Raw genomic sequence first — 225887 nt, forward strand, 5'->3', positions numbered from 1 at the left:
GGTGGGCTTGCACCCACACACGCTTTCGAGGCGTGCTCCTTAGGCCGCTCGGACACACCACCGCGAAGCACAATACGCAACGACTCCTCAGGAACGAAATCGAGGCGCCACCTGAACCCGCCCGAGACGCAGCCGACGAGGAGTCGCGCGGCGAGCGCACAGGCGAGCGGACGGCATACGCCAGAAGTGACCGGAGGGAACGTGAAGGGTCCGGAGGGCACATAGGCCTCCGGACCCTTCAGGTTCTCTCATGGGGAGCAAAAGTTGGGGCAACCGGGCAGCAGCTAGGCGCGGGCTGCGAGCATCTGCTCCATCGTCGTGATCTCCGCCGTCTGGGCCTGCTTCATCGCACCGGCCAGGGTCACGACCTCATCGCGATCCGAGCGGGTGAGCACCGCCTCGGCCATCTGCACGCCGCCCTTGTGGTGGGCGATCATCAGGGTGAGGAAGATGCGGTCGGCCTCGACGCCACGGGCTGCTGACAGGCGCGCGATGTCGGACTCGGACGCCATGCCCGGCATCGGCACCGACTCGCCCGACGCCGAGGTCGCACCGTGGTGGTCCGAACCCATCCACGCCATGGCCGGCTGCGAGCCGGTGGGGGACAGGCCCCAGATCTTGAGCCACGCGAACATCTGCCCGATCTGGCCCTGCTGACTCGTCGCGATGTCATAGGCGAAGGTGCGGATCGCCGGATCCTCGGTGCGGTCGGCGACGATGAGCGACATCTGCACGGCCTGGGCGTGGTGCGTCGACATGTCCCGCGCGAAGCCGGCCTCGGCCGACCCGTCCAGCGGGTACCCGCCGCGCCCGAACAGTCCCCACCCGAGGATGAGGCCGGCGAGCAGGGACGCGACTGCAAGCAGCACCGACAGCCCGATGACCTCGCCCCGCGAACGGGACGAGGTCGTCGGGTCCTGCTGGAGGGCGTCGGTCACGTGGACGAGGTCACTTGGACGCGGTCGGCGACGGGCTGACCGGGGCCGAGGACGTCGCCGAAGCCGAAGCCGACGGAGACGCCGACGGGCTCATCGGCACCTGCGGGGTGGCGTTGTCGTCGGTGCCATCGGTTCCGTTGGTGCACAGGGCGCCCGGCTCGGGGGTCTGCGGACCCTGGCGGTACTCCTTGATGAACGCCTCGAGGCGGTTGTCGTTCGCGCCGGTCAGCTGGATCTGCTTGCCCCACGCGGAGGCGACGACGGGCGAGGGGAGGCCCTCATAGGGCGACAGCACCATGTAGCTGTCGGGGATGACGGACTTCAGCTTGTCGAAGTCGGCCTGCGGCAGGTCGGGGCGGTAGGTCACCCACACCGCGCCGTGCTCGAGCGAGTGGACGGCGTTCTCCTTGGGCACGGGCGAGTCGTAGACGCCGCAGTTGAGCCAGACCGGGTTGTGCTCGCCACCGACGGGCGGGTTCTCCTTGTAGGCCACCGGGTCCGTCGTGTGGTTGCCGCTCGGGTAGTCGAAGGACTTCACCGCCGACAGGTCGGGCTTGTTGGCGTTGCCCTGAATCACGGCGAACGTCACGGCGCCGGCGATGATCGCGATGGTCACCGCGGCCGCTCCCCAGATGGCCAGCATCCGCTGACGGTCCTTCTTCTGCTGCTCCTTGCGCATCTGTGAGACGCGGTCGGAGGCGGTGCGCGCGCTGGCGCGTGCCTTCTTGCTGCCACTGCCGGACGGGGCCACGGGTCACTCCTGTTGATCGATCGGTGTCGAGAGATTGTCACCCATGTGCCTGAGTGTTCGCTGGGGCAGTCCGTGCCCGGACGCGTCAGGGCTTGCCGTGACACTTCCGGGGCGGGTCGCCGGACTGCCTGTGTATGCCGTCCGCTCGCCGATCGCGGTGAGCGGACGGGGGTGCCCCTCACCGCCAATACCGACCGAGCGTGACGAGGTCGTCGTGGGCGGTCACTGCGCGCTGGAGCAGGGCGGATCGGTCGACATCGGGCGTGGGTGCACCGACGCTGGCCAGCAGGTGGCGGGACATCTCGGCGTCGCGCCACTCGCCGAGGCTGCCCTGGAGGGACTCGACGGCGTCTGCGAAAGGTGCGGGGACGGCATACAGGCCGTCGAAGAACTGCGTGCCGTAGCGGAGCTTCTTGGCCTCGATCCGCACTCGGTGGCCGTGCGAGGCGCTCGAGCGCGCGAGGTCCGCACCGCGGTCGCGGACCCTCCGGAAGCGTCGGTCGAGGGCGACGGCGGCAGCCTCGGCGAGCGGTGGGTCGACGGGCACCTGGTCGGGAAGGTGGCGCAGGAGGATGTCGAGGTGGCGCGCCAGGTCGCGCCACCGGTCCGACGTGACGACGTCGACGACCTCGTCGTAGGCGGCCTCGCGGCGTGCGTGGAGTTTGCGCCGTGGACTGCCGGACAGGAGGTCGGCGTGGGTGGAGAGCGTGATGTCGAGGTCGCGGGCCCGTCCGAGGGGTGCGGCCAGATCGCGGGTCTCTGTGCTCACCCAGCTGAGCTTGTCGTCGTCCCCGAGTGGACGCCGGAGCAGGGCGAATGCCGCGCGGAGGCGTCGCAGTCCGACCCGCATGTCGTGCAGGGTGGCGGCGTCGCGTCCCGCGAGGAGCGGGTCGACCTGCTCGAGGATGCGCTGGCCGCAGGAGCGCACGATGAGGTCGAGCGCCTCGGTCGCCGTCTGGTCCCGGGTGAGGCCGAAGGCACCGGGAGGGCTCGCCACGCGGGCTACTTCGCCGACGAGGAGGCCGAGGCGGAGGAGCTCGGCGCGGGGCACATCGGCTTCCCGGTGGGGGTCGGGGTTGGGCCGAGGGTCTTGAAGGCGTTGCCGAGGACGAAGTCGACGGTCTCGTCCTTGCGCTGGTCACCCACCTGGGTCGTGCCCTTGCCACCCAAGGGTGCGACGAGTGCGGCGCGGGACTTGCCGGACGGACCGAACCGCACCTCGACCGGGGCCGCCACGGCCCGCTTGAGCGGGTCGTTGCTGATCTCGCCGATGGTGTAGCCGCGCTTCCTCAGCTCGGTCGCGGTGCGCGAGGCCAGTCCGTTGGTCTTGGTGGCGTTGTAGACGTTGACCGTCGTCGTGGCCGGTGTCGCCACCTTGGGGTCGTAGGGCCGGCACGATGCGGACGAGCCGCCGGGTTCGTCGCTGCCGGTCGAGTCGCGGTAGTAGGAGTAGGCGTACCAGAACGCGAAGAAGAGCATGAGCAGCGCGACGAGGAGCGTGGTCGTCGCACGACGCTGCTGGTGCCGGTGGCGCAGTTCGGCAGTGAGATCGCGGTCGGACATGGCGCCCCCTCGGCTACTCGATCACCAGGACACGGGCGTGGAGGGTGGGACGCTGGTGCAGCGCCGCGCGCAGCGCCCGGTGCAGCCCGTCCTCGAGATAGAGCGTGCCCTCGAACTCCACGACGTGCGCGAAGAGGTCGCCATAGAATGTCGAGTCCTCCGACAGCAGCATGCCGAGGTCGAGGGTGCGCTTCGTCGTGACGAGGTCGTCGAGACGCACGAGGCGCGGGGGCACGTTGGACCACTGACGCGTGCTGTACCCGTGTTCGGGGTAGGGACGCGTGTCGCCGACGGCCTTGAAGATCACGCCCGCCACTGTATGGGGCCCGTCGCGCGGACGCGCGTCGCCGTTCGTGTCGTGAGCGCACTGTGACCTGCAGGTGACCTCACGTCCCGACGCCGAACCGCTCCTGGAGCCACTGGATCTGCTGCTCGTCGTGGTGCTCGCCGCCGCCCTCGTGCTTGTTCCACGGGAAGATCTCCATGGACTTGTCCCCGGTGTAGTGGTTGTAGGCGGCGTAGACCGTCGAGGGCGGGCAGACGTCGTCCATGAGCGCGACCGAGAACAGCGCGGGGGCGGTGCCGTGCGCCGCCATCGTCATGCCGTCGAAGTAGGTGAGGGTCTCGAAGGCCCGGGCGATGTCGGCCTTGCGGGTGCGGGCGAAGAGGAGCAGCTCGGCGTACGGCGCGGACTCGGTGACCTCGATGGCGCGCTCGACGTGGCAGAGGAACGGGACGTTGACGAGCCCGGCCGCGATGCCGTCGGCGAGTGCGAGGGTCGCCAGGGCGATGGCGCCACCCTGGCTCGTGCCCTGGACCGCGACGCGCGCGGTGTCGACCTCGGGCAGCGACCGGGCCGCGTCCACCGCGAGAACGGCATCGGTGAAGACGCGCCGATAGAAGTAGTCGTCCGGACTCCCCAGACCCTGCGTGAGGAACCCCTCGACGTGCGGGCCCACGGCGCCGCTCGTGCCGGCGCTGTCACCCGTGCTCCCCGCGCGGCGGGCTCGGGCCCCCTGCCCGCGCGTGTCCATGACGAGGATCGCGAAGCCGGCCGCGGGCCAGGCCAGCCAGTCCAGAGGCGTGCCGCGACCGTCGCCGTAGCCGAGGAACTCGACGACGACGGGCCAGCCGCCCGCGGGGGCCGGACCCTCCGGGCGGATCCACCAGCAGTGGACCCGCTGTCCACCGAAGCCCGTGAACGAGAGGTCGAGCGCGACCACGTGAGGCAGGCGGACGGCATACGGGATCGTCTGCACGTCACGGTCGACGGAACGCGCCTCGCTCAGCGTCGCGCCCCAGAAGTCGCGGAAGTCGGCAGGTTCGCGACGCTCGGGCAGGTACTTCTCGAGCTCGCGCAGGGGCAGGTCGAACAGGGGCATCGGGCGATCAGGCCTTGACGGACTTCGCGCTGGCGATGAGCTCGCGGATCGGCGCGTAGTGGGCGGCAACCGCATTCCGGAGCGCCGCGATGTCGTGGGCCTCGGCGGCCTCGACGATCGCGAGGTGGAGGCTCGCCGTGAGGGTGAGGGCCTCCTTGTGCGCCGCGCCGAGCGTGGGGGTGACGATCGACTGGACCTCCCAGAACGCGCCCGTGAGCTGCTGGATGAGGTCGTTGTGGAGCGGCTCCATGAGCAGGAGGTGGAACTGACGGTCGAGTTCGAGGTAGTCCTCCCCGCGCTCGGCGGCCTCCGCCATCCCATCGGCGAGCCGGCGGAGCGTGGCGAGCTGCTCGTCGTCGAGGCCGTCCGCGACCTGTGGCGCGAGGCCCTGCTCGATCGTCTGGCGGATCTCGACGACCTGGCCGAGGACGAGGTGGTCGTCCTCGCTCGTCAGCAGGCCGCGGAAGGCGAGGCTCTCGACGAGAGCGTTGAGGGACATGCGGCCGACGTAGGTGCCGTGCCCGTGGCGGACGTCGACGATGTCGAGCGCGCTGAGCGTCTTGACCGCCTCGCGCACGCTCGAACGGCTCGCGCCGACCGCTTCGCACAGCTCGGCCTCCGTGGGGAGCGGATCGCCGGGGCGCAGCTGGTTGCGGACGATGTAGTCCTTGATGCCCGACACGACCTCGTCGCGGCGCAGGGCCGGGCGCGTGATCGGCGGTCCTGCATCGAATTTCGCCATGGGGCTTGCCCTTCTGTCCGTGGTCTGTCACTCTCACTCTAGCGGTAATCAGACATCAGACGTCATAGGTCCGCAAGAATTCTCTGGTTCGACCCTTCAGCGCTGCAGCGGTCACGGCGGCAGCGCGCGAATGCCAACGGAGGCACCCCCTTGAGCACCACAGACACGCAGACGCCGGCCGTGGGCCGTCGTCGTTCCCCGTTGACCGGCCGCGCCACGCGCGTCGTCGCCACGTCGGCCCTCGCCGCGCTGGCGCTCGCAGCGTGCAGCGGCGGCCCGTCGTCCACCAACGCCGTGAGCGGCGAGGGCAAGAAGACGTCGATCGAGGCCACCATGGCCTTCACGCTGTCGAGCGGCTTCGACCCCGCCAACGCGTCCAGCGCCGTGGCGACCGCCGCCAACCAGCACATCTTCGAGGGCCTCGTCGACCTCGACCCGTCGACGCGCAAGCCCTACCTGGCGCTCGCGAAGTCCGACCCGACCGTGAGCTCGGACGGCCTGGCCTGGACGGTCCAGCTGCGCGACGGCGCGAAGTTCTCCGACGGCACGGCCGTCACCGCCGAGGATGTCGCCCACTCGTTCAACCGCGTCCTCAAGCCGACCGACCCGGCCGCGCCGCCGCTGATGCAGGGCTTCATCTCCTTCATCGACTCGGTCACCGCCAAGGACGCCACGACCGCCGAGTTCAAGCTCAAGACGCCGTTCGCGCTCTTCCCCGAGCGCATCGCCGTCATCAAGATCGTGCCCAAGGCCAAGACCGCCGACGACGCAGCGTCCAAGGCGTTCGACACCGCGCCCATCGGGTCCGGCCCGTTCAAGCTCGACAGCGCGTCGAAGGAGACCGGCCTCAAGCTCTCGAAGAACACGAACTACAACGGCCCCAAGCCGGCCAAGGTCGAGACGATCACCTTCAACACGACGACCGAGGCCTCGGCCCGCGTCGCCGACCTCCAGGGTGGCCGCGTCCAGGCCATCGAGCAGGTGCCCTACCTCAACGTCGACGCCCTCAAGGGCAAGTACGAGGTCGAGGAGAAGCAGGCCTTCAACCAGGTCTTCCTCATGTTCAACACGCAGGCCGCGCCGTTCAACGACAAGCGCGTCCGCCAGGCCCTGCACTACGCCATCGACAAGAACGCCGTCATCAAGACCGCGCTCAACGGCTACGGCACCCCCGCGTCGAGCTACCTCGACGAGGGCAACGCCAACTACCAGAAGGCCGCGACGGTCTACGACTACGACGCAGCGAAGGCCAAGGCCCTCCTCGCCGAGGCCGGCGTCAAGGACCTGAAGTTCACGCTCGACACGACGGACAACGCCATCGTCAAGGACGTTGCCCCGCTCCTCGTCGAGGCGTGGAAGGCCATCGGCGTGACGGCGACGCTCAACACGCAGCCGTCCTCCGCGATCTACGGCGACGTCGTCCCGAAGGACACCTTCCGGGTCCTCGCGGCTTCCGGTGACCCGAGCGTCTTCGGCACCGACCCCGACCTGCTCATGCGCTGGTTCTACTACGGCGAGACCTGGCCCACGAAGCGCTACCGCTGGGACGCCGCTCACCGCACGCAGGTCGCCGGCATCCTCGACAAGGCCGCCCAGTCGACCGACGAGGCCGAGCGCAAGACCCTGTGGAAGCAGGCGCTCGACATCGTTGCCGAGGAGGCTCCGCTCTACCCGATCCTCCACACCAAGGTCGTCACGGCCTACGACAAGACCCAACTCGAGGGCTTCACCGCAGCCGGCACCACCGGTCTGTACTTCCTCGACACCAGCCGCAAGGGCTGACCGGGCTGGGGCGGCCCTGTGCCCCCCGCCTGAGCGTCCTGCCCGGCCCACCCCCTCCCTGGGCCGGGCAGGACGACTCGGGACCGACGAACCACCAGCCGGTATGCCGTTCGCGGCCACCCGGGCGGCGCTCGGCACCCGAGCCGGCCACCCGGCATACCCCGTAGTTCTGCACCACGGAAGGACCTCCGATGCTCACCGTCCTGAGCATGATCGCGCGGCGCCTGCTGACGCTGATCCCCCTCGTCCTCGGGATCACGTTGTTCGTCTTCGTCGTCATGCAGTTCTCGCCCATCGACCCCGCCCTGTCGGTCCTCGGTGACCAAGCGTCGCCGGCGCAGATCGAGGCGTTCAAGGCGGAGAACGGGCTCAACGACCCGCTGCCCCTTCGGTACGTCCACTTCCTCGGCAACCTCGTCCAGGGCGACCTCGGCATGACCTTCCCGCCGAGTGAGCCGGTCGCGAACAAGATCGCGACGGCCCTACCGCTGACGATCCAGCTCACGGTCCTCGGCATCCTCGGCGCCCTGATCATCGCGCTCGTCCTCGGCATCACCGCCGCGCTCTACCGCGGCCGCTGGCCCGACCAGATCATGCGCTTCGTGTCGATGGCCGGCATCGCCATGCCGTCGTTCTGGCTCGCCCTGCTCCTCATCCAGGAGTTCGCGGTGCGCCGCTCCCTCTTCCCGACCGGTGGCTACGTCAACCCGGCCGACTCCCCGACGGAGTGGCTGCGGTCGATGACCCTGCCGGCCCTGGCCCTCGCCGTCCCCGTCGGCTGCTCCCTCGCCCGCATCGTCCGCACGTCGATGGTCGAGGAGCTCGACCGCGACTACGTGCGGACGGCCATCGGTGCCGGGCTGCCGCCGCGAGTGGTCATCGGACGCAACGTCCTGCGCAACGCCCTCGTCAACCCGCTCACCGTGCTCGGCCTGCGGATCGGCTACCTCATCGGTGGCACGGTCATCATCGAGGCGATCTTCTCGCTGCCCGGCATGGGCACCCAGATCATGAGTGCGGTCCAGCAGAACGACACCGCCCTCGCTCAGGGCACGGTCCTCACGATCGCCCTCGGCTTCGTCGTCGTGAACCTCGTCGTCGACATCCTCTATCTCTTCGCCAACCCCCGACTGCGGGGAGGTCACTGATGCGCGCCGCACTCACCCACCAGCTCTCCCGCCCCGGCGTCGGCTTCCGCCGCCTCGGCCTCGCGAGCCGGATCGCCCTCGGTTTCGTGGCGCTCGTCGTCCTCGTTGGGCTCCTGGCGCCGCTGCTCCTGAAGCACGACCCGACGCAGACCGGACTCGGCCCGGCGCTCACCGGACCCAACGGCGACTACTGGTTCGGCCTCGACCGGCTGGGTCGTGACGTCTACTCGCGCCTCGTCGCGGGCACGCGTCGCTCGCTCATCGTCGGCTTCGGCGCCGCCGCCATCGCCCTCATCGCTGGGTCGATCCTCGGAGCCATCGCCGGCACGAGCCGCAGCGCCGTCGACGAGGTGATCATGCGCTGCCTCGACGTTGTCATGGCGTTCCCGGCGATCGTCCTGTCGGCCCTGCTCATCATCTCGTTCGGCAAGAACAGCCTCCTGGTGCTCGTCCTGGCCATCGGCTTCGTCTTCACGCCGTCGATCGCACGCATCGTTCGGGCCAACGTCATGTCGCAGTACCGCGAGGACTACGTCGCCGCCGAGCGCATCATCGGTGCCCGACGACCGCACATCCTGATCAAGCACATCCTGCGCAACTGCGCGGCGCCCATCCTCGTCTTCGTCACCGTCATGGTCGCGGACGCCATCGTCTTCGAGGCGTCGCTGTCGTTCATCGGTGGCGGGCTCTCTCCGCAGGAGGCGCAGTCGTCCTGGGGTTCGGTCATCGCCTTCGGCAAGGAGATGGTCCAGATCGGTGGATGGTGGGCAACCTTCTTCCCCGGCCTGCTCATCCTGCTCACGGTGCTCGCGCTCAACGTCCTCTCCGAGGGCATCTCGGACGCGTGGGCCGCACCCGCTGCGCGCCGCTCGCTCACCAAGGCGATCGCGTCCCAGGACGCGCTCGAGAAGGCCGAGCCCGGAACGGGTGAGGTTCTCGAGCTGCCGGGTCTCGTCGAGGCGGCCGCGCGGCTGCGGGAGCGGGCTCGTCCGCTGCCCAGCGGGGAGCCGGTGCTCGACGTCCGCAACCTGTCGATCGGCTTCGCTGACCGCCACAACGGCGTCGACATCGTCGACGACATCAGCTTCGACGTCCGCCCCGGCGAGGTCGTCGGTCTCGTCGGCGAGTCGGGGTCCGGCAAGTCCCTGACGTCGCTCGCGATCATGGGCCTCGCGCCCAAGGGCGCTCGGATCAACGGCGAAATCCGGTATGCCGGAACCGAACTCACGTCGTTGTCCGCGGCTCGTCGTCGTGGCCTGATGGGTCGCGAGATCGCCATGATCTATCAGGACGCGCTCTCGGCACTCAACCCGTCGCTCAAGATCGGCACCCAACTCGGGCAGCTCATCAAGCGCGGCGGCACGCGGTCTGCGAAGGAGCTCATGGAGCTCGTCGGCCTCGACGCGGAACGCACGCTCGCGGCATACCCCCACGAGTTGTCCGGAGGACAGCGTCAGCGCGTCGTCATCGCGATGGCCCTCTCGCGCGACCCGAAGTTGATCATCGCCGACGAACCGACCACCGCCCTGGACGTCACCGTGCAGGCGCAGGTCATGGAGCTGCTGCTCCGCCTGCGCGAGGAGCTCGGCTTCGCGCTCATCCTCGTGAGCCACGACCTCGCCCTCGTCAGTGACGTGTCCGACCGCGTCGTCGTCATGTACGGCGGGCAGATCGTCGAGACCGGCGTGACCGCGGACGTCATCGAGGCGCCGGCGCACCACTACGCGCGTGGCCTCCTCGGGTCGGTGCTGTCCCTGGAGACGGGCGCTGAACGGCTCACCCAGATCCGCGGGGTCGTGCCCTCGCCCGCCGACTTCCCGACCGGGTGTCGGTTCGCCGACCGGTGCCCCCTCGCGAGCGAGGTGTGCCTGACCACGGCGCCCGATCTCGAGGGCGGTGACCGCCACCGCTTCGCCTGCCACCACCCGGCGGTCGAGCTCCACACGAAGGAGGTCGTGCGATGAGCACCGCACCCCAGAGCCCGCAGAGCCGTGTTTCGCCGCAGGCGACGTCGCCGATCGCTGAGCTGCGAGACGTCCACGTCGTCCACCGAACCCGCGGCGGCGGCATGTTCGACCGCGAGCGCGTCTATGCCCTCACGGGTGCCGACCTGGCCATTGCACCGGGCGAGACGGTGGGCATCGTCGGCGAATCCGGTTGTGGCAAGTCGACGCTGGCCAAGGTGCTCGTCGGTCTTCAGCAGCCGACGTCCGGAGTCGTGAGCGTCGCCGGGCACGACGTGTGGTCGATGAGCGCGGCCGAGCGACGTGAACACATCGGTGCCGGTGTCGGCATGATCTTCCAGGACCCGTCGACGTCCCTGAACCGACGTATGCCGGTCCGAGACATCCTGCGCGACCCCCTCGACGTGCACGGTCGCGGGACCCGGGCCGAGCGTGAGGCTCGCGTCGAGGAGCTCATGGCCCTCGTCGGTCTGCCCCGCTCCGTCGCCGACGTCCTGCCCAGTCAGCTGTCCGGCGGCCAGCGACAGCGTGTCTCGATCGCACGGGCCCTGGCGCTGGAACCGCGGCTCATCGTCGCCGACGAACCGACGAGCGCGCTCGACGTCTCCGTCCGGGCGCAGATCCTCAACCTGCTCCTCGACCTCAAGGAGCGACTGGGCCTGGCGATGGTGTTCGTCTCGCACGACATCCAGACCGTCAAGCGGGTGAGCGACCGCGTCGTGACGATGTATCTCGGTCGGATCGTCGAGCAGACCCCCGCGGAGGTGCTGCCGACGGGTTCGCGGCACCCCTACACGCGGGCGCTCTTCTCGGCGACACCCGGACTGCTCTCGCCGATCGACCCGATCCCGCTCATCGGACCGGTTCCCAGCGCGACCCGGCCCCCGAGCGGCTGCCCGTTCCGGACGCGCTGCTGGAAGGCCACGGAGGTGTGTGCCGAATCGATGCCGGAGCCGCAGGCTGCGGCGTCGGACGGCGGATCGGACGGCGGATCGGACGGCGGATCGGACGGCGGACAGGCACACGAATTCCGCTGTCACCACCCTGTTCCCGCCGGAACCGGCGATGCCGAACTCGTTGCCCTCGCACGGGCGGCAACCCCCAAGAACCCTGGGCCCGAGCGGCCCGCCACCGACGATGTCGAGGAGACAGCGTGACCACCCCGACCCCACGATTCAGCGGCGTCGTGCCGCCCACCGTCACCCCGCTGCTGGAGGGCGGCGGCGTTGACGTCGCATCTCTCGAGCGTCTCGTCGAACAGCAGCTCGCAGCCGGTGTCCACGGACTCTTTGCCCTGGGCAGCTCGGGGGAGACGGTGTTCCTCACGGACGCCGACCGCGACCGAGCCCTCGAGGTCATCGTCAAGACCGCGGGTGGTCAGGTGCCCGTCATCGCGGGGGCGATCGAGCCGACGACGCCGCGTGTCTTCGAGCGCGTCCGTGCCGCCGAGCGACTCGGCGCCGACGCCATCGTGGCCACGGCACCGTTCTATGCGATCGTCGGGCCGCACGAGGTGGAGCGCCACTTCCGGGCCATCGGTGAGGCCACGGAGCTTCCGCTGCTCGCCTATGACATCCCGGTGTGCGTCAAGGTCAAGCTCTCCGTCGACCTCCTCGTGAACCTCGCGGCCGACGGTGTCATCGCCGGCATCAAGGACTCGAGCGGTGACGACGTCGCCTTCCGTCAGCTCCTCCTGCGCGTGCGCGACGAGGTGCCCGGTGCCGACTTCACGGCGCTCACGGGTCACGAGGTCGTCGTGGACGGGATGATGCTCGCCGGTGCGTCCGGCTCGGTCCCGGGCCTGGGCAACGTCGACCCTGAGGGGTACGTGCGCCTCCACGAGGCGTGCGTCTCCGGAAACTGGACGGCCGCCCGCGCCGAGCAGGACCGGCTCACCCGCCTGTTCCGCATCGTCGACGCACCGGACCCCGCGACGACGACCGGGGCGACCCGCGGTGTCGGTGCCTTCAAGACGGCGCTCATGCTGCTGGGTGTTCTGTCCAGCAACGCAGTGTCTCTGCCGATGCGTCCACTCAACGACGCCGAGACCGGCCGGATCCGCGACGTCCTCGTCGAAGCAGGGCTGCTCTGACGATGGACCCCTCGATGTCGGACCGCGAGGTCGTGGCAGCCATCGACATCGGTGGCACGAAGACCGCCGCGGCCCTCGTGGACCGATCGGGCGAGATCCTCGCCCGGGCGGCCGCCCCGACGCCGGGGCGCGAAGGGGCGGCCGCGATCCTCGCCACGGCGGCAGGGCTGGTGCGTGACCTCTCTGCGGATGCGCAGGGCGTCACCGTGCGCGCCCTGGGCATCGGCAGTGCGGGAGTCATCGATCCCCTCGCGGGCCGCGTCGTCGGCTCGACCGACGTCCTCGCCGGCTGGACCGGCACCCCCATCGTCGACCGACTGGCGACCCTCACCGGACTGCCCGCGTCGGTCATCAACGATGTCCACGCCCATGCCCTCGGTGAGGCTGCATACGGTGCGGCACAGGGCTTTTCGACTGTTCTTGTGGTCGGCGTCGGGACGGGTGTGGGCGGTGCGTTCGTCGAGGACGGACGCGTGCGCCCCGGCGCACACAGCGCCGCCGGACACGTCGGTCACCTGTCGAGCGTGTATGCCGGGTCCCTCCCGTGCTCGTGTGGCCGCGTGGGCCACCTCGAGGCGATTGCGTCCGGGCCGGGGCTCCACGCGGAGTACCAACGCCGCTCCGGCGAACACGTCGCGGACTTCCGGGCGGTCGTGGCACTCGCTGCGGGCGGTGATGCTCACGCTCTCGACGTGGTCGAGCTCGGCGGTGCAGCAGTCGGCACGGTTGTCGGTGGGCTCGTGAACGTTCTCGACCCGCACGCCGTTGTCATCGGTGGGGGAGTGGCCGGTGCCGGGGACCGCTGGTGGGACGCCCTGCGCCGGGCCGTTCGTCGGGACGTCATGCCTTCTCTGGCCGACACCCCCATCCTCATTTCCACCCTGGGCGGCGACGCGCCACTGCTCGGTGCTGCTGCTCTGGCCTGGCAGGGCGACGGGCTGACGTCGCCGGCCACCATCCCCGACCCCGAGGTGATCTCGTGAACCCCAACGATGCCCACGCCCTCATCGAGTCTCTCCGGGGAGGTCTCGTCGTCTCGTGCCAGGCCTACCCCGGCGAGCCGATGCGGACCCCCGACACGATGTGCCGGGTGGCGCAGGCGGCCGCCCGCGGTGGCGCCGTCGGCATCCGCGCCCAGGGGCTCGACGACGTCGCCGCCATTCGGGCCGCAGTAGACCTGCCCCTCATCGGTCTGTGGAAGGACGGCGACGACGACGTCTTCATCACCCCGACCCTCGAGCACGCGCTCGCCGTCGCTCGAGCGGGCGCGCACGTGGTTGCCCTCGACGGCACGTCTCGGCCGCGACCCGACGGACGCACGCTCGCGGAGACCATCACCGCGGTGCACGAGCAGACCACTGCCCTCGTCATGGCCGACTGCTCGACCTTCGACGAGGGCCTGGCCGCCGCGGCGGCAGGAGCGGATCTGGTGGGGACCACGCTCGCCGGCTACACGGCATACACGGTCAAGGGCGACGGACCGGACATCGACCTCGTCGGTGAGCTCGCGCGCGCCCTCGACGTGCCGGTCGTCGCGGAGGGGCGGATCCACTCTCCCGCCCAGGCCGCCGCCGCTATCACCGCCGGTGCCCACGCGGTCGTGGTCGGCACCGCCATCACCCATCCGACGACGATCACGGGGTGGTTCGCCGACGCCGTGAACGGCGCCAACTCTGTGGACAAGGACAACGCGTGAACGACGAAAACCCCAATGCCGCAGCGGTTCCCGGTTCGCTCATGGCTGCTGAGGTCGCGGAGCAGCCAGCGGTCTTCGATCGGATCCTCACCCAGAGTCCGACAGATGTCGCAGCCGTGGCGGCCCGGATCGCGGACGCGTCCCCGCGCTTCGTCGTGATCGCCGCGCGTGGCACGAGCGACCACGCAGCGCTCTATTTCAAGTACCTCGTCGAGATCGTGCTCGGCCTCCCGTGTGGCCTCGCCTCTCCGTCCACGACGACCGCGTATGCCGCCCAGCCGAACCTTTCCGACGTGCTCTGGGTCGCCGTCAGCCAGTCCGGTGGTTCGCCCGACCTCCTCGAGTCGACGCGTGCGGCGGGCCGGGCAGGGGCGCCGACCCTCGCCGTGACGAACAACGCCGAGTCACCGCTGGCTGCTGCCGCCGAACTGCACCTCGACGTGCGGGCGGGGGCCGAGAAGGCCGTCGCCGCGACGAAGACCTATACCGCGACCCTGCTCACGCTGTGGCTCCTCGTCGACGCCTGGCGCGGTGGTCGCGCGGAGGCCGCCGCGGATCTGGTCGAGGCCGCAGAAGCGGCCGTGGTGGCACCCGGGGTGGATCTCGTGGCGGGCCACTACCGGTTCGTCGACAAGATCGTGCTCACGGGTCGGGGGTATGCGTACCCGACGGCGCGCGAGGCAGCGCTCAAGCTCATGGAGACGAGTTATCTTGCGGCACACGCCTTCTCGGGCGCAGACCTGCTGCACGGACCGCTGGCCATGGTCGACAACGAGCGTCCCGTCCTCGCCGTCGTTCCGCACGGGGTCGCCGGACTGGCGATGGAGCCGGTGCTCGCTCGGCTCCGGGACCGCGCCGCTGACCTCACCATCATCGGTGACCGTGAGCACGCGGGTCAGGAGCCGGCGATCCTCGTGCCGTGCGTGGCCGAGGAACTCAGCCCGTTGCTCGAGATCATCCCGCTGCAGCGGCTCGCGCACGCCATGGCCATCGCGCGGAATCAGGACCCCGACGCTCCGCGGGGCCTGTCCAAGGTCACCCGCACCACCTGACGCCCCGACTTCTTGCGCTGTTGGGACACGGCGTGCGGGCCGAAGGCCCTCCGCCCGTGTCCCAACAGCGCAAGAAGTCGTCAGGAGGCGAGGGTGGCGAGGTGGCGTTCGACTTCGTCGGCCGACAGCACGTGCTGGATCACCATCGTTGCGGCACCAATGACACCGGCGTGCCCGCCGGTGCGGGCCGTGACGATCTGGAGTTCCCCGGTGGCCAGCGGGAGTGACCGCCCGTAGACCACCTCGCGGATCCCTGCCAGGAGGCCTTCGGGCGACTGCGCGAGGAGGCCGCCGATGGCGATCACCGAGGGGTTGAGCATGCTCACGATCGACGCGAGGACCGACCCGATCTCGCGGCCGGCCTGCCGGAGAGCGGCCAGCGTTTCGGGGTTGCCCGCGCGGGCGAGGGCCAGCAGTTCGCGGCTGTCGTGGAGGTCGATACACGGCACCGGACGGCAGCAGCGTGCAGGCAGTCTTCGACCCGGCCGGTGTCGTCGCAGCCCAGTCGAAGCGCTTCCCGCTGTTCCACGCCAAGGACGGAGTCAAGGACACCACCCAGGCCAACGGCTATGTCATGGCGCCGTTCGGCGAGGGAGACATCGACTACGCGACGTTCCTGCGTCGGGTGGGAGCCAAGGGCTCGCACAACCCGATGTGGGAGCAGGACACCGCCCCCGGCGGCACGGCGAACCCCGGCCAGTCCCTGGCGTTCGCACAGGTCAGCTACGACAACATGGCCGCCCTGCGCGGCTGACACCGGTGCCGACCCGGTCCGCTGTTGCAGCAACGGGCCGGGTCGGACACCGGCTACACCCCGCCGTCGACCAGCAGGATGTGACCCGGATTCTACGTTCGTGGATCCGGAGCAGACCCGAACCGGAGGATTCCCGTGACACGACCGATCACCCTCTTTACCGGCCAGTGGGCCGACCTTCCCTTCGAGGAGGTATGCCGGTTGGCCGCCTCCTGGGGGTATGACGGCCTCGAGATCGCCTGCTGGGGCGACCACTTCGAGGTGGACCGGGCCCTGGCCGAGGACGACTACGTCGCAGGGCGTCTTGCGATCCTCGAGAAGCACGGCCTCAAGGTGTGGGCCATCTCGAATCACCTTGTGGGACAGGCGGTCTGCGACGATCCGATCGACCAGCGGCACGAGGACATCCTGCCCGCCGACATCTGGGGCGACGGTGACCCGGAGGGCGTCCGGCAGCGGGCTGCCCAGCGCATGGCGGACACGGCTCGGGCCGCGGCCAAACTTGGGGTCGATGTCGTCATCGGCTTCACCGGGTCGGCGATCTGGAAGTACGTCGCGATGTTCCCGCCGGTGTCGGCGGAGACGATAGAGGCGGGCTACAGGGACTTCGCCGACCGCTGGAACCCCATCCTCGACGTCTTCGACGAGGTCGGTGTCCGCTTCGCCCATGAGGTGCACCCGAGCGAGATCGCCTACGACTACTGGTCGACAGTGGCCACGCTCGAGGCGATCGACCACCGCCCGGCCTTCGGCCTCAACTGGGACCCGTCGCACATGGTGTGGCAGGACCTCGACCCTGCGGCCTTCATCTGGGACTTCCGCGACCGGATCTATCACGTCGACTGCAAGGACGTCCGCATGCGCGTCGGCAACGGTCGCAACGCCCGGCTCTCCTCGCACCTGCCGTGGGCGGACCCGCGCCGTGGCTGGGACTTCGTCTCGACCGGGCACGGCGACGTGCCGTGGGAGGACTGCTTCCGCACCCTCAACTCGGTCGGCTACGACGGCCCGATCTCCGTGGAGTGGGAGGACGCCGGCATGGACCGGCTCGTCGGCGCTGCTGAAGCTGTCGGTTCGTGCGCCGACTCAACTTCGACAAGCCCGATGCGGCCTTCGACGCCGCCTTCAGCTCCGGGAAGGACGCATGACCACGCAAGCCAGCGCACCGGCATACACACCGGTCCGTGAGGACCGTTTCTCCTTCGGACTCTGGACCGTGGGGTGGCAGGGCGTTGACGTCTTCGGGGGAGCCGTTCGGCCGCCCCTCGACCCGGCCGAGGCCGTGCACCGCCTGTCCGACCTGGGTGCGTGGGGCATCACGTTCCACGACGACGACGTCATCCCGTTCGGCGCGTCCGTCCAGGAGCGGCTCAACCACCTCGCGCCCTTCCGCAAGGCGCTCGCGGACACGGGCCTCGTCGTGCCGATGGTGACGACAAACCTGTTCTCCCACGCCGTTTTTCGCGACGGTGGGTTCACGAACAACGACCGAGACGTGCGCCGCTTCGCCATCGCCAAGGTCGCCGAGAACATCGACCTCGCCGTCGAGCTCGGCGCGACGACGTTCGTCGCGTGGGGCGGCCGGGAAGGCGCCGAGTCGGGTGCGGCCAAGGACGTCCGGGCGGCGCTCGACCGCTACAAGGAGGCCTTCGACGTCCTCGGGTCCTATGTCCTCGAGCAGGGCTACGACCTCCGGTTCGCGCTCGAGCCCAAGCCCAACGAACCGCGCGGCGACATCCTGCTCCCGACCATCGGGCACGCGCTCGCGTTCATCAACGAGCTCGAGCACCCCGAACTCGTCGGCCTCAACCCCGAGGTCGGGCACGAGGAGATGGCCGGGCTCAACTACGCGCACGGGATCGCCCAGGCGCTGTGGCACGGCAAGCTCTTCCACATCGATCTCAACGGTCAGCACGGGCCGCGCTTCGACCAGGACCTGCGCTTCGGTGCCGGCAATGCGCGCGGTGCGTTCTGGACCGTCGACACCGTCGAGAACGGTGGCTACGACGGACCTCGGCACTTCGACTTCAAGCCGCCGCGCACCGAGGACATGGACGGTGTGTGGGCGTCGGCGGCCGGGTGCATGCGCAACTACCTGATCCTGCGCGAGAAGTCGCGGGCGTTCCGTTCGGACCCTGCGGTGCAGGAGGCGCTGCTCGCGGCCCGCCTCGACGAACTGGCCCATCCCACCCTGGGCGAGGGGGAGTCGTTGGCGGACCTCCGGGCGGAGGCCTTCGACGCGGATGCCGTCGCGGCGCGCGGGATGGCGTTCGAGGCTCTCGACCAGCTCGCGCTCGACCACCTCTACGGCGTGCGCTGACCCCATCACTGCGACTTCTTGCCCAGTTGGGACACGTCGCGCGGGCCGAAGGCCCCCGCCGTGTGTCCCAACAGGGCAAGAAGTCGTCCATGGGCCCGGCGCGACCACCGGCCCTCGCCTAGAGTTCCGAGGGTGACCGAGAACGTGACGCCAGAGCAGCCCGCCGCCGACGCCGCGGCAGCCCCCGCAGCCGAACCTGCCCCCGCCGAGGCTCCGGCCGAGACGCCCACCGAGGCCCCTGCGGCCGAAGCCCCTGCAGCCGAGGCGCCGAAGCAGGAGGAGGCGCCCAAGGAAGGTGCCGCCGGCAGCGCCCATCTCGACGAGATCCGCGCCGGCTATGCCTTCGACGGGCCGGCCCTCAACTTCGGTGCCGCCGTCATCGACGACACGGCCCACCCCGACGCGCAGGTGCAGATCCCGCTGGCCGTCCTCAACCGGCACGGCCTCGTCGCAGGCGCCACGGGCACCGGCAAGACCAAAACCCTCCAGTTCATGGCCGAGCAGCTCAGCGGTCAGGGCGTCCCCGTCTTCCTCGCCGACATCAAGGGCGACCTCTCCGGCCTCGCGAGCCCTGGCGAAGCGAATGAAAAGCTGACCAGCCGCGCAACGTCGATCGGGCAGGACTGGCAGGCCACGGCATACCCGACGGAGTTCTTGTCCCTGGGTGGTCAGGGCAAGGGCGTCCCGATCCGTGCGACGATCACCGACTTCGGTCCGACGCTGCTGTCCAAGGTGTTGGGGCTCAACGACACTCAGGAGTCGAGCCTCGGTCTCGTCTTCCACTACGCCGACAAGAACGGCCTCGCGCTCCTCGACCTCAAGGACCTGCGTGCCGTCATCCAGCACCTCGTCAGTGATGAGGGCAAGCCGGAGCTCAAGGCCCTCGGCGGCCTGTCGTCGGCCACGGCCGGCGTCATCCTGCGCGAGCTCATCGCGTTCGAGGACCAGGGCGCCGACGCGTTCTTCGGTGAGCCGGCCTTCGACACCGCGGACCTGCTGCGCACGACGGCCGACGGCAAGGGACTTGTCACCTGCCTCGAGCTGCCCGGCGTGCAGGACCGCCCGGCGCTGTTCTCGACGTTCCTCATGTGGATGCTCGCCGACCTCTTCCACGACCTCCCCGAGGTGGGCGATGTCGACAAGCCCAAGCTCGTCTTCTTCTTCGACGAGGCGCACCTGCTCTTCGCCGACGCGAGCAAGGCCTTCCAGGAGGCCATCGAGCAGACCGTGCGGCTCATCCGCTCCAAGGGCGTCGGCGTCTTCTTCGTGACGCAGTCGCCTCGCGACGTGCCCGCCGGTGTCCTCGGACAGCTCGGCAACCGGGTGCAGCACGCCCTGCGCGCCTTCACGCCCGATGACGCCAAGGCGCTCAAGTCGGCGGTCAAGACCTATCCGCACACGCAGTACGACCTGGAGAAGCTCCTCACCTCGCTCGGCACCGGTGAAGCCGTCGTGACGGTGCTGTCCGAGAAGGGTGCACCGACGCCGGTGGCGTGGACGCGCATGCGTGCCCCTCAGTCGCTCATGGCGCCGTCGCCCGACGCACTCATCGACCAGACCATCGCCGCCTCGTCCATCGCGGGCAAGTACGCCGCGGTCGCCGATCGAGAGTCGGCCTACGAGAAGCTCGCCGCCCGAGTGCAGGCGACGACCCCGGCCGCCGCCGAGGCGCCCAAGGCGTCGCCCGCTCCGACTGCCGCGAAGAAGACCGCCGCACCCAAGGAGGACCCGGGCTTCGTCGAGCAGGTCGTGAAGTCGAGCGCCTTCAAGTCGGCGCTGCGCTCTGCCGGCACGGTCATCGGCCGCGAGATCACCCGCTCGATCTTCGGCACCCGCCGCCGCTGATTTCTGCGCCGGTCGCGCGACCGGTGCACAGCCTGACGACCGGCGCTCGCATGCGGGCGCCGGTCGTCATTGTTTGCGCCGGTGGTGCCCGATGCGTCGGTCAGAGTGTGAGGAGCGCGGTCGCGTAGGCGTACTCGACGTCCTCGTCGGTGACGGTATGCCGGGTGCCCTCGCTCCCGGCATACGTCACCTCCCAGCCCGCCTCGGTTCGGACCAGCGACTCCAGCCGGTCTCCGAGGAGCGCGCGGAGCTGGTCCTCGCGGGGGAGCCACAGCGCCTGGTCGAGGCTCACCGAGTCCAGCGCCCACTCGGTCGTCCCGTTGAAGCCGAGGACGGTCTGCTCCCCGAAGGTCTGGGGTTCGACGGTGAGCTGGCTGACCCAGAACACCTCACCGGTGAGCAGTTCTGCGTCGACGACGAAGCGGTCGCCGGGTGCGGGCTGCCAGAGCAGGCCGGCCTCGTGGGCGAGACGACGCGCGAGCTCGATCGTGATCATCCGGCTCACGCGCCCCGGCGACGGCGCATTCGCAGGCGGAAGCCGTCCAGTGGGTAGGGGAAGAGCCGTCCGGATGCGGCCGTCCACACTGCGGCGATGGCAAATGTTGCGACCCACAGGCCCGCGATCCAGCCGGCAGCCGTGCCGACGAGGTCATCGAAGCCAGCGCTGAGGAGCCCCAGACAGGTCACTGCAAGGACGGCGAGGCCCTTCATGAAGAATCGCCAGGCTGCGGCTCCGGCGTCCAGAACCAGCGGACGACCGTCGAAGTGCGCCAGCAGGTGGATGATGCAGGCGATCGGGAAGAGTGGCCCGATGAAGCTCGGGGCGAGCTGGACGAGCCCCGCGAGATAGCGGCCATCCGTGGTCCACGTGAAGCGCAGGCGTGGCGCGGCCTCCACGGGTGCGTTCGCCACAGTGCGCCCGAGGGTGTCCTGAAGGAACGGTCCATTGCCCACCCGGTCAGGGTAGTTCGCCCGGTCGTGTCGTCGTGCGTCCCGCCGAGACGACCATTTGCACTCGAGGCGACCACTTCGAGGTGGTCGTTTCGAGTGCAACTGGTCGATTCGCGCCGTGGACGGACCGCAGAGGGTCAGCCGAGGAGGGCAGCGATGAGCAGGATCACCGGCACCGAACCCATCGTCGTAATGAGGATCGTGTCGCGGGCCAGCACTGTCGCCCGGTCGTAGCGGGTCGCGTGGACGAAGATGTTCTGCGCCGTGGGCAGCGCCGACGTCACGACGATGGCGAGCAGAGCGTGACCCTCGACGCCGAGCGCGAAGCGAGCCACGGCATACGCGACAAGGGGTTGGACGATCAGCTTGAGGAGTGACGTCGTCGCCAACTCGGCCACGGAGCCAGCGGCACCCAGCCCGGGGCCCAGCCGCAACGCGATGCCATACGCGATGAGCATCGCCGGCACGGCCACCCCACCCAACAGCTCGAGCGGCGCCCCCACGAAGTCCGGCAGGGTCCATCCCGTCACGGACAGCAGCACGCCGATCAACGAGCCGACGGTGAGCGGATTGCGGAACGGCCGGGTGACGAGCTGGACGAACGACGGAGACCGCCCCAGCGCGTCAGCATCCAACACTGCCAACGCAATCGGCTGCAGGACGATGAGCTGGAGCAGCAGCGTCGGCGCCACGAGCGCGGCGTCGCCGAGGACATAGCTCGCCACCGGGATGCCGAGGTTTCCTGCATTGACGTATGCCGCGGAGAGGGCTCCGATCGTTCCCTCACCGAGGCGTCGGTGCCAGAGAAAGCGGGCGCACGCGGCATAGATCGCGACGGGCACCAGCACCCCGGCTGTCGTGGCGACAAGGTTTGCTGACAGGACGTTGTGCACGTCGGCGCGGCTCAGCGTCATGACCATGAGCGCCGGCGAGCCGACGAAGAACGCCACCTGCGACAGGACACGTTGGGCGGTCAGGTCGACGATGCGCAGGTGCGCCAGGAGTGCTCCGACGGCGATGACGACGCCGATCGTCGCGAACCCGGTGAAGACTCCCTTCACCCGGTCAGGCTATGCGTCGGGCCGCAGCACCGGCTTCAGGGTCTCGAGGACTGACGCGTCCTCGATCGTCCCGGGGACGGTGGGGACGCGGCCGTCGGCGATCTCCCGCATCGTCTTGCGCAGGATCTTGCCGGAACGGGTCTTGGGGAGCGCCGCGACGACGTCGACCTGGCGCAGCGCGGCAACGGCTCCGACCTCGTCGCGCACCCGTTGGACCAGTTCGGCGCAAATGCGTTGTGTCGCAGCCTCGCTCGTGTCGACACCGCCCTTGAGGACGACCAATCCACGGGGGAGTTGGCCCTTGAGTTCGTCCGCCACGCCGATGACCGCACACTCGGCGACGTCGGGGTGGCCGGCCAGGGCTGCCTCGATCGACCCGGTCGAAAGCCGGTGTCCCGCAACGTTCAACACGTCGTCGGTGCGGCCCATGACGAAGAGGTAGCCGTCCTCGTCGACCAGCCCGCCGTCCCCCGTGGCGTAGTGGCCGGGATACGTCGACAGGTAGCCATCGACATAGCGCTCGTCGTCACCCCACAACGTCGGCAGCGTCCCCGGAGGAAGCGGCAGCCGGATGGCGATGGCGCCCTCCTCGCCCGCCGGCAGAGGTGCACCGGTCTCGTCGAGGATGGACACGGCATACCCCGGCATCGGGACCGACGGCGAACCCGCCTTGATCGGCAGCGGTTGCAGCCCACGGGGATTCGCCGCGATCGGCCATCCGGTCTCGGTCTGCCACCAGTTGTCGACGACGGGCACGCCGAGGACCGACGTGGCCCACTCATAGGTGTCGGGGTCGAGCCGTTCACCCGCGAGGAACACGGTCTCGAGCGACGAGATGTCGTGCTGCGCCACCAGCTCACCGCGCGGGTCCTCGCGCTTGATCGCGCGATAGGCCGTGGGCGCCGTGAACATCGCCTTCACGCGGTGCTCGGCGATGACCCTCCAGAATGCGCCGGCATCGGGTGTGCCGACCGGTTTCCCTTCGTAGAGAACGGTGGTCGCGCCCGTGAGCAGTGGCGCGTAGACGATGTAGGAGTGGCCGACGACCCACCCGACGTCACTCGCGGTGAACCACACGTCGCCCGGGTCGATGCCATAGATGTTGCCCATCGACCAGCGCAGTGCGACCGCGTGACCACCGTTGTCGCGCACGATCCCCTTGGGGCGGCCGGTCGTGCCGGACGTGTAGAGGATGTAGAGCGGGTCGGTCGCCGCGACCTCGACGCAGTCGACGGGTTCGGCATCCGCGACGAGCTCGTCCCACGTCATCTCCTCCCACTCCGTGTCGCGCTCGCCGACGGCGGCCACGGCCTGCTCGCGCTGGAACACGACGACGGACTCGGGCTTGTGGGTGCTCCGGTCGAGGGCGGCGTCGAGCATCGGCTTGTACTCGACCACGCGGCTCGGCTCGATCCCGCAGCTCGCCGCGACAACAACCTTGGGCTGTGCGTCCTCGATCCTGGCCGCGAGCTCGGCCGGCGCGAACCCGCCGAACACGACCGAGTGGATGGCGCCGAGCCTCGCGCAGGCCAGCATCGCGACGACGGCCTCGGGCACCATCGGCATGTAGATGACGACGCGATCGCCCTTCTCGACCCCGAGGCTCGCCAACGCACCGGCGAACGTCGCCACGCGAGCCAGCAGGCCGGCATACGTGATCGTCTCTGTGGTTCCGGTGACGGGACTGTCGTGGATGAGCGCGGGCTGCTCGCCGCGGCCGTCGCGCACGTGCCGGTCGAGCGCGTTGAAGCACGTGTTGAGGCTCGCGCCGGTGAACCAGCGGTGCAGCGGCGCGTTCGAGCTGTCGAGGATCGTCGTGGGGGGAGTGATCCATTCGATCGCCTTGGCGGCCTCGCTCCAGAAGGCGTCCGGTTGCTCGATCGACTGCCGGTATGCCGGCGTGTACGCGTCCGTGGTCATGTCGCCCATCGTCGTGGTTGGCTCTCGCGGCGGCCAGAGCTTCGACGAGTGGCGAGACGAGCGGCGGCGAGACTGCGGCGAGCGGATCGGTGGGTGGGCGTCACCAGTTGGCGGCCTGGGTGAGGCAGAACGGGTGGCCGCTCGGGTCGAGCAGGACGCGCCAAGTCTCGCCCGGCTGCTCGTCGGGGAGTGTGGCACCGAGGTCGACGCACTGCTGGGCCGCCGCGTCGAGGTCGTCGACGGCGAGGTCGAGGTGGAACTGCTTGCTGCCGTGCTCGTTCGGCCAGCCCGGTGCCTCGTGGTCGGGGAGTGTGCCGAAGCCGAGGGCGTGGTCGGGGCCGGTGAGCATCGCGTAGCCGTCGGCGTCGTGCGCGATGTCCCAGCCGAGGACGGCGTGCCAGAAGGCAGCGTCGCGGCTCGCGTCGGAGCTGTCGAGGGTGAGCATCTTGAGGGTGGCGACGGGCATGGTGACTCCTGGTCCTGTCCTGGTCCTGGCTGGTCGGGTGATGTCACCGAGCCTGTCTAGGGTGGGCGTGTGCCGGATAGGACAAACCCGCCAAGGGCCGAGGCGACGGCAACGTTTGCCGGGATCCTGCGACCGGAGCAGCTCGCGGACTACGTGCAGTTGCGGCGCTGGCCGGCGTCGGAGCGGGTGTCGCGGTGGGTCGAGAACCACTGGTCGCTGCGATGGGACCTGCCCGAAGGGGTGTCGTTCTCGAGCGAGGTCATCCCGCACCCGACGTGTTCGCTCACGGTCGAGCGCGGTGACCACCCGCGGCCAGGACTGGCCGACCTGGGCGGTGAGTCGGTAGTGGTGACAGGGGTCGTCACGAGGCGCTTCGACGTCGAGGTCCGCGGGTGGGGGAGGGTGGCCGGGGTGCGCTTTCGGCCGGGAGGGCTGGCGGCGCTCACGGGACGGTCGGCGCGCGACTGGACCGATCGGACGGTGGCTGCGTCGGGGATCGTGCCGCCTGGGATCGTCCGGGCGCTCGCGGCGATCGACCTCGATGGAGGTGACGCGGCGGGGGAGCAGGGGATGGCTGCGGTCGAGGCGGCCTTCCCCGACGGGCCCGCCGCGCGCATCGACGCCCGCTACGAGCGGGTGTTGAGCGTCGTGTCCGACATGCTCGAGGACCATGCCCTCGTCGGTGTCGCGGACCTCGAACGGCGGCACCACGTGTCGTCGCGGACGCTTCAGCGCGACTTCCTCGACTACGTCGGGGCCGGGCCCAAGTGGGTGCTCGGGCGCTACCGCATGCACGATGTCGTGGAGGCGCTGGACGGCGGATGGGACGGGCCGCTCACCGAGCTGGCGGCGCGCTTCGGCTGGTACGACCAGGCGCATTTCACTCGCGACTTCACCGCGCTCGTGGGCATGCCGCCGAGTCGGTACGTCCGTCGCGACTGACCGGATTTCGTGGCGCCGATCCGCTCGGGTAACCTCCTCCGTTGGAGGATTCGCATAGTGGCCTAGTGCGCACGCTTGGAAAGCGTGTTGGGTTAACGCCCTCAGGGGTTCGAATCCCCTATCCTCCGCCAGCCGAAGGGCCCCGACCACGCGTCGGGGCCCTTTGCGTCTCCCACTCCTTGCGCTGTTGGGACCTGTGGTGTGCGACTTCTTGCCCGGTTGGGACGTGCTCGATCGGCCGTAGGCCTCCCTCGCGTGTCCCAACCGGGCAAGAAGTCGATCCCGCAGAACCGGCCCGGCTGCGAGTCGAGCCCTTCGCAATCCCCGGGCCGGGCACATATGGGATCGCTCGACGTGGTGCGAAGTGACCACCCGGTACCTGTTGCGCGGACCATGCTCTGTGGCTAAGTTCCACTATCAAGAGCCAGCGCGTGAAATGTTCACACCGTTGTGAACCCCGATGAATCGGAGATCCCTGATGTCACGTCCATCCGTCACTCGTCGCACCGCCATCGCCGGAGCGGTGGCTGCAACCCTCGCCGCGGGAGCCCTGCCCGCGACCTCGGCCGGAGCCGCCGTCCCGGCAGGCCCGAATGGCTGGGTCACTTCGACCATCGCCCGAATGACGTTGGAGGAGAGGGTCGGTCAGCTCTTCGTCCAGAACGTCTACGGCAGCGACGCGACCACTCCCGACGCCCGCAACCTCCCCCTCTACGGGGTCGCAAGCCCGGCCGAGGTCGTGCAGAAGTACCACCTCGGTGGTGTCATCTACTTCGCCTGGACCGACTCGGTCCAGAACCCTCCCCAGATCGCTGGGTTGTCCAACGGCCTCCAGACAGCGGCGCTGACCCAGACGTCGAAGGTCAAGGTCCCGCTCGGCATCTCGGTCGACCAGGAACAGGGCGTCGTCACCCGCATCGGCCCGCCGGCGACCCAGTTCCCTGGCTCCATGGCCCTCGGCGCGGGCCGCTCCACCGAGGACGCCCGCACCGCCGCCGCCATCACCGGGCAGGAGCTGCGGGCCATGGGCATCAACACCGACTTCGCGCCGGTGTCGGACGTCAACGTCAACCCGCTCAACCCGGTCATCGGGACCCGCTCGTTCTCGAGCAACCCGCAGTTGGCGGCCGAGATGGTGGCCGCGCAGGTCCAGGGCTACCAGGAGGACGGCAAGGTCTCGGCGAGCGCCAAGCACTTCCCCGGTCACGGGGACACCGCGACCGACAGCCACGTGGCCTTCCCGATCATCACCCACACGCGGGAGGAGTGGGAGCGGCTCGACGCACCGCCGTTCAAGGCGGCCATTGCCAAGGGCATCGACATGATCATGACGGCGCACCTGAGCTTCCCGGCGCTCGACGACTCGGGCAACCCCGCGACCCTGAGCAAGCCGATCCTCACAGATCTGCTCCGCAACGAGCTGGGCTACAAGGGCATCATCATCACGGACGCGCTCAACATGCAGGGTGTGCGTGACCTCTACGGCGACGCCGAGGTCGCGGTGCGAGCCCTCGAGGCCGGCGCCGACCAACTCCTCATGACGCCCGCCATGGACGAGGCCTATGCCGCCGTCATCGGCGCCGTGAAGTCCGGCCGAATCAGCCAGGCATCGCTCAACGCCAAGGTCCGCCGCGTCCTCGAGCTCAAGGTCGAGCGCGGCATCGTCGCCAACCCGATGGTCGACCCTGCTGCTCTCGACTCGGTGGTCGGCACTGCGGATCACCTCGCCACCGCCGACGCCGTGAGCAACCGGACGACGACTCTCGTGAAGAATGACGACTCCGTCCTCCCGCTGGCCACGAGTGGCAAGAACATCCTCGTCACCGGCTACGGCGTGACGACGACGCAGATCCTCGCGGACGGCCTCACGCAGGCCGGCGCCGCTACCACCGTCAACCAGACGGGCACGTCGCCGACGGACGCCCAGATCGCTTCCGCAGTAGCCTCCGCGCAGGGCAAGGACGCCGTCGTCGTCACGACGATGAAGGCCTGGGACACTGCCGTCACCGACAAGCGCGCCGGGCAGCAGAAGCTCGTCAAGGCGTTGCAGGACACCGGAATTCCCGTCATCGTCGTCGCGACGCGCGACCCCTACGACATCGCCTACCTGCCCGGCACGGCGACCTATCTCGCGACCTACTCCTACAGCCCCGTGGCCATCCAGGCCGTGGCCAAGGTCATCTCCGGGCAGGTCACGCCCAGCGGCAAGCTCCCCGTCGACATCCCGACCAAGGACGACCCCAACACCGTCCTCTACCCCTTCGGCCACGGCCTCGGCAACTGACACTCACACCTGCCTTGTGTGTATGAGGCCACGGTCCAACGTGGCCTCATACACACAAGGCGAGAAGGAAGGCATGTCATGACTGCATCCCACTCGCCCAACCGCCGACAGCTCCTCACCGGAGGCGCCGGGCTCGCCGGAGCCGCCGCCCTCGGACTCGCCGCCGGGGCACCCGCGCACGCCGCGACGGCAGCCGGCACACCGGCATACATGCCGCTCGTCAACGACCCGGCACGCAAGGTGACTCCGGGTGCGGACGTCGCCGCGGCCGCCAACTGGTCCATGCTCGCCGGCCGCAAGGTTGGCATCATCACCAACCCGACCGGCATCCTTCGCAACCTCCGCACGATCGTCGACGAAATGCACGAGTCGGGTGCCGTCGACATCAAGGGCGTCTTCGGGCCGGAGCACGGCTTCCGCGGGACCGCGCAGGCCGGTGAGGCGGAGGAGACCTATGTCGACGAGCGCACCGGGCTCACCGTGTACGACGCCTACGGCGCGAACACGGCGAAGTTCGCCGGCATGTTCCGCACCGCAGGCGTGGACACCGTCGTCTTCGACATCCAGGACGTCGGCGCGCGGTTCTACACCTACATCTGGACGATGTACACGGCGATGAAGGCCGCCGTCGAGACCGGCGCGAGCTTCGTCGTCCTCGATCGCCCGAACCCGATCGGTGGCACGGCCTACGGCCCGATGATGACCGAGCCGTGGACGAGCGGTGTGGGTGCCGAGGCCATCGTCCAGGCGCACGGCATGACCGTCGGCGAACTGGCCCGCTTCCTCAACGTCGAGATCCTCCCGAGCGACACCGGCGGCCGAAGCCTTCCCGAGATCGAGGTCGTCGAGGTCAAGGGCTGGCGCCGCGATGTCACGTATGCCGGCACCGGCCTCCCGTGGGTCATGCCCAGTCCCAACATGCCGACTCCCGACACGGCCCTCGTCTACCCGGGTACGGGCATGTTCGAGGGGACGAACCTCTCGGAGGGGCGCGGGACGACGCGTCCGTTCGAGCTCATCGGCGCCCCCTATGTCGACTACCGGTGGGCCGAGCGGCTCGCGGGTCGCGGTGTGCCCGGTGTGGCCTTCCGCGAGGCGTACTTCACTCCGACCTTCAACAAGCACGTGGGCAAGGTCTGCGGTGGCGTGCAGGTGCACATCACCGACCCGTCGGCCATTGACCCGATCCGGGTGGGCGTCGAGATGCTCGTCGCGGCGAAGTCGATCTTCAGCGACTTCCAGTGGCGCTACGACAGCTACGACCCGGCGCGCCCCTATTGGATCGACAAGCTCACCGGCTCGACCCGGCTCCGCGACCAGATCACCGCCGGCGCCGACGTCGACACCGTCATCGGCGCGTGGAAGGACGAACTCGCAGCCTTCGACGCCGCGCGACAGCCGTATCTCATCTACGGCGGGCCGGCCCGATGAACCTGCCTCGCAGGGTGGTGCTCGCGGGCGGATTGGCCACGGGGACAACGCTTCTCGCGTCGCCACTCGCTGCCCGCGCCGAGGATTTCGACCGACCGTTCACGGGCTTCGCGCCACCGTCGACGGTGCTGCGTGAGGGTACGCCCGCGTCCGTCGGGCTCGACCCGGCACCCATCGAGACGGCGAAGGCACAGGTCATCTCGCACCAGACCGCGGTGCCGGGTGGGCATCCGCTCTATCCCGGGCACGTCGGTCTCATGGCTCACGACGGGGTCGTGGTTGCCACCCAGGCGGACGGGTATGCCGTCCGCTACCGGAACGCGACCGACGAACTTCCCGAGGCCGATCGCGTTGCGATGCGTCGCGACACGATCTTCGACATGGCGTCGGTGTCGAAGCTGTTCACCTCGATCGCCGTCGTCCAGCTCATCGAGGAGCGGCGGGTCGAGCTGGAGGCGGCGGTCGCGGACTACTTGCCCGAGTTCGCGGCGTCGGGAAAGGAGTCGGTGACGATCCGGCACCTGCTCACCCACACGAGCGGGTTCACGTCGTGGCTACCGCTCTACAGCGCCTATCCGGACAAGGCATCCCGGATCGCGGCGGTGATGCGCCAGCCGCTGGCGAACCCGGTGGGGACGGTCTATCTCTACAGCGACCTGAACCTCATCACGCTCGGCGTCCTCGTCGAGAGGCTGCGGGGTCAGTCCCTCGACGAGGTCGTCGCCAGCCGGCTCACCCGGCCGCTCGGCATGGTCGACACCGGCTACAACCCGGGCGCGCGCGGCCTCACCGACCGGACCGCGGCCACCGAGTTCCAGGCCGTGCCGGACCGAGGGATGGTGCGTGGCGAGGTGCACGACGAGAACGCCTGGTCGCTCGATGGTGTCGCGGGACATGCTGGGGTGTTCTCGACCGCCGACGACCTCGCGGTCCTGTCGCAGGCGCTGCTCAACGGCGGCACCTATCGGGGTGCCCGAGTGCTCGAGCGCAAGAGCGTCTCCCTGCTCATCACGAACTTCAACGAAGCCTTCCCCGGCGACGACCACGGACTGGGGTTCGAGCTCAACCAGACCTGGTACATGGATGCGTTGAGTGGCCCGCGCACGGCCGGCCACACGGGCTACACCGGCACCTCGATCGTCATCGACTTCGCCTCGAGGTCGTTCGCCATCCTGCTGACCAACCGGGTGCACCCGTCGCGGTCCTGGGGCTCGATCAACGTGGCCCGGCAGGAGTGGGCCGGCGGCCTGGGACGGGCGCTGCCGATCAGTCCTCGGGGCAGCCATGTCTCGTGGGAGACCCGGCCCGAGCACGCGGCCAATGCGATCCTGTCGACTCCCCTCGGTGCGGCATCCGGCCCGGGCGTGGGTTCCCGGGGTGCTCGCCTCGCCTTCGATCTCATCGCCGAGACCGAGGCGACGGACGTGCTCCGCGTCGAGGTCACGACGGATGGTCAGGAGTGGGTTCTCGTCCCGCTCGACATCCGGCACCCCGGCGACAGCCGCGCTGGTGCAGAGGGTGGCGAGCTCAGTGGCACACCAGGCGAACGGCAGTGGACGCTCGTGCGCGGCGAACTTCCGGCCGGCTCGCGGGCGCTGCGCTGGCGCTACACGACCGACCGCAACACCTTGGGCCGGGGTGTCTCGGTGAGCCGGGCACGGGTCGTCGAGCCCGGCGGGGTGCTCGTCGACAGTGATGCGGCTCCAGACACATTCTCGGCTTCGGGCTGGTCGAAGCAGTTGAGGTCGTAGTTTTGGGCCATGTCCTCACCGACCACCGCGCCCGACATGGCTGATGCGCCTCTCCTCGTCCGACTCCGAGGGATCCGACCGACGCTCACGCCTGCCGAGGACCGCGTCGCCACCGAGGTGCTCGCGGATGCCCGCCGTGCCTCGGACCTGACGATCACCGAGCTCGCGCAGGCGGCGCGGACGTCGGAGACGACCGTCCTCCGCTTCTGCAAGCGGCTGGGTCTCAAGGGCTACCCGCAGCTCCGCCTGGGGCTCGCGGCGGAGTCGGCCATGCCGCGCGAACAGCGCATGGCGGGCAGCGACATCAGCGCGACCGACACCATCGACGACATCATCGCCAAGGTGGCCGCGGTGGACTCCAGTGCAGTGGAGGAGACCGCGCAGCAGTTGGACCGGGCAGCACTCAAGGCCTGCGCCGACGCGGTGGCCAAGGCTAGCCGGGTCGACATCTACGGCATCGGTGCGAGCGCGCTGGTCGGGACTGACCTTCAGTCAAAGCTGCACCGCATCGGCCTGGTCTCGTTCGCTTGGAACGACCCGCACATCGCCCTGACCAGCGCCACCCTGCTCACCAAGCAGGACGTCGCGATCGGCATCTCGCACTCGGGTGCCACGGCCGAGACGATCGAGTCGCTGGCGGCTGCTCGGGAGCGAGGCGCCACGACCGTCGCCATCACGAACTTCCCCTTGTCACCGCTCGCGAAGTCGGCGGACATCGTGTTGACCACGGCGGCCCGGGAGACCTCTCTGCGATCGGGTGCGACGGCCAGCCGGATTGCCGCCCTGACCGTCGTCGACTGCCTCTACATCGCGGTGGCCCAGCGCGACCTTCCACGGGTCCGCAAGGCCGTGGCGGAGACGCGCAAGGCCGTGTCGAGTCATCACCTCACCTCGTGATGCCACCACTCGGAGTGCGGGTCTGCGCCACCTGTCACGCGACCCTGGCATCGGCTCATGGTGACTGATTCACATGCTTGACGCTGCCAGCGTGAGAAACTAACGTTCGAGCATGGCCAGCGACGTCCGGGTGAGCGCACCGACCGAAGAACGCCATCCGGCCACGACCGAGATCGACACCGCGTCGACCCTCGAGATCCTGACCCTGATGAACGACGCGGACCGCTCGGTCGCCGACGCTGTCGCCGCCGTCCTGCCCGAATTGGCCGTCCTCGTCGACCACGCGGTCGAGGCGATCCGCGCCGGCGGGCACGTGCACTACTTCGGCGCCGGGACCTCCGGTCGCCTCGCGGTCCTCGACGCGGCCGAGCTGCTCCCGACGTTCAACGTGCCGGAAGGGCTCTTCGTCGCACACCACGCCGGAGGGTCGGATGCGCTCCTGCGGGCCGTCGAGAATGTCGAGGACGATGTCGACCAGGGCGCTGCCGAGGCTGCCGACCTGACCTCCCTCGACATCGCGATCGGCCTCACCGCATCCGGCCGCACGCCCTTCGTGCAGGGGGCGCTCGCTGCGGCTCGGGATCGCGGCGCGCGCACCGCGCTGGTGACGGCCAATCCGGGAGCCGAGCTCACGGCATACGCGGATCATGTCCTCGCCGCGGAGACGGGACCGGAGATCCTCACCGGGTCGACCCGCCTCAAGGCCGGCACGGCCCAGAAGCTCATCCTCAACGGCTTCTCAACAGCCGTGATGATTCGGCTCGGCCGCACGTGGTCCAACCTCATGGTCGACGTCGTCGCCACCAACGCCAAACTGCGTGGCCGCACCATCCGCATCCTCCAGGAAGCCACCGGCGTCGACGAAGGGACCGCTCGCACGACGCTCGATGCCGCGGGCGGTGAGCTCAAGCCCGCGCTCCTGTCACTGCTCGCCGGCGTGCCTGTTCTTGAGGCCCGCGCCGCGCTCGCGACGCACGGCGACTCGGTCGCCACGGCGCTGCGCGGTGTGGCGCCGGACGTTGCCCAGTAGCCCCGGCCGAGTTGGAGGAGGGCCGCCGGGCCGGGTTAGACTTCAACCCGGCACCCCGCGTGGTGGTACCTCACTGAACTCCCCCAGGGCAGGAATGCAGCAAGGGCAGGTGAGCTCTTCCAGGTACGCGGGGTGTCTTCGTGTCTCGAGCGTGCGAGGGGATCAGGCGCCGCAGGCGCAGCCGCCCTCACACCCGCCGCAGCCACCGCCGCGAGCTTCGGGGGCGTTGCCGCGGTCGGCCCAGGTCAGCTCGAGGGCCCGGACGAGACCGTCGACGGGCTGGGCGCCGGTCACGGCGAACTTCTGGTCGAGGACATAGGTCGGCACGGCCGTGATGCCGATCTGGTTGGCCGTCGCCTCGTCGGCGCGCACGTCGTAGCCGTAGTCGTCGGAGCCGAGCATCTCGCGCACGTCCTTCTCGCCGAGGCCGGCGTCGACGGCGAGGCGGACGAGGGTGTCGGTGTCGCCCAGGGCAGCCCCTTCGGAGTACCAGCCGCGCATGATCCGCTCGGTCACCGGCTGCTCGAGGCCGCGGGCGCGAGCGAGATGGATGAGGCGGTGGGCGTCGAAGGAGTTGCCGCCGCGCAGCTTCTCCCACTGGAAGTCGAGCCCGACCGCTGCGGCGTCAGCAGCCATCGCCTCGTGCTGGGCCACCATCTCGTCGCGGGAGCGGCCGTACTTCGCCGCGATGCGGTCGATGACGGCACCCTCCTCGACGGCCGGGGCGCTGCGGTCGAGCTGGTAGCTGTGCCACACGACCTCGACCTCGCGGGGCTCCTCACCCTCGGGGGTGGCTGCGGCGAACTCATCGAGGGCGAGCTCGAGCCGGCGTCGTCCGACGTGGCAGAAGGGGCAGACCAGGTCGATCCAGACATCGATGCGCATGGATTGAACGATACGTGGCACCACCAAATCGGCCCTTGTGTGCCCCAGCGGTCCCACTCCGGGACCGCTGGGGCACACAAGGCAGGTTTCAGTCGCAGGTCTGGAGACGGGCCGGCTGGTCCGAGCCGTAGCGGTGCCCCGCCCCTAACGGCACCGCCAGCGCCCCGAGCACGTCGGCGCCGGTGTGCACCACCGACACGACCGGCAGCCACGCCCGGTGTTCGCCCGTCGGGCGCCACGCCATCGCGGGGGAGCCATGCACGATCGGGTCGTCGGGGTTCGCGGCGACCGTCTCGCGGGCGAGGCCGGTCCGGTGCCCACCGGGCGTCCCGAGCCAGAACGTCGAGCACACCGCCGCGCGCCGCATGTCGCCCAGCGCTCCCGGCGCTGTGAGGGCCGCCTGCCCCGCCGTCGCCCCGAGACTCTCACCGACGACGTGCACCTGGGGGCGTTGTCCGTTCGGGAGCGCGTCCACCCGGGCCACCACCTCGTCGACCAAGGCCTCGGCCCCGGCCACCGCGCCGTCACGGTCGAGGAGGTACGCCATCCAGCTCGGTCGGTCGTCATACTGCATCGCCACGGTCGCCACATCCGACCCGAACCGCTGCTCGAGCCCCGCGACGAACTCCGGGTTGACCCACCCCGAGCCCGTGGGGATCACCACGACGACATGCTTGCGGCCCAATCCGCCCGCGGCCTCCAGCCGGTCCACGGCGAGCCGCGCACGGGTCGCGTCGTCGACGGAGTCGGACAGGCCGGCATACGCCCGCGAAGCGCCGACGGGCGAGGTGGTGAGCAGCACCTGGTCGCCCGCGTCGGCGGCCCGAGCGCTCGCCGGCGCGAGCACCACGAGCGACGAGACGGCTGCCAGCGCCACTCCACGTCGAGAGACGACTGCGCGACGTCGCCACATCCAGCCGATCCCGCGGACGATGCCGACGACACCTAGCCCTGCCGCCAGCGCGACGCCAAAGTCGTTGAGGGACAACGGATCCATGCCGATGCGTGCCCGCATACCGTCCTGGACGGTCAGGGCGAGAACGACCAGGTATGCCGTCAGCGCACCTCCCAGCACCACCGCACCGATGCGCGTGCGGCCTTTGAGGTGGGGGTGCGGCCCGGCCACTCGCCGGCCGACGGCGAACACGAGGAGGAAGCTGAGCGCCGAGAGCACCCCGAACGCCACCGGCAGGTGCGGAAGGAACGACGGGAAGGTCGACACGCCCACGGCGACGGGCGTGGCCAGGGCCGTGGACGCGCGCGGAGCTCGCAGTGCCGGGAGGTTCATCGCGCCACCTGCCCGTGCGTCGAACCGCGTCGGTCCGTGAGTCGCGAGGCCCCGAACGCAAGGGCGGCGACACCGACCCCCACGGCCGGCGCGATGCTCAGCGCCGTCTCGGACTCCGGCACGTCGTAGCCCTGGCGTGCGCTGTTGATCCGGACGAAGCCCTCGGCGATCTCGGCCCATGCGAGGCAGTGCGCTCGGCTCAGGCCCCCGGGGCGCGTCGAGCACGACCGGGGCAGTTCGATGGCGAGCCGGTCATCGACCGCACGCCGCGCCTCGGGGGGGAGCGCGCGACCGGACCGGCCGGCATACCGGAGGAGGTCGTATCCGAGGTCGTGCTGCCGGCACGCGGCGACGAACTCCCCGGGCAGAGGGACGGGTGACGAGCAGTCGCCCGTCGGGTCGCCCAGCAGGCCGTCGGTCGTCGTGGGTTGGTAGCCGAAACGGCGCGAGAAGTCCTGCGGCACAGCGGAATCGGCGACCCCCGCTGGTTCGGAGGTAAGCGCCCGGACCGCCGACTCGGCGGCCGTGTCCGGGGTGGGTGAAGAGGAGGCGCTGGGCGCCAACGACAGCCCCGCCGCACTGGCGAGACCGGCGACGGCGACCGTCCGGAGGGCTAGGTGTCTGGTCAACATGCGGCCACCCTCGAAGCCGGGAGCGCCCACGGTCGTCGCCCTCGGGAGCCGTTCCACGGGGGCACGTCGGGGCGACGGAGGCCGGCGGGTGATACCCCGGAGTGACCCCGGATTCACTCCGTCGTATGACGCCTCAGCGGGCCGTGCTGCCTAGGGTTGAGGGCATGATCGGAGGCAGATTCGTGAGCGCCGCGGGGCGAGGAGTCGCCCGCGTCACGGGCCCAATGGGTCAGCTCACCTGGCGTGGCCTCCGCTGGGTCGGCTCTCACTCGGACGTCCTCGTGGCCCTGCTCGCCCTGCTCATGTTCATCATCGGCTGGGCGACGATGCCGGAGACGCACGACGTGCAGGTCTCCCTCATGCCCGTGCTGGCGCTCGCTCAGGCGGTCCCGCTGCTCCTGCTCCGCCGCGCGCCCGTCGTCGGCTGGGCGATCGCCCTCGGCGTGTCCGTCTTGTGGTGGGCCGCCGTTCCCGCGCTCCCGGATTCACCGATGCCGTGGCCGGTGGTGCAGTTCCTCGTGCTGCTCGCGACCCTCATCGCGGTGGGCCTCTGGGGCCGCTGGGTGGAGATGCCACTCGTCATCGCAGTGACGGGCCTGATCCTCTATCTCCTCCTGCCGGGCGACCTCGAGGCCTGGGCCATCGGTCAGGCGCTGCTCATCGCCGTCGCGGTCCTCGTGCGGTGGCTCGTCCTGTCCCGGCGCCAGCTCGCGGTGCAGCAGGAGGAGGTCGAGAACGAGCGGGCCCGACGGGCGGTCGTGGAGGAACGCAGCCGCATCGCTCGCGAACTGCACGACGTCGTCGCGCACCACATGTCGATGATCGTCGTGCAGGCACAGAGCGCGCCCGTGCGCCATGGCCTCGACGACCCGGACGTGACCGCCGAGTTCGCCGCGATCGAGGGGTCGGCGCGCCAGGCTCTCACCGAGGTGCGTTCCGTGCTCGGTGTCCTCCGCGACGAGAACGGCCCGGTCGAGACCGCTCCCCAGCCCGATCTCGCGCAGCTTCCAGCGCTGGTCAAGTCCTCGAAAGCAGCGGGTATGCCGTTGACCTCCCGGGTGCGTCTCTCACCTTCGAAGGTCCCTCCGGGAACGGCACTCGTGCTCTATCGCGTGGCCCAGGAGTCGCTGGCCAACGCCGCCCGCCACGCGCCCGGCGCCGCCGTCGAACTCACCCTCGAGGAGGAAGCCGGATGGGCACGGCTCATGGTGCGCAACTCAGCCGCTCCGGCCGGGGCACACCCGGCGACGGGACACGACAACGGCGGCAACGGCATACGCGGAATGTCCGAAAGGGTTGCGGCCGTGGGCGGAACGTTCGAGGCATCGCCAGTCGGCGAGGGGTTCGTCGTCGTCGCGACAGTGCCGCTCGCGGGCCGTCCGCAGGTTGCGGGCCTAGGGTGACGTCATGATCACGGTGGTCATCGTCGACGACCAGGCCATGGTGCGACAGGGGCTCGGGGCGCTGCTCAACGCGCAGCCCGACCTCCAGGTCGTCGGTGAGGCGGCCGACGGTGCGGAGGCTGTGCGGGAAGTGGCCCGCTTGCGTCCCGATGTGGTCCTCATGGACGTCCGTATGCCGGAGGTCAACGGTCTCGACGCCGCCGCCACCATCCTGGGGTCGCCGAGCCCTGACCGGCCACACGTGTTGATGCTGACGACGTTCGATGTGGACGACTACGTCTATGAAGCGCTGCGCATCGGGGCCAGCGGGTTCATGCTCAAGGATGCTCCGGCGGACGAGTTGGCGCGCGCGGTTCGTGTTGTGGCACAGGGAGATTCGCTGCTCGCTCCGTCGGTGACCAAGCGGCTCATCGCCGAGGTGACGCGCAACCGTTCGGGAGTTCCCAAGGAGTCGGCGGCGCTGCGGGAGTTGACGCCGCGCGAACTCGAGGTGCTCGAACTCATCGCCCGCGGGCTGTCCAACACGGAGATCGCGACGCGGCTGTTCGTGGCCGAGCAGACGGTGAAGACCCACGTCTCGCGGGTGCTGACCAAGCTGGGACTGCGGGACCGCGCGCAGGCCGTCGTCTTCGCCTACGAGCACGGCGTCGTGACCGCGGGATGATGGATGCGATGGAGGTGAGGTGATGGACTGTTGCTCAGGGCCGAGTGGCGCGTCGGGACGTGACCCGGGGCGCGAATCCGGACGCGAACCGAAGGGCTACGACGAGTTCTTCTCACAGGGTTTCTCGCGATCGAGTGCGCGCCGCTACGACCGACGCGGACTGGCGCGTCTCGCCGGCCGGGTCGTCGACTTCCTCGAATCACGCGGGATCCGCGACGCGACCGTCCTCGAGGTCGGCGGTGGCATCGGCGACCTGCACGTCGAGTTGCTGCGTCGCGGTGCTGCGACGGCCACGAACCTCGAGATGTCCACCAGCTATGACGCGGACGCGCGTGCCCTGCTCGAGCGCCATGACCTCGTCGGGCGCGTCGACCGTCGGATGGTGGACATCGCCCTCGACCCGGAAGTCGTGGCACCGGCGGACGTCGTGGTCCTCAACCGGGTGGTGTGCTGCTACCCGGACTACGAGACCCTGCTCACCGCGGCGGGGGAGCGCGCTGGGTCCCTGCTCGCGTTCAGCCACCCGACTGACTCCGCGCTCAACCGCATGGTGACCCGCCTGGAGAACGCGTGGTTCGCGCTGCGGCATCAGGAGTTCCGTACCTATGCCCACGATCCCGAGGCCATGGTCGCCGTGGTCGAGGCGACCGGTCTGCGTGAGGTCGCACGTCATCGCGGATTCGTCTGGAGCTTCGTCGGGTTCGAGCGGCCGGCCCATCCGGCTGGGAGCTGACCGCCCAAGGTGACCGGTCAGACGTCGCGGTGCGCGAGGTTCTCCTTCTGCACACGGTTGAGACCGACATACAGAAGCCAGACCGGAGCGACCCACGTCGCGATGACGAACATGCCGGACGTGGGGAAATGCGTTGCGCCCCAGACGATTCCGCCGATGAGGAGGGTGCTGAGGAGGGCCGGGAACGAGTACCACATGAGCACCGTCTGCGGTGACGGCACGGGGCTGAACTGTGACGTCGGCGGGCGGCCCCGATAGGCGGCAAGGAGGGTGCTCCCGCAGAGCAGCAGCGAGGAGATGACGAGCCACGGGAGGACGTCGGGCAGGCCTGCGCCGGCCGCGCGGCCCGACAGGGTGCCGACCACGGCCGTGACCACCAGGTGGTTCGCGGCGGGCACGACGAGATGGGCGAGGGCGGCGCGAACCGGCGGCAAACCGAAGAGTGCCGGCGTGCCCATCGTGTCGGCTTCGAGCCGCAGTCCCTCGGACAGGGCACTGAAGCCGGCGAAGCTCACCGCGCCCGCCAGCAACCCGACCATCGGTGGGACGGCCGAACTCCCCAGCGTGGCACCCAGTGCGCCGGCAGCTGCAGCCGTGAGGAGCACGCCCACGACACCTGACGTCGGCGTGCGCCGGAGGCCCAGGAGGTCCCGCGCGACGATCGTGGCCACCGGTCCGCGATGCCGCAGCCGAGCGCTGCGGGCCCTCGTGATGGGTCGGGCCGCTTCGAGGCGCACGGCTCGCAGGTCTCCCGCCTGGACTCCACCGAGGATGCGCCCGGACCGGGCGGCCTGCGTGCGGAGCTCGGTCAGTCCGAGCCGCTCCACCTCCCGCCTCGTGTGTATGAGGCCACGTGAGGGCGTGGCCTCATCCACACGAGGCATGGTGGGAGGCAGGGGAGGGGAGAGCCGGGATTGACCGAGGAGCCAGGCAGCCCCGGCCAGCAGGCCGACGATCAGACCGCCCACGACGGCCACGGGGACGACCCAGGCGCCCGAGACCTGCGCACCCCAGAGCGACGTCCCCACCAGCAGCCCCGCGAGTCCGCCGGCAAACAACACCGCAAACAGGGAGTATCCGAACCACGGCCGCAGCGCCGCCCACCTGCTCACGGACGAGCTGACGACGAGGTCGACCCACGGCACCGGCGCCACGACCGGACCGCGGACCCGGCCGGCCTCACGCGCCACTAGCACCAGAGCCGCGACGACCAGCGCGCCGATGAGCATCGCCCACGGCGAGGTCAGTCCGGCGGCCATGCCAGCGCGATCGCCGGCAACGAGCAGGGCCCGCAGGACCGGGAAGCCGTAGAGGCCGACGACGATGAGGGTGACGTACGCGGCATACGCAACGTCCTTGCGGGCCGAGTCGCCGCGGGAGCCGTGCAGGACGTGGCGGGCGTCCTCGAGCCGGTCGACCGCGTCGTCGGTGTCCGGGTGCATGGTCAGGCCTCGGCGGCGACGAGATCGACCACGTGGTCCTCGGGTCCGCCGGTGAGCCGCTCGGTGATGAGCGGGTCGTGGCACGCGAGGACAACCGTTGTGCCGGCGTCCCGCCGCGCCGCGACGAGGTCGGCAACGAGAGCGCGCTTCTCGGTGTCGAGGCGCTGCTCGGGTTCGTCGAGCACGAGCACGGTCGACGGCCGGAAGAGGGTGAGAGCGAGGCGGAAGAGCTGGGTCTGTCCCGAGGACAGTTCGTGGGGGAAGCGGCCCGCGAGAGCACCGATACCCAACGCATCGAGGGAGTCGGCGACCCGCTCGTCCCCGGTGTCGGCGTTGCCGCCCCAGGTCGCGTCGATGAGGACCAGATGGTCGCGCAGGGTGAGGTCGCGGTAGGTCGCGGGCGGGCCCATGAGAGCGGCGACCGCTTCGCGCACGACAGGGTCGCGCTCGTCGGCGACCCGATCGTCAAGGTGGACGGTGCCCGTCGAGGGCGGGAGCGTGCCCGTGAGGATCCGCAGCAACGTCGTCTTGCCCGATCCGTTCGGGCCGCGCAGCACGAGGCAGGATCCGCTCGGGGCGGTGACGGACACGGGCGCGAGCAGCGTCGCCGGACCGATCACCTTCGAGACGTCGACGGCGCGCAACTCCATGGGTCGCACGGTACAGAGCGCCACTCCACCGGAGGGAAGATGCGGGGTCCGGAGGGCTATGAAGCCTCCCTGTCCCGCAGCTTCCCTCATGGGGAGCAAAAGTTGAGGTGAGCGGTATCCACAGGGGTGACCACGCGGCATACCGGCTGTCGTTCGCGACGGCTAGGTTGGTCGCCGTGAGCACCGCCCTCTATCGCCGCTACCGCCCCGAGACGTTCGCCGACGTCATCGGGCAGGAGCACGTGACCGAGCCGCTCATGCAGGCGCTGCGCACGGGGCGGGTCAACCACGCCTATCTCTTCAGCGGCCCCCGCGGGTGCGGCAAGACGACGAGCGCCCGCATCCTCGCGCGCTGCCTCAACTGCGAGCAGGGCCCGACGCCGACCCCGTGTGGTGAGTGCGACTCGTGCGTAGCGCTCGCGCGCGGTGGCCCCGGCACGGTCGACGTCATCGAGATCGACGCGGCGAGCCACGGCGGCGTCGACGACGCGCGTGACCTGCGCGAGCGGGCGTCCTACGGGCCGGCGCAGAGCCGCTACAAGATCTACATCATCGACGAGGCGCACATGGTGACGCCGCAGGGCTTCAACGCGCTGCTCAAGATCGTCGAGGAGCCGCCGGAGCACGTGAAGTTCGTCTTCGCGACGACCGAGCCCGAGAAGGTCATCGGTACCATTCGCTCGCGCACGCACCACTACCCCTTCCGGCTCGTGCCGCCGGGTCAACTGACCGACTACATGGAGCGGTTGTGCGCCGCCGAGGGCGTGTCGGTGGCGCCGGGAGTGCTGTCGTTCGTCGTCCGTGCCGGTGGCGGATCGGTGCGTGACTCCCTGTCGGTGCTCGACCAGCTCATCGCGGGGTCCGGCGACGAAGGGCTCACCTATGAGTCTGCCGCGGCGCTGCTCGGCTTCACCGACGGCGAGCTGTTGGACGCGGCGATCGACGCCTTCGGAGCCGGTGACGGGGCAGGGGCGTTCAGCGCGATCGAGCGGGTCATCGAAACCGGACTCGACCCGCGCCGCTTCATCGAGGACCTCCTCGAGCGACTGCGTGATCTCATCGTCGTCGCCGCGGTGCCCGACGGGGCGTCGGCCGTGCTGCGCGCGCTGCCACCGGACCAGCTCGAACGCATGCGCCAGCAGGCTGCGGCCTTCGGCGGTGGTGCACTCTCCCGCGCGGCCGACGTCGTCAACGCGGGTCTGTCCGAGATGACCGGCGCGACGGCGCCACGGCTCCAGCTCGAACTCATCGCGGCCCGCCTCCTCCTTCCGGCCGCCGCCGGAGAGACGGGGTATGCCGCTCGCCTGGACCGTCTCGAACGTCGCCTCGACGTCGGCGGAGTTCCCACGGGGGCTGCCGCGCCGCCTGCACTGTCCGTTCGGCCCGCCGCCGCTCCGGCTCAGCCCACCCCACAGGTCGCTCCGGCCCAGCCGGCCGCTCCGGCTCACCCGGTTGCCCCCGCGGTCCAGGCCTCGACCGAGCCCGACCGGCGGCCACCGGTCCAGACCGTGCCGGCAGCTGTGCCGACGCCGTCGACCGTGGACCACTCGGAGGAGCCGCCAGAGCCGGACGAGCCCGAGTTCCTCGAGCCCCAGCCACCACGGACTGCCCCAGCTCCGAGCCCGGCGTCCGCCCCGGTGCAGAAGCCGCCGACGGCCGGCCCCGGCAGTGCCCCGTCGATCGACCATGGTTCACCGGCTCAGGTGCAGGGCCACGTCCAGACCCACGCTCAGGCTCCGGTGCCAACCCCTGCCGACCAGCCTCCAGCACGTCCCGGAGGCATGGACACGGCGGCGATCCGGCGGTCGTGGCCCGACGTCCTCGCCAAGGTCTTCGAGCTGCGCCGCACGACGTGGACCTTCGTGTCCGAACACGCGCAGGTCATGGACTTCGACGGCGAGCGGCTGCTTCTGGGCATCTCGACGACGGGTCTGACCAACACGTTCCGCCGCGGCCCGCACGCGACCTATGTCCAGCAGGCGCTCATCGACGTCCTCGGCATCGACACCCGGGTCGAAGGAGTGCCGGCCGACGGTTCGGCCCTCGCCGACGGGCAGGGCGTCGCCACGATCGATCCCAGCCGTCTGGCCGCCCCCGCACCCCAGCAGTCCGAGCCGGCCCCGCAGGCGCAGCCCTCGGCCAAGGCCCGCGCGGAAGCGCACGGTGCCGCAGCCGCCCAGGCCGCAGCGGCAGGTGGGCCGACACACGAAGGCGAGCGGCCGGCATACGCGCAGGATCAGCCACCGTCGACGCAGGCCGACTGGGGCACCGGTCCGGCCGACGGCGCGAGTGCGCCGGCCTGGGCGACGGCGCAGGTGGACGAGCCGGTGAGCCCGTTCGCGCGTGCCAAGGAGGTCGTCGCCGCCGAACCCGACCCGGATGAGACGCCCGTCGCCGACGACTCCGCCATCAGCGAGGATGACGAGGACATCGAAGGCCTGGGCGAGGTCGGTGTGCCCGTCGTGGAACGCATCCTCGGCGGCCGGGTCATCCACGAAGAGGACGCGTGAGCACGTACTACTGGGTCAGTCGCACGGCAGTCATGTCGCTCGCACACGCCATCTGGCGGCCCACGATCCGCGGCAAGGACAACGTGCCGCGCGAAGGCGGCGTGCTGCTCGCCAGCAACCACCTGTCGTTCATCGACTCGTTCGCCATCCCGGTCGCCGCTCCACGCAAGGTGTCGTTCCTCGCCAAGGCCGAGTACTTCACCGGCACCGGCGTGAAGGGGCGTTTCGTGCGCGGCTTCATGGAGGCCGGCGACGCGATCCCCGTCGACCGCGACAGCAGCAGCAATGCCAAGGACTCGCTCGATCTCGCGCTCGAGGTGCTGCGCGCCGGCAAGGCGTTCGGGATCTATCCCGAGGGCACCCGCTCGCGCGACGGCCGGCTCTATCGCGGCCGGACGGGTGTGGCGTTCCTCGCGCTCACGGCCGGCGTCCCCGTCGTTCCCGTGGGGCTCATCGGCACCGACAAGGTGCAGCCGGTGGGTGCTCGCGGGCTGCGGATGGCTGACGTCACCGTGTCGTTCGGGTCACCGATTCACCCGTCCGCGTATGCCGGTCAGCCGGCCGGGCGTGCCCGCCGACGGCTCACCGACGACGTCATGGATGCCATCGCCGCCCTGAGCGGACAGGAGCGGGCCGACGCGTACAACGAGCGCCCCGCCTCGGACGACCCCGACGACTGATCCGACCGGCGACACGTCCAGACGACCACTTCTGCGCGAGGCGACCACCTCGAGCTGGTCGCCTCGCGCACAAGTGGTCGTCTCGCGGCGGCAGCCGAGGACACGGTGCCGAGAAGGCCGCGCCCGGTCCTGGAGTCGGCCCCGTGGCCTAGGCTCAAGGTGTGTACGAAGGCGCAGTGCAGGACCTCATCGACGAACTCGGCCGACTTCCGGGCGTCGGACCCAAGAGCGCGCAGCGCATCGCCTTCCACCTGCTCCAGTCCGATGCCGTCGACGTCCAGCGACTCGTCGACTCGCTCGTCCAGGTCAAGGCGAAGGTCCGGTTCTGCGCGACCTGCTTCAACGTCGCCGAGGCCGAGCAGTGTCGGATCTGCGCCGACCCGCGGCGCGACGCCACGAGCATCTGCGTCGTCGAGGAGCCCAAGGACGTCGTGGCGATCGAGCGGACTCGTGAGTTCCGTGGCCGCTACCACGTGCTCGGTGGCGCGATCAGCCCCATCGATGGCGTCGGTCCCGACGACCTGCACTTCCGTGAGTTGATGACGCGCCTCGCGAGCGGAGAGGTCACCGAGATCATCATCGCCACCGACCCCAACCTCGAGGGCGAGGCCACCGCCAGCTATCTCGCCCGCTTCCTCAAGGGCATGGACCTCAAGGTCACCCGGCTCGCGTCCGGGCTGCCCGTCGGCGGCGACCTCGAGTACGCCGACGAGGTCACCCTCGGCCGCGCCTTCGAAGGACGGAGACTGCTCGATGCCTGACCCGACGACCGCCCCCGACGCAACACCGTCCACCGCCGATGCGGGCCAGGCGCCCACCGCGGACACGCTCTCGGACCTTCAGGCCCTCGCCGCCGACTCGGCCGCCGAGGCGCGCACTTACCTCACGACCGTCACCGACATCGCCTCCGGTGCCAACCCGGCCGCCGCGTTGCCGCTCGGACTGCTCGCCCTCTCGCAGGTGCTCCTCATGGGAGCTCGGCTGGGCGCGATCGAGGACATCGTTCCGGAGGACCGCTTCGAGGCCGACCCCGGCCCGGACGTCGAGCTCGACCCGTTGCGCGAGAACCTGACCAACCTGCTCGAAGGGCTCGACGAGTACGCCGATGTCGTCGACCCGGTCACCGAGCCGGAGCTCACGACGGGCTCGCTCTCCAACGACCTGACAGTCATCGCGGGCGCCCTGGCCCACGGCCTCCGTCACCACGAGGAAGGCCGGATCCTCGAGGCCCTGTGGTGGTGGCAGTTCAGCTATCTGTCCGACTGGGGCGAGCGCGCGGCCAGTGCGTTGCGGGTCCTTCAGGCCCTGCTCGCGCACGTCCGGCTCGATGCCGACGCCGACGCCGTGTCCGAGGCGGAGTTCGACGCCCTCCACCCCTGACCGGGAAAAGACCGTCAGGCGATCCGGGTGCCGCTCGGCAGGCGCCGCACAGGCGTCTGCACCCGACGTTCGGCCACCAGCACGGAGACCAGCCCCAGCGCGACGAGGAATGCCAGACCCCACGGCCACACCGGATGGGCATTGCGCCGCTCCAGGGCTGCCGCGTCACGCGCAGCCTGGGCCCGCTCGAACGCGTCGTCGGTCATGGCCGAGCTGTTCGGGGTCGACCCGGCGGGCGCGAGATAGGAGCACTCGTCCACGACGTCGTCACCGTCGCGCGGCCCCGCCTTGGCGTCGCGGGAGCCGTCGCTGATCCAGCGCATCGGCGTGAACCCGCCCGTGAACGTGCCCCCGTCGGCCAGTCGCGACGGGGCGGCATCGGCCACGACGACGAACGGGTTCACCGCGAGCAACGGCCACAACCGGTCGGTGCGGGAGACGTCCTGGGTGCGGGTGAACACGTCGCAGTCGGCCTGGGTCGGCTGCGGGATTCCGCCGTTGGCCGGCGGCTCGGCGCCCTCGACGGGTGGCTCGGTCTGGGCTGCCCAATAGCTCTCCGGCACTCCGTTGACGCGCACGGTCACGCTGTCAGTGAGCAGCACCGCACCCAACAGGAAGGTGATGAGCGATCCGAAGACCAACGCCGCGAGTGTGAGATAGGTCAGCACGGCCGACGCGACCGGTCGGGCCGTGAGCGTCGAGAACATCAGCCCGACCGCGGCGACGACGGCGAGGACCAGGACGAGCACGAGCAGCGACAGGAACACGCGCCCGATCGACAGCCCGCCCTCGATCCATGCCCACGCGAGGAACGGCAGCGCCGTCGCGAGGAAGCACAGCGACACGAGCCACGACGCGAGCAGCTTGCCGAGGACGAGCTCCCACGACGTGACGAGTGTGGTCTGGACGGTCGCGAGGACGCCGTGCTCGCGGTCACCGTTGACGGTCGTTGCGGTGAGTGATGGGACGACGAGCATGCCGAGCGCGAGGACGAAGAAGGTCGTGACGTCATAGAGCGAGGGCCCCGACGAGATGTTGCTCTCGCGCACGGCCCGCCACGACGCGAACGTCACGAGCCCGATGATGACGAACCACGCACCGAGCACGAGCGGCCAGCGCGACGTCCGCGCGCGCTGCACCAATTCGAGCCGCGCGACGGTCCAGAGTCGGCGGGCGTTCACTGCCGGTCCTCCGTCGCTGCGAGGTAGGCGGCTTCCATTTCCCCGTGCAGAGGCGCGTATGCCGTGATGCCCGCCCCGCTCTCGACGAGCCGTGCGAGCAGCTCGGCTGCCTGTGGGTCGCCTTCCAGCAGAACATCCACAGCCGTCCCCGCGTCGTTCCAGTTGGCGCCGACCTCGCGCAGGGCCGCGACGAGTCGGCCGCGATCGAGTGCCGCGACCCGCCACGTGCGGGCCACCGGGGTCGCGCCGTCGACGGCCTGGCTCTCGATGCTCCGGCCGCGGGACACGATCACCGCACGGTCGGCCATTTCCTGGAGCTCGGTGAGGATGTGGCTCGACACGAGCACCGTCGTTCCGGACGCGGCGAGACCGCGCAGGAGGTCGCGCAACTCGATCCGGCTGCGGGGGTCGAGGCCCGATGCTGGCTCGTCGAGGATCAACGTCGTCGGCCGGTGGAGCAGGGCCCGAGCCATACCGAGCCGCTGCTTCTGACCGCGCGACAGGACCCGAGCGCGCCGGTCCGCGAGGTCGGCGAGGTGCACCTGTTCGAGGACCTCGTCCGTTCGAATGCGGGACTCCGCAGCTCCCAGGTCGTACATCGCACCGATCGTGTGCAGCACCTCGCGCACCGTCAGTGCGTCCCACGTCCCGAAGCCGTCGGGCATCCACCCGATCCGCCGCCGCACTTCACGCGGGTCGTCCACGGGGGAGTAGCCGTCGATCGTGATCGACCCGTCGTCGGGCACGAGCAGAGTCGCGAGCATCAGCATGAGCGTCGTCTTGCCCGCACCGTTGGGTCCGATGAGCGCGGTGACCTCACCCGGGCGCGCGACGAGCGAGATGTCGTCGACCGCCACGACGTCGCCGAAGGCGCGATGGACTCGTTCGACGACGATCCCTCCGCCGTTCGCGACCGCGCCGTCCGCAGAACTCATGACGGACAACCTAGGCGGGCGGGCGGCATACCCGAATCGCCTTTGACTCACGATTGGATCTCAGGTGCGGTTGAGGTGGTGTGATCGACGCATGACCGATCCCTGGACCGTCGACCGACTCGACCTCGAGGCCTACCTCGCGCGCACCGGTGGGGCTGTCGAGGAGCCCGGACTCGCAGCGCTCGAGCGGCTGCAGACGGCGCATGCCGAGACCTTCCCGTTCGACAACCTCGACGTCCTGCTCGGCACGCATCCCGGAGTCGCGCTCGAGACGGTGCAGGAGAAATTCGTCGGTCGCGGACGGGGCGGCTACTGCTTCGAGCACGCCACCCTCTTCGGTGCAGTTCTCGAACGATTGGGGTATGCCGTGACGCGTCACCTTGCGCGGGTGGGTGAGGTCGCGACGACGCCACGGACCCACTTCGTGCTCGTCGTCGACCTCGATGGTGGCCAGTTCATGGTCGACCCAGGGATCGGTCGCCCGCCACTCGGGCCGATCCCGCTCGTCGACGGTGGGGAGGCGGTCCACTCGGGGTGGCGGCACCGGGTGCGCCGCGTGAGTGAGGGGCGGTCGTGGGCGCTCGACCGGCTCGTGCACGGCGAGTGGGAGTACATGCACACCATGGACGACCTCCCGGTGCAGCCCGTCGACGTCGAGATGGGGCACCACTGGACGAGCACGCACCCGCGCACCCACTTCCGCTCGACCCTCATGTGCACGCGGTTTGGGCGCGACGCCGACGGTGCGTCGAAGGTGACGACGCTCAGCCTCGACGGGGTCTCGGTTCGGCGTCCGGACCGGCCGACGGAGCACCGCGACTACTCGCGTGACGAGCTGCCCGACGTGCTCACTGAGCTCGGCGCACACCTCACCGCGGACGAGACGATGCGCCTGGCCGACATCGTCGACACCCTCCGCGCCGCCCGCGCGACCTGACGGGCGCGACCGCCGGAGCCGACCGCAGCCCCGACCCCCGCACCGACCGGAGGGAACGTGAAGGGTCCGGAGGGCACGTAAGCCTCCGGACCCATCACGATCTCTCATGGGGAGCAAAAGTTGGGGCGGGTCGGGAAGGGACGGACCGGCATACGGGCGTCATTTCGGGCGGCGAAACGGCTCGTTAGACTCGCTGGCGACCACCCGCGGACCCCGCGATCCCCACCGCCCGGGAGTGCACGTGCCCATCGTCGTCCAGAAGTACGGCGGCTCCTCGCTTGCCGACGCCGAGAGCATCAAGCGCGTCGCGCGCCGCATCGCCGAGACGCGCAAGGCCGGCAACGACGTCGTCGTCGCAGTTTCCGCCATGGGTGACTCAACCGATGAGCTGCTCGACCTCGCGCAGGACGTCAGCCCGCTGCCCCCGCCGCGCGAGCTCGACATGCTCATGACCGCCGGTGAGCGCATCAGCATGGCGCTCGTCGCGATGGCGATCCACGACCTCGGCATCAGCGCACGCTCGTTCACGGGCAGCCAGGCCGGCGTCATCACCGACGAGGTCCACGGCAAGGCCAAGATCATCGACGTCACCCCGGGCCGCATCACCGAGGCGCTCGGCAAGGGCCACGTCGTCATCGTCGCCGGCTTCCAGGGCGTGAGCCAGACGACCAAGGAGATCACCACCTTGGGTCGCGGCGGCACCGACACGACCGCCGTCGCGCTCGCAGCCGCACTCAAGGCCGACGTGTGCGAGATCTACACCGACGTGGACGGCGTCTTCACCGCCGACCCGCGCATCGTCCCCAAGGCCCGCAAGATCGACCGGATCTCCGCCGAGGAGATGCTCGAGCTCGCGGCGTGCGGTTCCAAGGTGCTGCACCTGCGCAGCGTCGAGTACGCGCGTCGTTATGACATTCCCATCCACGTTCGCTCCTCTTTCACGCCGAAAGAGGGCACCATCGTCACCGACCAGCCCGGTCAGCAGGGTTCTGAAGGAGAAGCCGTGGAAGCCCCGATCATCGCCGGCGTCGCGCACGACCGCAGCGAAGCCAAGATCACCGTCGTCGGTGTGCCCGACCAGAAGGGCAAGGCGGCCCAGATCTTCCAGGCCGTCGCCGCGTCCGAGGCCAACATCGACATGATCGTGCAGAACGTGTCCGCGACCGACACGGGCCTCACCGACATCTCGTTCACGCTGCCCAAGACCGACGGGCAGGGCGCGATGGAGGCCCTCCAGGCGATCCAGTCGGCGGTCGGATTCAGCGGGCTGCAGTACGACGACCAGATCGGCAAGCTCTCCCTCGTGGGTGCGGGCATGCGCTCCAACCCGGGTGTCTCCGCGACCTTCTTCAAGGCGCTCGCCGACGCCGACGTCAACATCGAGATGATCTCGACCTCGGAGATCCGCATCTCCGTCGTGACGCGCAGCGAGCTCCTCGACGAGGCCGTCCGCGCGGTGCACTCGGCCTTCGGGCTCGACAGTGAGGATGGCGAGGCCGTCGTCTACGCCGGCACGGGCCGCTGACAGGTCTCGCACAGGTGCCGCTGATCCCATGAACACCGTGATGAAAGACGCTCCCGCGAGCTCGCCCCCGGCCACCACCGCACCCACCCTCGCGATCGTCGGGGCGACGGGAGCGGTCGGCACCGTCCTCCTGGACGTGCTCGCCGTTCGCCGCCACATCTGGGGTGAGGTGCGCCTTGCCGCTGGGGCCGAGGACGTCGGTTCGGTATGCCGGGTGGCCGGCGAGGACCTCGTCGTCCAGGCCCTGACCCCTGAGTTCTTCGACGGTGTCGACGTGGCCGTCGTGGACGTGCCGCCGGAGATCTCGGCGGAGTGGGCGAATCTCGCCGCCGACCGTGGTGTCGTCGTCATCGACAACAGCCCGACCTTCCGCCGCGACCCGGACGTGCCGCTCGTCGTGCCGGAGATCAACCCCGAGGCCGTGTCGGACCGCCCCAAGGGCGTCATCGCCAACCCCGGCGCGACGGTCATGACGATGATCGACGTGCTCGCCGTCCTGCACGCGCACTGGGAGCTGACCGAGCTCGTCGTCACGAGCTTCCAGGCCGCGTCGGGTCTCGGGCGGGCGGGGATGTCGCGGCTGCACGACGAGATCGCCGTGGTCGCGGGCGACCGCGAGCTCGGGATGCGTCCGGGTGATGTGCGTCGGGCCATCGACCACGAGCTGGGTCCGAGCATGTTCGGGGGTCCGCTGGCGCTCAACGTGCTGCCGTTCGCCGGATCCCACGTCGGGGACGGGTGGAGCTCGGAGGAGTCCAAGATCCGGCAGGAGACCCGCAAGATCCTCGGGATGCCGGACCTGCGCGTGTCCGCGACGTGCGTCCGGGTGCCGGTGGTCTCGACCCACTCGGTGTCGGTGCACGCGACGTTCGCCAAGCCGATCGACGTGCACAAGGCGCGGCAGGCTCTCGTCGAGGCGCCCGCCGTCGTCGTCATGGACGATCCCGAGAACGGCGACTTCCCGACGCCCGTCGACATCGTCGGGGCCGACCCGCGATTCGTCGGCCGGATGCGTCAGGCGATCGACTTCCCCCGGACCCTCGACCTCTTCGTGTGCGGGGACAACCTCCGCAAGGGTGCGGCGCTCAACATGCTCCAGACCGCGGAGCTGGTGGCGGCCACCCTCTGAGGGCGCCGCTCACCGACGTCGGCACCGTGCCGCATCCCGGTTGGTCGCCCTCGCGTGCCCGACACGCCGGAAGACACGCCCGAAGTGACGTGGACGTGACCTCGTGGACAGGTTGTGGCCACCTTCCCGTGTGACTGTGCCCCTGCACGTGGACGTCAGTGGTCTTCGGGTACGCCACGAGCCAGCCGACCGGGGCTCGGGATGGCGTGGTCTCGATCGGGTGACAGGTTCGGCGTGTTACTGGTGTGACTTGTGTGACTCATGGTGAAATTCGGGTGGCGGTAGTGGGACCGCTGGTGGTCGAGCGCTGAGGAGGCGTGGGTGTTCAGGAAGCAGGGTTCGGAGCCGGAGCGTTCGCCGCTCCCTGCTCGCGCGGCCCAGGCCGCAGGCGACCTCGCCCGTCGGAGCGTCGGCAGGACCCGGGACACGGTCCACAAGGAGTTGCTCGAGCGCGCCCGCTCCCAGGAGGAGCTCTCCGACGACCAGATCTGGCGTCGCTACCAGTTCCGTCACCTCGCGGCCTTCATCACGATCCCGGCCGTCATCCTCGGCACGGCCAGCATCGCGACCGCCTACGGCACCGGGCTCATGTCGAGTGAGCCGCCGGCGCAGGCCTGCCAGCCGGTCAAGGTCCTCGCTCCCGCGGCGAACTCCTTCAAGATCAAGGTCCTCAACGCCTCCGGCATCAATGGCGCCGCCCACGACGTCGGCCGTGACCTCACCCGTCGGGGCTTCAACGTCGTCGAGACGTCGTCGGCGCCGCGCTCGCTCTATGTCGCCGGTCCCGCAACGATCTACCACGGCAAGGCCGGGCTCGACCAGGCGCTGCTCGCGGCCCAGACGATCAATGGGGCCGAACTCGAGAATGACGGTCGCGCGGGCACCTCGATCTCGTTCGTCATCGGCGCCGAATTCACGTCGATGCTTCCGGCACCGCCGCCGAAGCCGCCGGCGCAGAAGTCCTACACCGTCAACGTCTACAACGCGACGTGGCGACCCGGGTTGGCCAAGTCGACGCTCGCCGAGTTCAAGGCGCGTGGCTTCACGGTCGGCAAGCAGGGCAACGACCCCGACCGGTCGTTTCTGCCCGACGACGTCGCCGTCGTCCGGCACGGTCCGGACGCCGACCTCGCGGCGGCCCAGGTGGCCCGGCACATCCAGGGTGCCCGCCTCGCCGAGGTTTCCCGCGACAACATGACGATCGACGTCGTCCTCGGCAACAAGTTCGAGGGCGTCACCCCCGTGGCCGAGCTGCCCAAGCCACAGGCGCAGCGCAAGGACCCGCCAGCAACGGTGATGCGTCCCTGCGAAGGCTGAGCGCGACGCGATCGAACGGTTCACCGCTGACCGTCCATCCTTCGGGCGGAGCCCGATATGGCGCCGGTCACACTGACACACTGTGGCCATGCCTGTTCAGACCGTTGCCCTGCTCACCGCCGGCGGCCTCGCACCATGCCTGTCCTCCGCTGTCGGCGGGCTCATCGAGCGCTATACGCAGGTCGCTCCCGACGTGCGGATCATCGGCTATCAGAACGGGTATGCCGGCCTGCTCACGGGCCGCTCGATCGAGGTGACCCCTGAGGTCCGGGCCGGTGCCGGCCTCCTGCACCGCTTCGGTGGCTCCCCGATCGGCAACAGCCGGGTCAAGCTCACCAATGTCGCGGACTGCGTCAAGCGCGGCCTCGTCCAGGAGGGGCAGAACCCGCTCCACGTCGCGGCCGAACAGCTCACGGCAGATGGCGTCGACGTCCTCCACACCATCGGGGGTGACGACACGAATACGACGGCAGCCGACCTCGCGGCATACCTCGCAGAGAACGACTACCCCCTCACGGTCGTCGGACTCCCCAAGACGATCGACAACGACATCGTCCCGGTGCGGCAGTCGCTCGGGGCGTGGACGGCGGCCGAGCAGGGTGCGATGTTTGCCCGCAACGTCCTCGCCGAGCACTCGTCGAACCCGCGGATGCTCATCATCCACGAGGTCATGGGCCGTCACTGTGGGTGGCTCACCGCCGAGACCGCGCGCCGCCACCACGCCTGGGTCGGTGAGCAGGAGTGGCTGCCGGGCATCGGCCTCGATGCGCGCCGCTGGGACGTCCACGCCGTCTTCGTGCCGGAGCTGCCGATCGACCTCGCTGGCGAGTCGGCACGTCTGCGCGCGGTCATGGACGAGATCGGCTGCGTCAACATCTTCCTGTCCGAGGGCGCGGGCGTCGCCGAGGTCGTCGCCGAACTCGAAGCGGCTGGGCAGGAGGTCCCGGTCGACCCCTTCGGGCACGTCCAGCTCGACAAGGTCAACCCCGGCGCCTGGTTCGGCAAGCAGTTCGCGCAGCTGCTCGGCGCCGAGAAGGTCATGGTCCAGAAGTCGGGCTACTTCTCCCGCTCCGCCGCCGCGAACGACGAGGACCTCGCGCTCATCCGGACGTGCACGGAGTATGCCGTTGACGCAGCTCTCCGGGGCGAGTCCGGTCTCGTGGGTGAGGACGAGGAGCGCGGTGGCGAGTTGCGTGCCATCGAGTTCCCCCGGGTGGCCGGGGGAAAGGCCTTCGACGCCTCGGTGGAGTGGTTCTCCGAGCTCCGCGCCTCCGTCGGCCACACCTGAGAACCCACTTCTTGCCCTCCTGGGACCGGCTCAGGGCCGTAGGCCCCGTCGCCCTGTCGCAGGAGGGCAAGAAGTGGAAGGTGGGCGGACGGCATACCCACAGGTATTTGGCGGGCGGGTGGACACTCCTCTCAGGTGACACCTGCCCGGAAGGAGACCACTGATGCCCTCCACGACTGTTGCGACACCGACCATCACCCCGCCGCGAGTGCGTGCGAGCGCGGCGGTCCGGACCTATCGATATCTGCGGCTCAGCCTCGTGGGCCTCGTCCTGCTCCTGCTCGGCTGTGTCTGGCTGGAGCGGCTCACCGGGCTTGAGGCCAATAAGCACCTCGGCTCGATCAGCGCGTACTACTACACCCCCGCGCGGAGTGTCTTCGTCGGCGCGCTCGTCGCCATCGGCATCAGCCTCGCGGCGATCGTCGGTCGGCGTGGATTCGAGGACTCCGCCCTCAACATCGCCGGCATGCTGGCTCCCGTGGTGGCGTTCGTGCCGACACCTCGCGGTGACGGTGGTGCGCCCTGCGATCCAGACCGGAAGTGCTCTGTCCCAACGGAATTCGTGCCGTCCGTTGTCAACAACGTGTGGGGCCTCGTGGGCCTGGGACTCCTCGCGCTCGGGCTCGGCGCCGTCACGATCCTGCGTCGACCGGAGACCTCGCGGGGGACGCGCATCGGCTTCGTGGCGGCGGCCCTGATCTGGCTCGCCTTCCTCGGCTGGTTCACGCTCGCCCGCGACTCCTTCCTCGGTGGCGCCCACTTCGGAGCCGCCGTGCCGCTCTTCGGACTCATCACTGGCGTCGCGTACGTCAACGCGCGGCGGGCGACCCAGCGACGAGATGCAGCGCCGGGTGCGGAGCCGACGAGGGAAGCAAAGTCGTATCGCGCGATCTATGGCGCCGTGGCAGGAGTCATGGCCGTGACGTTCGCCGTGGCCGTCGTGCTCGTGATCGTCGACCAGTTCTTCGGTGGGGGCACCCCGACCGAGTGGGTGCTGTGGGTCGAGGTCGTGCTGCTGGTGGCCTTCGCGGTCTTCTGGGTGACCCAGACGTTCGACTACTGGGCCGACGGGTTGCCGGAGGAGGCGTGAGGGGATGACGAAGGCCCCCTGCCGTCACCGGCAAGGGGCCTCTGTTCCCTCAGAAAAAATGGTCGGGGTGACAGGATTTGAACCTGCGACCTCTTCGTCCCGAACGAAGCGCGCTACCAAGCTGCGCCACACCCCGTGGCATGTCACCGCCCTTGCAGGCAGCGACACCAGAGGATAGCCGACGCCCGGCCCGCTTCCGAAATCGGATACGCCATTCGGGCGGGATCAGCGTCCGACGAGCGTCAGCAGGGTCGCTTCGGGACGGCACGCGAACCGGACCGGAGCGTACGGAGACGTTCCGAGACCCGCAGAGACATGGAGGTATGCCGCGTCGCTCGGTTGCGTGGGCGCGTCGCCTCCCGCGCCCGGCCACCATCGCGACACGCCCTTGGCCCGGCCCCGGTCGAGGTCGCAATTCGTCACGAGTGCGCCGTAGAGCGGCACGGCCAGCTGACCTCCGTGCGTGTGCCCGGCCAGGATGAGCCCGGCGCCGTCGGCCGTCATCGCGTCGAGGACGCGCTGGTACGGCGCGTGCACGAGACCCAGCGTCAGCGCGACGTCCGTGGCAGCGGGAGCCGACACCACGGCATACCGGTCGAGTTCGATGTGCGGGTCGTCGACCCCGACGAGCTCCACGCGGTGCGGTCCGATCGCGACGGTGGTCCGCGCGTTGTCCAGGTCGTGCCACCCACCCTCGCGCAGACCTGCCACGAGATCCTCGACCGGGAGGTCACCGCGAGGTTCCCTGGGCGGCCGGGCGTGGCTTCGGGTCAGATACAGCGCCGGGTTCTTCTTCACGGGGGCGAAGCGGTCGTTGGACCCGAGGACGAACGCGCCGGGGAAGTCCATCAGCGGCTCCATGGCCCGCAGGAGGCCGGGGACGGCGTCGTGAGCGGCCAGGTTGTCGCCTGAGTTGACGACGAAATCCGGTGCGAGAGAAGCGAGTCCGCGGACCCACTCGATCTTGCGTTCCTGTCGCGGGACGAGGTGCAGGTCGCTGACCTGGAGGACGCGCACGGGTGCCGCTCCGGGCGGAAGCACCGGCACCTCGAAGCGCCGCACCGTGAAGAGGTTGCGCTCGATGAGCCCGGCGTAGGCCACGCCGGCCACTCCGGCCGCGGTCAGGCCGGCGAGGGTCCGCATGACAGTTCCGGTCGTCGAGGTCATCACTCCAGTATCCCGGTTGACGCCGGGTGCGAGACTTGGGGCCATGACCGACACGACTCTCAAGGGCACGCTCCAGAGCGACCTGCACGACGCCATGCGCGCCAAGGACAAGGTCCGCGCGGGCACTCTCCGCATGGCCCTCACCGCGATCACGAACGCCGAAGTGGCCGGTGACGAGGCCAAGGACCTCACCGACGACGAGGTCCTCAAGGTCATCGCCAAGGAGGCCAAGAAGCGCAAGGAGGCGTCGACGGCATACACCGATGCCGGCCGCACCGAACTCGCCGCGATCGAGGACGCCGAGTTGGTCGTCCTCGAGGCCTACCTCCCCAAGCAGCTCGACGATGCCGAGCTCGAGCGGATCGTGCGTGCGGCCGTCGAGTCGACGGGCGCGTCCGGTATGGCGCAGATGGGTCAGGTCATGAAGGCCGCGCAGGGCGAGATCGCCGGGCGTGCCGACGGCGGCCGGGTCGCTGCGATCGTCAAGCGGGTCCTCGCGGGCTGATCAACGGCTTGACGCGGCCGGCGAGGCTCGCGCGACACGAGGGGCCGGAGTGACGTGATGTCACTCCGGCCCCTCGTGCATGCTCCGGCTGGTCAGCCGCGGGGTCTCAGCCGCGAGGTCGTGGCGGCTTGGTCGGCTTGGGGTTGGGTTTGGTCGTGGGTCGCGTCGGGGGCGTGATGACCGTCGGCTTGGGATCGGACGTCGTCGGCCTCGTCTGGACCGGCGGTGTGTAACCCCGCGAGATGAGCAGCGTGACCGTGCCGCCCTTCATCGCGCGTGTGCCCGGGCTCGTGCGGGCGACGCGCCCCTCGCGGATGTTGCTGTCGACACGGCTGCCAACCCGGACCTTGAACCCGGCGGCCCGGAGCTTGTCCGTGGCGGTGCCCACGCTGTCACCGGTGACGTCGGGGATGGGGATGTAGTTGCCGTTGCGGACCGCCTGCGACGGAGCTGTGAAGCTCTTGACGGGCACACCGACCATGGCGGCCTTCATGATCTTGCCCCAGACGGGACCGGCCACCGTGCCACCGAAGACCTTGGCCTTGCAGCCGTAATCGTTGAAGCACTTGTGGTTGAGCGTGAGCAGTTGACCGTTGGCCCTGGCCGGCTTGACGTTGCCGATCCACACGGAGGCGACGCGGGACGGGGTGTAGCCGACGAACCAGGACTGGTTGTGGTTGTCCGTCGTTCCGGTCTTGCCTGCGGCCGGGCCCGCCCCCTTCCACGCACCCTCCGCGGTGCCGCGGCTGTCCTCGAGCGGGCCGCGCAGCAGTTGGTTGACCCCGTCGGCGATGTCGGCTCGGACGACCTGCTTGCACGTCGTCGGAGGGATCTTGATCTCCTTGCCGTCCGACGACGTGACGGAGGCGATCGGGGTCGGCTCGCAGTACTTGCCGCGGGCGGCGAGCGTGGCGTAGGAGGCGGCAATCGTCATCGGCGTGGTCGTGCCCGCTCCGAGAGTGATCGACGAGATCTGCTGGTTGATCGGCGAGCCGTCACCGGTGTGCAGGCCCATGCGCGTCATCGTGTCGCGGACCTTGCAGCCGCCGAGGTCAATGGTGAGCTGGGCAAAGGCCGTGTTGATGGACTCGGCCGTCGCCTCGGCCAACGGCATGACGCCACCGCTGGTGTAGTCGTTCGACACCGGCCACGGGGAGTCGGCGTTGCACTTGTCCTTCATTTCCTTGGGGCTGAAGTAGTACGGCTTGCCGGGTCCCGCCTTCGGGGCATCGATCGTGCCGTCGAGCGGCATGCCCGACTCGAGTGCCGTCACAAGGGCGTACATCTTGGCCGTCGATCCGAACTGGTAGCCGTAGATGCTGCCGCCGTACTTGTGGTCGGCGTTGAGGTTGACCTGGCTGGAGCCGAAGTCGGTCGCCTGCGCCATCGCGAGGATCTTGCCGGTGCCGGGCTCGATGACCGTCGAGGCTGCGCCGAGGTTGCTCTTGTTGCCCACGGGGACAGCGCGGGTGAGTTCCTTCATCGTCGAGGCCTGGAGCTTCGGGTCCAGCGTCGTCTTGATGGTCAGGCCGTCCTGGTTGATGTTCTTGAGGCGCTCCTGCGGGGTCTTGCCCAGCACGGCCATCTGCGGCGACTTCTGGAGGTACTCCATCATGTAGGCGCAGAAGAACGGCTCGCTCGATCGCTGGCACACACCCTTCGGCGGCTTGCGGTTGCCGAGCATGCTCTTGACCGGGACCTTCTTCGCGGCGGCGACCTCCTGCGGTGTGGCGACGCCCAGCGCCTGCATGCGGTCGAGGACGACGTTGCGTCGGGCCTGCGAGTCGTTGGGGTTCTTCACCGGGTTGAACGCGTCCGGCTGCTGCACGATCCCGGCCAGCAGGGCGGCCTGCACGAGCGAGAGCTTGGCTGCGGGGATGCCGAAGTAGTTCTGGCTGGCGGCCTCCACGCCGTAGGCGAGGTCGCCGTAGTAGACGAGGTTGAGGTAGCCGGCGAGGATCTGGTCCTTGGTGTAGTTGCGCTCGACGTCGAGGGCGTACTTCAGTTCCTGAAGCTTGCGGGTGTAGGTCTTCTCGGTGGCCTTCTTGGCCGCTTCCTTGTCGTCGGCCCGGAGCGCGTTCTCCTGGAGCGTGATCTTGACGTACTGCTGGGTGATGGTCGAGGCACCCTGGACGTCGCCGCTGGACAGGTTCGACACCATCGCCCGGGTGAAGCCGCGCACGTCGAGGCCGCCGTGCTCGTAGAAGCGCGAGTCCTCGATGGCGATCTGGGCCTTCTGCATCCACGGCGAGATGCTCTTGAGCGGGACGATGATGCGGTTCTCGTCGTAGGGGTTGGCGATGAGCTTCCCACTGGCGTCCAGGATCTTCGACTGCTGCGCCAGGGGCGAGATGGAGAACTCGCTCGGGAGCTCGTTGAACGACTTGACTCCGCTGTTGGTCGCGCTGCCGCCCGCACCGATCGCGGGGATCGCCAGGCCGGCCATGAGCAGGCCCATGAGCACGCCGAGGACCACGAGCCCCATGAGGAGTCGAAGAACGTGGGGCAGATTCTGCGCGCGACCTTCCATACCAGCAGGGTAACCCGCGAAGATCAGAGGCCCCCCGCAAGCGTTGGGCCGGACCTCCGTGCGGAGGGGAGACGTGACGGGCCTAGATATTGACTAGTTCTTTTGAGTCATGTGACTAGTCCCCGTATTCGTCATGGTGCCCCTCTCGTCCACTGCCTAGTTTTCCTGTAGCGCCATTCGGGAGGGAATGGCCTTCAGCCCTAAGGACACAGTCGCATGACCATCACCGCCCCACTCACCCAGAGCACCTCGGACTGGTCGACCCGCGGCACCTGCGTTGGCACCGACCCGGACGCCCTTTTCGTCCAGGGCAAGGAGCAGCGGGCCGCCAAGGTCGTCTGCCGCGAGTGCCCCGTCGCTCTCGAGTGCCTCGCCGACGCTCTCGACAACCGCACCGAGTTCGGTGTCTGGGGCGGCATGACCGAGCGTGAGCGTCGCGCGCTGCTCCGCCGTCACCCCGGCGTCCGCTCCTGGCGTGAGGTCCTCAGCAAGACGATGGGCCGTCCGCCGGTCTGAGTTTCCTGATTGTGCGTATGCCGGGTCGGCGCCTTCGAGGCACCGGCCCGGTTTCGTGTGTCCAGACTCTCCCGACGAACCTCGCCGGGGCCACTCCCCGGCGGCGTGGCCGACGCCCGTGACGTCAGCGGGAGGCGAGCAACTCGCCGATCTCACGCAACCCGTCGAGGTCGTGGACGTCCGTCGCAGCCGCGGCAACGGTGGTCATCTCGACCTCCGGGTGTGACGCGGCAAAGCGCGTCACGACCGCCTGCTGCCGGGCGGCGACGGCGGCGAGGTCGGCGTGCAGGCCCAGCAGGGCAGCAGTCAGGGAGTCCTCCCCACCTTCCTCGGCCAACTGCTCGGCACCCTCCTCCGCTCGAGCCGCCGACAGTGCAGCCGCCCCGAGCGACTGGAGACGGTTCACGACGACTCCAGCGAGCGGCATACCCTCATCTCCCAGCCGATCGACGAAGAAGGCCGCCTCACGCAAGGCGTCCCGATCGGGAGATGCGACGACCACGAAGGCGGTCGTGTCCTCCTTGAGCAGCGCATAGGTGACGTCGGCGCGCTCCCGGAATCCGCCGAACATCGTGTCGAGCGCCGCGACGAAGGTCTGCACGTCCTGGAGCATCTGACCGCCGAGGACCCGGCTCAGGGTGCGCTGCGCGAGGTCCACGCCGACGCTGAAGACCTTGAGATAGGCGCGGCCACCCGCTTTGGCCGGGGCCATGAGCAGACGCACGAAGCGGCCGTCGAGGAAGGAGCCGAGGCGCTTCGGGGCGTCGAGGAAGTCGAGCGCGGATCGGGACGGGGGCGTGTCGACGATGACGAGGTCCCACGTCCCCTCGCTGTCGGCCTGGGCCCGGAGCTGGCCGAGCTTCTCCATGGCCATGTATTCCTGCGTACCCGCGAACGAGCTCGACACCGCCTGATAGAAGGGGTTTGCGAGGATCTGGGCGGCCTTGTCGGGGGTGGAGTGGGCCTCGACCACCTCGTCGAAGGTCCGCTTCATGTCGAGCATCATCGCGTCGAGCGAACCGCCGTTGCTGACGTCGACCCCGGCGACCGGGCGCGGTGTGTTGTCGAGTTCGGTGAGGCCGAGGGCCTGTGCGAGACGCCGGGCCGGATCGATGGTGAGGACGACGACCTTGCGACCGGACTCGGCTGCCCGGATGCCGAGGGCCGCAGCTGTCGTCGTCTTGCCCACGCCCCCGGAACCGCAGCACACGATGATGCCGACGCTCTCGTCCGCGAGGAGCGCGTCGACGTCGAGGCGGGCGTGCTCGGGCGTGGTGCGGGCCGCCATCAGACGAGTCCCTGTTCGGCGAGTTCGTCGGCGATGACGGCGATACCTCCGTCGTCGAGGCCACCGGAGAGGGTCGGCAACGTGAGGACCGGCGGGCCGGCCGCTGCGATCTCCTCCGACATCTCGTCCTGCAGGGCCAGGCGCTGGGCGTGGCCGCGCCCCTCGGCGATCAGGCCCTTCACCATGGGATTGGTGGGCCGTAGCCCGGCCGTGGTGAGTTCCTCTCGCAGGAGGGCGTCGAGCTCGTCGTCCGCCTCGGCGAGCTGGCTCACGTGGGCGGCGGTGAGGTGGGGTTCGCGAACCTGGTTGACGATGAGCGCGCCGAGGTGGAGGCCGACGGACCTGAGCTCGGCGAGGCCGTCGAGGCTCTCCTGCACCGGCATCTCCTCGAGGAGGGTGACCATGTGGATGAGCGTCCTCCGGTCTCGCAGCATCCGGGTGATCGAGTCCGCCTGGGACTTGATCGGGCCCATCTTGGCGACGTCGGCGACTCCCTCGTTGACGTTGAGGAAGCGCACGGCCCGGCCCGTCGGCGGCGCATCGAGGACGACGGCGTCGTAGTGCCGGTCGCCCGCCTTGGACCCACCCTTGCCGCGACCTCCGCGGGGGCGCCCGGCGGCTTCATAGACCTTGCCGATGAGCAGGACGTCGCGCACGCCCGGGGCGATGGTCGTGGCGAAGTCGATGGCGCCGACCTTCTCGAGGGCGCTGCCGGCCCGACCGAGCTTGTAGAAGAGCTGGAGGTATTCGAGGAGGGCGGCCTTGGCATCAACGCTGAGCCCCCAGAGCTCGCCACCCCCGGGGTGGCTCACGAGTCGGACCTCCTCGGTGCCGAGCGGTGGGACGTCGAACGTCTGGCTCAGCCCCTGCCGCCCCTCGACCTCGGCGACGAGGACACGCTTGCCGGTGCTCGCGAGAGCGAGTCCCAGGGCTGCGGCGACGGTCGTCTTGCCGACCCCACCCTTGCCCGTGACGACGTGGAGCCGGGCGTTCGCGAACTCGGCAGGCAGGCGGCTTGAGGGCACGGGTCCACCCTATTGCGGGGCGGCACTAGGGTGTGCAGCATGCAGAAATGGGAGTACGCCACCGTGCCGCTCATGATCCACGCGACCAAGCAGATCCTCGACAACTGGGGCGAGGACGGCTGGGAGCTCGTGCAGGTCGTCGCCGGCCCGGACGGCAACGGTCTCGTCGCCTACTTCAAGCGTCCGAAGGGAGCCTGACCATGAGTGCAGTCGAGGACCGCCTGGCCGAGCTGGGTCTGTCCGTGCCGGAGGTTGCCGCGCCAGTGGCCGCCTATGTCCCCGCCGTTCAGGACGGGTCGCGCATCTTCACCTCGGGCCAGTTGCCCATGGTGTCCGGTGCCCTTGCCGACGCCGGCAAGGTGGGCGAGGGCGAGGGCCTCGTGACTCCTGAGCGGGCCAAGGAACTCGCGCAGCTCTGCGCGCTCAACGCCATCGCTGCGGTCAAGTCCATCGTGGGCGACCTCGACAAGGTCGAGCGCGTGGTCAAGGTCGTCGGGTTCGTGGCCTCGGACCCGGCGTTCACCGGTCAGCCCGGCGTCATCAACGGCGCGAGCGAACTGCTCGGCAAGGCCTTCGGCGACCGCGGCATCCACGCCCGCTCGGCCGTCGGTGTCGCGGTGCTCCCGCTCGACGCACCCGTCGAGGTCGAGATCATCGTCCACATCGCCGACTGACGCGTCCCGAAGTCGCCCCATTGGGCGGTCGACGACGGTCCGTCCCGAAGTCACCCACTTGGACAGTCAAGGACAGGATTTCGTATGCCGTTGCGCGAGTTCCCCGCGCCCCGCTCCGATGCGTGGGTCGAGAATGCGCGCGCGTGGCTGGCGTCCCCCGGTGAGGCCCTCGTGCCCCGGGGCGCCGCCACCGTCATGGTCGTGCGCGACTCCTCCGACGGGCCGATGGTCTTCGTCCAGCGACGGGTCTCGACGATGGCGTTCGCTCCGTCGATGTATGTCTTCCCCGGCGGTGGAGTCGATGCCTCCGACGCGTCGGCTGAGTTGGACGACGTTGCCGTGGAGGCTCTGGCGCGGCGAATGGAGCTCGGCATCGACGATGCGAAACCGTTGGTGGCAGCCGCGATTCGCGAGGTCGAGGAGGAGTGTGGACTCCGGCTGTCGACTGCTGACCTCGTGGCCCGAGCTCACTGGATCACCCCACCGTTCGAGAAGCGCCGCTACGACACGTGGTTCTTCGCCGCGGCCATGCCGTCCGGTCAATCGGCCGTGGGGGACAGTGGCGAGACCGACCACGACGCCTGGGTTCTCCCGGGAAGTCTCCTCACGGCATACAGCGAAGGTCGTGCGGTCATGCTGCCGCCGACGGTGGTCATGCTCGAGCAACTGGCTGCGTTCGGGTCGGTGGCGGACTTCCTCGCCGATCAGCCCGCGCTGACGGCCGTGTCACCCGAGCTCGTCGACCTCGGCGACCGCCTCGTCATGCGCTCCGACATCCCCTGACCCAGCACTTGGCCCGGGCCGCTGGACATGCAGTAGTGCCGTGGCTGTGTGCCGCCGGACATGCAGTAGGTGCCGTGCGTCGCTGAGCTGCGTGCGTGGCTGCCGGCTTCTCTGGGCGCCTGACGGGTCCATTGCATGTCCAACGGTGCGGACGCCGTGGACCACTGCATGTCGGCCGGTACGCGCCCGAGCGCCCCTGTGGATGACGGCCCGGGCGCCTCGGCGGAATGCGCAAGGCTGGGGCCATGTCCGTCGCCAGCACTCTCACCCGTCTGGGTGGCTGCGCGACGACCAAGGAGCTGCGCAAGCACCACTCGCGCCGGGCCATCGCGGCCGCCACGGCCGCGGGTGAGGTGGAGCGCGCCGGCAAGGGGCGCTACGCGCTGCCGTCCGTCGGCGAGCACCGGCGCCTGGCCCACGCCCGCAAGGCCGCGCAATCCCACCTCAGCGCTGCCCTGGAACATGGCTGGAAGGTCAAGACTGTCCCCGAGACGGCGCAGCTGACCTTCCCACGCCGCCGTCGGCTGCGGTCCGAGCACCAAGGAGGCTTCGAGCCGCACTGGGCCGTGCTGGAGCTCGGTGAGATCAAGGCGGGCGTCACGTCGCCGTTGCGCACCGTTCTCGATTGCGCCCGCACGCTGCCCTTCGACGAAGGGCTCGCCGTAGCCGACTCGGCGCTGCGCTCGGGCAAGGTCGACAAGGCCGACCTGGAGTGCGCTGCTCTCGTGCTCAAGGGTCCCGGAGCTGTCGCTGCCCGACGGGTGGCCAAGCATGCCGACGGCAGAGCGGCGAACCCGCTCGAGTCCGTGCTTCGAGCCCTCACCATCGAGGTGGGGCTGGAGCTGACGCCGCAGTTGGAGGTGGCGGATCCCGGCCTGTACGCCAAGGTGGACCTCGGCAGCGAGGAACTGCGGCTCGTGGTCGAGGCCGAGGGCTACGAGACCCACGGCACGCGCAAGGGGCTGCGACGTGACTGCCGGCGGCACGCGCTCTTCGCGATCTGGGGGTGGGCGTCGCTGCGCTTTGCCTACGAGGACGTGATGTTCGAGCAGGAGTGGGTCCGGTGGGTCCTCAGGTCGTGGCTGGTGCTGCGGGAAGGCGGAACGCCGAGCTCACCGCCCAACAGGTTCCGCGACGCCGCTTGAGCAAGCGACACTTGGGTCGGTGCCTGCCAACGGACATGCAGTGGTCGCCGGCGCCTGTGCCGCCGGACATGCAGTGCTCGCCCAAGTGGGGTTGGGGTTGTGTGTGACCAACGCAGTTCGTAGAGGAACTCGCCGGCCATTGCATGTCCGGCGGCCCGGCCTGCTGTCGCACTGCATGTCCGGCGGCCGGCCTGTGGCCACCACGCCACCGACTGGCGGGGCGGGTGGCAGGGTGGGGGGATGACGGAGCAGACTTGGGCCGGAGGGCAGATCACGACCCGGGCGCACTGCGTCCTCGCGCCGAACCCGGGCCCCATGACTCTCGACGGCACGAACACGTGGATCCTCCTGGAGCCGGGCAGCACCGAGGCCGTCGTCATCGACCCCGGCCCTCTCGAGGAGGGCCACCTCCAGCGGGTCGTCCAGCACGTGGTCGATGCCGGCGCCCGTGTCACCCAGACCGTCCTCACCCACGGACACCACGACCACGCCGAGGCCGCCCCGCGCTTCGCCGAGCTCACCGGCAGTCGCATCCGCGCGGTGGGCCGCGGCCACGACGACCTCTCAGACGGTTCGGTCATCACGGCCGGCGGACTCGAGATCCGCGTCGTCGCCACCCCGGGTCACACCAAGGATTCGGTGTCGTTCGCGATCGCCGCCGACCACGCCCTCCTCACCGGCGACACCATTCTCGGCCGGGGCACCACGGTGGTCGCGCACCCGGATGGTGAGCTCGCGGCATACCTTGCGTCTTTGGAAAGGCTGGCGAACCTGACGGGCAACGGCCAGGTGACCAGCATCCTCCCCGGCCACGGTCCCGTGGTGCCGGACGCCAACGCGATGGTCGAGTTCTATCGCACCCACCGGCAGGAACGCCTCGACCAGGTCCGACAGGCCCTCACCGACGGCGCGGCGCAGGAAGCCGACCCGGTCGAGGGCGTGCTGACGCGGGTCTACGCAGACGTGCCGCCGACCGTGTGGCCGGCGGCACGCATGAGCATTCGTGCCCAGCTGGACTACCTGGGCGTGCGCTGGGACTGAGCGGGGTCAGCGCGCGCGGCGCTGGAGGCGCTCCATGTCCAGGACGAGGACGGCGCGCGCCTCGAGCTTGAGCCAACCGCGGGTCGCGAAGTCCGCGAGCGCCTTGTTGACCGTCTCGCGGGAGGCGCCGACGAGTTGCGCCAGCTCCTCCTGAGTGAGGTCGTGGCTCACCATGACGCCGCCGTCGACGGGACGACCGAATCGGTCGGCGAGGTCGAGCAGCGCCTTGGCGACACGGCCGGGCACGTCGGTGAAGACGAGGTCGGCCAGCGATTCGTTGGTGCGGCGCAGTCGGCGGGCGAGAGCGGCGAGCAGAGTGGCAGCCACACCGGGACGCTCGGCAAGGAAGGACTTGAGCTGCTCGTGCGTCAGCCCGACGATCTGCGTCTCCGCCACTGCGGTTGCCGTCGCGGTGCGCGGGCCCGGGTCGAAGAGGCTGAGCTCGCCGAACATCTCACCCGGACCGAGAATGGCGAGGAGGTTCTCGCGACCATCGGCGGACGAGCGGCCGAGCTTGATCTTGCCCTCGCCGATGACATAGAGCCGGTCGCCGGGATCGCCCTCGCGGAAGAGCACGTCACCGCGCTCCATGTGCTGGGGCGTCATGGACGCGATGAGGCTGTCGGCGGTCTCGTCATCGAGTGCCGCGAACAGCGGGGCCTTGCGCACGACGTCGTGATTCACGGGCCACAGTGTGCCATGTGGACCGGGTCCACGGCGTCCCTTGGCCGCACGGCGGGCTCAGTCGGTGTCGCGCCGTAGGGTGGCGTGCGTGCCTGCCCCCTCCGCTTCACCTGCCGATGTGTATGCCGTTGAGTCGCCTGTCGCACGCACGCGCCGGGCGCGCAAGACCTACCGCGCGCTCGTCGAGCGCTATCCCTACGCGCACGCCGAACTCGACTTCGAGACGCCGCTGCAACTGCTCGTGGCGACCGTGCTCTCGGCCCAGACGACGGACGTCATGGTCAACAAGGTGACGCCGGTGCTGTTCGAGCGCTGGCCCACGGCGGAGGCGCTCGCTGGTGCCGACCGCGCCGAGATGGAGGCCGTGCTCAAGCCGACGGGCTTCTTCCGGGCCAAGACGAACTCGACGATCACGCTGAGCCAGGCGCTGGTGGAGAGGTTCAAGGGCGAGGTCCCGCGGCGGCTCAAGGACCTCGTCACACTGCCCGGGGTGGGGCGCAAGACGGCGAATGTCGTGCTCGGCAACGCGTTCGGGGTGCCGGGCATCACGGTGGACACGCACTTCGGCCGGCTGGCGCGTCGCTTCGGCTGGACCGTCGAGACGGACCCGGTCAAGGTCGAGCATGAGGTCGGCGCGCTCTTCCCGCGCAAGGACTGGGTCATGCTCAGCCACGTCCTCATCTTCCACGGACGCCGGACCTGCCACGCCCGCAAGCCCGCGTGTGGGGCGTGCCCCGTTGCCCGGTGGTGTCCGAGCTACGGCGAGGGTGAGACGGACCCGGCCAAGGCGCTCAAGCTGCTCAAGTACGAACTCGCCCCCGGTGCCGTTCTCCCCGACCCGCCACCCGGGCCCATTCCGGCCGAGGGGTCACTGTGACGCCAGCGGGTGAAGGCGCCGGTGAGCGCGGGCGAGGGGGCAACGCGACCGGACCGGACGGCATACCCCGTCCGCAGTGGATGGCGCAGGTCTTCAGCAACCTCGCCGACGAGGAGCCGGAGGCGTTCGCACGCTTTGCCCCGCCGGGCGAGGTAGGCCGCCGGTCCGCCGTGCTCATGCTCTTCGGCCCGACAGAGGACGGCGGAACCGATGTGGTGCTGACCGCGCGCTCGCGCGAACTCCGCTCGCACCCCGGTCAGGTCTCCTTCCCCGGCGGTCGCGTCGATCCGACCGACGCCGGCGTGGTCGATGCCGCACTGCGCGAAGCCGAAGAAGAGGTCGGGGTCGAGCCCGACAGCGTGGACGTCGTCGGTGAGCTGCCCGAGCTCTTCCTCATGCCGAGCGACAACTCGGTGACGCCGGTCCTCGGCTGGTGGCCGGTGCCCGGTGAGGTGCGCGTCGTCGACCCCGGTGAGGTGGAGCGGGTCGAGCGCGTGCGTCTCGACGAGTTGCTCGACCCGGCGAACCGGTTCACCGTGGCGCACCCGTCGGGCTATCGCGGGCCGGGGTTCGAGGCTGGCGGGTTGTTCGTGTGGGGTTTCACGGCGCTGTTGCTCAACGGGGCGTTCGAGCTCGCCGAACTCAACGTCCCCTGGGACGAGAGCGTCGAGCGACCCATTCCGGAACACGTCCTCGCGGACTGGGCGCGCAACCGCTGACGTCGAGCGACGCCGGTCGGTTCAGCCCTTGAGGCTGGCGATGGTCTGCTCGGCCTCGGCGATGGCGCGCTTCGGCACCGGCTTGGCCTTGGTGAGGGCGTTCTTGCCGAGCAGCCCGAGGACGCCGGCCACGACGAACATCAGCACGGTGACGATGAGGTAGCCCGCCCACACCGGCAGCCAGATCGCGATGACCTGGGCGAGGGTGTGGAAGAGGAAGATCAGCCCGAGCAGTGCGATGAACGCGGCTCCACCGAGGAGTCCGGCGCCCTTGCCCATGACCTTGGCACCCGCGGAGACCTCGGCCTTGGCCAGGGCGATCTCGCTGCGCACGATGCCCTGCACGTCGTGGGTGGCATCGGCGACGAGCTGGCCGATGGTCCGCTCGGGGGTTCCGCTTGTCATGCTGCTCACCTTCGCAGGTCGGGAGGGTTTCGGGCGACTGAACCGACCTTACCGATCCGTATGCCGTCCGCTCGCGGCACGTCGGACAACTCACCTCCCGCTGTCGTCCCGAAGTCACCCAATTCCCGGGTTGGGGACGGTCCCCAACCCGGGAATTGGGTGAGTTCGGGACGGTCGAGGAGGGGAGGAATGGGCGACTTCGGGACGGAGGTCAGGGTGACGTGGGCCGGGGATCCTGGAAGGCGTCGGGGATGCCGTCGGCGTCGGCATCGACCGAGTCCTCGTGCCGGATCCGCCGATAGACCGCGTCGCGGCGGCGCAGCACCACCGAGGCCAGCAGGGCCGCCAGGACCGAGGCGACGATGACTGCGAGCTTGGCGTGGGCGTCCCGGTCCGAGCCCGCACCGAAGGCGAGCTCACCGACGAGCAGCGACACCGTGAACCCGATTCCGGTGAGGAGCGACAGTCCCACGACGTCACTCCAGGCCAGGTCGTCGTCGAGCTCGGCGCGAGTGAACCGGGCCATGGCAAAGGTGCTTCCGAGGACGCCAACGAGCTTGCCCACCACGAGGGCCAAGACGATGCCGATGGCGACTGGGTCGCGCAGCGCGTCACCGAAACCGCCACCCACGATCGTCACGCCGGACGCGAAGAACGCGAACACCGGCACCGCGAAACCGGCCGACAGCGGCCGCAACCGGTGCTCCAGCCGCTCGGCCACATCGGTCTCGGCGGGCAGCGTCGAGACCGCCGGGACGTGCTCCCGCGGCCGCACCGGCACCGCCAGGCCCAACAGCACACCGGCCACCGTGGCGTGGATACCCGACGCGTGCACGAGCGCCCAGGTCACGAACGCCAGCGGCACGAGCAGCCACCACACGACGATCCGCCGCTGCACGAGGAACGCGAAGGCCGCGAGCGGAACCAGCGCCAGCACGAGCGGCAGTACGGAGAGGGAGTCCGTGTAGAAGATCGCGATGATCGTGATGGCGATGAGGTCGTCGACGACGGCCAGCGTCAACAGGAACGAGCGCAGTCCCGACGGCAAGTGGGACCCGATGACGGCGAGCACCGCGAGAGCGAACGCGATGTCCGTGGCCGTCGGGATTGCCCAACCACGCAGACCGGCGCTGTCGCCCGCCACGAGGACCGTCCCCGCGAACACGAGCGCCGGCACGGCCACGCCACATGCCGCGGCAACGACCGGCACCGCCGCCTTCGCCGGGGTGCGCAGGTCGCCGACGAGGAACTCACGCTTGACCTCGAGCCCGGCGACGAAGAAGAAGATCGCCAGCAGCCCGTCGGCGGCCCAGTGCCCGAGCGACAGGTCGAGGTGCCACGGTTCGTAGCCGACATGCGTGTCGCGCAGCGTCGAATACGACTCTCGCCACGGCGAGTTCGCCCACACGAGGGCGACGACGGCGGCAAGCAGCAACACGGCGCCACCGACGGTCTCGGTGCGCAACGCCTTGGCGACGACCTGCGTCTCGGTCCAGGTCGGGCGACGGAAGAGGCGGTCGGTGGGAGTGCGCGTGGTCATGTGGCCCTTTCGGGGTCGATGGCAGAACTGCCGACCAGACTTCCCGGCTCACCAACATCCATTCTACGGGCGGCCACTCGCGGTTCGCTCACCGCGAACTGTGGGTGAACAGACGCCTGTATGCCGTGTGCCCGCCACCCGTGGTCCACCTCGCCTCGGGAGCATGGTTGGCATGGCGTACCCCTCGCAGGTCGGCCCGCTCGCCATCGCCCACCGTGGCGGTGCCGGACTCGCACCCGAGAACACGTTGGCGGCATTCGGTCGGGCCACCGCTCTGGGGATCCGCTACCTCGAGACCGATGTCCGGTTGACCCGCGACGGCCAGCTCGCCTGCTTCCACGACGAAACCCTCGACCGCGTCACGAGTGCGCGCGGGCCGGTCCGTCACCGCACGATGGCCGAGCTGCGTCGGCTCGGTGTCGGGGGCGAACCGATCGTCACGCTGACGGAGGCGCTCGAGGCGTTCCCGGACGCGCGCTTCACCGTGGACATGAAGGAGGGTGCGGCGATCGAACCCATGGCCCGCGTGCTGGCCCAGCGTTCGGTGGGGGAGCGGGTCTGCGTGGCCGGCGCCTGGGACGGCTGGCTACGGCGTCTGCGCGAGCTTGCGCCGCACGCCCACACGGCACTCGGCTGGCGTTCGCTGACGACGCTGATCTCGTGCGCCCGGGCGGGCGTCAACGCGCCCCGGTGGGTGCGGACAGCCGAGTTCGCGCACGTCCCCGTCTCACTGGGCCGGGTCCCGGTCTTCGTCGACCGCCTCGTCGACAAGGCGCACGCACACGGCATACGCATCATCGTCTGGACGGTCGACGAACCCGGACTCATGGACCGTCTCCTCGACGCGGGCGTCGACGGCATCATCACGGATCGGCCAGATGTGTTGCGGGAGAGCTGGATTCGCCGCGGCATCTGGGACCCGATGCCCACCACGCCACTCCCCGACTTCGTGCCCCACACGGACACGACGAAGGGTGCCTTTCGGTCGACCGACCGAGTTCGTATGGGGCACGAAGTCGCCTGACCCTGCACTGATCAGTGGGAGAGGGACAGGCCGAGGAAGAGGGCGTCGGGTGAGGTGTCGTCGAGGACGGTGAACCCGAGCCGCTCGTAGAAGCCGATCGCGCGCAGGTTGGCCCGTCCGACGCCGAGGTGCACTCCCGGCGACCCCGCCTCGGTGAGCTGCGCGAGCAGCCGTTCCATGAGGCGGCGGCCCCAGCCGCCACCCTGCCACTGAGGCAGCAGGTCGATGTGCAGGTGCGAGGGGTGTCGTGCCACAACGTGATCCGGCGCAATCGGGGGTGAGTGGATCAGCGCCACCAGCCGCGCATCGGCGCTCTCGTCAGGCGCCGACCCGAGCGGGTGGTCCTCCCTCAGGACTGGCCACCACTCCGCCTCGCACCGTGCCTCGAACGCCCGCGTGTCGAGGCACCCCAACAGATAGCCGCCCACGCCGTCACCAGCGCCGTCGTCGAGGACAGTCGCCAACTCGGGTTCGAAGGCGACGTAGGGACCGACGTACACGTCCCCGAGAAGTCTCGGGACGGCATACAGGCTGCTTGCATCGGAACCGGAATCGCCGGTGAGCAGGCAGACGTCGTACAACGCTGCCTGGTCACCGGCGACATAGGGGCGCAAGGGCGAAAAGACCTGTGCGCCAAGGCTGCTGACGGTTCAGTCCTCCTTGCCGGAGCCGAGGCCCTGCTGGATGAGCGACATGACAGACGAGTCGGCCAGGGTGGTGACGTCACCGATTTCGCGGTTCTCGGCGACGTCCTTGAGGAGGCGGCGCATGATCTTGCCGGAGCGGGTCTTGGGCAGCTCGGGCACGACCATGATCTGGCGCGGTTTGGCGATCGGGCCGATCTCCTTGGCGACGTGGTTGCGCAGCTCCTGGACCGTGTCGTCACCGTGGTCCTCCGCCCCTCCCCGGAGGATCACGAAGGCGACGACGGCCTGACCAGTGGTCTCGTCCGACGCGCCGACGACCGCCGCCTCGGCCACGGACGGATGCGACACGAGGGCCGACTCGATCTCGGCTGTGGAGAGGCGGTGGCCCGAGACGTTCATGACGTCGTCGACGCGGCCGAGGAGCCAGATGTTGCCCTTGGCGTCGTACTTCGCACCGTCACCGGCGAAGTAGTACTTGTCGCCGAAGCGGCTCCAGTACGTCTCCTTGTAGCGCTCCGGGTCGCCCCAGATGCCGCGGAGCATCGACGGCCACGGCTTGGTGAGGACGAGGTAGCCGACCTTCTCGGCCTCGGTGAACGGCTGACCCTCGTCGTCGAGGATCTCGGCGCTGATGCCGGGGATCGGGCGCTGGGCCGAGCCGGGCTCGAGTGTCGTCACACCGGGCAGCGGGCTGATCATGATCGCGCCCGTCTCGGTCTGCCACCACGTGTCGACGATGGGGGCCCTGTCGCCGCCGATGTTCTTGCGGTACCAGAGCCAGGCCTCGGGGTTGATCGGCTCACCGACCGAGCCGAGGACGCGGATCGAGGAGAGGTCGAACTTCGCGGGGATGTCCTCGCCCCACTTCATGAACGTGCGGATCGCGGTCGGCGCCGTGTAGAGGATCGACACCTTGTACTTCTGCACGATCTCCCACCAGCGGCCCTGGTGCGGAGTGTCCGGCGTCCCTTCGTACAGCACCTGCGTCGCGCCGTTCGCGAGCGGCCCGTAGACGATGTAGGAGTGACCGGTCACCCAGCCGATGTCGGCGGTGCACCAGTAGACGTCGGACTCCGGGTGCACGTCGTGGACGACGGAGTTCGTGTACGCCGCCTGGGTGAGGTAGCCACCCGTCGTGTGGAAGATGCCCTTCGGCTTCCCCGTGGTGCCCGACGTGTAGAGGATGAAGAGCGGGTGCTCGGAGTCCATCGGCTCGGCCGCGTGCTCGGGGCTCTGGCCGTCGACGAGGTCGTGCCACCAGATGTCACGGCCCTCGGTCCACTCGACCTCGGACTCGGTGCGCTTGACGACGAGCACCCTCTCGACCGGGGTGTCGCCACCGGCGAGGGCCTCGTCCACCGCGGGCTTCAGCGGTGCGGGCTTGCCGCGACGCCACTGGCCGTCGGCCGTGACGACAACGCGCGCCTCGGCGTCGTTGATGCGGGTGCGCAGGGCCTCCGCCGAGAAGCCACCGAAGATCACCGAGTGCGGGGCGCCGAGGCGGGCACACGCGAGCATCGTCGCGATCGCCTCCGGGATCATCGGCAGGTAGATCGCGACGCGGTCGCCCTTCTTCACGCCCAACTCGGCCAGAGCGTTCGCCGCGCGGGACACGTCGGCCAGCAGGTCGGCATACGTGATCGTCCGCGTCTCGCCGCCTTCGCTCTCGAAGTGGATCGCGACGCGGTCGCCGTTGCCCGCCTCGACGTGGCGGTCGACGCAGTTGACGGCGACGTTGAGCTCACCGCCGAGGTACCACTTCGCGAAGGGAGCCTCGCTCCAGTCGAGCGTCTGGTCGAAGTCCTTGCTCCACGTGAGGCGCTCGCGGGCCTGACGCGCCCAGAAGGCCTCGTGGTCCGCCTCGGCCTCGGCGTAGAGGTCTTCCTTGCCGTTGGCCTGCGCGGCGAGCTCGGGGCTGGGGGAGAGGTCGAGCTCGGCCAGGTGGCTGGAGAGGTTCTCGTCGGTCACTTCAGGGCTCCTCGTCATCGGGGATCGTGCGCCGCAGGGTTCGGGGTCGTGCCACGAAAGGCGCGGTGTGATGCAGCGCACGCACTGGTCCCACCCAACCCTGTCGGCGGCGGCGCATCAACACCGGTCCACACATTCGTCGCCGGGAGGCAGGTGCCCTGCGACGGGCGGTGCGACCAACGGGTGGCCGTCACCTTCCGGAGGCCTGCGATCAACGGCACAAGGTATGCCGTCCGCTCCCGACCCGCAGTAACCTCGCGTCCCATGGGCGACACATTTACCCCGGATGCCACTCCTGACGTCACGCACGACGCGGGCGAGGTCTACACGCGAGTTGAGTCACCGCGGGCCAGCGCAGGAGCCGGCGCAGGCGAGGGTGCGCCGTCAGCCGCAGCGGCACCCCCGGCGACACCACAGGCCCCCGCCGGCTCACCGACCGGCTCGCCGACCGACCTGACGACCGACCCGACGACGCGCGACTGGTCGGCGCTCGCGGCCAAGGCGTGGCCGGTGGTGGCCATGGTTCTCGCGGCAGCTCTGTGGTGGCCGACCGCGTTCTCGGGGCGCGCCGACTGGATGCACCTGCCGCTCGCGGGTGATTCGAGCCAGGGGGTGGCTGCGCTCGGCAGCACGGTCTTCCTCGGCTGCCTCGTCGGCGCATCGGTCGTGGCGGCGTTGGTGTCCTCGCCGTGGCCGAGGTTCGGGATCGCGTTCGGCCTGACCGTCGCAGCCTGGCTGCTCAGCGACGGTTCGGGCGACCTGCTCAAGGGTGGGCGGCCGGTGCTCGCCGCGCTCGCCGGTCTGGGCATGTTGCTCGGACTCTGGGTCGGTGCCCGCGCGCCGCGTGGTCCGGTCGCCGTCGCGGCCTACCTCGGCATGGTGGCCGGGTTGTCGCCGGCGACGTGGGGGCGTGGGGTCGTACTCGCCATCGCCGTGGCCCTGCCGTTCTGGGCGGCCACGAAGGATCGGGTCGCCCCCACGATCTTCGCCGTCGTGCGAGTCATCCTCACCTGGCTGTTCGCGGTGTTGATCGCGATCGGTCTGCACGTCGGCTGGTCGAAGCTCCGGCCCGGGCTCGCCGGCTCCGGCCCGGTCGAGGCGGCCAGGGTCGTGGCTCGGGGCTTCGTCGACCACCTGCGTGCCCACTGGCTCGACCTCGCCGAGACGGCCCTTCGCGCCTACACCGGGTGGATCTGGCTCGCAGCCGTCCTGGCCGTCGTGTTCGTCGCGGCCCGGGTGGCCTGGACGTCACGAACCCGGCTCACCCGCAAGGCGACCGCTTCCTGACGGAGGCGAGCGGACGGCATACCCCGTCAGCCCACGAAGTGGGCAAAGTGCACCGTATGCCGGTTCCCACGATGGTCTGAACGTGCACTCTGTGCCCAGTGTGTTCGGCAACGGTTCCACTCTGTCCAGCTTCATGCTGCACTGAGGTCACACAACGACCTACAAGGAAGTGGGCCATGTTCGAAGAAGGTCAGCTGTACTCGCCCGTGACCCGGCACGAGGACGGCACCGTCGAAGTTCACCTGAGTGACAACCACCCGGGCCGCAATGACGAGCACTACCTCCAGCGCCGCGGCGAGATCGCCGGAGCCGCGCTGTCGTGGACGCGTGGGGAGCCGATCCCGGTCATCGACTACACCGAGACCGAGCACGAGATCTGGCGGACCGTGAGTCACCAGCTCGCACCGAAGCACGAGAAGTACGCGCACAGCGAGTACCTCGCCGCCAAGCACGCGCTGCGTCTGCCGACCGAGCATGTGCCTCAGCTGCACGAGGTCACCGAGCGGCTTCAGCCGCTGACCGGTTGGTCCTACATTGCCGCGCCCGGGCTCGTGCCGCTGCGCGACTTCTACGGCGACCTGGGGTCGCGGACCTTCAACTCGACGCAGTACCTGCGCCACGGCTCCGAGCCGCTCTACACCCCCGAGCCCGACATCATCCACGAGGTCATCGGACACGGAAACCAGCTCGCCTCACCGCGATTCGCGCGCATCACCGAGGCTGCCGGCAAGGCGTCGCTGCGGGTCGAGACCGACGACGCGATGAAGTTCATCGCCGACGTGTTCTGGTTCTCCATGGAGTTCGGCGTCATGCGCGAGCACGGTGAGGTCAAGGCCTACGGCGCCGGCATCCTGTCGAGCTACGGCGAGATGGACGAGTTCGCGCACATGGAGCTGCGCGCCCTCGACCTCGCCGACATGGGGACGCTCAACTACGACATCACGCAGTACCAGCCGGTGCTGTTCTGCGCCGCCTCGCTCGACCAGCTCGAGGACGTCGTGGGCAGCTTCTTCGAGACGGTCGACGACGACTCGGCCGCGAAGCTGCGGGCCGAGGCGGTCGACCGCGGGCTCGTCGAGGCTGCGTCCGACTGACCTCTGCTCGACTTCGACTGGTTGCCCGTTTGGGCGGTTCCGGGCGGTGGTTCGCCGCTCCGAGACGCGCCCAAACGGGCAATTCAGTCGAACTTCACCACTTGTGGGCGACGTCGATGACGAGCCGGCTCGTGCCGGTCGCGGTGTCGTTGAGCGTGAAGACGCGGAAGGGGAGCCGGGCTCGGACGCCGAGCGCGACGGTGGACTGGCCCTCGAACGACCCGGCCCACTTCACCTGCCGGAAGGTCGTGTAGCCCGTGACGTTCGGCATGGCCGGCGCCGTCGTGTAGCGCGCTGCCCGGTCGACGACCTGGATCGCCGCGCCACCGGCAACCGGCACCGGGAATCCCGATCCGTCCTGCGTGACGACGCTGACGTAGCGCACGTCGTAGCCGGTGGCCGAGCCACGGTGGTCGATGACGAGCCGGTCGAAGCACGCGTGTCGACCTGCTCGCACCCCCGTGAGCGTCGTGGCCTTCATCGTGGACGAGGACTTTGCGAGCGAGCCCCAGGTGATGCCGCAGTACGGCGCGGCGGAAGCAGTGGTGGCGCCGATGGCGGCAGGTGCGGTGGCGGCGGCGAGGCCCAGTGCGAGGGCGGCGGCGCTGCGGCGAAGGGTGGTGCGGTTCATGGTGTCCTCCTCGTGTGGTGCGGTCACAGGGAAGACGCGTATGCCGCCCGCCCCGGTTGACAGGTCAGGAGGACCGAGTGCCGGGCCAGATACACGAGAGCCGACAAAGGCGCCTGTCTTCACTCATCACAGATGGTGTCCAGCGCCGTCGCCAAGCCCTGCGCAAGGCCCCCTTCCGCCGATCAACCTGGTTGCTGTCGGCCGGGTATCAAGGCGTGCGCGTCGGAAACAACGTCCTCCAACGTCGTGAGTGGCTCGAGCCCACCAACGCCATATGCATCGAGCGTCAGCTGAATCGCTTCCTCCGCGTCCACCTCCAGTGCCGCCGCCAACGCGACGATGTCCGCTCGGTCGCGCGCGCGACCTGCCGCCAACTTCATCGCGAGCAGTTGCTCGAGCGATGCCAATTGAACTCGCAGTCCGGGGTGCTCGGGCGGCGCGAGGGCATCGGCAGGCAACGGCGGCAGGAAGGGGCGCGCTGCTCCGTTGAGCCATCCCTCCGGCAAGCCCAGTTCGTGAGCCATGTGCGCGACGATCTCGGCCACCCGACTCTCGGTCGTGATGCCGTCGATGTCCTGGGTCGGGCGGTCGCTATTCGGAAGGTGTAGCGATATCGCAGCCCCTCCGACGACGTAGACAGTGGCCGCGATCCCCGCGCTGCGAAGGCGTTGGTCGAGCTCGTCCAGCAGTTGCCGGATGCGTACCGCGTCGAAGTCGAAGGTCATGCGGTCACCAGATCGCGCTCGTTGATCTCGATCCCGAGCCTGGCGAGGCCCTCGTCCAAGGGTCGCCCCGTCCTCAAGGGCAAGGGGGCCCAAGGTTCACGCAACGGCATCGGGGCAGCCAGCCACTTGGGAACGGGTCGCCCGTCGTTGGCCGCCTCGCGCAGGAGGGTGTGGGTCAGGGTCTTCCACGGGCCAGCCAATCGCCGCTGTGGAGAGCCCGTCGCCCAGATGGCCCGACGGGCGGGGCTGCTCAGGGCGAGCGACTGGTCGCGTCCCTGAAGCAACATTCGCAGGGCCCACATCGGATCGGTCTCGTCAGAGGTGGCGACGGCATCGATGACGTCTGCGGCCCGCATCCAGGTGCGATTTCGGGCCTGTTCCGCTGCCTCCTCAAGGTCGAGGAGAACCATGGCAGACGGGACGGTCCGCCCAGCCAGATAGTCCCCAAGTCGAGACGGGGTGCACCCGAGCGCATATGCCGCCTGACTCCGGTTGAAACCGGCAGCCTCCATCAACGCCTGAAGGCGCCGTTGGAGTGTCTCGTGCGTGGCCATGCAGCTAGAATATACCCAAATATGGATATTGACATATAGGAGAACCGACTCCGTACCCCGTCGGCGCACGGCGAGCGGACGGCATACCCCTCACAACGTCGTGTGCCCCAGCGGTCCCGGAAAGGGACCGCTGGGGCACACGAGGCGAGTGGATCAGTGGTCGAGAGCCTTCGCGACACCGTGGCCGGTGAGCGAGCGGACCTCCATCTCCGCGTACTTCTGGGCGTTGTGCTCCTGGCTCGTGACCGTGCCGAGCCAGCCGAGGAAGAACGCCAGCGGGATCGTCACGAGGCCCGGGTTGTCGAGCGGGAACCATGAGAAGTCGATGTTCGGGTTGGTGATCATCGACGGGGAGGGGCCGCCCTCGACGAGCGGGGCCTTGCCCGACACGACAGGGCTGAAGATGATCAGGCCGATCGTCGAGATGAGACCGCCGTAGATCGACCAGAGCGCGCCACGGGTGTTGAAGCGCTTCCAGAACAGCGAGTAGAGAATCGTCGGCAGGTTCGCCGACGCCGCGACGGCGAAGGCGAGGGCCACGAGGAACGCGATGTTCTGGCTCTTGGCGAACATGCCACCGAGGATCGCGACCGCACCGATGACGATGGCGGCGATGCGGGCCACCTTGACCTCGTTCTCGTTGGTCGTGTCACCGCGCTTGATGACCTCCTTGTAGATGTCGTGCGCGAAGGTCGCCGACGCCGTGATCGTCAGACCGGCGACGACGGCGAGGATCGTGGCGAACGCGATGCCGGACACGATGCCGAGGAACGTGCTGCCGCCGAGGTGGAACGCGAGCAGCGGTGCGGCCGAGTTGGCCTTGCCCGGTGCGGCGTTGATCTCGGCCGAACCGACGAGCGCGCCGGCGCCGTAGCCGACGACGAGGGTCAGCAGGTAGAAGCCGCCGATGAGCCAGATGGCCCACTCGACCGACTTGCGGGCCTGCTTGCTCGTCGGGACCGTGTAGAAGCGCTGGAGCACGTGCGGCAGACCGGCGGTGCCGAGGACGAGGGCGAGCGACAGCGAGATGAAGTCGATCTTCGTCGTCGTGTTGAGGCCGTACTTCACGCCGGGCTCGAGAAGCTTCTCGCCGACCTTGGGGTTCTTCTCGATCGCGGCGTCGAAGAGGCCGGACAGGTTGAAGCCGTACTTGCCGAGCACCCAGACGGTCATGATCGCCGTGGCCGCGATGAGGAGGACGGCCTTGATGATCTGCACCCAGGTCGTGCCACGCATGCCGCCGATGAGGACGTAGGTGATCATGACGATGCCGACGATGGCGATGACCAGGTTCTGGGCGGCCTCACCGGAGACGCCGAGGAGCAGCGACACGAGGCCACCGGCTCCGGCCATCTGGGCCAGCAGGTAGAAGAACGACACGCAGAGGACCGACACGGCGGTGGCGATGCGGACCGGGCGCTGCTTGAGGCGGTAGCTCAGCACGTCGGCCATCGTGAGGCGACCCGTGTTGCGCATGAGCTCGGCGACGAGCAGCAGCGCGACGAGCCACGCGACGAGGAAGCCGATCGAGTAGAGGAAGCCGTCGTAGCCCTGGAGGGCGATGGCGCCGGCGATGCCGAGGAAGCTCGCGGCCGAGAGGTAGTCGCCGGCGATGGCGACACCGTTCTGACGACCGGAGAAGCCGCCACTCGCGGTGTAGAACTCGCCGGCGGTCTTGTTGCCGCGGGCGATCTTGACGATGACGACGAGCGTCACGAGGACGAAGCCGGCGAAGATCGCGATGTTGAGGGCGGGGGAGCCGACGGAGGTTGCGGCCTCAGTGGGGAGAGCCGAAGGGAGGGCGATGGCAGCCATTTTCAGTGCTCCTTGTCGCCGTCGAGCTTCGAGCCGAGGGCGTCCGCCAGCGGGTCGAGCTCACGGTTGGCCCACCGGGCATAGATGAACGTGATGGCGAACGTCGTGACGAACTGGCCGAGCCCGAAGAACAGGCCGACGGTGATGTTGCCGAAGACCTTGGTGCCCATGAACCCGGGCGCGAAGATCGACAGCAGAACGTAGACGAAGTACCAGACGAGGAAGAACGCCGTCATGGGGAAGACGAAGCCGCGGAACTTGCGGCGCAGCTCCTGGAATTCGTCCGTGGACTGCATTGCGACGTAGGGATCCTCGTCGCGCAGGGTGCGAGCGTCGTTGCTCACGGGTGCACCTCCAGTGGGGTCGGTCCCCGGTCAGCTCAGGGAACAGCCGGGTCTCCGCATACTGTCGATGCTTCGGTATGCCGTCCGCGCCCCTTGGCGATGCCCGCTCGCCGGGCGGGTGGCGGGGTTCGTTCGATGGCCCGGGCCCGCGATGGGCGGTACGGCGAGCGGCAGGTGAGGCGCGACGAACGGTCGCCCGGCCGGCATACCCATCCGCCTCCCCATTTACGGGGCCCCCGCTAAACGGTTCCCGAGCAAGGGAACTGTTCTCTTGCTCGGGAACTGTTTCCCTTGTTCAGCCAGCCCCGGTCAGGCTCCGGTGAGGCGATTGGCGTAGGTCGACAGGGTGTAGGCGCCGACGCCCAGGACGACCTCGAGTGCCTGTCGCGGCGTGAATCCCGCTGCGGCGAAGGCGTTCTGGAGCGCGTCGGGGACGGCACCCGTGTGGTCCATGACGTCGTGGGTGAAGCGTTGGAGGGCGGCGAGTCTCGCGTCGTCGAGCGGGAGGTCGGCGCGGAGAGCGGGCTCGAGGTCCGCGTGCCCGAGGCGGCGAAGGGTGGCGGCGTGCATCTCGATGCAGACGTCGCAGCCGTTGCGGACGGCGACGGTGAGGATGAGGACCTCCTGTTCGAGCGTGGTGAGGGTGCTGCCCTGGAAGAGGCGGCTCGTCGTGAGGAAGGCGTCGAGCAGCTGCGGGGCCTCGGCCATCCGGGCGACGGCGGTGGGCAGCGTTCCGCCGAACGCGGCGGCTACGCGCTTGAGAGTCGGGGCGGCCTCGGCGGGTGCGGTCTCCGTGGTGTGGTCGGGAAAGGTGAGTGTCATGGCGGGGTCCTTGGTGTCGTGGCGAGAACGGGGACGGGCGGCCGAGACTTCGGGGCCCGGCGCAGCAGATCGTCAACCTAGTTGACCATTGAGTATCCAGTATCGTCAACCCTGTTGTCGATCGCTGGAGGTATCGCACATGGCCGGACACGAGTTGCCGCTGCTGCTGCTCGGCGGATTCCGCCAGCTCATCGACGAGATGCACCGGCGCCTCGCCGAGCGCGGGCACCCGGACCTGAGGCCGGCGATCGGCTTCGCGGTGCAGGCGATCTCGCACGGCGCGACGACCGCGTCTGACCTGGGTCGGGCAACGGGGGTGAGCAAGCAGGCCGCGAGCAAGACCGTCGACCAGCTTCTCTCGATGGGCTACGTCGAGACCGTCCCCGATGAGCGCGACGCGAGACGAAAAGCGTTGCGGCTCACCGCTCGTGGCGTCGACCTGGTCACGTTGTCCGGAGCCGTCCTCGATGACCTCCGCGCCGAGTGGGTGGCCGTCGCGGGGGAGTCCGCAGTAGGCACCCTCGAGACCACGCTGCGCCTGCTCGCCGGGCGTGAGGGTGTGCGCACCGACACCGCTGGCTGGCTCGTGGCCGAGTCCGGCTGACGCCCCCATCGGGTGGTTGTCTGACCCACCCCTCGCACCGGCATGATGGGCGCCGTGCGAGCACTTGTGAAGACCACCGCCGGGCCCGGCCTCGAACTCATCGACGTCCCCGAGCCGGAGTGCGGTGACAGCGACGTCAAGATCCGCGTGCTGCGAGCGGGCCTCTGCGGCACCGACCTCCACCTCGAGCAGTGGGACGACTGGGCGGCCTCCGTCGTCTCCGTGCCGCAGGTCATCGGGCACGAGTTCTATGGCGAGGTCGTCGAGGTCGGCAAGCGCGTGGACCACATCACGGTCGGTGACCGCGTCTCGGGCGAGGGTCACCTCATCTGCGGCAACTGCCGCAACTGCCGTGCCGGTCGTCGCCACCTCTGCATCAAGACCGTCGGCGTGGGCGTCAACCGCGACGGTGCGTTCGCGGACTACGTCGTCATCCCCGCGATGAACGCCTGGGTACAGCCGGCCGACCTCGACCCCGACCTCGGTGCGATCTTCGATCCGCTCGGCAATGCCACGCACACTGCCCTGCAGTGGCCGGTCGTGGGCGAGGACGTCGTCGTCACCGGTGCCGGGCCCATCGGTGTCATGGCCGTCGCCATCGCGCGCCACGCAGGCGCCCGCCGCATCGCGGTCACCGACATGAGCGACCAACGTCTCGACCTCGCCAAGGGCGCCGGAGCCGACCTGTGCGTCAACGTCAGCCGCGGCGAGGACCTCGCGTGGGCGCAGAAGCAGCTCGGGATGCTCGAGGGCTTCGACATCGGCCTCGAGATGTCCGGCGCGCCCAGGGCCGTTGAGGACATGCTCGCCAACCTCAACCACGGCGCTCGCGTCGCGATGCTCGGACTGCCGAAGGACCCGTACCCGATCGACTGGGGCCGGGTCATCACGCACATGATCACGATCCGCGGGATCTATGGCCGCGAGATGTTCGAGACCTGGTACCTCATGGGCTCGATGCTCGCCACCAGCCCTGAGCTGCGCGAGGCCGTGCAGTCCGTCATCACGCACCGCTTCCCCGCCGAGGAGTGGGCGAAGGGCTTCGAGGTCGCCCGCTCCGGTGAGTGCGGCAAGGTCGTCCTCGACTGGAGCTGATGAGCGCCGGTCGCGCGACCGGCGCTCATGTTGACGACCGGCGTCGGTATGCGAGCGCCGGTCACCAACCGCTGCGCCGGTCGCGCGACCGGCGCAGAAGTTCACCCCCGTCGGACTCGCGACCGCGTGTCCCGCGAGGGCAAGAAGTGGCTCGTACTCCCGGGGGAGTAGTCGCACTGCCTCCCCTCGCTGGGCGCTCCCACCTGCCTTCGATCCCTAGGCTGGGTGCATGCCCTGGGACCCCGATGCGCGGATGTCGGGACCGCCGCGTCGCGTCCCGCCGATCGCGTGGGTGGTCGGTCCGCTGATCCTCGCGGTCTTCCAGATTGGCGGGAGCTTCGGCGCCGCCCAGGGGCAGACGGATGCGCGGCCGCTCGATGCCCTCGCGATCGCCCTTCTGCTCGTCGGACCCGTCGGGGTCGCCCTCTCGCGCCGCTGGCTCACCTACGCCCTGCCGGTGGCCGCTGCAGCGATGGGAGTCTGGCTCGCCCTCGGCTACCCCTATGGTCCGATCTTTGCCTCGTATGCCGTCCTCACGATCATCGCCGTATCTCGCGGTCGTCGATGGCTCGCCTGGGGATCCGCGCTGCTCCCGATCGCGGGTCAACTCGTGCGCGGGCTCGACACCGATCGTCAGGGCTCGTGGGGTGGCGTCGGTGGATTCGTCGCGTGGCTCATCGTCGCCTTCGCGGTCGCGGAGGTCGTGCGCGGGCGTCGGGACCGCGCGGCGGCGGCCTGGGCTGCTCGCCGCGAGGCGCTCGCCCGGCGTGAAGGGGAGGAACGCCTCCTCATCGCGCAGGAGTTGCACGACGTCGTCGCCCACCACATGTCGCTCATCAACGTCCAGGCCGGCGTCGCGCTCCACCTCGGTGAGCGAGAGAAGCCCGAACATGTCGAGCCCGCGCTGCGCGCAATCCGTGACGCGAGCGGGGAGGCCCTGGCCGAATTGCGTTCTCTCGTGGACGTTCTGCGCTCCGATCACGCGCCGGCTCCCCGCGCGCCGACCGTGCGACTCGCCGCTCTGGGCGACCTCGTCAGCCGCAGCCGCGCAGCAGGTCTCGACATCACGGTGAAGCGGCTGGGCGCCCAACGCGAGCTGCCGGCGGCGGTCGACCTCGCGGCATACCGGATCGTCCAGGAGGCGATCACGAACGTCGTGCGCCACGCCTATGCAACCCACGCAACGGTCACCCTCGATCACGACACGGATCTCACGGTGACGATCGAGGACAACGGGCACGGTCCGGATCCGGCGACTCTCATTGAGGGCAATGGGATCTCGGGGATGCGCGAGCGTGCGCATGCACTCGGAGGGACCGTGGCGCTCGATCCGTCTCCGCTGGGCGGACTGCAGGTGCGCGCGAACTTCCCACTGGCAGAGGGGAGTTCGTCGTGATTCGGGTCGTGCTGGCCGATGATCAAGTGCTGCTTCGCGCCGGACTGCGTGCCCTGCTCGACGCCGAGGAGGACATCGAGGTCGTGGGCGAGGCGGGCGACGGCGCGGAGGCGGTCGAGCTCGTCCGCACGCTGTCGCCGGATGTCGTGCTCATGGACATCCGGATGCCCGGCACCGACGGTCTCGAGGCCACCCGACTCATCGCCGCGGACGAGGCGCTCGCTGCGACGAAGGTCGTCATCCTCACGACGTTCGACCTGAACGAATACGTCTTCGAAGCGGTCCGCATCGGAGCCAGCGGCTTCCTCGTCAAGGACACCGAACCCACCGAACTGCTCCGCGGTGTGCGTGCCGTGGCCGAGGGGGACGCGCTCCTGTCACCGGGTGTCACCCGTCGGCTCATCGGCGAATTCGCCTCTCGCAGCAGGGACACGAGCCTGCCCGCCGCCAGACAGCTCGACCTGTTGACGGATCGCGAGCGGGAGATCGTCGGTCTCGTCGGAGAAGGTCTCAACAACGACGAGATCGCGGCCCGGCTCGTCGTCTCTCCCGCGACGGCCAAGACGCACGTGAGCCGCGCGATGGTGAAGCTGCACGCCCGCGACCGGGCCCAACTCGTCGTCCTCGCCTACGAGTCGGGGCTGGTCCGACCCGGCTGGACCCAGGCCTGACCACACAGTTCCACTCGGGGTTTCTCGGGGTTGACCCCTACGCCCGGGGGAGGCCCGCAGGTGTCGCCCGCTGGGGGATTCGGTGAGAGCGCCGAAACCGAAGGATCGGTGGTGTCGGATCCACCCGGGATCCACCAGCCAAGGAGTCCACATGAACACCCTCCTCACCGCCGCCGCCACCCTCCCCGTCCACGACGGCAACTGGAACGGCCCCGGTCCCTGGTGGCCGACCTTCCCGTTCCTCTGGCTCATCCTCATCGTCGGCGTCATCGCGTCGTTCCGCTTCTTCGGCATGCGTCGCTGGCGTCACTTCCACGCCGCGGATGGCATTCGCGACGGTGAGTCGAAGCTGGCCGAGCGGTTCGCGGCCGGTGAGATCGACGAGCAGGAGTACGAGGCCCGTCGCGCCGTCCTTCGCCGAGGTCAGCCGTCATGACTTCCGTCGTCTCCGTCGAGAACCTCACGAAGCGCTACGGCGACATCACCGCCGTCGACGGCGTGAGCCTCGAGGTCCGGTCCGGGGAGGTCTTCGGCTTCCTCGGCCCGAACGGCGCCGGCAAGACGACGACCCTGCGCATGCTGCTCGGTCTCGTCTCGCCGACGTCGGGTCGGGCGCTCGTCCTCGGACGGGCGCCCGGCGACCCCGGGGCGCTCGCGCGCGTCGGCGCTCTCATCGAGGGGCCGGGTCTGTACCCGTACCTTTCCGGTCGCTCCAACCTCGAGATCATTGCCCGGTATGCCGGTGTGTCCCGTTCCGCGATCGCGCCCGCTCTCGAGACGGTCGGGTTGACCGACCGGGCCGACGACAAGTTCGCGAAGTACTCGCTCGGCATGAAGCAGCGACTCGGTGTTGCGGCCGCACTGCTCAAGGACCCCGAGCTCGTCATCCTCGACGAGCCGACGAACGGCCTTGACCCGCAGGGGATGCGTGACATGCGCGCCCTCGTGCAGAACCTCGGCCGGGAGGGTCGCACCGTCATCCTGTCCAGCCACCTCATGAGCGAGGTGCAGCAGATCTGCTCGCGCGTCGCCGTCATCAACAACGGCCGGATCGTCGCCGATGCGGCCGTGGAGGAACTGCGCGGACAGTCCGACCTCGAGGTCATGGCTCACCCGCGCGACGTTGCCCGCCGCACGCTCGAGCAGCTTCCGGAGGTCGCGTCGGTGCGTGACGCGGAAGGCGCGTTGATCGTGGACGTGAGCACCCGGCATACGGCATCGGTTGCGGCAGCGCTCGTCGGCGCGGGAGTCGCCCTCACGGGTCTGCGCCGCACCGAGCGCGACCTGGAAGACATCTTCTTCGACCTCACGGGAGCCGACTCCCGCGAGCCCGAACTGGCCGGGAGGTCATCATGAGCACCGCCACCGCGGCACCCGCCGCACGCACCACCATCAGCCGTTCACCGCTCGTCGGGCTCGGCGCGGCGACCCGCGCCGAGCTGGGCAAGCTCGCTCGGCGCCCTGCCGCCTGGGTGCTGCTCGGGACGGGCGTCGCCCTCAACCAGGTCTTCGCCTACGTCATCCCGTACTTCGCCTACCGCGGCGATGCGAGCAGCGACTTCGCCACCGAGGGTGCGACCAAGGCCCAGCTGCTCGCCGGGATGATGCCGGCCGAGGTCGTCGCCAACACGGTGGGTGCGTTCGCCGTCTTCGTCGGTGCGCTCGCCCTCGTGCTCGGTGCTCTCGTCACCGGGAGCGAGCACACCGGCGGGACGCTCAAGACCCTGCTCACGCAGCGCCCCAGTGGCGCGGTCGTGGCTCTCGGTCAGATGCTCACCGTCGTCGTGGCGGTCGGGTTCGGCGTGGCCGTGCTCGCCCTCACCGGTGCGGCATCGGGGGTCATCGTTGCCCTCGTCGAGGGTCAGGCGATCGTGTGGCCGTCGCTGGGTTCGGTGGCGTCGGGCCTCGGCTCCGGCTGGGCGATCCTCGCGATGTGGGGCGCGCTCGGTGCCGCCCTCGGGTCCGTGCTGCGCGCGGTGGCGTTGCCGATCGGCCTCGGGGTCGTGTGGATCCTCGCCATCGAGAACCTCATCACCGCCGTGTCCCGGTCGACGCTCACCTCGCTCGCGGGGCTGCGTGACGTCCTGCCCGGCGTCAATGCCGGGTCGCTGCTCGGGTCGGTCCTGCCAGCTTCGCCCGGCGGGGACGCTGCACCCGGCGTGCAGACGCTCGTGTCGGGGGAGCGGGGACTCGTGACCGTGGTGGTCTATGTCCTCGTGGCCGTCTTGGCCTCGGTCTGGGTGACGAGACGCCGCGACGTGGCCTGATCCATGGCAGCGGAGAGGTGGGACGCGACGTACGCGGCGTCGCGTCCCACGCCCGCCACGAGCATGCTGGAGAACGCGTACTGGAAGCTCAGGCCGCACAGGTAGAGACCAGGGGCGTCCTCGACCACGCCACGCAGTTCCCTCGGCCAGCCGTCCTCGTTGAGGATTGGCAGGTCGATCCAGTCGAAGGACTGGCGGAAGCCTGTGGCCCAGATGACGTTGGCGACGGGGAATGGTGCGCCGTTGACCACGGGGCCGGAAATCGAGGGCCGGGTCGGCGCACTCATCGGCGCGGAGCGACTCCGCCAACTGCGCGTGGACCTCGAGGCCATCCGGACGGAATTCGCGACTCCCCGCGGCGGAGACGCTTCCGCCGATCGCGTATCTGGCTGACGCCCGGCGCCTCCTGTCCTGCAGAGGCCTCCTTCCGTGAGGTCCCCTGGGGCAGGAGTCGTGTCATGAACGTCAACCCGTGGAGAACGGCCTCATCGGGGTCGGTGTCTGCGGCGGTCAAGGGTCTGCAGTACCTCTTGCGCGCCCACGGGCACGCCATTGCCGCTGACGGCTCGTTCGGTCCGGCGACCCAGGCCGCCGTGACGGACTTCCAGTCCGACGAGGGACTCACCACCGACGGCATCGTCGGTCCGAACACGTGGTCGCGACTCGTCATCCCGACGAGCAGTGGGTCCACCGGTGACGCTGTCAGGGCGGTGCAGCAGTTCGGTCTCGTGTCGTCGCCGGGGCTCGACCCGCTCGACGTCGACGGGTCGTACGGACCGCTCACCCGCGAACGCGTCACCGACGTCCAGCGCGACTGGGGCCTGACCCAGGACGGCGCCGCTGGACCCGAGACGTGGTCGTTCCTCAGCACGCAGAGCCCGGGTCCGCGACCGTGGCCGCTCGTCAAGCAGGGCGCCACGCGGGTCAGCAACTGGCGGGTCCGCGCGGCGCAGCACCTGTTGCGCGCCAAGGGTTATGCCATCGCACCCGACGGCATCTTCGGTCCGGCGAGTGGCAACGCCATCCGCACGTTCCAGCAGACCCTGAGGGCGACGTACATCAGCACGACCGTCGGCCAGCTCGACTGGCCGGCCCTCATCGTGACCGTCAGCCTCGGCTCGACCGGCGAGGCGGTCAAGGCCGTCCAGACCCTCGTGCCCGGTGGTCTCACGGTTGACGGCTCGTTCGGTCCGTTGACCGACGGGGCCGTCCGCAACTTCCAGTCGATGTTCGCGCCCCCGTCTGACGGCATTGTGGGCCCGATCACGTGGCACGCGCTCACCCAGGCCCTGTTCGAGTAACGGTTCGGCACCACGTCCTGCCTCTGGACTCGTGACCTCCGAGGGGATGTCACACTGTCTCGGGCCAATCACGGCGCGAGCGAAGGTAGGGGCAGTGGAGGTTCTGGTCGAGGCGACCGGTTTGCACCAATACAGAGGTGTGCGACACGTTCTCAAGGGTGTTGATCTGACGATCCACCGAGGCGAGATCGTCGGGCTCATCGGGCAGAACGGGTCCGGCAAGTCCACCCTCATCCAGGTGATCAGCGGCCTGTTGCGTCCCGCTCTCGGGCGGATCGAGTTCGCCGGGGAGTTCTATCGCCCCGAGTCGATCGAGGCAGCACGTGCAGCCGGGGTGAGCGTCATCGAGCAGGACTTCGAGACACCCTCCGGCCAGACCGTCGCCGAGGCGATGTATCGCAACACGTTCCTCGCGGGTCGGCCCCACGAGGAACTGCTCGAGCCGGCTCGGGCCGTCATGGAGCGCACCCAGTTCGAGGTCGATCTCGACGCGCTCACCGAGACCTTCGACCCCGCCGAGCAGGCGATCGTCGAGGTCCTGCGCGTGCTCGCCGAAGAGGCGCAGCTCGTGGTCTTCGACGAGGCGAGCTCGATGCTCCACGAGATCGACATCGTCCAGCTCCACGCTGCGGCCCGTCGCCTGCGCGACCAGGGTTGCGCCGTCCTCTATGTCGCTCACCGCCTCGAGGAGGTCGTCGCGATCTCCGACCGGGTCGCCGTCATGCGGCAGGGTGCGGTCGTCTCGGTCGTGAACTCCCGCGAAGCCACGATCGACGGCTTGGCGCAGGCGATGCTCGAGCGCCCCATCGGCAGCCTCGCCGGTCGCGAGCGGCCACCCGCCGGCGACGTTCGACTGTCCGTGCAGGGCCTCAGCGTGGGGAACCGCCTCGCCGAGGTCGACCTCGACGTTCGCGTCGGCGAGGTCCTAGGTGTCGTCGGCCTGCGTGAGTCCGGCGCCCACGAGCTGGTCGAGGCGATCGCGGGCGTGCGCCCCTCCGCCAGCGCGGGCGTCACCTTCGATGGGGAGCAGCTCGGCAGCCTTCACGACGCGCGTGACCGCATCGGCTACCTGCCAGCGAACGCCGTCCAGAGCGACGAAAAGATCTCCACCCTCCTCGCCAAGGGAGCCAATGGCGAGAGCGAGCTGGCACGGCTGCGTCATGCGGTCGGAGTGGCTCACCGTCTCGAGCTCTCCACCTCCGACATCCAGGGGCCCCTGACCAGCCTCTCCGGCGGTGACGCCCAGAAGGTGTCCGTCGCCGAGATCATGACGAGCGGCGCCGACGTCATCGTCCTCAACCACCCGACTCGTGGCGTCGATGTCGGCGTCAAGGACCGGGTTCACGGTCTCATCCGAGACCTCGTCGATACGGGTACGTCAGTCGTCTTCTTCGCCAGCAACGTCGAAGAGTTGCTCGCGACGAGTGACCGCGTCGCCGTCGTCCACGGCGGACGCGTCGTCGCGGTCCTGGACCCCTCGGACGTCAACGAGGACATCGTCATGGACTACGCGGCATACGGAGAACTGCAGGTGACTCAGGCGCGCGGCGCCTGACCCGTCACCTGCCCGACAGGTCAGGTGTGGACTCGACCGAGGTCAGAGGGAGATGGCCTTGGCGACGCTGGCGAGGCGGAACCGGGCCAGCGCGAGGTTGGCACCGGTGCGATTGAGCACGAGGTAGACGAACAGGCCGCTCGTCGACTCGCCGTTGAGGACGTTGATCAGGTGGTACTGGTTGTCCAGCGTGATCATGATGTCGTCGATCGCCTCGGACTTGCCGATGTCGTGCATCGTCGCGAGCTGCGCGCGGACGACGTTGGAGCTGCCTGCGGCCGCCACGCCCAGGTCGAAGCCGGGGTCGCCGCCCTGGGCCAAGGTCATGCCCGACTCTGAGTCGATGATCGCGGCGCCCATGGCACCGTCGATGTCGAGGAGCTGCTGCAGGGATTGGTCGACGCTCATGGCGGGCTCTGTCCTGTCGGTGGCTGGTGCCGGCGGCGCGGTCTGGGCCGCGACTGAAGGGGCGGGAGGGGTCGCGGCGGCAGGGGTCGGGACCGCGACCGAAGGAGCGGGGGCCGTCGGGGCGGCAGGTGCCGGGGCCGCGACCGAAGGAGCGGGGGCCGTCGGGGCGGCAGGTGCCGGGGCCGCAGCCGAAGGGGCAGGAGGCGCCGCGGCAGGCCGGGTCGGTGCCTCGGGAGCAGGAATCTGGTGACCCGTGGCCTGCTGGGCGGCAGCAGCCCGGACGGCATTGCGGACCGAAGGGATCGCCGTCGCGCCCGGACCGCGCTGGGCGAGCCGTGCCGCGGGGAGCGATGATCGGGGGATCGTCGCCTCGGCTTCGGTGGCAGTGGGTGTCGGCGTCGCGGCCGGGACCCGGCGGGCGGCCTTCCGGGCGGCAGGCGGCTGGGTCGGCGGCTGACTGGCCCCGGGCTGCTCCGGTGCGGTGGCCGCGGCAGGGTCGGTAGGTGCGTCACCCTCAGCCTTGGCCCACGGCAGGTCGGGCCGCGCCATCAACGGGTTGGCGCGATCCGGGAGGGCCTGGTCCGGGAGGGCCTCGGCGCGGCGAGCCGGGCCCAGCGCCCATGCCCGAAGGAAGCTGTCCGCCACGTCCCACTCCTGCAACGCTCGTTCTGGGCGGCCCCTGGCGGAGCCGAGATGCGCGTCCCGGCGCATCGCCGGGTCATCCTCCCACACGTCGGGGAGTCGGTTTCCGTGGCTCTGCGCCTCTCGTGGGGTGTGTGATCGAGCGGACGATCGGGTCGCCAGTGAGCGTCGCGGGTCAGCCGATCGACGCCTTCGTCCAGGCCTCGGTCTGCGGGGTGCAGAAGTGCGTCACGGCAGCCGACGCGAAGATGACCGACTGCGTGTGGTCGAGGCCGAGCGCGGATTCGTTCCCCGTGAGGATCGCCTTGGCGGTGGCCTCGTCCGGGTTGGCCTCGAAGGTCGAACACACCTTCTTGGCCGCGGCGACCACGTCCTCGTCGGACTTCTCGGCGAGCGGTGCAACGGCCTTCTTGACGACTCCGGCCCACGTGTTCTCCGGGACGATTCCGCTGTTCGTCGGTGCGGGGGAGTTGGCGTCGGATGGTTGCGACGCGCTCGACCCGGTGGTCGGGGTGGACGTGCCCTCCGCGGAGCCGGAGCCGCAGGCCGACATCGTCAGGGCCAGAGCTGCGGCGGCGAAAAGGGTTGCGGGCAGGCGCAGTCGAGTCATGCGTTGAACGTAACGACTCTCCGAAAGCCTCGCGACCGGAGACGTGTCCGACGTGGCCACAGAGGAGGTGATCAGATCCGCGCGCCATGACGACATCCCCCGACTTCGCGACATCGAGCGTGCCGCCGGCGCTGGATTCCGGACGATCGGGGATGGCCGCCATCGCCGATGACGAGCCGTTGCCCAGCGCGGTGCTCGATGACTATGTACGGGCGGGCCGCCTGCGTGTGGGTCGTCAACGACGGTGACCGCGAGGGCCACGGAGACATCGCGGGCTACCTGCTCGCCGATGTCGTGGACGGGGCGGGCCACATCGAGCAGGTTTCGGTCGACCCGGGATACGCAGGGCAGCGAATCGGTCGGGCACTCATCGACGAAGCGGCCCGATGGGCCACAACGCAGGGGTATGCCGTGGTGACACTCACGACGTTCACGCGCGTTCCGTGGAACGCGCCGTATTACGAACGGCTCGGCTTCGTCGCTGTGCCACCGGAGCAACTGGGTGAGGGGCTGCGCCGCGTGCGTGAGCACGAGGCCGATCTGGGTCTCGATCGCTGGCCCCGCACGGCCATGGCACGCCCTCTCTGACTCGGCCGGCCTCGTATCTGCCGGACAACCGCCCGACAGCTATCCTACTGGTACCGCGGGCGGTATCATGGAAGGTCTTCAAGACTCCGTGGCCCGGTGATCCCAGGGTCAACATTCAGAACGACCATGGCAACGCCAAGGCGTATCAGGTGCGGCAGGTCTGGCCGCGATCGACAAGAAGGAGGCCAACTGATGGAGACCATGGCAGTGCCCGACATCGCTCACTACACGTATCGCGTCACCTGGTCCGTCGAGGATCAGGAGTTCGTTGCGACCTGTATCGAGTTTCCATCACTCTCCTGGCTCGCGGAGTCTCAGGTCTCTGCCCTCGAAGGCTTGGAAGCACTCATTGCCGACACGATCGAGGACATGCATTCCGAGGGAGAAGACATTCCTCAACCGCTGTCGGAGCGCACGTACTCCGGAAAATTCAGCTTGCGAGTTGGTGAAACCCTGCATCGACGCCTCGCGGTTGAAGCTGCGGAAGAGAACGTCAGCATCAACCAACTGATCGTCCGCGCGCTGTCACGACTCTGACTCAGAGTCACGGGCGCAGCGCTGGGTCAGTCCCGGTCGAGGCGCACCACGACGTTGCCGATCTTGACCCCGGACTCGACGTAGCGGTGGGCCTCGACGATGTCGTCGAGCGGATACGAGCGGTCGATCACCGGACGAAAGGCGCCCGAAGCCAGCAGGTCGCGGATCGCCTCGACGACGTGCTGCCCCTCCTCGGGATAGGGGAAGACGACCCGCCGCCGCCCCCGCGTCGCCAAACCCACAGCGGCGAGCGGAAGGTTCTGCCACCCGGGCCCAAGCTCTGACGAGATGTAGACGCCGCCCGGTGCGAGCAACCGTCGACACCGGCCGAAGGTGCTCTTGCCGACCGCATCGATGACAACGTCGAAGCGGTCGTCGAGGCGGGTGAAGTCCTCGCTCCGGTAGTCGATGACGCGGTTGGCCCCCAGCCCGCGGACCAGGTCAGCGTGCTCGCCCGCGCAGACGGCCCGTCACCTCGACATCTCTGACTGAGAGCAATTGCACTGTGGCAGAACCGATTCCGCCGGTTGCGCCGTTGACGAGGACACGCTGTCCAGCATCCGCGCCGGAGCGGTGGATCGCCGACATCGCGTAATGGGCACCTTCCGTCGATGCCGCCGCCGTCGCGTCGTCGATGCCGTCCGGCGTCCTCGCGATCATGCTGTCCGCTGCGACGACGACCTGCTCCGCGTGTGCCCCGAACGTGCCCTCGCAATAGCCGAAGACCCGGTCGCCCACCGCGAGGGTCGTGACCTCCGAGCCGACGGCCAGCACGACACCGGCGTACTCCGTGCCCAGGATCGTCCGTTTCGGCGCGCGCAGTCCCGTCATGGCCCGCATGAAGAACGGGTGCGCCCTGCGGTACGCGCAGTCGGTGCGGTTGACGGTCGTTGCGTGCACGCGGACGAGGACATCGCCCGGGCCGGGGGTGGGTGCCTCGAGCTCCTCGACGCGCACCACCTCGGGCGGGCCGTAGCGGGTGTTGATCGCAGCCCTCACACCGCGAAGGTACCGCGCCCGAGGAGGCGCGCGGACGGCATACGCTGGCTTGCGTCTGAGACGCACGAGAACGAAGAGGTATGCCGTGTACGGGTCCGTGAAGGATGAGCTCGCTTCCGCTCTGGCCGAGATCAAGGAGGCCGGGCTGTGGAAGGCCGAGCGCGAGCTCACCACGCCGCAGTCGTCGCACGTCGGGACGAGTGGTGGCCAGGCGCTGAACTTCTGCGCGAACAACTACCTCGGGTTCGCCGACCACCCCGACGTGGTGCAGGCCTCCAAGGACGCGCTCGACGAGTGGGGCTTCGGGATGGCGTCGGTGCGGTTCATCTGCGGGACGCAGACGCAGCACTCGCGACTCGAGGAAGCACTGTCGGACTTCCTCTCGATGGAGGCGACGATCCTCTATTCGTCGTGCTTCGACGCGAACGGCGGCGTCTTCGAGGTGCTCTTCGGCGCCGAGGACGCCATCATCAGCGACGAGCTCAACCACGCCTCGATCATCGACGGGGTGCGCCTCTCCAAGGCCCAGCGCTACCGCTACAAGAACGCGGACATGGCCGACCTGCGTGCCCAGCTCGAGGCGGCCGTCGCAGCCGGCGCGCGCCGCAAGGTCATCGTCACCGATGGCGTCTTCTCGATGGACGGGTTCTTTGCGCCGTTGGACGAGATCTGCGACCTGGCCGACGAGTTCGGGGCGATGGTCCTCGTCGACGACTCGCACGCCGTCGGCTTCGTCGGGCCGAACGGGCGGGGGACCCCGGAGCTGTTCGGTGTGCAGGACCGCGTCGACATCATCACCGGCACGCTCGGCAAGGCCCTGGGTGGCGCATCCGGTGGCTACGTCTCGGCGCACCGCGAGATCGTCGACCTGCTGCGCCAGCGCTCGCGGCCCTATCTCTTCTCGAACTCCGTGGCGCCCGGTGTCGTGGCTGGGTCGCTCAAGGCTCTCGAGATGGTCGACACGTCCTCCGAGGCGCGCGAGACGTTGCAGCGCAACACGGCTCTCTTCCGCGAACTCATGACCGACGCGGGGTTCGAGCTGTTGCCCGGGTCGCACCCGATCACGCCGGTGATGTTCCCGGGCGAGGATGGCGCGCGGCAGGCCGGGGAGATCGCCGACCGGATGCTCGCCGACGGCGTCTATGTCATCCCGTTCTCGTTCCCGGTGGTGCCGCGCGGCAAGGCGCGAATCCGGGTGCAGCTCAGCGCTGCTCACTCCGAGGCGGACGTCCGTCGTTGCGTCGAGGCGTTCATGAGCGCCCGAGACGCTGTCGCCGGCGGCTGATCCGCCCTCTCGAGTCGTCCCATGGGGCCAAACGCGCGCTCGGTCGCGCCTTTGGCCCCATGTTCATGACCCGGAGCGCCTCGGCGGCAGCAGCCCGTCAGTCGGGGACTCGCGACCGGGCGAGGTGGACCCGCTCGGGCGTGTGCAGCCGAACCATGAGCCTCGCGGTGTCCCGGGGGACGGTCGTGGGTGTGGCCAGCGAGACGATGACGGCCGTGGCGAACGACAGCGGCGTGCACCACGCCGCCGGGTTCGCGAGCAGCGCACCGACCCACCCGTCCTGAGCTCCCTGGACATACGTCGTCAGTGCTGCGGACGTCGACGCCACGGCGCCGAACACCAGCCCCGCGATGGCGCCGGCACGCGACAGGCGCCGCCACCACACTCCGAGGATCAGCAACGGGGCAAACGTGGCCGCCGCCAGCGAGAAGGCGTAGCCGACCGTCGTTGCGATGCCGATCTGCTCGACGTAGCGGGCCACGACGAACGGCACCACCACGGCGACGACTGCCGCCAGCCGGAACCCGCCGAAACCGAACGCGTCCCCACCGGTGAGCCGCGACAGCCGCGGCCGGAGGAACTCCTGGTGCAGCACGCCCGTCACCGACATTGCCAGCCCGGACGCCGTGGACAGCAGGGCCGCGAACGCGCCACCGGCAAGCATCGCGGTCAACAGGTCACCGCCGACGCCGGACACGACCCGCTCGGGCAGCTGGAGCACGATCGTGTCGGACCGGACCCCCTCGGGAAGTGACGGCAGATGCACGCGGCCCAACACGGCATACACCGGAGGCAGCAGGTAGAAGAGCCCCAGCAGGGCGACCACCGAGACCGTCGTGCGCCGCGCCGCCACTCCGTCCGGGTTCGTGTAGTAGCGGACGAGGACGTGCGGCAGCCCCATCGTCCCGAGGCAGAGCGCGAGCATCATCGAGAAGGTCCGGTAGTACGGATGGTCGCCGGGACCGCGCTCCGCGAACGGCTCCCACCATCCGCCCTGGACCTCGGGCAGCCCCCCACCCGAACGCACCCACAGGGCCATGAGGACGAACGCGGGCACCGCGAGGCAGGTCAGCTTGATCCAGTACTGCATCGCCTGGACGAAAGTGATCGACCGCATGCCGCCGGCTCCGACCGCAGCTGCCACGACGACAGCGACGATCAGCGCTCCGGCCCACTGCGGAGCGCCCGTGACGAGGGACAGCGCCAGCCCGGCCCCCTGGAACTGGGGCACGAGATACATCCAGCCGATCGCCACGACGAGCACCGCCGCGAGGCGTCGTACGACGACAGACCCGAGCCGCGCCTCGGCGAAGTCGGGCAGCGTGTAGGCCCCCGACCGCCGCATCGGCGCCGCCACCATGACGAGCAGGCACAGGTAGCCCAGTGTGTAGCCGACGGGCAGCCACAGCAGGTCGACGCCCTGGTCGTAGATCAGTCCGGCGACGCCGAGGAACGAAGCAGCAGAGAGGTATTCGCCAGAGATCGCGCTCGCATTGAGCCGCGGTGACACGGTCCGGCCCGCGACATAGAAGTCCGACGTGCGCCGCGACAGTCGCAGCCCCAGACCGCCCACGACGACGGTCGTCACGCAGACGAGGGCGACCGCGACGACCGACAGCGAGTCACTCATCGCGCACGCTCGGTTCGTGCCCCGCCACCTCGCCGAAGCCTGCCTCGACGATGTCCGAGAACTCCGCCTCGTTGCGCTCCGCCTGCCGCACGTAGCCTCGCGCCAGCAGCCAGGCGGCCGGATAGACCAGGATGCCAAGAACCAACCAGGGCAACGGAATTCCCGCCAATGTCATCGTCCGCGTCGACGGCACGAGCGCCAGCAGCACCGGGAACCCGCCGAGAGCCAGAGCCATGAGCCCGAGCACCGTCAGCGCCAGCCGGAGCTGAGCCCGTCGCAGCCCGTCGATGTAGACGTCACCGAGTCGCGTCTGCTCGTCGATGTCGGTCGCGAGGGCACGAGTCCGCACGGGTTGTGCTCCGCGTCGCGAACTCGTCACGCGCACACGGGCGGGAGGGCCGGAACGCTCGGGGGCCATCAGCTCGCGCTGCCGGGTCGCCTCAGGAGGACGTCGCGCAATTCCTTGGTATGCCGTCTGCTCACCTGGAGTTCCACGTCGCCGATGACGACCGAGCACCGTCCGTGGTCCATGCGGACCTCGGTGACGTGGGGGAGGGCAACGAGGGTGGACCGGTGAATGCGGACGAATCCGGCTGCGGCCCAACGCTCTTCGAGCACCGCGAGAGGGATCCGCACGAGGTGGCTCCCGTCCGGAGTGTGCAGTCGGGCGTAATCGCCCGAGGCCTCGACGAACCGAATCTGGCTCCGGTTGACGAAGCGGGTCACGCCGCCGAGCTCGACGGGGATGGTCTCGTCCTCCACGCCGACCTCGGCCGTCCCCGGGGCGCCGACCCCGGACGGCGCACCGGGACCGCCGACGGGAGCGGACGGCATACCCGCCTCGTCCTGCTTGGCCACGACGCGACGCACGGCTTCCGCGAGACGTTCGCCCCGCACCGGCTTCATGACGTAATCCGTTGCGGCGAGGGCGAATGCGTCCACGGCGTGCTGCTCGTGGGCTGTGACGAAGACGAGTTGCGGGGGAGAGGCGAAGCGGGCGAGGACTCGGCCCAGGGCCATCCCGTCGAGGCCCGGCATCGAGATGTCGCTGAAGATGACGTCGATGTCGTGGGCCTCGAGCATCTGGAGCGCTTCGGTGCCACTCGTCGCCGTCAGGACGGAGGCGATCCGGTCGTCGGAGTCGAGCAGGTAGCGGACCTCGGAGAGGGCTGGGAGCTCGTCATCGACGACGAGGGCGCGCAGGGACGCGTCACGGGCCATGGGTTCGAGGATAACCATTCGCAGGGCCGGCCCGGGCCCCAAAAGCTACTCGGTGTGGACGCCGGGCGCGTACTTCGGGACGCGGAAGCTGACCCGCGTGCCGGCGCCCTCGGCCGTCTCGACGACGAGACCGAAGTCGTCGCCATAGACCTGCCGCAGGCGTGCGTCGACATTGCCCAGGCCGACGGAGTCCGAGCGGGACTGGCCGTCGAGGATGCGCTGGACTCCCTCGGGTGAGGCACCCACGCCGTCGTCGTCCACCGAGATCTCTGCCTCGCCGCCCTGGTCCGAGGCCGTGATCGTGACGTGTCCGACTCCTTCCTTGGTGGCCAGGCCGTGGCGAACAGCGTTCTCCACCAGCGGTTGCACCGCCAGATACGGCACGCGCACCGGCAGCACCTCGGGCGCGATGAGGAGGGACACCTGGAGCCGCTCGCCGAAGCGTGCTTGCTCGAGGACGAGGTAGCGCTCGACGTTGCGCAGTTCCTCGGCGAGCGTCGTGAATGGCCCGCCCTGGCGCAGCGCGTAGCGGGTGAAGTCGGCGAACTCCAGCAGCAGCTCGCGCGCCCGCTCCGGATCCGTCCGCACGAACGAGGCGATGGCCCCGAGGGAGTTGTAGATGAAGTGTGGGCTGATCTGGGCCCGTAGTGCGCGCAGCTCCGCCTCCATGGCGCGGGTGCGGGCCCGACCGAGTTCGGCGACGTCGAGTTCGGCCGAGACCCACCGGGCCAGCTCGCCCGCGGCCCGAGCCAGACCTGCAGAGGCAGCGGGGGCGTAGGCGGTGAGGGTCCCGACGACGCGTTCGTCGGCGATCAGCGGGGTGGTCACAGCAGCGCGGATGGGGCAGTCCGGGTCGCCACACGTGATGGCGTCGCTGCCGAGGACGGTGGGTGCCCCGGACGTCCTGGTGGCGTCGGCGTGCGCGTGGGCATCCGGGGAGTGGTGTGCCCCCGGGCCGGTCCACGACAGCACGCCGTTCGCGTCACACAGCGCGACCGACGTTGCGCCGAGGATGGCGAGGAGGTGGCGACCCGCACGTTCGGCCGTCTCGGGGGTGAGCCCCTCGGACAGGTGGCGGGAGGCCAGGGAGGCGGTGTGGAGCGTCGAGTACGTCACCCGGTCAACCGTGGAGAGGAACCCGCGCCGTCGGCCCCGACCCGCGAGCCAGATCCCGAGCCCGAGGAGCAGCATCGCGCCCGCCACCACCACCGCAGTGGGGACATGGAACGACGCTGTCATGCCCGCAAGAGTAGGTGGCGGAAGCCACGTCGACACATCACGAGACCTGGGAATCAGCACCGGCGCGCCCGGCATACGCTGACGGCATGACTGAGTTCGATGCTGCCACCGCGATCGGCGAGGGCGGCACCGCCGAACTCAGCGACGGTTGGGTCATCGGCGAGGCCGTCAACGGGGGCATCCTCATGTCCCTCGCCACGCGCGCCGCAGCCGAGGCCCTCGGGGCCGCCGGCAGCCACACCGACCCCGTCGCCTTCAGCACGACCTTCCTCGCGGCGGCCCAACCGGGCCCGGCCCGGGTCGAGTCACAGATCCTGCGCACGGGCCGGTCGTTCTCCACGGCCGAGGTGACGATCAGCCAGGGCGAGACGGCCACTCTCCGCCACACGGCCACGTTCGCCGACCTCGACGCCAACAGCGAGCCGGTCCACCTGCAGGAGGCACCTCCGGAGCTGCCCGACCCCGAGTCGTGCGCCCCCGCGGCGCGCGGTGGCTTCGCCGAGAAGATCCGCATCCTCGACCGCCTCGACATGCGCATCGACCCCGCGACGGTCGGCTGGGCGGTCGGCCAGCCGGCCAACGACGGCGAGATGCGGGCGTGGATCCGCTTCGCGGACGGTCGTGAGCCGGACGTGCTGTCGCTCCCGTTCTTCCTCGACGCCCTGCCGCCGGTGACGTTCACTTTCGGCGCGCTCGGATGGGCGCCGACGATCGCGTTCAGCGGCCACGTCCGTTCGCGTCCCGCGCCCGGCTGGTTGCGGATGCGCATCACCACCCGCAACGTCATCGGTGGCCTCTTCGAGGAGGACGCGGTCATCTGGGACTCCCGTGACCGTGTCGTCGCCCAGTCCCGTCAGCTCGCAGGCGTGCGTATGCCGTCCGCCCCCGTCTCCCCCTGAGGTCCGGTTCCGTTGTCGCAGAGAGAGATTCAGACCGCCATCACGTCGCTGGCGGGGCTGCCCGGCATCCCCGAGAAGGTCGACGCCGCCCGTGAGGCGTGCACGAAGTTGCGCTGGCACAACGCCCTGCGCCGCCGTATCCCCGAGGCGGCGGTCGAGTCGCGGGTGCGCGGGGCCCGGGCCAGTGGCGAACTCGACGGTGCGCGCCTCTCCGCCGAGATCGTGCGTGACCTCATGCGCGGTGCGGTGACGTGGCACGACGACCCGGACCCGGTTGAGCGGGTCATGCGTGGAGTCATCGCCGCGACCGCCGAGACCGAACGCCTCGGGCCGGTCATCCTCAACGCGCCGATGCAGGCGCTGGCCCGGCTCCACACCGCCGCCACGGCCGGCCTCGTCCCCGCCGATGAGCTCGGTCGTCCGCGCAAGGACGGCGAGGACAGCCGCGAGTTCCTCGAGATCAGCCCGGCGCCGCCGGCGGCCGAGGCCCGCGAGCGGCTCCAGCGCGTCGTGGTGCTGCTCGCCGACTCGTCGACGCTGCCGGTGCCCGTCGTGGCGGCCGTCGCCCACGCCGAGATCATCGCCGCCCGCCCCTTCACCCGCGGCAACGGTGTCGTCGCGCGCGCCGTGGAGCGTGCCGTCATCCAGGCCGGTGGCCTCGACCCGACCGGTGTCGCCGTGCCGGAGGTCGGGCACGGAGCGGGAGGTGGACCGGCGTACTTCGGCGGGCTCACGGCATACACGAGGGGTGACGCCGCAGGCGTCGGTCTGTGGCTCGCGCACTGCTGCGACGCCCTCGTCGCGGCCGCCCAGGAGGGTGAGCGCATCGCCGACGCGGTTCTGGCCGGTCGGCTCTCCTGACCCAAAGTCAAGTCTTGTCCTCCCTCCGGCAGGGGAGTAGACAGGACGCATCGGACAGGCCCCGCGGGGAACCGGCCGACTCGAAACAACCGCGAGAAGCAACGGGTACCCACGCGCGGGCAGTCCACTGATGGACCGGTCTGTTCGGGCTTGACCCGGTACGACGGCAAGGAACATGCACGCTTGGTCGCCCCGAGCGCTCGCGGCGGATGACGCCCCTCTCGTCAGGGGCGTCATCGTCGTTTCGGGCCTCACGGCATGGTCAGTTTGGTTGAGTTTTCTCGTTTGTGTTGCATGACCCGCATCGATCCGCAACGATGTACTCATCGCTCCCCTTCGGGGTCGTAGCGAAGGGTGGTCCAGCCTCTCCCCCCCGGGGCTTGGCCCGCCCGACGGCCCCGGTCATCCCCCCCGACCGGGGCCGTCGCCTTTTCCCGGGGAGTTCGTGGTCGTCGTTGTCCACAGCCGCGTATGCCGTCCGCCCCCGTCCACAGATCTCCTCGCCGGGGTGGTGGGCGCGGTGTGATCTCGGTGAGGGTCGGGGCATGACTTCTCTCTTCACGACAGGGACGGCGCCGTGCATCGTGGTGATCGGTGCGAGTGGCGGGCTGGGTGCCTCGACCTGGGCGGCAGCGCTGGCCAGGCGGGTGGCGGTGCACTTCGGCGAGTGCGTGCTCGTCGACGCCGACGTGGGCGGTGGGGGACTCGACATGACCTGCGGGACCGAGCATCTGCCGGGGCTGCGGTGGCCCGACCTCGCGCGGCTGCGTGGAGTCACGTCGGGCGAGCGACTCGTCGGCGCGCTGCCCCGGGGCGAGGTGCCGTTGCTCTCGGCCGGTGGTCGCGGTGCGTCGGTGGGCGCGTCGGTGGTGCGCGACGTGCTCGACTCGCTGCGCGGGGTCGTGCCGGTCGTCGTCGACGCCGGTCGGCCCCACACGATGGGAGGCGAATGGGTGCAGGGGGCCCACGCGGTGCAGGTGCTGTCGGGCCTGCGGGCGCGGCAGCTGGCCGACACGGAGGCACTGCTCTCGTCTCTGGGGGCGGCAGCGGGAGTTGGGCACGGCTCCGACGGAGTGGGCGTCGGCCTGATCACCCGGTCCTCGGGGGCCCTCGGTGGGGACATCGACGAACTCATCGAACACCTCGGCGTCCCGCACCTCGCCCACCTTCGTGACGACGAGCGGGTGGCGCGCGAGAGTGAGCGGGGCGAGTGGCCGGGAATGCGAGGACCGTTGCGGGACACCGCAGATCATCTGGTGCTCGACCTCATGGAGGCGTTCGGGCTGGCTCGACAGGGCGCGGCGTGAGTGCGATTCCGGGCGCGTTGCCCGGCGGGTTGCCCGGCTCGATTTCGGGGGCCGCGCCGTGGCCGGGAGTCGAGGAGGCTATCCGCGCCGGGCGGGCCCCGGACCCCGAACTCATCGGCGAGGTCACCGGGTCGGTGCTCGAGCTCGGTTCCGTCGGAGCAGTGAGCGAGGGCGCCCGATTGCGAGAGCAGGTGCTCGGCTTCGGGCCACTCGAACCGTGGATCGCGGACGAGTCCGTCACCGACGTGCTCGTCAACGGCGACGGGTCCGTGTGGGTCGACCGGGGTCTGGGCATCGAGGACGTGGGGTTGCGACTCGAGGCGGCGGCTGCGCGGGGGCTCGCCGTTCGACTGGCCGGGTTGGCCCGGCGGCGTCTGGACGAATCGCAGCCCTGGGTCGACGGCGTCCTCCCCGGCGGGGTGCGCCTGCACGCGATCCTGCCGCCGCTCGCCGAGGTCGGCACGCACCTCTCTTTGCGGATTCCGCGGCACCAGCCCGCGGGTGTCGACGGGCTCGTGCAGCTCGGGGCGGCGGGGGTCGAGATGGCCCGCGTGCTGAGGGGCGTGGTCGCCAGCCGGCTGTCGTTCGTCGTCGTGGGTGGCACCGGCGCCGGGAAGACGACCGTGCTCGGTGCGCTGCTCTCGGAATGCGGTTCGGACGAGCGCCTTGTCGTCGTGGAGGACGTGCGCGAACTCGCGCCGGCCCACCCGCACGTCGTGCGCCTGCAGGGTCGGATGCCCAATGTCGAGGGGATCGGTGCCGTGTCCATGGTCGACCTCGTCCGTCAGGCCCTGCGCATGCGGCCGGACCGTCTCGTCGTCGGAGAGGTCCGAGGAGCCGAGGTGCGAGAACTCTTGTCAGCGCTCAACACCGGCCACGACGGCGGCGCCGGCACGGTGCACGCCAACGGGTTGCACGAGGTCCCGGCGCGCTTCGAGGCGCTCGGAGCCCTGGCCGGGCTGGGGCGTGAGGCGGTGCATGCCCAGCTGCGGGGTGCCGTCCAGGTGATCGTCGAGGTGGCCCGTTCGGGTGGCATCCGGTTCGTCCGGGCGGTCGGGGTGGCGCGCTGGACCGGGTCGGAAGTGGTCGTGGACGAGGCGGTGTCCGTCACGTTCGATGAGCCGGCGCGGGCCGTGACGACCGGGGCGCGGTCCGAGGGGCTCCAGTTCACCGTCCGGACAGGGCCGGGTGCGGCGGCGCTCGAGGAACTCCTCCGCGACCGTGAGCCGGGCCGGTCGGCGGTGTCGATTTCTCCCGGAGCAGCGGCGTGATGGTGCTCGCCACCGCGCTGCTCGTCATCGCGATCCTGACGTGGCCGGAGCCGCTGCGGCGGGTCGTGGCGCGGTCTACCCGGGAGTCAGGGCTCGCCCGGCCGGCGGCGTCGGACGCAGGATCCTCCGTGGCGGGCCGGGTTCGAGGCGCGGCACCGCGTCTGGCCGATCGCCTCAGGCGACGGGTGCAGCCCGGCACGGCTTCACGTGGATGGGTGGCGGACTTCGCCGAGCTGGCAGCGGTCGGCCTCGACGCGGGGCTGCCGGCCGCCGAGGCCGCGCGCCTCGCCTGCGACGTCGGTGGTTCGGCTCGCACTCGGACCGAGTTCGCGATGCTGGGCCAGCGCATCACTCACGCCGTGGCCCATGGCGAAGCGGTCGGAGGGTGCCTGCGCGCGGCCTCGGACGGCGACCGCGACCTGACCTTCCTCGCTGCGGCATGGCAGCTGAGCGACGAGTTCGGCGTGGCGGCAGCTCCGGCCGCCCGCACCTCGGCGGCCGTTCTGCGCGAACGCGCTGCGAGCGAAGACCGTCGAATGGTGCTCGCGGCCGGACCCCGAGCCTCCATGTGGCTGCTCACGCTGCTCCCGCTGGCTGGGCCGCTCGTCGTCGTGGTGCTCGGACTTCCCGTGGACGAGGTCTATGGAGGAGTGGCCTCGATGGCTGCGACCGGTGTGGGGCTCGTCCTCACCGGACTCGGCTGGCTGTGGTCACGGTCCGTGCTCCGGCGGGCGCTGCGGGCGCGGGAGGTCGCGTGACCCCGCTGGCCGTGGCGTTGATGCTGCTCGTGGGTTGCTGCTTCCTGTGGCCGGGGCGACCGTCCGGGCCGGTGCAGGGAGCTGCGGGCGAGGGGTCACCAGGGGCGTCGGAGCGGGCCGACTCGGGGTCATCTCATGGTGATGCGGCGAACGACCGGGTCTCCCGACCCCAGACGCCCCGTGCGGTCACGGTGGACACCGCGGCCGACGCCCTCGTGCTGTGTGCCCTCGTGATGCGTTCCGGGCTCGGACCGGTGGAGGCCCTCGAGGCCGTGGCGGGACAGGCGCCTCCGGAGGTGGCCCACCAACTCCGGGTCGTGGCCAGTGCGCACCGGTGGGGGCAGGAATCCGCGACGGCGTGGGCCCACGTCGGTGAAGGCTGGCGCCCGGCTGCCTTGGCGTGGGAGGCGGCCGAACGATCCGGTGCCGCCCCAGCGGGTGTGGTTCTGGCGGCGGCCGAGCGCATGCGGCGCGAGGAGTCCGCGAGGGTGGAGGCGGCGGTGCAGCGCGCCGGGGTCCTCCTCGTCCTGCCCCTGGGAGCCTGCTTCCTGCCCGGGTTCGTGGGGACGACGGTCGTGCCGGTCGTCCTGCATCTCGCGCGGGCGACGTTGTCCGGTGGGTGAAGCCGGCGACGCGGCCCGGTTCGTGGGGCCGGCACTGGGGCTGCCATCGCATCGCCACGGGTCCGTCCGGGGCGGGTCAGGTGGACCTGTCATCCTGTGGGCCGGCAAGAACGACCACAGCGGAACCGATCGAACGTCCGGGGTGGGCGAGAGCACTCAAGCAGGAAGGCGACCAGGCGTGGACAGACTCAACGGGTTCGGAGCTCGTTGGCGCCGACCGGTCTTCATCGCCCTGGCGGTTGCGGTCCTCGGGGGATGCTCGGGCGAGTCGTCGAAGGCTCCGAGGTCGACTCCGACGTCGGTGACGGCGACCGGCGTGCCCATGACCATGTCGGCGCCGACGATCAACGTCAGTGGCCCTCTCAAGGAGACCGTCGCCAAGGATGGTGTGGTCAACCCCCCGACGATGACCCTTGCGTGGGTCAACGGCTATGAGCGCGTTCGCCCCGGCGACGTGGGCACAGCGGTCATTGCCGGGCACGTCGTGGATGGCACGAAGCCCGACATCTTTGCCAACCTCGACAAGGTCACCGAGGGCGACCCCATCACGGTGGTCGATGCCGCAGGGAAGTCCTGGACCTACACCGTGACCCGCACTCGGATCGCGACGAAGAAGGACGTCTCCCACGACCCGGACGTGTGGGGCCAGAACGACTCCGTCCGCCGCATCGCGCTCATCACCTGCGACGACGACGACGGATTCCGCGCCGACGGCCACAGGGTGGCCAACTTCGTCGCGATCGCGGAGGCAGCCTGACGCGTGCCCGGTGAGGGCTCCTTCTCACCCAGGAGAGTCGGCACCACCATCCGGCGTCCGGGATCGGCCCGGGCGGGTGTTTGAGACACTCGACGGGTGGGTGCGTTCTTCAGGAGGTGGGTGGGACCGAGTGGTTCCGCCCACTTCGTGCGCCCCGGAACGCTGCTCGTCGCCGGACTGTCGTGCCTGGTGCTTGCGGCGGTGCTGACTCTGGTGCAGAGCACGGACGAGGGCGTGCCGGCCGCCGCAGCTCCCACGGCAACACCTGCCGCTCCCGCTCGGACCCCCAGCCCGGCGATTCCGACGACCGCGACCGCGACCGCGACGGTCAGTCCGTCGGTGACGCCCACCCGGTCGACCACCGCGACGAGGTCCGCGTCGCCGTCGACGACGCGCACACCCAAGCCGTCGAGGACGGCCCCCAGCCGCGCACCCATGTCGATGTCGGTCCCGGCGATCGACGTGAGCGGCAGGCTGCGTCGCATCGCGGCGGTCAACGGTGTGGTCAATCCGCCGTCGGGCACCCTCGCCTGGGTCTCGGGATACAACCGCGTGCGACCCGGTGAGATCGGCACCGCTGTTGTCGCCGGCCATGTCGTCCACGGCAAGAGCCCCGATGTCTTCTATCACCTGCAGAACATTGACCGGGGCGACCGGATCACCGTCTGGGACTCGGACGGCAAGCCCGTCGTCTACACGGTGACGAAGACCCGGGTCGCGAACAAGACGGAAGTGAGCCGTGACTCTGCCGTGTGGGGAGCGAACTCCTCGGTGCGGCGGCTGGCCCTCATCACGTGTGATGACGATGAGGGCTTCCGCGCGGACGGCCATCGAGTCGCCAATTTCGTGGCGATCGCGGAGGCGCGCTGACGCGGCGGCGTCGTCCACAGGTGGGGTGACAGGGCTCGCCTGTCCACAGTTCATCGAACTGGGGCTGGTGCCCCTCGAGCTCGTCGGCTGAACTCGTTCGCAGGTGGGGACAGGCCCCGCACGGATCGAGGAGTTCAGTTGTGACACAACACCTTTCGCGTCGATGGAGGCTGGTCAAGGAGTCAGCCGAGGCCGGGATGACGACGGCGGAGTATGCCGTGGGCACGCTCGCTGCGTGCGCCTTCGCTGCCGTCCTCATGCTCGTGGTCAAGTCGGGCCCGGTGAAGTCGGCGCTGGCCAAGGTCATCACCGCCGCCCTGGGCACGGGAACGTGACCCTGGGACGACACCGCGAGGCTGGCATGGTCACGGCGGAGCTCGCCGTGGCCGTGCCGGCCCTCGTCCTCGTGCTGGCCCTCGGGCTCGGAGCGGTCGCGGTCGTGACCGACCACTTGCGGTGCATCGACGCGGCGCGCGTCGGGGCGCGCCTGCTCGCGCGGGGTGAGGAGGCGGGCCGGGTTCGTGCCGAGGTCATTCGACAGGCGCCTCCGGGGGCGGTGGTCCTGTTCGATGTCGGCCCGGAGTCGGTGACCGTCGAGGTGACCTCTGACCCGCCCGCGTTGCTCCGCACGCTCGGTGTCAGCGGAGGGCCTCGCGGCGTGGCGCACGCCGTTCCGGAAGCGGCTCCGTGAGGGCCATCGAGGAGCGTGGTTCGGGCTCCGTGCTCGTCGTCGCTGCCATCGGAATCCTGCTCGTCCTCGTCCTGGCCGGCATGCAGATCGGGGTGGCCGGTGCCGCCGCGCACCGGGCCAGAGGAGCAGCAGACCTCGCGGCCCTCGCCGGCGCCGGGGCCCAACAGCAGGGTGCGGATCCGTGTGCCGTCGCAGAACGGGTGGCGCGCAGCAACGGGGCCGAGCTCGTGAGTTGCGCGCCGGGTTCCGCCGACTCGCTCAGGGTCCGCGTCTCGTGCCCGCTGTCCGTGTCCTGGCCGGGTGTGCCCGCCACGGCCGTGGCTTCGGCTCGCGCTGGCCCGTCGGATGCGACGGAAACAGGTATGCCGCCCGCTCGGTGAGCGGACGGCATCGCTGTGGTTCGGGACGGATCAGGCGCGGGGGTCGTTCCCGGTGGCCTGGGACTCTGCCTCCGCGATCTCTGCGCGGCGGCGAGCCTCTTCGGTGGAGAGGTGCTGCTCCTGAACCTTCGCATCGGCCTCGCGTCGCAGGGCCTCGGTCTCCTCCTCGTGGCGGCGGCGCTCCTCGGCGAGCTGGCGCTCGCGCTGCGCGAACTCCTCCTGCATCTGGCGCTCGCGGTCGAGCCGCTGCTGCTCGGCGAGAGCAGCCTCTTCCTTGGCTTCGCGACGTCGACGCGCGGAGCGCTTGAATCCGCTGCGCATGAGCACCCAGCCCAGCCAGAACACGGTGATGACTGCGGCGCCGGTGACGAGCAGCAGGAGTGGCGGCAGGCTGATCGATCCGCCGAGGACGTCGATGTCGACGCCGTCGGTGAGCTGGGAGGTGCCCTCGTAGAGCAGGATCCCGGCAGCAATGGCGAACAGGACGAGGATGAGGCCGAGGATGATCACGCCTGCGAGGCTAGCGCGATCGCGGCGCGAGGTGCCTGAATGCGGCCACTCGTTCGTGTGATCCGATGGCCGGGTGGACGAAACCTCAGCCCGCTCGAGCCCTTGTCTCGCCTGAGCCCTCAGCCCGGTCGAGACATGAGGACGAGGTCGAGCAGGCGGATGGCGCGCGCCTTGTCGAGTGGCTCATTGCCGTTGCCACACTTGGGTGACTGCACGCACGCCGGGCATCCCCGCGCGCACTGGCAGCGCCCGACGGCGTCACGGGTCGCCTCGATCCACTCACCGAACGCCGAGTGGGCTCGTTCGGCGAAGCCGGCACCGCCCGGGTACCCGTCATAGACGAGGATCGTCGGCAGCCCGGTGTCGGGATGGCAGTCGGTGGACACGCCACCGACGTCCCACCGGTCCGAGGTCGCGACGAGCGGGAGCATGCCGATCGCCGCGTGCTCGGCGGCGTGCGCTGCGCCCGGAACCTGGGCCTCCTCGATGCCCGCCTCCTCGAGCAGGTCGAGCGGCATCGTCCACCACACGCCCCGGGTCACGAGCGAGCGCTGCGGCAGGTCCAGCGGGTGCGTGCCCAGCACTTCGCCGGACGGGAGCCGTCGCAGGAACGAGGTCACCTGCGTCGTCACGCGCACCGACCCGAAGCAGACCTCGATCTCGCCCCACGACTCCTGCCTCTGGGCGCCCAGGATCTCGAACGAACCGACGGACTGCGAGTGCGTGCTCCAGCCCGGGTCCCCTCGCACCACGGTGGCCGTCGCCGCGGCCAGGTCGAGATCGGTCACGACGAACGTGTCGCCCTGATGCACGTGCACGGCACCCGTGTGCACCTGGGAGTGGGCCGAAGCCTCGTCGATCGTGCCGAGCACCCGCCCGCTGCGCCGCTCGACGATCGAGACGACCTCGGTCGTGCCGCGCAGGTTGACGTGGTCACCGGGTCGGTCGTCGCGGGCCCAGAACCACCCGGTCGGGCGACGACGCAGGATCCCCCGCTCGACCAGCAGGTCCACGACCCCACGTGCCGCGGTGCCGAACATCGGCAGGTCGTCCTCGGTCAGCGGGAGTTCGTGGGCCGCGGCAGCGAGGTGGGGTGCGAGGACGTGTGGGTTGGCCGGGTCCATGACGGTCGACTCGATCGGAGCGCCAAAGATCGCCTCTGGGTGGTCGAGGAGGTAGGTGTCGAGCGGGTCATCCGCCGCGATGAAGACCGCGAGCGACTCGCGCCCCGACCGCCCTGCTCGCCCGGCCTGCTGCCACAGGTTGGCGCGGCGCCCGGGCCAGCCGGCGATGAGCACCGCATCGAGCCCACTGATATCGACGCCGAGCTCGAGTGCGTTGGTCGCCGCGAGCCCGCGCAGTTCACCGTCGCGCAGGGCGCGTTCCAGTTCGCGACGCTCCTGGGGCAGATAACCGCCCCGGTATGCCGCAATGGTCGCCTCCGCGTCGCCACTCACCTGCCCGAGTCGCTTGCGGGCCGACGACGCGAGCGCCTCGACGCCCGCTCGGGACCGGGCGAAGGCCAGGGTCTGCACGTTGCGGTCGACGAGCTCGGCCAGGAGCTCCGCGGCTTCGGTCGTGGCCGATCGGCGGGCCTCGTCGACGAGGGGTGGCTCCCACAGGGCGAAGGTGAGGGCCTCGCGAGGTGACCCGTCGACGTCGACGGGACTCACCGGCATACCCACCAGGGAAGCGGCGTGGGACGCAGGGTGGCTGACGGTCGCGGAGGCGAGCACGAAGGTCGGGTGTGCGCGGTAGCGGGTGCCGACCCGACGGAGGCGGCGCAACACCGAGGACACGTGCGAGCCGAACACGCCCCGATAGAGGTGGCACTCGTCGATGACGACGTAGCGGAGCGAGCGCAGGAAGGACGCCCAGTGCTGGTGGCCCGGGAGGAGGGAGTGGTGCAGGAGGTCGGGGTTGGTCAGGACGACGTTCGCGTGGTCGCGGATCCAGCGACGCTCGTCGGCCGGGGTGTCGCCGTCATAGGTCGCCGCGCGGATCCCGGGAAGGGCCATCGCCTCGATGCGGGCCAGTTGATCGGCGGCCAACGCCTTGGTCGGCGCGACGTAGAGCATCGTCGCGCCGCGCCCGGTCGGCGCCTCGAGCCCGTCGAGGACTGCGGTGAGCGCCGGAACGAGGTAGCCCAGACTCTTGCCGGAGGCCGTGCCCGTCGAGAGGACGACGTGCTGGCCCGCGTGTGCGAGGTCCATGGCCTGCCTCTGGTGCGACCACGGTCGGGCGATCCCCGAACCCGTGAGGCTCGCGAGGAGCTGCGGCGCCACCCAGCCGGGCCAGTCTGCGGTCTGCGCGGGGCGCGCGGGTAGGCGCTCCACATGGCGCAGCCGAGGGCTGCGATCGCCCGCTGCGAGGGCAGCAAGAATCGCGGTCGGCTCGGCAGATGACGACATGGGCGTTACGGTAATGCGGTGCACTGACAGACCCCATGGCTCCGAGCCGTGCGGCCGGGGGCACGAGGGAGGGTCCGCACCCGGACACGGAAGCACAGCAAGGAGCCAGCCGTAGTGAAGCTGACCGTGGCGACCACGGAGCGGGAGGCCGTCACCATCGTGACGGTGTCCGGTGAGGTCGACGTCTACACCGCACCCCAACTGCGAGCCGCGCTCGAGGAGCGCATCGCCGCAGGTCGCACCGCCATCATCCTCGACCTCGATGACGTCGGCTTCCTCGACTCGACGGGTCTGGGAGTCCTTGTCGGGCGGCTCAAGGCAGTCAAGAAGGACGGCGGCTGGCTGCGGGTCGTGTGCACCAACGAGCGGATCCTGCGCCTCTTCGGCATCACCGGGCTCGACCAGGTGCTTCCCGTCCACGCCTCCGTCGACGCGGCGCTCGCGGCTGGTCCCGACAGCGACGTCGAGTCCGACGTCTCCGCCTGACCCTTCCTCTGGACCCACCAGGTCCGGGTGTTTCCGGGTGCTTTCGGGCGTGAGAGCCGTCACACCGGCTGGCCGAGTGTTCATGTGACCTGAGTCACCGGGTAGGGTCCACGCTGCGTCTGCCCGTTGTCCGAGTGACGGCGCGCCCGTCAACGTCTGACGACGACGCACACCCGTCAAGGAGGATGGAATGGCTGTACTCGCCCTCGCACCGGCCGAGGCGACGTCCACGCTGGACCTCACCGGATCGAACGTCACGCTCGTCATCGGGGTTGCGGTCATTGCCGTGATCGCGCTCGTCATGGGCTTCGTCTTCCGGCAGCAGGTTCTGCGTGCGGACACCGGGACCGACAACATGCGCACGATCGGCGCGGCGGTCGAGGAGGGGGCTCAGGCCTACCTCACGCGTCAGTTCAAGACGCTCGGCATCTTCGTCGTCCTCGTCTTCGGGCTGCTGCTCCTCCTCCCGGCGCCCGACTGGGGCGTGAAGCTGGGTCGCTCCGGGTTCTTCATCGTCGGCGCGCTCTTCTCCGCGTCCATCGGCTACCTCGGCATGAAGCTCGCCACCAAGGCCAACGTCCGCGTCGCAGCTGCGTCGCGCGGTGCCAACGGTCGCGACGAGGGTATGCGCATCGCCTTCCGCACCGGTGGTGTCGTCGGCATGGCGACCGTCGGCCTCGGCCTTCTCGGTGCCGCGATCGTCGTCCTCGCCTACAAGGGTGAGGCCCCCAAGGTCCTCGAGGGCTTCGGCTTCGGCGCCGCCCTCCTCGCGATGTTCATGCGCGTCGGTGGCGGCATCTTCACCAAGGCCGCCGACGTCGGCGCCGACCTCGTCGGCAAGGTCGAGGCGGGCATCCCCGAGGACGACCCTCGCAACGCTGCGACGATCGCCGACAACGTCGGTGACAACGTCGGCGACTGCGCCGGCATGGCTGCGGACCTTTTCGAGTCGTATGCCGTGATGCTGGTTGCCGCTCTCATCCTCGGTTCCGTGGCCTTCGGTGAATACGGCCTGGTCTTCCCGCTGCTCGTGCCCGCGATCGGTGCGGTCACCGCGCTCATCGGTGTCTTCATCACCAAGGCCCGTCCGGACGAGAGCGCCCTGAGCGCCATCAACCGTGGCTTCTACATCTCGGCCGCGATCGCTGCGGTCCTCGTCGCCGTGGCTGCGTGGCTCTACCTGCCCGACACGTTCGGGGACCTCGGCTCGACCGACGAGGGCATCACCGCCCTCGAGGGCAACCCGCGGATCACCGCGATCCTCGCAGTCCTCATCGGCATCGTCCTCGCGGCGATCATCCTCTGGCTCACGGGCCACTTCACCGGCACCGACAAGCGCCCGACCAAGGACGTCGCACGCACGTCCCTGACCGGTGCGGCCACGGTCGTCCTCTCCGGCATCGGTGTCGGTCTCGAGTCGGCGGTCTACACGGCGGCCATCATCGCTGGCGCGGTCTACCTCGCCTTCCTGCTCGGTGGCGGATCCGTCGCCCTCTCGCTGTTCCTCATCGCGCTCGCGGGCTGTGGTCTGCTCACGACGGTCGGCGTCATCGTGGCCATGGACACGTTCGGCCCGGTCTCGGACAACGCCCAGGGCATCGCCGAGATGTCCGGAGACGTGGACGAGGACGCGGCGCAGATCCTCACCGAGCTCGACGCGGTCGGCAACACGACCAAGGCCATCACCAAGGGCATCGCCATCGCCACGGCCGTGCTCGCTGCGACGGCCCTGTTCGGCTCCTACACCGACGCCTGGCAGACGGCCGTCCGCCAGATCGAGGACCCGGGCGACACGACGCAGGAGCAGGCGACCCGCTTCCTCAACGACGCCTCGGCGCTCATCACCAACCCGTCGACCCTCGTCGGCCTGCTCCTCGGTGCCGCCGTCGTGTTCCTCTTCTCCGGCCTGGCGATCAACGCAGTGACGCGTGCCGCCGGCGCCATCGTCTTCGAGGTGCGTCGCCAGTTCCGCGACATCCCCGGGATCATGGAGGGCACGACCAAGCCGGAGTACGGCAAGGTCGTCGACATCTGCACCCGCGACTCGCTGCGTGAGCTCGCGACGCCGGGTCTCCTCGCCGCACTGACCCCGGTCATCGTCGGCTTCGGTCTCGGCATCGGCGCCCTCGCGGGCTTCCTCGCCGGCGCCATCGGCACCGGCTGCCTCATGGCCGTCTTCCTCGCGAACGCGGGCGGTGCCTGGGACAACGCGAAGAAGATCGTCGAGGACGGCACGCACGGCGGCAAGGGCTCTGATGCCCACGCGGCCACCGTCATCGGTGACACCGTCGGGGACCCGTTCAAGGACACGGCTGGTCCCGCGATCAACCCGCTGCTCAAGGTCATGAACCTTGTCGCGGTGCTCATTGCCCCGGCCATCGTCATGCTCTCGGTCGGCGCGGACGCGTCCGCCCCGATTCGCTACGGCATCGCCGGTGTCGCGTTCGTCATCGTCGTGGCCGCCGTCGCGATCTCCAAGCGTCGTGACCTCGCCATCGGTGGCGACGACGACGTCGAGGGAGTCGGGGAGTTCGACGCATCGGCGCCCGACTCCGGTGCCGTCACCGAGCCCGGTGAGGTCGTCGACGAGGCGCTCGAGAACGGCGACGCGCTCGAGGTGCCGGCTCCGCGGTAGGCGAGCGGACGGCATACGTCCTGCAGTGCACGGCGGCCGACCCACCCGAGAGGGTGAGTCGGCCGCCGTCTCGCGTTCTGGCGGGGCACAACGTGGTTCGCGAACCACAAAGTGGCTCGACGACTGGATCGATCCGGTCATCGAAGCAGGCCAGGGTTCGCGAACCGTTTCGTGCTGGCCCGAGGATGCCCTGAGGCCTGACCCTTAGGCTGACCGCATGCGCTCCTCGCTCTTCGACCAGGTCAACCTCGAGCTGCGGTCCGAGCAGCCCTTCGCCCTGCAGAATCCGCAACTGCTGCGCGTGCGCCTCGGGGGTGACGTCCTCGCGGTCAAGGGCGCGATGGTCGCCTACCAGGGGCAGATCCGCTTCGACCACGAGAAGGCCGGGAGCGTCGGCAAGCTCTTCAAGAAGGTCGTGACCGGCGAGGACGTCAGCCTCATGCGCGTGTCCGGCGACGGGGAGGTCTTCTTCGCCAGCGAGGCCGGCTTCGTCCACCTCATCGAACTCACCGGTGACGGGCTGAGCGTCAACGCCCGCAATCTCTTGGCCTTCGACGCCCAGATCGAGTGGGATATCAAGCGAGTCCAGGGCGCCGGGATGATGAGCGGTGGCCTGTTCAACACGACTCTCCAGGGCACGGGCACCGTGGCCGTCCACACCGTTGGCCAGCCGGTGATCCTCGACTGCTCTCAGCAGCCGACCTATGTCGATGTGCAGTCGTGTGTCGGCTGGTCCCTCGGGCTGGTACCGCAGATCGTGTCGAGCATGAACATGCGCTCGATGCTGCGCGGCGGCAGCGGTGAGGCCTTCCAATACGCCTTCCACGGGCCGGGATTTGTCGTCGTCCAGCCGAGCGAGTGGACGCCGGCCGCATCGTCGGGTGGTGGCGGCGGGGGAGGCATGCTCGGCGGCCTCCTCGACGGCTGAGCCGGAGCCAGTCATGGCCGATCGCGTCCCCCACCTCGACCCCGACCGCATCGCCCTCCTGCGGGCCGATCTCACCGCGGCGGACTTCACCTTCGCCGGGGTGACCGAGGCGCTCGGGCCGCTCGCCAGCGGTGCCCTGTCCCGCGAACAGCCGCTTCCAGCGCGCCGGGTCGCGTCGGGGCAGACATCCGCGATCGCCACGCTCATCCGGCTGTTCACCCTCGGTGACCCCGTGGACGTCGCCGAGGTCAACGCGGCCCTTCCGACATTGCGGATCCAGGGGGCCGTCGCCCTCGGCCTCGTCGAGGAGGAAGGGGACGGGGTCATCGCGCGCGTCGACGTGCGGCCCTACGCCTCCGACGAACACCGGTGGTGGGTCGTCTCCGACCTCGCCGAACTCGTCACCCGGGCACCAGTGCGCCCCGACCACGTGCTCGGCATCGGCGGGGCCTCGACGACGCTCGCCGCGTGGACCATCCGCCGACAGGTGGCCACTGCCCTCGATCTCGGAACGGGCTGCGGCGTGCAAGCGCTCCACCTGGGTCCGCACGCGTCGTCGATCGTCGCCACTGACCTGTCGACGCGAGCCCTCGCGTTCGCCGCCTTCACCGCCGCCCTCAACGAGGTCGAGTGGGACATTCGTGAGGGCTCGATGCTCGAACCCGTTGAGGGACAACGGTTCCAGCTCATCGTGAGCAACCCACCGTTTGTCATCACACCGCGCACCGGAGACGTGCCGCTGTTCGAGTACCGCGACGGTGGCGCCGCCGGGGATGCGATCGTCGCCGACCTCGTCCGCTCGGTGGGTGCTCATCTGGAGCCCGGTGGTGTCGCGCAGTTCCTCGGCAACTGGGAGGTGCCGCGCGGGTCGACGTGGACCGACCGGGTGCGGTCGTGGGTGGAGGGCATCGGCCTGGACGCCTGGGTCGTGCAGCGCGAGGTCCAGGACCCGGCGGAGTACGCCGAGACGTGGTCGCGCGATGGTGGTCACCATTCCGGGACGGCTGACTTCGATGCCATGTATGCCGCGTGGCTCGACGACTTCGCTGCCCGCGACATCGAGTCCATCGGCTTCGGGGTCATCACCCTCCAGCGACCGGCCGTCGACCGCGAGCCGTTCATCGACCTCATGGACGAGCGCCGGCCCGTGCCGGCCGCCATGGGGGAGACGGTGCAGGTGGGCCTCGAAGCGCGCACCTGGTTGGCCGAACACGCCGACGACGAGGTGCTCGACCGCTCGTGGAAGGCGACTCCCGACGTCACCGAGGAGCGGCACACGCTGCCCGGCGCCTCCGACCCCTCCGTCATCGTCGCCCGCCAGGGCGGCGGGCTGGGACGGATCATCACGCTGTCGACGGTCACCGCGGCATACCTCTCCGTTGCGGACGGCGAGCTCACGCCGAGGCAGGCGGCGGGCGCGATCGCCGGGATCCTCGAGCTCGACCAGGGCGAGGTGGAGCGTGAGGTCGTGGCCTTCGTCCGGGATGCCGCCAAGGACGGCCTCCTGGTCTGACTCCATGGGGTGCGCAGGGGCCCGCCCCCTGCGCTCGGCTGCTCGAGCCACGAGCATTCAGTGGAGCGGGGAGCGATCCGGCGGGGCCGCGGCGACGAATGACGTACAGGGTCGACTCCCCGACCCTCCCTGCGAAAGTGAGTTGATCCGCAATGAAGCGCACTCTCCTCGGTGGCGCCATGGGCGCCGCCGGACTCGCGGCCGGCCTCATGCTGGCTCCCAACGCCGCCCAGGCAGGCCACACCAATACCCTCATCGGCGCACACCTCACGGGGCGGGCCGAAGTCTCCGACGACGCCAAGGGCGTCGTCGGAGATCCGAACGGACGCGGCGAGGCCTATGTGTTCGGCATCGACGGCGATCCCACGACGCTGTGCTACATCCTCGAGGTGAGCAAAATCGACGAACTAGAGCAGGCTCCTGGCGGCGCGCGAATGGCGCACATCCACAAGGGTGCCGAGGGCACGAACGGGCCCGTCGAGGTCAATCTCGCGTGGCCGCAGGACGGCCAGGCCGCCGACTGCCTCACGGAGGGTGAAACGGGCAAGGGCCTCGACCCGGGCGAGGTCCAGGCGATTCTCGGCGACCCCGACGGCTACTACGTCAACGTCCACAACACCGAGTTCCCCGCGGGCGCCGTCCGAGGTCAGCTGCACACCGACTGACGCCGTTCGACCCCTCGGCTGACCACGGTCGGCCTCGTGCCCGAAGCGGCCGCGCACTGCCTGGCCCCCGGCGTGTGCAGCGTCTCCGCTTCGGGCACGACGTCGACGGTCGGGGCATCAGGGCGAGCTTGGTGAGTGAGTGGGGGTGCGGGGGAGGGGCTCGTGGAGGGCGTTTGTGCAGGTGGGAAAACTTGTTGTGAGTGAGTGCTCACTCACTCATACTTGAGGGCGTGACTCCCCGCGCCCCCGCCATGACCCGAGACGCCCGCCGCGCCTCGATCATCGCCGTGACGATGCCCCTCCTTCGCGAAAAGGGCCGCGTCGTCAGCACCAAGGAGATCGCTGCGGCGGCCGGCGTCGCTGAGGGAACGATCTTCAAGGTCTTCGACAACAAGGACGAGTTGATCGAGGCGACCATCCAGGACGCCTTCGACAACACCACGGTCCTCACCGAACTCGAGGACATCGACCGCGACCTCCCGCTTCGGGACCGGCTCTCGGCAGCGGTGGCGATCATGCAGGACCACCTGCGGGGAATGTTCGCCCTGATGACAGTGCTGCAGGCCTCGGGGAAACCGATGCAGCCACCGCGACACGACAGTGAAGCCCATCGACGCAGGGAGGAGTCGACGGCCCGTCTCGACGAGGCCTTCGTCGACCTCATCGGCGACGACGTGGCCCAACTGCGCGTCGGGGCAACCCGATTCATCGGCTACCTGCGGATGCTCACCCTTTCGAGCGTCCATCCCATCCTCGGCGGGGAGTTCTCGACCCCGGAGGAACTCGTCGAGGTCCTCCTCGACGGCGCCCTCGACCGCAACAACACCCACTCCACCACCAACCGGAGGAAGAAGTAGTGCTGCTACGAATCATGCGCGACTACCTGCGCCCCTACCGCGGGGCGCTCACGGTGCTCGTGCTGCTGCAGCTGGCGGGCACGATCGCCTCGCTCTACCTGCCCAGCCTCAACGGCAAGATCATCGACGATGGGGTGGCCAAGGGCGACACCGACTACATCGTGAGCACCGGCGGCTGGATGCTCGCTGTCTCGCTCATCCAGATCGCGGCGACGATCGCCGCGACCTACCTCGGCGCCAAGGCCGCCTCCGGCTTCGGCCGCGACCTCCGCGCCGGCATCTTCGCCCGGGTCGGCGACTTCTCCGCGCAGGAGGTCTCGCGCTTCGGGGCGCCGACGCTCATCTCGCGCAACACCAACGACGTCACCCAGATCCAGACGGTCGTCTTCATGGGCGCGGCGATGATGGTCAGCGCGCCGATCATGATGGTCGGCGGCATCATCATGGCGCTGCGCGAGGACGTCGGTCTGTCCTGGCTCGTCGCCGTCGCGGTGCCGCTGCTCGCGCTGTGCGTCTCGCTCGTCATCCGCCGGATGATCCCGAACTTCCGCCTCATGCAGGAGTCCGTCGACTGGGTCAACCGCATCCTGCGCGAGCAGATCACCGGTATCCGCGTCGTGCGTGCCTTCGTCCGCGAGGACCACGAGGAGGCGCGCTTCGCCGAGGCCAACACTCAGTACACCAACACCGCCCTCGCGGTCGGCCGACTGCAGGCCCTCGTCTTCCCCATCGTCATGCTCATCTTCAACGCCTCGACGGTCGCGGTCCTGTGGTTCGGCGCGCACCGTGTCGAGAACGGGCAGATGCAGATCGGCGCCCTCACGGCGTTCATGTCCTACCTGATGCAGATCCTCATGTCGGTCATGATGGCGACCTTCATGTCGATGATGATCCCGCGCGCGACGGTGTCGGCGAACCGCATCGCCGAGGTCCTCGACACGGACTCGACTGTGGTCCAGCCGATCCAGGCGCAGGCCATCCCCGAGGGTGGCACGGCGGTGGAGTTCCGCGATGTCGAGTTCGCCTATCCGGGGGCGGATGTCCCTGTCCTGCAGGGGATTTCGCTCACCGCAGAGCCGGGTCGCACGACCGCCATCATCGGCAGCACCGGCTCCGGCAAGTCCACTCTGCTGTCTCTCGTCCCGCGTCTCTACGACGTCACCGACGGCGCCGTCCTGCTCGGCGGGGTCGACGTTCGCGACGCCACGCTCGAGGACGTCTGGTCCCACATCGGCCTCGTGCCGCAGAAGCCCTATCTCTTCACGGGCACGGTCGCGTCGAACCTGCGTTACGGCGACGCGAACGCCACCGACGACGACCTGTGGGAGGCCCTGCGCATCGCCCAGGCCGAGGACTTCGTCCGAGCCATGCCCGAGGGACTGGAGAGCCACATCGCCCAGGGCGGAACGAACGTGTCCGGTGGTCAGCGCCAGCGCCTCGCCATCGCGCGGGCGCTCGTCGCCAAGCCGGAGGTGTTCCTCTTCGACGACAGCTTCTCGGCCCTGGACCTCTCCACGGACGCGAGGCTGCGCGAGGCACTCAAGCCGGTCACCCGGCATACAACGGTTGTTGTTGTCGCACAACGGGTTTCGACCATCATCGACGCCGACCACATCGTCGTCCTCGACGACGGAAAGATCGTCGGCCAGGGGACCCACGACCAGCTGCTCGAGACGTGCCCGACGTATGTCGAGATCGTCGAGAGCCAGCGCAGTGCAGAGGAGGCAGCAGCGTGAGCGGGGACCGGATCCTGACCGAAGAGGAGAAGGCTGCCGAGCAGCGTCGCGGGCCGGCCGCCGCGCAGCGCGGTGGACCGCCGCACATGCGGGTCGGCCAGCCGGGGGAGAAGTCCGCGAACTTCGTCCCGTCGGCCAAGCGCCTCCTGGGACTCATGCGCCCCGAACGACTTGCCCTGTATGCCGTCCTCGCCTTTGCCGTGGCCAGCGTCGCCCTCAACGCGATCGGGCCGAAGATCCTCGGCCGGGCCACCGACCTCATCTTCGCCGGCGTCGTCGGCAAGCAGCTGCCGGCCGAGGGCACCGTCGCGCAGATCGCTGCCGGCCTGAGGGCGCGGGGGCAGGACACCTTCGCCGACATGATCGAGGGCATGCCGCACCTCGTGCCCGGGGTCGGCATTGACTTCGGTGCCGTCGGGCGGGTGCTCCTGCTCGTCATCGGCCTCTACGTCGTCGCGAGCCTGCTCCAGTGGGCCATGGGGTGGATCCTCACCGGCGCCGTCAACCGCACCATCTTCAACCTGCGGCGCGACGTCGAGGACAAGCTCAACCGACTGCCCCTGCCGTACTTCGACCAGCAGCCGCGCGGTGAGCTCCTCAGCCGCGTCACGAACGACATCGACAACGTCTCGCAGAGCCTGCAGCAGACCCTGAGCCAGATGCTCACGTCCCTGCTCACGGTGATCGCGATGGTGACGATGATGCTCTACATCTCGCCGCTGCTCGCGCTCATCGCGCTCGTGACGATCCCGATCACCATGGTCGTGACCGCGATGATCGGCAAGCGTTCGCAGAAGCACTTCGTGCAGCAGTGGAAGTCGACTGGTGAGCTCAATGGCATCGTCGAGGAGACGTTCACGGGCCACCAGCTCGTCAAGGTCTTCGGGCGGCAGGAGGAGGTGCGCGAGTCGTTCCGCACCAAGAACGACGACCTCTTCGCTGCCGGGTTCGGTGCGCAGTTCGTCAGCGGCATCATCATGCCGACGATGATGTTCATCGGGAACCTCAACTACGTCATCGTCGCCGTCGTCGGTGGCCTCCGCGTGGCGAACGGGTCGATGACGCTCGGTGACGTCCAGGCGTTCATCCAGTACTCACGCCAGTTCACCCAGCCGCTCACCCAGGTGGCATCGATGGCGAACCTGCTGCAGTCCGGAGTCGCTTCTGCCGAGCGGGTTTTCGAGGTTCTCGACGCACCGGAGCAGTTGGCCGAGGTGGAGGCGCCCACCGTCCTCGCCGACCCGCACGGGCGCGTCGAGTTCGAGGACGTGTCCTTCTCCTACGACCCCGAGAAGCCGCTCATCGAGCACCTCGACCTCACCGTCGAGCCGGGCCAGATGGTCGCCATCGTCGGCCCCACCGGCGCGGGCAAGACGACGCTCGTCAACCTCATCATGCGGTTCTACGAGCTCGACTCCGGTCGCATCACGCTCGATGGCGTCGACATCACCGACCTCTCGCGGCACAACCTGCGCGGCGAGATCGGCATGGTCCTCCAGGACACGTGGCTCTTCGGTGGGACGATCCGCGAGAACATCGCCTACGGCCGGCCCGGTGCGTCCGACGAGGACGTCATCGAGGCCGCGAAGGCGACGTATGTCGACCGGTTCGTGCACTCCTTGCCCGACGGCTACGACACGAAGCTCGACGACGAGGGCGGCAACATCAGCGCCGGCGAGAAGCAGCTCCTCACCATCGCCCGGGCGTTCCTCTCGGACCCGGCGCTGCTCATCCTCGACGAGGCCACGTCGTCGGTGGACACGCGCACCGAGAAGCTCGTGCAGGACGCGATGTCGGCGCTGCGTCAGGACCGGACGAGCTTCGTCATCGCCCACCGCCTCTCGACGATCCGCGACGCCGACCTCATCCTCGTGATGGAGAACGGTCGGATCGTCGAGCAGGGTTCGCATGCGGAGTTGCTCGCGGCGGGTGGAGCGTTCGCGGACCTGTATGCCGCGCAGTTCCGTTCCGCTGTCGCCGAACCCGTCGACTGAGCCGGTTCGCCACCACACGACCGCGGGGAGGTCGCGCCAGCTGTGTGCTGGTGTGACCTCCCCGCGGTCGTGTTGCGGAAGGGCTCAGGCCTCGGGGTCAGCGGACGACGCCGAAGCCACCGTTCCAGGAGACCTTCTCGCCGGCGGCGAGGGTGATCTGGAGGAAGCCAAGGGCCTCGAGCTCACGGGCGCGCTTGAGAGCGCCGGCGTCGATGACCGTGAGGCCACCGGCCTCGACGAACTCCGCCACGGTGGCCTTGGCGTCGGCGTCGTCACCGGCGATGAGGACGGTCGTGGGGAGCGGGCCAACCTCCTTGGCGGCGAGGGTGCCGCCGAAGGTGGTGTTGAAGGCCTTGACGACCTTGGCCTCGGGGAGCGCCTCGGCGATGACCGCGGCTGCAGAGGAGTCTGCGGGGACGGTGAGCCCGTCGAAGGTCTCGAAGTTCACCGGATTGGTGATGTCGACGATGACCTTGCCGGCGAGCTGCTCGCGGCGGGCCTCGATGATCCCGGCGACCTCCGGGTAGGGGACGGCGAGGACGACGATGTCGCCCTGGACCGGGGTGGCCGCGTCGGCCTTGCCGAGGGTCTGAACGTCGTTGTTGCCGGCCTGGGCGATGCCGGCGATGGCGCCGCCCATGTTGCCGCTGCCGAAGATCGTGATGCTGCTCATTGGTGCTCCTCTGGGTCGGGCCGTGCTGATAATAGTTGAGACTACAACTATTATGGTTGTTTTTGCAACCAACCTGCACATGCGGGCATTCCGACAGGCCTCTCCCGCTAGGGTCGGATCCGTGGCCGAAGAGGATCAGGTTCAGTGGCTCGACCGCGATGAGATGACGGCGTGGCTGCGGCTCATTGCCGTGGCCGAACGGCTTCCCGGCGTGCTCGACACGCAGCTCAGGCGTGACAGTGGTCTCACGCACTACGAGTACCAAGTGCTCGCGATGCTGTCCGCGGCCCCCGAGCGCACCCTGCGGATGACCCAGCTCGGACGCGAGACCAATGCGACTCTCCCGCGCCTTTCGCACGTCGTCCGCCGCCTCGAGGAGCGAGGTCTTGTGCGGCGATTGGTCGCCCCTGACGACAAGCGAGCCACCGACGCCTCGCTCACCGACGCCGGGTGGGACGTCCTCGTCGAGGCTGCGCCGGGGCATGTGGGCACGGTCCGAGAGCACGTGCTCGACCCGCTCACGCCCGGGCAGGTGTCTGCCCTGTCCGACGCGCTCGGGGCCATCCTCACCAGGATCGACCCGCTCGGCGACGCTCCGCGGGACCAGCGCGACCTCGACAAGAGCTGACTCGTCGGGTGGTCGGAACAGATCGGCGCGCTCTTGAGTTAGTTTGGTTGTAATCACAACTAATCCGTCGCCCGTACCCAGGAGTTCGCCATGGCCATCAACCCGGTTCGCCTCAACCACGCCGTCTTCTACGTCGCCGACCTCGAGCGGTCGGTCGCTTTCTACACCGAGGTCTTCGGCATGGAGGTCGTCGCGAGTGAGCCGCGTTTCGGTGCGGCCTTCCTCCGCCTGCCGCGTTCGGGCAATCACCACGACCTCGGACTGTTCGGCGTCGGCCCCGACTCGACCCCGAAGACCCGCCGCACCGGCCTCTACCACCTCGCCTGGCAGGTCGATGAGATCACCGACCTCGAGGTGGCCCGCGACCTGCTCACCGGCGCCGGCGCCTACGTCGGCGAGTCCGACCACGGCGCGACCCGCAGCGTCTACGGCAAGGACCCCGACGGCAACGAGTTCGAGATCATGTGGATGCTCCCCGTCGAGAAGTGGGGCGAGTTCGACGATCTAGCGCCCGTCCTCCCGCTCAACCTCGACGCCGACATCGCCGAGTGGGGCGGCGTCCGCACCGCCGGTCGCGTCGTGACCGAGGCGCCGGCATGAGCGACTTTTGCGCCGCCCGTTGTCTCCCGCGCCGGCTCAGCCGAACCCGAGGCGCCGCTCGTCGTCCTCCTGCACGGCCGTGGCTCGGACGAGACCCAGATCGTGAGTCTTGCCGGGCGCCTCCCGAGCGGGCCGGCATACGCCGCGGTTCGGGCTCCGATCGCCGAAGGCGGCGGTCCGGTGCGACGACGACGACGTATCGCGACAACGGTGGGCACGGCATCTCACTCGACGCCGCCCGTGCCCTGAGCGACTGGATCGGCGAGCGGCTCTCCACCAGCTCCTGACCTGCCGAACCGGGGGTCTCCTCGTCCCCGATCGAAGCCCGGTGCGGGAGTAGGTTGAATTCGTCCGGGCTCAGCGAGCCGACCCGAGCACGAGGAGGTCGCCGATGTCGTCGGCACTCACTCCGGCCGCGGTGGCGGCCGAGACCTTGATCGACGCGAATGCCGTCGACTACCTGATGGTGGCGCTCTATTTCGCCTTCGTCCTCGGCATCGGGCTCGCCGCCCGACGCGCGGTGTCGGACTCGATCGACTTCTTCCTGTCGGGACGTTCACTCCCGGCGTGGGTGACGGGTCTGGCGTTCATCTCGGCCAACCTCGGTGCCGTCGAGATCATGGGCATGTCCGCCAATGGCGCCCAGATCGGTCTGCCGACGGTGCACTACTTCTGGGTGGGTGCCATCCCGGCGATGCTCTTCCTCGGCGTCGTGATGATGCCGTTCTACTACGGCTCCAAGGTGCGTTCGGTGCCGGAGTTCATGCTCCGGCGGTTCGGCACAGGAGCGCACCTCGTCAACGCCCTGAGCTTCGCCCTCGCGCAGCTCCTCATCGCCGGCGTCAACCTCTTCCTCCTCGGCTCGATCGTCCACGCCTTGCTGGGATGGCCCTTGTGGGTCGCGCTGATCATCGCGGCGGCGATCGTCCTCTCCTACATCACGCTCGGAGGCCTGTCGGCGGCGATCTACAACGAGGTCCTCCAGTTCTTCGTCATCGTCGCCTCGCTCCTGCCGCTGACCCTCATCGGTCTGCACCGCGTGGGCGGGTGGGGCGGCCTTCAGGACAAGATCACCGAGGCTGCCGCCAACGCCCCCGCCGAGGCCGCTGTCGCCCCGGCCGAGCAGCAGCTCAACTCGTGGCCCGGCCAGGCGCTCTCCGGCTTCGACTCCGGGATCCTCTCCGTCATCGGCATCGTCTTCGGCCTCGGGTTCGTGCTCTCCTTCGGCTACTGGACGACGAACTTCGTCGAGGTCCAGCGGGCCATGGCTTCGAACTCGATCTCGGCAGCGCGCAAGACCCCGATCATCGGCGCCTTCCCCAAGATGCTCGTGCCGTTCATCGTCATCCTCCCCGGCATGATCGCGGCGGTCCTCGTCACCGAGATCGTCGACCTCAAGAACGGCGGGTCCCCGCCCGGCGGAGCCTCGGGTGAGGGCGTCAAGTACAACGACGCGCTCCTCCTCCTCATGCGCGACGTGCTCCCCAATGGTTTGCTCGGTCTGGCCATCGCCGGTCTGCTCGCCGCCTTCATGGCCGGCATGGCGGCGAACATCTCGGCCTTCAACACGGTCTTCAGCTATGACCTGTGGGAGCGCTACATCCGCAAGGACCGCAGCGACGACTACTACCTGCGGATCGGGCGCCTGGCCACCGTGGCGGCGACGATCATCGCGATCTTCACGGCCTCGATCGCGGGCAACTTCTCGAACATCATGGACTACCTCCAGACGCTGTTCGGGTTCTTCAATGCGCCGCTGTTCGCCACGTTCATCCTCGGAATGTTCTGGAAGCGGATGACTCCGACAGCCGGATGGATGGGCCTCGTCGCGGGAACGCTCTCGGCGATCCTCGTGTGGCTCTGCGGCAACCCCGACATCTTCGCGCTCTTCGAGTTGCCGGGTCAGGGACTCGCGTTCGTCGCCGCCTCGACCGCCTTCGTCGTCGACATCGTCGTGTCGGTCGTGGTCTCGCTCGTCACCGAGCCGAAGCCGGCGTCCGAACTCAAGGGCCTCGTCTACTCCGAGACGCCGAAGGAGGACCTCGTCGATCCGGAGGAGGCCTCTCGTCCCTGGTACCAGCGGACGGTGCCTCTCGCGAGTATCGCCTTCGTCTTCGTCCTCATCCTCAACTTCGCCTTCTAAGGAGGTCGCGCCATGTCAGACACGACCAAGAAGACCGCCGGAGCCTTCGACATCCGCAACTTCATCGGGATGCTGCTCGGCCTCTATGGCATCATCCTCACCCTCATGGGTTTGTTCGGCGACAAGGAGTTGGACAAGACCGGCGGGGTCAACGCCAACCTGTGGACGGGCCTGGCCCTGATCGTGGTGTCCGCCGGCTTCATGACCTGGGCCCGGCTCAAGCCGACGGTGGTGCCCGAGGAGGTCGAACGTGCGGCCGACGACCACACGCGACCGGCGCCGCGCAACAAGCCGAAGCCGAAGCACGGCCACTGACCGGTGGCCCAAGGGATGCCCGCGTGGAACCTCCACGCGGGCATCCGTGTGAGTCGGGTGGGGTGGGGCGAGGTCAGGCGAACTGCCAGGAGCGCTTCGACAGGCCGTACCAGTACCCGTCGATGACGCTGTCGCCGTCGATGCCACCCCCGGCATGGGCGGCTCCGAGGGTGACGTAGAGCGGCGCCCAGTGCTCCGTGCGCGGGTGGGCCTCGACCGCCGCCGGGGCCTTGTTCATGAAGTCGAGGATCGCGTCGACGTCACCCGCATCGACGGCTTCGGCGGCCCAGTGGTCGAACTCGGCCGAGGCCGATGGGGGCGGCGCGTCCGACGGGTTGCGTGGGCTGAACCAGCGCAGGTTGTGGGTCGTGAAGCCGGACCCGATGATGAGGACCCCTTCGTCGCGCAGGGGTGCGAGTTGCTGCCCGATGGCAAAGAGCTCCTGCGGGTCAAGGGTGGGCATCGACAGCTGGACGACCGGCACATTCGCCTCGGGGAACATCTCCACGAGCGGAACGTAGGCCCCGTGGTCGAGGCCGCGGCTCGGGTCCTGGTGCAGTCCACCGCCGACGTCGCCGAGGAGTCCCGCCACGGACCTCGCGAGCTCGGGGGCGGGCGGGGCGTCATAGCTGACTTCGTAGTACTTCTGCGGAAATCCCCAGAAGTCATAGAGCAGGGGAGTGCCGGGCGTTGTCGAGCTCACTGCGATGGGCGCCTGTTCCCAGTGCGCCGACACGACGAGGATGGACGTCGGGCGCGGCAGGTCGGTCGACCAGGCGGCGAGTTGGTCGGTCCACAGTTCGTCGTCGGCGAGGGGCGGGGCACCGTGGCTGAGATAGAGCGCAGGGGCGCGGGTCTCCATGGGCCGACTCTAGGCCGTCAGCAGCCCGATTCCGAGTGAGAGGAGGCTGATGGCGAGCAGGGCAGCTCCCGCGAACACCATGGCAATGAACCCATTCGGCTTCGTCCGCCCCTTGCCCATGGACGCGAAGAAGAAGCCGCCGGGCATGAGCAGTGCCGCCACGGCCACGCCGGAACGGGAGAGCCAGTCGAGGGCGCCGGTCTGTGTCGTCGAGTCGGCGAGGATCTGGCAGATCAGGGCGAGCAGCAGCAGCACGCCGGCGTGAGCGTGACCGGCCCGGGCGAACTTCTCCTGGAACTCGGTCACCGGCGCGTCGCCACGCACGATCTTGACCATGTACATCCCGCCCGTCTCGACCGTGACGAGGGCGAGCAGCAGGATCCCGGCGGTCGTGCGGGACTCGTCGGACAGGACGGCTCCGGCGGTGGCGAGGGTGTGTGCGGCAGTGGCGGTCAGCATCGAACTCTCCCTTGGATAGTGACTCTCCCCAATATTGGAGAGTGCCACTATCCACTGTCAAGTGATGACGCCGTGGGCGCTCGCGCGTGTCATCGCGTGATGGTCACGAACCTGCCGGGTATGCCGTCCGCGCGGTCGCGAGATCGCGTTCCACGAGCGCTGTCGTCGCCTTCTCCTGCTCGGGGGAGTCCCAGGCGATTCGGGCGACGTCGCGCTCGGTCGCAGCGACCACGGAGGCGAGGCCGGCCGCGGAAGCCAACCCGGCGGCATACGCCTCCATGGCTCCGCCCACGGGACTGTCGACGACGACGATGCCCTCCGACCGCAACGCATTTCGCTCCTCGAGCGCCATGGCGACGACGTCATGGATGAGGACCAGCCGCACGGCCTCCGCGTCGGACGCGAGCATCCGGCGACCCACTTCGATGTCGCCCTGGCCGCTGTCACCGATGAAGACGACGTGGGTCTCCGGCATGAGGGCGCGGAACCGACGGAAGTTCTCGAGCTTCGCGCTCGCCATGGAGTCATGGGTGCGCAACCCTTCGAACGTCCCCGACAGGACCGCGTGCGGCGGCAGCCCGAGTTCCGCGAGGCCGCGGCGCGTGTGCTGCTCGATGAGGCCCGCGGGGTCCATCGGCCGGGCGGTCACGAACGTGAGGTCTCCCGGCGCCTCCGGCGTGGTGGCGTGCCCCGCGTCCAGGGCTCGATACAGGGCGACGACTCCCGGATAGACCGTGCCGCGCGGGTAGCGGTCGTCGTGGAGGGCGCAGCGCAGGGTGTCGTCGATGTCGCTGAGGACGTGCAGATCGGGTACCTCCACGAGCGCGGCCTGGGCGGCGATGTGGGTGAGGATGTCGGAGCGCACGCCCTCGTCGTCGATGACGTCGAAGACGAGGTGCTCGAGGTCGCGGTGGTCGTGCCCGGAGTTGAGCAGGCTCTTGAACCGGGTGAGGTCGGGCCCTCGCAGTGCCAGGAACGCGTCGCGCACGATCTGTTCTCGGCCATGGTGAGAGGACCACCCGCGGCGCTGCGCCACGGCGCGGGCCAGGGCGGAGAGGTCTCGGTCGTTGTCGGGCAGCAGGACGGTCACGGCGTCATCGGCAGCGCCTCTCGCGGTCTCCCCGGCGGAACCGGATCGGACGAGGACCGCCCCGGTCGTGACGCCGAACTCCAGACGGATCGCCTCGCCCATTGGGTCGCCGTCGACGTGCACGGCCCGAGGCGCCTCGAGCTCGAGGATGACGTGGCGCGTGCGGTGCGTCCGGAGACCGGTCCAGCCGCCCCGCCTCCGCCCGAGGACGCCGCCGAAGACGCCCAGCCAACCCAGAGTGGTGCGCGGGGCGACGGTGAGGACATCGAGGCGACCGTCGGTCATCGACGCCGACGGCATGAGCGGCACGCCCAGGGGCAGCACTCGACAGTTCCCGACGAGGATCGATCGCACCGAATCTTGTTGCGGCACAGCGCCGTCGAGCCGGACCTGCACGATCCACGGGTCGCCCACTGCCTGCCGTGCGAGAGCCGCGAAGTAGGCAGCCCAGCCCCATCGTTCCTTGGCCCGATCCGCAGTCGAGGCAAAGGCTTCGGCATCCATTCCGACACCTGCGACGACAAGGACGTCAAGTGAGCGGGTGCTGCCATCCGGCCGGGTGAGAGTGACCCCGGCCAGGTCGGAGTCCTGAGGCGTACCGTCCAGGGCGACCTCGACGGCGGCGTCGAGGTCGGCGGCAACGAGGCCGGCGGTCCGTGCCCACAGGTTGGCCGTGCCGACCGGGACGACGCCCAGCGAGACGACCTCTGCGGCCCGGCCGGAGCGGGACAGCGCGCCGGCCACCTCGCGAACTGTGCCGTCTCCGCCGACGGCCACGATCCGGTCGACACCGCGCCCCAGGAGGTCGACGACCTGCTCGGCCCCCGGGGCGGCAACCGTCGTCGTCAGCACGATGGGCTCGGGCCAACCACGACGACGCGTCGCCCGGCGCAGCGCCGCCAACGCATCGGTGGTGCGCGCCTTGGCCGGGTGCGCGACGACACCGACCCGCGAGTGCAGCGCGTTGTCCGCGGGGCCGCTCGGGGACGTCATCGGTTCAGCCGTCGGCGTCGTGGACGAGGATCGCGACCTGCACGCGGTTCTCGACGCCGAGCTTGGTGAAGAGCCGCCCGACGTGCGTCTTGACCGTCGGCACGCTCATGAAGAGGTGGGCGGAGATCTCGGCGTTGCTCAGCCCACGGCCGACGGCGTCCGCGACCTCGCGCTCGCGTTCGGTGAGGGCGGCCAGACGCTTCCGGGCGTCTGCGGCCCGGTCCGAGGCGCCGCCGTCGGACTCGGTGACGGCGGCGATGAGTTGCGCGGTGACACTCGGCGACAGCATGGGCTGCCCGGCGGCCACGGTGCGCACGGCCTCGACGAGACGGGCCGGCGGGGTGTCCTTGAGCATGAAGCCCGCGGCACCGAGACGCAGGGCTCGCAGCACCATGTCGTCGGCGTCGAACGTCGTGAGCACGATGACCTTCAGCGCCGAATTCCTTTGCAGCAGAAACTCGGTGGCGCTCAAGCCGTCGCGAACCGGCATACGGATGTCCATGAGGACCACATCGGCACCGGACTCGGGCACAACAGTCAGCGCCTCCTCGCCATTGACTGCTTCGCCCACGACGGTGATTCCGGAATCGCCCCCGAGCATCATCCCGAGCGCCGCACGCACCATCGGGTCGTCGTCGACGATGGCCAGGCGGATGGGTGCGGGGTCGCTCACGACTCCCACGGTATCCATGCGTACACGAGGTACCCGCCGTCGGGATCCGGCCCGTGCGCGAAACGCCCGCCGGCGAGGGTGACCCGCTCCTCGAGTCCGATGAGGCCGAGCCCCGATGCGGGAAGGGCGTGCCGCACCCGCCCGACGGGCTTCGCGTTGTGGACGGTGACGGTGAGTCCTTCGGCGGGCGATCCGGCGAGGGTCGCGTCGACGACGGTCCCCGGGGCGTGCTTGCGTGCGTTCGTGAGGGCTTCCTGGACGATCCGGTATGCCGTCCGCCCGAGGTTGTCGGTCACGTCACCGGTGAGCTGCTGGTCCAGGTTCACCCGCATGCCGCCCGCGCGCTCCTCCTCGACGAGCCTCACGAGGTCGCCGATGAGCGGCTGCGGCAGCTCGGGCGGGGCGTCCGTCGGTGCCGTCGGGTCACGCAGGACACCGAGGACGTCGCGGAGGTCGCGCAGGGCCTGATGGGCGTTCTCCTCGATCGTCTTTGCCGCGGTGGACTGCTCCTCGCGCGTGAGGTCGGTGCGGAAGCTCAGTGCTCCCGCGTGCATGGCCACGAGCGAAATCCGGTGTGCGAGAACGTCATGCATCTCCCGAGCGATGCGCGTGCGCTCGGCCGCCTGGGCCTGGGCGACCCGTGCCTGCTGCTCACGCTCGGCCGTGTGGGCCCGCTCCCGGAGCGAGTCCATGAGGTTGCGCTGCGAGCCCATCGCCCAACCGACCGCGATGACGATGCCCGCGATGAGGAGCCCGAAGACGATGGACGCCCACAGGGGCAGGTCGTCCTCACCGGGGTAGAGGCGCTCCTGGACGATCCCCGCGAGAACGGCGGCAGGGGCGACGGCCAGGAGCCCACGCCACCAATGCCTCGCGGCGAGGGACCCCATCGTCCAGGTGGCCGGCCCGGCCGAGCTTCCCGACACCGTCGCCATGAGATTCGTGGCCAGGGCGATGCCGAAGGGCCACTTGTGGCGCATGGGGACGAGGCAGAACGAGAGGATTCCGAGGGCGATGTCGCCGACGAAGAACCACCCGATGATGCGCTCGTCGCTGATGTTCGCCTCGGACATCGCGATGGCGATGGCGCCCCACGAGACGAGGCTGATGAGGATCGCGAGCGACCAGCGCCACACGGAGCCCAAGCGGCCGTGGGTGGGGGCGAGGTGCTCGGGCATGGCCCGAGCCTAGGTCGGACCCGGGCCACGGCGCGTCCGACCGCGGTCCACGGAAGGTGGGCGGACGGCATACCAAAGTCGGATGGCGGTCGGGACGGTTGGACGATGTGCCGGCACCCGGGTGCGCGGCAGGGTGGTCGGCATGATCACAGTCGAGAACCTCACGAAGCGCTACGGCGGATTCACCGCTGTCGACGACATTTCCTTCGAGGTCCGCCCGGGGAGTGTTGTCGGCTTCCTCGGACCGAACGGGGCGGGCAAGTCCACGGCGATGCGGATGATGACCGGCCTCACGCCGGCGACGAGCGGTCGCTCGACCGTCCTCGGCAAGCCGTACCGCGACCTGCACAACCCCGGCCGCCAGGTCGGCGTCATGCTCGACGCCTCCGCCCAGCACCCCGGGCGCACCGGTCGCGAGGTGCTGCGCCTCGCCGCCATCCAGATCGGCGTCCCGAAGAGTCGTGTCGACGAGGCCCTGGCCATCGTCGGCCTCACCGAGGAGGAGGCCGGACGTCGCGTCCGCAACTACTCGCTCGGCATGCGGCAGCGGCTCGGCCTCGCGTCGGCGCTGCTCGGCGAACCCGAGGTCCTCATCCTCGACGAGCCGGCGAACGGCCTCGACCCGCAGGGCATTCACTGGATGCGCGGGCTGCTGCGCGGCTTCGCCGACGGCGGCGGCACGGTCCTGCTGTCGAGCCACCTGCTCCACGAGGTCCAGGTCATCGCCGACGACCTCGTCATGATCGGCCGCGGCCAGATCGTCGCCATGGGCACGAAGGACGAACTCCTCTCGCGCGGCGGCACCACCGTTCGTTCCACGAACGACGAAGCCCTGTATGCCGCGCTGTCCCGGGCCGAGGTGTCCGTCACGTCCGTGCCGTCCGGCCTGGTGGTCGACGCCGAGCCCGGGGTGGTCGGTCAGATCGCCCTCGACGAGCGCATCGTCCTCCTCGAACTCCGCTCCGGCGGATCCGAGGGTCTCGAGGAGATGTTCCTCAGTCTCACCGCCTCCACCTCCCGCGAAGGAACCGCAGCATGAGCGCCACCGACACCTCTCTCAATGCGGGGACCGACAGCCGCGTCCCCGCGGTCGAACCGTCAGGGGCGGCGCGGCCTGCCCCTACCCCTGGTGCCGTCAACGGCGGCCGGCCGGGTGTGCCGTGGTCGCGCCTCATCCACGTCGAGCTCCGCAAGATGGTCGACACCCGCGCCGGCCGCTGGATGCTCATCGTCATGTCGGCGATCTCGCTCATCGTCGTCGGCGCCTTCCTCATCTGGGGGCCTGCCGATGAGGCGACGTTCGGGACGCTTCTCGGACTCACGTCCTTCCCCCTCGTCATGCTCCTGCCGATCCTCGGCATCATGGCAGCCACGTCGGAGTGGAGTCAGCGCACCGGTCTCGTGACGTTCACGTTGGAGCCGAGGCGCGGGCGGGTCGTGGCGGCCAAGGTCATCGCCGCCCTGCTCCTCGGTCTCGTCGTCACGGCGAGTGCCTTTGCCACGTCTGCGCTGGCCAACGTGCTGGGCTCGTCCCTGTCCGATGCCAGCGGTGCCTGGGACGTGTCGTGGAAGGTCGCGCTCGGGGTGACCGTCGGATTCGCCGTGTTCGTGCTCCAGGGTCTGGCCTTCGGCTTCGTCTTCCTCAACACGCCGTTCGCCATCGTCGCCTCGCTCGTCCTGCCCACGGTCTGGACCATCGCGATCAACCTCATCTCCGCTCTCCGGGAGCCGAGCAAGTGGCTCGACCTCAACCAGGTGACCGAGCCGCTGTTCAGCGGATCGATGACCGGCGAGAACTGGGGGCAGCTCGCGACCTCGTTCGGCGTGTGGGTGCTCCTGCCGCTGGCGATCGGCTCGTGGCGGGTCATGCGCCGCGAGGTGAAGTAACCCGGACCCGAGACCGTCGCCTGAGCAAGGGAAACGGGTCTCGAACAAGAGATCAGTTCTCTTGTTCGAGACCCGTTTAGCGGGGAACCCGTAAAAGGGGAGGCGGGTGGGACGTCAGGTGATGCGGGCGCGGAGCTCGCGGGCGAGGATCTTGCCCGTCGCGTTCCGCGGGAGCTCGTCGACGAAGTGCACCTCACGAGGCACGACGTGCCGCGCCCGGTGTGCCCTGACGTGCTCCTTGACCTCGTCGGCCGAGAGCTCGTGTCCGTCCTGGAGGGCGATGAACGCCGCGAGGCGCTGCCCGAACTCGGGGTCCGGCACGCCGACGACCGACACCTCGCGCACGGCGGGGTGGTCGATGAGCAGGGACTCGACCTCGATCGGATAGACGTTCTCGCCGCCGCTGACGATCATGTCGTCGTCGCGGCCGTCGACGAAGTAGAGCCCGTCCGTGACGTGTCCCATGTCGCCGGTGGAGACGAGGCCGTCGACGAAGTCCTTCGTCGCGCCCGAGGTGTAGCCGTCGAAGACGAGGTCGTTGCCGCAGAAGATGCGGCCGGTCTCGCCCGGGGCGACCTCATGGTTGTCCGCGTCGAGGATCTTCACGACCGTGCCGAGCGGCGGTGTGCCCGCTGTGTCGGGGTTGATGCGCATGTCCTCGGGGGTCGCGATGCAGATCCACGACGCCTCGGTCGAGCCGTAGAGGTTGTAGAGCACGTCGCCGTACTCGTCCATGAACTTCGTCGTGAAGCCGTGGGGGTAGGCCGAACCCGAGGTCGCGACGACGCGCAGGTTCTTGCGACGTCGGATGCCGCCGGGGTCAGCCGGGAGCTCCATCATGCGCTGGAGCATCACGGGGATGGCGAACATCGCGTGACACTCCTTCATCTCGAGGAGGTCCTTGGCGGCCTGGGGTTCGAAGCGACGCTGCAGCACGATGGTCGCGCGCAGCGCGAAGCTCAGCTGCATCGCCGCATAACCCCACGTGTGGAAGATCGGCGCGCTGATGAGGATGCGGTCCTGGGCGCGCAGCGGGATCCGCTCGATGATCGAGATGAGGGGGCCGAAGCCACCGGGCGTCTTGCGGGCCGCACCCTTGGGTGTGCCCGTCGTGCCCGACGTGAGGATGATCGTGCGGCCACCCTTGGCGGGCGGCGCGAGGACAGGGGCCGTCGGGGCGGCATCGAGGTCGGCGGACCAGTCGGACTCGCGGATGACCGTCACGGTCGCGGGCAGCTCGCCGACCACGCCGTCGAACTCATCGTCGTGGAGGAGCGCGGTGAGCTCCTGCTGTTCGGCGACGACGGCGAGCTGGCCGGCCGACAGGCCGGTGTTCATGAGGACGAGGTCGATGCCGACGGCTGCGGCGCCGGTCATGACCTCGACGGCGCCGACGTGGTTGCGCGCGAGCAGGCCCAGTCGCTGTCCGGGTCGAAAACCCTTGGCGCGCAGCAGTTCCGAGATCTTTTCCGACCGAGCCAGCAGGTCGGCATACGTGATCGAACCGCGCTGCTCGTCGATGACGGCAACCTGTTTCGGGCTGCGGTGAGCAGCCTGGCGCAGCTCACCCGCGAGGCCGAAACCCCACTTCTGCAGGGAAAGGAGCTGGCTGACCTGCCGGTGCGGTGGGCCGGGCGCGAGCATGCCGCGCTTGGCCATCACCGCACCGACGGTCAACAGACTGATCGACACGTCGGATCAGCCCTTGGGGGTGTCGAACCAGTTCTGGAAGGCCATGGCCGCGCCGAGGTCGCCGCGCGCCTTGATCTTGCCCATCATGACCATCATGGTCGGGTTGCCGGAGCCGGTGATGAGCTTCGCGAACTCGGCCGGGCCGAGCATGATCGAGGTCTTCGGCTCCTCGGTCGGGGACTTCTCGACGGTGCAGGCGCCGTCCTTGACGACGACGGCGTAGGTGTCGTCGGTGCCGCCGGGGCCACCGGTGATGCGCCAGTTGACTCGCGCGTCGGCGCCCTGGGCCTTGTCGGCGTTGAAGAGCACGGGGAAGCGGTCGAAGATCGCATCGAGGATGGACTGACGGTGCTCGCCGCCCATGATCTCGTTGATCTCCTTGTCGGAGAGCTTCTTGACGGTGGCGGCGAACTCGGCCGGGTCCATCGTGGCGAAGGTCGTGGGGTCGATGTCGGTCATCGCGAGGGGTCCTCCTCGTTGAGGTGAATGATCAGCCTCGACCCTACTCGCGGGTAATGAGGCCGACAATGGTTGGGCCACCGTGCCGCCTGTCACACCGGTGCGGGGTCGGGGAGGATGCGGGCATGCGACTCGAGGACCATCTCGCAGGCCTTTCCGATGCGATCGACCACTTGGCTGCACGTGCCGAGCAGGCGGGGCTCGACGCTCCCGTGCCGACCTGCCCGGACTGGACGGTGCGCGATCTCGTCACCCACCAGGGCATGGTGCACCGGTGGGCGACGGCACTCGTCGTGGGCGATGACGCGGTCGCGGCCGATCCCGCGGCCCTCGAGGCGGCAGGCCTGGCCAGCACCGATCCGTTGTCGTGGTTCCGGATGGGCGGCGCTCGTCTGCTGCAGGCCCTCGAACAGGCGCCGGCCGACCTCGATGCCCTCGTCTTCCTCAAGAACGCGCCCCCGGCGCGCCAGTTCTGGGCGCGACGTCAGTGCCACGAGACGACGATCCACGCTGCGGATGCGCTGTCCGCCCGGACATCCCGTATGCCGTCCGCCCACCTCGCGAACCTCGACGCGCCTCTGGCGGCGGACGGGATCGACGAACTCCTCACGGGGTTCCTGCCCAGGTCGAAGTCGCGCCTTCGCTCGGACGACACGGTGCGAATTGCGGTGTGCCCCAGTGATGTTGAGCAGGCGTGGCTCGTGACGGTGAGTGAAGGACCGCCGGTGAGCACCCGGCATACCCGCGAGGATGTGGAGCTGCGCGACGCCGAGGTGACGTTCAGTGGGACCGCTGCCGAGCTCTACCTCGGGTTGTGGAACCGCGGCGACGAGATCACCACCAACGACGCGGACGAGCTCGCGCGGTGGCGTGCGCTCGCCCGCGTCCAGTGGTGACGGTCGGCCCCCAAAGGAGGTGGTGCAGGAGGCGCGGAATGTCGCGCCCCCTGCACCACAGCTGAGTCGAACGGCCGATCAGGCCTTCTTGGTCGCCTTCTTGGCCGTCGCCTTCTTCGCGGCAGCCTTCTTGGTCGTGGCCTTCTTCGTCGTCTTCTTGGCGGCACGCTTGCGCGTCGTCGGGCCCTTGGCGCGCTTCTCGGCGAGCAGCTCGAAGGCGCGCTCCTGGGTCAGCGTCTCGAGGTCGTCGTCGCGGCGCAGGGTCGCGTTGGTCTCGCCGTCGGTGACGTACTCGCCGAACCGGCCGTCCTTCACGACGACCGGCCGGCCCGACACCGGGTCGGGGCCGAACTCCTTGAGCGGCGGCTTGGCGGCGGCCCGACCACGCTGCTTCGGCTGGGCATAGATCGCCTCGGCCTCCTCGAGCGTGATGTCGAAGAGCTGCTGCTCGGTCGTGAGCGAACGCGAGTCCGTGCCCTTCTTGAGGTAGGGACCGTAGCGACCGTTCTGCGCCGTGATCTCGACCTGCTTCTCACCCTCGGTGCCGTCCTCGTTCGTCACCTTCTCGGTGGTGACGCCGACGACGCGGGGGAGGGACAGCAGCTTGAGGGCGGTCTCGAGGTCGAGGGTCGCGAGGTCCATGTCCTTGAAGAGCGACGCCGTGCGCGGCTTGACCTTGTTCTTGCCCTTGAGCGCCGCAACTTCCTCTGGCAGCACCTCGGTGACATACGGCCCATACCGACCGGCCTTGGCGACGATATCGCGACCGTTCTCCGGGTCCTGACCGAGCACGCGCCCGTCGTCGGCGGCCGTCGCGAGCAGTTCGCGCGCCTTCTCCGGCGTCATCTCGTCGGGGGCGATGTCGTCGTTGATCGTGGCCCGGCGCGGAGTCGCAGGTGTGCCGTCAGCGGAAGCCGAGTCGCCGGCATACGCGTCGCTGATCTCCCCGGTCTCGGGGTCGACACCGGCGGGTGCGACCTCCTCGACATAGGGGCCGTAGCGACCGACGCGCACGACGATCCCGTCGCCGATCTCGATCGTGGAGATGCCGCGGGCGTCGATCTCGCCGAGGTCGGCGACGAGGTCGCGCAGGCCCTGGCTCGACCTCGCCTCGTCACCGAAGTAGAAGCGCTTGAGCCACGTCGCCCGCTGCGCGTTGCCGCCGGCGATCTCGTCGAGGTCCTCCTCCATCGAGGCGGTGAAGTCGTAGTCGACGAGACGGGTGAAGTGCTCCTCCATGAGGCGCGTCACCGCGAACGCGAGCCACGACGGCACGAGCGCGTTGCCGCGGTTCGAGACGTAGCCACGGTCCTGGATCGTGCCGATGGTGGAGGCGTAGGTCGACGGACGACCGATGCCCTTCTCCTCCATGGCCTTGACGAGCGTGGCCTCGGTGTAGCGGGCCGGCGGGGAGGTGTCGTGGCCGTCGGCCTCGGCGCGCAGCGTCGTGAGCGCGGTGCTCTCGCCCATCCTGGGGAGGCGACGCTCCTCGTCGGTCGTCGCGTTGCGCTGCTCGTCCCGACCTTCCTCGTATGCCGCGAGGAAGCCTCGGAAGGTGATGACCGTTCCGCTTGCGGTGAACTCGACCCGCTCGGCCGGGGCCTCACGATCGAGCGTCGCGCCGAGCTTGACGGTCGCCGTCGAGCCCTTGGCATCGGCCATCTGTGAGGCGATGGTGCGCTTCCAGATGAGTTCGTAGAGCGCGAACTCGTCGCCGCGCAGCTCGCCGGCAACCTGGGCCGGGGTGCGGAAGCGGTCACCAGCGGGACGGATGGCCTCGTGGGCCTCCTGCGCGTTCTTGACCTTCTTGGCGTAGTTGCGCGGTGCGTCCGGCACGTAGTCGGCGCCATAGAGGTCGCGCGCCTGCTGCCGGGCGGCCGTGAGTGCCGACTGCGACAGGGCGGTCGAGTCGGTACGCATATAGGTGATGTAGCCGTTCTCGTAGAGACGCTGCGCGACACGCATGGCGTTCTTCGAGGAGAGACGGAGCTTGCGGGACGCCTCCTGCTGGAGGGTCGACGTGGTGAAGGGCGCGCTCGGGCGACGCGTGTAGGGCTTCTCGGCGACCGACGTGACGGTGACGTCGGCGGCCATGACGGCGTGGGCGATGCCCGTGGCCGTGCCCTCGTCGAGGTGGGCGACGTCGCCCTTGAGACGGCCGTCGTCACCGAAGTCACGACCCGTGGCGACCCGGCGGCCATCGACACCCGTGAGGCGGGCGGTGAAGGCCTGCGACTCGGCGCCCGGCGTGAACTCACCCTCGACGTCCCAGTAGTTGGCCGAGCGGAAGGCCATGCGCTCGCGCTCGCGCTCGACGACCATGCGGGTCGCGACGGACTGGACGCGGCCGGCGGACAGGCCGGCCTTGACCTTGCGCCACAGGACCGGCGAGATCTCGTAGCCGTAGAGGCGGTCGAGGATGCGGCGCGTCTCCTGGGCGTCCACGAGGGCGGTGTCGAGGTCGCGGGTATTGGCGGCCGCGCGCTGGATGGCCTCCTTGGTGATCTCGTGGAACACCATGCGCTTGACCGGAACCCGCGGCTGGAGCGTCTCGAGGAGGTGCCAGGCGATGGCCTCGCCCTCGCGGTCCTCATCAGTGGCGAGGTAGAGCTCGTCGGCGTTCTTGAGCGCCGCCTTGAGCTCACGGACCTTCTTCTTCTTGTCCGCGTCGACGACGTAGTAGGGCTCGAAGTCGTTGTCGACATCGACACCGAAGCGGCCGAACGGGCCCTTCTTGATGTCGGCGGGCATCTCCGACGGGGTCGGGATGTCGCGGATGTGGCCGACGGACGCCTCGACGTCCCAGTCGGCGCCGAGATATCCGGCGATGGTCTTGGCCTTGGCGGGGGACTCGACGATGACGAGCTTGCGACCCGTGCCTGCTGGACTCATGGGGCATCGATCCTGTCTGTCACCTCGTGCAGCGGATTCGTCGCTGCTCCGACGAGGGAACGTCAGTGACGGTACAGGTAGGTGTCAATCCGGCGAATCCAGCCCCAACACCTCGGACAGCCTCGACCTCATCGCCGCGCGGTCCGGATTCACGCCGTGCCACAGCTCGATCGCGATGGCGCCCTGGGCGACGAGCATGCCGAGTCCGTCGAGCGTCTGCGCCTTCCGTTGCGCTGCCGCGCGCAGGTATGCCGTCCGCGGAGGATTCGGGATGACGTCCGCTACCAGCAGCTCGGGTCTCAGGCTGTCGGGGTCGATGTCGACGAGGGCCTGGTCGTCGCCCAACCCAACCGACGTGGCGTTGACGACGACATCGGCACTGGACGGGACGGCATACCGGCTCGTCCAGGGCTGGAAGTCCGCCTCCGCATCGGTACGGTCGGCGACGAGCTGTGCGAGCGCTTCTCCGCGGACGGCGTTGCGGTTGACGACGGTGATGCGGGCGGCGCCGGCGAGGGCCGACTCGACGGCAATGGCGCGCCCGGCCCCACCGGCGCCGAGGACGACGATGTGCGTGCCACCGGGGTGGCGGTACTCGCGCATCGCCTCGACGAAGCCCTGGCCATCGGTGTTGTGGCCCGTGAGGGATCCGTCGTGGATCGTCACGCAGTTGACGGCACCGATGAGCTCGGCCGACTCGGCGAGCTGGTCGAGGTGGTCGATGACGGCGACCTTGTGGGGCATCGAGCAGTTGAAGCCGACCCAGCCCATGGCGCGGGCGCCGGAGATCGCGTCGGCGAGGTCGGCGCTGCTGACGTCGACATTGAGGTAGCGGGCGTCGAGGCCTGCCGCCTCGTAGGCGGCTTCCATCATGGCGACGGTCGGGTTGTCGTCGGCGGGGGAGGAGAAGGAGCCGGTGAGGACGCTGAGGAAGCCCATGCCCCACCCTCCCACCGGAGCGGCATCGTGGGGGAGGGGTGGATCAAGGGATGACGAGGGACTTGCCCCGCGCGTGGAACTCGCCCTGACGACGGAGCACCTCGGGTGCGTCCTCGAGCGACCAGCGCTGCTCGATGAGGGGCTCGAGGCGACCGGATGCCACCTGCTCCGCGAGCCACGCGATGTCGTCGGTGTTGCGGCTCGCGATCCGGAACGCCGGGGCGCTCTGGCTGGCGAAGGCGAACTGGATCGGGATGGCGAGCATGCGGGGCAGCGGTTTGAGCCACTTCGTCTTCGGCGACGTGACGGAGACGTAGGTGCCGTCCCGGTTGAGCAGGCGGCGGGCTTCGCGGAGTGACAGCGTGCCGGCGTTGTCGAAGAAGACGTCGAACGTGTCGCCGAGTGACCGGACATCCTCGCGCGTGTAGTCGACGACGCGGTCCGCGCCACGGGCCAGTGCCGCCTCGACGTTTCCGGTGCTGCAGACGGCGGTGACGTGCGAGGCGCCGAGGATCTTCGCGAGCGGGACGGCGAAGCTGCCCACTCCACCGGAGGCCCCTGCGATGAGGACGCGCTGACCCTCCCGCAGTCCGCCCCAGTCGCGCAGGCCCTGGAGTGCCGTCTCGGCCGCGACGCCGAGGGTCGTGGCCTGCTCGTGGGTCACGCCGTCGGGCTTGGGGAGCCACCAGTCCTCCGGGGCGAGGGCGTACTCCGCGAACCCGCCACCGTCGATCTCGCCGAAGACCTCGTCGCCGACGGCGTGCCGGGTCACGCCTTCGCCGATGGCCACGACAATGCCGGCGGCATCCGCGCCGGGGATGGTGCGGTTCGGACGACGGAGCCCGAGGGCCGGGCGGGAGAACATCGGCAGCCCCGTCGTGTAGTGCCAGTCGAGAGCGTTGACCGACGACGCCGCGACCTTGACGAGCACCTCGCCCGGGCCGGGCGTCGGCGTCGGGATCGTGCGCACCGAGACGACGTCCTCGGGTGCTCCGTACTTCTCGAACCACGCTGCCCGCATCGTCGCGGGGATCGCTGGGTTCGCTGCAGCGGGTGCCGCGCTCTGGGTGTCCACTGCCTGTTGCTGGGTCTGTTCCATGACCGACCTCCCGGTCCTGTGGCGACGCTGCTCGCCGCCTACTTACGGCGTAAGGTATTACTTACGCCGTAAGTGAGCAATGGCCCGTGAGGACTACGATGCGCAGCGACAGGAGGGAGGACGCGTGACCAGTACCGCGCGGAGCACGAGCAGGCGGCCGCTGAGCCGCGACCGCGTCCTCCGCCGTGCCGTGAAGCTGGCCGACACCTCCGGTCTCGCAGCCGTGTCGATGCGCCGCCTCGGGCAGGACCTCGGCGTCGAGGCGATGTCGCTCTACAACCACGTCAAGGGCAAGGAAGCCCTCCTCGACGCGATGGTCGAGCACGTCGGGGCCGAGCTCAACGCCGAGGTCGACGCACTCGACCTGCCCGACCCGGCCCAGGATTGGGCCGCAGCCCTGCGCGCCCGCTCCCTCGCTGCCCGCGTCGTCATGCTGCGCCACCCGTGGATGCCGACCGTGCTCGAGAGCCGCACGACGATGAGCCTCGAGATCGTCCGCTACTACGACGGCGTCGTCGCGATCCTCACGGCCGGCGGCTTCGACCACGACCTCACCCACCACTGCCTCCATGCCCTGGGCAGTCGAGTCCTCGGCTTCACTCAGGAGCTCTTCGACCCCGGCGACACGGGTGAGGACACGTCCGAGGAGGTCATGGCCCAGATGGCGCAGGCCGTCCCGAACCTCATGGCCATGCTGGCCGAGGTCGCCCACGACGAGCCGGGCCAGACCCTCGGGTGGTGTGATGACCAGACCGAGTTCGAGTTCGGGCTCGACGTCCTGCTCGATGGTCTCGAACGACGCAGGGTGAGCCGCACGCGAAAGTGAGCGGACGGCATACCGGACGCAGTTGGTTTCGAAAGCGACTTGACCCTCACGCGACGTGAGGCGCGACGGTGGATGCATGACCACACGGACGACGATTCGAGAGACTGTGGGCGTGCTCGACAACGACGAGATGCTCACGGTCGGTGAGGTTGCGCAGACCTTCGGCGTGACGGTGCGAACGCTGCACCACTACGACGAGATCGGACTGCTCAGCCCGTCCGAACGCAGCCACGCCGGCTACCGCCTCTACACCGGGGAGGACCTCGAACGGCTGGCGACGATCGTCACCTACCGACGGCTCGACCTGCCCCTCGACGAGGTGGCGGCGCTGCTGCGCGGTGACGGTTCGACGCTGGAGCACCTCAAGCGCCAGCGCGACGCGGTCATGGAGAAGGTCGAGGAGCTGCACGAGCTCGTCGACGCGATCGACCGAGCATTGGAGAGAGAGATGAACGAGCAGCCCGCCACGACCGAGGACCTCAAGGAGATCTTCGGCGACGGCTTCAAGGACGAGTACCAGGCCGAGGCGCAGGAGCGCTGGGGCGACACCGACGCGTGGAAGCAGTCGTCTCGTCGCACGAAGGGCTACACCAAGTCAGATTGGGAGCGGATCAAGGCCGAGATGGAGTCGGTGGGTGCACTCATGGTCGCGGCCAAGCGGGCCGGTGAGCCGGCGACGAGCGAGGCGGCGATGGATGCCGCCGAGGCCGCGCGTCTGCACATCGACACGTGGTTCTACGAGTGCTCGCCGGAGTTCCATCGCAACCTCGGTGACCTCTATGTGGGCGACCCGCGCTTCATGAAGACGTATGAGGACCAGGAGCCGGGGCTCGCGCAGTACACGCGGGACGCGATCCACGCGAACGCCGACCGCCACGCCTGAGTGCTCCACTTTTGCTCCCCATGAGGGAACCTGAAGGGTCCGGAGGCTTACGTTGCCTCCGGACCCTTCATGTTCCCTCCGGTCACGCTCTGCTCGGCAACAACGATCCGGTATGCCGTCCGCTCGCCTTCGCGACCGCCGCACCTCCGCCTGTCCTCGCGCTCGCCTAGGCTCAGGCGGGTGAGCGGACAGGGACTCTTCATCGCCTTCGAGGGCGGCGACGGCGCGGGCAAGTCGACGCAGGTGCGCCTGCTTGCCTCGGCGTTGGAGTCGGCCGGGCGGGAGGTCGTCGTCACGCGCCAGCCCGGTGGGACCGAGCTGGGCAGTGCCATCCGCGACCTCGTCCTCCATGGTGACCACGTGTCACCGCGCGCCGAAGCCCTGCTCTTCGCCGCCGACAAGGCACACCACGTCGACGAGCTCATCCGGCCGGCGATCGCGCGGGGCGCCGTGGTCGTGACTGACCGCTACACGGACTCGTCGGTGGCCTATCAGGGGGCCGGACGTGACCTCGGTGCGGTCGAGGTCCACGACCTGCAGATGTGGGCCGTCGACTCGCTCGTCCCCGACCTCACCGTCATCGTCGACGTGTCGGCGGAGGAGGGGCGCCGTCGCCGGGGCGAGGTCCACGACCGGCTCGAGTCCGAGGCCGACTCGTTCCACGACGCGATCCGGCAGCACTTCCTCGCAATGGCGCAGGGGGCGCCGGAGCGCTACCTCGTCGTCGACGGCACGCTCGATCCCGACGAGATCCACGCGGCGATCATGGGTCGGCTGACGTCGTCCGGGCTGCTCGGCGAGGTTTCCGCTGACCCGCTTGGGGACGTGGCGCCGTGACCGTGTGGCGCGACGTCATCGGTCAGGAGGCGGCCGTGGCGACCCTGTCGAAGGCAGTGTCCGAGCCGGGCGCGATGACCCACGCCTGGCTCTTCACCGGCCCGCCCGGTTCGGGTCGTTCGGTTGCGGCGCGCGCCTTCGCAGCGGCTTTGCAGTGCCCGACCGGTGGGTGCGGCGAGTGCCGCGAATGCCGGACCGCAGCCGACGGCACCCACGCCGACGTCGACGTCATCGCCACCGAAGGCCTCTCGATCAAGGTCGAGCAGGCCCGCGACCTCGTCGCGCTCGCGGCACACCGACCGTCCGTCGGCAGGTGGCGCGTCATCATCGTCGAGGACGCCGACCGCCTCACCGAGCGTGCCGCCGACGCGCTCCTCAAGGCCCTCGAGGAGCCGACACCGCGCACCGTGTGGATGCTCTGCGCGCCGTCCGTCGAGGACGTCATCATCACGATCCGCTCGCGCTCGCGGCACGTGCGGCTGCGCACTCCGTCGGTCGAGGCCGTCGCGGACCTGCTCGTCCGCCGGGACGGGATCGACCCGCCCATGGCCATGTATGCCGCCCGCGCGGCTCAGTCCCACGTCGGCCTCGCGCGCCGGTTGGCTCGCGACGAGAACGCCCGCATCCGGCGGCACGACACCATCACGCTCGCCGCGAAGATTCGGTCCGTCGGCGATGCCATTGATGCCGCGTCGGACCTGTCGACGATCGCGACGGAGGAGTCGCAGGCCTCGTCAGCCGAGCGTGATGCCGCGGAGCGCGCCAAGCTCATGGAGATCCTGGGCGCGGACCCCTCGGCTCGGACCCAGCCGCCGCACATCCGCTCGCAGTTGTCGTCGCTGGAGAAGGAACAGAAGGCTCGAGCCACCCGCTTCGCCCGCGACATGGTCGACCGCGCCTTGGTCGACCTGCTCTCGGTCTATCGCGACTCCCTGGTCCTGCACACCAAGGCGCCCACCGCACTCGTCAACGAGGACGCCCGCGGCACGGTCGAGCAGGTGGCGCAGCTGCTCCCTCCTGAGCGGGTCCTCCTCGCCATGGACGCCATCGGCACTGCGCGGGAGCGGATCGCCGCCAACGTCCAGCCACTCCTCGCACTCGAGGCCATGGCCCTCGACCTCCGCCTCCCGCGCTGAGGCCGGCCGGGGTGCGGGCGCTGGCCGCGCCGACCGGAGGGAACCTGAAGGGCCCGGAGGGCTATGAAGCCTCCGGACCCCGCACCTTCTCGCATGGGGAGCAAATGTGGAGGCGGGGTGGAGCGCGACGGGGGCGGACGGCATACCCAGAAACGACCCGTAGGGTCGTCGGCATGCGTCGTCGCCTGGCCTCCTCCGCCCTCCTCGTCTCGGCCGCCCTCGTCCTGTCCGGGTGCACGTCGATCGGCGATCTGTTCGGGAGCGACGCCACGCCGTCGCCCGCGGCGAAGCAGACGCCGCCGGCGGGCATGGAGGGGATGGAGAAGTTCTATGAGCAGGACCTCACGTGGGAGCGCTGCGACGGTGGTCAGTGCACCAAGCTGACGGTTCCGCTGGACTACTCGAAGCCGGACGGAGACACGATCCAGATCTCGGTCCTGCGGGTTCCGGCGCGCAAGCAGTCGCAGCGGATCGGCTCGCTCGTCGTCAACCCGGGCGGGCCCGGTGGGTCGGGTGTCGACTACGCGCGCGCGGCCGACTTCATCGTGGGTTCCGCTGTGCGCCAGCGGTTTGACGTCGTCGGCTTCGACCCGCGAGGTGTCGGTCGGTCGGCGCCGATCGACTGCCTGAGCGACTCCGAGCTCGACACGTTCCTCGGGGGAGAGCAGACGCCGGACGATGCTGCCGAGGAGCAGGCGTTCGCGGACAACGCCAAGAACTTTGCCGAGAAGTGCGGCGCCAACGCCGGTCCGCTGCTCGGGCACGTCTCGACCGTGGATGCGGCCAAGGACATGGACATCCTGCGGGCGCGGCTCGGGGAGAAGAAGCTGACCTATCTCGGGAAGTCCTACGGGACGTACCTCGGCGCAACCTATGCCGACCTCTTCCCGCAGCTCGTCGGTCGGTTCGTCCTCGATGGAGTCGTCGCTCCCGACCTCACGTCGCAGGAGGTCAACCTCGGCCAGGCCAAGGGCTTCGAGACCGCCACCCGCGCGTGGGCGCAGTTCTGCATCGATGGCGGCGACTGTCCGCTCGGGGGGTCCGTCGATGCGGTGATGCAAGGGCTCCGCGACTTCCTGCAGCGCGTCGACAAGGAGCCGCTGTCCACGACGGGCGACACGGCCGTGACCGCGCTGACCGAGGGCTGGGCGTCGACCGGGATCGCCGCTGCGATGTATGACCAGGGCATGTGGGACACGCTCGTCGAGGCGATGCGGGCCGCGCTCAAGGGCGACGGGTCCGAGCTCATGGGGTTGGCCAACACGTACGCCGACCGGGTCCCGAACGGCGGCTACTCCGGCAACATCATGGAGGTCATCTACGCCGTCAACTGCCTCGACAAGCCCGAGTCCGCGTCGATCCCGGAGCACGAGGCTGCGGCGAAGGCGTCCCTCGCCGAGGCGCCGACGTGGGGTCCCTTCCTGGCGTGGTCGTCGATGACGTGTGGCTCGTGGCCGGTCAAGACCGAGCGCTCGACGGAGCCTCCTCGCAAGGTCACCGCCGAGGGTGCCGACCCGATCGTCGTCGTGGGGACGACTCGTGACCCGGCGACGCCCTACGAGTGGTCGGTGCGGCTGCACGACCAGCTCGCCAAGTCGTCGCTCATCACTTTTGACGGGGACGGGCACACGGCATACATGCGCTCGAACGAGTGCGTCGACGAGCCGATCGACGAGTACTACCTCACCGGGAAGGTGCCGCAGGACGGGCTGAAGTGCTGACGTCCTGATCTCGGGTGGGCCGGTGGACATGCAATGGGTATGCCGGCCGCTCACCTTTCGTGTTCAACTCGTGTTCCTGGGGAGGCTGAGTGTGGGTGGAGTCGTGGCCATTGCATGTCCGGCGGCCCGGTGTGGCGTGGGTGGGGTCCGGTGGGGCTGGGTTGGCTGGCTGCTCGGCCCCGATTTCGGGATCGGCCCGGGTTGTTCGTATACTCGTCCGGCGTGCTCGACCTCGTCGCGCACCACGCCGCTTTAGCTCAGTCGGCCAGAGCGATTCACTCGTAATGAATAGGTCATCGGTTCGATTCCGATAAGCGGCTCAGATGGCGCCCCCGACTTCGGTCGGGGGCGTTTCTGCTTCCCGCGAAGCGTGCACGGCGTGCGGCAAAGGTCCCAAGGTCGCTGGTGTCGTGCGGGGATCTGATCCGTCGGACGGGATCGAGCGTCCTGTGCCGCGCACGGTGCTCAGGTCCCAGCTCACGGTCGTTCGGAGTACCACGTCGGAAGCGAGTCAGCGGGTATGCCACATCTCCTTGGCGTGGGCGATCTCGGCGCGGATGGCGTCCATGATCGCGTCGGTCGCCTCACGCGCGGCCGCTTCATCGGTGCGCCCCACCCACGCTGACAGATCGACCGGCGCGCCCACGGACAGGCACGCCGTGTGGCGGTGCCAGATGTGCTCGTTGCCCTGCTTCGGCCCCCACGTACCCACGGGGATCACCGGCGCCTCCGGGTGTCGCAACGCCAACCGCGCCGCCCCGGTCCGCGCCGGTCCGGGCATGCCATCGGGTTCGGTCGTCAGCCGCCCCTCGGGATAGAGCGCCACCAAGTGCCCCTTGGCCAAGTGCTCCGAAGCCGCATCCAGCGCCGCCGCAGCCGCAGCCGTCCCTCGCGCCACCGGGATCTGCCCGGTCGCGCGCGCCAGGGCTCCCACTCCAGGCCACCCGAACACCTCCTGCATCGCCAGGAAGTGCGGGAACCGCCGATGCCCGATCGCCGCGCGAGCCACGGCCAGGGGATCCGTCATCGTCAGGTGGTTCGCCACGAGAATGACCGGCCCGGTCCGCGGCACCGAACCCGACGTCCGGAACCGCACGCGGTGAGCCACCCCTGCAGCCGCCCACACCAAGGCGAACCCCGCCGCGTTCTTGAGGTGCTGCCTGGGAGTCACCATGAAGCCACCATGCTGCCAATCCTCACCCACATGGACCTGTCGCGCCGCCGATCCGGGTGCCAGACTCAAACCGCCAAGATGCGACACCCCCGAGCGGTCGCCGAGCCGGCGGCTGCCACCGACCGAGGAGATGGCACGACATGGCACACGGCGACATCACGCACGTCGACATCCCGAGCAGCGACTTCGAGCGCTCGAAGGCGTTCTACTCCGGGCTGTTCGGATGGGAGATCAACGAGTACCCCGGCTACGAGGGCTACCCCATGTGGCGCGCCCCGAACGAGATCAGCGGCGGCGGACTCGCACCTCGCGACGACACGTTCACACAGCCGCGCTCCACCGTCGAGGTCGACTCGATCGACGACACCCTCGCCAAGGTTCGCGAGCAGGGCGGCAAGGTCACCATGGAGAAGCAGCCGATCAGCGAGACGAGCTGGTGGGCGACGTTCGAGGATCCGGACGGCAATTCGATCGGCCTCTACGAAGGCGTCACCGACACCGGCTCCTGACCGGCTTCGGTCAGCCGAGCCGCGCGAGGAAGCGGTCGGTGTCGACGACCACGCGCGTCACCTCTCCCGTGGCGACAAGCTTCCCGTCCGTATGCCGTCCGCTCACCCTGAAGCGGTGCAGTCGCCCATCGCGGTGGGTCGGGTCTGCGGTCACGATGACCTCGGCTCCCACCGGTGAGGCGGCGGAGTGCTCGAGCGAGATGCGCGTGCCGACGCTCGTGCGCCCGTCATCCAGTGCGGGTTCGAGAGCGGCGCAGGTCGCGGCCTCGCACCACGCGAGCAGGCGCGGCGTCGCGAGCACCGGCAGCGAACCCGACCCCAGGGCTGCCGCAGTGTCCGACTCGCCGACCACAAACGTCAGCTCGACCGAAACGGGTCCCTCACCCTGCACGTCGCTCATGGCGGCGAGTCTGGCAGAGGGCGCCCAACACGTGCGCCGGTCGCGCGACCGGCGCACGAGTTGGTGACCGGCGCTCGCATGACTGCGCCGGTCACCACGGTCTGCGCCGGTCGCGCGACCGGCGCTGAGGTTGCTGTGGTTGTGCGACAGGCTGGCGAGTCAGGCAGGGTCGAGCTCGTCGAGGGTGAGGAGCACGAGTGCCGCGGTCCAGAGCAGCGGCGCCGGCCCCGCCGGGTTGCCCGACCGGTTCACCTTCTCCGGCAGGGACCCCCAGGTCGTGCGGTGCTCGTCGAGCCAGTCCAGCCAGTGGCGAGCGATCTCGGAGCGGCCAGAAGCTGCCGCGGTGTACGCCACGAGTGCTGTCTCGGGGGTCCACGACGTCCCGTCGTTCTTCCACCCGGCTCCCGGCGCGAGCCCTCCCGATGATCGAGCAGCTGTCCGCTGATACGCCAGCCAACGGGACGCAACCCGCTTGTCGGCCGGCCCGAACGGCGGCATGAGCATCGCCACCGCTGCATCCAACCCGCCACTGTCGCCGAACCGCTCGTACTCCGGCCCCATCTCCGAACGTACCTGTGCCGCAAGCCTTTTCGCGATCGGTCCCGCTATGGACCGTTCGCGATCGGTTCCGGTCGAGGCCACTGCACGCAGGCCCGCAACCATCGGCGCCACCGTCCCCAACGAGGTCCGCGTCACCGACAGCTCCCAGTAGTCCGGCGACGGCGGAGGCAGCCGCCACCCACTCCACGTGAGGGTCATGAGGTTCGTCAGACACTTCGATCGCAGCCCCGCAGCCGAGGTCGGCAGCGACGCCTTCGACACCGCGCCCAGCGCCCACAGCACCCACCCGCATCCGTCCGACTGGGGCCCGCGCGGGTCGAGCGTCACGCGCTCACCGCCGAGCAGATACCGGGCGTCGAACCCCTTGTCCTCGTCGAACGGCAACCGCGCCAGCACATCGACGAGGTGCCGAGCGTCCTCGTGGTGCCCCGTGCGGTCGAGGGCCACGACGAGGAAGGCACCGTCACGCGGCCAGAAGTAGTCCCAGTGCGCCGCCGCACCCGCCGCCGGAGCCCCACCGGCAACTCGTCCGCTGAGCAGCATCTGACGAATGTCGATGAGCGCCCACCGACTCATCGACTCCCACCGCGTCCCCGCACCGGGCAGGCGTCCGTGCTCGACCCACTCGCGCGCCTCCTTGGCGATGGCAGCGCCGTCCGGGTCCCGGTCGGTGACGCGGAATCCCGGCGTGGTCGCCATCTGCGGCTCGGCCCACTGGGTCTCCGACGTCGCCCTGGTGCCGCACGCGGCGAGGAGGATGGCGCACATCGCAGCGACCATCCACCGCAGCCCAGCGCGCATGCTGCCACCTCCCTCGATTCGGCGAACTTACGCCGCGGGGAGGTGCGTTGTCTCAGGAACGTGAGTGGGCGGCATACCAAGAACTTTCGGTATGCCGCCCGCTCACCTTCGCGGTGACGCTAGGCCGGGGAGCCCCTCAACCGGAACCACCGCACGGCCAGGCCCGCCGCGAGGACGAGCACACCAACGGTGACGGGCCGCCAGGGAAGGGTCGCGACGAGCACGACGCAGAGCGCGGCTCCGGCGACCTGGAGCCAGCGCGGGTAGCGGCGCCGGCCCGCGTCCTGCGTGTGCGCCGCGACGTTGGCGACGAAGTAATAGAGGAGCACACCGAACGACGAGAATCCGATCGCTCCGCGCAGGTCGGCGACCAGCACGATGCCCGACACGACAACCGCCAACGCCAGTTCGGCGTGGTGCGGCACCTGGTAGCGGGGGTGCACGGCGGCCAGCCACGCGGGCAGGTCACCCTCACGCGCCATCGCCAGGGACGTGCGTCCCACGCCGGCGATGAGTCCGAGCAGCGCACCGAGGGCGGCGCAGGCCGCTCCAATGCGGGCCACGGGCTCGGCCCACGCCCACGAACCCGCCCGCACGGCATCAGCCACGGGCGCTGTCGACTCGGCCAGCCCCGATGCGCCGAGAGTCGCCAGCAGCGTTGCCCCGACGACCGCATAGATGACGACGGCACCGGCCAGCGCACCGACGATGGCGCGCGGGATCGTCCGTTCGGGGTCGCGCACCTCCTCGCCCATCGTGGCGATGCGCGCGTACCCGGCGAACGCAAAGAACAGCAGCCCGGCCGCCTGGAGCACCCCCATCCATGACAGGTCGCCGAGGTCCAGCGCGTCCCCGAGGCGGTCGCCCGCTACGCCACGGTCGGCCCCGCTCCACGCCGCCGCGACGCACACCGCCAGCGCGACGAGCACGACCGACACGACGACTCGCGTCACACGCGCCGTTCGCGTCACGCCGACGTAGTTCACCGCCGCCAGACCCAGCACGGCACCCACGGCGACGGGCCGCTGCCACGGCGAGGGGACGGCATACGCGGCAAAGGTCATCGCCATCGCGGCGCACGACGCGGTCTTGCCGATGACGAACGACCACCCTGCGACGAAGCCCCACCACGGGCCGAGGCGCTCGCGGCCGTAGACGTAGGTGCCGCCCGACACGGGGTACTGCGCGGCGAGCTGTGCCGACGACGTCGCGTTGCACCACGCCACGAACGCGGCGATCACGAGGGCCACGAGCACGCCCGACCCGGCCGCAGCAGCGGCGGGCGCGAAGGCCGCGAAGACCCCCGCACCCACCATCGACCCCAGCCCGATGACGACGGCGTCGCTCGTGCCGAGGCTGCGTGCGAGAGTGTGCTGGTTCACAACGGCCGAGTATGCCGTCCGCCCGCCTCGCTGCTGCCCGCGTCGCTGCTGCCCGCCGTCAGTGGACGTACGGGACACGCTTCCACGTGAGCACGGGCTCGTCCTTGTCGCGGCCGACGGTGACGTCGAGCCAGTCGGTGTTGTTGTTCGAGCCGTCGACCGTCACTCGCCGGAGTTCGCTCGAGCCGTCAACGCCATAGAGCGACAGCCACTTCGAGCCCTCGACCAGCGGCTGGTCCTCGTTGTAGGCGTGGCTGTCACCGTTGAAGAGGTATGTCTCGCCGTGGAAGGCGTTGGACTGGTCGATGAGGAGTTGGACGAGGGGCTTGAACGCCGACACGTCGGAGAAAGTCGCCTCGTAGGTCGGGTCGAACATGTCGGCCTGAAGGAAGATCGCGACCGCACGGTCCTGGCGGCGAGTGGCGTCGGCGAACGCGCCCCTGACCGTCCGGAGCGCGCTGTCCATGCGGGCGGACTGCTCGGCGACCTGCTCGGGCGTCGGCTCGGTCAACCCGAGCCCGGCCCAGGGGAGCGTCCCGTCGTTGCTGCCGACGACGTGGACGGCCGCCATGGAGACACGGTCCTCGCGCCACTGGACGTTCTCGGGGTATCCCGCGGCGGTGTCGGCTTCGACCTTGCGAGTCGTCTCACCGAGGGTCTGCCCGGGCGTCGGGTAGAAGGTCTCCTGGATGAAGGCCAGCCGCTCGAGCGGGTTGTAGGCGCCGTTGTTGGCGCGGTGGCAGTCGGTCCACTCGTTGTCGCCGGGCGTGAAGATGAGCGGGTTCTCCACAGTGTCGAAGACGGTGCGGATGCCGGTGATGTACTCGTCCGAACACACGGTCGAACCATTCTTGATGTCGCCGACGTGGACGGTGAATTCCGTTGTGGCAGCGTTGATTTCGCCGATCCACGCGGGGAATCGGGCGATCTGGTCGGCGCCGTAGGGCACGTCGCCGATGACGGCGAAGTGGTCCTTCTTCGCCGGGGCCGGGTCGGCCGAGGCGGTGGACGGGAGGACAGCGGCAGCGAGCGCGACAGCGGTCGCGGGCAGGACGGCATACGCAATGCGGTTCACGAACGGCTCCTCAGGGAAGGTGACTGACCTGCCCACCCAACCGGCACCCGGTGAACACCCACACCCTCTCGGGTGAACACTGAACCCATGCCTCGCCTCTGGCGGTTCGCTCACGACTGGCTCGTCCCGGCTTCCGTCGAGGACGTGTATGCCGTGTGCGCGGCCGTCGATGCGTATCCCACCTGGTGGCGGGAGATCCGTTCGATCGAACGGGTTGATGCCGAGAGTGGCTGGGCGGAGGTGCGGAGTGTCCTGCCCTACACGCTGCGCATGCTGATCACGCGCGAGGTCGAGGATGAGGCGACCGGCCGACTGCGGGTGCGGCTCGAGGGAGACCTCACCGGGTGGGCAGAGTTTCGCGTGTCGCCGAGCGCGAAGGAAGGCGCGAATTCCGTTGCGGCAGTGGCGTTCCGGCAGGAGGTCGAGGTCACGGCACCGCTGCTCGGTCGAGTGGCGCCAGCGCTCGCCCCGGCCCTGCGCGCGAACCACGCCTGGATGATGCGCTCCTGCCGCGACGGGATGCTGCGGGCGCTCGGATAGCCTCGCGACGTGCCTGAGTTCAACGAGTTCGGTCAGCCCGTCGGAGACGTCGTGCCCGGGTGGGAGACGCGCCCGTCGCCGGAGCCGGTGCGCCTCGTCGGTCGCTATGTGCGCGTCGTGCCGCTCGACTCGGTGCACTACTCGGACCTGTTCGCGGCGGTGTGCGGCGAGGGCGACGGCGCCCTGTGGACCTACCGGCCGATCCCGCGGCCGACGTCGCTCTCCGGGTTGTGGATGCACCTCGCCGGTGTCTCCGAGGCGAATCTGACGTTCGCGCTCGTGCCGCTCGAGGGGGAGGGGGTGGGGAAGGCGACCGGCATCGCGTCGTTCCATCGCGTCGACCCGCGCACGGGTCAGGTCGAGGTGGCCGGGGTGCTCTATGGCAAGGCGCTGCAGCGGACCAGGGCGGCGACCGAGGCGATCCATCTGCTCATGAGGTACGCCTTCGAGGACCTCGGCTACCGCCGCTTCGAATGGAAGTGCGACAGCCTCAACGAGCCGTCACGTCGGGCAGCACTGCGGCTGGGCTTCGCCTATGAGGGGCGCTTCCGCAACCACATGGTCACGCAGGGGCGGAATCGCGACACCGACTGGTTCTCGGTGACGGACGGCGAGTGGCCGCAGGTGCGAGCGGCCCACGAGGAGTGGCTCGACCCCGCCAACTTCGACGAGCGGGGCCAACAGCGAACGCCCCTGACCGCCACGTAGTGCGCGAACCTCTCACTTCGCCTGATCGCGGCGATCAAGCGAAGTGAGAGGAACCCACTTCAGGCGGGAAAGTTGGGGCGGGCCGTTGTCTCAGGCCTCGGGGGAGTCGCTGAGCGGGTTCTCCTTGGTGGCCAGTTCCTCCTTGGCCTTGGCGGCCGCGTGGGCGTGCTCCTCCTCGGTGCGCGCAGCGGACGGCGCGGGGGCCTCGTGGTCGTGGCCGGCCGGCATACGCCAACGAGCGGTGCTCACACCGGCGTCCTTGGCGCGCTGGATGGCCTCGGTGACGGTGCGCTCGGCGTCCTCACGGCCGGCCCAGTGCGCGCCCTCGACGGACTTGCCCGGCTCGAGGTCCTTGTAGGTCTCGAAGAAGTGCTGGATCTCGAGGCGGTCGAACTCGCTGATGTCCTCGAGCTCCTTGATGTGCGCCTTGCGCGGGTCGCCCGCGGGGATGCACAGGATCTTGTCGTCGCCGCCGGCCTCGTCGCGCATGTGGAACATGCCGATGGGTCGGGCCGCCACGAGACAGCCGGGCCAGGTGGGCTCGTCGAGCAGCACGAGGGCGTCGAGCGGGTCGCCGTCCTCGCCGAGGCTGTCCTCGACGTAGCCGTAGTCCGAGGGGTACGCCATCGAGGTGAAGAGCATCCGGTCGAGGCGAATGCGTCCCGTCTCGTGATCCACTTCGTACTTGTTGCGGTGTCCCTTGGGGATCTCGATGGTGACGTCGAACTCCACGATGGTGGCCTTCTTTCGATTGTTACGGTTGATCTACGCTCGTGGATCAGTGTCCCGTATGACTGGGGGAGCGCCAAAGAAAGGGGTGCCATGCGGCGGGCGGTTGTGGCAGGAGTCACGTGCCTTCTCGTCGGCGGCGTCGGCTATGCCGCTGCCGACACCCTCGACCTCGCGCCGGGCATCCTGACCTACGACGGTGCCCCGGTCGACCCGCCGACCCCGACGGGCACAGCGACCGGAGAGCCTACGTGGGCCCCGCTGCCGAGTGCCGTCAGTCCTTCGTCGAGCGCATCGCCGACCACGTCGAGTGCCGCCGCTCCGCCCACCACGGCGGGACTCACCAAGGCCCTCGGCGCCCTCGTGAAGGACCCGTGGCTCGGTCCCAGCGTCGGCGTCAGTGTCCGGGACGGAGAGACGGGCGAGGAGTTGTATGCCGTGTCGCCCTCCGCGGCCCGCGCACCCGCGTCGACGCTCAAGGTTCTCAGCGCTCTCGCCGTGGCGTCGCACCTCGACCTCGACCACCGCATGACCACGAAGGTCGTCACCGGGGACACCCCACAGGAGATCGTGCTCGTCGCCGGCGGGGACACGCTGTTGGGCGACGGCCCGTCCAATCCGTCCGTCGTCGAGGGGCGTGCCGGTCTGGCCACCCTCGCCGACCAGGTGGCGCAGTCACTCACCGATCGGCAGTCCGCCGGTCCGTTGACGATCCGCGTCGACACGACCTATGCCGCCGGCCCGCGCTACCCCGCGACGTGGAAGAAGGAGGACATCGCCGCCGGCTTCACCCAGTCGGTGTCGATGCTCGACCTCGTGTCCCAGCGGGCAAAGTCGGGCAAACCCGCGCCGGCCGTCCCCGAGGCGGGTGTCGCGAGTGCCCTCGCCGGCCTGCTCACCGACCGCGGCCACCCCACGAGCGTGGACCCCGCCACGACGCGGGGCAAGGGCCCGAGCAAGCCGGCACCCACGGATGCCATGGAACTCGGATCCGTCGAGTCCGCCACCTACGGCGAGCACCTCGCCGTCGCCCTCGAGCACAGTGACAACGCCCTGACCGAGAACCTCGTGCGCCAGGCCATGGCCGCCGAGGGGAAGTCGGCTGCCGGTGCGACGGCTCCCGCCGAATTCATCACGGCCAGCCTCGCCGAGGCGGGAGTGCCGACCGCCGGAGTGAAGTTGCTCGACGCGAGCGGACTCTCGCCCGGGCAGACGGTGACCGCGACCGCGCTTGCCGACGTCCTCACCCTGGCCACGACGAACAAGCTGCCGCAATTGCGTCAGGCGGTCGCCACCCTGCCCGTGGCTGGTCTGACCGGAAGCCTCTCCGATCGCTACCACAGCAAACAGACCAAGGCCGTGGCCGGCATACCCCGCGCCAAGACCGGAACGTTGCGCGGCATCTCGAGTCTCGCGGGGACGACCGTCGACGCCGACGGACGACTGCTCGTCTTCGCGATCCTTGCCGACAAGGTTCCGAGTTCGTCGGGAACGCTCGGTGCGCGCGCCGCGTTGGACCGCTTCGTCACCGCCCTGACTCAGTGCGGGTGTTCATGACGTCACGCATTGCCGAGGAGGGCACGTGAGCAGCAGCTACGTCGACTGGGATTTCGCCAAGACGACCGGGCGGACCCTTGTGGCCGCCGGACCGAGTGTCACCGCTGACGAGGCGGCGGCGGAGGTCGGCGCGATCCGGGCTGCCGCGCGGCGAGCCCACGGGCCGGTCGCCGAGACATCACGGCTCCAGACCCCCGACGACGCACCCGAGGCGCTCGTCGTCGACCGCCCGACGTGGATCGCGATGAACGCCGACTCGATGGGCGCCATGCTCAACCCGGCTTTCGACCAGATCGTCAGCCAGCGGGGCGGTGCCCCCAGCGGAGTCGGTGCGGCGATCGGCGGCAAGGTCACCGGCGCCGAGGCGGGCGCCCTCCTCGCGTTCATGTCGAGCAAGGTGCTGGGACAGTACGACCTCGCGCCCGGCGGCACCCCCGCCCTGCTCCTCGTCGCACCGAACCTCCTCCAGGTGCAGCGCGAACTCGACGTCGCCCCCGAGGACTTCCGGGCCTGGGTCTGCATGCACGAGGAGACCCACCGCGTGCAGTTCACCGCCGTGCCGTGGTTGCGCGACCACATGATCAACGGGGCACGGCAGCTCGCGACCGACCTGGCTCCGGACCCCGAGCGCGTCCAGGAACTCACCAAGCGCATCACCGAGAAGCTGCCCGAGATCTTCAGCAGCGGTTCGGGCGGCATCACCGACCTCGTGACGACGCCCGAGCAGCGCGAGAAGCTCGCCGAGCTCACTGCTGTCATGTCGTTGCTCGAGGGGCACGCCGACGTCGTCATGGATGACGTGGGTCCGGCGCACATCCCGACCGTCGCCGAGATCCGCGCGAAGTTCACCGAGCGTCGCAAGGGTGCCGGCGCGATCGACAAGGTGCTGCGTCGACTGCTCGGGCTCGAGGCCAAGATGCGCCAGTACAAGGACGGTGCCGCCTTTGTCCGCGGCGTTCAGGAGCGTGTCGGCGTCGAGGGTTTCAACGCCATCTGGACCTCACCCGAGACGCTGCCGAAGCCGCTCGAGATCACCGACCCCGCTGCCTGGGTCACCCGCGTCCACGGCTGAGTCCGCACCTGCCGGGGGATCGGCTGGCACTCTGGTCCCGTGTCCGGACCGCATCCCTCCACCGCGAAGATCCGGTATGCCGTCCGCGCAGCGCTCGCGGACCTCGCACCTTCGCACCTGGTGCTGGTCGCGTGTTCGGGCGGTGGGGACTCGATGGCGCTGGCCGAGGCGGTGGCGCACGAGCAGCGCCACGCGACGTGGCGCGGGGGAGCAGTCGTCGTCGACCACGGGCTGCAGGCCGACTCGGGCACTGTCGCCGAGCGGGCTGCCGAACAGTGCCATGCACTGGGATTGGCGCCGGTCGAGGTCGTGCGAGTTGCGGTGTCGGACAACGGATCTGGACTGGAGGCGGCGGCCCGGGAAGCGCGCTACGACGCACTGACGGCAGCCGCGAATGCGCATTCCGCGTCCCTCGTGCTCCTCGGGCACACCCTCGACGACCAGGCGGAGCAGGTGCTCCTCGGTCTCGTTCGCGGGTCGGGCGCCCGGTCCCTGTCCGGTATGCCGTCCGCCCGAGGGATCTTTGTCCGTCCCCTTCTCGGGGTGTCCCGGGCCGAGTGCCGTGAGTCCCTGACGGCGGAGGGAGTTCAGTGGTGGGATGACCCGATGAACGAGGACCCGGCCTTCACCCGGGTCCGCGCACGCCGCACCGTCGCGGACCTCGAGGCCGACCTCGGGCCCGGAATCGTTGCGGCACTGGGCCGTTCGGCCGATCAGCTGCGTGAGGACGCGGACGCGCTGGACGACCTGGCCGACCGTGCCGTGTCCCGGCTCGGTGCCGGGCCGTGGGCTGTCGATGCCCTGACGGGTCTGCCCCGGGCCGTTCGCACCCGCGTCTGGCGAAGGCTCCTCATCGCGGAAGGCGCGCCGTCCGGGCAGGTGAGCACCCGGCATACCGACGCCTGTGATGCCCTCGTCACCGACTGGCGCGGTCAGGGAGCTGTCCACGCGCCCGGTCGCGTCCTCGTCACCCGTCGGGCTGGAACCATTGCGGTGCAACGGGATTCGGCCTCTGGAGGTGGCGAGTGATCAGTTATCGCATCGCCGAGAAGGACCTGACCGCTGCGACGTTCGGTGTGTCGGCGCTCAGCGAGACGACCCTGTCGCTGCGTGCGATCTGGCGACCGGAGGTCTATCCGCACATGTCGACGTGGCGTCGCGCGATCGAGCCCCGACTCGCGCGACTCGACCTCGAACTCCTGTTGGGGCTCGTCGCTCCGGACTACTCGACGCCCGAGTTCCTCAACCCGCGGCCGGTCTCTGCCTCGACCGACTTCGACGAGGAGCTGCGGACCGTTGCAGCGCTGCCGCTCCGGGTCGTCGACCGCGACCTCGACGACCTCTATCCCTCTGGCCGACCGTCGGCTCTGGTCGGCCCCACCGCGCGCGTGCTGGATCGGATCGTGCGGGTGCTCGAGGAGTACTGGCGGCTCTGCGTCCGGCCCTGGTGGTCGCCGCTGCACGCCAACCTCGCCGGGGACATCACCATGCGGGCCGTAACGAGTGCCCGGGTCGGTCTGCGGCCGATGCTCACCGGGCTGAGTCCGGCGCTGACGTTCGACGCCAAGGAGATCCACGCGTGGAACCCCAGTGGGCCGGCCTTCGTGGCGGACGCCCGCGGTCGGGGGCTGGTCTTCGTGCCGACGCACTTCACGCCACACGCGTCGTACCCCTTCAACGCCGAGACGCCGCCCTACATCCTCTATCCGGCCATAGGGCGTGGTCGGCTCGCGCTGCCGTCCCCGGCTCCCGAGCGGGCGGTGCGGTTGCTCGGGGCGACCCGCGCGACGTTGCTCGCCAACCTGCGCGAGCCCATGTCGAGCACGACACTCGCCGCCCGCCGGCAGATCAGCGTGTCGGCCGCCAACCAGCAGCTTCGCTGGCTGCGGGACGTGGGTCTCGTGACGAGCATCCGGGACGGGAGGTCCCTGCTCTATTTCCGCACGTCCGCAGCCGAAGCGATCCTCGGCGACCTCGATTCGCCGACCTGAACGCCCCTCTTCGCCCAGGTCGGCGCTGGAGGCGCTGGGCGTGGACCAGCCTCCACGGCCAGCGCCACTCAAGGCCAATGATGAAGTGGATGCCTTCATCATTGGCGGTGGAGGCGGGCGTGATCCGGGGCCCGGTCCGGGGCTGCGCCCGACGCCCCGACTGTCCGCACCGGGGCCGCGTCCGGTTGACTAGGACCCGACCACATCGGAACGACCACGAACGACCAGGAGAGTGCACCGTGGACGCTGCCCACATGGGGGCCGATCTCGAGCGGGTCCTCGTCACCGAGGACGAGATCCAGGCCAAGCTCGCCGAGCTCGCCGAGGAGATCGCTCAGGAGTATGCCGGCAAGGACGTCCTCCTCGTCGGCGTCCTCAAGGGGGCCGTGATGGTCATGGCCGACCTCATGCGGGCCCTGCCGATCACCGCGCCCGTCGACTGGATGGCGGTGTCGTCCTACGGCTCGGGCACCAAGAGCTCCGGCGTCGTCCGCATCCTCAAGGACCTCGACGTCGACATCTCCGGCAAGCACGTGCTCATCGTCGAGGACATCGTCGATTCCGGCCTGACCCTGTCGTGGATCAAGGCCAACCTCGAGTCGCGCAACCCCGCCTCGGTCGAGATCGTCACGCTGCTGCGCAAGCCCGAGGCCGCCAAGGTCGAGGTCGACGTCAAGTGGGTCGGCTTCGACATCCCCAACGAGTTCGTCGTCGGCTACGGCCTCGACTACGCCGAGCAGTACCGCGGGCTGCGCCAGGTCGGCACCCTCGCCCCCCACGTCTACAGCTGACCCGGATCGACTTCTTGCCCCGTTGGGACACCGTCCGGGGCGCGGAGCGCCCGCTCCCGTGTCCCAACGGGGCAAGAAGTCGCAGGTGAGTCGGCCACGGGCGCGGAACACACGGCATACATCGGTCGTTGTTCGGTCGGACGCACCCCTCAGCCGCCGCGTTGTCACGGGTAGCGTGTACCCCTAGACCTGTGGCGCGCGAGCGTGCACGGATGAGCTCGTTGATCAGGAGGACGTGGGCTGCGGCCCTCGACACATTTCATGGATGCCAAGCGCGTGTTCAAGACCCCGTTGTTCTGGGTCCTTGCCGTCATCGCCATCACCGTGGTGATGTTCTCGTTCGGTGGGGACGGGGGCTACGCGACGATCGACACGGCCAAGGCCGAGAAGCTCATCGCCGAGAAGAAGGTCGACAAGGCCGAGTTCACGAGTGACAACGTCCTCAACCTCGACCTCAAGAAGGGCTCCGAGTTCAGCGACAAGGCGGCCAACATCTCCGGCGCCGACAAGGTGCGCGCTGAGTTCGTCGACGCCCGCGCCGAGTCCCTCGTCCAGCTGGTCAAGGCCAACGAGCCGCCCCAGGGCTACAACGACAAGCGCGAGACCCAGAACCCGTTCTGGACGCTCCTCATCAGCATCTTCCCGATCCTGCTGCTCGTCGGTCTCTTCTGGTTCATGATGAGCCAGGCCCAGGGCGGTGGCTCGCGGGTCATGCAGTTCGGCAAGTCCAAGGCCAAGCTCGCCACCAAGGACACGCCGAAGGTCACCTTCGACGACGTGGCCGGTGCCGACGAGGCCGTGCAGGAGCTCCACGAGATCAAGGAGTTCCTCTCCGACCCCGCCAAGTTCCTCGCTGTCGGCGCCAAGATCCCCAAGGGCGTCCTGCTCTACGGTCCGCCCGGAACCGGCAAGACCCTCCTCGCGCGCGCCGTCGCCGGCGAGGCCGGGGTGCCGTTCTACTCGATCTCGGGTTCGGACTTCGTCGAGATGTTCGTCGGTGTCGGTGCCTCGCGTGTCCGTGACCTCTTCGAGCAGGCCAAGGCCAACGCCCCCGCCATCGTCTTCGTCGACGAGATCGACGCCGTCGGTCGTCACCGTGGTGCCGGGCTCGGCGGTGGCCACGACGAGCGCGAGCAGACGCTCAACCAGCTCCTCGTCGAGATGGACGGCTTCGACGTCAAGACCAACGTCATCCTCATCGCGGCGACCAACCGCCCCGACATCCTCGACCCGGCGCTCCTGCGCCCGGGACGTTTCGACCGCCAGATCGCGGTCGAGGCGCCCGACATGCTCGGCCGCCACCGCATCCTCGAGGTGCACTCGCAGGGCAAGCCGATGGCTGCTGGTGTCGACCTGCTCGCCGTGGCTCGGCGCACCCCTGGCTTCACGGGTGCCGACCTCGCCAACGTCCTCAACGAGGCCGCACTCCTCACGGCCCGCTCCGACAAGAAGCTCATCGACGACGCGACCCTCGACGAGGCCATCGACCGCGTCATCGCCGGTCCGCAGAAGAAGACGCGGATCATGTCGGCCAAGGAGCGCAAGATCACCGCGTACCACGAGGGCGGGCACGCGCTCGTCGCCGCTGCGATGAACCACACCGACCCGGTCACCAAGGTGACGATCCTGCCGCGTGGTCGCGCCCTCGGCTACACGATGGTCATGCCGGTCGACGACAAGTACTCGACGACTCGCAACGAGATCCTCGACCAGCTCGCGTACGCCCTCGGTGGCCGCGTCGCGGAGGAGATCATCTTCCACGACCCGACGACGGGTGCTGCCAACGACATCGAGAAGGCCACCGCCATGGCCCGCAAGATGGTCACCGAATACGGCATGAGTGAGCGCGTCGGCGCCATCAAGCTCGGCCAGAGCCAGGGCGAGGTCTTCCTCGGCCGCGACATGGGCCACCAGCGCGACTACTCCGAGCACGTCGCCGGGATCGTCGACACCGAGGTGCGCAACCTCATCGAGGCCGCGCACGACGAGGCGTGGCACGTCATCAACGACAACCGCCACATCCTCGACAACCTCGTCCTCGAGCTCCTCGAGAAGGAGACACTCAACCAGGCCGAGATCGCCAAGGTCTTCGAGGGCATCGTCAAGCGCCCGCTGCGCCCGACCTGGCTCTCGAGCGAGCACCGCGGCATCAGCGACCAGCCGCCGGTCCTCACCCCTGCCGAGAAGGCCGCCCTCAATGGCCACGACCCGTCGGGTGCGCCCGCCGGTGAGCACGCCACCCAGGGTGACCCGGTGACGGTCGCGGCGATCGACAAGGCCGCCTCCGACGGAGCCCACCCGGCCGCCGAGGCCGTGGCCGAGCACCCGCCGACCCAGGTCATCGAGCGTCCCGACGGTCAGCCCGTCGACCCGGAAGGCCACTGAGACCGTGACCGAGTCCCCGGACCTCAAGGACGACGAGGGCGACGCCCTTCCCCCGAGGCAGGTTGACCACGAGCGTGCTCGCGCGGCCATCCGTGAGTACCTCTTCGCCATCGGTGAGGACCCGGACCGCGAGGGCCTGCGTGACACTCCGGACCGCGTCGCGCGTGCGGCAACGCAGTTGTATGCCGGCCTGTCCCAGTCCCCGGAAGACGTCCTGTCCGCGCGGTTCTCGATCGACCACGAAGAGCTGATCATCGTGCGCGACATCGAGATCTTCTCGACCTGTGAGCACCACCTGCTGCCCTTCCACGGGGTGGCGCACGTCGGCTACATCCCGGCACCCGACGGCACCGTGACGGGCTTGTCCAAGCTGGCCCGACTCGTCGACGTCTTCGCCCGCCGGCCGCAGGTGCAGGAGCGCATCACGACCCAGGTCGCCGACGCGCTCGTCACGCACCTCGGAGTGCAGGGGGTCATCGTCGTCGTCGAGGCGGAGCACCTGTGCATGTCGATGCGCGGCGTGCACAAGCCGGGATCGCGCACGATCACGTCAGCGGTCCGGGGACAGTTGCGCGACCCCGCCACTCGCGCCGAGGCGATGTCGCTCCTGCTCGGCGGCAAGCGCTGACCGGCTCCGCCGTGAGGACCCCTTCGCTGCCCCTGACGCTCGCGCCCCGCCGCCGACCGCTCGTCATGGGCGTCGTCAACGTCACGCCCGACTCGTTCAGTGACGGCGGCGAGTGGTTCGAGCCGGAGGCCGCCATCGCGCACGGTCGCGAGCTCCTGGCCGCGGGTGCGGATCTCATCGACGTCGGGGGAGAGTCCACCCGCCCCGGCGCCGAACGGCCTCCGGTCGAGGAGGAGTTGCGCCGGGTCGTGCCGGTCGTGCGTGCGCTGGCCGCCGAAGGGGCTGCGGTCTCCATCGACACCATGAGGGCCTCGGTTGCCGGTGCCGCTCTCGAGGCCGGCGCCGCGCTCGTCAACGACGTCAGCGGAGGCCTCGCGGACGGTGAGATGGCAGCGCTCGTGGCGCAGGCCGGCATACCCTTCATCGTCATGCACTGGCGCGGGCACTCGACCGACATGCAGTCGCGAGCGGTCTACGAGGACGTCGTCGTGGACGTGTGCCGTGAGCTCGCCGAGCGCGTGGAAGCGCTGCAGGAGAGCGGAGTTCGTCGCGAACAGATCGTCCTCGACCCGGGGTTCGGGTTCGCCAAGACTGCTGAGCACAACTGGGCCCTCCTCGAACGACTCGACGCAGTGGCAGCGCTGGGCTTCCCCGTCCTCGTCGGCACGTCACGCAAGACGTTCCTCGGTCGCCTGGGGCGCCCCGACGGCGCGGATCCCAGCCCGCCCACCGAGCGCGACCTCGCCACGGCGATCACGTCGTTCCACGCGGCACACAACGGGGCGTGGGCGGTGCGCGTTCACGACGTACCGTCGACGATTCAGGCTCTCGACGTCGCGGACGCCTTGTTCCGCGGCGACAGCAAGGAGAACGCATGAGCGACCGGATCGCCCTCAAGGGCATCTCTGCCAAGGGCTTCCACGGCGTGCTCGACTTCGAGAAGCGCGACGGCCAGACGTTCGTCGTCGATGTGGAGATGGAGGTCGATCTCGCCCCGGCCGGTGCGAGCGACGACCTCGTCGACACGGTCAACTACGCCGAGGTCGCCGGTGACGTCGTCGACCTCATCCAGGGCGCGTCGCTCGACCTCATCGAGGCCCTCGCCGACCAGATCGCGGCCAAGGTGCTGACCCGCCCTCTCGTCGAGGCCGTGGCCGTGACCGTGCACAAGCCGCAGGCACCCGTCGGGCACCCCTTCACCGATGTGGCCGTCACCGTCGAACGAGTGCGCGAGACTCCGGTCGTGATCGCTGTCGGATCCAACATGGGCGACTCGCTCGAGACGATCCAGAACGCCGTGGGGGCCTTGTGGCTGGCGCTGGAGCTCAAGGCCGCCTCGCGCGTCTACGAGACCGCACCTGTGGGTGGCCCGGCTCAGGCGGCCTATCTCAACGCGGTGCTCGTCGGCACGACGTCGATGTCGCCGCAGCGGCTGCTCCGCACGATGCAGGACATCGAGCTGGAGCACGGCCGAGTCCGCAAGGAGCGGTGGGGACCGCGCACCCTCGACCTCGACCTCATCCAGTACGGCGACCCCGTGTTCGACACCGACGTCCGCATGGAGACCGAGGCCCTCACGCTGCCCCATCCGCGAGCTCACGAGCGGGCGTTCGTCCTCGTGCCGTGGGCCGACGCCGACCCCGAGGCTGCCCTGCGCGTCGACGGTGAGGTGCGCCGCGTTGCCGAGCTCGCCGCTGAGCTGGGCACGTCCGGCGTCACGCTCGGTCCCGACGTCGACCTGATGGAGGACGGCTGGTGAGTCGGCAGTGAACGGCCACGGTGTGCGCGCCCGCTCCGCCCTGCTCCTCGGTCTCGTCGTCGGCCTCGCGTCCTGGCTGATCTGGCACCTCATCACCCGTGAAGGCACGCTCGTTCCGCGTCCGTCGTGGCTCGCCGCGGTGCTGCTCGTGGCCATGGCGGCGTTCGTCGTCGGGTTCGCGTGGCCGGTTCGGTCCTATCTCGCGGGCCGCTCGACGAAGCGGCTCGATCCGTTGCGGGCGGCGCGCGTCGCCGTGCTCGCGCAGGCGGCGACCCTCACCGGTGCGGCGGCAAGCGGTTGGTATGCCGGTCAGCTGGCTGTCGTCGCCACGGGACTCGAGCTCGTGGCCAACGAGGCGCGGCTCTGGCGACTGGCCATCATGGTCGGGGCGGGGTTGCTGCTCGGCATCGCGGGACTCGTCGCCCAGCACTGGTGCCGCGTCGACCCCCGCGACTCCAACGACGACTGAGCGCACACCCCTCGGTCGGGCTACTTGTCGACGTCGCCGACGACGAAGAACGTCGAGCCGAGTATGGCGACCATGTCGGACACGAGCGTGCCCGGCAGCAGCTCGGTCAGCACCTGCACGTTGTTGAACGAGGCCGAGCGCAGCTTGAGGCGCCACGGTGTCTTCTCGCCTCGCGAAACCAGGAAATAGCCGTTGAAGCCGAGCGGGTTCTCGGTCGCGACATAGGTCTCGCCCTCGGGGACCTTGAGCACCTTGGGCAGGCGCTGGTTCACCGGCCCGGCCGCCAGTCCGGCGAGCACCGACAGGCAGTGCTCGACAAGGTCGAGGCTGACGTGAACCTGTTCGAGCAGCACCTCGAGCCGGGCGAGGCAGTCGCCCTCGGTGCGGGTCACGACCCGGCCGGGTCCATCGGGTCCGAACAGGCCGGCATACGCGAGATACGGCGCATCGCGCCGCAGGTCGACGTCGAGACCAGAGGCGCGCGCGATCGGTCCCGAGACGCCATAGGCCTGCGCGGTCGCCGGGTCGAGCACGCCGACTCCGCGGGTGCGGGCCACGAGGATCTCGTTGCCGACGATCATCGATTCGAGGTCGGGGAGCCTGCGACGGACGGCCTGGACGGCGTCGTCGACGCGTCCGAGCCACCCCGCCGGCACGTCCTCCTTGAGGCCGCCGACCCGGTTGAACATGTAGTGCATCCGCCCCCCGGACGCCTCCTCCATGACCGCCTGGAGCTCCTCGCGCTCGCGGAACGCATAGAACACGGGCGTGATCGCGCCGAGCTCAAGGGGGTAGGACCCGAGGAACATCAGGTGCGACAGGACGCGGTTGAGCTCGGCGAGCATCGTTCGCAGCCACACGGCGCGCTCGGGCACCTCCATGCCGAGCATCTCCTCGACGGCCAGCACGACCCCCAGTTCGTTGCCGAATGCACTGAGCCAGTCGTGTCGGTTCGCCAGGACGATGATCTGGCGGTAGTCGCGCACCTCGAAGAGCTTCTCCGCGCCACGGTGCATGTAGCCGATGATCGGTTCGGCATGCACGATGCGTTCGCCGTCGAGGGTCAGGCGCAGGCGCAGCACGCCGTGAGTCGCCGGGTGCTGCGGGCCGATGTTGAGGACCATGTCGGCCGTCGCGAGGCCACCCGCGCCGACCGCGACAGTGCTCGTCTGCAGCGGCGTCTGCGTCGTCGGCTCAGGCATGGTCCCGAGTATGCCGCGTCATGGCCCAGTGGAAGCCGCCGAGTCCGTTCGGGTCGGTGAGCGCGGCAATCGCCGAGGTCCGCGCGAGGGCGTGCACGTATCCGAGCGGGTCGCTGCTGGCCCTCGCGTGCTCCGGCGTCGCGGCGGTGAGGCCCAGGCGGTGCAGCAGCTCCCGTTGCGTGACGACTTCGTCGGCGCCGAGCGAGTCCGTCGCGACGTGCGCGGTGAGGTCGTGGAGCCCGTCGGGTCGCGGGTGGGTCACCTGACCTTCCCGGTATGCCGTGAGCGTGCCGTGCGTGGGCCGCTCCAGTCTCGTGTGGCCGTAGTCCACGGCGATCGTGACGCCAGTTCGGTTGCGGGACACCAGTTCTCGCCAGGCGAGGTCACGAGAGAGCCCGACCTCGACGCGATCACCGGGGGTCGTCGTCGGCCACCAGGTGTCGGCCCACCCCTTGTCTGCTCCGCTGAGTTCGTCCCCGAGCGACTCGGTGCCTGCACCGTCCACGAGGACCTCGCGCAGGACGCCGTCGTCATCGACCTCCGCGACTGTGCACGGGACGACATCGAGCCACTCGTGGGCAAGTACCACGGCGTCGAGGTCGCGCAACTCGTCCGGCACGCCCGTGCCACCGGGGGAGCGGACCCAGTCGATGGCACTCGGCAGGTGGTGTGGTCGTTCGACCACATCCACCCCGACGAGTTCGAGGTCGGGCCGGAGGTTGTGGAGGTGACCGAGGAGTTCGCCGCGGCCGCACGCGAAGTCGAGCACCCGGCATACGCCGGTTTCGTCGGCAAGGCGAGCCACTACCTCGGCGAGGACAGCGCCCAACGGTCCGTGGGCGGACGTCGTGAAATGCCCCGCCGGACCCTCGTCCCGCCGATAGAAACCGGTCGGCCCATAGAGCGCGTCGAACCACGCGTCACGCCACGGTCGAGGACTCACCCCCGCAACCTACGGCAGCAAAAGCGTTGGCCCGGACGGCGCCGCGCAGGCACACTCGATGCAGTGAGACCACTGACCGAGACCGAGATCCGCGACAGCTTCGTCAACGCCTCCAAGAGGGAGGTGGCTCAGGCGAGCCTGCCCGACCTCGAGAACCTGGACTGGGACTCGATCGAGTACCTCGGGTGGGTCGACGCCAAGCGTCCGCTCGGCTACGCGGTCGTCGACCTGGGAAGTGAGTTGCGCGGCGTCATCCTGCGCGCGGCACCCCCGCCCGCGGCACTGGGTGGACGGCGACGCAGCGCGATCTGCACGTGGTGCGAGGACCCGCTCGAGACCCAGGACGTCAGCCTCTATGTCGCCAAGAGGTCGGGTGCGGCGGGCCGCAAGGGTGACACCGTCGGGACGCTCATCTGCACGCAGTTCGTGTGCTCGAGCAACGTCCGTCGCAAGCCGACGTTCGCCGAGCTCGGGTCCAAGGACCCTGACGATCGCGAGATGTTCATCCTGCGCCGCATCGAGGGCCTCACGGAACGCGCCGCCAGGTTCGTCGCCTCCGTCTGACCCCACCCCAACCCGCCTTGTGTGTATGAGACCACGCTCGGGCGTGGTCTCATACACACAAGGCAGGGCCTGTGGATGACCGGACGGGGCGCGGGCAAGATTTCGGCACGATGGGATGACCATGAGGTCCCTCCCCGCCGAATTCGTCGCGCTGGCCAACGCCCAGAGCGGGATCGTGGCGCGTCGGCAACTCGGCGAGGTGGGCATCACGTGGAGTCGCGCCGAGGCACAGGTTCGGGCAGAGCGGTGGTCCGAAGTGACGAGTGTGGTCCTGGCGACCATTACCGGCGAGCTCACCCGCGACCAGCAACTCTGGACCGCCGCACTCCACGTGGGTGGTGACAGTCTGATCGGCGGCTATTCCTGTCTCGAAGCGCACGGTCTCAAGAACTGGCACCGTGACGAGATCACACTCCTCATCGACGACGAAGCGCACTACCCGCCCATCGCCGGGGTGACCTATTTCCGCACGCGTCGACCCTTGAGCGCTTGGCGTGCCTCGACCGCGCTGCCGTTGGCACGGGTCGCGCCGGCGGCGCTCCTGTGTGCAGCGCACGAGCCGAGTTGGCGCACCGCACAGGGCTTGCTCGCCGCGGTCGTGCAGCAGCAACTCACGACCGCCGCGTCCTTGCGTGAACAGCTGGAGAGAATGAAACCGCTGAGGCGGGCACCGAAGTTCCGACTTCTCCTGGACGAGCTCGAGGGAGGAGCTCATTCACTCGCAGAGATCGACGTGACTCGGATGTGCCGTGACCACGGACTACCGCGGCCCCACCGTCAGCGGCGACGCAAGGACGCGGCCGGAAAGGTGCGCTACACAGACTGTGAGTGGGATCTGCCCGACGGCACGGTGATCGTTCTTGAAGTCGACGGCGCGTTCCACATGAGCGTCGAGCATTGGGAGGACGACATCCAACGGCAAAGACGACTCAGTCAACCCGGCCGTCTGATCGTGCGCTGCACGACGAGGGAGGTCCGCGACGAGCCCTTCCAATTGGCGGCCGACCTCAAGGCGCTCGGTCTGGGCGTCTTGTGTGCATGAGCCCACGTTGGAGCGTGGTGTCATACACACAAGGCGGGTAATAGGTTTGGGGCGTGAGTCCAGGAGAGCACCCGGCACGGTTGTCGATCGGGGTCATCGGCGCGGGCCGGGTCGGTTCGGTTCTCGGGGCTGCGCTTCAGCGCGCCGGACACACGATCCAGGCGGCGTATGCCGTGTCCGCCGACAGTCGTGAACGAGCCGATGAGCTCTTGCCGGGTGTGCCGCTGCGCGACGTCCCCGAGGTGATCGACGGCGCCGACCTCGTCCTGCTCGCCGTACCCGATGACGCCCTGCCCGACCTCGTCTCGGGTCTGGCCGCGACGAACACGTGGCAGGCCGGGCAGATCGTCGTCCACACGAGCGGCCGTCACGGCGCCGAGGTGCTGCGGCCGGCCCTGGCCTCCCACATCCTGCCCATCGCGCTGCACCCGGCGATGACGTTCACCGGCACCGCCCTCGACCTGGGGCGGCTCGAGGAGTGCGCCTTCGGTGTGACCTGCCCCGATGCCCTGCGCCCGATGGCCGAGGCGCTCGTCGTCGAGATGGGCGGGGAGCCGGTGTGGGTCGCCGAGGCGGATCGCGCCGCCTATCACGCAGCCCTCGCGCACGGCTCGAACCACCTCGTCACGCTCATCGCCGAGGCGATGGAGGTCCTCACCGCCGCCGGCGTGGATGAACCCCGTGCCGTCCTCGGCCCCCTCGTTCGCGCGGCGCTGGACAACGCCCTGCGCCTGGGTGACGGTGCGCTCACGGGCCCCGTCGCTCGCGGCGATGTGAGTACCGTTGGCACGCACCTGCACGAGCTCGAGCGAATCTCCCCCGAGATCCGGGCGACCTATGTCGCCCTCGCCCGCGCAACGGCGGTGCGCGCACTCGAGAGTGGCCGGTTGCAGCCGTCCGCCGCCGAACCCCTCCTCGACACCCTCGCCGACCAGGAGCCCCAGTGACCGAAGCGACCGAAGCGCCCCAGTCGACCGAATCCGCCTCTGCCGCAACGGTCGTCGCGAGCACACGTGACGAGTTGCGTGCCGCCCGTGCCGCCCTCACCGGCACCGACGTCGCCGTCGTCATGACGATGGGCGCCCTCCACGAGGGCCACGCCGACCTGCTCCGCCGCGCGCGCGAGTCCGCCGAGCACGTCATCCTCACGATCTTCCTCAACCCGCTCCAGTTCGGGCCGAAGGAAGACCTGTCGCGCTACCCGCGCACGTTCGACGACGACATGGAGATCGCCCGGGCGCAGGGTGTCGACATCGTCTTCGCGCCGACTCCGGACGTCGTCTACCCGGACGGTGACCCGGGCGTGCGCGTCTCCGCCGGCCCGCTGGGCGACATGCTCGAGGGGAAGTCCCGCCCCGGGCACTTCGACGGCGTGCTCACGGTCGTCGGCAAGCTCCTCCACCTGACCGGCGCCCGCAAGGCGTTCTACGGCCAGAAGGACGCCCAGCAGCTCCTCCTCATTCGGCGCATGGTCCGCGACCTCGACTTCCCCGTCGAGGTCGTCTCCGTCCCCACGGTCCGGGAGCACGACGGGCTCGCGCTGAGCAGCCGCAACACCTACCTCACCGAGTCCGACCGCGAGGTCGCGCTCTGCCTGAGCCGAGCGCTCGCTGCGGGAGCCGAGCAGGCGGCATACGGACCGTCCGCCATCCGCCGAGCGGCACGCGCGGTACTCGTCGAGGAGCCGCTCGCCCTCGTCGACTACCTCGTCCTCGTCCACCCGAGCACGCTGCAGGACGTGCCCGAGTGGTACCGCGGCGAGGCACTCCTCGCCGTCGCCGCCCGCGTCGGCACGACCCGCCTCATCGACAACACCCCCATCCTCGTCGGGCCCGGCGGTGGCAGACTCGACGTGTTCTCGCAGGCCGACCAGGAGTCCTAACGATGTTCCGCTACATGCTGCACAGCAAGATCCACCGTGCGACGGTGACGCAGGCCGACCTGCACTACGTCGGTTCGCTGACGATCGACCTCGACCTCATGGAGGCCGCGGACCTGCTCCCCGGTCAGCAGGTCGACGTCGTGGACGTGGACAACGGCAACCGCCTCACGACCTACGCGATCGAGGGCGAGCGCGGCTCGGGCATCCTCTGCATCAACGGCGCCGCCGCCCGCCTCATCAGCCCCGGCGACACGGTCATCATCATCGCCTACGCCTCGATGTCCGACGAGGACGCGCGCTCGCACGACCCGCACGTCGTCTTCGTCGACAAGGACAACAAGATCGTCGAGGTCGGCGACGACGGTGGTGACGTGCCCGACGGCTACGGCCTCAAGACCTCGGCCGTCACGAAGCGTTCGCACCATTGAGCGATTCCGCGTATGCCGTCCGCCCCGGTCCCGCAGCCGGCGCCGCTCCGCGCATCCCGCGTTCGCTGAGTGCGCCGACGCCGGGGTGGACGACCACCGCTGACGTCATCGTCGTCGGCTCGGGCATCGCGGGCCTGACCTGCGCGCTGCGTCTGCGCGAACGGGTTGACAGGGTGCTGCTCGTGACCAAGACGGTCCTCGACGAGGGCTCGACGGCGTGGGCCCAGGGCGGCATCGCGGCCGCGCTCGACCCCGAGGACTCGCCGGCCGAACACCTCGAGGACACCATCGTCGCCGGTGTCGGTCTGTGCGACCGCGACGCCGTGGAGGCGCTCGTCACCGAGGGTCCGAAGCGCGTCCGCCAGCTCGTGGCACTCGGCGCCGAGTTCGACCGCGACGCCGACGGCGAGATCAAGCTGACCCGCGAGGGTGGGCACCACCGCGACCGCATCGCCCATGCCGGCGGGGACGCGACCGGCCGCGAGATCTCCCGCGCTCTCATTGCCGCGCTCGACCGGGTCCGCGACGACCCGGGCATCGAGGTCGTCGAGCACGCGCTCGTCGTCGACCTCCTGTCCGACGAGACCGGTGCCGACCCGTCTCGCGTCACGGGCGTGACCCTCCACGTCATCGGCGAGGGTCAGCTCGACGGTGTGGGCGCGGCCTACGCCCGCGCCGTGGTGCTCGCGACGGGTGGTCTGGGACAGATCTACACGTCCACGACGAACCCCCCGGTCGCCACGGGCGACGGCATGGCCGCGGCGATGCGCGCCGGAGCGCGGATCACCGACCTCGAGTTCATCCAGTTCCACCCGACCGTCCTCTTCCTCGGTGAGGGGTCGACCGGTCAACAGCCGCTCATCTCCGAGGCGGTGCGCGGCGAGGGTGCGTTTCTCGTCGATGCGGCCGGCAACCGGTTCATGCAGGGCCGGCACGAGCTCGCCGACCTGGCGCCGCGCGACGTCGTGGCCCGCGCCATCCTCGACACGATGCGCGACCAGGGCGTCGACCACGTCTTCCTCGATGCCCGCCACCTCGGCGCCGAATTCCTGGAGGAGCGGTTCCCGTCGATCGTGGCGTCCTGCCGCTCGCTCGGGTTCGATCCGGCGACCGACCTGCTGCCGGTCGCGCCGGCCCAGCACTACGCCTCGGGCGGTATCGAGACCGACCTGCTCGGGCGGTCCTCGCTGCCCGGCCTCTATGCCTGTGGCGAGTGCTCGTGCACGGGCGTCCACGGCGCGAACCGGCTCGCGTCCAACAGCCTCCTCGAGGGGCTGGTCTTCGCCAACCGCATCGCCGACGACATCCCCGCACGCATTGCTGCGGGTGAGCTCGCCGACCCCGTCGTACCCGCGCACCCGGACCGTGCGGGTGGCGACGCGCAGGGCGACCACGCGCTGCTCGACAGTTCCCAGCGACTCACGGTCCAGCGGGCGATGACGGCTGGCTCCGGGCCGGTGCGTTCGGCGGAATCGACCGCGGCCACGGCTGCGGCGCTCGCCGAGTTGGCCGCCCTCCCGCCGGCCAAGGCCGACCCGGGGCCGAAGACCTGGGAGACGACCAACCTCCTCCACCTCGGGCAGGCCCTCACCGAACTTGCCGCGCGCCGCGAGGAGACCCGCGGTGGCCATGTGCGCAGTGACTTCCCCGACCGTGACGACGCCCGCTGGCTCGTGCGCCAGAGCGCGACCGTCGCACCTGACCGTTCCCTCACCGTGACCGAGCGGAGTATGCCGTGAGCTCGCCTTCCCCGTCCGACGCCCGTTCCGCGGAGCAGCTCTCCACAGACCTTGGTTTCCCGGATGCCGATGCACGTCGGGTCATCACCGGGGCGCTCGACGAGGACCTCGGGGGTCCTGACGGCGTCGACGTCACGACCATGGCCACGATCCCTGCCGAGCAGCAGGTGCGGGCGGCCGTCCTGGCGCGTGAGGACGGGGTCGTGGCAGGTGTCGAGGTCATCGCGATGACCCTGGGCGAGGTGGCCACGCGACTCGGCGCCGAATCGGTGTCCGTGACCTCGGTCATCGCCGACGGGACCCGCGTGGCCCGCGGCGACGTCGTCGCCGAACTGTCCGGCTCGGCGCGCGTGACCCTCATCGCCGAACGCACCCTGCTCAACATCATCAGCCGGCTCTCCGGCATCGCGACCCACACGCGTCGATGGGCCGATGTCCTCGACGGCTCGGGCGCGATGGTGCTCGACACGCGCAAGACCACGCCGGGTCTGCGTGCCCTCGAGAAGTTCGCCGTCCGCGCCGGGGGCGGCACCAACAAGCGCATGGGCCTCTACGACGTGGCCATGATCAAGGACAACCACAAGCTGGCAGCGGGAAGTCTCCACGCGGCATACGCCGCAGTCCGCGAAGCGTTCCCGGAGGTGCCGGTCCAGGTCGAGGTGACCACGACGGCGGAGGCTCTCGAGTCGGTCGAGGCCGGGGCGCGGTTCCTGTTGTGCGACAACATGTCCACGGACCTGCTCCGCGAGACGGTCGAAGCGGTGCGGGCGACGGGGGAGACCGTCGAACTCGAGGCGACCGGTGGGCTGACCCTCGACGTGGCGGCGGACTATGCGGCGACGGGCGTCGACTTCCTCAGCGTCGGCGGGCTGACCCACTCGAGCCCGATCCTCGACCTCGCCCTCGACCTCAAGCCCACCTCCGACTGATTCGACTGATTGTGAGTTCGCACAGTCGCTCGCTGGCGCTCGCTTCTGTGCGAACTCACAATCAGTCGGGAGGTCAGTGGCCCTTGCGGAGGGTGGGGTTGTCGGCCTCGACCGTCGCCGGGTGCACGAACAGTGGCAGCAGCCGACGTGACGCTGGGGTGCGCAACGCCTTGACCGCGGCGAGGTGGGCCTCGCATCGCACGACCAACTCGTCGTAGGCCGGCTTGCCCATGAGCTCGACCAGCTCGGCGCGGTTGCTGCGATAGACCGGCTCGGCGCCGACGTGGGCGTCGGGGTTGCCCGAGCAGTACCAGTCGAGGTCGTGCCCGCCCGGGCCCCACCCGCGTCGGTCGTACTCGCCGATCGACACCTCGAGATAACTCGTGTCATCGGTCTGCTCGACGGTGCGGAAGGTGCGCCGGATCGGCAGCTGCCAGCACACGTCGGGCTTCTGGGTGTGTGGAGGGTGGCCGGTCAGGACGCCGTGCTGGTGCAGGGCGCAGCCCGCGCCGGCGGGGAAGCCGGGTCGGTTGAGGAAGATGCAGGCCCCGTCGACGACCTTGGTCTTGCGGGCGTCGTCCTCGAGTTCGGTCCAGTGCGAGATCTTGGCCGGGTTCTTGCGGTCGGGCATGAGCTGCCACTCGTCCGGGCCCAACTCCTCGACGACCGCCGCAACGCGAGCCAGGTCGTCGTCGTCGGAGAAGTGGGCTCCGAGCGTGCAACAGCCGTCGTCGGGACGGTCGGCATAGATGCCCTCGCACCCGGACCCGAAGATGCAGGTCCACCGGGAGGTCAACCAGGTCAGGTCGCACCGGAAGCGCTGCCCCGAGTCCGCGGGATCCGCGAACTCCACCCAGGTGCGCGGGATGTCGAGCGGAGTCTCAGCCACCGGGTCACCCTATGCCGCGAAGGCCGACTACCGTGGACCTCATGCGGCTCGGGGTCATCGACGTGGGTTCCAACACCGTCCACCTCCTCGTCGTGGACGCACACGTGGGTGCCCAGCCGCTGCCGGCCAGCTCCCACAAGCGCGAGCTGCGGCTCTCCGAGCACGTCACCGACGACGGCAACATCGACGACACCGGCCGCGAGCAGCTGTCCGAGTTCGTCGCCGAATGCCTCACCGTCGCCGAGGACCAGGGCGTCGAGGACCTCATGGGCTTCGTGACGAGTGCGATCCGGGAGGCCCCCAACGGCGACGAGGTGCTCGCCGACGTCAAGGAGCGCACCGGCGTCGTGCTCGACGTCCTCTCGGGTGAGGACGAGGCCCGACTGACCTTCCTGGCCGCCCGTCGCTGGTTCGGCTGGTCTGCCGGCACCCTGCTCGTCGCCGACATCGGCGGCGGTTCGCTCGAGATCGCCCAGGGCATGGACGAGGACCCCGACGTCGCGTTCTCGCTTCCGCTCGGGGCCGGGCGCGTCACGCGCGACCACCTCGCCGGGGATCCGCCGGGGGAGCAGGCCGTCCGCGAAGCCCGCAAGCACGTGCGCGCGACGATCGCGCGACAGATGCGCCCGCTCACCAAGGCGGGCGGCGCCGACCGCGTCGTGGGCACGTCCAAGACCATGCGGTCCCTGGCGCGCATCACCGGCGCCGTCCCGAGTTCCGAAGGCATGTATGCCGCCCGCTTCCTCGAGCGCGCCGCTCTCGACGCGATCCTGCCCGAGATCGCGAACATGACTGCGGCACAGCGCAGTTCACTTCCGGGAGTGTCGGAGTCGCGCGCCCATCAGCTCCTCGCCGGTGGCATCGTCGCGTCGGCGACGATGGACCTTCTCGGTGTCGACGGGCTCGAGATCTGCCCGTGGGCCCTGCGTGAGGGCATCATCCTGCGCCGCCTCGACGGCATGCACTGAAGGGCGGGTCCGATGCGGCAACGCGGATGCGGGGGCCACGCCGATGAGCGGGGCTGACGCCGTGCGCATCCCGGAGATCCCCGTGGCCCTCTCGACGGCCTCGGTCTATCCGGAGAACTGCGCCGCCGCCTTCCAGCACGCGGCCAGACTTGGCTACGACGGCGTCGAGGTCATGGTCTGGACCGATCCGGTGACCCAAGAGGCAGGTGCGCTGCGAGCGCTCAGTGAGCTCCACGGCATACCCATCGTCTCGATCCACGCGCCGACCCTCCTCATCAGCCAACGGATCTTCGGCGTCGAGCCCTGGGGCAAGATCGACCGCTCCCTCGAGCTGGCGGACGAGGTGGGAGCCGGGACGGTCGTGCTCCACCCGCCGTTCCGCTGGCAGAAGGAATACGCCCGCGACTTCACCGACGGAGTGGCCACCCGGGAGCACGACTCGGGCATCACACTCGCCGTGGAGAATATGTATCCGTGGCGGGTCCGCGGTCGGGAGATCGAGGCCTACCTGCCGCACTGGGATCCGGTGCCGCAGCCCTATGACCACGTGACCCTCGACCTGTCGCACACCGCGACCGCGGGATCGGACGCGCTGGCCATGGTCGAGGCACTCGGGCCACGCCTCGCCCACATCCATCTCGCCGACGGGCTGGGGTCGATGAAGGACGAGCACCTCATCCCGGGACGGGGGTCGCAACCCTGCGCCGAAGTGCTGGACACGTTGGTGCACAACGGTTTTGGCGGATCCGTGGTCGTGGAGGTCTCGACCCGACGCCTCTCGATCGAGCAGCGGGAGATCGCCCTGGCCGAGGCGCTCGCCTTCTCCCGACTCCACCTCGCCGGAGCCCTGGAGGTCGAGGGCGAATCCTGAGCCGTGTTCGCCGCGTCAAAGCGGCAGAGCGCCCGGACGTCGGGTCTAGATTCGACCCATGGCGAACTCTGCCGCCGGGACCGGCGCCGGCACTGACGCCGTCCTCGTCGAGCACCTCCGCGTGGTCCGAGGTGGTCGCGACGTGCTGCCCGACCTCAGCGTGCGCGTCCCCGTCGGACAGGTCGTCGGACTGCTGGGCCCCAGCGGTGGCGGCAAGTCCACCTTGATGCGGGCCGTCGTCGGCGTGCAGCAGGTCGAGTCCGGCACGGTCACAGTCCTGGGTGAGTCGGCCGGGAGCCCCGCGCTGCGGCACCGCGTCGGCTATGTCACCCAGAGCCCCAGCGTCTATGCCGACCTCACTGTCCGTCAGAATCTCGGCTACTTCGCGCGGGTCCTCGGGGCGCCCGCTGACTCCGTGGACCGCTGTATCGACGCCGTCGACCTGCGATCGCACGCCGACTCACTCGTGGGACGCCTCTCCGGCGGCCAGCGGTCGCGGGTCTCCCTCGCGGCAGCCCTGGTCGGGGACCCCGAACTGCTCGTCCTCGACGAACCCACGGTGGGGCTCGACCCGGTCCTGCGGCGCGACCTGTGGGACCTCTTCCGCCGGCTCGCCCACGACGAGGGCCGCACGCTCCTCGTGTCGAGCCACGTCATGGACGAGGCGACACGGTGTGACCGGCTGCTCCTGCTGCGCGATGGCGAGATCCTCAGTGACTCGACCCTGCCCGAACTGCTCGACCGCACCGGCGCTCCCGACGCCGAACAGGCCTTCCTTGCCCTCGTGGACGAGGCGACCAGCGCAGGAGGCCGTCCGTGAACCCGCGCATCACCCTCGCCACGGCGGCCCGCATCCTGCGCCAACTGCGCACCGACCACCGCACCATCGCCATGATGCTCGTCGTCCCCTGCGTGCTCATCGGACTGCTGGCCTGGATCTTTGACGGCACGCCGGTCTTCGATCGCATCGGCGCGGCCCTGCTCGGAGTGTTCCCCTTCGTCGTGATGTTCATCGTCACGAGCGTGGCCACACTGCGCGAACGCACCTCGGGCACCCTGGAGCGGCTCCTCACGACGCCGCTCGGCAAGGGCGACTTCATGCTCGGATATGCCCTGGCCTTCGGGGCCATGGCAGTCGTGCAGGCCCTCGCCGCAACGGGATTCGCCGTCTGGGTGTGCGATCTCGACATCGCCGGACCCGCGTGGCTGCTCGTCGTCGTCGCCGTTCTCGATGCGCTCCTCGGCACTGCCCTGGGACTGCTCGTGAGCGGCTTCGCGTCGACGGAGTTCCAGGCGGTGCAGTTCATGCCCGCGCTCGTCCTGCCCCAGTTCCTGCTGTGCGGTTTGCTCGTCGCCCGAGAATCGCTGCCGTCGGTGCTGTCCGCGATCTCGGACGTCCTACCCCTCTCGTATGCCGTGGACGCGATGCGCACGATTGCTACGGATCCCGAACCGCTCGGCGAGGTCGCCTCCGACATCGGAATCATCGCCGGTGCCATCGTGCTCGCCCTCGCCCTGGGCAGCCTCACCCTGCGTCGTCGCACCCCGTGACCGCGTCCCCGCCTGAACGGGTGAGGGGGCCGCGACGGGAGGCGGCTGCAGTGGCGGGCGGACGGCATACCCCGTCGGTTCTGGCGACCGGCCATGAACGGTTAGCCTGACGCCCGTGGATGCCTCAGATCTCCTTCGCTCCGGACTGCTTCACCTCTCCGACTCGAGCATGGTGCGCAGCACCATCGAGAAGGCGCCGGTGAGCCGCAGCGTGGTCCAGCGCTACGTCCCCGGAACGGACGTCGCCCACGCGGTCGCCGCCACGGCCGAACTCCGCGCGACCAACCGACAGGTCACCATCGACTACCTCGGCGAGGACACCCTCGACGCCGGGCAGGCCGCGCACACCGTCGACACCTACGTCGGGCTGCTGCGCGCCCTCAAGGCCGCGAACCTCAGCCAGTTCGGCGCCGCCGAGGTGAGCGTCAAGCTCAGCGCCGTCGGTCAGGCCCTCCCCAGGGACGGCGAGAAGATCGCCCTCGACAACGCCCGGCGCATCTGCGAGATCGCGCAGGAGGCCGACACCACGGTCACCCTCGACATGGAGGACCACACGACGACCGACTCGACGCTGTCGATCCTTGCGGAGCTGCGCAAGGACTTCCCGACGACCGGCGCCGTGCTCCAGTCCTACCTGCACCGCACCGAGAGCGACTGCCGCGACCTCGCCACCTCCGGAAGCCGCGTCCGGCTCTGCAAGGGCGCCTACAAGGAGCCGGCGTCGGTTGCCTATCAGGACGCGGAGGACGTCGACCTCTCCTACGTCCGCTGCCTCAAGATCCTCATGGCCGGTGACGGCTACCCGATGGTTGCGAGCCACGACCCGCGCCTCATCGACATCGCCCGGGCCCTGGCCAGTCGTCAGGGACGCGAGCCCGACTCCTACGAGTTCCAGATGCTCTACGGCATCCGCCCCGAGGAGCAGACCCGAATCGCCGACCGCGGGCACCAGATGCGGGTCTACATCCCGTTCGGCGAGGAGTGGTACGGCTACCTCATGCGCCGCATGGCCGAGCGCCCCGCCAACCTCCAGTTCTTCCTGCGCTCCCTCCTCTCCAAGAACTGACCCCCACTCGACCCGACAAAGGCCCGCTCAACCCTTTGTGGCACCTCGGGTCGAGGAGCCCTTTGTCGGGTGACCCGATAATGGGGCGGCTGGTCTGTTCGTGAAACGCGCGTGAAGCGTGAGGTGACGAGGGCTTAGTCTCGCGCCATGGGAACGGTTGCGATCTTCGGTGCTGGCGTCATGGGGGAAACCCTGCTCTCGGGACTTCTGCGCGCCGGGCGACCGGCCGATCAGCTGGTCATCACCGAGCGTCGACCCGAGCGCGCGGCGGAGCTGACCGAGAAGTACGGCGTGCGCGCCCTCTCCAACGTCGAGGCGGCCGAACTCGCCGACACCCTCGTCCTCGTGGTCAAGCCGCAGGACATGGGGACCCTGCTCGACGAGATCAGCCCGCACGTCGCCGAGGGCAACCTCGTGGTGAGCCTCGCCGCGGGCATCACGACCGACTACATCGAGCGTCGCCTGTCCGACGGCCGCTCGGTGGTGCGCGTCATGCCCAACACGCCGGCCCTCGTCGACCAGGGCATGGCGGCCGTGAGTGGTGGGCGGCACTGCGTCCCCGAGCAGCTCCAGCACGCCACCGAACTTCTCGCGGCGACGGGCAAGGTGACCGAGGTCCCCGAGAAGATGCTCGACGCAGTCACCGCCATCAGCGGCAGTGGTCCGGCCTACATCTTCTATGTCGTCGAGGCGATGATCGAGGCCGGCGTCGTCCTGGGGATGCCGCGCGCCACGGCGACCGAACTCGTCACGCAGACTCTCTTCGGCGCGGCGACAATGCTGCGTGAGACGGGCCAGCACCCCACCGTGCTGCGCGAGCAGGTGACCTCGCCCGGCGGCACGACGGCCGCTGCGCTGCGCGAGCTCGACGACCACAAGGTGCGCGCGGCGTTCATCAGCGCGATGGAGGCTGCGGCGGTGAGGTCGCGTGAACTCTCCGGTGAGTGACGTGACGGCGCCGGTCATCGAGATCGTCGCCGTCACCGACGCGAACTGGCGCACCTATCGCGACGTACGGCTCGCCGCGCTACTCGACACGCCTCGCGCGTTTGCGAGCACGTATGCCGGCAACGCGGATCGCGATGACGCCTCCTGGCTCGCTCGGCTCGAGACGACAGACATCTGGCTCGCCTTCTGGGGCGACCGTCCCATCGGGACCGTGGCCATCTGGCACGCGGACGACCAACCCGAGGACGAGACGTTCCTCATCGGCATGTGGGTGTCGGCGTCGGCGCGCGGGCACGGTGTCGGGGATCAACTCATCGTGGAGGCACTCGCCAGCGCTGCGGCGAAAGGGTTCGCCCGGGTCCACCTGGACGTCGCGGAGGAGAACCTGCCGGCCAGGCGGCTCTACGAGCGGCACGGGTTCGCGCTCACCGGCGGCACGTGGGACAACCCGCTGTACGGCGGGATCCGCGAACTCGGGTACGCCGTCACGCTGCCGACGCACCCCTGAACGGACCCCGGGTTGCCTCCTGTCAGGGGCGTCGGGGAAAGTGGAGCCATGAGCGAGATCAGCGTGCGCCCCCTGGGCGAAGAGGACTGGCAGCAGTACCGCGACACCCGACTGACCGCTCTGCGCGAGTCTCCCGAGGCCTTCGTGGCGACCGCCGAGGAGGAGGACGCCTACGACGAGGACTTCTGGCGCCTGCGGATGAACCGCTCGGCCCGCCTCCTCGCCGAGCGTGAGGACGGCCCGCTCGGCATCGTCAGCGTGGGTCGCGCGGACGAGGAGCACCCCAAGACGTCCGAGCTCTTCGGCCTGTGGGTCTCGCCCGAGGCACGTGGCACGGGAGTCGCCACCGCGCTCGTGCGAGCCGGTGCGACGCTGGCGCGTGACCAGGGTCAGCAGCAGCTCACCTACTGGGTGGGCAGCGACAACGGCCGTGCGGTCGCGTTCGCCAGCGGCTTCGGCTTCCGCCCGACCGGTCGTCGTCGCCCGATGCGCGTGCAGAACGGTGACGACGAGGACGAGGTCGCAATGGTGCTCGCCCTCGGCGGCGACCGCGGATCGGTCCCCACGGACTTCTGAGCAACCGCAGTTCCGAGCAACCGCAGTTCTGGGCAACCGCAGTTCCGAGCGGCCGCCGCCCGACCCGGCGATCAGGGTCGCGCAGCGAGCCTCTCGAGCAGTTCCGTCGGACCGCTGACGATGAGCGTGTCGTGAGCCGACACCTTCGTCGACGGGACGGCATACGTGAAGTCCTCGCCGGGTGCCTTCACGCCGACGATCGTCACGCCGTACTTGCTCCGCAGCTTGCTCTGCTCCAACGTGAAGCCGATCGCTTCGGTGGGCGGTCGCATCTTGACGATCGCGAAGCCGTCGTCGAACTCGATGTAGTCCTGCAACTTGCCGCCGACGAGGTGTGCCACGCGACGGCCGGTGTCGGCCTCGGGGCGAACGATGTGCTGCACGCCGATGCGGTCGAGGATGCGGGCGTGCTCGGGGGAGGTGGCCTTGGCCCAGATGTCGGGGATGCCGGCGTCGACGAGGTTGGCCGAGGTGAGGACGGACGCCTCGACCGATGAGCCGACGCCGACGATCGCGATCTTGTAGCGCGAGGCCTTGGCCTCCCGGATCACCTCCGCGTCGCTGGCGTCGGCGTGGATGATCGAGTTGAGGCGGCCGAGGAACTTCTCGGCGAGGAACCCGTCCTTCTCGATGGCGACGACGCGATGGCCCAGGCGTCGCAACTCGAGGGCGGCGGCCCCTCCGAAACGCCCCAGTCCGACGACGAGGACGTCGAGATCGCTGTTCTTGGCCGGCACGGCTTCCTCCCGGTGGGCGACATTGGGGCAGCAGGTCCGGCGCAAGCGTGCACCGTTCGGGTCGAGGCTAACGCCCCGCGCGCCTCTGCCGGGTAGCGTGCCACGCATGGCTCATCGCACGCGCCTGGTCTGGGACGACGGCTTCACGGCATACAACTTCGGACCATCACACCCCATGGGGCCGGCGCGCCTTGCGCTGACGACCAGGCTGCTGGACGACCTCGGGGTGCTCGAAGGGGTCGATGTGATCAGCCCGGACGTCGCGGACGACGATCTCCTCGCGCTGGTGCACGACCCCGCCTACATCGCCGCGGTCCGGGAGGCCTCAGTCGACCCCGACAGCGCCAACCCTCGGCGGGGACTCGGCACCGACGACGACCCGGCCTTCGTCGGCATGCACGAGGCGAGCGCTCGCATCGTTCAGGGCACGGTCGACCTGTGTGACGCGGTGTGGAGCGGCGAGATCGACCACGGCGTCAACTACTGTGGCGGGCTCCACCACGCGATGGCCACGCACGCCGCCGGATTCTGCATCTACAACGACATCGCGATCGGCATCCAGCGACTGCTCGACAGCGGTGCCGAGCGGGTCGCCTACGTCGACATCGACGTGCACCACGGCGATGGCGTGGAGCGGATCTTCTGGAACGACCCGCGCGTCCTCACCATCTCGGTGCACGAGTCGGGGCGCGCCCTCTTCCCCGGGACGGGCTGGCCGGGCGACATCGGTGGGCCCGATGCGCGGGGGACTGCCGTCAACGTGGCCCTTCCGCCGGGGACGGGCGACTCGGACTGGCTCCGGGCCATCGAGTCGGTCGTCCCGCCGGTGGTCGCGGCGTTCAAGCCGCAGGTCCTCGTGACCCAGCACGGCTGCGACAGCCACCGCCAGGACCCGCTCGCGCACCTCAGCATCACGGTGGACGCGCAGCGTCGGGCCCACGAGTGTCTCCATCGGCTCGCGCACGACCACGCCGACGGCAAGTGGGTGGCCCTGGGTGGCGGGGGCTACGAGCTGGTGGATGTCGTGCCGCGCTCCTGGGCGCACCTGACCGCGATTGCCGCACACACGCCCGTGCCGACCTCGACGCCGATCCCCGTGGAGTGGCTCGACCACGTGCGCGAGACCTACGGCCGTGAAGGGCCGGCGACGATGGGTGACCTCGCCGAGAAGGACCTGCCGATCTGGGTCCGGCCGTGGGCGATGGGACACAACCCGGACCGAGGCGGGGACGCCGCCATCCTCGCGACGCGTCAAGCGGTGTTCCCGCTCCATGGGCTTGAGCCATGGTTCGACTGACGCGGATTTCTCACCACTTGGCAGCGTGTCGGCTGGACTTCGGAAAAATTCGGCTCCACCGACTTCCCCAATCGTCACACCAGCCCCTATGGTTGCTTCTTGCACGCCCGTAGGTCACTGCCGGTGGGGAAGCCGGCGATGCGCGCGTGCAGAAGATCGAGGTGGCAATGTCTCAGGAACGTCTTGCCGAAGTGCGGTTTCTCACCGTTGCCGAGGTGGCCTCGATCATGCGCGTGTCCAAGATGACCGTCTATCGCATGGTGCATGGAGGCGAACTGCCCGCCGTGCGTGTGGGTCGGTCCTTCCGGGTTCCCGAGGACGAGGTGCAGAAGTACCTCCGGGAGTCCTACATGGGCACCGCGTGAGCGAGTCGGACAACAACGCCGAAGGCCGGACCGATGTGGTCCGGCCTTCGGCATGTCCGGCGGGCTGACCCCCGCTGGTCTCGCCCCGCTGGTCTCGCGAGGCGGGCGCGGGAGTAGGCCGCGAGGCGGCCCCGTTTGGGCACACGGGCGCACCGCCGGTAGGGTTGCCCCTCGACACACGCGCGCCGGTCGGCCGCGCAGGCCGATCAGCAGCTGCTGGTCCACCGTCGTTCGCATTTCTCTCAATCAGCAAGGACTGCTCATGGGTTCAGTGATCAAGAAGCGTCGCAAGCGCATGGCGAAGAAGAAGCACCGCAAGTTGCTTCGCAAGACGCGCCACCAGCGTCGCAACAAGAAGTGACGCGTCCCTGACGCGATGCAGCGACCTCCGCCTTTTCGGCGGGGGTCGTTCTGCTTTCCTGGGGTATGCCGTCCGCTCCCGTTCCGCTTCCGGCCCGACTTCTGCGTGACCGCCCTCTCCAACCTTTCCCTTCGTGGTGCCGCGCCAAGTAGGGTCGAGCCTGAACGCGCATCGAGGAGAGGGAGCCCGTGGGTCAGGTAGTTCTCGTGACAGGGGTGTCCCGCTACATCGGCGGCGTCCTGGCCCGGCGACTCGCCGCCGATCCCTCCGTGGAGAAGGTCATCGGCGTGGACGTCATCCCGCCTCCTCGCGACCTCGGTGGGGCGGAGTTCATCCGCGCGGACATTCGCAATCCGATGATCGGCAAGGTCATCGCCCAGGGTGACGTCGACACGGTCGTCCACGCCAACGTCATCGCGACGCCGACCTTCGCCGGGGGCCGCACCCCGCAGAAGGAGATCAACGTCATCGGCACGATGCAGCTGCTCGCTGCGTGCCAGAAGGCCGGGACGGTCAAGCGTCTCGTCGTGAAGTCCACGGCCGCGGTCTATGGGTCGACACCTCGCGACCCCGCGATGTTCACCGAGGAGATGAGCGCCAAGCGGCTGCCGTCCTCGGGCTTCGGCAAGGACTCCATCGAGGTCGAGGGCTACGTCCGTGGTTTCGCTCGACGCCGCCCCGACACCGAGATCCTCACCCTGCGCTTCGCCAACATCATCGGTCCGCGCATCCGGACGTCCATCACGGACTACTTCAACTTGCCGGTCATCCCCGTGCCGTTCGGCTACGACGCGCGGCTGCAGTTCTTCCACGAGGACGACGCCATCGCTGCGCTGGCCCGCGGCGTCACGGGTTCCACGACCGGAGTCGTCAACCTCGCCGGTGAAGGCGTGCTCACCGTGCTGCAGGCGGCTTCGATCGTTCGGCGCCCTGTCGTCATGGTGCCCATGGCCGCGGCCGGCACGATCGGCGGCCTCGGCAAGCGCTTCGGACTCGTCGACTTCAGCCCGGACCAGATGTCCTTCCTGGCCTTCGGCCGAGGCATGGACACCACGGTCATGCACGACAGCTTCGGCTTCACGCCGAAGTTCTCGACGCGTGCCGCATTCGAGGACTACGCCCGGACCGTCAGCCCGGTCTATCCGTCCATGGACGGCGTGGCCGGGGCTGTCGGAGGGCTGGTGGGCGCCGCCCAGCAGGTGTTGGGTCGAGGCAGGGGGAAGCACTGATGGCGACCAAGAAGTCCGCCGCAAAGCAAGGTCTCCCGCAGAAGAGCTCTGCGACGTCGGGCGCTGCCAAGCAGAGCGCCGCCCGCAAGACCGCCGCGACGAAGTCGACCGGCCGGGTCTCCGCCGTCGCCGCGGGTGCCGCCCGCGCCTCGGGTGAGCGTGCTCGACGCCGCTCGACCCCGCTCCTGTCGGCCGCGGCCACGTCCGCTGAGACAGCCCTCACCGAGAGCGCCGCCACGGCGTCGGCCCCCGCGAAGGTGACGAGCAAGCGGCCGGCCACCAAGCGGCCGGCCACCAAGCGGCCGGCCACCAAGAGCTCAACCACCAAGAGCGCGGGGTCGGTGACTCCCGCGGCGACGACCGCGACCACCGCCCCCACGACCTCGGGGATCGCGGAGCCGGCTCCCGCTGCCCGCCGGGCGCACCGTCCGCGACCCCACGCCGCCGCGAAGGCCTCGTCCAAGGCCACCAAGCAGGCCGGCATACGCCCCCAGAGTCCGCGTGCGAAGCGCGCGGCGGACGAAGCCGCGCGCCGGCACCTGCGGGTGGCGACTCCACCGGAGCCGAGCCTGCGGGCGCCGGACCCCACGGCGACGCAGACCGACATGTCGCTGCCTGTGCCAGGGGTCGAGGAGTTGCTCACGGCGTCGATCGCCGCGATGCGGATGGCTGCCCAAGGTGCCGGTATCTCCCCCGACGAGATCGAGCGGCGCATCGCCGCGACGCTGGCCTTCCTGCGTCGACGGATCGAGGGCGACTTCAGCGTCGACGAGTTCGGCTACGACGAACACTTCGCCGAGAACGTCATCTTCCCGATGCTGCGGCCCATCTACAAGAACTGGTTCCGGGTCGAGGTCCGCGGGCTCGAGAACATCCCGGACGAGGGTGGCGCGCTCATCGTGAGCAACCACTCGGGCACCGTCGCGATCGACTCGCTCATGGTGGCGCAGGCGGTCCACGACGAGCACCCGAAGCACCGGGTCATGCGTGCCCTCGGTGCCGACCTCGTCTTCCAGACGCCGGTCCTCGGCGCCTTCGCCCGACGTGGCGGATCCACCCTTGCGACCGGTGACGACGTGGACCGGCTGTTCGCCAAGGGCGAGCTCGTCGGCGTCTTCCCCGAAGGCTTCAAGGGCGTGGGCAAGCCGTTCAAGGAGCGCTACAAGCTCCAGCGGTTCGGTCGTGGCGGCTTCGTCTCGGCAGCCCTCAAGGCCGGCGTGCCGATCATCCCCACGTCCGTCGTCGGTGCCGAGGAAATCGCTCCGATCATCGGCAACATGAAGACCGTGGCGCGCCTGTTCGGCCTGCCCTACGCGCCGATCACGCCGACCTTCCCCCTGCTCGGCCCGCTCGGTCTCATCCCCCTCCCGTCGAAGTGGATCATCGAGTTCGGCGCGCCGGTCGAGACTGCCTCGCACGGTGTCGCCGCGGCTGACGACCCGATGCTCGTCTTCGACCTCACCGACCAGGTGCGCGAGACGATCCAGCAGACGCTCTATTCGCTGCTCATGCAGCGTCGCTCGGTCTTCTTCTGAGGCCGATCCCGTATGCCGTCCGCCCCCGACCCGCAGCCCACTCACCTCGGCGATGCCTTGCCGGAGCCGCGCGTCACCCTGATCGGCAAACCCGGATGCCACCTCTGCGACGACGCCCGCGCCATCATCGCGAGGGTGACGGAGGAGCTGGGCGAGTCCTTCGTCGAGAAGTCGATCCTCGATGACCCCGACCTCCTGTCGAAGTACGCCGAGGAGATCCCCGTGACCCTCGTGGACGGCCGTCAGCACGACTACTGGCGCGTCAACCCCGACCGCCTCAGAGCAGCCCTCACCCAACCGCGCCCCTGACCCGAGCGCGCGGCAACGCACGTCCGGCGCAACGCGTGTATGCCGTTCGCCGCCGGCTGGGCCTGGCGGCGGGTCCCACGCTCTGCGTGGGCGCGCGAAGCGCGCTCAGCGCGCGAGTGCGGATGGACAGCGGCGAACGGCATACGCGCGTGGAGCCGCGCAGGGGAACGTGAGCGGACGGCACGCCCTCGCGCAGCGGGAGGCGAGCGGACGGCATACAGAAAGGTTGTTGGAGGCGCGCAAACGGTTCCGCACGCCGCTTGTACCAGAGCCGAATGTGTGCCTTGTCTCGGGGTCCCGTCGCGACTTTGTGCATGGCTTCACAAGTGCGTACGCTGGCAGGGCACCACCACCCTTCAAGACAGGAGTCGAAGGCCACGTGTCCGCCGACGTCGCAGCCCGCCGGGGAATCCCCGACGCATCAGTGGCTCGACTCCCGGGATACCTGCAGGCCCTGACGAACTTCGCGGAGCGGGGCATCGGCTCGGTCAGTTCCGAAGAACTTGCCACGGCTGCCGGCGTGAGCTCGGCCAAGCTGCGCAAGGACCTGTCGCATCTGGGGTCCTACGGCGTGCGCGGGGTGGGCTACGAGGTCGATCGTCTGTCCTACGAGATCTCCACGGCGCTCGGTCTGACCCAGGACTGGCCGGTGGCCATCATCGGCATGGGCAACCTGGGCCGGGCGCTCGCGGCCTACAGCGGGTTCGCCACGCGCGGGTTCAATGTCATCGCCGTCCTCGACCGGGACGCCGACCTCGTCGGTGCGGCAGTGGGGGAGCACCGCATCCGGCCGATGGGTGACCTGGGTGCTCTGGTTCGTGACGACCGTCTCGCGATCGGTGTCATCGCCACGCCGGCCGACTCCGCGCAGGAAGTCGCCGACCATCTCGTGAGCGCCGGAGTGCGATCCATCCTCAATTTCGCACCGTGTGTCCTCGACGTCCCCGACGACGTCATGGTGCGCAAGGTCGACATGTCGACCGAGCTCCAGATCCTCGCGTTCCACGAGCAGCGCCGCACGGGTGAGCTCGACCTGAGCGCGCAGTCCACGGTCGAGGGAGTGGCGCTGTGAGTCTCCTCGTCCTTGGCCTGTCGCACCACGGTGCGCCGTTGGAGTTGCTCGAGTCCGCCGCGCTCGACCAGTCGGCCCGCGGTCGCCTCGAAGGTGCCATCGTCGCGTCGGAGCATGTCGCCGAGGCCGTGGTCGTGTCCACGTGCAACCGCACGGAGGTCTATGCCGAGGGCCTGACCTTCCACGGTGCCCTCACCGATGTCTCGGAAGCGCTGGCCGAGGCCACTGGCGTCGCCCTGTCCGACCTGCAACCGCACCTCTATGTCCACTACGAGGACCGCGGCATCGCGCACGCCTTCTCGGTCGCCTCCGGGCTCGACTCCATGGCGGTGGGCGAGGCCCAGATCCTCGGCCAGCTGCGTGAGTCGCTCACCCGGGCCCAGCGCCGCGGCCACGTCGGCCCGGCCCTCAACGGCCTGCTCCAGCAGGCTCTGCGCGTCGGCAAGCGCGTCCACGCCGAGACGGGCATCGATGACGTCAGCCGGTCCCTCGTGGGTTCGGGCCTCACTGCTGCCACCGAGGTCGTCGGACCGCTCGCCGGGGCCAGGGTTCTCGTCGTCGGTGCCGGCGGCATGGGTGCCCTCGCGGCGACGGCAGCCAGTCAGGCGGGGGCCGCCTCGGTCACCATCACCAACCGCGGAGCTGCTCGGGCCGAGCGACTGGCCGTGCGAGTCGACGGTGCAGCGGTGCCGTGGGACGACCGACGCGCTGCTCTGGCCGACGCCGACATCATCATCTCGAGCACCGGCGCCACCGGTGTGATCATCACCGCTGAAGATGTGGCGGCTGGCGCGACTGCTCGCAGTGGTCGACCGCAGGTGTTCATCGACCTTGCCCTGCCCCACGACGTCGACCTGACCGTCTCCGAGGTGGCCGGGGCCACGCGGATCGGCCTCGCCGAACTCGGCGAGCTGCTCAGCGGCGCAGGCGACGTTCTCCAGGTGCGCGAGGCGCGTGACATCGTCACGGGCGAGGTCGCTGCCTACCTGACCGAGCGCTCCGCCGAGGCCGTCGCACCCACGGTCGCCGCCCTGCGGTCGCGGGCCCAGGAGGTCGTCGACGTGGAGATGCGCCGGCTCGGCCGCCGCACCCCCGAGCTCACCGACCACGACCGTGCCGAGGTCGAGCGGGCAGTGCACCGCATCGTCGAGAAGCTCCTCCACGCGCCCACCGTGCGCGTCAAGCAGTTGGCGCAGGACGGGCAGGGCGGCAGCTACGCCAAGGCCCTGAGCGAGCTCTTCGACCTCGACCCCCGTGAGGTCTCGGTCGTGTCGACGCCTCCCGTGCTGCCCTCGAGCGACGAGGAGGTGGGCCGATGACCCTCCGCCTCGGTACCCGCCGCTCCGCCCTCGCGACGACCCAGTCGACGTGGGTCGCGGACCAGTTGCGCGCCCTCGGCCACGACGTCGAGCTCGTCGAGATCACGACGACCGGCGACCAGGACCAGTCGACGCCCCTTGCCTCGATGGGCGGCACCGGCGTCTTCGTGTCGGCGCTGCGCGACGCCCTGCGAGCCGGCACGGTCGACCTCGCGGTGCACTCGCTCAAGGACTTGCCGACCACGCCCGAGGACGACCTCGTCGTCGCAGCGATCCCGACGCGTGAGGACCCGCGCGACGTGCTTGTCGCCCGTGATGGCCTCACCCTGGGCGAGCTGCCCGCGGGCGCGACCGTGGGCACCGGGTCCCCCCGACGCAGCGCCCAGCTCCAGGCGCTCGGGCTCGGCCTCGACATCCGCGGTCTGCGCGGCAACGTCGACACGCGCCTCGGCAAGGTCACGAGCGGAGAGCTCGACGCCGTCGTCCTCGCTCACGCAGGACTTCGCCGACTCGGTCGTGACGCCGTCGTCACCGAGGTGCTCGACCCGATCCAGATGCTCCCGGCTCCTGGTCAGGGGGCTCTCGCCATCGAGGTCCGCGCCGACGACGCGACGACCCGCGGCATCGTTGCCGCTCTCGACGACACCGACACCCGGGTCTGCGTCGAGGCCGAACGCGCCGTCCTCAACGAGCTCGAGGCGGGGTGCTCCGCTCCGGTGGGCACGCTCGCAGAGATCGTCATGGGCGATGAGGGTGACGAGCTGTCGCTGCGTGCCGTGGTGGCCAGCACCGAGGGTGCCGGCGACCTGCGCCGCTCGATCACTGGCCTCCCCGCCGACGCGGAGGCGCTGGGCCGGACGCTGGCCCGACAGCTCCTCGAGGACGGCGCGGCCGACCTCGCCACCCTCGGTGACACCGAGCCCCTCTTGACGTCCGACAGCCCGACGTCCGACAGCACGCCGCTCAACGGCAACGCGTCCCCCGCAGTCCTCAGTACCAGCAGCACCGCAGCACAGTACAGCACCGTCCACACCGAACGCCACGGAGCGTGACCAGTGAGCACCACCCGAACCACCTCGACCGCACGTACACCCGCCCGGGTCGCCTTTGTTGGCGCGGGCCCGGGCGATGCCGGGCTGATGACGGTGCGGGCGTTGGAGTATCTCGCCGATGCGGACGCCGTCGTCATCGACCAGGTCGCCCGTGAGGACGTCGTCGCCCGCTACGCCCAGCCCGAGGTCGACGTCGTCGACGCCGGCCACGGCGAGCACGGTCAGCCACTGACCCACGCCTCCCGCGCCAAGCTCGTCGTCAAGGCGGCGAAGGCTCACCCGCGCGGTCTCGTCGTCCGCCTCATGGACGGCGACCCGGCCACGTTCAACGGTCTCGCCGAGGAAGCGGCCGCCTGCGTCAAGGCGGGCATCCAGTTCGAGGTCGTGCCGGGCGTGAGCTCGGTCAGCGCCGTTCCGACGTATGCCGGTGTGCCGCTGACGACGACCGGCTCCAAGGGCATCCACGTCATCACCGCCGGCCAGAAGGCCAAGGACATGACGGCTGCTCTCGACCCGAGCGTCACCGTCGTCGTTCTCGGTCAGCCCGACACGCTCGTCGGCTCCCTCGAGGCTCTGCGTGAGGCAGGCCGCAGCGAGGAGACGCCCGTCGCCATCACCGAGCGCGGCACGACGGTGCACCAGGTGACCGTGACGACGACGCTGGGTGAGGTCGCCAAGGCGGCGAAGTCCATGGAGTTCCCCGCCCTCGCCATCGTCGGCGACAACGTCGCGCTTCGTGACTCGCTGTCGTGGTTCGAGACCAAGCCGATCTTCGGGTGGAACGTCCTCGTGCCGCGCACTAAGGACCAGTCGGGTTCGATGGTGCGCCGCCTCGAGCGCTACGGCGCCCAGGCCACGACGGTCCCGACGATCTCTGTCGAGCCACCCCGCACGCCGCAGCAGATCGAGCGCGCGGTCAAGGGCCTCGTCACGGGACGCTACGAGTGGGTCGGCTTCACGTCGGTCAACGCCGTCAAGGCGATCCGGGAGAAGTTCGAGGAGTTCGGTCTCGACGCCCGCTCGTTCGCCGGGCTCAAGGTGGCCGCCGTGGGTGGCGTGACCGCCGAGGCGCTGCGCGAGTGGGGGATCAACCCCGACCTCGTTCCCGAGGGCGAGCAGTCGGCCAAGGGCCTCCTCGACGAGTGGCCGCCCTTTGACGACCTGCTCGACCCGATCAACAGGGTGTTCCTCCCGCGCGCTGACATCGCCACCGAGACCCTCGTCGCGGGCCTCCAAGAGATGGGCTGGGAGGTCGACGACGTCACGGCCTACCGGACCGTGCGTGCCGCCCCGCCGGCCGCGCCCATCCGGGACGCCATCAAGAGCGGCAACTTCGACGCCGTGGTCTTCACGTCGAGCTCGACGGTGCGCAACCTCGTCGGCATCGCCGGCAAGCCGCACCCGTCGACGGTCATCGCGTGCATCGGACCGGCCACGGCGAAGACGGCCGAGGAGTGCGGTCTGCGGGTCGACGTCCTCGCCCCTGAGCCGTCCGCCGACGAGCTCGTTGACGCTCTTGCGGACCACGGTCGGGCCCTGGCCCTCGCCGCCGCCGAGGCGGGCGAGACCGCGGTGCGTCCGAGCCAGAAGCGTCCGGCTGCCCGTCGCCGCGCCAAGTGATCGGTGGCGAGCGCGTGAGCCCCGCCCTGCCGGTGCGACCGCGCCGCCTCCGTCAGTCGGCTGCCGTACGTCGCCTCGTCGCGCAGACGCGGCTCCACCCGGCCGACCTCGTCCTGCCCGTCTTCGTCCGTGAGGGCATCGACGAGCCGCAGCCGATCGAGGCGATGCCGGGCGTCGTGCAGCACACGCTCGACTCGCTCGTCGAGGAGGCGCGGCGCTGCGTCGAGGCCGGCCTCGGCGGGATCATGATCTTCGGTGTCCCGCTCGACAAGGACAACATCGGGTCCGGGGCGGACGCCGAGGACGGCATCCTCAACGTCGCGCTGCGTGCCGTCGTCGACGCGGTCGGTGACGAGCTCGTCGTCATGTCCGACCTGTGCCTCGACGAGTTCACCGACCACGGCCACTGCGGCGTGCTCGACGAGCAGGGTTCCGTTGACAACGACGCCACGCTCGAGCGCTACGCCTCGATGGCCCTGGCCCAGGCACGAACCGGGGCGCCGGTCCTCGGGCTCAGCGGCATGATGGACGGGCAGGTTGCCCACGTCCGCGCGGCTCTCGACGACGCCGGCTTCACCGACACCATCCTTCTGGCGTATGCCGCGAAGTACACCTCCGCGTTGTACGGCCCGTTCCGCGAGGCGGTGCAGTCGTCCCTGGAAGGCGACCGGGCGGCATACCAACAGGATCCGGCGAACGCGACCGAAGCGGCACGCGAGATCGATCTCGACCTCGCCGAGGGCGCCGACATCATCATGGTCAAGCCGGCCCAGCCGCACCTCGACATCATCGCGATGGCCGCGGAACTGTCACCGGTGCCGGTGGCGGCGTATCAGATCTCGGGAGAGTACGCCCAGATCAAGGCGGCTGCGGAGCGCGGCTGGATCGACGAGGACCGTGCGGTGCTCGAGTCGCTCCTGCACATCAAGCGCGCGGGCGCGCAGATCATCCTCACCTACAGCGCCCTCGACGTCGCAACGCGCATCTGATTGCGCAAAGCGACACCCCCGCCGGCCCGAAGGCCCCGCGGGGGTGTCGCTTTGCAGGCGACTTATTGCCCTGCTGGGACGTCGTCGTCGGCGCGTAGCGCCTCCTCCGTTGTCCCAGCAGGGCAATAAGTCGAAGTGTGAGCTCAGGCCTGCTTGGCGAGCTGCACGTCGATGTTGATCGTGATCTTGTCGGAGACGAGCACGCCGCCACCCTCGACCGCAGCGTTCCAGGTGAGGCCCCAGTCCTTGCGGTTCACGGTCGCGGTGGCCTCGAAGCCGGCCTTGGTGTTGCCCCACGGGTCCTGACCCACGCCACCGAAGTCGACGTCGAACGTGACGGGCTTGGTGACGTCCTTGATGGTGAGGTCGCCGGTCAGCGTCTCGCCGTCGAAGGCCGTGGACTTGAAGGTCATGACGGGGAAGTTCTCGGCGTCGAAGAAGTCCGCGCTCTTGAGGTGGCCGTCACGGTCGGCGCTGCCGGTCTCGACGGAGGCGATCTGGGCCGTCACGTCGACGACGGACTTGGTGATGTCCTCGGCGACCTCGACGGTGCCGGTGACGTCCTTGAAGTAGCCACGCACCTTGCTGACCATGAGGTGACGGGCAACGAAGCCGACCTCGGTGTGGGACGGGTCAACGGTCCAGGTGCCGGCGGGGAGCTGGGTCTCAAGGGCGGTGGTGCTCATGCGAAGGACTCCTAAGGAGGGTGGGGGGTGGTGCCTTTCAGGGGTGTTCAACCGCAGACTATTAGTAGATATTTCAACCTTCCTCCGGAGCGTGTGTGATCTCCGTCACAACTGGGTGGCCATACTCAGGCGGTCGAGTGGCTACTGTTCGCTAACATTCGCACCGTGGCTGCTGCGGAGACTCCTGACCCTTCTGCGACCCGCTGGCTGACTGGCGAGGAACAACAGGCCTGGCGGGCCTATTTGCGCGCCCACCGTGAGTTGCAGGTCGCCCTCGATCGCGACCTCACCGACTTCGGCATCAGCCTCCCCGAATATGAACTGCTCTCCATGCTCTCCGAGCAGGAGGACGACCGGGCGCGCATGTCGATGATCGCCGACCTCGTCGTCCAGAGCCGCAGCCGCGTCACGCACACCGCCAAGCGACTCGAGGCCCGAGGCTGGGTCCGGCGTGAGCCGACCCCTGAGGACGGCCGCGGCGTCGCCCTCGCCCTCACGCCCGATGGGCGGCGCATGGTCGAGTCCGTGGCGCCCGTCCACGTGGCTTCGGTCCGGGCGCACTTCATCGACCTCCTGTCCCCGACCCAGGTCACAGCGCTGCACGACATGTTCGCCGAGGTGCGCGCCCACCTCGTCCCGGGTGCCCGGGCGGACGACACCATCCGCTGACCGGCGACAATGGACGCATGACGTCCAGCCCCACCTCTGCCCCTGCCTCTGCTGCTCTCCTCGAGCGCGCCTCGAGCGTCATCCCGGGCGGGGTGAATTCGCCGGTGCGCGCCTTCCGGGCGGTCGGCGGGACGCCCCGGTTCATCCGCGAGGCGCAGGGACCGTGGCTCACGGATGTCGACGGTCGGCGCTACGTCGACCTGCTCTGCTCGTGGGGCCCCATGATCCTTGGCCACGCGCACCCGGATGTCCTCGCCGCCGTGCGCTCGGCCGCGGACAAGGGGTTCTCCTTCGGCACGCCGAGCGAGAACGAGGTGCTCCTTGCCGAGGAGATCGTCAACCGGATCGCGCCGCTCGAGCAGGTCCGCCTCGTCTCCTCCGGCACCGAGGCGACGATGAGCGCCGTTCGCCTCGCGCGTGGCGTCACCGGTCGCGCCGTCATCGTGAAGTTCGCCGGCTGCTACCACGGCCACGTCGACGCCCTGCTCGCCGCGGCTGGCTCGGGTGTTGCGACCCTCGCCCTGCCCGACTCCGCCGGCGTCCCGGCCGAGATGACCGCCGACACGATCGTCCTGCCCTACAACGACATCGCCGCGCTCGAGGCCGTCTTCGCCGCCCGCGGCCACGAGATCGCCGCCGTCATCACCGAGGCCGCAGCCGGCAACATGGGCGTCGTCCCGCCCGCGCCCGGCTTCACCGCGGCGCTGCGCCGCATCACCCGTGAGCACGGTGCCCTGCTCATCTCCGACGAGGTGATGACCGGCTTCCGCTGCGGCCGCGCCGGATGGTTCGGTCTCGAAGGAGAAGCAGGGTATGCCGGTGGCGCACCCGACCTCTTCACGTTCGGCAAGGTCATGGGTGGCGGCTTTCCTGCCGCCGCCTTCGGCGGCACCGCAGAGGTCATGAGCCATCTCGCGCCCCTCGGCCCGGTCTATCAGGCGGGCACGCTCAGCGGGAACCCCGTCGCCACGGCGGCCGGCCTCGCCACCCTCAAGGGCTGCACCGACGAGCTCTACCCGCGGCTCGAGGCGACGGCGCACGCGATCGCTGACGCCGCCAGCGCCGCCCTGTCGGGCGAGGGTGTCGCCCACACTGTCCAGTGGGCCGGCTCGATGTTCTCGATCTTCTTCCGCGACCAGCCGGTCACGAACTATGACGATGCACGCGAACAGGACACCGCGGCATACGGGCGCTTCTTCCATTCGATGCTCGACGCGGGCGTGCATCTGCCGCCGAGCGCCTTCGAGGCCTGGTTCGTCTCCGGATCGCACGACGAGGAGGCCATCGGGGTCGTCCTCGACGCGCTGCCCGCCGCAGCCCGCGCGGCCGCCCAAGGGTCCTGAGGAATCTCTCAGGTTCGTTTGAGAGAATTCGCGCCATGACCAGGACAGCCCGCGCCTCCTCGGTGGATGACCGCACGGTCGTGCACCTCGTGCGCCACGGAGAGGTCCACAACCCCGACCGGATCCTCTACGGACGCCTGCCGGACTACCACCTCTCCGACTTGGGCCGGCAGATGGCAGACCTCGTCGCCAGCCACCTCGCCGACCACGACATCACCCACGTCATCTCCTCGCCGCTCGAGCGTGCGCAGGAGACGGCGGCACCGATCGCGGCGGCCCACGACCTGACGATCGAGCTCGATGAGCGGGCCCTCGAGGCCGAGAACGCGTTCGAGGGGCGTGCCGTCGCCGGGGGGAAGGGCATCTTCCGCGACCCGAAGATGTGGAAGCTCATGGTCAACCCGCTGCGCCCGTCGTGGGGGGAGCCCTACGTGCAGCTCGCCGAGCGGATGCAGCTCGCCGTCGACGACGCGCGCGCCGCCGCCCGCGGCCACGAGGCCGTCATCGTGTCGCACCAGGCGCCGATCTGGATGCTGCGCCTCGCGATCGAGGGCCGCCGCTTCGTCCACGACCCGCGCAAGCGCCAGTGCTCGCTCGCGTCGATGACCTCACTCACCTATCGCGGCGACGAACTCGAGTCGCTCGCCTACAGCGAGCCCGCGGCCGCCCTGCTGCCGATGGCCCAGTCCGGAGCAGGTGCATGACCCGTCGTTCTTTCCGGTATGCCGGGTGGCGGCGTGCCGCTGTAGCCCTCGCCTCCGTTGCCGCTCTCGTCGCCCTCGGTGGCTGCTCCTCGGACCCGAACTCGATTGCGGAGCAGGCCAAGAAGGGTGACCAGAAGGGTTACATCGCCGGCAACGGTGCGATCGAGCAGATCCCTGCCGACAAGCGGCTGGAGCCCATCACCCTCGAGGGCGACACCCTCGACGGACGCCAGTGGTCCAGCACGTCCGAGCGCGGCCGCAGCATCGTCGTCGTCAACCTCTGGGGTTCGTGGTGCCCGCCGTGCATCACCGAGATCCCCGACCTCGAGAAGGTCTGGACGGACGTGCAGGCGGCCAAGAAGCCGGTGCAGTTCATGGGCATCGACTTCCGCGAGGACGCCCAACGGGGCGCGGCCTTCGTCAAGACGCAGAAGATGACCTACCCGAGCCTCACCGACAAGTCGGGGACGCTCATCCTCGCCTTCGGGCGTCAGGCCCCGACGTCGCCGCCGTCGACGCTCATCCTCGACAAGGAGGGGCGCGTCGCCGCCCGCGTGAGCGGTGCTGTCACCGCCACGACGTTGCAGGGCCTCATCGACGACGTCCTGGCGTCCTGACGTCGACCGCACCCACCTCATGACCGACCAGATCGCCTCCGGAGCCCTGCCCCTGGCCGTCCTCGTGGCGGCCCTCGCCGGGCTGGTGTCCTTCGCGTCGCCGTGCGTGCTCCCGCTCGTGCCGGGGTTCCTCGGCTACGTCACGGGGCTGAGCGACACGGCCCTCGAGCAGCGTTCGCGCGGCCGGATGGTCCTGGGAGCGGTGCTCTTCGTCCTCGGCTTCGCCGTCGTCTTCATCCTGCTCTCGATCTTCATCGGGACGCTCGGCCGCTCGCTGGCCGAGCACCGTGAGGCGCTCATGCGAGTCGGTGGCGTCATCGTCATCCTCATGGGCCTGCTCTTCCTCGGGGTCGGCTCGCAGCGGCAGCTCACTCCGACGTGGCGGCCGCGCGCTGGGCTCCTCGGCGCGCCCCTCCTCGGGGCGGTCTTCGGTCTGGGCTGGGCGCCGTGCACCGGCCCGACCCTCGCCGCGGTCCTCACCCTGTCGGCGTCGGTGACGAACCCGAGCACCGGACGCGCCGCCATCCTCGCCTCGGCCTACGCCCTCGGCCTCGGCCTGCCGTTCATCCTCGCCGCGTTCGGCATCGAGCGGTTCGGCCGAGTGTCCGCGTGGGTGCGGCGCCACCACCGCGTCGTGCAGCTCGTCGGCGGCGGCCTCCTCATCGTCGTCGGCCTGCTCCTCGTCACCGGCGTCTGGGAGTCGCTGACCCGATGGCTCCAGGCCGAGTTCATCAACGGATTCCAGGTGCCCCTCTGATGTCGAACCTCTCCACCCAGCCACAGGACCCTCGCGGCGACCGCGACGACATCACCCAACCCCGGCTCGGAGCCGTGGGACTGCTCCGCTTCGCCTGGCGCCAGCTCACGTCGATGCGGACCGCCCTCTTCCTGCTGCTCCTGCTCGCCGTCGCTGCGCTGCCGGGGTCGGTCTTCCCGCAGCGCTCCATCGACGCGGTGCGGACAGCTGACTGGATCGCCCGCCACGAGACCGCTGGACCGTGGCTCGACCGACTCGGCTTCTTCGAGGTCTATGCCTCACCGTGGTTTGCGGCCATCTATCTCCTGCTCTTCATCTCGCTCGTCGGCTGTGTCCTGCCGCGGTCCAAGGTCCACTGGAAGGCCATGCGGGCCCAGCCCCCGCGCGCGCCAAAACGGTTGGAGCGACTGGCTGCCCACGACTCCGCCGAGATGGACGGGTCGCAGGACGAGGTCCTCGAGCAGTTGCGTGGCGCCCTGAAGTCGGCGCGCTTCCGCACCCATTCCCACGACGCCACCACCGTCTCCGCCGAGAAGGGCTACCTCAAGGAGACCGGCAACCTCTTCTTCCACCTCGCCCTCATCGGTGTCATCGTCGGCATGGCGTGGGGTCACCTCTTCGGCTGGAAGGGCGACGTCATCGTGCCGGTCGGCGAGACCTTCGCCAACACCGCCGCGCGCTACGACACCCTCAGCCCGGGCCCGCTCGTCGACCCTGCCGACTTCAGCCCCTTCGTCATGACCCTGACGCGGTTCGACGCCCAGTTCGAGACCGACGTCAAGGGCAAGGGGCAATTCGGATCGCCACGGGACTTCACGGCATACGTGGACTTCCAGAAGTCTCCCGGCGCCAAGGTGGAGAAGAAGGTCATCCGCGTCAACGGTCCGCTCGAGACCGGCGGCGGCACGGCGTTCCTCCTCGGCAACGGCTACGCGCCGCACATCACCGTCAAGGATGCCGAGGGCAGAGTCACCTACTCGGACTCGACGCCGTTCCTCGCCCAGGACAACTTCTACACGTCGGTGGGTGCGGTCAAGGTTCCGGGAGCCGGGCCGGAGGGCAAGCAGCTCGGGTTCGCGGGGCTGTTCCTGCCGACTGCGGTGCTCGACGACCAGGGGCCGCGTTCGGTCTTCCCCGACGTGCTCGAGCCGGCACTCGCGCTCTCGGCCTTCGAGGGGACGCTTTTCCCCGGTGGCCGACCGCAGTCGGTCTATTCGCTCGACACCGCCGAGATGACCCAGCTCAAGAACAAGGAGGGGACCGACCTCCTGCGTATCTGGCTGACGCCCGGCCAGACCTACACGCTGCCGGGTGGTCAGGGCTCGATCACCTTCGACGGTGTGGAGCGGTTCGCCGGCATCTCCATCCGCAACGACCCCGGCAAGGAGCTGACGCTCATCTCGTCGCTCGTGGCGCTGCTGGGCCTCATCCTGTCGCTGACGATTCGTCGGCGCCGGGTCTTCGTGCGGGTTTCCCCCGCCGACACGCAGGGCCGTACCGTGGTGCACATCGGCGGACTGGCCAAGGACGACGACGAGGGCATGGGCGAGCAGCTCGAGGACGTCCTCACCCAACTGAAGGAACGCACGTGACCCACGAGACGCTGGCGAGCTACGCCAACCTCAGCCTCTACTCCGCCATGGGCGTGCTCACGCTGGCCATGCTCGGGTATGCCGTCTACCTCGCTGGGTGGCTGCCGGCGCGTGACGCCGTGGTCGAGTCCACGACGCCCGAGCGTGAGCTCGTCGGTGCTGGCGTGGGGACGGGTGTTGGTGCTGGCGACTCCGCCGGATCGGAGACGGCGGCGACGACCGACTCGGCCGGGGTGGGCGAGGTGTCACTGCGGGCGCGCAAGGCCGGTGGCGTCGCGCAGATGTTCGCGCTGCTCGGGACCGTGCTTCTCCTCGTGTCGGCTGGTCTGCGCGGCTGGTCGGTCGAGCGCTGGCCGCTGGGCAACATGTTCGAGTTCGGCGTCGCTGCAGCGCTGTTCACCATGGTCGTCTTCGTCGTGTGGGGTCTGCGCCGGGACCTGCGCTGGCTCGGCGTCTTCGTCGTGGCCCCCGTCCTCATCCTGCTCGGGCTCGCCAACACCGTCTGGTACACCGAGGCAGCCGAGCTCATGCCGTCGCTCAAGTCGGTGTGGCTGATCATCCACGTGACCGTCGCGACGATCTCGGTCGGACTCTTCGCCGTCGGCTTCGTCGTGGCATTGCTCTACCTCGCCAAGGACCGGTGGGGTGCCGGGCGGAGCGTGCTGCGGGCGCTGCCGGAAACGCGCTCCCTGGAGCGGTTCGCCTACGGGCTGCACATCATCTCGTTCCCGCTGTGGACGTTCACCCTCATCGCTGGTGCGATCTGGGCGCGACAGGCGTGGGGGTCCTACTGGAACTGGGACCCCAAGGAGGTCTGGACCTTCATCATCTGGGTCGTCTACGCGGCCTACCTCCACGCCCGCGTGACCAGTGGCTGGAAGCGCCAGTCGGCGACGTGGATCGCCGTGGCCGGCTTCGCCTGCATCATCATCAACTACGCCGTCGTCAACGTGTACTTCGTCGGCCAGCACTCCTACTCGGGACTCTGAGGACTCTCCACCCATGGCGATGGTTCGTTATCTCATCCTGCGCACGCTGATCTTCGTCGGCTGCCTCGCGGCCACCTGGCTCATCGGCCTCCGGGACCGCGAGGACCAGCTGCTCGCGGTCGTCATCGCGGCCGTGGCCTCGCTCGTCATCTCGGCGTTCGTCCTCAAGCCCTTCCGCGAGCAGGCCTCTGCCGCCATCGCCGGTCGGGTTGACGAGCGGGTGGAGCGCAAGCGCGAGAAGGCCGCTCGCAGCGACGAGGCCGCCGAGGATGCCGAGACCGACCTCGATCCTGCGGGGCGCGACGGGCGCAGCAAGGGCGACGAGAGCGACTCCGACTTCCGCTGACCCGCTGCACCCCTGCGACTTATTGCCCTCTTGGGACACGTTCGCGCGGCCGCAGGCCACGCTCAACGTGTCCCAAGAGGGCAATAAGTCGGGGTTTCAGGCGAGGGCTCGGGAGATGAAGACTCCCGCAAAGACGGCCACGGCATACACGAGTTCGTATTTGCCGGTGGAGCCGAGCACGGGCACGAGGCGTCGTCCCTCGGCCCCGCCCATGACGACGGTCACGGCGCGCCAGATCGCGGCGATCGACAGCAGTCCGACGAGAGCCCACACGTTCCAGATCGCCATGATCCCGATGCAGAGAATGCTCACGACGATGAGCCCGAGCCACAGCCGGCGCGTGCCCGTGTCGCCGATCCGGACGGCCAGCGTCTGCTTGCCGGAGATCTGATCGGTCGGGATGTCGCGCAGGTTGTTGACGACGAGGATCGCCGAGGCGATGGCGCCGACGCCGACCGCCGCGGCCAGAGCGAACCACGAGAGGGTGCCGGTTTCGGCGTACATCGTGCCGAGGGTGGCGACGAGTCCGAAGAAGACGAAGACGAACAGCTCGCCCAGGCCGCGGTAGCCGTAGGGGTTGTCGCCGCCCGTGTATTTCCACGCCGCCCAGATCGAGGCCACGCCGAGCGGGAGCAGCCACCACGCCTCGGCGAGTGCCACGAGCGCGAGCCCGGTGATCGCGGCGAACCCGAACGTCAGGAAGGCCGCTGCCTTGACGCTTTCCGGTCGCGCGAGCTTCTGGCCGACGAGGCGCACGGGCCCGACGCGCGAGTCATCGGTGCCCCGGATGCCGTCGGAGTAGTCGTTGGCGAAGTTCACGCCGATCTGCAGCGCGAGGGCCACGATGGCCGCGAGGAGAGCGATCGCCCAACTCGGTTCGGAGTGCTGTGCCGCCGCGGCGGTGCCGATGACGACGGGGGCAATGGCGGCAAAGAGCGTGCGGGGACGCGCGCCGGCGACCCACTGTTGGAAGGTGGCCATGGGTGGTGGTGCCTAGAGTCCTTTGAGGAAGTCGGGGTCGTCGTCGGGGCCGCGCGGCATCTGTCGGCGGGGCGGCGGAGTCGCCTTGGGGCGGCCGGCGAGCAGCCATCCGATGGATCCGGCGATGGGGAAGAGCAGGATGACGAAGACCCACACGAGTTTGGGCAGGCCCCGCACGTCGTGGTCCTCGCGCTGGACGCAGTCGACGACGCAATAGATCGACAGCGTGAGGGCGATGAGCACGGGCAGGAAGCGGAGCACGCCTCATTCTCCCATGGTGTCGAAGAGCGCCCTCACCGCCGCGCGGTCGGGCTTGCCGGGCCCTCGAAGCGGGATCGCGGGTACCTTGCGGACCGCTCGGGGCAGGGCGTGATCGGCGAGTATGCCGCGGAGCTGATCGCGCAGTCTGCTCACCGTGGGTGCCGCGTGGCCGGGTGCGACGACGAGGGCGAGGGCGATGGTCTCTCCCCATTCGGGATCGGGGACTCCGACGGCGACGGCCTCGCTGATGCCGTCGATCCGGGCGACGGCTTCCTCGACGAGGCGGGGTGCGACCTTGAGGCCGCCGGTGTTGATGAGGTCGTCGATGCGTCCGTCAACGTGGAGGCGGCCCTCGTCGTCGACCTGGCCGATGTCGTCGGTGCGGAACATCGTCGCTGAACGGACGCCGACGCCGGGTGGTGAAGGGACGAATGCCGCTGTAGTGAGGGCGGGTTCGCCGAAATAACCGTGCGCGAGGGTTGCGCCGGCGAGGTGGATGCGGCCGTCACCGTCGAGGAGGACGTCGACGCCGTCGAGTGGGATCGAGTCGTAGACGCAGCCGCCGGCGGTTTCGCTCATGCCGTAGGTCGTGACCGCGTGCACCCCGGCCGAGGCGGCTCGAGTGAGGAGGTCGGGGTGGGTGGCTGCGCCGCCAATGAGGACTGCGGCGAACCGCGCGAGGCGTTGTGTCGATGCCTCGTCGTCGAGGAGGCGGGTCAACTGCGTCGGGACGATGGAGACGTAGGTGGGCAGGTCCGTCACGGGCATGGCGTCGACGGTTGTTGCGAAGGTTTCCGGGGTGAAGCCGTTCGCCAGGTCCATGACGTGCGGTGTCGTGTCCGCCGCGATGGAACGCAGGACGACCTGAAGGCCCGCGATGTGGTGGGCAGGGAGGGTGAGGAGCCACTGGCCCGGGCCCGAGAGGCAGGCGTGCGTGGCGTCCGCGCTGGCCTGGAGGGCTCGCGTGCCGAGCATCGCCCGCTTGGGTGTCCCGGTCGAACCCGAGGTCCCGACGACGACGCCGAGGTCTTCCGGAAGGTCCCCGTCCACGGACGGTGAGAGGGCCGGGGGAGGCGAGCCGACGGCATGCGGGGCAATGGGGTGACCGCCCTCAAGGGCGAGCCGAAGCCGGGGGAGGAGGTCGAGCACCGCGGCGCCTGCGGGTACGGCGAGCGGCTCGATCCTCATGCGGTCAACTCTAGGCAGCGCTCGTCATCGTGAGGATGATGGGCGGATGGACCCCGAGTTCGCGGCGTATCTCGAGCGGGTGCGTGCGCACCGCGCCGAGTTGGGTGAGTCGCTGGCCGCCCTCGATGCGGCGTTGGCGTTGCCCGTGGGGTTGGGGGCGCTGTGGCGGCGTCGCGTCCGGGCTGCTTTGACGGAGCTCGAGCACGACCTGCGCGACCACCGGTCGATCACAGAGGAGCCGGGTGGGTTGTATGCCGACGCGGTGGCGCGGGCGCCTCGCTTGGCGTCAGTGTCGAAGCTCCAGATGGACGAGCATCTGGACTTCGTCGAGGTCGTGCAGCGGTTGCTGGGCGAGCGCGATGAGGGGCTCGAGAGCGCGGAAGCCGTTGCGGCACACCGGGAAGCAGCGACCGAGCTCGTGGGCCGCATCGTTCGACACCGGCAGCGTGGGGCGGACCTGATCTATGAGGCGTACGAGGTCGACATCGGCGGTTCGGGCTGAGGTCTGGTGCGACTGGACCCCCCGACCCACGAGTTGGGTCAGTGGGTCGCGTCAGCGGGGTTGGTCAGAAGTACCAGGGGAAGGGCTGGTTCGCACGTATCCGATAATCGAATGCGTTGTGGACGTTGGTTTTGTAAGCATTATTCCCTGAACGCATGTTGGTGAGGTTGTTGGCGCTAGGCCTGGATCGACTCTTCTGTGCACGGTTCGTGCACGGTAGCGAGCGTCTGCTGGGCCAGCGCGGCTGCCGCGTCCCGGGTGCGGTCCTCTGCGGTGTGCCACAGGTGCAGGTATGTCGAGTGAGTCGTGGTCGTCGAGCCGTGGCCGAGCGCCTGGGAGACGGCTACAACGTCGCAGCCCGAGGCGATCAGGCCCGACGCGTAGAAGTGCCGCAGGTGGTGCAGTCGAATAGTCGGGGCACCTGCATCCTTTCGCGTTGCTCGCCACCGCCACTCCACGGCGTCGTGGTGCCAGGGCCGTCCTTGCTCATCGGCGAACAGCCAGCGGTCGGGGTCGGATGCCTCGCGATGTTCGGCGATGTGCTCGGCGAGGATCGTGAGTAGTGCATCGGGCAGGTAGACCGTCCGCGCCGACCCGTGCTTCGGACCGGTCACCACCGCAGTGATGCCACCCGTCGCCTCGACGAGATTCTCGCCTCGCACCAGATCCTCGGCCTTGGCCGGCTGGATCTGTCGATCCACGCGCAGGCTGCGGCGCAGGAAGTCGATGTCGGCGACCTTCAGGCCGGCTGCTTTGCTGCAGCAGTCGTCCGACGACCTCCGGCGTTGGGATCGCCATCGCCGCGTCGCCCCTCGGCCTCTGCGGCAGCTTCACCCCTGTGCCGGGGGTCCTCGGCGATGACCTTGTCCGCAACGGCGGCACGCAGCACGCTGCGCACGATGCTGGCCCTGGTGTCGATGGTGCTCGCTGCCAGTGTGGCGTCCATCTTCTTGACCCAGCTCTCGACGTGCGAGCGGCGCACGGCGTTGAGGGGCGTGTCCTTGAAGGTGGCGCAGCCGATCGCAAGGTCAGCGTTCTCGCGGGTGCTCGCCTTCCACAGTTGCCGGCTCTTCCAGTCGTCGTGAGGTTGCCACGCGGCTGAACATGCCGGTCGGGACGCTTCGTTGGTGGCGTCATCGGAAGGTTGGGCCGCGCTCGTTCAAGCTCGGCCGGAGCGTTCGCTACAAGAAGACCGACGTGGATGCCTGGCTCCGCGATCAGTACGAGGCCGAAGGTGCGTCGGCGTGAGGAGCCCGGGAAGGACGCTCGTGGACGGCGCGGTCGTGGCGGCCCTCGGCAACGCAGGACGTGGACGCTCGCTCCGCTCGCTTCCGGTCAGGGGGGAGGGCGCGGATGGCTCTCGGGATGGTCGCCGGGCACGATGCGGGCAGGAACACCCCACGCTGCGGACGCAACACCGTTCGTGCGGTGCGGCCGGTCCGTTCGCCCTGTTCCCCTATAGGGGAGAACAGGGAACGGCCCGCCCCCGTGGTTGCACGGCGCCCGTTCCCCGTCATTGGAACAGCTGGGAACAGAGGAACAACAGGACCCCGTCTTCCAACCTGACCAAGTACATCCGGGCGAGGGACGAGCCCGGGCCGCCCGGAGGGTCCGCCTGGCGCGCGGACTTGCCCGCGCCGCCCGGAGGGTCCGCCTGGCGCGCGGACTTGCCCGCGCCGCCCGTCCTTGATGCCGACCGGTCTGGCCCGTCGCGGGCGGTGATCACATGACTGCCGGCAATGAAGAACGCCGCCCGGGCGGGGCGGCGTCCAAGGTCATCAGCGTGGTGGCGGGTGACACCAAGGATTCTACAACCGGTCAGTCGTGGCTGCCTGTCGCGCTCGACGGGGTCGTGGCCGGTCTCCAGAACGGCACGCTCAAGAGGCCTGCTCCGACCGTCGGCCGCTTGACCGGCGGCTCCCATTGGCTGTACGCCGGCCGCACTAACGGGCTCGCTGGCGAGTCCGGGTGCGGCAAGAGTTGGGCCGCGCTCCAGGCCGTCACCACCGAGATGGAGGACGGGCACACGGCTGTCTTCGTCGATTTCGAGGACGACGAGGTGGGCGTTGTCGCTCGGCTGCTCTCGATGGGTGTGGACCCGGGCGTGATCCAGGCCCGGTTCGTGTACATCCATCCAGACGAGCGGTTCATCCACGGCAAGCCGTACGTCGACGCGGTTGTGGAACAGAGGAAGCCCAGCCTTTGGGTGATCGACTCGACCGGCGAGTCGATGGCACTCGAGAGTTGTGACCCCAACTCCGACGACGCCGTCGCCACCCGGTTCCAGCTGAGTTGACCCCATGAGCGATGTCACCGTGCTGCACAACCCGAAGTGTTCGACCTCCCGCGCCGCCGTCGAGACGATCGCGGGTGCCGGGGTCGCGGCCGAGGTGCACCAGTACCTCAAGGCGCCCCTCGACGAGGCGGCGCTGCGCGAGCTCATCGGCAAGCTCGAGGACGAGCCGACCGACCTCGTGCGCCGCGACTCCTTCTTCTCGGACCAGGGCCTGACCGACGCCGACGTCGCGACGGTCGAGCAGGTCGTCGCCGTCCTCGTCGAGCACCCGCGCCTCATGCAGCGCCCCGTGGTCATCAAGGGCGACCGGGCGATCATCGGTCGGCCCAAGGACCGGGTTGCTCCCTTCGTCCGGGGCTGACGCGCCCGAGGACTAGAGTGGAGTCATGATCCTCATCGTCGTGAAGTTTCGCACCAAGCCCGAGTACACCGAGCGGTGGCCGGAGATCGTGGACGAGTTCACCCGGGCCACGCGCGCCGAGCCGGGCAACATCTTCTTCGAGTGGTCGAGGAGCCTGGAGACCAAGGACGAGTGGGTGCTCGTCGAGGCCTTCCAGGACGACGCCGCCGAGGCCCACGTCGGCAGTGACCACTTCGCGGCGGCCATGGAGTCGATGCGCCCGGCGATCACCGAGACCCCGCGCGTCATCAGCCGCACCGTCGAGGGCAGCGGCTGGGACGAGATGGGCGAGCTGAAGGTCGACTGACCACTCAGCAGGAACTTCCCCGGCCTCGCAGGAGCTTCATCCTCGTGCGAGGCCGGGGATTTTTTCGTGACCCGGGACGTCACGGGGCGGGTGAGGCGACCCGCCGCAGTGCCCCGTGGTCGATCAGGTCGGCGACCGCCGCGCCCACGATCCGCTCTGCCTCGGGGTGCTCCCCGAGTTCCGCGACGACGGTCGTGGTGAGGTCGGCGACGGTGACCGGTTCGCGCGCAGCCCGCCAGGCCACGGCCCCCGGACCGGCCAGGCGAAGGGGGCGTGGCCCGGCAAGCAGCAGCACCTGGCCGTCGCAGGCGATCGCGTCCGACCACGGCGCCCGGACCACCCGGGGCGGGGCCTGATCCGTGCGCATTCCCCCGGGGGAATGCGCAGTCCGGGGGGTGGGCTCGGGTGCGGAGCCCTCGTCGTCGCGGGGTAGGCGCTCCTGCGGGCGCGGGGGCAGGTGCTCCCAGGTCGGCGGCTCCACGGGAGCGGCCTGCGCCAGGTGCTCGGCGACGAGCTCGTGGCAGGTGTCGATCTCGGCGTAGACGAGCCGCGCAGGCGCGCCGCCGGCGGTCACGGCGCGGGCGAGGCGGTCGAGGCCGTCGTCCAGCCACCACGTCGACGAGGTCTCCGGGAGCACGGCGAGCAGTTGGTCGACGAGCCCGACCGGCTCGATCCGCGACGAGGTCACCGCGGGGTCGCGGGCGAGGGTGAGCAGGGCGGCGATCCGCGGCGCGGGCGGGGTCGGGCCCAGACCCGACTTGTCCGGCGACGGCTCCGCGTTGTGCCACCGCTCGGCGGGGTCGATGACGAGCGACAGAGGCTTGGGGTGCGGCGCGATCCGCCCGTCGCCGCGCAGCACGACCGACTCGTCGGTGACATAGCCGAGCCGCTGGCCGAGGACCGAGGTCGCCGTCGACTTGCCGCCTCCGGAGGGGGCGACGAGCACGACCGCGCGGCCGTCGGCGTCGGCGAGCGCGGCGGCGTGCAGCAGGGTCACGCGTCCGCGCAGCCGGGTCAGCCCCCGTCGGGTGATCTCGCGGGAGAGGACATAGGGCAGGCGCTCGAGGTCGCTGGCGACGACCGTGGCTCCCCTCCCGTCGCCGGCCAGCCCGACGCGCAAGACCTGCGGCTCGTCGTCGAGGAGCAGGGTCGTCGGGTCGGTCGCGAGCGCGGCGCAGCGCCCCCAGCGGGCGCGCATCTCGGCGGCGGCAGCCGCGGGCAGCGCCGACAGGTCGAGGGTCCACGCGCACCCCATCGTCACGAGGTCCACCACCTCGTCCCCCGCCTCCTGCCCAGCCACCGCGTGCACTCCCTTCGCCGGGCGTCACTCTGCCAGAGAGGCCACGGTGCGGCGACGATCGCCGCCGACCGACCACTAGGCTCGGGCCCATGCCGCGACCGCACGCAGCCGCGATCGTCGAGGACGCCTGGAACCGCCAGGTGGCCGGCGCCATGCGCCGCCGGGGTTGGGGCACCCGCGTGCTCGCTCACACCGGCTACGGCAGCACCGACCGCATCCGCGTCCTCGGCCGGGTCCTCATGACCCGGCGCCCCTATGCCCCCGCCGCCGCCGACGCCCGCGCCACGTGGCTGGAGCTGCGCACCGCCGACAACGAGCGAAGGGGGTGGCGCGTCTTCTTCACCACCCCGGCGGCGGGTGAGCCGGTCACCGTGACGATCGGCGAGCGCGAGTTCCGCACCCGGGTCGATCGCTCCGGGCTGCTCGACCTGACGATCACGGACCACGGGCTCGAGCCCGGCTGGCACGACCTGAGCATCTCCTCGCCGCGGGCCGCCGACACGACGGCGGCGGTCTTCGTCGTCGCGCCGGGCGAGACCTTCGGCCGTCCCGCCGGCGCCACCGGCCCCGACCGACGAACGCACGACCCCCTGGGCCTCGAGCGTCCGATGCCCATGGCGACGGCGGAAGGCAGGGCATCGTTCAATGTCACGGCCCAGCCCCGCGACGCGGCGACGGCCGCTACTGATCCAGTCCCGCAGAAGGCGTCGACGAAGCGGCCATCGCCCGGATCACCAGCGAGGTCGAGGATCGCGTCCGCCACTCGCGCCTTGTTTCCGATGTAGCGAACTCCCACTACTCCTCCTTTGAGCCTCCGCTCCAGCGGACGCTGCGATTCAACAATGACTTCAACCTATCGGTCTGATCCGACAGGGCCTGAAGCACGCGCGGAGTAGCTCTCGTTGGTTGGACTTGGCTCTGACTGGCCACCTCCTCCTGAGCATGTGGCCGTAGGACAGGTCCCAACGGATCGCGAGCCGCGGGGCGCGCCGTGGGCGCTCCCGTAACCCCAATGTCGGCCAGTTCCGCCCAGGGTTGGACCGCGCGCTGAGGATTCTGTGCACGGTGCGTGCACGGTAGAGCTCGAACAAGCCTGCGAACTGCGGAAACGTCGCTCTCTAGAAGTACCAGGGGAAGGGAGACCAGTCGGGGTCGCGCTTCTCGAGGAACTGGTCGCGCCCCTCGACGGCCTCGTCGGTCATGTATGCCAGGCGCGTCGCCTCACCGGCGAACACCTGCTGGCCCATGAGCCCGTCGTCGAGGAGGTTGAACGCGAACTTGAGCATGCGCTGCGCCTGCGGCGACTTCGCCATGATCTCGCGCGCCACCTGGAGGGCGTCCGACTCGAGTTCGGCGTGGTCGGACACGATGTTGACCGCGCCCATCCGGTGCATGTCCTCAGCCGTGTAGGCGCGGCCGAGGAAGAAGATCTCGCGGGCGAACTTCTGACCCACCATCTTGGCGAGGTAGGCCGAGCCGTAGCCGCCGTCGAAGGAGCCCACGTCGGCGTCCGTCTGCTTGAAGCGCGCGCGCTCGCGCGAGGCCATCGTCATGTCACACACGACGTGGAGCGAGTGACCGCCGCCGGCCGCCCATCCGTTGACGAGGCAGATGACGACCTTGGGCATCGTGCGGATGAGGCGCTGGACCTCGAGGATGTGGAGGCGCCCGCCCTCGGCCTTCACGCGGCGCTCGTCGACGCCGCCGGCGGTGAGGTCGTCGGTGCCCTCCTGCGCGTACTGGTAGCCCGAGCGTCCACGGATCCGCTGGTCGCCGCCAGTGCAGAACGCCCAGCCGGCGGTCTCCTTCGAGGATCCCTCGCGCGGCGACGGCCCGTTGCCGGTGAGCAGCACGACGCCGACGTCGGGGGTGCGGCGGGCGTGGTCGAGCGCGCGGTAGAGCTCGTCGACCGTGTGCGGGCGGAACGCGTTGAGCACGTCGGGCCGGTCGAACGCGATGCGCACACAGCCCAGGTCCTTGGCCCGGTGGTAGGTGATGTCGGTGAAGTCGAAGCCCTCGACCTCATCCCACGCCGCCGGGTCGAACGTCTCACTCACGCCATCGATCGCACTCACGCGTCGCAGCCTAACTGCGGCCCGCCGGGTGTCTAGCCGAGGATCGTGACATCGAGATCGGGGAAGCGCCAGAAGCCGCGGTCATAGGTCACGAAGCGCGCCCCCAGCGCCGTCGCTTGAGCAGTCAGCCAGACATCGCTGAGGTCCGAACCACGCATCCCCAACTGCATGACCAGGTCGTGGAAATGACCCCACGCCGCGGGCATCGGGGGAGTCGAGAGGGCCGCTGGAGCGCCGCGGACGGCCGCGCAGAATTCGAGGGCCTCTTCGGGGCGCAACGGACTCGACATGAGCCGTGGATGGGTCACGATGCGGGCGGTGCTCACGAGGGTGGACTCGAGGACAGCCACCGTCTCTGCCCCGCCCAGAGCTGCCTCGAGCACCTCTCGTGCCTCGGCGTGGTGCTCACACGTGCGGTCGATCGCGTAGACGAATACGTTGACGTCGAAGGCGATCACGCGATCGGCTCGTTGTCACCCAATGCTTCGGCCAGCGCCTCCTTGTCGAGGATGTCCACGAGGGCGCCGCCACCTCCGAACGTGGGCAGCGTGAAGTTCGCCATCTCCGACGACCGAGCCCGCACCAGGTGCTCTCGCAGGGCCTCCTCGAGGACGCTGCTGACCGTCCGGTCGTCGCGTGCAGCTTCGAGACGAGCGGCCTTGAGCAGGTCGTCAGCAATGGTCACGGTCGTACGCATGACTCCAGTGCAGCACGCGTTGCATCATGATGCAACGCCCTGTGGATAACTCTCCGGGCCTGTCTCCGAACTCAGGCACTCTTCTGGTCAGAGCCGCATCGTCGCGGCCCACACAACCGGGAGGGAACGGCATGAACGACAACGTCCTGAGCTTCGACCGCGATCGCGATCGCGAGCCGGAGTACGACTACCCCTACGACGACTACGGCTCCTATCTCGGATCGCCGTCGCGGGAACAGGACCTCGGCACGTTCCTCGAACTCGTCGTCATCGAGGACCAGATCGTGTCCCGCGAGCGCAAGCCGGTCGCGGGCAGCGAGTGGGAGTACGTCGCCCGCGAGCTGGGCCGCGGCCGTCCGGTGGAGCCCCCGACTCCACCCACCCCTCCTGCGCCGCCCGAGCACGAGCAAGTCCTGTCCTGGCTGTCCATCCTCGTGGGTGGCGACGACGCTCTGGTCGAGCTGGATGCGGGCGAACTCCCTCAGGAGGAACTCGACCTCAGCGGGCTTCCCAACGACACTCACGAACGCCTGCGTCTGGTCGATGCCGAGGTGGAACGGGTGGCGCTTCTTGTCTTCGGAGCGGAGGTCCTCACAGCGGCGCGTCGGCTCTTGGTCAAAACCGCCCTGGCGCAGCCGTCGTTCCTCAAGGGTGTCGCGGGAGACGACGTCCTCGCCTGCGCCACCCTGACAGCCGTGGCCAAGGCCAATGACCTGGTGGGGCAGGGGAGGGTCGTTCCCGTGACGCTGATCCGCACACTCTTCAACCTCAAGTCAGCCCCGAACGAGAGGGTTCAGGCCATGATTCGCGCCGTGGCACCCCAGGGTGCCTTCCTCGGCGGCTGGCGTCGCCCCCTCCTCGGTGTCCCCGTCCTCGGGTCGCCCGACCTCCTCGTGGGGTCATTCCGAGGGGCCATCGTCACGGCCCGAGATGCGGCGCTCGCCCTGCGGGCGACCACCCCGGCGGTGGAGGCCTGACGTCAGCGCTGCCAGCCGTAGGCGGCATCGCCCTCAGCGGCAACGACCTCATCGGGGACTACGACGAAGTGGGTGCGCTCGGCCTCGGTGAGCGAGGCCGGGTCCACCGCTCCGTCGGGGTCGACCTGCCCGAGATAGGTACGCAGGGCCTGCTCGGCGAAGTCGTTCCAGCTCAGGCCGGCCCCCTTGGCGTACCCACGAGCCTGCTTGAGCAGGGCGGAGTCGAGGCTGATCGTCGTCGTCTGCATCTCTCCATCGCAGCCCATCCGACGGCCCGCGGCAAGGGTCGGAACCCTCCAAACCGAGCCGCCAGAAACTGGATGGGCCGCACGTCGGGCGCCCGAGTAGGTTCGGTGCATGGCCCTGCTCTGGTACACGACCGTCATCGACTGCCACGACAACGCCGCCCAGGCGCGATGGTGGGCCGAGACGCTCGGCTGGAAGATCGGCTACGAGGACGACGAGGAAGTCGTGGTCGCACCTCCCGATGCCACCGAGGACCAGGTCGAGACGCTCGAGGAGTGGCGGAAACAGCCGCAGGAGCTCGTCTTCGTCCGGGTCGAGGAGAGCAAGACCCTCAAGAACCGCCTGCACCTCGACCTCGCGCCGCACCTCAGCCAGGATCGTGACGCAGAGATCGCGGCCCTGATCGAGCGGGGCGCCACCCGGGTCGACGTCGGCCAGCCCGATGACGTCACGTGGACGGTCCTCGCCGACCCCGAGGGCAACGAGTTCTGCGTCCTGTCCTCGCGCGACCGATGACCGAGCCCGCCCTCGACGACCTGCTCGGCTCGCTGCGCGTCGTCTCCATCCCGATGCGGGTGAACTTCCGGGGGGTCACCGAGCGGGAGGTTGCGCTCTTCGAGGGGCCCGCGGGCTGGGGTGAGTTCGGGCCGTTCCTCGAGTACGAACCGGCCGAGGCGAGTCGCTGGCTCACCGCTGCCGTCGAGGCCGCGTGGCACGGTTGGCCTGATCCGGTCCGCGACTCGGTTCCGGTCAACGCCACCGTCCCGGCCGTGGGTCCCGACGCCGTTCCCGGTGTGCTGCAACGCTTTTCGGGATCAACAACCGCGAAGGTGAAGGTCGCCGAACGCGGACAGACGACAGACGACGATGTATGCCGGGTGGGTGCCGTTCGCGATGCCATGGGACCTTCCGCTCGGGTCCGGGTCGATGCGAACGGAGCCTGGGACGTCGCCACAGCGACGGACGTACTGACGCGCCTCGCGGCATACGACATCGAATATGCGGAGCAGCCGTGCGCCACGGTCGAGGAACTGCGCGACCTGCGAATCGCGCTGGCGCGCAGCGGAATCGACGTCCCCATCGCGGCCGACGAGTCCATCCGGAAGGCGGAGGACCCGATGCGGGTGCGCGACCTCGACGCTGCCGACCTCATCGTCATCAAGGCGGCACCGCTCGGGGGAGTGCGCCGCGCCCTCGACATCGTCGCCGAGTGCGGGCTACCTGCGGTCGTGTCGTCGGCGCTCGACACGAGCGTCGGTATGGCCGCGGGTGTGGCGCTCGCGGCCGCACTTCCGCAGCTCGACCACGCCTGCGGGCTCGGCACCGTCTTTCTCCTCGACGGCGATGTGACGGCGGACTCGCTCACCCCGGTCGACGGGGCACTTCCCGTCAGCCGAGTCGTCCCCGACCCCGAACTCCTCGACCGCCACGCCGCATCGCCCGAACGTCTCACGTGGTGGCGTGATCGCGTCCAGTCCTGCTGGCGTCATGACAGCGGCATGATATTGTCATGACATGGCCACGCTTCAGGTGAAGAACGTCCCCGACGACCTCTATGCCGCAGTGAAGGCGCGCGCCGCTGCCGAGCACATGACGGTGAGCGATCTGGTCCTTCGCAACCTTCGGCGAGAGGTCCGTCGCCAATCCATGACTGAGTGGCTGGATGCCGTGGACTCCCGCCGAGTCGGCCTGCCACCGCGACGCATCGACACCCGCGCGGTGCTCGATGACGTGCGCGCAGAGTTCGAGTGATCGTCCTCGACGCGAGCGCCCTCGTCGACGTGCTCGTGGACGCGCCTACCCGGCTGTCGATTGAGGAGCACCTCCGATCTGCCGACGAGGTTTTGGCCCCTGAGTTGCTCCTGATCGAGGCAGCCTCGGCCCTGTGGCGATTGCAGCGAGGGGACCTCCTGACGGAGGCCGATGCGTCCGAAGGTGTGAGTGCGCTCCAGCGTTTCCCCGTCACTCTCGTGTCGCACGACCTCCTCCTCGACCACGCATGGCAGCTCCGTCACTCGCACCGCATCACCGACGCCTTCTACGTTGCACTCGCTGCGCATCTGCGGGTTCCCCTGCTCACCACTGATTACCGCCTGGCTCGCGGCGTCGCGGGAGTTTCCGTCATCAGCATCGCGTGATGAAGGATGGCTCCCGTGATTGAGGTTCGGTGGATGTGGGCGTTTCTGGACACGGTGGAAGCGGTTTCGCCTGTGTCGGAAGTGTTCTGGGCAGACGCGACTCGCGCCAAGCCCTCGTCCCGACGTGGTGAGCGCGGCGAGTTCGCGACGCTGCTGCCGGACCGGGGCGATCCGTGGGTCAAGGTGCAGCGCGTGCTCGACGGCGGCGGCGTCCACCTCGATCTCGATGTCGACGACGTGGCCACGGCCGCCGACGAAGCAGCCCAACTCGGTGCCACCGAGGTCCACCGCTACTCGGACGGCAACGTCGTCGTCATGCGCTCCCCGGGTGGCTTCACCTTCTGCCTCACCTCGTGGACGAACGCCGGCTCGCCGTCCACGCAGGTCCGCGACGACCAACCGGACCTCCTCGACCAGGTGTGCCTCGACGTTCCGAGCGACCTGTATGCCGGCGAGCTCGCCTTCTGGGAGCGGCTCACCGGATGGCCCCGGCGAGCCGGCAGCCTCCCGGAGTTCACGTCGCTGACGCGACCGGACGGCATACCCGTGCGGTTGTTGTTCCAACGCCTCGGCGAAGCGACCGGCACTGTCCGCGCGCACATCGACTTCGCCTGCCACGACCGGGCAGCGAGCCGCGTCGCACATGAAGCTGCGGGCGCCACCACCGTCGAGGAACACGACTTCTGGACCGTCATGCGCGACCCCGTCGGGCGCACGTACTGCCTCACTCACCGCCTGCCCTGACCGTTCGTCTCCCACCGCACAGAGAGCCGGGCTAGCGTGACCGGCACCGGTGCTGGATGGAGGGTCGATGGCGACCAAGGGCCTCAAGGGCAGACGCGATGCGCTCGAGCGCGCCCGCAACACGTGGACCGAGCAGGGCAGCGCCGACGGGGTCTCCGAGGACATCGTCGACAGCTGGGGGCGCAGTTCGGGCCACGTCCCGGAGTCCGTCACCGAGGCACCCATGGACGACCCCGACCGGACGCGCGCGGAGTTCGAGGCCTCACCGCTGCACGTAGCCGTCGGCCAGCTCGAGACCGAGCTGAGGCGCGTCGCCGAGGACGGTGACCTCGTCGTCGCCGTCACCGACAGCGACACCCGGCTGCTGTGGACCTACGGCGGGCGGGTCATGCGGCGCAAGGCGGAGCGGGTGAACTTCGTGCCCGGCGGGCGCTGGGACGAGACGAGCGTCGGCACCAACGCGCTCAGCCTGGCGCAGCAGACCGGGCGGACCCAGACCGTCTTCTCCGCCGAGCACTACGCACCGATCGTCCACAACTGGGTGTGCTGGGCCGCGCCGGTGCGCGACCTCGCCACGGGCGAGCAGATCGGCGTCCTCGACCTGTCGACGACGTGGGACCGCAGCCACCCCATCGGTGCCGCGACGGCCACCGCCCTCGCCTCACTCGTCGAGCGAGAGATCCCGCGAACAGCCCTCTCCGAGAGCGCTGCTCACGTCGGCCATGGCCTGACTCTGCGTGTGCTCGGAGCAGCCGAGGCGCACCTCGACGGCGTGCGCCTCCTCCTCACCAAGCGGCAGAGCGAGATCCTCGCGCTCCTCGCCCTGCACCCGGAAGGTCTCGGCCTCGACGCCCTGCACGCAGCCCTCTACGGCGATGCCCGCGTCTCCACCTCGACCCTCAAGGCCGAGGTCTCCCACCTGCGCCAGGCTCTCGGCGGCCGACTCGCCTCGCGTCCCTACCGTCTCGATCTCCCGGTGACGTGCGACGCCGTGGAGGTGATGCGCGCGGTCCGCAGCAGGGACGTCGACGGTGCTGTGACGGCATACGGAGGGGATTTGATGCCGGGCACGGACTCACCGGAGCTGACCTCGACAGGCGACTACCTCGCGGTCGCCGTCCGCGAGTCCCTGCTCGCCGACCCGCGACCCGACGTCGTCGTGCGATATGCGCGCAACGTCCCCTACGACACCGAAGTCGTCGAACGCGCGCTCGCCGCGCTGGGCGCCCAACCGCACCCAGCCCGCGCCGAACTCACCGCCATCCTCTCGGCCAACCACTGACCCGAGCTCTGAGCCAACCTCTGACCAACCTTTGCCGACCTACGGTCCCGGCAACGGGCGACGCAACGAGGCGTCGCCACGGGACAAGGAGGTCTGGTCATGGTCTTTGCACCCCCGAACGCCGACGGGTCGAAGGTGACGCTGCCGGCGCACTACGACAACTTCATCGGCGGCAAGTGGGTCCCCGCGCAGGACGGTGAGACATTCGAGGACATCTCACCCGTCGACGGCAAGGCGTTCGTGACGGTCGCCCGCAGCAAGGCGGCCGACATCGACGCCGCGGTGCAGGCGGCGACCGACGCCAAGGACGCGTGGGCGCGCACGTCGACGACGGAGCGCAGCAACATCCTCCTGAGGATCGCCGACCGGCTCGAGGCCCACCTCGAGGAGCTCGCCGTTCTCGAGACCTGGGAGAACGGCAAACCCGTGCGCGAGACCCTCGCCGCCGACCTGCCGCTCGCGATCGACCACTTCCGCTACTTCGCCGGCGCGGTCCGCGCCCAGGAGGGCGGCATCTCCGAGATCGACCACGACACGATGGCCTACCACTTCCACGAGCCGCTCGGCGTCGTCGGCCAGATCATCCCGTGGAACTTCCCCATCCTCATGGCGACGTGGAAGCTTGCACCCGCCCTCGCCGCCGGCAACTGCGTCGTCCTCAAGCCGGCCGAGCAGACGCCCGTCTCGATCCTGCGCGTCGTCGAGCTCATCGCCGACCTGCTCCCCGACGGCGTCCTCAACGTCGTCAATGGCTTCGGCGTCGAGGCCGGCAAGCCGCTCGCGTCGCACACCGGCATCGCCAAGATCGCCTTCACCGGCGAGACGACGACCGGCCGGCTGATCATGCAGTACGCCTCGCAGAACATCATCCCGGTGACGCTCGAACTCGGCGGCAAGAGCCCGAACGTCTTCTTCGCCGACGTCATGGCCGAGGACGACGCGTTCTTCGACAAGGCCCTCGAGGGCTTCGCGATGTTCGCGCTCAACCAGGGCGAGGTCTGCACGTGTCCGTCGCGCGCGCTCGTCCAGGAGTCCATCTACGACGCCTTCATGGAGAAGGCCATCGCGCGCGTCAACGCCATCACCGTCGGCAACCCGCTCGACCCGGCAGTCATGGTCGGCGCCCAGGCGAGCAGCGACCAGCACGAGAAGATCCTCAGCTACCTCGACATCGGCAAGCAGGAGGGCGCGAAGGTCCTCACCGGCGGCTCGGCCCGCACCGTCGACGGCCTCGAGGGCGGCTACTACATCGAGCCGACGGTCTTCGAGGGCGACAACTCGATGCGGATCTTCCAGGAGGAGATCTTCGGCCCGGTCCTGTCGGTCACGACCTTCACCGACCAGGACGACGCCCTCCGGATCGCCAACGACACCCTCTACGGGCTGGGAGCCGGCGTCTGGGCGCGAGACACGAACACGGCATACCGGATGGGTCGCGGCATCGAGGCCGGGCGCGTGTGGGTCAACTGCTACCACCAGTACCCCGCGCACGCCGCGTTCGGTGGCTACAAGCAGTCGGGCATCGGCCGCGAGAACCACAAGATGATGCTCGAGCACTACCAGCAGACGAAGAACCTGCTCGTCAGCTACAGCCCCGACAAGCTCGGCTTCTTCTGATGGAGCCATCGGTGACGACCCGCGTGGACCTCACGCCGGCGGCGGGCGAGCTGCTCGCGTGTCTCGAGCGGACGCACGGCCCGCTCATGTTCCACCAGTCCGGTGGGTGCTGCGACGGGTCGTCACCGATGTGCTACCCCGCCGGTGACTTCCTCACCTCGGACGCCGACGTGCTCCTCGGCACGTTGGCGCCCGAAGGGGTCACGCCCATCGACTTCTGGATGAGCGCGTCGCAGTACGAGTACTGGAAGCACACCCACCTCACAGTCGACGTCGTCCCGGGACGCGGCTCCGGCTTCTCGGTCGAGGCCCCCGAGGGCGTCCGCTTCCTCATCCGGTCGCGGCTCATGACCGAGGAGGAACTGGTGGCGTTCGGCCTCCTGTGACGCCGTGGTCGCCTGACTTCGCCGGTATGCCGTCCGCTCGCCGCGCGGACGTAGGCTCACCTCCGTGCCGTTGCTCCTCGACCTCGAACCCCTTCGGAGCAATGCGGACTACCGGCGTCTGTACGCCGGGTTCACCCTCTCGAACGTCGGCTCGCAGCTCGCGACGGTCGCCATCGGCCTCCAGGTCTATGACCTGACGCGATCCACGGCATCGGTTGGCATCGTCGGGTTGTGCGCCCTCGTTCCGCTCGTCGTCATGGGGCTCTATGGCGGAACCCTTGTCGACCACTTCGATCGCCGCACCGTCGGACTGGTCGCGCAGTCGGCGGCCTTCGTCGTCTCCGTGGCCTGCGCCCTCCAGGCCTGGCTCGGCAACACGCAGGTATGGGTGCTCTATGCCCTCGTGGCGGCCTGGAATGCCGCATTCGCCGTGACCTCACCGGCCCGGACGTCGATCTATCCGCGGATCCTGCGGCGCGAGCAACTGCCTGCGGCCAACGCCCTGTCGGTGTTCGCGATGAATGCGTCCATGACCGTCGGGCCGCTCCTCGCGGGTGTCCTCGTCGACTGGGGCGGGTTCAGGACCGCCTATACAGTGGACGCCGTCATTACTACGGCGGCGCTGTGGGGACTGGCCCGATTGCCCTCTCTCCCACCGGAATCCACCGGGGAGGGTGACGGTGGAAGCGCGAGGCGAGCACCCGGCATACGGTCGGTTCTCGACGGCCTGTCGTTCCTCGGTACTCGACCCAACGTGCGCATGACCTTCATCGCCGACATCTGCGCGATGGTCCTTGCGCAGCCGCGAGTGCTCTTTCCGGCCGCCGGTGCCGTGATCTTCGGTGGGGGAGCGACAACGGTCGGCGCCCTCTCGGCGGCCGCGGCCGTGGGCGGGATCGGCGCGATGTTCTTCTCCGGACGGCTCGGGTCGGTCATCCACCAGGGCCGCGCGATCCTCATCTCCATCGTGGGCTGGGGTGCTGCCATCTCCGGACTCGGCGCCGCGATGCTCGCGGCGGGAGAGGTGCTGACGCGCGAGCATGCCCTGTGGGTGGGACTCGTCGCAGTGGCGATCGCCGGCGGGTCGGACTCGGTGAGTGCGGTCTTCCGCACGACGATCCTGCAGTCCGCGACGCCTGATCATCTGCGCGGACGACTCCAGGGCGTCTTCATCGTTGTCGTCGCCGGAGGGCCGCGTCTGGGCGAGTTGCTCGGCGGGTTCGTCGCCGAGACCATCGGCGAGGGCATGACGGCCGTGGTGGGTGGGTTCGCCTGTGTCGCAGCGATGGTCGTGCTCGCAAGGCTCCAGCGAGGCTTCCTGGGCTACGACGCCCGCAACCCCACGCCCTGACCGTGCCTTGTGTGTATGAGCCCACGCCAGAGCGTGGTCTCATACACACAAGGCGGGCTGATCAGGGGGCGGTGTCAGTTGAGCGGAAGACCGAGCAGTGCGTTCTCGACGACCTCTGCGAGGGCGGGGTGGATCCAGTACTGACCGCGTGCGACGTCATGCGCCTTCTGCCCGAACGACGCCGCCTGGATGAGTGGCTGGATGAGTGTCGACGCGTGCGGTCCGAGGCAGTGCGCGGCAAGGATGAGACCCGTGGCCGGGTCGGCGTGGACCGTGAGGAGTCCGGTGGTGTCCTCGAGAGCCCATCCGTATGCCGTGTCGCCCACCTTCTGCGTGTAGCTCACGAATTCCGTTCCCGCAGTTTCGAGTTCAGCCCGGGTGGGTCCAAACGCGGCGATCTGCGGGTGGCCGAAGACGGCATGCGGCACGAACCGGTGGTCGGCCTCGACCGGCTTCGCGTCGGATTCAGCGGCCCGGCCCAGGTCGACGGCGAGGTTGTGCGCGACCACGCGGGCCTCGTGGTTGGCGACGTGCTTGAGCTGCCACGGGTTGGAGACGTCACCCAGGGCCCAGACACCCTCGGCGGTCGTCCGCTGCTGGGCGTCGACGACGACCACGCCGTTGTCATCGAGGTCGATGCCACCGGCCTCGACCTCGAGCCGCTGGCCGTTGGGGGTGCGGCCGACCGCGACGAGCACCGCATCGACCTCGAGCTCGGTGGCGCCGTCCGGGCCCTTGAGTCCCAGGGTCCACGCGCCCGTCGCATCGTCGCGGACGGCGGAGGCCACCGACGTGTCGAGGCGCAGGTCGTAGCGCTCCCGTGCGAGGTCGGTGTAGCCCTGCGACACCTCCGACTCCTCGCCCCGCAGCAGCGCGCCCGAGCGCTGGAGCTGCGTCACCTCGACGCCGAGAGCATCGAAGACGTGCGCGAACTCGCAGGCCACGAACCCTCCACCGACGACTGCCATGCGGCGCGGCAGTTCGTCCATCCGCATCACGGTGTCGCTCGTGTGCACTCCACGCGCCGGGTCGACATGATCGAGGCCCTCGATGCCGAGGAGGTCCGCGCGGGACCCGGCCGCGACGACGATGCGGTCGGCCGTGATCTCCTCACCCGACTCCAGCGCAAGGCGACGTGGTCCGACGAAACGGGCGCGGACGGCATACACGGTCACGAAATCCTGACCACGGCGGTAGTCCTCGCCACCCGCTGCGATGAGGTCGATCCGGTTGGTGAAGATGCGGTCGCGGATCGCTGGCCAGTCGACCGCGACGTCGCGCGGAATCGTCACGCCGAGCCGCGCGGCGTCGGCGGAGTCGATGACCCGGTCGGCCGGCAGGACGAGCATCTTGGTCGGGATGCAGCCGACGTTGAGGCAGGTGCCGCCGAACGTTCCCTCCTCGACGATGGCGATGTCGAGGCCCTCGAGTTCGGGGGAGATGAGCGAGTTGCCCGACCCGGTGCCGATGATGATGAGGTCGTGGTGTCGCGCCATGGATTCAGGGTAGGCGCGGTGCGAGGCGCATCGCCCCGAGGGTGGTGGCGCGAGGCGACCACTTCTGCCTGAGGCGACCACCCCGAACTGGTCGTCTGACGGCACCTGCCGGGTATGCCGGGTGCTCACCTCACGCTGACGCGGTCCTCCCAGGTGATGCGGTGGTCGTACATCCACGCGGTGTTCTTCTCCGTGACGGCGAAGCGGAAGACCGCGCGGAGCAGCTGCTGCTGGAGAGGGCCCGGGGACTTGGTGCTGCTGGAACGCGCTCCCGCCTTGACGATGCGTTCGACTCGGGCGCGGCGCCGGGGCTCGTAGGCCGCGAGCGCCTCGTCGATGGACGGGAGATCGCGCAGGCACTGGGCCAGGACGACGGCGTCCTCGGCGGCCATCGAGGCACCCTGCCCGCTGGAGGGCGCGGGGGCATGGGCGGCATCGCCGATGACGACCATGCGGTCGCGGTGCCAGACCGGAACGTGCCCGAGGTCGTGGGTGTTGTCGGCGACGAGGTCGAGCGTTCCGGCCTCGATGAGGGCTGCTGCCGGGCCGGTGTCACCGTCCATGAGGTCGACGAGCTGTTCGCGCCACTGCTCGTGGGTCGTCGCCGCGCGCTCCCCTGGGCTGATGAGCGGGCGGGGCCAGTTGACGAACCACACGACGTCACCGTTCGGCACGACGTGGTGCCCGAAGAAGGCCCGCCGGCCGAAGACCATGCGCCACTGCTCGGGCTCTGCGTCTGGGCCGGAGAGCAGGGCTGCGCCGCCGGGCGTGACGCCGCCGAAGTTCGTCAGGCCGACGTAGCGGGCTTCCGGCGCCGACGGGTCGATGAGGCGTCGCGTGGGTGAGTTCACGCCGTCGGCACCAATGAGGACATCGGCCGTGTGGGTCGTGCCGTCGGTGAGGGCGGCGACGACGTGGTCGCCTTCGCGGTGGGCGTCGGCGAGGCCCGCGCCCCAGAGCGTCCGTATGCCGCGTTCCTCGGCCTCGTGGGCGAGTGTGGCCGTGAGCCGGGATCGTTTCATCGTGAGCGCCGGGGTGTCGTTGGCGAGGGGCGCGCCGAGGGGGAGGGTGCCGAGTTCGCGGCCGGTGGCGCCGACGAGGACATTGCGGCGAGTGGGACTGCCGAGATCCCTGGCGAGGTCCAGGGTGCCGACAGCGTCGAGAGCGTCGAGGCCGTTGGGGGAGATGCAGAACCAGGAGCCGGCCTCGGGATCCGGGTGGTCGTGGCGTTCGATGACGGTGGCGTCGACTCCGGCGCGCTGGAGAGCCATGGCGGTGAGGGGGCCGGCCACGCCGGCTCCGATGACGAGCGCCTTCATCGCGCTATCCTTTCGTGAGATCTCGGAACTATTCGAGATTCGAAACATTCGAGAATCGAAAGATATGCCCAGAGTCACGCGTCGTCAACTCATGGCCGAGATCGGTGCTGCCACCTCGGCGTATCAGCGCGCCACCCAGGCGCTCGATGACGAGGTCGGGCGCCGCCTCGGGGTCAACGCCGCCGACCTGCGCGGACTCGACTGGCTCACCGACCAGCCCCGGACGGCGAGCGAGCTGGCGCGACGCACGGGCCTGACGCCAGCGGCCACGACGTCGATGATCGACCGGCTCGAGCGCAAGGGGTTCGTGCGGCGCACTTCCGACCCGGGCGACCGGCGCCGCGTCCTCGTCGAGATGACGGAGGAGGGGCAGCGCCGGACCTACGAGCTCTACGAGCCGATGGTCCTCGAGGGCATGCCGGTGCTCGACTCACTCTCGACCAGCGAACTCCAGCTGCTCGCAACCCATCTCGTCGCCATCCGCGAGATCACCGAGCGCCACGAGGATCGGCTCAGGAGTGACTGGCAACCGCCGGGGTCAGCAGCTCGTCAAGGTCGGTGAGGTCGCGCAGGAGCCGGATCCGACTCGCGAAGACCACGGCGACCTGTACCACTCCGAGCGCGCCGAAGACGACGAGGGCCCACCGGGCGCCGATCCACGTCGCCACCAGGCCGGCGACGAGTCCGCCGACGGGGATGGCGCCCCACGACACGAACCGCACGGTCGCCATGACGCGCGACAGCATCTCCGGTGGGCTGGCCTGTTGGCGGTAGGTGCGGGTCGCCGTGCTGAAGATGACCACCCCTCCGGCGAAGATGATGTTGCCCAGGGCGAAGCAGACCCACGCCACCCACCCGGTCCCGACCGGGATGAGCGCCCCACCGATCAGCGACACGACGGACGAGGCCACACAGGCCCGGGCGGATCCGAGGGTGCGCACGATCCGCGGCGACAGGGCGGCTCCGACGAGTGAGCCCACCCCCTCGGCGGCGAGGAGGAATCCGACGAACGCAGCAGGTGTGTCGAGGTCCCGCACGAGATAGAGGGCAAAGAGCGCCATCTGGGCGCCGCACACGAAGTTCACGGCGGTCGCTGCCCACATGCACGGAGCCATGACCGGGTGGCGGGTGACGAACCGCCAGCCCTCGCCGATCATCTGGCGCATGGGCACTCGGTCAGCTCCGGCGGCGGCCGGTGGGCGGCTGGGCAGGGTGCGGAGCAGGATCCCCGAGAGCAGGTAGCTCACGGCGTTGACAAGCAGGGTCGGGACGGCTCCGAGCAGCTGGATGGCCAGGCCTCCGATCGACGGACCGCCGAGCTGGGTCGTCGCAAAGGTCGCCGACATGAGGCTGTTGCGTTCGTGCAGCTGCTCCTTCGGGACGACCGCCGGGAGGAAGGTCGAGTTCGCGACGTCGAACACGACGTTCGCGAAGCTGAGGACGAGCGCGACGACCACGAGCTGGGCGATGCTCAGGCGGTCGAGCCACCAGGCCACCGGCACCGATGCGACGGCCAGGGCGCGCGCCAGGTCCATCGTCACCTGGGTCCCGCGCAGGGGAAGGCGGGCCACGAGCGCACCGGCCGGCAGTCCGATGACGAGCCAGGCGGCATACGACGCTGCGGCGATGAGTCCCATCTCGAACGGCGACGCGTCGAGCACCGTGATCGCCGTGAGTGGGAGGGCGACCGCACCGACCGCGCTGCCCAGGTTGCTCGTCGCGCTCGCGCTCCAGTAGGTCCAGAAGGACCGTGCCGCCCCCGTCATCGCCAATCCTCTCGCTGTAGTGAGTTCCAATCTGGAACGCACTATACTCACGTCATGCGCCGAGAGGACCTGGCCGACGAGGACTGCGGGATCGCCCAGTCACTCGGCGTGCTCGGCGACTGGTGGACGTTCCTCATCGTCCGCGACATCGCCGGGGGTGCGACTCGCTTCGATGCCCTCCAGCGCGGCCTCGGCATCAGCCGCCGCGCCCTCACCGAACGCCTCGCCGGCCTCGTCGCCGACGGCGTCCTCGACAGGCGTGCCTACTCCGAGCGGCCGCCTCGCCACGACTACGTCCTCACGACCAAGGGCGAGGCGCTGCTCCCCGTCCTCGTGGCCCTCCAGGACTGGGGTGCCCGGCACGTCCTCGGTGACGGATCGGTGAGCGCCGGCATCGGGCTCGGCTCGGCCGAGGCGCACCGCGTCGGTGACCTCGTGGGGCACCCGGTGCCAGCGATCACGCTGACCGGGCACGACGGCATACCGACGTCGTTTCCATCGGGGCAGTGGACCGTTCTCTTCTGCATGCCGGGTGCCTGGGCGCCTGCGGCACAGGGCTATCCGCCCGGTTGGGGGGACATCCCCGGTGCCGCTGGGTGCACCGTCGAGGCGAGGGCGTATGCCGGGTTGCTGGGTGAGTTTGCGGCTCGCGGTGTCGTCGTGCACGGGGTGAGTACACAGCGGCCTGACCAGCAGGCGGCGTTCGCGGAGTTTGCCGAGCTGCCCTATCGGTTGCTGTCCGACGAGGACCTCCGTTTGGCCGGTTCGCTGCGGCTGCCGACGTTCCGGTCGGGCGGGGTGGACCGGCTCAAGCGGGCGACGTTGCTGCTCGACCCCGACGGTGTCGTGCGGTCGGTGCAGGCGCCTGTGGCCGACCCCGCGGCTTCGGCAGAAGAGATGCTGCGCGTCGTCGACGACCTTGTCGAGGCTGCCTGAGGTTGTCCACAGGGCGGGTCCCAACGGCTGTTCGTCCACAGAAGTGCGCTTGGTGATTGCGGCGAATTGCGCTGTCGCAGTGGGATGTTCGTATGACGACGGCAGGGGATCTGAGAGCGCGAGCGGCGCGATGGCGACTCGCGGCCGAGACGACGAGGCGCGAGGTGGCCAGCCTGGTGAGGCTGGCCGAGCTGACTTGGCGTGCGCCCACGGCGGACGCGTTCCGGCGCAACATCGCGGTGCGCGTTCGGGAGTTGCGGGAGCTCGCCGCCCGCGAGGACGCGGTGGCCGACCTGCTCGACCGGGTCGCGACCGAATCCGCGCGTGCCGCATGAGTGGTGAGGCCGATGGCCTCCACGTCATCGGCGGCAGAGGCGGGATCGAGGTCGCGGTCGATGACCTGCGCCGAGCCGCCAGAGGCATGCGCAGCACCGCCGCGACTGTGGAGTCGTCGGTGCCGAACTCGTTGGGGCCCATGCCGTGGGGGCTCCCGCAGATCACCGGTGCGCTCGCGAGCCTCCTCGCTCGAGTGATCCGAGAGAACGACGAAACCCGACGAGGGGCAGGGGTCGAGGTTGCCCAACTGCGCGACCTTGCCAGCGCTACCGATCGGGCAGCGGCCGGATATGCGGCAACCGAGGAGACCGCGCGAGGGATGGCGGCTGGGCTCCACGACCAGGCCATGGCGATCGCGGCGCTCATCACGGCGGCGACAGGACCCTTCGGCCTGCTCGACGAGGGGGAGGTGTGGGACGTGAGTGTGTCTACCTCGCTGCCGCCCGACTGCCTTCCTCGCCCCACCTCGACCGACGGCCTGCTGGCTGGGATCCAGTCGCTGGGCAAGGCGGGAAGCGAAGGCGGCGTCCGCGTGACGGAGGTGCTGACTGCCGACGGATCGACCACCTGGGTCGTGCAGATCCCCGGCACGCACGGCGGGTGGACCGAAGGCGGCGAGGTGCCCATGGACTGGCCCGCGAACGTCACCCTCATGCTCGGTGAGGTCAGTGCGTCAAAGGTCGCTGTCGATCGAGCCCTCGAGCTTGCGCAGGCCGGTCGCGAAGGGCCGCACGACCGCGTCGTGCTGTCGGGTCACAGTCAGGGCGGCATCATCGCCGCATCGCTCGCCTCGGACCCCGAGTTCACCCGGCGACACCACGTCAGCCACGTCCTCACCGCCGGTTCGCCGATCGACGACTTCCCCATCCCGGACCGGACTGAGGTCCTCTCCCTCCAACACCGCACGGACCCGGTGCATGCGCTCGACGTCAGTCCACCTCCCGACAGGGCCCACTGGACGACCGTCGAAGCAGCAGCTCCGATCGACCTCCCCGGACACCTGACGCTGGGGGCCCACACGCTCACGGCCTACCGCGCCACGGCGCAGAAGGTGGACCGTTCGGACGACGTGTCATTGCGCCAGTGGCGTGCTGGACTTGTGCCGGCGCTCGCCCCTGCGGCCGGCTCCACGCCGGTGGTGCATGAGTACCGCTCCAGGCGCCGGTGGCAGAATCGCGCCTCGTGACCCCCAAGCTCCTGTTCCGCCGCATCGCTGTCGCCGAGGCCATCACCTGGGCCCTGCTGCTCATCGGCATGTTCCTCAAGTACGTCACCGAGACCACCGAACTCGGCGTCCGCATCTTCGGAATGCTGCACGGGGTCGTCTTCATCGCCTACGGACTCATCGCGATCGCGACATGGATCAACCAGAAGTGGTCGCTGCGCACCGGTCTCATGGCTCTCGTCAGCGCGATCCCGCCCTTCGCGACGATCCTCTTCGACCGCAGCGCGGAGGCCGCCGGCCACCTCGAAGGGCCGTGGCGTTTCGCGGCCGGCGGTGACGCGCCGGCGTCGCTGCCCGAGCGCGTCCTCGCCTGGCTCACCCGCAACCCGGCGCTCGCGGCAGTCATGGGGGTCGTCGCTGTGGCCGGGCTGACCGGCATCGCCCTCTTCGTCGGACCCCCGGCCTCGGGCAGCTGACGGGCACCTCGATGCGTCCATCCACCGCGCTCGCCACCGTCCTCGTCGACGAGCTGATCCGCGGTGGCGTGCGCGAAGTCGTCCTCGCGCCCGGTTCG

General features: G+C 69.6%; 234 protein-coding genes, 3 tRNA genes, 1 other RNA gene and 2 pseudogenes (1 of these 240 running past the window's edge). 157 read left to right on the top strand and 83 right to left on the bottom strand.

Translation table 11 applies throughout. The features are described 5' to 3' along the window. Positions 1 to 284: 284 nt before the first annotated feature. The 7 genes from N803_RS05995 to N803_RS06025 form a co-directional block, all read right to left on the bottom strand. Positions 285 to 938 (bottom strand): DUF305 domain-containing protein, encoded by a 654-nt coding sequence (locus N803_RS05995; RefSeq protein ID WP_084764123.1) that lies wholly within the window; start codon positions 936 to 938, stop codon positions 285 to 287. A 10-nt stretch (positions 939 to 948) separates the two neighbouring features. Further along, the gene (locus N803_RS06000; protein ID WP_035903459.1) at positions 949 to 1689 is read right to left on the bottom strand and encodes a thioredoxin-like domain-containing protein; all 741 of its coding nucleotides are present in this window, start codon (positions 1687 to 1689) and stop codon (positions 949 to 951) included. Positions 1690 to 1867: 178 nt separating this feature from the next. Next, positions 1868 to 2686: a CHAD domain-containing protein gene (locus N803_RS06005; RefSeq protein WP_169743053.1), complete on the bottom strand. Its 819-nt coding sequence runs from the start codon at positions 2684 to 2686 to the stop codon at positions 1868 to 1870. A gap of 5 nt (positions 2687 to 2691) precedes the next feature. Next, positions 2692 to 3252 carry a LytR C-terminal domain-containing protein gene (locus N803_RS06010; protein WP_035903461.1) on the bottom strand — a complete coding sequence of 187 codons (561 nt, stop codon included), beginning with the start codon at positions 3250 to 3252 and terminating at the stop codon, positions 2692 to 2694. Positions 3253 to 3265: 13 nt separating this feature from the next. After that, positions 3266 to 3559: a type II toxin-antitoxin system VapB family antitoxin gene (locus tag N803_RS06015; RefSeq protein WP_009776380.1), complete on the bottom strand. Its 294-nt coding sequence runs from the start codon at positions 3557 to 3559 to the stop codon at positions 3266 to 3268. A gap of 79 nt (positions 3560 to 3638) precedes the next feature. After that, positions 3639 to 4634, bottom strand: a complete 996-nt coding sequence (locus tag N803_RS06020; protein WP_035903464.1) for an acetylxylan esterase — start codon at positions 4632 to 4634, stop codon at positions 3639 to 3641. A gap of 7 nt (positions 4635 to 4641) precedes the next feature. Continuing rightward, positions 4642 to 5376: a FadR/GntR family transcriptional regulator gene (locus N803_RS06025; RefSeq protein WP_035903466.1), complete on the bottom strand. Its 735-nt coding sequence runs from the start codon at positions 5374 to 5376 to the stop codon at positions 4642 to 4644. Between the two features lie 150 nt (positions 5377 to 5526). Between N803_RS06025 and N803_RS06030 the strand changes: the two genes are divergently transcribed. The 8 genes from N803_RS06030 (at position 5527) to N803_RS06065 (ending at position 15110) form a co-directional block, all read left to right on the top strand. Then, on the top strand, positions 5527 to 7158 hold the full coding sequence (locus N803_RS06030) for an ABC transporter substrate-binding protein (RefSeq protein ID WP_035903468.1): 1632 nt from the start codon (positions 5527 to 5529) through the stop codon (positions 7156 to 7158). A 191-nt stretch (positions 7159 to 7349) separates the two neighbouring features. Next, positions 7350 to 8306 (top strand): ABC transporter permease, encoded by a 957-nt coding sequence (locus N803_RS06035; RefSeq protein WP_035903470.1) that lies wholly within the window; start codon positions 7350 to 7352, stop codon positions 8304 to 8306. Further along, on the top strand, positions 8306 to 10270 hold the full coding sequence (locus tag N803_RS06040; RefSeq protein WP_035903471.1) for a dipeptide/oligopeptide/nickel ABC transporter permease/ATP-binding protein: 1965 nt from the start codon (positions 8306 to 8308) through the stop codon (positions 10268 to 10270). Before N803_RS06035 ends, N803_RS06040 begins: the two co-directional genes overlap by 1 nt. Further along, entirely contained in the window at positions 10267 to 11427 is a 1161-nt protein-coding gene (locus N803_RS06045) for an oligopeptide/dipeptide ABC transporter ATP-binding protein (protein ID WP_052111903.1), read from the top strand. The genes N803_RS06040 and N803_RS06045 overlap by 4 nt, the downstream gene beginning before the upstream one ends. Then, a complete protein-coding gene (locus N803_RS06050; RefSeq protein ID WP_035903472.1) occupies positions 11424 to 12362 on the top strand; it encodes a dihydrodipicolinate synthase family protein in 939 nt (312 codons plus the stop codon). Before N803_RS06045 ends, N803_RS06050 begins: the two co-directional genes overlap by 4 nt. Before the next feature lie 14 nt (positions 12363 to 12376). Then, positions 12377 to 13345, top strand: a complete 969-nt coding sequence (locus N803_RS06055; RefSeq protein WP_084764244.1) for an ROK family protein — start codon at positions 12377 to 12379, stop codon at positions 13343 to 13345. After that, the gene (locus N803_RS06060; protein WP_035903473.1) at positions 13342 to 14058 is read left to right on the top strand and encodes an N-acetylmannosamine-6-phosphate 2-epimerase; all 717 of its coding nucleotides are present in this window, start codon (positions 13342 to 13344) and stop codon (positions 14056 to 14058) included. The genes N803_RS06055 and N803_RS06060 overlap by 4 nt, the downstream gene beginning before the upstream one ends. Next, positions 14055 to 15110 (top strand): SIS domain-containing protein, encoded by a 1056-nt coding sequence (locus N803_RS06065; RefSeq protein ID WP_035903474.1) that lies wholly within the window; start codon positions 14055 to 14057, stop codon positions 15108 to 15110. Before N803_RS06060 ends, N803_RS06065 begins: the two co-directional genes overlap by 4 nt. Before the next feature lie 80 nt (positions 15111 to 15190). Here N803_RS06065 and N803_RS06070 read toward each other — a convergent pair whose 3' ends face one another. Continuing rightward, positions 15191 to 15559 carry an ROK family protein gene (locus tag N803_RS06070; RefSeq protein ID WP_035903475.1) on the bottom strand — a complete coding sequence of 123 codons (369 nt, stop codon included), beginning with the start codon at positions 15557 to 15559 and terminating at the stop codon, positions 15191 to 15193. 14 nt (positions 15560 to 15573) lie between these two features. Between N803_RS06070 and N803_RS06075 the strand changes: the two genes are divergently transcribed. From N803_RS06075 to N803_RS06090, 4 genes and pseudogenes are all read left to right on the top strand, one after another. After that, on the top strand, positions 15574 to 15864 hold the full coding sequence (locus tag N803_RS06075; RefSeq protein WP_035903478.1) for an apurinic/apyrimidinic endonuclease family protein: 291 nt from the start codon (positions 15574 to 15576) through the stop codon (positions 15862 to 15864). Positions 15865 to 15999: 135 nt separating this feature from the next. Then, positions 16000 to 17012: pseudogene (locus tag N803_RS06080) on the top strand (sugar phosphate isomerase/epimerase family protein). Further along, positions 17009 to 18184, top strand: coding sequence for a xylose isomerase (xylA, locus tag N803_RS06085; protein ID WP_035903481.1), 1176 nt, complete (start codon positions 17009 to 17011; stop codon positions 18182 to 18184). The pseudogene N803_RS06080 and the gene xylA overlap by 4 nt, the downstream one beginning before the upstream one ends. A gap of 132 nt (positions 18185 to 18316) precedes the next feature. Next, a complete protein-coding gene (locus tag N803_RS06090) occupies positions 18317 to 20029 on the top strand; it encodes a helicase HerA-like domain-containing protein (RefSeq protein WP_425402400.1) in 1713 nt (570 codons plus the stop codon). 100 nt (positions 20030 to 20129) lie between these two features. Here the strand turns inward: N803_RS06090 and N803_RS06095 are convergent, their stop codons facing one another. The 5 genes from N803_RS06095 to N803_RS06115 form a co-directional block, all read right to left on the bottom strand. Continuing rightward, positions 20130 to 20525, bottom strand: a complete 396-nt coding sequence (locus N803_RS06095; protein ID WP_035903483.1) for a hypothetical protein — start codon at positions 20523 to 20525, stop codon at positions 20130 to 20132. A gap of 5 nt (positions 20526 to 20530) precedes the next feature. Continuing rightward, entirely contained in the window at positions 20531 to 20983 is a 453-nt protein-coding gene (locus N803_RS06100; protein WP_035903484.1) for a hypothetical protein, read from the bottom strand. Between the two features lie 134 nt (positions 20984 to 21117). Then, a complete protein-coding gene (locus N803_RS06105; RefSeq protein ID WP_035903485.1) occupies positions 21118 to 22041 on the bottom strand; it encodes an AEC family transporter in 924 nt (307 codons plus the stop codon). A 9-nt stretch (positions 22042 to 22050) separates the two neighbouring features. Continuing rightward, positions 22051 to 23961: a propionyl-CoA synthetase gene (locus N803_RS06110; RefSeq protein ID WP_035903916.1), complete on the bottom strand. Its 1911-nt coding sequence runs from the start codon at positions 23959 to 23961 to the stop codon at positions 22051 to 22053. 100 nt (positions 23962 to 24061) lie between these two features. Further along, on the bottom strand, positions 24062 to 24427 hold the full coding sequence (locus N803_RS06115) for a VOC family protein (RefSeq protein ID WP_035903486.1): 366 nt from the start codon (positions 24425 to 24427) through the stop codon (positions 24062 to 24064). A 69-nt stretch (positions 24428 to 24496) separates the two neighbouring features. On the opposite strand from N803_RS06115, the gene N803_RS06120 reads away from it, so the two are divergent. From N803_RS06120 to ffs, 8 genes are all read left to right on the top strand, one after another. Continuing rightward, the gene (locus N803_RS06120; protein ID WP_052111907.1) at positions 24497 to 25369 is read left to right on the top strand and encodes a helix-turn-helix domain-containing protein; all 873 of its coding nucleotides are present in this window, start codon (positions 24497 to 24499) and stop codon (positions 25367 to 25369) included. Between the two features lie 43 nt (positions 25370 to 25412). Continuing rightward, a tRNA-Ser gene (locus N803_RS06125) sits at positions 25413 to 25500 on the top strand. Between the two features lie 347 nt (positions 25501 to 25847). Next, complete coding sequence (locus tag N803_RS06130) at positions 25848 to 27653, top strand: glycoside hydrolase family 3 protein (RefSeq protein ID WP_084764127.1); 1806 nt, start codon at positions 25848 to 25850, stop codon at positions 27651 to 27653. A gap of 78 nt (positions 27654 to 27731) precedes the next feature. Next, positions 27732 to 29084 carry an exo-beta-N-acetylmuramidase NamZ family protein gene (locus tag N803_RS06135; protein WP_035903488.1) on the top strand — a complete coding sequence of 451 codons (1353 nt, stop codon included), beginning with the start codon at positions 27732 to 27734 and terminating at the stop codon, positions 29082 to 29084. Next, entirely contained in the window at positions 29081 to 30835 is a 1755-nt protein-coding gene (locus N803_RS06140; protein WP_035903491.1) for a serine hydrolase domain-containing protein, read from the top strand. Before N803_RS06135 ends, N803_RS06140 begins: the two co-directional genes overlap by 4 nt. 9 nt (positions 30836 to 30844) lie before the next feature. After that, entirely contained in the window at positions 30845 to 31732 is an 888-nt protein-coding gene (locus N803_RS06145) for a MurR/RpiR family transcriptional regulator (protein ID WP_035903494.1), read from the top strand. 112 nt (positions 31733 to 31844) lie between these two features. Then, positions 31845 to 32762: an N-acetylmuramic acid 6-phosphate etherase gene (locus tag N803_RS06150; RefSeq protein WP_035903497.1), complete on the top strand. Its 918-nt coding sequence runs from the start codon at positions 31845 to 31847 to the stop codon at positions 32760 to 32762. 46 nt (positions 32763 to 32808) lie between these two features. Next, positions 32809 to 32905, top strand: an RNA gene (gene ffs / locus N803_RS17875) — signal recognition particle sRNA small type. A gap of 19 nt (positions 32906 to 32924) precedes the next feature. Here the strand turns inward: ffs and N803_RS06155 are convergent. From N803_RS06155 to N803_RS18490, 3 genes are all read right to left on the bottom strand, one after another. Beyond that, entirely contained in the window at positions 32925 to 33647 is a 723-nt protein-coding gene (locus N803_RS06155; RefSeq protein ID WP_035903500.1) for a DsbA family oxidoreductase, read from the bottom strand. An 88-nt stretch (positions 33648 to 33735) separates the two neighbouring features. Beyond that, entirely contained in the window at positions 33736 to 34935 is a 1200-nt protein-coding gene (locus N803_RS17365) for an alpha/beta-hydrolase family protein (RefSeq protein ID WP_052111909.1), read from the bottom strand. After that, a complete protein-coding gene (locus N803_RS18490) occupies positions 34932 to 35567 on the bottom strand; it encodes a hypothetical protein (RefSeq protein WP_169743054.1) in 636 nt (211 codons plus the stop codon). Before N803_RS18490 ends, N803_RS17365 begins: the two co-directional genes overlap by 4 nt. A 164-nt stretch (positions 35568 to 35731) precedes the next feature. Here N803_RS18490 and N803_RS06170 point away from each other — a divergent pair, with 164 nt between their 5' ends. Genes N803_RS06170 through N803_RS06180 form a run of 3 tightly spaced genes read left to right on the top strand, consistent with a single transcriptional unit; the run spans position 35732 to position 38367 of the window. Continuing rightward, positions 35732 to 36970: a sensor histidine kinase gene (locus N803_RS06170; protein ID WP_169743055.1), complete on the top strand. Its 1239-nt coding sequence runs from the start codon at positions 35732 to 35734 to the stop codon at positions 36968 to 36970. 4 nt (positions 36971 to 36974) lie between these two features. Continuing rightward, positions 36975 to 37634: a response regulator gene (locus tag N803_RS06175; protein ID WP_035903504.1), complete on the top strand. Its 660-nt coding sequence runs from the start codon at positions 36975 to 36977 to the stop codon at positions 37632 to 37634. A 22-nt stretch (positions 37635 to 37656) separates the two neighbouring features. Beyond that, the gene (locus N803_RS06180; protein ID WP_211253464.1) at positions 37657 to 38367 is read left to right on the top strand and encodes a methyltransferase domain-containing protein; all 711 of its coding nucleotides are present in this window, start codon (positions 37657 to 37659) and stop codon (positions 38365 to 38367) included. Between the two features lie 17 nt (positions 38368 to 38384). Here the strand turns inward: N803_RS06180 and N803_RS06185 are convergent, their stop codons facing one another. After that, the gene (locus N803_RS06185; protein ID WP_035903507.1) at positions 38385 to 39809 is read right to left on the bottom strand and encodes a hypothetical protein; all 1425 of its coding nucleotides are present in this window, start codon (positions 39807 to 39809) and stop codon (positions 38385 to 38387) included. Positions 39810 to 39811: 2 nt separating this feature from the next. Next, positions 39812 to 40459: an ABC transporter ATP-binding protein gene (locus N803_RS06190; RefSeq protein WP_035903510.1), complete on the bottom strand. Its 648-nt coding sequence runs from the start codon at positions 40457 to 40459 to the stop codon at positions 39812 to 39814. Positions 40460 to 40635: 176 nt separating this feature from the next. Here N803_RS06190 and N803_RS06195 point away from each other — a divergent pair, with 176 nt between their 5' ends. The 4 genes from N803_RS06195 (at position 40636) to N803_RS06210 (ending at position 45029) form a co-directional block, all read left to right on the top strand. Further along, complete coding sequence (locus N803_RS06195) at positions 40636 to 42969, top strand: DNA polymerase III subunit gamma and tau (RefSeq protein WP_035903513.1); 2334 nt, start codon at positions 40636 to 40638, stop codon at positions 42967 to 42969. After that, positions 42966 to 43649 (top strand): lysophospholipid acyltransferase family protein, encoded by a 684-nt coding sequence (locus N803_RS06200; protein ID WP_084764144.1) that lies wholly within the window; start codon positions 42966 to 42968, stop codon positions 43647 to 43649. Before N803_RS06195 ends, N803_RS06200 begins: the two co-directional genes overlap by 4 nt. 161 nt (positions 43650 to 43810) lie before the next feature. Then, positions 43811 to 44410: a recombination mediator RecR gene (recR, locus tag N803_RS06205; RefSeq protein WP_035903515.1), complete on the top strand. Its 600-nt coding sequence runs from the start codon at positions 43811 to 43813 to the stop codon at positions 44408 to 44410. Further along, positions 44403 to 45029, top strand: coding sequence for a DUF5063 domain-containing protein (locus tag N803_RS06210; RefSeq protein ID WP_035903518.1), 627 nt, complete (start codon positions 44403 to 44405; stop codon positions 45027 to 45029). The genes recR and N803_RS06210 overlap by 8 nt, the downstream gene beginning before the upstream one ends. 14 nt (positions 45030 to 45043) lie before the next feature. Here N803_RS06210 and N803_RS06215 read toward each other — a convergent pair whose 3' ends face one another. Both N803_RS06215 and N803_RS06220 read right to left on the bottom strand, forming a co-directional pair. Next, positions 45044 to 46210, bottom strand: a complete 1167-nt coding sequence (locus N803_RS06215) for an ABC transporter permease (protein WP_052111913.1) — start codon at positions 46208 to 46210, stop codon at positions 45044 to 45046. Then, positions 46207 to 47145 carry an ABC transporter ATP-binding protein gene (locus N803_RS06220; RefSeq protein WP_052111915.1) on the bottom strand — a complete coding sequence of 313 codons (939 nt, stop codon included), beginning with the start codon at positions 47143 to 47145 and terminating at the stop codon, positions 46207 to 46209. Before N803_RS06220 ends, N803_RS06215 begins: the two co-directional genes overlap by 4 nt. A 91-nt stretch (positions 47146 to 47236) precedes the next feature. Here N803_RS06220 and N803_RS06225 point away from each other — a divergent pair, with 91 nt between their 5' ends. The 6 genes from N803_RS06225 (at position 47237) to N803_RS17375 (ending at position 54431) form a co-directional block, all read left to right on the top strand. Next, positions 47237 to 48082, top strand: coding sequence for an arylamine N-acetyltransferase family protein (locus N803_RS06225; RefSeq protein ID WP_035903521.1), 846 nt, complete (start codon positions 47237 to 47239; stop codon positions 48080 to 48082). 241 nt (positions 48083 to 48323) lie between these two features. Further along, positions 48324 to 49607 (top strand): aspartate kinase, encoded by a 1284-nt coding sequence (locus N803_RS06230; protein ID WP_035903523.1) that lies wholly within the window; start codon positions 48324 to 48326, stop codon positions 49605 to 49607. A 28-nt stretch (positions 49608 to 49635) separates the two neighbouring features. Next, on the top strand, positions 49636 to 50736 hold the full coding sequence (locus tag N803_RS06235) for an aspartate-semialdehyde dehydrogenase (protein WP_245617051.1): 1101 nt from the start codon (positions 49636 to 49638) through the stop codon (positions 50734 to 50736). 321 nt (positions 50737 to 51057) lie between these two features. Next, on the top strand, positions 51058 to 52053 hold the full coding sequence (locus N803_RS17370) for a LytR C-terminal domain-containing protein (RefSeq protein ID WP_052111917.1): 996 nt from the start codon (positions 51058 to 51060) through the stop codon (positions 52051 to 52053). Positions 52054 to 52141: 88 nt separating this feature from the next. After that, positions 52142 to 53341, top strand: coding sequence for a pyrophosphate--fructose-6-phosphate 1-phosphotransferase (locus tag N803_RS06245; protein WP_035903927.1), 1200 nt, complete (start codon positions 52142 to 52144; stop codon positions 53339 to 53341). Positions 53342 to 53504: 163 nt separating this feature from the next. Beyond that, positions 53505 to 54431: a hypothetical protein gene (locus N803_RS17375; protein ID WP_052111918.1), complete on the top strand. Its 927-nt coding sequence runs from the start codon at positions 53505 to 53507 to the stop codon at positions 54429 to 54431. Between the two features lie 59 nt (positions 54432 to 54490). Here N803_RS17375 and N803_RS06255 read toward each other — a convergent pair. Next, a tRNA-Pro gene (locus N803_RS06255) sits at positions 54491 to 54567 on the bottom strand. A gap of 89 nt (positions 54568 to 54656) precedes the next feature. Beyond that, the gene (locus N803_RS06260) at positions 54657 to 55598 is read right to left on the bottom strand and encodes a metallophosphoesterase (RefSeq protein WP_035903930.1); all 942 of its coding nucleotides are present in this window, start codon (positions 55596 to 55598) and stop codon (positions 54657 to 54659) included. 43 nt (positions 55599 to 55641) lie between these two features. On the opposite strand from N803_RS06260, the gene N803_RS06265 reads away from it, so the two are divergent. Further along, entirely contained in the window at positions 55642 to 56103 is a 462-nt protein-coding gene (locus N803_RS06265; RefSeq protein WP_035903524.1) for a GatB/YqeY domain-containing protein, read from the top strand. Between the two features lie 106 nt (positions 56104 to 56209). Here the strand turns inward: N803_RS06265 and N803_RS06270 are convergent, their stop codons facing one another. Next, positions 56210 to 58633, bottom strand: a complete 2424-nt coding sequence (locus tag N803_RS06270; RefSeq protein ID WP_035903528.1) for a penicillin-binding protein — start codon at positions 58631 to 58633, stop codon at positions 56210 to 56212. Positions 58634 to 58849: 216 nt separating this feature from the next. Here N803_RS06270 and N803_RS06275 point away from each other — a divergent pair, with 216 nt between their 5' ends. Beyond that, complete coding sequence (locus N803_RS06275) at positions 58850 to 59149, top strand: WhiB family transcriptional regulator (RefSeq protein WP_035903530.1); 300 nt, start codon at positions 58850 to 58852, stop codon at positions 59147 to 59149. A gap of 124 nt (positions 59150 to 59273) precedes the next feature. Here the strand turns inward: N803_RS06275 and bagB are convergent, their stop codons facing one another. Both bagB and bagA read right to left on the bottom strand, forming a co-directional pair. Beyond that, positions 59274 to 60437, bottom strand: coding sequence for an ArsA family ATPase (gene bagB / locus N803_RS06280; RefSeq protein ID WP_035903532.1), 1164 nt, complete (start codon positions 60435 to 60437; stop codon positions 59274 to 59276). Next, positions 60437 to 61462, bottom strand: coding sequence for an ATPase BagA (bagA, locus tag N803_RS06285; protein WP_052111920.1), 1026 nt, complete (start codon positions 61460 to 61462; stop codon positions 60437 to 60439). Before bagA ends, bagB begins: the two co-directional genes overlap by 1 nt. Positions 61463 to 61501: 39 nt before the next feature. Here bagA and sp36 point away from each other — a divergent pair, with 39 nt between their 5' ends. The 5 genes from sp36 (at position 61502) to N803_RS06305 (ending at position 65105) form a co-directional block, all read left to right on the top strand. Beyond that, positions 61502 to 61660 (top strand): Sp36 family protein, encoded by a 159-nt coding sequence (gene sp36 / locus N803_RS18240; RefSeq protein WP_156969677.1) that lies wholly within the window; start codon positions 61502 to 61504, stop codon positions 61658 to 61660. A gap of 2 nt (positions 61661 to 61662) precedes the next feature. After that, positions 61663 to 62136, top strand: a complete 474-nt coding sequence (locus tag N803_RS06290) for a RidA family protein (protein ID WP_035903535.1) — start codon at positions 61663 to 61665, stop codon at positions 62134 to 62136. A gap of 84 nt (positions 62137 to 62220) precedes the next feature. Further along, positions 62221 to 62919 carry an NUDIX hydrolase gene (locus N803_RS06295; protein WP_052111921.1) on the top strand — a complete coding sequence of 233 codons (699 nt, stop codon included), beginning with the start codon at positions 62221 to 62223 and terminating at the stop codon, positions 62917 to 62919. 245 nt (positions 62920 to 63164) lie between these two features. Beyond that, on the top strand, positions 63165 to 64064 hold the full coding sequence (locus N803_RS06300; protein ID WP_035903933.1) for a DUF559 domain-containing protein: 900 nt from the start codon (positions 63165 to 63167) through the stop codon (positions 64062 to 64064). A gap of 240 nt (positions 64065 to 64304) precedes the next feature. Beyond that, entirely contained in the window at positions 64305 to 65105 is an 801-nt protein-coding gene (locus N803_RS06305) for an MBL fold metallo-hydrolase (RefSeq protein WP_035903536.1), read from the top strand. Positions 65106 to 65111: 6 nt separating this feature from the next. On the opposite strand, the gene N803_RS06310 is transcribed toward N803_RS06305, so the two are convergent. Further along, the gene (locus N803_RS06310; protein WP_035903539.1) at positions 65112 to 65789 is read right to left on the bottom strand and encodes a Crp/Fnr family transcriptional regulator; all 678 of its coding nucleotides are present in this window, start codon (positions 65787 to 65789) and stop codon (positions 65112 to 65114) included. An 88-nt stretch (positions 65790 to 65877) separates the two neighbouring features. Here N803_RS06310 and nth point away from each other — a divergent pair, with 88 nt between their 5' ends. Together nth and N803_RS06320 are read left to right on the top strand one after the other, a co-directional pair. Beyond that, positions 65878 to 66666: an endonuclease III gene (gene nth / locus N803_RS06315; protein WP_035903541.1), complete on the top strand. Its 789-nt coding sequence runs from the start codon at positions 65878 to 65880 to the stop codon at positions 66664 to 66666. Continuing rightward, complete coding sequence (locus tag N803_RS06320; protein WP_342666682.1) at positions 66663 to 67385, top strand: NUDIX hydrolase; 723 nt, start codon at positions 66663 to 66665, stop codon at positions 67383 to 67385. Before nth ends, N803_RS06320 begins: the two co-directional genes overlap by 4 nt. A gap of 21 nt (positions 67386 to 67406) precedes the next feature. On the opposite strand, the gene N803_RS06325 is transcribed toward N803_RS06320, so the two are convergent. Beyond that, positions 67407 to 67790, bottom strand: a complete 384-nt coding sequence (locus N803_RS06325) for a phage holin family protein (protein WP_035903547.1) — start codon at positions 67788 to 67790, stop codon at positions 67407 to 67409. 211 nt (positions 67791 to 68001) lie between these two features. Beyond that, on the bottom strand, positions 68002 to 69330 hold the full coding sequence (gene nhaA / locus N803_RS06330; protein WP_035903550.1) for a Na+/H+ antiporter NhaA: 1329 nt from the start codon (positions 69328 to 69330) through the stop codon (positions 68002 to 68004). 172 nt (positions 69331 to 69502) lie between these two features. Here nhaA and N803_RS06335 point away from each other — a divergent pair, with 172 nt between their 5' ends. Then, complete coding sequence (locus N803_RS06335) at positions 69503 to 70354, top strand: glycerophosphodiester phosphodiesterase family protein (protein ID WP_245617053.1); 852 nt, start codon at positions 69503 to 69505, stop codon at positions 70352 to 70354. A gap of 11 nt (positions 70355 to 70365) precedes the next feature. Here the strand turns inward: N803_RS06335 and N803_RS06340 are convergent, their stop codons facing one another. Together N803_RS06340 and acs are read right to left on the bottom strand one after the other, a co-directional pair. Continuing rightward, the gene (locus N803_RS06340) at positions 70366 to 70968 is read right to left on the bottom strand and encodes a GNAT family N-acetyltransferase (RefSeq protein ID WP_035903552.1); all 603 of its coding nucleotides are present in this window, start codon (positions 70966 to 70968) and stop codon (positions 70366 to 70368) included. 36 nt (positions 70969 to 71004) lie between these two features. Continuing rightward, positions 71005 to 72987: an acetate--CoA ligase gene (gene acs, locus N803_RS06345; RefSeq protein ID WP_052111924.1), complete on the bottom strand. Its 1983-nt coding sequence runs from the start codon at positions 72985 to 72987 to the stop codon at positions 71005 to 71007. A 246-nt stretch (positions 72988 to 73233) separates the two neighbouring features. On the opposite strand from acs, the gene N803_RS06350 reads away from it, so the two are divergent. Continuing rightward, complete coding sequence (locus N803_RS06350) at positions 73234 to 74256, top strand: hypothetical protein (protein WP_035903557.1); 1023 nt, start codon at positions 73234 to 73236, stop codon at positions 74254 to 74256. A 176-nt stretch (positions 74257 to 74432) separates the two neighbouring features. After that, the gene (locus N803_RS06355; RefSeq protein ID WP_035903559.1) at positions 74433 to 75350 is read left to right on the top strand and encodes a phenylalanine 4-monooxygenase; all 918 of its coding nucleotides are present in this window, start codon (positions 74433 to 74435) and stop codon (positions 75348 to 75350) included. Between the two features lie 94 nt (positions 75351 to 75444). On the opposite strand, the gene N803_RS06360 is transcribed toward N803_RS06355, so the two are convergent. The 6 genes from N803_RS06360 to N803_RS06385 all read right to left on the bottom strand — a co-directional run bounded on the left by N803_RS06360 (position 75445) and on the right by N803_RS06385 (position 80241). Continuing rightward, positions 75445 to 75981, bottom strand: a complete 537-nt coding sequence (locus N803_RS06360; protein ID WP_052111926.1) for an AMIN-like domain-containing (lipo)protein — start codon at positions 75979 to 75981, stop codon at positions 75445 to 75447. Positions 75982 to 76163: 182 nt separating this feature from the next. Next, a complete protein-coding gene (locus N803_RS17380) occupies positions 76164 to 76706 on the bottom strand; it encodes a DUF6036 family nucleotidyltransferase (protein WP_052111928.1) in 543 nt (180 codons plus the stop codon). Next, a complete protein-coding gene (locus N803_RS06370) occupies positions 76703 to 77260 on the bottom strand; it encodes a helix-turn-helix domain-containing protein (RefSeq protein ID WP_035903562.1) in 558 nt (185 codons plus the stop codon). Before N803_RS06370 ends, N803_RS17380 begins: the two co-directional genes overlap by 4 nt. A 153-nt stretch (positions 77261 to 77413) precedes the next feature. Next, positions 77414 to 79075 carry a solute symporter family protein gene (locus tag N803_RS06375; RefSeq protein ID WP_035903564.1) on the bottom strand — a complete coding sequence of 554 codons (1662 nt, stop codon included), beginning with the start codon at positions 79073 to 79075 and terminating at the stop codon, positions 77414 to 77416. Positions 79076 to 79077: 2 nt separating this feature from the next. Next, positions 79078 to 79419 (bottom strand): DUF485 domain-containing protein, encoded by a 342-nt coding sequence (locus N803_RS06380; RefSeq protein WP_035903567.1) that lies wholly within the window; start codon positions 79417 to 79419, stop codon positions 79078 to 79080. A gap of 309 nt (positions 79420 to 79728) precedes the next feature. Beyond that, positions 79729 to 80241, bottom strand: coding sequence for a carboxymuconolactone decarboxylase family protein (locus N803_RS06385; RefSeq protein ID WP_035903569.1), 513 nt, complete (start codon positions 80239 to 80241; stop codon positions 79729 to 79731). Positions 80242 to 80380: 139 nt separating this feature from the next. Here N803_RS06385 and N803_RS06390 point away from each other — a divergent pair, with 139 nt between their 5' ends. The 7 genes from N803_RS06390 (at position 80381) to N803_RS06420 (ending at position 86274) form a co-directional block, all read left to right on the top strand. Then, the gene (locus N803_RS06390) at positions 80381 to 80845 is read left to right on the top strand and encodes a MarR family winged helix-turn-helix transcriptional regulator (RefSeq protein WP_035903573.1); all 465 of its coding nucleotides are present in this window, start codon (positions 80381 to 80383) and stop codon (positions 80843 to 80845) included. Between the two features lie 54 nt (positions 80846 to 80899). After that, a complete protein-coding gene (gene tdh, locus N803_RS06395) occupies positions 80900 to 81940 on the top strand; it encodes an L-threonine 3-dehydrogenase (protein WP_035903937.1) in 1041 nt (346 codons plus the stop codon). A 229-nt stretch (positions 81941 to 82169) separates the two neighbouring features. Beyond that, positions 82170 to 83336, top strand: coding sequence for a sensor histidine kinase (locus tag N803_RS06400; protein WP_084764154.1), 1167 nt, complete (start codon positions 82170 to 82172; stop codon positions 83334 to 83336). Beyond that, complete coding sequence (locus tag N803_RS06405) at positions 83333 to 84007, top strand: response regulator (RefSeq protein ID WP_035903583.1); 675 nt, start codon at positions 83333 to 83335, stop codon at positions 84005 to 84007. The genes N803_RS06400 and N803_RS06405 overlap by 4 nt, the downstream gene beginning before the upstream one ends. A gap of 151 nt (positions 84008 to 84158) precedes the next feature. Beyond that, positions 84159 to 84443, top strand: a complete 285-nt coding sequence (locus tag N803_RS18840; protein WP_052111931.1) for an SHOCT domain-containing protein — start codon at positions 84159 to 84161, stop codon at positions 84441 to 84443. Then, complete coding sequence (locus tag N803_RS06415) at positions 84440 to 85363, top strand: ABC transporter ATP-binding protein (protein WP_035903586.1); 924 nt, start codon at positions 84440 to 84442, stop codon at positions 85361 to 85363. The genes N803_RS18840 and N803_RS06415 overlap by 4 nt, the downstream gene beginning before the upstream one ends. Further along, the gene (locus N803_RS06420; RefSeq protein WP_052111933.1) at positions 85360 to 86274 is read left to right on the top strand and encodes an ABC-2 transporter permease; all 915 of its coding nucleotides are present in this window, start codon (positions 85360 to 85362) and stop codon (positions 86272 to 86274) included. Before N803_RS06415 ends, N803_RS06420 begins: the two co-directional genes overlap by 4 nt. On the opposite strand, the gene N803_RS06425 is transcribed toward N803_RS06420, so the two are convergent. Further along, a complete protein-coding gene (locus N803_RS06425) occupies positions 86214 to 86561 on the bottom strand; it encodes an NAD(P)/FAD-dependent oxidoreductase (protein ID WP_211253465.1) in 348 nt (115 codons plus the stop codon). The genes N803_RS06420 and N803_RS06425 overlap by 61 nt on opposite strands. Before the next feature lie 171 nt (positions 86562 to 86732). Here N803_RS06425 and N803_RS17385 point away from each other — a divergent pair, with 171 nt between their 5' ends. Further along, positions 86733 to 87575, top strand: a complete 843-nt coding sequence (locus tag N803_RS17385; protein WP_052111935.1) for a peptidoglycan-binding domain-containing protein — start codon at positions 86733 to 86735, stop codon at positions 87573 to 87575. A gap of 139 nt (positions 87576 to 87714) precedes the next feature. Beyond that, positions 87715 to 89130 carry an ATP-binding cassette domain-containing protein gene (locus tag N803_RS06440; protein ID WP_169743056.1) on the top strand — a complete coding sequence of 472 codons (1416 nt, stop codon included), beginning with the start codon at positions 87715 to 87717 and terminating at the stop codon, positions 89128 to 89130. Positions 89131 to 89172: 42 nt separating this feature from the next. On the opposite strand, the gene N803_RS18845 is transcribed toward N803_RS06440, so the two are convergent. Further along, positions 89173 to 90183 (bottom strand): hypothetical protein, encoded by a 1011-nt coding sequence (locus N803_RS18845; protein WP_245617054.1) that lies wholly within the window; start codon positions 90181 to 90183, stop codon positions 89173 to 89175. A 172-nt stretch (positions 90184 to 90355) separates the two neighbouring features. Next, positions 90356 to 90790, bottom strand: a complete 435-nt coding sequence (locus tag N803_RS06455; RefSeq protein WP_035903595.1) for a DUF732 domain-containing protein — start codon at positions 90788 to 90790, stop codon at positions 90356 to 90358. Between the two features lie 198 nt (positions 90791 to 90988). Between N803_RS06455 and N803_RS06460 the strand changes: the two genes are divergently transcribed. Continuing rightward, on the top strand, positions 90989 to 91378 hold the full coding sequence (locus tag N803_RS06460) for a GNAT family N-acetyltransferase (RefSeq protein WP_245617055.1): 390 nt from the start codon (positions 90989 to 90991) through the stop codon (positions 91376 to 91378). A gap of 192 nt (positions 91379 to 91570) precedes the next feature. Further along, positions 91571 to 91915 carry a type II toxin-antitoxin system HicB family antitoxin gene (locus N803_RS06465; protein ID WP_211253466.1) on the top strand — a complete coding sequence of 115 codons (345 nt, stop codon included), beginning with the start codon at positions 91571 to 91573 and terminating at the stop codon, positions 91913 to 91915. Positions 91916 to 91941: 26 nt separating this feature from the next. Here N803_RS06465 and N803_RS18690 read toward each other — a convergent pair whose 3' ends face one another. Beyond that, positions 91942 to 92355: a zinc-binding dehydrogenase gene (locus N803_RS18690; RefSeq protein ID WP_211253480.1), complete on the bottom strand. Its 414-nt coding sequence runs from the start codon at positions 92353 to 92355 to the stop codon at positions 91942 to 91944. A gap of 1 nt (position 92356) precedes the next feature. Beyond that, positions 92357 to 92914 (bottom strand): quinone oxidoreductase family protein, encoded by a 558-nt coding sequence (locus N803_RS18695; RefSeq protein ID WP_211253467.1) that lies wholly within the window; start codon positions 92912 to 92914, stop codon positions 92357 to 92359. Between the two features lie 85 nt (positions 92915 to 92999). On the opposite strand from N803_RS18695, the gene N803_RS06475 reads away from it, so the two are divergent. Then, a complete protein-coding gene (locus N803_RS06475) occupies positions 93000 to 94199 on the top strand; it encodes a glycine C-acetyltransferase (protein WP_035903597.1) in 1200 nt (399 codons plus the stop codon). A gap of 97 nt (positions 94200 to 94296) precedes the next feature. Here the strand turns inward: N803_RS06475 and N803_RS06480 are convergent, their stop codons facing one another. The 4 genes from N803_RS06480 to N803_RS06495 form a co-directional block, all read right to left on the bottom strand. Continuing rightward, the gene (locus N803_RS06480; RefSeq protein WP_035903599.1) at positions 94297 to 95829 is read right to left on the bottom strand and encodes a sodium/solute symporter; all 1533 of its coding nucleotides are present in this window, start codon (positions 95827 to 95829) and stop codon (positions 94297 to 94299) included. Beyond that, a complete protein-coding gene (locus N803_RS06485) occupies positions 95822 to 96178 on the bottom strand; it encodes a DUF485 domain-containing protein (protein WP_245617056.1) in 357 nt (118 codons plus the stop codon). Before N803_RS06485 ends, N803_RS06480 begins: the two co-directional genes overlap by 8 nt. 68 nt (positions 96179 to 96246) lie before the next feature. Then, positions 96247 to 97050: a LytR/AlgR family response regulator transcription factor gene (locus N803_RS06490; protein WP_035903606.1), complete on the bottom strand. Its 804-nt coding sequence runs from the start codon at positions 97048 to 97050 to the stop codon at positions 96247 to 96249. A 45-nt stretch (positions 97051 to 97095) separates the two neighbouring features. Further along, positions 97096 to 98289: a sensor histidine kinase gene (locus N803_RS06495; protein ID WP_084764159.1), complete on the bottom strand. Its 1194-nt coding sequence runs from the start codon at positions 98287 to 98289 to the stop codon at positions 97096 to 97098. 86 nt (positions 98290 to 98375) lie between these two features. Here N803_RS06495 and N803_RS06500 point away from each other — a divergent pair, with 86 nt between their 5' ends. The 11 genes from N803_RS06500 to N803_RS06545 all read left to right on the top strand — a co-directional run bounded on the left by N803_RS06500 (position 98376) and on the right by N803_RS06545 (position 106706). Further along, positions 98376 to 99188, top strand: coding sequence for a thioesterase family protein (locus tag N803_RS06500; protein ID WP_035903608.1), 813 nt, complete (start codon positions 98376 to 98378; stop codon positions 99186 to 99188). 12 nt (positions 99189 to 99200) lie between these two features. Next, the gene (locus N803_RS06505) at positions 99201 to 100049 is read left to right on the top strand and encodes a Fic family protein (RefSeq protein ID WP_052111939.1); all 849 of its coding nucleotides are present in this window, start codon (positions 99201 to 99203) and stop codon (positions 100047 to 100049) included. A 545-nt stretch (positions 100050 to 100594) separates the two neighbouring features. Beyond that, complete coding sequence (locus N803_RS17390; protein WP_052111941.1) at positions 100595 to 101356, top strand: CpaE-like family protein; 762 nt, start codon at positions 100595 to 100597, stop codon at positions 101354 to 101356. Then, complete coding sequence (locus tag N803_RS06515) at positions 101353 to 102627, top strand: TadA family conjugal transfer-associated ATPase (protein ID WP_052111943.1); 1275 nt, start codon at positions 101353 to 101355, stop codon at positions 102625 to 102627. Before N803_RS17390 ends, N803_RS06515 begins: the two co-directional genes overlap by 4 nt. After that, positions 102627 to 103385 (top strand): type II secretion system F family protein, encoded by a 759-nt coding sequence (locus N803_RS18495; protein ID WP_035903610.1) that lies wholly within the window; start codon positions 102627 to 102629, stop codon positions 103383 to 103385. The genes N803_RS06515 and N803_RS18495 overlap by 1 nt, the downstream gene beginning before the upstream one ends. Then, positions 103382 to 104008: a type II secretion system F family protein gene (locus N803_RS18500; RefSeq protein ID WP_169743057.1), complete on the top strand. Its 627-nt coding sequence runs from the start codon at positions 103382 to 103384 to the stop codon at positions 104006 to 104008. Before N803_RS18495 ends, N803_RS18500 begins: the two co-directional genes overlap by 4 nt. A 178-nt stretch (positions 104009 to 104186) precedes the next feature. Next, positions 104187 to 104765 (top strand): class F sortase, encoded by a 579-nt coding sequence (locus N803_RS17400; RefSeq protein ID WP_052111947.1) that lies wholly within the window; start codon positions 104187 to 104189, stop codon positions 104763 to 104765. A gap of 96 nt (positions 104766 to 104861) precedes the next feature. Then, positions 104862 to 105635, top strand: a complete 774-nt coding sequence (locus N803_RS17405) for a class F sortase (protein ID WP_156969679.1) — start codon at positions 104862 to 104864, stop codon at positions 105633 to 105635. A gap of 140 nt (positions 105636 to 105775) precedes the next feature. Further along, entirely contained in the window at positions 105776 to 105970 is a 195-nt protein-coding gene (locus N803_RS17890) for a DUF4244 domain-containing protein (protein ID WP_084764167.1), read from the top strand. Further along, positions 105967 to 106326 (top strand): TadE family type IV pilus minor pilin, encoded by a 360-nt coding sequence (locus N803_RS06540; RefSeq protein WP_052111952.1) that lies wholly within the window; start codon positions 105967 to 105969, stop codon positions 106324 to 106326. The genes N803_RS17890 and N803_RS06540 overlap by 4 nt, the downstream gene beginning before the upstream one ends. Beyond that, positions 106323 to 106706, top strand: coding sequence for an Rv3654c family TadE-like protein (locus N803_RS06545; protein ID WP_052111955.1), 384 nt, complete (start codon positions 106323 to 106325; stop codon positions 106704 to 106706). Before N803_RS06540 ends, N803_RS06545 begins: the two co-directional genes overlap by 4 nt. A gap of 30 nt (positions 106707 to 106736) precedes the next feature. Here the strand turns inward: N803_RS06545 and N803_RS06550 are convergent, their stop codons facing one another. Together N803_RS06550 and N803_RS06555 are read right to left on the bottom strand one after the other, a co-directional pair. After that, positions 106737 to 107216 (bottom strand): hypothetical protein, encoded by a 480-nt coding sequence (locus tag N803_RS06550; RefSeq protein ID WP_035903612.1) that lies wholly within the window; start codon positions 107214 to 107216, stop codon positions 106737 to 106739. A gap of 119 nt (positions 107217 to 107335) precedes the next feature. Then, positions 107336 to 109627 (bottom strand): DEAD/DEAH box helicase, encoded by a 2292-nt coding sequence (locus tag N803_RS06555; protein ID WP_035903613.1) that lies wholly within the window; start codon positions 109625 to 109627, stop codon positions 107336 to 107338. 114 nt (positions 109628 to 109741) lie between these two features. Here N803_RS06555 and N803_RS06560 point away from each other — a divergent pair, with 114 nt between their 5' ends. The 8 genes from N803_RS06560 to N803_RS06595 all read left to right on the top strand — a co-directional run bounded on the left by N803_RS06560 (position 109742) and on the right by N803_RS06595 (position 120441). Next, the gene (locus tag N803_RS06560; protein ID WP_035903615.1) at positions 109742 to 110113 is read left to right on the top strand and encodes an anti-sigma factor antagonist; all 372 of its coding nucleotides are present in this window, start codon (positions 109742 to 109744) and stop codon (positions 110111 to 110113) included. Positions 110114 to 110303: 190 nt separating this feature from the next. Then, positions 110304 to 112748, top strand: a complete 2445-nt coding sequence (locus N803_RS06565; protein WP_035903616.1) for a sodium-translocating pyrophosphatase — start codon at positions 110304 to 110306, stop codon at positions 112746 to 112748. A 217-nt stretch (positions 112749 to 112965) separates the two neighbouring features. Then, a complete protein-coding gene (locus N803_RS06570) occupies positions 112966 to 113676 on the top strand; it encodes an AIM24 family protein (protein ID WP_035903620.1) in 711 nt (236 codons plus the stop codon). A gap of 13 nt (positions 113677 to 113689) precedes the next feature. Further along, complete coding sequence (locus N803_RS06575) at positions 113690 to 115189, top strand: DUF7059 domain-containing protein (RefSeq protein WP_035903623.1); 1500 nt, start codon at positions 113690 to 113692, stop codon at positions 115187 to 115189. A 152-nt stretch (positions 115190 to 115341) separates the two neighbouring features. Continuing rightward, on the top strand, positions 115342 to 115854 hold the full coding sequence (locus N803_RS06580) for a CHRD domain-containing protein (protein ID WP_211253468.1): 513 nt from the start codon (positions 115342 to 115344) through the stop codon (positions 115852 to 115854). Between the two features lie 230 nt (positions 115855 to 116084). Continuing rightward, positions 116085 to 116711: a TetR/AcrR family transcriptional regulator gene (locus N803_RS06585; RefSeq protein WP_156969680.1), complete on the top strand. Its 627-nt coding sequence runs from the start codon at positions 116085 to 116087 to the stop codon at positions 116709 to 116711. Continuing rightward, positions 116711 to 118447 (top strand): ABC transporter ATP-binding protein, encoded by a 1737-nt coding sequence (locus N803_RS06590; RefSeq protein ID WP_035903624.1) that lies wholly within the window; start codon positions 116711 to 116713, stop codon positions 118445 to 118447. Before N803_RS06585 ends, N803_RS06590 begins: the two co-directional genes overlap by 1 nt. Continuing rightward, complete coding sequence (locus tag N803_RS06595) at positions 118444 to 120441, top strand: ABC transporter ATP-binding protein (protein ID WP_035903625.1); 1998 nt, start codon at positions 118444 to 118446, stop codon at positions 120439 to 120441. Before N803_RS06590 ends, N803_RS06595 begins: the two co-directional genes overlap by 4 nt. A gap of 97 nt (positions 120442 to 120538) precedes the next feature. On the opposite strand, the gene N803_RS06600 is transcribed toward N803_RS06595, so the two are convergent. Further along, positions 120539 to 121114: an NADPH-dependent F420 reductase gene (locus N803_RS06600; protein WP_035903627.1), complete on the bottom strand. Its 576-nt coding sequence runs from the start codon at positions 121112 to 121114 to the stop codon at positions 120539 to 120541. 163 nt (positions 121115 to 121277) lie between these two features. On the opposite strand from N803_RS06600, the gene N803_RS06605 reads away from it, so the two are divergent. The 4 genes from N803_RS06605 (at position 121278) to N803_RS06620 (ending at position 124800) form a co-directional block, all read left to right on the top strand. After that, positions 121278 to 121742 (top strand): MarR family winged helix-turn-helix transcriptional regulator, encoded by a 465-nt coding sequence (locus N803_RS06605; RefSeq protein ID WP_052112029.1) that lies wholly within the window; start codon positions 121278 to 121280, stop codon positions 121740 to 121742. 90 nt (positions 121743 to 121832) lie between these two features. Next, a complete protein-coding gene (locus N803_RS06610; RefSeq protein ID WP_035903632.1) occupies positions 121833 to 122342 on the top strand; it encodes a VOC family protein in 510 nt (169 codons plus the stop codon). A 391-nt stretch (positions 122343 to 122733) separates the two neighbouring features. Next, positions 122734 to 124485 carry a sodium:solute symporter family protein gene (locus tag N803_RS06615; protein ID WP_035903634.1) on the top strand — a complete coding sequence of 584 codons (1752 nt, stop codon included), beginning with the start codon at positions 122734 to 122736 and terminating at the stop codon, positions 124483 to 124485. A gap of 12 nt (positions 124486 to 124497) precedes the next feature. Next, complete coding sequence (locus N803_RS06620) at positions 124498 to 124800, top strand: hypothetical protein (protein WP_052111958.1); 303 nt, start codon at positions 124498 to 124500, stop codon at positions 124798 to 124800. A 73-nt stretch (positions 124801 to 124873) separates the two neighbouring features. On the opposite strand, the gene N803_RS06625 is transcribed toward N803_RS06620, so the two are convergent. The 5 genes from N803_RS06625 to N803_RS06645 all read right to left on the bottom strand — a co-directional run bounded on the left by N803_RS06625 (position 124874) and on the right by N803_RS06645 (position 130055). Then, positions 124874 to 125662, bottom strand: a complete 789-nt coding sequence (locus tag N803_RS06625; protein WP_035903638.1) for a dioxygenase family protein — start codon at positions 125660 to 125662, stop codon at positions 124874 to 124876. A 9-nt stretch (positions 125663 to 125671) separates the two neighbouring features. Then, on the bottom strand, positions 125672 to 126121 hold the full coding sequence (locus N803_RS06630) for a hypothetical protein (RefSeq protein ID WP_052111960.1): 450 nt from the start codon (positions 126119 to 126121) through the stop codon (positions 125672 to 125674). Between the two features lie 103 nt (positions 126122 to 126224). Further along, entirely contained in the window at positions 126225 to 128204 is a 1980-nt protein-coding gene (locus tag N803_RS17410) for a diacylglycerol kinase family protein (RefSeq protein WP_052111962.1), read from the bottom strand. Between the two features lie 4 nt (positions 128205 to 128208). Next, positions 128209 to 128877, bottom strand: coding sequence for a response regulator (locus tag N803_RS06640; RefSeq protein WP_245617057.1), 669 nt, complete (start codon positions 128875 to 128877; stop codon positions 128209 to 128211). After that, complete coding sequence (locus N803_RS06645) at positions 128874 to 130055, bottom strand: sensor histidine kinase (RefSeq protein WP_035903642.1); 1182 nt, start codon at positions 130053 to 130055, stop codon at positions 128874 to 128876. Before N803_RS06645 ends, N803_RS06640 begins: the two co-directional genes overlap by 4 nt. Before the next feature lie 142 nt (positions 130056 to 130197). Here N803_RS06645 and N803_RS06650 point away from each other — a divergent pair, with 142 nt between their 5' ends. Together N803_RS06650 and N803_RS06655 are read left to right on the top strand one after the other, a co-directional pair. Beyond that, a complete protein-coding gene (locus tag N803_RS06650) occupies positions 130198 to 131094 on the top strand; it encodes an ABC transporter ATP-binding protein (RefSeq protein ID WP_211253469.1) in 897 nt (298 codons plus the stop codon). Next, entirely contained in the window at positions 131091 to 131942 is an 852-nt protein-coding gene (locus N803_RS06655) for an ABC-2 transporter permease (RefSeq protein WP_035903645.1), read from the top strand. Before N803_RS06650 ends, N803_RS06655 begins: the two co-directional genes overlap by 4 nt. A gap of 114 nt (positions 131943 to 132056) precedes the next feature. Here the strand turns inward: N803_RS06655 and N803_RS06660 are convergent, their stop codons facing one another. Beyond that, positions 132057 to 133634, bottom strand: coding sequence for an AMP-binding protein (locus tag N803_RS06660; RefSeq protein WP_211253470.1), 1578 nt, complete (start codon positions 133632 to 133634; stop codon positions 132057 to 132059). A gap of 6 nt (positions 133635 to 133640) precedes the next feature. Next, the gene (locus tag N803_RS06665) at positions 133641 to 134093 is read right to left on the bottom strand and encodes an SCP2 sterol-binding domain-containing protein (RefSeq protein ID WP_035903646.1); all 453 of its coding nucleotides are present in this window, start codon (positions 134091 to 134093) and stop codon (positions 133641 to 133643) included. A 125-nt stretch (positions 134094 to 134218) separates the two neighbouring features. Between N803_RS06665 and N803_RS06670 the strand changes: the two genes are divergently transcribed. Then, positions 134219 to 134989, top strand: a complete 771-nt coding sequence (locus tag N803_RS06670) for a maleylpyruvate isomerase family mycothiol-dependent enzyme (protein WP_084764174.1) — start codon at positions 134219 to 134221, stop codon at positions 134987 to 134989. Between the two features lie 78 nt (positions 134990 to 135067). On the opposite strand, the gene topA is transcribed toward N803_RS06670, so the two are convergent. The 3 genes from topA to N803_RS06685 all read right to left on the bottom strand — a co-directional run bounded on the left by topA (position 135068) and on the right by N803_RS06685 (position 139919). After that, entirely contained in the window at positions 135068 to 137881 is a 2814-nt protein-coding gene (topA, locus tag N803_RS06675) for a type I DNA topoisomerase (protein WP_035903648.1), read from the bottom strand. Positions 137882 to 137965: 84 nt separating this feature from the next. After that, positions 137966 to 138820, bottom strand: a complete 855-nt coding sequence (gene aroE, locus N803_RS06680; RefSeq protein WP_035903649.1) for a shikimate dehydrogenase — start codon at positions 138818 to 138820, stop codon at positions 137966 to 137968. 43 nt (positions 138821 to 138863) lie between these two features. Further along, positions 138864 to 139919 (bottom strand): NAD(P)-dependent alcohol dehydrogenase, encoded by a 1056-nt coding sequence (locus tag N803_RS06685; protein ID WP_084764178.1) that lies wholly within the window; start codon positions 139917 to 139919, stop codon positions 138864 to 138866. A 124-nt stretch (positions 139920 to 140043) separates the two neighbouring features. Between N803_RS06685 and N803_RS06690 the strand changes: the two genes are divergently transcribed. The 6 genes from N803_RS06690 (at position 140044) to N803_RS06715 (ending at position 145642) form a co-directional block, all read left to right on the top strand. Continuing rightward, complete coding sequence (locus tag N803_RS06690) at positions 140044 to 140745, top strand: TetR/AcrR family transcriptional regulator (protein ID WP_035903966.1); 702 nt, start codon at positions 140044 to 140046, stop codon at positions 140743 to 140745. Between the two features lie 76 nt (positions 140746 to 140821). Continuing rightward, positions 140822 to 141628, top strand: a complete 807-nt coding sequence (locus N803_RS06695) for a MerR family transcriptional regulator (protein WP_052111964.1) — start codon at positions 140822 to 140824, stop codon at positions 141626 to 141628. Positions 141629 to 141808: 180 nt separating this feature from the next. Then, complete coding sequence (gene tmk, locus N803_RS06700; RefSeq protein WP_035903651.1) at positions 141809 to 142465, top strand: dTMP kinase; 657 nt, start codon at positions 141809 to 141811, stop codon at positions 142463 to 142465. Next, complete coding sequence (locus N803_RS06705) at positions 142462 to 143601, top strand: DNA polymerase III subunit delta' (protein WP_035903654.1); 1140 nt, start codon at positions 142462 to 142464, stop codon at positions 143599 to 143601. Before tmk ends, N803_RS06705 begins: the two co-directional genes overlap by 4 nt. 173 nt (positions 143602 to 143774) lie before the next feature. Next, positions 143775 to 145322 carry an alpha/beta hydrolase gene (locus N803_RS06710; protein WP_035903655.1) on the top strand — a complete coding sequence of 516 codons (1548 nt, stop codon included), beginning with the start codon at positions 143775 to 143777 and terminating at the stop codon, positions 145320 to 145322. A gap of 246 nt (positions 145323 to 145568) precedes the next feature. Continuing rightward, a tRNA-Thr gene (locus N803_RS06715) sits at positions 145569 to 145642 on the top strand. Positions 145643 to 145833: 191 nt separating this feature from the next. On the opposite strand, the gene N803_RS06720 is transcribed toward N803_RS06715, so the two are convergent. Continuing rightward, a complete protein-coding gene (locus tag N803_RS06720) occupies positions 145834 to 146496 on the bottom strand; it encodes a lysophospholipid acyltransferase family protein (RefSeq protein ID WP_035903659.1) in 663 nt (220 codons plus the stop codon). A 140-nt stretch (positions 146497 to 146636) separates the two neighbouring features. On the opposite strand from N803_RS06720, the gene N803_RS06725 reads away from it, so the two are divergent. Then, positions 146637 to 147005, top strand: coding sequence for a VOC family protein (locus N803_RS06725; protein ID WP_035903661.1), 369 nt, complete (start codon positions 146637 to 146639; stop codon positions 147003 to 147005). Positions 147006 to 147015: 10 nt separating this feature from the next. Here the strand turns inward: N803_RS06725 and N803_RS06730 are convergent, their stop codons facing one another. The 4 genes from N803_RS06730 to N803_RS06745 all read right to left on the bottom strand — a co-directional run bounded on the left by N803_RS06730 (position 147016) and on the right by N803_RS06745 (position 151224). After that, positions 147016 to 147405: a thioesterase family protein gene (locus N803_RS06730; protein ID WP_211253471.1), complete on the bottom strand. Its 390-nt coding sequence runs from the start codon at positions 147403 to 147405 to the stop codon at positions 147016 to 147018. Positions 147406 to 147564: 159 nt separating this feature from the next. Beyond that, a complete protein-coding gene (locus tag N803_RS06735) occupies positions 147565 to 148767 on the bottom strand; it encodes a glycoside hydrolase family 15 protein (RefSeq protein WP_035903664.1) in 1203 nt (400 codons plus the stop codon). 119 nt (positions 148768 to 148886) lie between these two features. Further along, entirely contained in the window at positions 148887 to 150083 is a 1197-nt protein-coding gene (locus N803_RS06740) for an APC family permease (protein ID WP_245617085.1), read from the bottom strand. A 124-nt stretch (positions 150084 to 150207) separates the two neighbouring features. Continuing rightward, positions 150208 to 151224, bottom strand: a complete 1017-nt coding sequence (locus N803_RS06745; protein WP_052111966.1) for a hypothetical protein — start codon at positions 151222 to 151224, stop codon at positions 150208 to 150210. Positions 151225 to 151311: 87 nt separating this feature from the next. Here N803_RS06745 and N803_RS06750 point away from each other — a divergent pair, with 87 nt between their 5' ends. Together N803_RS06750 and N803_RS06755 are read left to right on the top strand one after the other, a co-directional pair. Beyond that, positions 151312 to 151764, top strand: a complete 453-nt coding sequence (locus N803_RS06750; protein WP_035903669.1) for an SRPBCC family protein — start codon at positions 151312 to 151314, stop codon at positions 151762 to 151764. A gap of 9 nt (positions 151765 to 151773) precedes the next feature. Beyond that, on the top strand, positions 151774 to 152472 hold the full coding sequence (locus tag N803_RS06755; RefSeq protein WP_035903672.1) for a GNAT family N-acetyltransferase: 699 nt from the start codon (positions 151774 to 151776) through the stop codon (positions 152470 to 152472). Positions 152473 to 152562: 90 nt separating this feature from the next. Here the strand turns inward: N803_RS06755 and N803_RS06760 are convergent, their stop codons facing one another. Further along, on the bottom strand, positions 152563 to 153204 hold the full coding sequence (locus N803_RS06760) for an inorganic diphosphatase (protein ID WP_035903673.1): 642 nt from the start codon (positions 153202 to 153204) through the stop codon (positions 152563 to 152565). A gap of 90 nt (positions 153205 to 153294) precedes the next feature. On the opposite strand from N803_RS06760, the gene N803_RS17415 reads away from it, so the two are divergent. The 10 genes from N803_RS17415 to N803_RS06810 all read left to right on the top strand — a co-directional run bounded on the left by N803_RS17415 (position 153295) and on the right by N803_RS06810 (position 163853). Beyond that, positions 153295 to 154758, top strand: coding sequence for a D-alanyl-D-alanine carboxypeptidase/D-alanyl-D-alanine-endopeptidase (locus N803_RS17415; protein ID WP_084764187.1), 1464 nt, complete (start codon positions 153295 to 153297; stop codon positions 154756 to 154758). Between the two features lie 25 nt (positions 154759 to 154783). After that, positions 154784 to 155830 (top strand): zinc-dependent metalloprotease, encoded by a 1047-nt coding sequence (locus N803_RS06770; protein WP_035903676.1) that lies wholly within the window; start codon positions 154784 to 154786, stop codon positions 155828 to 155830. 39 nt (positions 155831 to 155869) lie between these two features. Beyond that, the gene (gene tilS, locus N803_RS06775) at positions 155870 to 156859 is read left to right on the top strand and encodes a tRNA lysidine(34) synthetase TilS (RefSeq protein WP_035903678.1); all 990 of its coding nucleotides are present in this window, start codon (positions 155870 to 155872) and stop codon (positions 156857 to 156859) included. Next, entirely contained in the window at positions 156856 to 157821 is a 966-nt protein-coding gene (locus N803_RS06780) for an ArsR/SmtB family transcription factor (protein ID WP_035903681.1), read from the top strand. The genes tilS and N803_RS06780 overlap by 4 nt, the downstream gene beginning before the upstream one ends. 239 nt (positions 157822 to 158060) lie before the next feature. Further along, a complete protein-coding gene (hpt, locus tag N803_RS06785; protein WP_084764190.1) occupies positions 158061 to 158612 on the top strand; it encodes a hypoxanthine phosphoribosyltransferase in 552 nt (183 codons plus the stop codon). A 261-nt stretch (positions 158613 to 158873) separates the two neighbouring features. After that, positions 158874 to 160997 carry an ATP-dependent zinc metalloprotease FtsH gene (gene ftsH / locus N803_RS06790; protein ID WP_035903687.1) on the top strand — a complete coding sequence of 708 codons (2124 nt, stop codon included), beginning with the start codon at positions 158874 to 158876 and terminating at the stop codon, positions 160995 to 160997. A 4-nt stretch (positions 160998 to 161001) separates the two neighbouring features. After that, positions 161002 to 161625, top strand: a complete 624-nt coding sequence (gene folE, locus N803_RS06795; RefSeq protein ID WP_052111970.1) for a GTP cyclohydrolase I FolE — start codon at positions 161002 to 161004, stop codon at positions 161623 to 161625. Between the two features lie 65 nt (positions 161626 to 161690). Next, complete coding sequence (gene folP, locus N803_RS06800; protein ID WP_052111971.1) at positions 161691 to 162503, top strand: dihydropteroate synthase; 813 nt, start codon at positions 161691 to 161693, stop codon at positions 162501 to 162503. Further along, positions 162500 to 163384, top strand: coding sequence for a 2-amino-4-hydroxy-6-hydroxymethyldihydropteridine diphosphokinase (gene folK, locus N803_RS06805; protein WP_035903694.1), 885 nt, complete (start codon positions 162500 to 162502; stop codon positions 163382 to 163384). The genes folP and folK overlap by 4 nt, the downstream gene beginning before the upstream one ends. Positions 163385 to 163406: 22 nt before the next feature. Continuing rightward, the gene (locus N803_RS06810; protein ID WP_169743058.1) at positions 163407 to 163853 is read left to right on the top strand and encodes a DUF3180 domain-containing protein; all 447 of its coding nucleotides are present in this window, start codon (positions 163407 to 163409) and stop codon (positions 163851 to 163853) included. Positions 163854 to 163873: 20 nt separating this feature from the next. On the opposite strand, the gene N803_RS06815 is transcribed toward N803_RS06810, so the two are convergent. Both N803_RS06815 and N803_RS06820 read right to left on the bottom strand, forming a co-directional pair. Continuing rightward, complete coding sequence (locus N803_RS06815) at positions 163874 to 165055, bottom strand: NADH-quinone oxidoreductase subunit D (protein ID WP_035903700.1); 1182 nt, start codon at positions 165053 to 165055, stop codon at positions 163874 to 163876. Beyond that, positions 165048 to 165998 (bottom strand): SAM-dependent methyltransferase, encoded by a 951-nt coding sequence (locus tag N803_RS06820; protein ID WP_035903701.1) that lies wholly within the window; start codon positions 165996 to 165998, stop codon positions 165048 to 165050. Before N803_RS06820 ends, N803_RS06815 begins: the two co-directional genes overlap by 8 nt. Before the next feature lie 63 nt (positions 165999 to 166061). Here N803_RS06820 and N803_RS06825 point away from each other — a divergent pair, with 63 nt between their 5' ends. The 7 genes from N803_RS06825 to nadC all read left to right on the top strand — a co-directional run bounded on the left by N803_RS06825 (position 166062) and on the right by nadC (position 172582). After that, entirely contained in the window at positions 166062 to 166562 is a 501-nt protein-coding gene (locus N803_RS06825) for an FBP domain-containing protein (RefSeq protein ID WP_035903706.1), read from the top strand. 265 nt (positions 166563 to 166827) lie between these two features. Beyond that, on the top strand, positions 166828 to 167604 hold the full coding sequence (locus tag N803_RS06830; RefSeq protein WP_156969681.1) for a hypothetical protein: 777 nt from the start codon (positions 166828 to 166830) through the stop codon (positions 167602 to 167604). A 53-nt stretch (positions 167605 to 167657) separates the two neighbouring features. Then, positions 167658 to 168551, top strand: a complete 894-nt coding sequence (locus N803_RS06835; protein WP_035903709.1) for a Rossmann-like and DUF2520 domain-containing protein — start codon at positions 167658 to 167660, stop codon at positions 168549 to 168551. Beyond that, positions 168548 to 169486, top strand: a complete 939-nt coding sequence (gene panC, locus N803_RS06840; RefSeq protein ID WP_035903711.1) for a pantoate--beta-alanine ligase — start codon at positions 168548 to 168550, stop codon at positions 169484 to 169486. Before N803_RS06835 ends, panC begins: the two co-directional genes overlap by 4 nt. 2 nt (positions 169487 to 169488) lie before the next feature. Then, positions 169489 to 169914 (top strand): aspartate 1-decarboxylase, encoded by a 426-nt coding sequence (panD, locus tag N803_RS06845; RefSeq protein WP_035903712.1) that lies wholly within the window; start codon positions 169489 to 169491, stop codon positions 169912 to 169914. Beyond that, positions 169911 to 171653 (top strand): L-aspartate oxidase, encoded by a 1743-nt coding sequence (locus tag N803_RS06850; protein WP_245617059.1) that lies wholly within the window; start codon positions 169911 to 169913, stop codon positions 171651 to 171653. The genes panD and N803_RS06850 overlap by 4 nt, the downstream gene beginning before the upstream one ends. Next, complete coding sequence (gene nadC, locus N803_RS06855) at positions 171650 to 172582, top strand: carboxylating nicotinate-nucleotide diphosphorylase (RefSeq protein ID WP_035903715.1); 933 nt, start codon at positions 171650 to 171652, stop codon at positions 172580 to 172582. The genes N803_RS06850 and nadC overlap by 4 nt, the downstream gene beginning before the upstream one ends. Positions 172583 to 172655: 73 nt before the next feature. Here the strand turns inward: nadC and N803_RS06860 are convergent, their stop codons facing one another. Beyond that, complete coding sequence (locus tag N803_RS06860) at positions 172656 to 173471, bottom strand: DUF3109 family protein (protein ID WP_035903718.1); 816 nt, start codon at positions 173469 to 173471, stop codon at positions 172656 to 172658. Between the two features lie 41 nt (positions 173472 to 173512). On the opposite strand from N803_RS06860, the gene N803_RS06865 reads away from it, so the two are divergent. From N803_RS06865 to N803_RS06900, 8 genes are all read left to right on the top strand, one after another. Then, positions 173513 to 174439 carry a Ppx/GppA family phosphatase gene (locus N803_RS06865; RefSeq protein WP_035903976.1) on the top strand — a complete coding sequence of 309 codons (927 nt, stop codon included), beginning with the start codon at positions 173513 to 173515 and terminating at the stop codon, positions 174437 to 174439. A 43-nt stretch (positions 174440 to 174482) separates the two neighbouring features. Then, positions 174483 to 175310 carry a sugar phosphate isomerase/epimerase family protein gene (locus N803_RS06870; protein ID WP_035903720.1) on the top strand — a complete coding sequence of 276 codons (828 nt, stop codon included), beginning with the start codon at positions 174483 to 174485 and terminating at the stop codon, positions 175308 to 175310. 58 nt (positions 175311 to 175368) lie between these two features. Continuing rightward, positions 175369 to 176130 (top strand): ABC transporter ATP-binding protein, encoded by a 762-nt coding sequence (locus tag N803_RS06875; RefSeq protein ID WP_035903723.1) that lies wholly within the window; start codon positions 175369 to 175371, stop codon positions 176128 to 176130. Beyond that, positions 176127 to 176861, top strand: coding sequence for an ABC transporter permease (locus tag N803_RS06880; RefSeq protein ID WP_035903724.1), 735 nt, complete (start codon positions 176127 to 176129; stop codon positions 176859 to 176861). The genes N803_RS06875 and N803_RS06880 overlap by 4 nt, the downstream gene beginning before the upstream one ends. A gap of 115 nt (positions 176862 to 176976) precedes the next feature. Next, a complete protein-coding gene (locus tag N803_RS06885; RefSeq protein WP_035903727.1) occupies positions 176977 to 177927 on the top strand; it encodes a proline dehydrogenase family protein in 951 nt (316 codons plus the stop codon). Between the two features lie 147 nt (positions 177928 to 178074). After that, on the top strand, positions 178075 to 178875 hold the full coding sequence (gene proC, locus N803_RS06890) for a pyrroline-5-carboxylate reductase (RefSeq protein WP_035903728.1): 801 nt from the start codon (positions 178075 to 178077) through the stop codon (positions 178873 to 178875). Beyond that, positions 178868 to 179383 carry a GNAT family N-acetyltransferase gene (locus tag N803_RS06895; RefSeq protein ID WP_052111975.1) on the top strand — a complete coding sequence of 172 codons (516 nt, stop codon included), beginning with the start codon at positions 178868 to 178870 and terminating at the stop codon, positions 179381 to 179383. Before proC ends, N803_RS06895 begins: the two co-directional genes overlap by 8 nt. 48 nt (positions 179384 to 179431) lie before the next feature. Next, positions 179432 to 179959, top strand: a complete 528-nt coding sequence (locus N803_RS06900; protein ID WP_035903730.1) for a GNAT family N-acetyltransferase — start codon at positions 179432 to 179434, stop codon at positions 179957 to 179959. Positions 179960 to 180030: 71 nt separating this feature from the next. Here the strand turns inward: N803_RS06900 and N803_RS06905 are convergent, their stop codons facing one another. After that, complete coding sequence (locus tag N803_RS06905; protein WP_035903731.1) at positions 180031 to 180696, bottom strand: potassium channel family protein; 666 nt, start codon at positions 180694 to 180696, stop codon at positions 180031 to 180033. A gap of 106 nt (positions 180697 to 180802) precedes the next feature. Here N803_RS06905 and N803_RS06910 point away from each other — a divergent pair, with 106 nt between their 5' ends. From N803_RS06910 to hemB, 11 genes are all read left to right on the top strand, one after another. After that, on the top strand, positions 180803 to 181993 hold the full coding sequence (locus tag N803_RS06910; RefSeq protein WP_035903733.1) for an acetoin utilization protein AcuC: 1191 nt from the start codon (positions 180803 to 180805) through the stop codon (positions 181991 to 181993). A gap of 167 nt (positions 181994 to 182160) precedes the next feature. Further along, on the top strand, positions 182161 to 182358 hold the full coding sequence (locus tag N803_RS06915) for a helix-turn-helix domain-containing protein (protein WP_035913729.1): 198 nt from the start codon (positions 182161 to 182163) through the stop codon (positions 182356 to 182358). Between the two features lie 262 nt (positions 182359 to 182620). After that, positions 182621 to 182719, top strand: a complete 99-nt coding sequence (locus N803_RS17900) for a 30S ribosomal protein bS22 (protein ID WP_003792170.1) — start codon at positions 182621 to 182623, stop codon at positions 182717 to 182719. Positions 182720 to 182925: 206 nt separating this feature from the next. Further along, positions 182926 to 183948, top strand: a complete 1023-nt coding sequence (locus tag N803_RS06920) for an NAD-dependent epimerase/dehydratase family protein (protein ID WP_245617060.1) — start codon at positions 182926 to 182928, stop codon at positions 183946 to 183948. Continuing rightward, a complete protein-coding gene (locus N803_RS18850; protein ID WP_084764196.1) occupies positions 183948 to 185483 on the top strand; it encodes a lysophospholipid acyltransferase family protein in 1536 nt (511 codons plus the stop codon). The genes N803_RS06920 and N803_RS18850 overlap by 1 nt, the downstream gene beginning before the upstream one ends. 12 nt (positions 185484 to 185495) lie before the next feature. Further along, positions 185496 to 185792: a glutaredoxin family protein gene (locus N803_RS06930; protein WP_052111977.1), complete on the top strand. Its 297-nt coding sequence runs from the start codon at positions 185496 to 185498 to the stop codon at positions 185790 to 185792. Positions 185793 to 186171: 379 nt separating this feature from the next. Beyond that, entirely contained in the window at positions 186172 to 186864 is a 693-nt protein-coding gene (locus N803_RS06935) for a redox-sensing transcriptional repressor Rex (protein WP_035903737.1), read from the top strand. Further along, positions 186861 to 188183 carry a glutamyl-tRNA reductase gene (locus N803_RS06940; RefSeq protein WP_035903738.1) on the top strand — a complete coding sequence of 441 codons (1323 nt, stop codon included), beginning with the start codon at positions 186861 to 186863 and terminating at the stop codon, positions 188181 to 188183. Before N803_RS06935 ends, N803_RS06940 begins: the two co-directional genes overlap by 4 nt. Continuing rightward, a complete protein-coding gene (gene hemC / locus N803_RS06945) occupies positions 188180 to 189235 on the top strand; it encodes a hydroxymethylbilane synthase (protein WP_084764198.1) in 1056 nt (351 codons plus the stop codon). Before N803_RS06940 ends, hemC begins: the two co-directional genes overlap by 4 nt. 3 nt (positions 189236 to 189238) lie before the next feature. Then, entirely contained in the window at positions 189239 to 190855 is a 1617-nt protein-coding gene (locus tag N803_RS06950) for a bifunctional uroporphyrinogen-III C-methyltransferase/uroporphyrinogen-III synthase (protein ID WP_035903740.1), read from the top strand. Between the two features lie 14 nt (positions 190856 to 190869). Beyond that, entirely contained in the window at positions 190870 to 191844 is a 975-nt protein-coding gene (hemB, locus tag N803_RS06955) for a porphobilinogen synthase (protein ID WP_084764258.1), read from the top strand. Between the two features lie 143 nt (positions 191845 to 191987). Here the strand turns inward: hemB and N803_RS06960 are convergent, their stop codons facing one another. Beyond that, a complete protein-coding gene (locus N803_RS06960; protein ID WP_035903742.1) occupies positions 191988 to 192530 on the bottom strand; it encodes a YceI family protein in 543 nt (180 codons plus the stop codon). A 165-nt stretch (positions 192531 to 192695) separates the two neighbouring features. Between N803_RS06960 and N803_RS06965 the strand changes: the two genes are divergently transcribed. Genes N803_RS06965 through N803_RS07000 form a run of 8 tightly spaced genes read left to right on the top strand, consistent with a single transcriptional unit; the run spans position 192696 to position 199547 of the window. Then, on the top strand, positions 192696 to 193199 hold the full coding sequence (locus N803_RS06965; RefSeq protein ID WP_245617062.1) for a MarR family winged helix-turn-helix transcriptional regulator: 504 nt from the start codon (positions 192696 to 192698) through the stop codon (positions 193197 to 193199). A gap of 17 nt (positions 193200 to 193216) precedes the next feature. Next, positions 193217 to 194542: a glutamate-1-semialdehyde 2,1-aminomutase gene (gene hemL, locus N803_RS06970; protein ID WP_035903744.1), complete on the top strand. Its 1326-nt coding sequence runs from the start codon at positions 193217 to 193219 to the stop codon at positions 194540 to 194542. Between the two features lie 35 nt (positions 194543 to 194577). Then, positions 194578 to 195246, top strand: coding sequence for a histidine phosphatase family protein (locus N803_RS06975; RefSeq protein ID WP_035903745.1), 669 nt, complete (start codon positions 194578 to 194580; stop codon positions 195244 to 195246). Beyond that, the gene (locus N803_RS06980; RefSeq protein WP_035903747.1) at positions 195243 to 195863 is read left to right on the top strand and encodes a TlpA family protein disulfide reductase; all 621 of its coding nucleotides are present in this window, start codon (positions 195243 to 195245) and stop codon (positions 195861 to 195863) included. Before N803_RS06975 ends, N803_RS06980 begins: the two co-directional genes overlap by 4 nt. Positions 195864 to 195882: 19 nt before the next feature. Continuing rightward, positions 195883 to 196620, top strand: coding sequence for a cytochrome c biogenesis CcdA family protein (locus N803_RS06985; RefSeq protein ID WP_035903750.1), 738 nt, complete (start codon positions 195883 to 195885; stop codon positions 196618 to 196620). Continuing rightward, the gene (gene resB, locus N803_RS06990; protein ID WP_052111979.1) at positions 196620 to 198212 is read left to right on the top strand and encodes a cytochrome c biogenesis protein ResB; all 1593 of its coding nucleotides are present in this window, start codon (positions 196620 to 196622) and stop codon (positions 198210 to 198212) included. The genes N803_RS06985 and resB overlap by 1 nt, the downstream gene beginning before the upstream one ends. After that, positions 198209 to 199201 (top strand): c-type cytochrome biogenesis protein CcsB, encoded by a 993-nt coding sequence (ccsB, locus tag N803_RS06995; protein ID WP_035903751.1) that lies wholly within the window; start codon positions 198209 to 198211, stop codon positions 199199 to 199201. Before resB ends, ccsB begins: the two co-directional genes overlap by 4 nt. Positions 199202 to 199214: 13 nt before the next feature. Then, on the top strand, positions 199215 to 199547 hold the full coding sequence (locus N803_RS07000) for a DUF4229 domain-containing protein (protein ID WP_052111982.1): 333 nt from the start codon (positions 199215 to 199217) through the stop codon (positions 199545 to 199547). 96 nt (positions 199548 to 199643) lie between these two features. On the opposite strand, the gene N803_RS07005 is transcribed toward N803_RS07000, so the two are convergent. The 3 genes from N803_RS07005 to menE are packed head-to-tail and all read right to left on the bottom strand — an operon-like array spanning position 199644 to position 201977. Further along, complete coding sequence (locus tag N803_RS07005; protein WP_035903753.1) at positions 199644 to 200528, bottom strand: 1,4-dihydroxy-2-naphthoate polyprenyltransferase; 885 nt, start codon at positions 200526 to 200528, stop codon at positions 199644 to 199646. Between the two features lie 12 nt (positions 200529 to 200540). Continuing rightward, on the bottom strand, positions 200541 to 200789 hold the full coding sequence (locus N803_RS07010) for a PLD nuclease N-terminal domain-containing protein (RefSeq protein WP_035903754.1): 249 nt from the start codon (positions 200787 to 200789) through the stop codon (positions 200541 to 200543). Between the two features lie 3 nt (positions 200790 to 200792). After that, entirely contained in the window at positions 200793 to 201977 is a 1185-nt protein-coding gene (gene menE, locus N803_RS07015; RefSeq protein ID WP_035903755.1) for an o-succinylbenzoate--CoA ligase, read from the bottom strand. A gap of 46 nt (positions 201978 to 202023) precedes the next feature. Between menE and N803_RS07020 the strand changes: the two genes are divergently transcribed. Beyond that, complete coding sequence (locus N803_RS07020) at positions 202024 to 202479, top strand: hypothetical protein (RefSeq protein WP_035903757.1); 456 nt, start codon at positions 202024 to 202026, stop codon at positions 202477 to 202479. A gap of 176 nt (positions 202480 to 202655) precedes the next feature. Here the strand turns inward: N803_RS07020 and N803_RS07025 are convergent, their stop codons facing one another. Together N803_RS07025 and N803_RS18245 are read right to left on the bottom strand one after the other, a co-directional pair. Beyond that, positions 202656 to 203180 carry a tyrosine-type recombinase/integrase gene (locus N803_RS07025; RefSeq protein WP_052111984.1) on the bottom strand — a complete coding sequence of 175 codons (525 nt, stop codon included), beginning with the start codon at positions 203178 to 203180 and terminating at the stop codon, positions 202656 to 202658. A gap of 38 nt (positions 203181 to 203218) precedes the next feature. After that, positions 203219 to 203461 carry a hypothetical protein gene (locus N803_RS18245; protein WP_156969683.1) on the bottom strand — a complete coding sequence of 81 codons (243 nt, stop codon included), beginning with the start codon at positions 203459 to 203461 and terminating at the stop codon, positions 203219 to 203221. Positions 203462 to 203571: 110 nt separating this feature from the next. On the opposite strand from N803_RS18245, the pseudogene N803_RS17905 reads away from it, so the two are divergent. The 4 genes and pseudogenes from N803_RS17905 to N803_RS07045 all read left to right on the top strand — a co-directional run. Then, positions 203572 to 203727, top strand: a pseudogene (locus N803_RS17905) (helix-turn-helix transcriptional regulator); the annotation flags it as partial. Positions 203728 to 204262: 535 nt separating this feature from the next. Further along, positions 204263 to 204775 carry an AAA family ATPase gene (locus N803_RS07035; protein WP_169743059.1) on the top strand — a complete coding sequence of 171 codons (513 nt, stop codon included), beginning with the start codon at positions 204263 to 204265 and terminating at the stop codon, positions 204773 to 204775. A gap of 4 nt (positions 204776 to 204779) precedes the next feature. After that, a complete protein-coding gene (locus N803_RS07040) occupies positions 204780 to 205136 on the top strand; it encodes an ArsC/Spx/MgsR family protein (protein ID WP_035903761.1) in 357 nt (118 codons plus the stop codon). A gap of 25 nt (positions 205137 to 205161) precedes the next feature. Continuing rightward, positions 205162 to 205482, top strand: a complete 321-nt coding sequence (locus N803_RS07045; protein ID WP_035903762.1) for a putative quinol monooxygenase — start codon at positions 205162 to 205164, stop codon at positions 205480 to 205482. 79 nt (positions 205483 to 205561) lie between these two features. Here the strand turns inward: N803_RS07045 and N803_RS17425 are convergent, their stop codons facing one another. The 5 genes from N803_RS17425 to N803_RS07070 all read right to left on the bottom strand — a co-directional run bounded on the left by N803_RS17425 (position 205562) and on the right by N803_RS07070 (position 209554). After that, the gene (locus N803_RS17425; RefSeq protein WP_052111988.1) at positions 205562 to 206782 is read right to left on the bottom strand and encodes a hypothetical protein; all 1221 of its coding nucleotides are present in this window, start codon (positions 206780 to 206782) and stop codon (positions 205562 to 205564) included. Between the two features lie 253 nt (positions 206783 to 207035). Beyond that, positions 207036 to 207578, bottom strand: a complete 543-nt coding sequence (locus N803_RS19160) for a DNA adenine methylase (RefSeq protein WP_169743060.1) — start codon at positions 207576 to 207578, stop codon at positions 207036 to 207038. A gap of 322 nt (positions 207579 to 207900) precedes the next feature. After that, positions 207901 to 208857, bottom strand: a complete 957-nt coding sequence (locus N803_RS07060) for a 1,4-dihydroxy-2-naphthoyl-CoA synthase (protein WP_035903764.1) — start codon at positions 208855 to 208857, stop codon at positions 207901 to 207903. A gap of 32 nt (positions 208858 to 208889) precedes the next feature. Continuing rightward, positions 208890 to 209315 carry a TA system VapC family ribonuclease toxin gene (locus tag N803_RS07065; RefSeq protein ID WP_052111992.1) on the bottom strand — a complete coding sequence of 142 codons (426 nt, stop codon included), beginning with the start codon at positions 209313 to 209315 and terminating at the stop codon, positions 208890 to 208892. Further along, positions 209312 to 209554 carry a hypothetical protein gene (locus tag N803_RS07070; protein WP_035903765.1) on the bottom strand — a complete coding sequence of 81 codons (243 nt, stop codon included), beginning with the start codon at positions 209552 to 209554 and terminating at the stop codon, positions 209312 to 209314. The genes N803_RS07065 and N803_RS07070 overlap by 4 nt, the downstream gene beginning before the upstream one ends. A gap of 131 nt (positions 209555 to 209685) precedes the next feature. Between N803_RS07070 and N803_RS07075 the strand changes: the two genes are divergently transcribed. Further along, positions 209686 to 210531 (top strand): hypothetical protein, encoded by an 846-nt coding sequence (locus N803_RS07075; protein ID WP_035903766.1) that lies wholly within the window; start codon positions 209686 to 209688, stop codon positions 210529 to 210531. 2 nt (positions 210532 to 210533) lie between these two features. On the opposite strand, the gene N803_RS07080 is transcribed toward N803_RS07075, so the two are convergent. Further along, the gene (locus N803_RS07080) at positions 210534 to 210779 is read right to left on the bottom strand and encodes a hypothetical protein (protein WP_035903767.1); all 246 of its coding nucleotides are present in this window, start codon (positions 210777 to 210779) and stop codon (positions 210534 to 210536) included. A 109-nt stretch (positions 210780 to 210888) separates the two neighbouring features. Here N803_RS07080 and N803_RS07085 point away from each other — a divergent pair, with 109 nt between their 5' ends. The 9 genes from N803_RS07085 to N803_RS07125 all read left to right on the top strand — a co-directional run bounded on the left by N803_RS07085 (position 210889) and on the right by N803_RS07125 (position 218295). Continuing rightward, positions 210889 to 211293, top strand: a complete 405-nt coding sequence (locus N803_RS07085) for a VOC family protein (RefSeq protein WP_035903769.1) — start codon at positions 210889 to 210891, stop codon at positions 211291 to 211293. Continuing rightward, positions 211290 to 212291, top strand: a complete 1002-nt coding sequence (locus N803_RS07090) for an o-succinylbenzoate synthase (protein WP_035903770.1) — start codon at positions 211290 to 211292, stop codon at positions 212289 to 212291. Before N803_RS07085 ends, N803_RS07090 begins: the two co-directional genes overlap by 4 nt. 1 nt (position 212292) lies before the next feature. Continuing rightward, positions 212293 to 212529, top strand: coding sequence for a hypothetical protein (locus N803_RS07095; protein ID WP_035903771.1), 237 nt, complete (start codon positions 212293 to 212295; stop codon positions 212527 to 212529). Continuing rightward, on the top strand, positions 212526 to 212915 hold the full coding sequence (locus tag N803_RS07100; protein ID WP_035903772.1) for a type II toxin-antitoxin system VapC family toxin: 390 nt from the start codon (positions 212526 to 212528) through the stop codon (positions 212913 to 212915). The genes N803_RS07095 and N803_RS07100 overlap by 4 nt, the downstream gene beginning before the upstream one ends. Positions 212916 to 212930: 15 nt before the next feature. Further along, complete coding sequence (locus tag N803_RS07105) at positions 212931 to 213659, top strand: VOC family protein (RefSeq protein ID WP_052111994.1); 729 nt, start codon at positions 212931 to 212933, stop codon at positions 213657 to 213659. Between the two features lie 67 nt (positions 213660 to 213726). Continuing rightward, positions 213727 to 214941 carry a sigma-54-dependent transcriptional regulator family protein gene (locus N803_RS07110; RefSeq protein ID WP_035903774.1) on the top strand — a complete coding sequence of 405 codons (1215 nt, stop codon included), beginning with the start codon at positions 213727 to 213729 and terminating at the stop codon, positions 214939 to 214941. A 99-nt stretch (positions 214942 to 215040) separates the two neighbouring features. Continuing rightward, positions 215041 to 216558, top strand: coding sequence for an aldehyde dehydrogenase (adh, locus tag N803_RS07115; protein ID WP_035903775.1), 1518 nt, complete (start codon positions 215041 to 215043; stop codon positions 216556 to 216558). After that, positions 216558 to 216944 (top strand): DUF779 domain-containing protein, encoded by a 387-nt coding sequence (locus N803_RS07120; protein ID WP_035903776.1) that lies wholly within the window; start codon positions 216558 to 216560, stop codon positions 216942 to 216944. Before adh ends, N803_RS07120 begins: the two co-directional genes overlap by 1 nt. A 64-nt stretch (positions 216945 to 217008) precedes the next feature. After that, positions 217009 to 218295, top strand: a complete 1287-nt coding sequence (locus tag N803_RS07125) for an MFS transporter (RefSeq protein ID WP_035903777.1) — start codon at positions 217009 to 217011, stop codon at positions 218293 to 218295. 74 nt (positions 218296 to 218369) lie between these two features. Here the strand turns inward: N803_RS07125 and N803_RS07130 are convergent, their stop codons facing one another. Then, positions 218370 to 219791, bottom strand: coding sequence for a mycothione reductase (locus tag N803_RS07130; RefSeq protein ID WP_035903778.1), 1422 nt, complete (start codon positions 219789 to 219791; stop codon positions 218370 to 218372). 125 nt (positions 219792 to 219916) lie between these two features. After that, positions 219917 to 221110, bottom strand: coding sequence for an FAD-dependent monooxygenase (locus tag N803_RS07135; protein WP_035903779.1), 1194 nt, complete (start codon positions 221108 to 221110; stop codon positions 219917 to 219919). A 64-nt stretch (positions 221111 to 221174) separates the two neighbouring features. Between N803_RS07135 and N803_RS07140 the strand changes: the two genes are divergently transcribed. Further along, a complete protein-coding gene (locus tag N803_RS07140; RefSeq protein ID WP_052111996.1) occupies positions 221175 to 221672 on the top strand; it encodes a MarR family winged helix-turn-helix transcriptional regulator in 498 nt (165 codons plus the stop codon). Here N803_RS07140 and N803_RS07145 read toward each other — a convergent pair. Then, a complete protein-coding gene (locus N803_RS07145; protein ID WP_035903781.1) occupies positions 221623 to 222876 on the bottom strand; it encodes an MFS transporter in 1254 nt (417 codons plus the stop codon). The two genes, N803_RS07140 and N803_RS07145, sit on opposite strands and share 50 nt — an antisense overlap. 54 nt (positions 222877 to 222930) lie before the next feature. Here N803_RS07145 and N803_RS07150 point away from each other — a divergent pair, with 54 nt between their 5' ends. From N803_RS07150 to menD, 5 genes are all read left to right on the top strand, one after another. After that, positions 222931 to 223812 carry a winged helix-turn-helix transcriptional regulator gene (locus tag N803_RS07150; RefSeq protein WP_035903782.1) on the top strand — a complete coding sequence of 294 codons (882 nt, stop codon included), beginning with the start codon at positions 222931 to 222933 and terminating at the stop codon, positions 223810 to 223812. A 92-nt stretch (positions 223813 to 223904) separates the two neighbouring features. Next, positions 223905 to 224147 carry a hypothetical protein gene (locus N803_RS18515; protein ID WP_035903783.1) on the top strand — a complete coding sequence of 81 codons (243 nt, stop codon included), beginning with the start codon at positions 223905 to 223907 and terminating at the stop codon, positions 224145 to 224147. Beyond that, positions 224144 to 225334 carry a PGAP1-like alpha/beta domain-containing protein gene (locus N803_RS07160; protein WP_035903785.1) on the top strand — a complete coding sequence of 397 codons (1191 nt, stop codon included), beginning with the start codon at positions 224144 to 224146 and terminating at the stop codon, positions 225332 to 225334. The genes N803_RS18515 and N803_RS07160 overlap by 4 nt, the downstream gene beginning before the upstream one ends. Then, on the top strand, positions 225331 to 225789 hold the full coding sequence (locus N803_RS07165; protein WP_035903994.1) for a DUF3817 domain-containing protein: 459 nt from the start codon (positions 225331 to 225333) through the stop codon (positions 225787 to 225789). The genes N803_RS07160 and N803_RS07165 overlap by 4 nt, the downstream gene beginning before the upstream one ends. A gap of 11 nt (positions 225790 to 225800) precedes the next feature. Further along, positions 225801 to 225887: the beginning of a 2-succinyl-5-enolpyruvyl-6-hydroxy-3-cyclohexene-1-carboxylic-acid synthase gene (gene menD / locus N803_RS07170; RefSeq protein ID WP_035903788.1), read on the top strand. 1632 nt of this gene lie beyond the right edge of the window; 87 of the gene's 1719 nt are visible here — the first part of the coding sequence; the start codon lies at positions 225801 to 225803; its stop codon lies beyond the right edge, outside the window.

It is taken from the genome of Knoellia subterranea KCTC 19937, from assembly GCF_000768685.1.
Lineage (GTDB): Bacteria > Actinomycetota > Actinomycetes > Actinomycetales > Dermatophilaceae > Knoellia > Knoellia subterranea.

What these genes read in the sequence shown, in the direction of transcription:
- N803_RS06010 (WP_035903461.1), bottom strand. Translation starts at nt 3,252, where the DNA reads ATGTCCGACCGCGATCTCACTGCCGAACTGCGCCACCGGCACCAGCAG.
- N803_RS06020 (WP_035903464.1), bottom strand. Translation starts at nt 4,634, where the DNA reads ATGCCCCTGTTCGACCTGCCCCTGCGCGAGCTCGAGAAGTACCTGCCC.
- N803_RS06025 (WP_035903466.1), bottom strand. Translation starts at nt 5,376, where the DNA reads ATGGCGAAATTCGATGCAGGACCGCCGATCACGCGCCCGGCCCTGCGC.
- N803_RS06035 (WP_035903470.1), top strand. Translation starts at nt 7,350, where the DNA reads ATGCTCACCGTCCTGAGCATGATCGCGCGGCGCCTGCTGACGCTGATC.
- N803_RS06040 (WP_035903471.1), top strand. Translation starts at nt 8,306, where the DNA reads ATGCGCGCCGCACTCACCCACCAGCTCTCCCGCCCCGGCGTCGGCTTC.
- N803_RS06045 (WP_052111903.1), top strand. Translation starts at nt 10,267, where the DNA reads ATGAGCACCGCACCCCAGAGCCCGCAGAGCCGTGTTTCGCCGCAGGCG.
- N803_RS06055 (WP_084764244.1), top strand. Translation starts at nt 12,377, where the DNA reads ATGTCGGACCGCGAGGTCGTGGCAGCCATCGACATCGGTGGCACGAAG.
- xylA (WP_035903481.1), top strand. Translation starts at nt 17,009, where the DNA reads ATGACCACGCAAGCCAGCGCACCGGCATACACACCGGTCCGTGAGGAC.
- N803_RS06095 (WP_035903483.1), bottom strand. Translation starts at nt 20,525, where the DNA reads ATGATCACGATCGAGCTCGCGCGTCGTCTCGCCCACGAGGCCGGCCTG.
- N803_RS06110 (WP_035903916.1), bottom strand. Translation starts at nt 23,961, where the DNA reads ATGACCACGGACGCGTACACGCCGGCATACCGGCAGTCGATCGAGCAA.
- N803_RS06115 (WP_035903486.1), bottom strand. Translation starts at nt 24,427, where the DNA reads ATGCCCGTCGCCACCCTCAAGATGCTCACCCTCGACAGCTCCGACGCG.
- N803_RS06130 (WP_084764127.1), top strand. Translation starts at nt 25,848, where the DNA reads ATGTCACGTCCATCCGTCACTCGTCGCACCGCCATCGCCGGAGCGGTG.
- N803_RS06135 (WP_035903488.1), top strand. Translation starts at nt 27,732, where the DNA reads ATGACTGCATCCCACTCGCCCAACCGCCGACAGCTCCTCACCGGAGGC.
- N803_RS06140 (WP_035903491.1), top strand. Translation starts at nt 29,081, where the DNA reads ATGAACCTGCCTCGCAGGGTGGTGCTCGCGGGCGGATTGGCCACGGGG.
- N803_RS06145 (WP_035903494.1), top strand. Translation starts at nt 30,845, where the DNA reads ATGTCCTCACCGACCACCGCGCCCGACATGGCTGATGCGCCTCTCCTC.
- N803_RS06150 (WP_035903497.1), top strand. Translation starts at nt 31,845, where the DNA reads ATGGCCAGCGACGTCCGGGTGAGCGCACCGACCGAAGAACGCCATCCG.
- N803_RS06155 (WP_035903500.1), bottom strand. Translation starts at nt 33,647, where the DNA reads ATGCGCATCGATGTCTGGATCGACCTGGTCTGCCCCTTCTGCCACGTC.
- N803_RS17365 (WP_052111909.1), bottom strand. Translation starts at nt 34,935, where the DNA reads ATGAACCTCCCGGCACTGCGAGCTCCGCGCGCGTCCACGGCCCTGGCC.
- N803_RS18490 (WP_169743054.1), bottom strand. Translation starts at nt 35,567, where the DNA reads ATGTTGACCAGACACCTAGCCCTCCGGACGGTCGCCGTCGCCGGTCTC.
- N803_RS06170 (WP_169743055.1), top strand. Translation starts at nt 35,732, where the DNA reads ATGATCGGAGGCAGATTCGTGAGCGCCGCGGGGCGAGGAGTCGCCCGC.
- N803_RS06175 (WP_035903504.1), top strand. Translation starts at nt 36,975, where the DNA reads ATGATCACGGTGGTCATCGTCGACGACCAGGCCATGGTGCGACAGGGG.
- N803_RS06180 (WP_211253464.1), top strand. Translation starts at nt 37,657, where the DNA reads ATGGACTGTTGCTCAGGGCCGAGTGGCGCGTCGGGACGTGACCCGGGG.
- N803_RS06185 (WP_035903507.1), bottom strand. Translation starts at nt 39,809, where the DNA reads ATGCACCCGGACACCGACGACGCGGTCGACCGGCTCGAGGACGCCCGC.
- N803_RS06190 (WP_035903510.1), bottom strand. Translation starts at nt 40,459, where the DNA reads ATGGAGTTGCGCGCCGTCGACGTCTCGAAGGTGATCGGTCCGGCGACG.
- N803_RS06210 (WP_035903518.1), top strand. Translation starts at nt 44,403, where the DNA reads ATGCCTGACCCGACGACCGCCCCCGACGCAACACCGTCCACCGCCGAT.
- N803_RS06220 (WP_052111915.1), bottom strand. Translation starts at nt 47,145, where the DNA reads ATGAGTTCTGCGGACGGCGCGGTCGCGAACGGCGGAGGGATCGTCGTC.
- N803_RS06225 (WP_035903521.1), top strand. Translation starts at nt 47,237, where the DNA reads ATGACCGATCCCTGGACCGTCGACCGACTCGACCTCGAGGCCTACCTC.
- N803_RS06235 (WP_245617051.1), top strand. Translation starts at nt 49,636, where the DNA reads ATGAACACCGTGATGAAAGACGCTCCCGCGAGCTCGCCCCCGGCCACC.
- N803_RS06245 (WP_035903927.1), top strand. Translation starts at nt 52,142, where the DNA reads ATGCCTGTTCAGACCGTTGCCCTGCTCACCGCCGGCGGCCTCGCACCA.
- N803_RS17375 (WP_052111918.1), top strand. Translation starts at nt 53,505, where the DNA reads ATGCCCTCCACGACTGTTGCGACACCGACCATCACCCCGCCGCGAGTG.
- N803_RS06260 (WP_035903930.1), bottom strand. Translation starts at nt 55,598, where the DNA reads ATGACCTCGACGACCGGAACTGTCATGCGGACCCTCGCCGGCCTGACC.
- N803_RS06265 (WP_035903524.1), top strand. Translation starts at nt 55,642, where the DNA reads ATGACCGACACGACTCTCAAGGGCACGCTCCAGAGCGACCTGCACGAC.
- N803_RS06270 (WP_035903528.1), bottom strand. Translation starts at nt 58,633, where the DNA reads ATGGAAGGTCGCGCGCAGAATCTGCCCCACGTTCTTCGACTCCTCATG.
- N803_RS06275 (WP_035903530.1), top strand. Translation starts at nt 58,850, where the DNA reads ATGACCATCACCGCCCCACTCACCCAGAGCACCTCGGACTGGTCGACC.
- bagB (WP_035903532.1), bottom strand. Translation starts at nt 60,437, where the DNA reads ATGGCGGCCCGCACCACGCCCGAGCACGCCCGCCTCGACGTCGACGCG.
- sp36 (WP_156969677.1), top strand. Translation starts at nt 61,502, where the DNA reads ATGCAGAAATGGGAGTACGCCACCGTGCCGCTCATGATCCACGCGACC.
- N803_RS06290 (WP_035903535.1), top strand. Translation starts at nt 61,663, where the DNA reads ATGAGTGCAGTCGAGGACCGCCTGGCCGAGCTGGGTCTGTCCGTGCCG.
- N803_RS06295 (WP_052111921.1), top strand. Translation starts at nt 62,221, where the DNA reads ATGCCGTTGCGCGAGTTCCCCGCGCCCCGCTCCGATGCGTGGGTCGAG.
- N803_RS06300 (WP_035903933.1), top strand. Translation starts at nt 63,165, where the DNA reads ATGTCCGTCGCCAGCACTCTCACCCGTCTGGGTGGCTGCGCGACGACC.
- N803_RS06305 (WP_035903536.1), top strand. Translation starts at nt 64,305, where the DNA reads ATGACGGAGCAGACTTGGGCCGGAGGGCAGATCACGACCCGGGCGCAC.
- N803_RS06325 (WP_035903547.1), bottom strand. Translation starts at nt 67,790, where the DNA reads ATGACAAGCGGAACCCCCGAGCGGACCATCGGCCAGCTCGTCGCCGAT.
- nhaA (WP_035903550.1), bottom strand. Translation starts at nt 69,330, where the DNA reads ATGACCACGCGCACTCCCACCGACCGCCTCTTCCGTCGCCCGACCTGG.
- N803_RS06335 (WP_245617053.1), top strand. Translation starts at nt 69,503, where the DNA reads ATGGCGTACCCCTCGCAGGTCGGCCCGCTCGCCATCGCCCACCGTGGC.
- acs (WP_052111924.1), bottom strand. Translation starts at nt 72,987, where the DNA reads ATGACGAGGAGCCCTGAAGTGACCGACGAGAACCTCTCCAGCCACCTG.
- N803_RS06350 (WP_035903557.1), top strand. Translation starts at nt 73,234, where the DNA reads ATGGGCGACACATTTACCCCGGATGCCACTCCTGACGTCACGCACGAC.
- N803_RS06355 (WP_035903559.1), top strand. Translation starts at nt 74,433, where the DNA reads ATGTTCGAAGAAGGTCAGCTGTACTCGCCCGTGACCCGGCACGAGGAC.
- N803_RS06360 (WP_052111926.1), bottom strand. Translation starts at nt 75,981, where the DNA reads ATGAACCGCACCACCCTTCGCCGCAGCGCCGCCGCCCTCGCACTGGGC.
- N803_RS17380 (WP_052111928.1), bottom strand. Translation starts at nt 76,706, where the DNA reads ATGACCTTCGACTTCGACGCGGTACGCATCCGGCAACTGCTGGACGAG.
- N803_RS06370 (WP_035903562.1), bottom strand. Translation starts at nt 77,260, where the DNA reads ATGGCCACGCACGAGACACTCCAACGGCGCCTTCAGGCGTTGATGGAG.
- N803_RS06375 (WP_035903564.1), bottom strand. Translation starts at nt 79,075, where the DNA reads ATGGCTGCCATCGCCCTCCCTTCGGCTCTCCCCACTGAGGCCGCAACC.
- N803_RS06385 (WP_035903569.1), bottom strand. Translation starts at nt 80,241, where the DNA reads ATGACACTCACCTTTCCCGACCACACCACGGAGACCGCACCCGCCGAG.
- N803_RS06390 (WP_035903573.1), top strand. Translation starts at nt 80,381, where the DNA reads ATGGCCGGACACGAGTTGCCGCTGCTGCTGCTCGGCGGATTCCGCCAG.
- N803_RS06400 (WP_084764154.1), top strand. Translation starts at nt 82,170, where the DNA reads ATGCCCTGGGACCCCGATGCGCGGATGTCGGGACCGCCGCGTCGCGTC.
- N803_RS18840 (WP_052111931.1), top strand. Translation starts at nt 84,159, where the DNA reads ATGAACACCCTCCTCACCGCCGCCGCCACCCTCCCCGTCCACGACGGC.
- N803_RS06415 (WP_035903586.1), top strand. Translation starts at nt 84,440, where the DNA reads ATGACTTCCGTCGTCTCCGTCGAGAACCTCACGAAGCGCTACGGCGAC.
- N803_RS06420 (WP_052111933.1), top strand. Translation starts at nt 85,360, where the DNA reads ATGAGCACCGCCACCGCGGCACCCGCCGCACGCACCACCATCAGCCGT.
- N803_RS06425 (WP_211253465.1), bottom strand. Translation starts at nt 86,561, where the DNA reads ATGAGTGCGCCGACCCGGCCCTCGATTTCCGGCCCCGTGGTCAACGGC.
- N803_RS17385 (WP_052111935.1), top strand. Translation starts at nt 86,733, where the DNA reads ATGAACGTCAACCCGTGGAGAACGGCCTCATCGGGGTCGGTGTCTGCG.
- N803_RS06455 (WP_035903595.1), bottom strand. Translation starts at nt 90,790, where the DNA reads ATGACTCGACTGCGCCTGCCCGCAACCCTTTTCGCCGCCGCAGCTCTG.
- N803_RS06460 (WP_245617055.1), top strand. Translation starts at nt 90,989, where the DNA reads ATGACTATGTACGGGCGGGCCGCCTGCGTGTGGGTCGTCAACGACGGT.
- N803_RS06465 (WP_211253466.1), top strand. Translation starts at nt 91,571, where the DNA reads ATGGAGACCATGGCAGTGCCCGACATCGCTCACTACACGTATCGCGTC.
- N803_RS06480 (WP_035903599.1), bottom strand. Translation starts at nt 95,829, where the DNA reads ATGAGTGACTCGCTGTCGGTCGTCGCGGTCGCCCTCGTCTGCGTGACG.
- N803_RS06490 (WP_035903606.1), bottom strand. Translation starts at nt 97,050, where the DNA reads ATGGCCCGTGACGCGTCCCTGCGCGCCCTCGTCGTCGATGACGAGCTC.
- N803_RS06495 (WP_084764159.1), bottom strand. Translation starts at nt 98,289, where the DNA reads ATGACAGCGTCGTTCCATGTCCCCACTGCGGTGGTGGTGGCGGGCGCG.
- N803_RS06500 (WP_035903608.1), top strand. Translation starts at nt 98,376, where the DNA reads ATGACTGAGTTCGATGCTGCCACCGCGATCGGCGAGGGCGGCACCGCC.
- N803_RS17390 (WP_052111941.1), top strand. Translation starts at nt 100,595, where the DNA reads ATGACTTCTCTCTTCACGACAGGGACGGCGCCGTGCATCGTGGTGATC.
- N803_RS18495 (WP_035903610.1), top strand. Translation starts at nt 102,627, where the DNA reads ATGGTGCTCGCCACCGCGCTGCTCGTCATCGCGATCCTGACGTGGCCG.
- N803_RS06555 (WP_035903613.1), bottom strand. Translation starts at nt 109,627, where the DNA reads ATGTCGTCATCTGCCGAGCCGACCGCGATTCTTGCTGCCCTCGCAGCG.
- N803_RS06565 (WP_035903616.1), top strand. Translation starts at nt 110,304, where the DNA reads ATGGCTGTACTCGCCCTCGCACCGGCCGAGGCGACGTCCACGCTGGAC.
- N803_RS06570 (WP_035903620.1), top strand. Translation starts at nt 112,966, where the DNA reads ATGCGCTCCTCGCTCTTCGACCAGGTCAACCTCGAGCTGCGGTCCGAG.
- N803_RS06575 (WP_035903623.1), top strand. Translation starts at nt 113,690, where the DNA reads ATGGCCGATCGCGTCCCCCACCTCGACCCCGACCGCATCGCCCTCCTG.
- N803_RS06580 (WP_211253468.1), top strand. Translation starts at nt 115,342, where the DNA reads ATGAAGCGCACTCTCCTCGGTGGCGCCATGGGCGCCGCCGGACTCGCG.
- N803_RS06600 (WP_035903627.1), bottom strand. Translation starts at nt 121,114, where the DNA reads ATGAGCAGCATCACGATCTTCGGCAGCGGCAACATGGGCGGCGCCATC.
- N803_RS06605 (WP_052112029.1), top strand. Translation starts at nt 121,278, where the DNA reads ATGACGGCGTGGCTGCGGCTCATTGCCGTGGCCGAACGGCTTCCCGGC.
- N803_RS06610 (WP_035903632.1), top strand. Translation starts at nt 121,833, where the DNA reads ATGGCCATCAACCCGGTTCGCCTCAACCACGCCGTCTTCTACGTCGCC.
- N803_RS06615 (WP_035903634.1), top strand. Translation starts at nt 122,734, where the DNA reads ATGTCGTCGGCACTCACTCCGGCCGCGGTGGCGGCCGAGACCTTGATC.
- N803_RS06620 (WP_052111958.1), top strand. Translation starts at nt 124,498, where the DNA reads ATGTCAGACACGACCAAGAAGACCGCCGGAGCCTTCGACATCCGCAAC.
- N803_RS06625 (WP_035903638.1), bottom strand. Translation starts at nt 125,662, where the DNA reads ATGGAGACCCGCGCCCCTGCGCTCTATCTCAGCCACGGTGCCCCGCCC.
- N803_RS06630 (WP_052111960.1), bottom strand. Translation starts at nt 126,121, where the DNA reads ATGCTGACCGCCACTGCCGCACACACCCTCGCCACCGCCGGAGCCGTC.
- N803_RS17410 (WP_052111962.1), bottom strand. Translation starts at nt 128,204, where the DNA reads ATGACGTCCCCGAGCGGCCCCGCGGACAACGCGCTGCACTCGCGGGTC.
- N803_RS06645 (WP_035903642.1), bottom strand. Translation starts at nt 130,055, where the DNA reads ATGCCCGAGCACCTCGCCCCCACCCACGGCCGCTTGGGCTCCGTGTGG.
- N803_RS06650 (WP_211253469.1), top strand. Translation starts at nt 130,198, where the DNA reads ATGATCACAGTCGAGAACCTCACGAAGCGCTACGGCGGATTCACCGCT.
- N803_RS06655 (WP_035903645.1), top strand. Translation starts at nt 131,091, where the DNA reads ATGAGCGCCACCGACACCTCTCTCAATGCGGGGACCGACAGCCGCGTC.
- N803_RS06665 (WP_035903646.1), bottom strand. Translation starts at nt 134,093, where the DNA reads ATGACCGACATCGACCCCACGACCTTCGCCACGATGGACCCGGCCGAG.
- N803_RS06670 (WP_084764174.1), top strand. Translation starts at nt 134,219, where the DNA reads ATGCGACTCGAGGACCATCTCGCAGGCCTTTCCGATGCGATCGACCAC.
- topA (WP_035903648.1), bottom strand. Translation starts at nt 137,881, where the DNA reads ATGAGTCCAGCAGGCACGGGTCGCAAGCTCGTCATCGTCGAGTCCCCC.
- aroE (WP_035903649.1), bottom strand. Translation starts at nt 138,820, where the DNA reads ATGGGCTTCCTCAGCGTCCTCACCGGCTCCTTCTCCTCCCCCGCCGAC.
- N803_RS06685 (WP_084764178.1), bottom strand. Translation starts at nt 139,919, where the DNA reads ATGGAACAGACCCAGCAACAGGCAGTGGACACCCAGAGCGCGGCACCC.
- N803_RS06695 (WP_052111964.1), top strand. Translation starts at nt 140,822, where the DNA reads ATGACCACACGGACGACGATTCGAGAGACTGTGGGCGTGCTCGACAAC.
- N803_RS06710 (WP_035903655.1), top strand. Translation starts at nt 143,775, where the DNA reads ATGCGTCGTCGCCTGGCCTCCTCCGCCCTCCTCGTCTCGGCCGCCCTC.
- N803_RS06720 (WP_035903659.1), bottom strand. Translation starts at nt 146,496, where the DNA reads ATGGTGACTCCCAGGCAGCACCTCAAGAACGCGGCGGGGTTCGCCTTG.
- N803_RS06725 (WP_035903661.1), top strand. Translation starts at nt 146,637, where the DNA reads ATGGCACACGGCGACATCACGCACGTCGACATCCCGAGCAGCGACTTC.
- N803_RS06730 (WP_211253471.1), bottom strand. Translation starts at nt 147,405, where the DNA reads ATGAGCGACGTGCAGGGTGAGGGACCCGTTTCGGTCGAGCTGACGTTT.
- N803_RS06735 (WP_035903664.1), bottom strand. Translation starts at nt 148,767, where the DNA reads ATGCGCGCTGGGCTGCGGTGGATGGTCGCTGCGATGTGCGCCATCCTC.
- N803_RS06740 (WP_245617085.1), bottom strand. Translation starts at nt 150,083, where the DNA reads ATGGTGGGTGCGGGGGTCTTCGCGGCCTTCGCGCCCGCCGCTGCTGCG.
- N803_RS06750 (WP_035903669.1), top strand. Translation starts at nt 151,312, where the DNA reads ATGCCTCGCCTCTGGCGGTTCGCTCACGACTGGCTCGTCCCGGCTTCC.
- N803_RS17415 (WP_084764187.1), top strand. Translation starts at nt 153,295, where the DNA reads ATGCGGCGGGCGGTTGTGGCAGGAGTCACGTGCCTTCTCGTCGGCGGC.
- ftsH (WP_035903687.1), top strand. Translation starts at nt 158,874, where the DNA reads ATGGATGCCAAGCGCGTGTTCAAGACCCCGTTGTTCTGGGTCCTTGCC.
- folP (WP_052111971.1), top strand. Translation starts at nt 161,691, where the DNA reads ATGGGCGTCGTCAACGTCACGCCCGACTCGTTCAGTGACGGCGGCGAG.
- folK (WP_035903694.1), top strand. Translation starts at nt 162,500, where the DNA reads ATGAGCGACCGGATCGCCCTCAAGGGCATCTCTGCCAAGGGCTTCCAC.
- N803_RS06815 (WP_035903700.1), bottom strand. Translation starts at nt 165,055, where the DNA reads ATGCCTGAGCCGACGACGCAGACGCCGCTGCAGACGAGCACTGTCGCG.
- panD (WP_035903712.1), top strand. Translation starts at nt 169,489, where the DNA reads ATGTTCCGCTACATGCTGCACAGCAAGATCCACCGTGCGACGGTGACG.
- N803_RS06865 (WP_035903976.1), top strand. Translation starts at nt 173,513, where the DNA reads ATGCGGCTCGGGGTCATCGACGTGGGTTCCAACACCGTCCACCTCCTC.
- N803_RS06870 (WP_035903720.1), top strand. Translation starts at nt 174,483, where the DNA reads ATGAGCGGGGCTGACGCCGTGCGCATCCCGGAGATCCCCGTGGCCCTC.
- N803_RS06875 (WP_035903723.1), top strand. Translation starts at nt 175,369, where the DNA reads ATGGCGAACTCTGCCGCCGGGACCGGCGCCGGCACTGACGCCGTCCTC.
- proC (WP_035903728.1), top strand. Translation starts at nt 178,075, where the DNA reads ATGGGAACGGTTGCGATCTTCGGTGCTGGCGTCATGGGGGAAACCCTG.
- N803_RS06900 (WP_035903730.1), top strand. Translation starts at nt 179,432, where the DNA reads ATGAGCGAGATCAGCGTGCGCCCCCTGGGCGAAGAGGACTGGCAGCAG.
- N803_RS06910 (WP_035903733.1), top strand. Translation starts at nt 180,803, where the DNA reads ATGGCTCATCGCACGCGCCTGGTCTGGGACGACGGCTTCACGGCATAC.
- N803_RS06915 (WP_035913729.1), top strand. Translation starts at nt 182,161, where the DNA reads ATGTCTCAGGAACGTCTTGCCGAAGTGCGGTTTCTCACCGTTGCCGAG.
- N803_RS17900 (WP_003792170.1), top strand. Translation starts at nt 182,621, where the DNA reads ATGGGTTCAGTGATCAAGAAGCGTCGCAAGCGCATGGCGAAGAAGAAG.
- N803_RS18850 (WP_084764196.1), top strand. Translation starts at nt 183,948, where the DNA reads ATGGCGACCAAGAAGTCCGCCGCAAAGCAAGGTCTCCCGCAGAAGAGC.
- N803_RS06930 (WP_052111977.1), top strand. Translation starts at nt 185,496, where the DNA reads ATGCCGTCCGCCCCCGACCCGCAGCCCACTCACCTCGGCGATGCCTTG.
- hemC (WP_084764198.1), top strand. Translation starts at nt 188,180, where the DNA reads ATGACCCTCCGCCTCGGTACCCGCCGCTCCGCCCTCGCGACGACCCAG.
- N803_RS06960 (WP_035903742.1), bottom strand. Translation starts at nt 192,530, where the DNA reads ATGAGCACCACCGCCCTTGAGACCCAGCTCCCCGCCGGCACCTGGACC.
- hemL (WP_035903744.1), top strand. Translation starts at nt 193,217, where the DNA reads ATGACGTCCAGCCCCACCTCTGCCCCTGCCTCTGCTGCTCTCCTCGAG.
- N803_RS06975 (WP_035903745.1), top strand. Translation starts at nt 194,578, where the DNA reads ATGACCAGGACAGCCCGCGCCTCCTCGGTGGATGACCGCACGGTCGTG.
- N803_RS06980 (WP_035903747.1), top strand. Translation starts at nt 195,243, where the DNA reads ATGACCCGTCGTTCTTTCCGGTATGCCGGGTGGCGGCGTGCCGCTGTA.
- N803_RS06985 (WP_035903750.1), top strand. Translation starts at nt 195,883, where the DNA reads ATGACCGACCAGATCGCCTCCGGAGCCCTGCCCCTGGCCGTCCTCGTG.
- resB (WP_052111979.1), top strand. Translation starts at nt 196,620, where the DNA reads ATGTCGAACCTCTCCACCCAGCCACAGGACCCTCGCGGCGACCGCGAC.
- N803_RS07000 (WP_052111982.1), top strand. Translation starts at nt 199,215, where the DNA reads ATGGCGATGGTTCGTTATCTCATCCTGCGCACGCTGATCTTCGTCGGC.
- N803_RS07005 (WP_035903753.1), bottom strand. Translation starts at nt 200,528, where the DNA reads ATGGCCACCTTCCAACAGTGGGTCGCCGGCGCGCGTCCCCGCACGCTC.
- menE (WP_035903755.1), bottom strand. Translation starts at nt 201,977, where the DNA reads ATGAGGATCGAGCCGCTCGCCGTACCCGCAGGCGCCGCGGTGCTCGAC.
- N803_RS07020 (WP_035903757.1), top strand. Translation starts at nt 202,024, where the DNA reads ATGGACCCCGAGTTCGCGGCGTATCTCGAGCGGGTGCGTGCGCACCGC.
- N803_RS07040 (WP_035903761.1), top strand. Translation starts at nt 204,780, where the DNA reads ATGAGCGATGTCACCGTGCTGCACAACCCGAAGTGTTCGACCTCCCGC.
- N803_RS07045 (WP_035903762.1), top strand. Translation starts at nt 205,162, where the DNA reads ATGATCCTCATCGTCGTGAAGTTTCGCACCAAGCCCGAGTACACCGAG.
- N803_RS07070 (WP_035903765.1), bottom strand. Translation starts at nt 209,554, where the DNA reads ATGCGTACGACCGTGACCATTGCTGACGACCTGCTCAAGGCCGCTCGT.
- N803_RS07075 (WP_035903766.1), top strand. Translation starts at nt 209,686, where the DNA reads ATGAACGACAACGTCCTGAGCTTCGACCGCGATCGCGATCGCGAGCCG.
- N803_RS07080 (WP_035903767.1), bottom strand. Translation starts at nt 210,779, where the DNA reads ATGCAGACGACGACGATCAGCCTCGACTCCGCCCTGCTCAAGCAGGCT.
- N803_RS07085 (WP_035903769.1), top strand. Translation starts at nt 210,889, where the DNA reads ATGGCCCTGCTCTGGTACACGACCGTCATCGACTGCCACGACAACGCC.
- N803_RS07090 (WP_035903770.1), top strand. Translation starts at nt 211,290, where the DNA reads ATGACCGAGCCCGCCCTCGACGACCTGCTCGGCTCGCTGCGCGTCGTC.
- N803_RS07095 (WP_035903771.1), top strand. Translation starts at nt 212,293, where the DNA reads ATGGCCACGCTTCAGGTGAAGAACGTCCCCGACGACCTCTATGCCGCA.
- N803_RS07110 (WP_035903774.1), top strand. Translation starts at nt 213,727, where the DNA reads ATGGCGACCAAGGGCCTCAAGGGCAGACGCGATGCGCTCGAGCGCGCC.
- adh (WP_035903775.1), top strand. Translation starts at nt 215,041, where the DNA reads ATGGTCTTTGCACCCCCGAACGCCGACGGGTCGAAGGTGACGCTGCCG.
- N803_RS07120 (WP_035903776.1), top strand. Translation starts at nt 216,558, where the DNA reads ATGGAGCCATCGGTGACGACCCGCGTGGACCTCACGCCGGCGGCGGGC.
- N803_RS07130 (WP_035903778.1), bottom strand. Translation starts at nt 219,791, where the DNA reads ATGGCGCGACACCACGACCTCATCATCATCGGCACCGGGTCGGGCAAC.
- N803_RS07135 (WP_035903779.1), bottom strand. Translation starts at nt 221,110, where the DNA reads ATGAAGGCGCTCGTCATCGGAGCCGGCGTGGCCGGCCCCCTCACCGCC.
- N803_RS07140 (WP_052111996.1), top strand. Translation starts at nt 221,175, where the DNA reads ATGCCCAGAGTCACGCGTCGTCAACTCATGGCCGAGATCGGTGCTGCC.
- N803_RS07145 (WP_035903781.1), bottom strand. Translation starts at nt 222,876, where the DNA reads ATGACGGGGGCGGCACGGTCCTTCTGGACCTACTGGAGCGCGAGCGCG.
- N803_RS07150 (WP_035903782.1), top strand. Translation starts at nt 222,931, where the DNA reads ATGCGCCGAGAGGACCTGGCCGACGAGGACTGCGGGATCGCCCAGTCA.
- N803_RS18515 (WP_035903783.1), top strand. Translation starts at nt 223,905, where the DNA reads ATGACGACGGCAGGGGATCTGAGAGCGCGAGCGGCGCGATGGCGACTC.
- N803_RS07160 (WP_035903785.1), top strand. Translation starts at nt 224,144, where the DNA reads ATGAGTGGTGAGGCCGATGGCCTCCACGTCATCGGCGGCAGAGGCGGG.